183 protein-coding genes, 10 tRNA genes, 2 rRNA genes, 2 pseudogenes, 3 riboswitches and 1 other annotated feature are annotated in these 184,225 nt (G+C 45.3%); of the genes and pseudogenes, 77 read left to right on the forward strand and 120 right to left on the reverse strand.

All coding sequences use genetic code 11. From position 1 onward, the window contains the following. Window positions 1-53 precede the first annotated feature (53 nt). Both E4663_RS14655 and E4663_RS14660 read right to left on the reverse strand, forming a co-directional pair. Complete coding sequence (locus E4663_RS14655) at window positions 54-470, reverse strand: organic hydroperoxide resistance protein (protein ID WP_135328175.1); 417 nt, start codon at window positions 468-470, stop codon at window positions 54-56. Window positions 471-550: 80 nt separating this feature from the next. Further along, window positions 551-832, reverse strand: a complete 282-nt coding sequence (locus E4663_RS14660) for a YkvA family protein (RefSeq protein WP_079477135.1) — start codon at window positions 830-832, stop codon at window positions 551-553. A 220-nt stretch (window positions 833-1,052) separates the two neighbouring features. Between E4663_RS14660 and E4663_RS14665 the strand changes: the two genes are divergently transcribed. Next, window positions 1,053-1,607, forward strand: a complete 555-nt coding sequence (locus E4663_RS14665) for an NADPH-dependent FMN reductase (protein ID WP_135328176.1) — start codon at window positions 1,053-1,055, stop codon at window positions 1,605-1,607. Window positions 1,608-1,865: 258 nt separating this feature from the next. On the opposite strand, the gene E4663_RS20280 is transcribed toward E4663_RS14665, so the two are convergent. Continuing rightward, the gene (locus E4663_RS20280) at window positions 1,866-2,480 is read right to left on the reverse strand and encodes a lytic transglycosylase domain-containing protein (RefSeq protein WP_277752120.1); all 615 of its coding nucleotides are present in this window, start codon (window positions 2,478-2,480) and stop codon (window positions 1,866-1,868) included. Window positions 2,481-2,937: 457 nt separating this feature from the next. On the opposite strand from E4663_RS20280, the gene E4663_RS14675 reads away from it, so the two are divergent. Next, a complete protein-coding gene (locus tag E4663_RS14675) occupies window positions 2,938-3,138 on the forward strand; it encodes a hypothetical protein (RefSeq protein ID WP_135328177.1) in 201 nt (66 codons plus the stop codon). A gap of 76 nt (window positions 3,139-3,214) precedes the next feature. Here E4663_RS14675 and E4663_RS14680 read toward each other — a convergent pair whose 3' ends face one another. The 6 genes from E4663_RS14680 to E4663_RS14705 all read right to left on the reverse strand — a co-directional run bounded on the left by E4663_RS14680 (window position 3,215) and on the right by E4663_RS14705 (window position 9,382). Beyond that, window positions 3,215-4,096, reverse strand: a complete 882-nt coding sequence (locus tag E4663_RS14680) for a diacylglycerol/lipid kinase family protein (RefSeq protein WP_135328178.1) — start codon at window positions 4,094-4,096, stop codon at window positions 3,215-3,217. 52 nt (window positions 4,097-4,148) lie between these two features. Beyond that, entirely contained in the window at window positions 4,149-4,628 is a 480-nt protein-coding gene (locus tag E4663_RS14685; protein WP_135328179.1) for a GNAT family N-acetyltransferase, read from the reverse strand. Window positions 4,629-4,642: 14 nt separating this feature from the next. Beyond that, on the reverse strand, window positions 4,643-4,918 hold the full coding sequence (locus E4663_RS14690; protein ID WP_135328180.1) for a GNAT family N-acetyltransferase: 276 nt from the start codon (window positions 4,916-4,918) through the stop codon (window positions 4,643-4,645). A gap of 367 nt (window positions 4,919-5,285) precedes the next feature. Then, on the reverse strand, window positions 5,286-6,728 hold the full coding sequence (locus tag E4663_RS14695) for a carbon starvation CstA family protein (RefSeq protein WP_079477141.1): 1,443 nt from the start codon (window positions 6,726-6,728) through the stop codon (window positions 5,286-5,288). Window positions 6,729-6,917: 189 nt separating this feature from the next. Then, window positions 6,918-7,640, reverse strand: coding sequence for a LytR/AlgR family response regulator transcription factor (locus tag E4663_RS14700; RefSeq protein WP_135328181.1), 723 nt, complete (start codon window positions 7,638-7,640; stop codon window positions 6,918-6,920). Then, window positions 7,637-9,382, reverse strand: coding sequence for a sensor histidine kinase (locus E4663_RS14705; RefSeq protein WP_135328182.1), 1,746 nt, complete (start codon window positions 9,380-9,382; stop codon window positions 7,637-7,639). The genes E4663_RS14700 and E4663_RS14705 overlap by 4 nt, the downstream gene beginning before the upstream one ends. 93 nt (window positions 9,383-9,475) lie before the next feature. Here E4663_RS14705 and E4663_RS14710 point away from each other — a divergent pair, with 93 nt between their 5' ends. Next, window positions 9,476-10,264 carry a carbon-nitrogen family hydrolase gene (locus E4663_RS14710; protein ID WP_338323649.1) on the forward strand — a complete coding sequence of 263 codons (789 nt, stop codon included), beginning with the start codon at window positions 9,476-9,478 and terminating at the stop codon, window positions 10,262-10,264. A gap of 107 nt (window positions 10,265-10,371) precedes the next feature. On the opposite strand, the gene E4663_RS14715 is transcribed toward E4663_RS14710, so the two are convergent. Beyond that, entirely contained in the window at window positions 10,372-11,463 is a 1,092-nt protein-coding gene (locus E4663_RS14715; protein ID WP_135328183.1) for a nitric oxide synthase oxygenase, read from the reverse strand. Window positions 11,464-11,514: 51 nt separating this feature from the next. Continuing rightward, window positions 11,515-12,843: an FAD-dependent oxidoreductase gene (locus tag E4663_RS14720; protein WP_135328184.1), complete on the reverse strand. Its 1,329-nt coding sequence runs from the start codon at window positions 12,841-12,843 to the stop codon at window positions 11,515-11,517. A gap of 116 nt (window positions 12,844-12,959) precedes the next feature. Between E4663_RS14720 and E4663_RS14725 the strand changes: the two genes are divergently transcribed. Further along, window positions 12,960-14,129, forward strand: a complete 1,170-nt coding sequence (locus E4663_RS14725) for a pyridoxal phosphate-dependent aminotransferase (RefSeq protein WP_135328185.1) — start codon at window positions 12,960-12,962, stop codon at window positions 14,127-14,129. A gap of 304 nt (window positions 14,130-14,433) precedes the next feature. Here the strand turns inward: E4663_RS14725 and E4663_RS14730 are convergent, their stop codons facing one another. Both E4663_RS14730 and E4663_RS14735 read right to left on the reverse strand, forming a co-directional pair. Next, the gene (locus E4663_RS14730; RefSeq protein ID WP_193554854.1) at window positions 14,434-15,888 is read right to left on the reverse strand and encodes an aldehyde dehydrogenase family protein; all 1,455 of its coding nucleotides are present in this window, start codon (window positions 15,886-15,888) and stop codon (window positions 14,434-14,436) included. 55 nt (window positions 15,889-15,943) lie between these two features. Continuing rightward, the gene (locus E4663_RS14735; protein ID WP_135328187.1) at window positions 15,944-16,399 is read right to left on the reverse strand and encodes a GNAT family N-acetyltransferase; all 456 of its coding nucleotides are present in this window, start codon (window positions 16,397-16,399) and stop codon (window positions 15,944-15,946) included. A gap of 127 nt (window positions 16,400-16,526) precedes the next feature. Here E4663_RS14735 and E4663_RS14740 point away from each other — a divergent pair, with 127 nt between their 5' ends. Next, window positions 16,527-17,897 carry a DUF2254 domain-containing protein gene (locus E4663_RS14740; RefSeq protein WP_135328188.1) on the forward strand — a complete coding sequence of 457 codons (1,371 nt, stop codon included), beginning with the start codon at window positions 16,527-16,529 and terminating at the stop codon, window positions 17,895-17,897. A gap of 110 nt (window positions 17,898-18,007) precedes the next feature. On the opposite strand, the gene E4663_RS14745 is transcribed toward E4663_RS14740, so the two are convergent. From E4663_RS14745 to E4663_RS14755, 3 genes are all read right to left on the reverse strand, one after another. Continuing rightward, window positions 18,008-19,474 (reverse strand): DUF4153 domain-containing protein, encoded by a 1,467-nt coding sequence (locus tag E4663_RS14745; protein ID WP_135328189.1) that lies wholly within the window; start codon window positions 19,472-19,474, stop codon window positions 18,008-18,010. Between the two features lie 72 nt (window positions 19,475-19,546). Next, a complete protein-coding gene (locus E4663_RS14750; protein ID WP_135328190.1) occupies window positions 19,547-20,173 on the reverse strand; it encodes an HAAS signaling domain-containing protein in 627 nt (208 codons plus the stop codon). Beyond that, a complete protein-coding gene (locus tag E4663_RS14755; protein WP_079477151.1) occupies window positions 20,163-20,495 on the reverse strand; it encodes a PadR family transcriptional regulator in 333 nt (110 codons plus the stop codon). The genes E4663_RS14750 and E4663_RS14755 overlap by 11 nt, the downstream gene beginning before the upstream one ends. 180 nt (window positions 20,496-20,675) lie before the next feature. Here E4663_RS14755 and E4663_RS14760 point away from each other — a divergent pair, with 180 nt between their 5' ends. Next, window positions 20,676-21,572, forward strand: coding sequence for a cation diffusion facilitator family transporter (locus E4663_RS14760; RefSeq protein ID WP_135328191.1), 897 nt, complete (start codon window positions 20,676-20,678; stop codon window positions 21,570-21,572). Between the two features lie 64 nt (window positions 21,573-21,636). Here E4663_RS14760 and E4663_RS14765 read toward each other — a convergent pair whose 3' ends face one another. Next, window positions 21,637-22,062 carry a pyridoxamine 5'-phosphate oxidase family protein gene (locus E4663_RS14765; RefSeq protein ID WP_135328192.1) on the reverse strand — a complete coding sequence of 142 codons (426 nt, stop codon included), beginning with the start codon at window positions 22,060-22,062 and terminating at the stop codon, window positions 21,637-21,639. A gap of 143 nt (window positions 22,063-22,205) precedes the next feature. Between E4663_RS14765 and E4663_RS14770 the strand changes: the two genes are divergently transcribed. Further along, the gene (locus E4663_RS14770; RefSeq protein WP_158290509.1) at window positions 22,206-23,036 is read left to right on the forward strand and encodes an alpha/beta hydrolase; all 831 of its coding nucleotides are present in this window, start codon (window positions 22,206-22,208) and stop codon (window positions 23,034-23,036) included. A 42-nt stretch (window positions 23,037-23,078) separates the two neighbouring features. Here E4663_RS14770 and E4663_RS20000 read toward each other — a convergent pair whose 3' ends face one another. After that, window positions 23,079-23,225 (reverse strand): hypothetical protein, encoded by a 147-nt coding sequence (locus E4663_RS20000; protein WP_168927356.1) that lies wholly within the window; start codon window positions 23,223-23,225, stop codon window positions 23,079-23,081. Between the two features lie 76 nt (window positions 23,226-23,301). Continuing rightward, window positions 23,302-23,982, reverse strand: a complete 681-nt coding sequence (locus E4663_RS14775; protein ID WP_079477155.1) for a class I SAM-dependent methyltransferase — start codon at window positions 23,980-23,982, stop codon at window positions 23,302-23,304. 158 nt (window positions 23,983-24,140) lie between these two features. Next, window positions 24,141-24,317: riboswitch (cobalamin riboswitch) on the forward strand. Between the two features lie 135 nt (window positions 24,318-24,452). On the opposite strand from E4663_RS14775, the gene E4663_RS14780 reads away from it, so the two are divergent. The 4 genes from E4663_RS14780 (at window position 24,453) to E4663_RS14795 (ending at window position 29,672) form a co-directional block, all read left to right on the forward strand. Further along, a complete protein-coding gene (locus E4663_RS14780) occupies window positions 24,453-26,654 on the forward strand; it encodes a ribonucleoside-diphosphate reductase subunit alpha (protein ID WP_135328194.1) in 2,202 nt (733 codons plus the stop codon). Window positions 26,655-26,667: 13 nt separating this feature from the next. After that, on the forward strand, window positions 26,668-27,708 hold the full coding sequence (locus tag E4663_RS14785) for a ribonucleotide-diphosphate reductase subunit beta (RefSeq protein WP_135328195.1): 1,041 nt from the start codon (window positions 26,668-26,670) through the stop codon (window positions 27,706-27,708). 207 nt (window positions 27,709-27,915) lie between these two features. After that, window positions 27,916-28,257 carry a P-II family nitrogen regulator gene (locus E4663_RS14790; RefSeq protein ID WP_079477158.1) on the forward strand — a complete coding sequence of 114 codons (342 nt, stop codon included), beginning with the start codon at window positions 27,916-27,918 and terminating at the stop codon, window positions 28,255-28,257. A 23-nt stretch (window positions 28,258-28,280) separates the two neighbouring features. Next, window positions 28,281-29,672, forward strand: a complete 1,392-nt coding sequence (locus E4663_RS14795) for an ammonium transporter (protein ID WP_135328196.1) — start codon at window positions 28,281-28,283, stop codon at window positions 29,670-29,672. A 23-nt stretch (window positions 29,673-29,695) separates the two neighbouring features. Here E4663_RS14795 and E4663_RS14800 read toward each other — a convergent pair whose 3' ends face one another. Then, window positions 29,696-31,375: a YndJ family protein gene (locus E4663_RS14800; protein ID WP_135328197.1), complete on the reverse strand. Its 1,680-nt coding sequence runs from the start codon at window positions 31,373-31,375 to the stop codon at window positions 29,696-29,698. 115 nt (window positions 31,376-31,490) lie between these two features. On the opposite strand from E4663_RS14800, the gene E4663_RS14805 reads away from it, so the two are divergent. Both E4663_RS14805 and E4663_RS14810 read left to right on the forward strand, forming a co-directional pair. Then, a complete protein-coding gene (locus tag E4663_RS14805) occupies window positions 31,491-32,075 on the forward strand; it encodes a sigma-70 family RNA polymerase sigma factor (protein ID WP_079477161.1) in 585 nt (194 codons plus the stop codon). Then, window positions 32,068-32,682: a hypothetical protein gene (locus E4663_RS14810; RefSeq protein ID WP_079477162.1), complete on the forward strand. Its 615-nt coding sequence runs from the start codon at window positions 32,068-32,070 to the stop codon at window positions 32,680-32,682. Before E4663_RS14805 ends, E4663_RS14810 begins: the two co-directional genes overlap by 8 nt. A 40-nt stretch (window positions 32,683-32,722) precedes the next feature. Here E4663_RS14810 and E4663_RS14815 read toward each other — a convergent pair whose 3' ends face one another. Beyond that, window positions 32,723-33,349 carry a uracil-DNA glycosylase gene (locus E4663_RS14815; protein WP_135328198.1) on the reverse strand — a complete coding sequence of 209 codons (627 nt, stop codon included), beginning with the start codon at window positions 33,347-33,349 and terminating at the stop codon, window positions 32,723-32,725. 127 nt (window positions 33,350-33,476) lie between these two features. Here E4663_RS14815 and E4663_RS14820 point away from each other — a divergent pair, with 127 nt between their 5' ends. Continuing rightward, window positions 33,477-35,615 (forward strand): MMPL family transporter, encoded by a 2,139-nt coding sequence (locus tag E4663_RS14820; protein ID WP_135328199.1) that lies wholly within the window; start codon window positions 33,477-33,479, stop codon window positions 35,613-35,615. A 477-nt stretch (window positions 35,616-36,092) separates the two neighbouring features. On the opposite strand, the gene E4663_RS14825 is transcribed toward E4663_RS14820, so the two are convergent. From E4663_RS14825 to E4663_RS14835, 3 genes are all read right to left on the reverse strand, one after another. Further along, entirely contained in the window at window positions 36,093-37,079 is a 987-nt protein-coding gene (locus tag E4663_RS14825; RefSeq protein WP_135328200.1) for a sodium:calcium antiporter, read from the reverse strand. 124 nt (window positions 37,080-37,203) lie between these two features. Further along, window positions 37,204-38,706, reverse strand: a complete 1,503-nt coding sequence (locus E4663_RS14830; protein ID WP_135328201.1) for a phytoene desaturase family protein — start codon at window positions 38,704-38,706, stop codon at window positions 37,204-37,206. Window positions 38,707-38,725: 19 nt separating this feature from the next. Beyond that, complete coding sequence (locus E4663_RS14835; protein WP_241657215.1) at window positions 38,726-39,304, reverse strand: methyltransferase family protein; 579 nt, start codon at window positions 39,302-39,304, stop codon at window positions 38,726-38,728. A 173-nt stretch (window positions 39,305-39,477) separates the two neighbouring features. Here E4663_RS14835 and E4663_RS19825 point away from each other — a divergent pair, with 173 nt between their 5' ends. Beyond that, window positions 39,478-39,624, forward strand: coding sequence for a hypothetical protein (locus tag E4663_RS19825; protein ID WP_158290510.1), 147 nt, complete (start codon window positions 39,478-39,480; stop codon window positions 39,622-39,624). Window positions 39,625-39,681: 57 nt separating this feature from the next. Here the strand turns inward: E4663_RS19825 and E4663_RS14840 are convergent, their stop codons facing one another. From E4663_RS14840 to E4663_RS14865, 6 genes and pseudogenes are all read right to left on the reverse strand, one after another. Further along, window positions 39,682-39,906, reverse strand: coding sequence for a hypothetical protein (locus E4663_RS14840; protein WP_079477168.1), 225 nt, complete (start codon window positions 39,904-39,906; stop codon window positions 39,682-39,684). Window positions 39,907-40,026: 120 nt separating this feature from the next. After that, the gene (locus tag E4663_RS14845) at window positions 40,027-41,268 is read right to left on the reverse strand and encodes a dicarboxylate/amino acid:cation symporter (protein ID WP_135328202.1); all 1,242 of its coding nucleotides are present in this window, start codon (window positions 41,266-41,268) and stop codon (window positions 40,027-40,029) included. Between the two features lie 449 nt (window positions 41,269-41,717). After that, window positions 41,718-43,007: pseudogene (locus E4663_RS14850) on the reverse strand (O-acetylhomoserine aminocarboxypropyltransferase/cysteine synthase family protein); the annotation flags it as partial. A gap of 79 nt (window positions 43,008-43,086) precedes the next feature. Further along, window positions 43,087-43,196: riboswitch (SAM riboswitch) on the reverse strand. A 70-nt stretch (window positions 43,197-43,266) separates the two neighbouring features. Next, window positions 43,267-44,409 (reverse strand): trans-sulfuration enzyme family protein, encoded by a 1,143-nt coding sequence (locus tag E4663_RS14855; protein ID WP_135328204.1) that lies wholly within the window; start codon window positions 44,407-44,409, stop codon window positions 43,267-43,269. Between the two features lie 61 nt (window positions 44,410-44,470). Then, on the reverse strand, window positions 44,471-45,064 hold the full coding sequence (locus E4663_RS14860; RefSeq protein ID WP_135328205.1) for an NUDIX hydrolase: 594 nt from the start codon (window positions 45,062-45,064) through the stop codon (window positions 44,471-44,473). Window positions 45,065-45,100: 36 nt separating this feature from the next. Further along, window positions 45,101-47,233 carry a bifunctional diguanylate cyclase/phosphodiesterase gene (locus E4663_RS14865; protein ID WP_135328206.1) on the reverse strand — a complete coding sequence of 711 codons (2,133 nt, stop codon included), beginning with the start codon at window positions 47,231-47,233 and terminating at the stop codon, window positions 45,101-45,103. A 189-nt stretch (window positions 47,234-47,422) separates the two neighbouring features. On the opposite strand from E4663_RS14865, the gene E4663_RS19830 reads away from it, so the two are divergent. Continuing rightward, on the forward strand, window positions 47,423-47,584 hold the full coding sequence (locus E4663_RS19830; RefSeq protein ID WP_158290511.1) for a hypothetical protein: 162 nt from the start codon (window positions 47,423-47,425) through the stop codon (window positions 47,582-47,584). Between the two features lie 114 nt (window positions 47,585-47,698). Beyond that, window positions 47,699-49,099, forward strand: a complete 1,401-nt coding sequence (locus tag E4663_RS14870; protein WP_135328207.1) for a hypothetical protein — start codon at window positions 47,699-47,701, stop codon at window positions 49,097-49,099. A 23-nt stretch (window positions 49,100-49,122) separates the two neighbouring features. Here E4663_RS14870 and E4663_RS14875 read toward each other — a convergent pair whose 3' ends face one another. Next, the gene (locus tag E4663_RS14875) at window positions 49,123-49,893 is read right to left on the reverse strand and encodes an alpha/beta fold hydrolase (protein WP_135328208.1); all 771 of its coding nucleotides are present in this window, start codon (window positions 49,891-49,893) and stop codon (window positions 49,123-49,125) included. Window positions 49,894-50,053: 160 nt separating this feature from the next. Between E4663_RS14875 and E4663_RS14880 the strand changes: the two genes are divergently transcribed. Further along, window positions 50,054-50,665 carry an SCO family protein gene (locus E4663_RS14880; protein WP_135328209.1) on the forward strand — a complete coding sequence of 204 codons (612 nt, stop codon included), beginning with the start codon at window positions 50,054-50,056 and terminating at the stop codon, window positions 50,663-50,665. A 36-nt stretch (window positions 50,666-50,701) separates the two neighbouring features. Here the strand turns inward: E4663_RS14880 and E4663_RS14885 are convergent, their stop codons facing one another. Further along, window positions 50,702-51,604, reverse strand: a complete 903-nt coding sequence (locus E4663_RS14885) for a DUF1002 domain-containing protein (protein WP_079477177.1) — start codon at window positions 51,602-51,604, stop codon at window positions 50,702-50,704. Window positions 51,605-51,738: 134 nt separating this feature from the next. Between E4663_RS14885 and E4663_RS14890 the strand changes: the two genes are divergently transcribed. Next, window positions 51,739-52,128 (forward strand): DoxX family protein, encoded by a 390-nt coding sequence (locus E4663_RS14890; RefSeq protein ID WP_079477178.1) that lies wholly within the window; start codon window positions 51,739-51,741, stop codon window positions 52,126-52,128. Between the two features lie 33 nt (window positions 52,129-52,161). Next, complete coding sequence (locus tag E4663_RS14895) at window positions 52,162-52,686, forward strand: type 1 glutamine amidotransferase domain-containing protein (RefSeq protein ID WP_135328210.1); 525 nt, start codon at window positions 52,162-52,164, stop codon at window positions 52,684-52,686. A 472-nt stretch (window positions 52,687-53,158) separates the two neighbouring features. On the opposite strand, the gene E4663_RS14900 is transcribed toward E4663_RS14895, so the two are convergent. From E4663_RS14900 to E4663_RS14910, 3 genes are all read right to left on the reverse strand, one after another. Beyond that, window positions 53,159-54,307, reverse strand: a complete 1,149-nt coding sequence (locus E4663_RS14900) for an acyl-CoA dehydrogenase family protein (RefSeq protein ID WP_135328211.1) — start codon at window positions 54,305-54,307, stop codon at window positions 53,159-53,161. A 132-nt stretch (window positions 54,308-54,439) separates the two neighbouring features. Then, entirely contained in the window at window positions 54,440-55,237 is a 798-nt protein-coding gene (gene ytvA / locus E4663_RS14905) for a YtvA family blue-light photoreceptor (RefSeq protein ID WP_135328212.1), read from the reverse strand. Between the two features lie 698 nt (window positions 55,238-55,935). Next, window positions 55,936-56,841: a LysR family transcriptional regulator gene (locus tag E4663_RS14910; protein WP_241657216.1), complete on the reverse strand. Its 906-nt coding sequence runs from the start codon at window positions 56,839-56,841 to the stop codon at window positions 55,936-55,938. Window positions 56,842-56,944: 103 nt separating this feature from the next. Here E4663_RS14910 and E4663_RS14915 point away from each other — a divergent pair, with 103 nt between their 5' ends. After that, window positions 56,945-57,922, forward strand: a complete 978-nt coding sequence (locus E4663_RS14915; protein ID WP_135328213.1) for a YeiH family protein — start codon at window positions 56,945-56,947, stop codon at window positions 57,920-57,922. Window positions 57,923-58,035: 113 nt separating this feature from the next. Here E4663_RS14915 and E4663_RS19835 read toward each other — a convergent pair whose 3' ends face one another. Next, complete coding sequence (locus E4663_RS19835; RefSeq protein ID WP_158290512.1) at window positions 58,036-58,236, reverse strand: DUF6366 family protein; 201 nt, start codon at window positions 58,234-58,236, stop codon at window positions 58,036-58,038. A 143-nt stretch (window positions 58,237-58,379) separates the two neighbouring features. Here E4663_RS19835 and E4663_RS19840 point away from each other — a divergent pair, with 143 nt between their 5' ends. After that, a complete protein-coding gene (locus tag E4663_RS19840) occupies window positions 58,380-58,829 on the forward strand; it encodes a GNAT family N-acetyltransferase (protein ID WP_158290513.1) in 450 nt (149 codons plus the stop codon). Between the two features lie 65 nt (window positions 58,830-58,894). Here the strand turns inward: E4663_RS19840 and E4663_RS14925 are convergent, their stop codons facing one another. From E4663_RS14925 to E4663_RS14935, 3 genes are all read right to left on the reverse strand, one after another. Next, window positions 58,895-60,046, reverse strand: coding sequence for an AI-2E family transporter (locus tag E4663_RS14925; protein ID WP_135328215.1), 1,152 nt, complete (start codon window positions 60,044-60,046; stop codon window positions 58,895-58,897). 251 nt (window positions 60,047-60,297) lie between these two features. Beyond that, window positions 60,298-61,317, reverse strand: coding sequence for a MoeB/ThiF family adenylyltransferase (locus E4663_RS14930; RefSeq protein WP_135328216.1), 1,020 nt, complete (start codon window positions 61,315-61,317; stop codon window positions 60,298-60,300). 19 nt (window positions 61,318-61,336) lie between these two features. After that, the gene (locus E4663_RS14935; RefSeq protein ID WP_135328217.1) at window positions 61,337-62,134 is read right to left on the reverse strand and encodes an SDR family NAD(P)-dependent oxidoreductase; all 798 of its coding nucleotides are present in this window, start codon (window positions 62,132-62,134) and stop codon (window positions 61,337-61,339) included. Window positions 62,135-62,238: 104 nt separating this feature from the next. Between E4663_RS14935 and E4663_RS14940 the strand changes: the two genes are divergently transcribed. After that, a complete protein-coding gene (locus E4663_RS14940) occupies window positions 62,239-62,814 on the forward strand; it encodes a histidine phosphatase family protein (RefSeq protein ID WP_135328218.1) in 576 nt (191 codons plus the stop codon). A gap of 138 nt (window positions 62,815-62,952) precedes the next feature. Here E4663_RS14940 and E4663_RS20005 read toward each other — a convergent pair whose 3' ends face one another. Continuing rightward, window positions 62,953-63,108, reverse strand: a complete 156-nt coding sequence (locus E4663_RS20005) for a hypothetical protein (RefSeq protein WP_168927358.1) — start codon at window positions 63,106-63,108, stop codon at window positions 62,953-62,955. A 195-nt stretch (window positions 63,109-63,303) separates the two neighbouring features. Between E4663_RS20005 and E4663_RS14945 the strand changes: the two genes are divergently transcribed. Further along, window positions 63,304-63,858 (forward strand): NADPH-dependent FMN reductase, encoded by a 555-nt coding sequence (locus E4663_RS14945; protein ID WP_176140501.1) that lies wholly within the window; start codon window positions 63,304-63,306, stop codon window positions 63,856-63,858. A 129-nt stretch (window positions 63,859-63,987) separates the two neighbouring features. Here E4663_RS14945 and E4663_RS14950 read toward each other — a convergent pair whose 3' ends face one another. After that, window positions 63,988-64,947 (reverse strand): LysM peptidoglycan-binding and 3D domain-containing protein, encoded by a 960-nt coding sequence (locus E4663_RS14950; RefSeq protein WP_135328219.1) that lies wholly within the window; start codon window positions 64,945-64,947, stop codon window positions 63,988-63,990. 189 nt (window positions 64,948-65,136) lie between these two features. Further along, complete coding sequence (locus tag E4663_RS14955; protein ID WP_135328220.1) at window positions 65,137-65,907, reverse strand: MerR family transcriptional regulator; 771 nt, start codon at window positions 65,905-65,907, stop codon at window positions 65,137-65,139. Window positions 65,908-66,080: 173 nt separating this feature from the next. On the opposite strand from E4663_RS14955, the gene E4663_RS14960 reads away from it, so the two are divergent. Both E4663_RS14960 and E4663_RS14965 read left to right on the forward strand, forming a co-directional pair. Continuing rightward, on the forward strand, window positions 66,081-67,112 hold the full coding sequence (locus E4663_RS14960; protein ID WP_079477192.1) for an AimR family lysis-lysogeny pheromone receptor: 1,032 nt from the start codon (window positions 66,081-66,083) through the stop codon (window positions 67,110-67,112). A 106-nt stretch (window positions 67,113-67,218) separates the two neighbouring features. Next, window positions 67,219-67,689: a DinB family protein gene (locus E4663_RS14965; RefSeq protein ID WP_135328221.1), complete on the forward strand. Its 471-nt coding sequence runs from the start codon at window positions 67,219-67,221 to the stop codon at window positions 67,687-67,689. A 303-nt stretch (window positions 67,690-67,992) separates the two neighbouring features. Here E4663_RS14965 and E4663_RS14970 read toward each other — a convergent pair whose 3' ends face one another. Both E4663_RS14970 and E4663_RS14975 read right to left on the reverse strand, forming a co-directional pair. Then, the gene (locus E4663_RS14970) at window positions 67,993-68,688 is read right to left on the reverse strand and encodes a Type 1 glutamine amidotransferase-like domain-containing protein (protein WP_079477194.1); all 696 of its coding nucleotides are present in this window, start codon (window positions 68,686-68,688) and stop codon (window positions 67,993-67,995) included. Between the two features lie 19 nt (window positions 68,689-68,707). Continuing rightward, on the reverse strand, window positions 68,708-69,604 hold the full coding sequence (locus E4663_RS14975; RefSeq protein ID WP_421803852.1) for a formate/nitrite transporter family protein: 897 nt from the start codon (window positions 69,602-69,604) through the stop codon (window positions 68,708-68,710). 122 nt (window positions 69,605-69,726) lie between these two features. Between E4663_RS14975 and E4663_RS20010 the strand changes: the two genes are divergently transcribed. Beyond that, entirely contained in the window at window positions 69,727-69,900 is a 174-nt protein-coding gene (locus tag E4663_RS20010) for a hypothetical protein (RefSeq protein WP_168927359.1), read from the forward strand. A gap of 49 nt (window positions 69,901-69,949) precedes the next feature. Here E4663_RS20010 and E4663_RS14980 read toward each other — a convergent pair whose 3' ends face one another. Both E4663_RS14980 and E4663_RS14985 read right to left on the reverse strand, forming a co-directional pair. Then, window positions 69,950-71,470: an HD-GYP domain-containing protein gene (locus E4663_RS14980; protein WP_135328222.1), complete on the reverse strand. Its 1,521-nt coding sequence runs from the start codon at window positions 71,468-71,470 to the stop codon at window positions 69,950-69,952. A gap of 89 nt (window positions 71,471-71,559) precedes the next feature. Continuing rightward, on the reverse strand, window positions 71,560-72,006 hold the full coding sequence (locus E4663_RS14985) for a DUF4064 domain-containing protein (protein WP_079477197.1): 447 nt from the start codon (window positions 72,004-72,006) through the stop codon (window positions 71,560-71,562). A 193-nt stretch (window positions 72,007-72,199) separates the two neighbouring features. Between E4663_RS14985 and E4663_RS14990 the strand changes: the two genes are divergently transcribed. From E4663_RS14990 to E4663_RS15020, 7 genes are all read left to right on the forward strand, one after another. Further along, complete coding sequence (locus tag E4663_RS14990; RefSeq protein ID WP_135328223.1) at window positions 72,200-73,333, forward strand: conserved virulence factor C family protein; 1,134 nt, start codon at window positions 72,200-72,202, stop codon at window positions 73,331-73,333. An 11-nt stretch (window positions 73,334-73,344) separates the two neighbouring features. Beyond that, window positions 73,345-73,773, forward strand: coding sequence for a BrxA/BrxB family bacilliredoxin (locus tag E4663_RS14995; protein WP_079477199.1), 429 nt, complete (start codon window positions 73,345-73,347; stop codon window positions 73,771-73,773). A 183-nt stretch (window positions 73,774-73,956) separates the two neighbouring features. Continuing rightward, window positions 73,957-74,259: a hypothetical protein gene (locus tag E4663_RS15000; protein WP_135328224.1), complete on the forward strand. Its 303-nt coding sequence runs from the start codon at window positions 73,957-73,959 to the stop codon at window positions 74,257-74,259. A gap of 60 nt (window positions 74,260-74,319) precedes the next feature. Further along, window positions 74,320-75,030 carry a response regulator transcription factor gene (locus E4663_RS15005; protein WP_135328225.1) on the forward strand — a complete coding sequence of 237 codons (711 nt, stop codon included), beginning with the start codon at window positions 74,320-74,322 and terminating at the stop codon, window positions 75,028-75,030. Further along, window positions 75,027-76,073 (forward strand): sensor histidine kinase, encoded by a 1,047-nt coding sequence (locus E4663_RS15010; protein WP_135328226.1) that lies wholly within the window; start codon window positions 75,027-75,029, stop codon window positions 76,071-76,073. Before E4663_RS15005 ends, E4663_RS15010 begins: the two co-directional genes overlap by 4 nt. After that, a complete protein-coding gene (locus E4663_RS15015) occupies window positions 76,066-77,301 on the forward strand; it encodes a molybdopterin-dependent oxidoreductase (protein ID WP_135328227.1) in 1,236 nt (411 codons plus the stop codon). Before E4663_RS15010 ends, E4663_RS15015 begins: the two co-directional genes overlap by 8 nt. Before the next feature lie 111 nt (window positions 77,302-77,412). Then, complete coding sequence (locus E4663_RS15020) at window positions 77,413-77,601, forward strand: hypothetical protein (protein ID WP_079477204.1); 189 nt, start codon at window positions 77,413-77,415, stop codon at window positions 77,599-77,601. Between the two features lie 174 nt (window positions 77,602-77,775). Here the strand turns inward: E4663_RS15020 and mscL are convergent, their stop codons facing one another. Next, window positions 77,776-78,255 carry a large conductance mechanosensitive channel protein MscL gene (gene mscL / locus E4663_RS15025; RefSeq protein WP_079477205.1) on the reverse strand — a complete coding sequence of 160 codons (480 nt, stop codon included), beginning with the start codon at window positions 78,253-78,255 and terminating at the stop codon, window positions 77,776-77,778. A 64-nt stretch (window positions 78,256-78,319) separates the two neighbouring features. Next, window positions 78,320-79,438: a cysteine desulfurase family protein gene (locus tag E4663_RS15030; RefSeq protein WP_241657217.1), complete on the reverse strand. Its 1,119-nt coding sequence runs from the start codon at window positions 79,436-79,438 to the stop codon at window positions 78,320-78,322. Between the two features lie 101 nt (window positions 79,439-79,539). Between E4663_RS15030 and nadB the strand changes: the two genes are divergently transcribed. Genes nadB through nadA form a run of 3 tightly spaced genes read left to right on the forward strand, consistent with a single transcriptional unit; the run spans window position 79,540 to window position 83,019 of the window. Beyond that, a complete protein-coding gene (gene nadB / locus E4663_RS15035) occupies window positions 79,540-81,087 on the forward strand; it encodes an L-aspartate oxidase (RefSeq protein ID WP_135328228.1) in 1,548 nt (515 codons plus the stop codon). Then, on the forward strand, window positions 81,068-81,913 hold the full coding sequence (gene nadC, locus E4663_RS15040; RefSeq protein WP_135328229.1) for a carboxylating nicotinate-nucleotide diphosphorylase: 846 nt from the start codon (window positions 81,068-81,070) through the stop codon (window positions 81,911-81,913). The genes nadB and nadC overlap by 20 nt, the downstream gene beginning before the upstream one ends. Then, window positions 81,913-83,019, forward strand: coding sequence for a quinolinate synthase NadA (gene nadA / locus E4663_RS15045; protein ID WP_079477209.1), 1,107 nt, complete (start codon window positions 81,913-81,915; stop codon window positions 83,017-83,019). Before nadC ends, nadA begins: the two co-directional genes overlap by 1 nt. Before the next feature lie 96 nt (window positions 83,020-83,115). Here nadA and E4663_RS15050 read toward each other — a convergent pair whose 3' ends face one another. The 4 genes from E4663_RS15050 to E4663_RS15065 are packed head-to-tail and all read right to left on the reverse strand — an operon-like array spanning window position 83,116 to window position 85,852. Then, window positions 83,116-83,913, reverse strand: a complete 798-nt coding sequence (locus tag E4663_RS15050) for a LiaF transmembrane domain-containing protein (RefSeq protein ID WP_135328230.1) — start codon at window positions 83,911-83,913, stop codon at window positions 83,116-83,118. Then, window positions 83,910-84,968 carry a hypothetical protein gene (locus E4663_RS15055; RefSeq protein ID WP_135328231.1) on the reverse strand — a complete coding sequence of 353 codons (1,059 nt, stop codon included), beginning with the start codon at window positions 84,966-84,968 and terminating at the stop codon, window positions 83,910-83,912. The genes E4663_RS15050 and E4663_RS15055 overlap by 4 nt, the downstream gene beginning before the upstream one ends. An 11-nt stretch (window positions 84,969-84,979) precedes the next feature. Further along, on the reverse strand, window positions 84,980-85,378 hold the full coding sequence (locus E4663_RS15060; RefSeq protein ID WP_135328232.1) for a zf-HC2 domain-containing protein: 399 nt from the start codon (window positions 85,376-85,378) through the stop codon (window positions 84,980-84,982). After that, window positions 85,379-85,852 carry a sigma-70 family RNA polymerase sigma factor gene (locus E4663_RS15065; protein ID WP_241657218.1) on the reverse strand — a complete coding sequence of 158 codons (474 nt, stop codon included), beginning with the start codon at window positions 85,850-85,852 and terminating at the stop codon, window positions 85,379-85,381. Window positions 85,853-86,160: 308 nt separating this feature from the next. Here E4663_RS15065 and guaC point away from each other — a divergent pair, with 308 nt between their 5' ends. Then, the gene (gene guaC, locus E4663_RS15070; protein ID WP_135328234.1) at window positions 86,161-87,141 is read left to right on the forward strand and encodes a GMP reductase; all 981 of its coding nucleotides are present in this window, start codon (window positions 86,161-86,163) and stop codon (window positions 87,139-87,141) included. 57 nt (window positions 87,142-87,198) lie between these two features. After that, the gene (locus tag E4663_RS15075) at window positions 87,199-87,384 is read left to right on the forward strand and encodes an H-type small acid-soluble spore protein (RefSeq protein WP_079477215.1); all 186 of its coding nucleotides are present in this window, start codon (window positions 87,199-87,201) and stop codon (window positions 87,382-87,384) included. A 351-nt stretch (window positions 87,385-87,735) separates the two neighbouring features. Here the strand turns inward: E4663_RS15075 and E4663_RS15080 are convergent, their stop codons facing one another. Continuing rightward, the gene (locus E4663_RS15080) at window positions 87,736-88,566 is read right to left on the reverse strand and encodes a LysR family transcriptional regulator (RefSeq protein ID WP_158290514.1); all 831 of its coding nucleotides are present in this window, start codon (window positions 88,564-88,566) and stop codon (window positions 87,736-87,738) included. 63 nt (window positions 88,567-88,629) lie between these two features. On the opposite strand from E4663_RS15080, the gene E4663_RS15085 reads away from it, so the two are divergent. Beyond that, window positions 88,630-89,256 carry a YczE/YyaS/YitT family protein gene (locus E4663_RS15085; protein ID WP_135328236.1) on the forward strand — a complete coding sequence of 209 codons (627 nt, stop codon included), beginning with the start codon at window positions 88,630-88,632 and terminating at the stop codon, window positions 89,254-89,256. Window positions 89,257-89,322: 66 nt separating this feature from the next. Here the strand turns inward: E4663_RS15085 and E4663_RS15090 are convergent, their stop codons facing one another. Genes E4663_RS15090 through E4663_RS15100 form a run of 3 tightly spaced genes read right to left on the reverse strand, consistent with a single transcriptional unit; the run spans window position 89,323 to window position 92,281 of the window. Then, window positions 89,323-90,045, reverse strand: a complete 723-nt coding sequence (locus tag E4663_RS15090; protein ID WP_135328237.1) for an exonuclease domain-containing protein — start codon at window positions 90,043-90,045, stop codon at window positions 89,323-89,325. Beyond that, a complete protein-coding gene (locus tag E4663_RS15095) occupies window positions 90,042-91,004 on the reverse strand; it encodes a DUF294 nucleotidyltransferase-like domain-containing protein (RefSeq protein ID WP_135328238.1) in 963 nt (320 codons plus the stop codon). The genes E4663_RS15090 and E4663_RS15095 overlap by 4 nt, the downstream gene beginning before the upstream one ends. A gap of 14 nt (window positions 91,005-91,018) precedes the next feature. After that, complete coding sequence (locus E4663_RS15100) at window positions 91,019-92,281, reverse strand: ammonium transporter (protein ID WP_135328239.1); 1,263 nt, start codon at window positions 92,279-92,281, stop codon at window positions 91,019-91,021. A 137-nt stretch (window positions 92,282-92,418) separates the two neighbouring features. Between E4663_RS15100 and E4663_RS15105 the strand changes: the two genes are divergently transcribed. Then, window positions 92,419-93,108, forward strand: coding sequence for a DUF421 domain-containing protein (locus E4663_RS15105; protein ID WP_135328240.1), 690 nt, complete (start codon window positions 92,419-92,421; stop codon window positions 93,106-93,108). 33 nt (window positions 93,109-93,141) lie between these two features. Here E4663_RS15105 and E4663_RS15110 read toward each other — a convergent pair whose 3' ends face one another. The 3 genes from E4663_RS15110 to E4663_RS15120 form a co-directional block, all read right to left on the reverse strand. Next, entirely contained in the window at window positions 93,142-94,191 is a 1,050-nt protein-coding gene (locus tag E4663_RS15110) for an SDR family oxidoreductase (protein ID WP_135328241.1), read from the reverse strand. Between the two features lie 164 nt (window positions 94,192-94,355). After that, window positions 94,356-95,117, reverse strand: coding sequence for a SurA N-terminal domain-containing protein (locus E4663_RS15115; RefSeq protein ID WP_135328242.1), 762 nt, complete (start codon window positions 95,115-95,117; stop codon window positions 94,356-94,358). A 226-nt stretch (window positions 95,118-95,343) separates the two neighbouring features. After that, window positions 95,344-96,093 (reverse strand): sulfite exporter TauE/SafE family protein, encoded by a 750-nt coding sequence (locus E4663_RS15120; RefSeq protein ID WP_206663495.1) that lies wholly within the window; start codon window positions 96,091-96,093, stop codon window positions 95,344-95,346. A gap of 234 nt (window positions 96,094-96,327) precedes the next feature. Here E4663_RS15120 and E4663_RS15125 point away from each other — a divergent pair, with 234 nt between their 5' ends. Further along, window positions 96,328-97,017: an alpha/beta hydrolase gene (locus E4663_RS15125; protein WP_135328243.1), complete on the forward strand. Its 690-nt coding sequence runs from the start codon at window positions 96,328-96,330 to the stop codon at window positions 97,015-97,017. Between the two features lie 60 nt (window positions 97,018-97,077). After that, the gene (locus E4663_RS15130) at window positions 97,078-98,439 is read left to right on the forward strand and encodes a tetratricopeptide repeat protein (RefSeq protein WP_135328244.1); all 1,362 of its coding nucleotides are present in this window, start codon (window positions 97,078-97,080) and stop codon (window positions 98,437-98,439) included. 36 nt (window positions 98,440-98,475) lie between these two features. Here E4663_RS15130 and E4663_RS15135 read toward each other — a convergent pair whose 3' ends face one another. The 3 genes from E4663_RS15135 to E4663_RS15145 all read right to left on the reverse strand — a co-directional run bounded on the left by E4663_RS15135 (window position 98,476) and on the right by E4663_RS15145 (window position 103,866). Beyond that, window positions 98,476-101,850 carry a hypothetical protein gene (locus E4663_RS15135; protein ID WP_135328245.1) on the reverse strand — a complete coding sequence of 1,125 codons (3,375 nt, stop codon included), beginning with the start codon at window positions 101,848-101,850 and terminating at the stop codon, window positions 98,476-98,478. 140 nt (window positions 101,851-101,990) lie between these two features. Next, window positions 101,991-102,461, reverse strand: a complete 471-nt coding sequence (locus E4663_RS15140; protein ID WP_158290515.1) for a PH domain-containing protein — start codon at window positions 102,459-102,461, stop codon at window positions 101,991-101,993. Between the two features lie 19 nt (window positions 102,462-102,480). Beyond that, a complete protein-coding gene (locus E4663_RS15145) occupies window positions 102,481-103,866 on the reverse strand; it encodes a bifunctional metallophosphatase/5'-nucleotidase (protein WP_135328247.1) in 1,386 nt (461 codons plus the stop codon). Window positions 103,867-104,069: 203 nt separating this feature from the next. On the opposite strand from E4663_RS15145, the gene E4663_RS15150 reads away from it, so the two are divergent. Next, window positions 104,070-105,071: an aldo/keto reductase gene (locus E4663_RS15150; protein WP_135328248.1), complete on the forward strand. Its 1,002-nt coding sequence runs from the start codon at window positions 104,070-104,072 to the stop codon at window positions 105,069-105,071. Window positions 105,072-105,329: 258 nt separating this feature from the next. Here the strand turns inward: E4663_RS15150 and ileS are convergent, their stop codons facing one another. Further along, window positions 105,330-108,419, reverse strand: coding sequence for an isoleucine--tRNA ligase (gene ileS, locus E4663_RS15155; protein WP_079477236.1), 3,090 nt, complete (start codon window positions 108,417-108,419; stop codon window positions 105,330-105,332). Window positions 108,420-108,484: 65 nt separating this feature from the next. Then, window positions 108,485-108,709: a binding site (T-box leader), on the reverse strand. A gap of 298 nt (window positions 108,710-109,007) precedes the next feature. Between ileS and E4663_RS15160 the strand changes: the two genes are divergently transcribed. From E4663_RS15160 to E4663_RS15170, 3 genes are all read left to right on the forward strand, one after another. Continuing rightward, a complete protein-coding gene (locus E4663_RS15160; protein ID WP_193554855.1) occupies window positions 109,008-109,766 on the forward strand; it encodes a class I SAM-dependent methyltransferase in 759 nt (252 codons plus the stop codon). 62 nt (window positions 109,767-109,828) lie between these two features. Beyond that, the gene (locus E4663_RS15165; protein WP_135328249.1) at window positions 109,829-111,160 is read left to right on the forward strand and encodes a cytochrome ubiquinol oxidase subunit I; all 1,332 of its coding nucleotides are present in this window, start codon (window positions 109,829-109,831) and stop codon (window positions 111,158-111,160) included. A 2-nt stretch (window positions 111,161-111,162) separates the two neighbouring features. Continuing rightward, the gene (locus E4663_RS15170; protein WP_079477243.1) at window positions 111,163-112,185 is read left to right on the forward strand and encodes a cytochrome d ubiquinol oxidase subunit II; all 1,023 of its coding nucleotides are present in this window, start codon (window positions 111,163-111,165) and stop codon (window positions 112,183-112,185) included. A gap of 104 nt (window positions 112,186-112,289) precedes the next feature. On the opposite strand, the gene E4663_RS15175 is transcribed toward E4663_RS15170, so the two are convergent. Both E4663_RS15175 and E4663_RS15180 read right to left on the reverse strand, forming a co-directional pair. Continuing rightward, window positions 112,290-113,534, reverse strand: a complete 1,245-nt coding sequence (locus E4663_RS15175; protein ID WP_135328250.1) for an MFS transporter — start codon at window positions 113,532-113,534, stop codon at window positions 112,290-112,292. 69 nt (window positions 113,535-113,603) lie between these two features. Continuing rightward, on the reverse strand, window positions 113,604-114,209 hold the full coding sequence (locus E4663_RS15180) for an ArsR family transcriptional regulator (RefSeq protein ID WP_079477245.1): 606 nt from the start codon (window positions 114,207-114,209) through the stop codon (window positions 113,604-113,606). 124 nt (window positions 114,210-114,333) lie between these two features. Between E4663_RS15180 and glsA the strand changes: the two genes are divergently transcribed. From glsA to E4663_RS15220, 8 genes are all read left to right on the forward strand, one after another. Then, complete coding sequence (gene glsA, locus E4663_RS15185; protein ID WP_135328251.1) at window positions 114,334-115,284, forward strand: glutaminase A; 951 nt, start codon at window positions 114,334-114,336, stop codon at window positions 115,282-115,284. Beyond that, window positions 115,281-115,727 (forward strand): DUF4385 domain-containing protein, encoded by a 447-nt coding sequence (locus E4663_RS15190; protein WP_135328252.1) that lies wholly within the window; start codon window positions 115,281-115,283, stop codon window positions 115,725-115,727. Before glsA ends, E4663_RS15190 begins: the two co-directional genes overlap by 4 nt. Window positions 115,728-115,810: 83 nt before the next feature. Then, window positions 115,811-116,137: a hypothetical protein gene (locus E4663_RS15195; protein WP_206663496.1), complete on the forward strand. Its 327-nt coding sequence runs from the start codon at window positions 115,811-115,813 to the stop codon at window positions 116,135-116,137. A 341-nt stretch (window positions 116,138-116,478) separates the two neighbouring features. Next, window positions 116,479-116,589: riboswitch (SAM riboswitch) on the forward strand. A gap of 92 nt (window positions 116,590-116,681) precedes the next feature. After that, window positions 116,682-117,794, forward strand: coding sequence for a methionine biosynthesis PLP-dependent protein (locus E4663_RS15200; RefSeq protein WP_135328254.1), 1,113 nt, complete (start codon window positions 116,682-116,684; stop codon window positions 117,792-117,794). After that, window positions 117,791-118,984 (forward strand): cystathionine beta-lyase, encoded by a 1,194-nt coding sequence (metC, locus tag E4663_RS15205; protein ID WP_135328255.1) that lies wholly within the window; start codon window positions 117,791-117,793, stop codon window positions 118,982-118,984. The genes E4663_RS15200 and metC overlap by 4 nt, the downstream gene beginning before the upstream one ends. Further along, a complete protein-coding gene (locus E4663_RS15210; RefSeq protein WP_135328256.1) occupies window positions 118,971-120,827 on the forward strand; it encodes a bifunctional homocysteine S-methyltransferase/methylenetetrahydrofolate reductase in 1,857 nt (618 codons plus the stop codon). Before metC ends, E4663_RS15210 begins: the two co-directional genes overlap by 14 nt. Further along, window positions 120,808-124,251, forward strand: coding sequence for a methionine synthase (gene metH / locus E4663_RS15215; protein ID WP_135328257.1), 3,444 nt, complete (start codon window positions 120,808-120,810; stop codon window positions 124,249-124,251). The genes E4663_RS15210 and metH overlap by 20 nt, the downstream gene beginning before the upstream one ends. A 48-nt stretch (window positions 124,252-124,299) precedes the next feature. After that, window positions 124,300-124,704 (forward strand): flavoprotein, encoded by a 405-nt coding sequence (locus tag E4663_RS15220; protein WP_135328258.1) that lies wholly within the window; start codon window positions 124,300-124,302, stop codon window positions 124,702-124,704. A gap of 26 nt (window positions 124,705-124,730) precedes the next feature. Here the strand turns inward: E4663_RS15220 and E4663_RS15225 are convergent, their stop codons facing one another. Further along, entirely contained in the window at window positions 124,731-125,132 is a 402-nt protein-coding gene (locus E4663_RS15225) for a hypothetical protein (RefSeq protein ID WP_135328259.1), read from the reverse strand. Window positions 125,133-125,216: 84 nt separating this feature from the next. Here E4663_RS15225 and E4663_RS15230 point away from each other — a divergent pair, with 84 nt between their 5' ends. Next, on the forward strand, window positions 125,217-125,429 hold the full coding sequence (locus E4663_RS15230) for a hypothetical protein (RefSeq protein ID WP_135328260.1): 213 nt from the start codon (window positions 125,217-125,219) through the stop codon (window positions 125,427-125,429). Window positions 125,430-125,457: 28 nt separating this feature from the next. On the opposite strand, the gene E4663_RS15235 is transcribed toward E4663_RS15230, so the two are convergent. After that, on the reverse strand, window positions 125,458-125,937 hold the full coding sequence (locus E4663_RS15235; protein WP_135328261.1) for an Hsp20/alpha crystallin family protein: 480 nt from the start codon (window positions 125,935-125,937) through the stop codon (window positions 125,458-125,460). A 75-nt stretch (window positions 125,938-126,012) separates the two neighbouring features. Between E4663_RS15235 and E4663_RS15240 the strand changes: the two genes are divergently transcribed. Together E4663_RS15240 and E4663_RS15245 are read left to right on the forward strand one after the other, a co-directional pair. Further along, window positions 126,013-126,273 (forward strand): hypothetical protein, encoded by a 261-nt coding sequence (locus E4663_RS15240; protein ID WP_421803861.1) that lies wholly within the window; start codon window positions 126,013-126,015, stop codon window positions 126,271-126,273. Then, window positions 126,270-126,503, forward strand: a complete 234-nt coding sequence (locus E4663_RS15245; RefSeq protein WP_135328263.1) for a hypothetical protein — start codon at window positions 126,270-126,272, stop codon at window positions 126,501-126,503. The genes E4663_RS15240 and E4663_RS15245 overlap by 4 nt, the downstream gene beginning before the upstream one ends. 69 nt (window positions 126,504-126,572) lie before the next feature. Here the strand turns inward: E4663_RS15245 and E4663_RS15250 are convergent, their stop codons facing one another. Continuing rightward, a complete protein-coding gene (locus tag E4663_RS15250) occupies window positions 126,573-127,547 on the reverse strand; it encodes an NAD(P)/FAD-dependent oxidoreductase (protein WP_135328264.1) in 975 nt (324 codons plus the stop codon). Between the two features lie 147 nt (window positions 127,548-127,694). Here E4663_RS15250 and E4663_RS15255 point away from each other — a divergent pair, with 147 nt between their 5' ends. The 5 genes from E4663_RS15255 to E4663_RS15275 all read left to right on the forward strand — a co-directional run bounded on the left by E4663_RS15255 (window position 127,695) and on the right by E4663_RS15275 (window position 134,321). After that, window positions 127,695-128,015, forward strand: a complete 321-nt coding sequence (locus E4663_RS15255; RefSeq protein ID WP_079477256.1) for a PadR family transcriptional regulator — start codon at window positions 127,695-127,697, stop codon at window positions 128,013-128,015. After that, the gene (chrA, locus tag E4663_RS15260) at window positions 128,008-129,186 is read left to right on the forward strand and encodes a chromate efflux transporter (RefSeq protein WP_241657219.1); all 1,179 of its coding nucleotides are present in this window, start codon (window positions 128,008-128,010) and stop codon (window positions 129,184-129,186) included. Before E4663_RS15255 ends, chrA begins: the two co-directional genes overlap by 8 nt. A gap of 133 nt (window positions 129,187-129,319) precedes the next feature. Continuing rightward, a complete protein-coding gene (locus E4663_RS15265; protein ID WP_135328266.1) occupies window positions 129,320-132,118 on the forward strand; it encodes a sensor domain-containing phosphodiesterase in 2,799 nt (932 codons plus the stop codon). Between the two features lie 4 nt (window positions 132,119-132,122). Then, window positions 132,123-133,757: a thiamine pyrophosphate-binding protein gene (locus tag E4663_RS15270; RefSeq protein ID WP_135328267.1), complete on the forward strand. Its 1,635-nt coding sequence runs from the start codon at window positions 132,123-132,125 to the stop codon at window positions 133,755-133,757. A 99-nt stretch (window positions 133,758-133,856) separates the two neighbouring features. Further along, entirely contained in the window at window positions 133,857-134,321 is a 465-nt protein-coding gene (locus E4663_RS15275) for a PCYCGC motif-containing (lipo)protein (protein ID WP_135328268.1), read from the forward strand. Between the two features lie 169 nt (window positions 134,322-134,490). Here E4663_RS15275 and E4663_RS15280 read toward each other — a convergent pair whose 3' ends face one another. The 4 genes from E4663_RS15280 to E4663_RS15295 are packed head-to-tail and all read right to left on the reverse strand — an operon-like array spanning window position 134,491 to window position 138,245. Continuing rightward, window positions 134,491-134,991, reverse strand: a complete 501-nt coding sequence (locus E4663_RS15280; RefSeq protein WP_158290516.1) for an RNA polymerase sigma factor — start codon at window positions 134,989-134,991, stop codon at window positions 134,491-134,493. A 15-nt stretch (window positions 134,992-135,006) separates the two neighbouring features. Beyond that, entirely contained in the window at window positions 135,007-137,001 is a 1,995-nt protein-coding gene (locus E4663_RS15285) for a DUF6449 domain-containing protein (protein WP_135328270.1), read from the reverse strand. After that, window positions 136,976-137,875 (reverse strand): ABC transporter ATP-binding protein, encoded by a 900-nt coding sequence (locus E4663_RS15290; protein ID WP_135328271.1) that lies wholly within the window; start codon window positions 137,873-137,875, stop codon window positions 136,976-136,978. Before E4663_RS15290 ends, E4663_RS15285 begins: the two co-directional genes overlap by 26 nt. Continuing rightward, window positions 137,868-138,245, reverse strand: coding sequence for a GntR family transcriptional regulator (locus tag E4663_RS15295; protein ID WP_135328272.1), 378 nt, complete (start codon window positions 138,243-138,245; stop codon window positions 137,868-137,870). The genes E4663_RS15290 and E4663_RS15295 overlap by 8 nt, the downstream gene beginning before the upstream one ends. A gap of 198 nt (window positions 138,246-138,443) precedes the next feature. Between E4663_RS15295 and E4663_RS15300 the strand changes: the two genes are divergently transcribed. Beyond that, window positions 138,444-139,853 (forward strand): alanine/glycine:cation symporter family protein, encoded by a 1,410-nt coding sequence (locus E4663_RS15300; RefSeq protein ID WP_241657220.1) that lies wholly within the window; start codon window positions 138,444-138,446, stop codon window positions 139,851-139,853. A gap of 36 nt (window positions 139,854-139,889) precedes the next feature. Here E4663_RS15300 and E4663_RS15305 read toward each other — a convergent pair whose 3' ends face one another. Next, window positions 139,890-140,465 (reverse strand): cell wall hydrolase, encoded by a 576-nt coding sequence (locus E4663_RS15305; protein WP_135328274.1) that lies wholly within the window; start codon window positions 140,463-140,465, stop codon window positions 139,890-139,892. A gap of 196 nt (window positions 140,466-140,661) precedes the next feature. On the opposite strand from E4663_RS15305, the gene E4663_RS15310 reads away from it, so the two are divergent. Then, window positions 140,662-141,243 (forward strand): CDP-alcohol phosphatidyltransferase family protein, encoded by a 582-nt coding sequence (locus tag E4663_RS15310; protein WP_079477267.1) that lies wholly within the window; start codon window positions 140,662-140,664, stop codon window positions 141,241-141,243. Window positions 141,244-141,273: 30 nt separating this feature from the next. Here the strand turns inward: E4663_RS15310 and uvsE are convergent, their stop codons facing one another. The 5 genes from uvsE to E4663_RS15335 form a co-directional block, all read right to left on the reverse strand. Continuing rightward, a complete protein-coding gene (gene uvsE / locus E4663_RS15315; protein WP_135328275.1) occupies window positions 141,274-142,230 on the reverse strand; it encodes a UV DNA damage repair endonuclease UvsE in 957 nt (318 codons plus the stop codon). A gap of 147 nt (window positions 142,231-142,377) precedes the next feature. Continuing rightward, entirely contained in the window at window positions 142,378-143,202 is an 825-nt protein-coding gene (locus E4663_RS15320) for an aldo/keto reductase (RefSeq protein WP_079477270.1), read from the reverse strand. Between the two features lie 94 nt (window positions 143,203-143,296). Then, window positions 143,297-143,776 carry a DUF1189 family protein gene (locus E4663_RS15325; protein WP_135328276.1) on the reverse strand — a complete coding sequence of 160 codons (480 nt, stop codon included), beginning with the start codon at window positions 143,774-143,776 and terminating at the stop codon, window positions 143,297-143,299. A 12-nt stretch (window positions 143,777-143,788) separates the two neighbouring features. Next, complete coding sequence (locus tag E4663_RS15330) at window positions 143,789-144,037, reverse strand: YuzB family protein (RefSeq protein WP_135328277.1); 249 nt, start codon at window positions 144,035-144,037, stop codon at window positions 143,789-143,791. A 23-nt stretch (window positions 144,038-144,060) separates the two neighbouring features. Continuing rightward, window positions 144,061-144,873 carry a riboflavin kinase gene (locus E4663_RS15335; RefSeq protein ID WP_135328278.1) on the reverse strand — a complete coding sequence of 271 codons (813 nt, stop codon included), beginning with the start codon at window positions 144,871-144,873 and terminating at the stop codon, window positions 144,061-144,063. 101 nt (window positions 144,874-144,974) lie between these two features. On the opposite strand from E4663_RS15335, the gene E4663_RS15340 reads away from it, so the two are divergent. After that, window positions 144,975-145,508 (forward strand): HD domain-containing protein, encoded by a 534-nt coding sequence (locus E4663_RS15340; protein WP_135328279.1) that lies wholly within the window; start codon window positions 144,975-144,977, stop codon window positions 145,506-145,508. 22 nt (window positions 145,509-145,530) lie between these two features. On the opposite strand, the gene E4663_RS15345 is transcribed toward E4663_RS15340, so the two are convergent. The 3 genes from E4663_RS15345 to E4663_RS15355 all read right to left on the reverse strand — a co-directional run bounded on the left by E4663_RS15345 (window position 145,531) and on the right by E4663_RS15355 (window position 149,729). Then, complete coding sequence (locus E4663_RS15345) at window positions 145,531-147,030, reverse strand: UDP-N-acetylmuramoyl-L-alanyl-D-glutamate--2,6-diaminopimelate ligase (RefSeq protein ID WP_135328280.1); 1,500 nt, start codon at window positions 147,028-147,030, stop codon at window positions 145,531-145,533. 261 nt (window positions 147,031-147,291) lie between these two features. After that, a complete protein-coding gene (locus tag E4663_RS15350) occupies window positions 147,292-149,382 on the reverse strand; it encodes a heavy metal translocating P-type ATPase (RefSeq protein ID WP_135328281.1) in 2,091 nt (696 codons plus the stop codon). Window positions 149,383-149,399: 17 nt separating this feature from the next. Then, window positions 149,400-149,729, reverse strand: a complete 330-nt coding sequence (locus E4663_RS15355; protein ID WP_079477277.1) for an ArsR/SmtB family transcription factor — start codon at window positions 149,727-149,729, stop codon at window positions 149,400-149,402. Between the two features lie 217 nt (window positions 149,730-149,946). On the opposite strand from E4663_RS15355, the gene E4663_RS15360 reads away from it, so the two are divergent. Continuing rightward, the gene (locus tag E4663_RS15360; RefSeq protein ID WP_079477278.1) at window positions 149,947-150,606 is read left to right on the forward strand and encodes a type 1 glutamine amidotransferase domain-containing protein; all 660 of its coding nucleotides are present in this window, start codon (window positions 149,947-149,949) and stop codon (window positions 150,604-150,606) included. A gap of 48 nt (window positions 150,607-150,654) precedes the next feature. Here E4663_RS15360 and E4663_RS15365 read toward each other — a convergent pair whose 3' ends face one another. Beyond that, complete coding sequence (locus E4663_RS15365; RefSeq protein WP_135328282.1) at window positions 150,655-150,909, reverse strand: hypothetical protein; 255 nt, start codon at window positions 150,907-150,909, stop codon at window positions 150,655-150,657. 229 nt (window positions 150,910-151,138) lie between these two features. Here E4663_RS15365 and E4663_RS15370 point away from each other — a divergent pair, with 229 nt between their 5' ends. After that, window positions 151,139-151,552: a VOC family protein gene (locus E4663_RS15370; RefSeq protein WP_135328283.1), complete on the forward strand. Its 414-nt coding sequence runs from the start codon at window positions 151,139-151,141 to the stop codon at window positions 151,550-151,552. A 191-nt stretch (window positions 151,553-151,743) separates the two neighbouring features. Here E4663_RS15370 and E4663_RS15375 read toward each other — a convergent pair whose 3' ends face one another. Both E4663_RS15375 and E4663_RS15380 read right to left on the reverse strand, forming a co-directional pair. After that, window positions 151,744-152,862 carry an NAD(P)/FAD-dependent oxidoreductase gene (locus E4663_RS15375; RefSeq protein ID WP_135328284.1) on the reverse strand — a complete coding sequence of 373 codons (1,119 nt, stop codon included), beginning with the start codon at window positions 152,860-152,862 and terminating at the stop codon, window positions 151,744-151,746. Between the two features lie 51 nt (window positions 152,863-152,913). Further along, complete coding sequence (locus E4663_RS15380) at window positions 152,914-154,155, reverse strand: MFS transporter (protein ID WP_135328285.1); 1,242 nt, start codon at window positions 154,153-154,155, stop codon at window positions 152,914-152,916. Window positions 154,156-154,337: 182 nt separating this feature from the next. On the opposite strand from E4663_RS15380, the gene E4663_RS15385 reads away from it, so the two are divergent. After that, window positions 154,338-154,871 (forward strand): ArsR family transcriptional regulator, encoded by a 534-nt coding sequence (locus tag E4663_RS15385; RefSeq protein ID WP_135328286.1) that lies wholly within the window; start codon window positions 154,338-154,340, stop codon window positions 154,869-154,871. Window positions 154,872-154,900: 29 nt separating this feature from the next. Here the strand turns inward: E4663_RS15385 and E4663_RS15390 are convergent, their stop codons facing one another. Together E4663_RS15390 and E4663_RS15395 are read right to left on the reverse strand one after the other, a co-directional pair. Further along, window positions 154,901-155,110, reverse strand: coding sequence for a hypothetical protein (locus tag E4663_RS15390; protein ID WP_079477282.1), 210 nt, complete (start codon window positions 155,108-155,110; stop codon window positions 154,901-154,903). 65 nt (window positions 155,111-155,175) lie between these two features. After that, window positions 155,176-155,553 (reverse strand): carbonic anhydrase, encoded by a 378-nt coding sequence (locus E4663_RS15395; protein WP_079477283.1) that lies wholly within the window; start codon window positions 155,551-155,553, stop codon window positions 155,176-155,178. Window positions 155,554-155,697: 144 nt separating this feature from the next. On the opposite strand from E4663_RS15395, the gene E4663_RS15400 reads away from it, so the two are divergent. Beyond that, entirely contained in the window at window positions 155,698-156,624 is a 927-nt protein-coding gene (locus E4663_RS15400) for an oxidoreductase (RefSeq protein WP_135328287.1), read from the forward strand. A 60-nt stretch (window positions 156,625-156,684) separates the two neighbouring features. Here the strand turns inward: E4663_RS15400 and E4663_RS15405 are convergent, their stop codons facing one another. Beyond that, window positions 156,685-157,719 (reverse strand): zinc-binding dehydrogenase, encoded by a 1,035-nt coding sequence (locus tag E4663_RS15405; RefSeq protein WP_079477285.1) that lies wholly within the window; start codon window positions 157,717-157,719, stop codon window positions 156,685-156,687. A gap of 195 nt (window positions 157,720-157,914) precedes the next feature. On the opposite strand from E4663_RS15405, the gene ablB reads away from it, so the two are divergent. Beyond that, window positions 157,915-158,739 (forward strand): putative beta-lysine N-acetyltransferase, encoded by an 825-nt coding sequence (gene ablB, locus E4663_RS15410; RefSeq protein ID WP_135328288.1) that lies wholly within the window; start codon window positions 157,915-157,917, stop codon window positions 158,737-158,739. 358 nt (window positions 158,740-159,097) lie between these two features. On the opposite strand, the gene E4663_RS15415 is transcribed toward ablB, so the two are convergent. Together E4663_RS15415 and E4663_RS15420 are read right to left on the reverse strand one after the other, a co-directional pair. Then, window positions 159,098-159,652 (reverse strand): GNAT family N-acetyltransferase, encoded by a 555-nt coding sequence (locus E4663_RS15415; RefSeq protein WP_135328289.1) that lies wholly within the window; start codon window positions 159,650-159,652, stop codon window positions 159,098-159,100. After that, entirely contained in the window at window positions 159,649-160,557 is a 909-nt protein-coding gene (locus tag E4663_RS15420) for an MBL fold metallo-hydrolase (protein ID WP_135328290.1), read from the reverse strand. The genes E4663_RS15415 and E4663_RS15420 overlap by 4 nt, the downstream gene beginning before the upstream one ends. Window positions 160,558-160,671: 114 nt before the next feature. On the opposite strand from E4663_RS15420, the gene E4663_RS15425 reads away from it, so the two are divergent. Next, on the forward strand, window positions 160,672-161,010 hold the full coding sequence (locus E4663_RS15425; protein ID WP_079477289.1) for a hypothetical protein: 339 nt from the start codon (window positions 160,672-160,674) through the stop codon (window positions 161,008-161,010). A 71-nt stretch (window positions 161,011-161,081) separates the two neighbouring features. Here E4663_RS15425 and cydC read toward each other — a convergent pair whose 3' ends face one another. From cydC to E4663_RS15455, 6 genes are all read right to left on the reverse strand, one after another. Beyond that, window positions 161,082-162,791, reverse strand: coding sequence for a thiol reductant ABC exporter subunit CydC (gene cydC, locus E4663_RS15430; RefSeq protein ID WP_135328291.1), 1,710 nt, complete (start codon window positions 162,789-162,791; stop codon window positions 161,082-161,084). Next, window positions 162,788-164,521 (reverse strand): thiol reductant ABC exporter subunit CydD, encoded by a 1,734-nt coding sequence (gene cydD / locus E4663_RS15435; protein WP_135328292.1) that lies wholly within the window; start codon window positions 164,519-164,521, stop codon window positions 162,788-162,790. The genes cydC and cydD overlap by 4 nt, the downstream gene beginning before the upstream one ends. A 465-nt stretch (window positions 164,522-164,986) precedes the next feature. Further along, window positions 164,987-165,661 carry an alpha/beta fold hydrolase gene (locus E4663_RS15440; RefSeq protein WP_079477293.1) on the reverse strand — a complete coding sequence of 225 codons (675 nt, stop codon included), beginning with the start codon at window positions 165,659-165,661 and terminating at the stop codon, window positions 164,987-164,989. 11 nt (window positions 165,662-165,672) lie between these two features. Continuing rightward, on the reverse strand, window positions 165,673-165,924 hold the full coding sequence (locus tag E4663_RS15445; protein WP_079477294.1) for a hypothetical protein: 252 nt from the start codon (window positions 165,922-165,924) through the stop codon (window positions 165,673-165,675). Between the two features lie 4 nt (window positions 165,925-165,928). Further along, the gene (locus E4663_RS15450) at window positions 165,929-166,444 is read right to left on the reverse strand and encodes a P-loop NTPase family protein (RefSeq protein WP_135328293.1); all 516 of its coding nucleotides are present in this window, start codon (window positions 166,442-166,444) and stop codon (window positions 165,929-165,931) included. Further along, entirely contained in the window at window positions 166,441-166,884 is a 444-nt protein-coding gene (locus E4663_RS15455) for an NUDIX hydrolase (protein WP_277752122.1), read from the reverse strand. Before E4663_RS15455 ends, E4663_RS15450 begins: the two co-directional genes overlap by 4 nt. A gap of 130 nt (window positions 166,885-167,014) precedes the next feature. Between E4663_RS15455 and E4663_RS15460 the strand changes: the two genes are divergently transcribed. Continuing rightward, complete coding sequence (locus E4663_RS15460) at window positions 167,015-167,737, forward strand: 3-ketoacyl-ACP reductase (protein WP_079477297.1); 723 nt, start codon at window positions 167,015-167,017, stop codon at window positions 167,735-167,737. A 34-nt stretch (window positions 167,738-167,771) separates the two neighbouring features. Here E4663_RS15460 and E4663_RS15465 read toward each other — a convergent pair whose 3' ends face one another. From E4663_RS15465 to E4663_RS15490, 6 genes and pseudogenes are all read right to left on the reverse strand, one after another. Further along, on the reverse strand, window positions 167,772-169,043 hold the full coding sequence (locus tag E4663_RS15465) for a S41 family peptidase (protein ID WP_135328295.1): 1,272 nt from the start codon (window positions 169,041-169,043) through the stop codon (window positions 167,772-167,774). Between the two features lie 11 nt (window positions 169,044-169,054). Beyond that, window positions 169,055-169,835, reverse strand: a pseudogene (locus E4663_RS15470) (class I SAM-dependent methyltransferase). After that, a complete protein-coding gene (locus tag E4663_RS15475) occupies window positions 169,836-170,801 on the reverse strand; it encodes a DUF4003 family protein (protein WP_079477299.1) in 966 nt (321 codons plus the stop codon). It lies immediately after the preceding pseudogene. Between the two features lie 157 nt (window positions 170,802-170,958). Continuing rightward, a complete protein-coding gene (gene arsC, locus E4663_RS15480; RefSeq protein WP_135328296.1) occupies window positions 170,959-171,381 on the reverse strand; it encodes an arsenate reductase (thioredoxin) in 423 nt (140 codons plus the stop codon). Between the two features lie 19 nt (window positions 171,382-171,400). Next, window positions 171,401-172,696 carry an arsenic transporter gene (locus E4663_RS15485; protein WP_135328297.1) on the reverse strand — a complete coding sequence of 432 codons (1,296 nt, stop codon included), beginning with the start codon at window positions 172,694-172,696 and terminating at the stop codon, window positions 171,401-171,403. A 10-nt stretch (window positions 172,697-172,706) separates the two neighbouring features. Continuing rightward, on the reverse strand, window positions 172,707-173,054 hold the full coding sequence (locus E4663_RS15490; RefSeq protein WP_135328298.1) for an ArsR/SmtB family transcription factor: 348 nt from the start codon (window positions 173,052-173,054) through the stop codon (window positions 172,707-172,709). A 125-nt stretch (window positions 173,055-173,179) separates the two neighbouring features. Between E4663_RS15490 and E4663_RS15495 the strand changes: the two genes are divergently transcribed. The 3 genes from E4663_RS15495 to E4663_RS15505 all read left to right on the forward strand — a co-directional run bounded on the left by E4663_RS15495 (window position 173,180) and on the right by E4663_RS15505 (window position 174,314). After that, on the forward strand, window positions 173,180-173,461 hold the full coding sequence (locus E4663_RS15495) for a phospholipase (protein ID WP_079477303.1): 282 nt from the start codon (window positions 173,180-173,182) through the stop codon (window positions 173,459-173,461). A 182-nt stretch (window positions 173,462-173,643) separates the two neighbouring features. Further along, window positions 173,644-173,970, forward strand: coding sequence for a PadR family transcriptional regulator (locus E4663_RS15500; protein WP_079477304.1), 327 nt, complete (start codon window positions 173,644-173,646; stop codon window positions 173,968-173,970). Window positions 173,971-173,975: 5 nt separating this feature from the next. Beyond that, window positions 173,976-174,314, forward strand: coding sequence for a DUF1048 domain-containing protein (locus E4663_RS15505; protein WP_135328299.1), 339 nt, complete (start codon window positions 173,976-173,978; stop codon window positions 174,312-174,314). A 76-nt stretch (window positions 174,315-174,390) separates the two neighbouring features. Here E4663_RS15505 and glmS read toward each other — a convergent pair whose 3' ends face one another. From glmS to sigW, 6 genes are all read right to left on the reverse strand, one after another. Further along, a complete protein-coding gene (gene glmS / locus E4663_RS15510; RefSeq protein WP_135328300.1) occupies window positions 174,391-176,193 on the reverse strand; it encodes a glutamine--fructose-6-phosphate transaminase (isomerizing) in 1,803 nt (600 codons plus the stop codon). 489 nt (window positions 176,194-176,682) lie between these two features. After that, complete coding sequence (glmM, locus tag E4663_RS15515; protein WP_079477307.1) at window positions 176,683-178,035, reverse strand: phosphoglucosamine mutase; 1,353 nt, start codon at window positions 178,033-178,035, stop codon at window positions 176,683-176,685. A 72-nt stretch (window positions 178,036-178,107) separates the two neighbouring features. Beyond that, complete coding sequence (locus tag E4663_RS15520) at window positions 178,108-179,094, reverse strand: CdaR family protein (RefSeq protein WP_135328301.1); 987 nt, start codon at window positions 179,092-179,094, stop codon at window positions 178,108-178,110. Further along, window positions 179,087-179,899, reverse strand: coding sequence for a diadenylate cyclase CdaA (gene cdaA, locus E4663_RS15525; RefSeq protein WP_135328302.1), 813 nt, complete (start codon window positions 179,897-179,899; stop codon window positions 179,087-179,089). The genes E4663_RS15520 and cdaA overlap by 8 nt, the downstream gene beginning before the upstream one ends. A gap of 172 nt (window positions 179,900-180,071) precedes the next feature. Further along, complete coding sequence (locus E4663_RS15530) at window positions 180,072-180,728, reverse strand: anti-sigma factor family protein (protein ID WP_079477310.1); 657 nt, start codon at window positions 180,726-180,728, stop codon at window positions 180,072-180,074. Window positions 180,729-180,743: 15 nt separating this feature from the next. Next, window positions 180,744-181,307, reverse strand: a complete 564-nt coding sequence (sigW, locus tag E4663_RS15535) for an RNA polymerase sigma factor SigW (RefSeq protein WP_079477311.1) — start codon at window positions 181,305-181,307, stop codon at window positions 180,744-180,746. Window positions 181,308-181,455: 148 nt separating this feature from the next. Between sigW and E4663_RS15540 the strand changes: the two genes are divergently transcribed. Then, the gene (locus tag E4663_RS15540) at window positions 181,456-181,629 is read left to right on the forward strand and encodes an aspartyl-phosphate phosphatase Spo0E family protein (protein ID WP_079477312.1); all 174 of its coding nucleotides are present in this window, start codon (window positions 181,456-181,458) and stop codon (window positions 181,627-181,629) included. A gap of 74 nt (window positions 181,630-181,703) precedes the next feature. Here E4663_RS15540 and rocF read toward each other — a convergent pair whose 3' ends face one another. From rocF to E4663_RS15605, 13 genes are all read right to left on the reverse strand, one after another. Then, window positions 181,704-182,606, reverse strand: a complete 903-nt coding sequence (rocF, locus tag E4663_RS15545) for an arginase (protein ID WP_079477313.1) — start codon at window positions 182,604-182,606, stop codon at window positions 181,704-181,706. Between the two features lie 221 nt (window positions 182,607-182,827). Continuing rightward, a tRNA-Ala gene (locus E4663_RS15550) sits at window positions 182,828-182,903 on the reverse strand. Window positions 182,904-182,906: 3 nt separating this feature from the next. Then, a tRNA-Gly gene (locus E4663_RS15555) sits at window positions 182,907-182,981 on the reverse strand. A 20-nt stretch (window positions 182,982-183,001) separates the two neighbouring features. Next, a tRNA-Lys gene (locus E4663_RS15560) sits at window positions 183,002-183,074 on the reverse strand. Between the two features lie 115 nt (window positions 183,075-183,189). Further along, window positions 183,190-183,264 (reverse strand) — tRNA-Gln (locus E4663_RS15565). A 112-nt stretch (window positions 183,265-183,376) separates the two neighbouring features. Next, a tRNA-Tyr gene (locus E4663_RS15570) sits at window positions 183,377-183,462 on the reverse strand. 10 nt (window positions 183,463-183,472) lie between these two features. Then, a tRNA-Thr gene (locus E4663_RS15575) sits at window positions 183,473-183,548 on the reverse strand. Window positions 183,549-183,554: 6 nt separating this feature from the next. Continuing rightward, window positions 183,555-183,630: transfer RNA gene (locus E4663_RS15580), tRNA-Val, on the reverse strand. A gap of 6 nt (window positions 183,631-183,636) precedes the next feature. After that, window positions 183,637-183,711: transfer RNA gene (locus E4663_RS15585), tRNA-Glu, on the reverse strand. A 22-nt stretch (window positions 183,712-183,733) separates the two neighbouring features. Next, window positions 183,734-183,805 (reverse strand) — tRNA-Thr (locus tag E4663_RS15590). Window positions 183,806-183,808: 3 nt separating this feature from the next. After that, a tRNA-Asn gene (locus E4663_RS15595) sits at window positions 183,809-183,883 on the reverse strand. Between the two features lie 40 nt (window positions 183,884-183,923). Beyond that, window positions 183,924-184,037 (reverse strand): 5S ribosomal RNA (gene rrf, locus E4663_RS15600). Window positions 184,038-184,112: 75 nt separating this feature from the next. Continuing rightward, a 23S ribosomal RNA gene (locus E4663_RS15605) occupies window positions 184,113-184,225 on the reverse strand; the annotation flags it as partial.

Here is a 184,225-nt window from a genome sequence, read left to right on the forward strand (position 1 = left end):
CAAAAAAAGCCTGCCAGAGCGGATGCGCTCTGGCAGGCTTTCCTTCTTTATTGTTAGACAGCTTGTGTATTTAACTCCACATCAATGTTGCCGCGAGTAGCTTTAGAGTAAGGGCATACTTGGTGTGCCTCTTCTACTAAGCTTTCAGCCTCTTCTTGAGAGACACCTTTCAAGCGGACATTCAGTACGACGCCTACTTTGAATCCGTTATCTGTCTCATCTTTCATAAGACTGACATCAGCTGTAATTTCTGAGTCGATATCTTTCTTGTGGTTACTAGCAACTAAGTTCAGCGCTCCATCGAAGCAAGCGGAATAACCAGCTGCGAATAATTGTTCAGGGTTGGATCCTTTTTCAGAACCTTGACCTGGTGTTGTTAAGTTCAGATCGATCAGACCATCGTCAGATTTAACATGACCGTCACGACCTCCTTGCGCTGTAGCATGTGCTGTAAACATTACGTTACTCAATATCATCACTCCTTGAATAGTTTAATTCATCAACATCCATACTTTACCTCAAAGTAATCTCTTTTAAACCCGAAAACAGATTACCTCTGTTCCAATTCATATTGTTCCTTCAATGACTCAGGAGCCATTTTCACCATTAATTGCAAGATAAAGGTAAAGACAGCTAAATCATCAATAATTCCGAAGAAAACGAGAAAATCTGGAATAATGTCCCACGGAAAAATCAAATATAGTACAAGAAACCCTAGGGACAACCATTTCTTATCTTTACTTACTTCTTTCGAGCGGAAAAATTGATTCAGAAAAGGAATGGACTTCCGCACATTGAATACAAACTTGATTCTTCTCCAAAACTTCAGCATTCCACTCCCCCTCTCTCTATACTCTTTACCCGTTTTTGCACTCGCTTATCCGCCAAAGCTGCTCTCGTTGCGTAACGGAAGCATTTGATTTAACATAAGAAGGAAAGTGAGAGATACTAGGACTAGGGATATGAACCAGAACTGTTCTTACTCATATTCTAATTATACATAATTAAAAAATGCTCTTAGTTTGGATACATTTAAAGGGGAGAAAACGATCATGAAAGTGTTATTGCTGAATGGAACGATCGTTGGTACGAAAACGGGAGTATTGCTTGAAGAAGTTCAGCAATACATCGGGCAACTCCCAGATTCGCACGAAACTAAAATTATCAACCTCGAAGATTATGAGCTACAATTTGTCGATGGTCGTCCAGCTGAAGAATATAATGAAGATATGCAACGTCTTATTCAAGAAGTCGAAGACGCCGATGCTTATATCATCGCGACACCTATTTTCCAAGGATCTATCCCTGGAACCTTGAAAAATGTCTTTGATGCGGTGTCCCCTCTTGCTATGCGCTATAAACCGGTATCCATAGTTGCAAATGGAGGCACCTTACAGCACCACCTTGTCATTGAAAATCAGTTGAAGCCGATTTTGAATTATTTCCGCTGCATGGTGACCCCGAACTATGTGTACACTCACACCAACCACTTCTCGACTCAAGGAGAACTGATTGATGAGGATGTACGGAACCGGCTGAAAGAGATGACTCGCGTGTTCAACCAGTACATGCAAATGAGCCGGGAGATCGAACCGGATAAATCTTAACTTAGACAAAAGAATCCAAATACTACAAACCCCCGAACGATTGGTTCGGGGGTTATTTATGTAGCCATTACATGCGTGCACCGCTACGGCAACATACTTCGCTTGACGCGGGCACGGCCCCAGCCTACTTGATAAGTTGCACTTTATTGTTCGCTTTTCTCCAGAGAAAGCTCATGTTTTGTCCCAGATTCTTTTTACTCAGGCTGTTCATGATAAAGTAAAGATACTGGCTCCGTTACATTTAATAGGCAACATTCTTTAGGCGAAGTTCAGTACTTTTTTTACGTAATGCTGGGTTTCTTGGAATGGAGGAACTCCACCATACTTATCTACATTACCTGGACCAGCGTTATAGGCAGCGAGCGCAAGCTTGGAATCCCCGTCATAGCGGTCGAGCATCTGTTTTAAGTACTTTGTCCCACCCATGACGTTCTGTTCTGGATCAAATGGATTTTCGACCCCTAATCCTTGTGCTGTTTGGGGCATGAGTTGCATTAACCCTTGAGCTCCGGCATGGCTTACCACGTCTGCGTCAAAATTGGATTCTGTTTTCACAACGGATCGGATTAAATCGACATTGACTCCGAACCGCTCCGAAGCCTTCTGAATGATAGTGTCGACCTCCTCATTGTTCACTTCCACCTTCTTAGGCGCTGCCACTTCGGTCGATCTTAGAGTAGCAGGTTGGAACAAATCAACGGCTGTCACTCGGTTCGTTCTTGTAGGAACAGAGTGTTCCTGCTTCATAGCAGCTTCTAGCATGCTTTGAAAAGCCATATCCCGCACTCCACTGGAAAAACTGTCTCTTGACTGACCGTTCATCATCGATAATGCCTGCATTTGAATCAAGTGTTGCACCTTATTCAAATCCAACTATTCCACCTCGTTTATGTATTGATACCTTCATTTTACATCAAGCCCGTTTTCCCGACAATAAATCGTTCCACCTATTCCCAGACGACAAAACTTGAGAAAATTTTTCTTCCATACTGCAATTCATTAGGGTGTTTCGACGATAATTTTCCCAAAGCGAGAAAACTGCTGCGGTGATATAATAATAACCAGCAAAAGCAGGCTGTAGTCGTTGATCCTATCCTAATCTGGTCTAGTCAACCGATTTTTTAACGCAAAGTGATCAAGGTCTCTTTTGTCCATATCACCTTCTTTTTTCTTATGAAAAAAGAATAAAAAAAGTAGATCTCATTGTCTGTCCCTCTCAATAAAAAGTCCGGGACGCTGAACCTTTCTGAAGTCCAGAAAGGTTTTTTATTTTTTTCATCTTCTATAATCCACCTCCTGTTCATATTTATGGATTAAGGAGGTGATAGATATGCTGAATTTCAGAAGTGATAAACATGTATTTACTTATTTGGCTGCCATCTTAGCAGGCTTTGCACTCATTTTATTATCTGACGAAGCGCTGGGAGACTTCTTTATGAACTTGTTCTTCTATGTAGGGGTCATCGCTGCAGCCTTCTTCTCGTTTGTCGTTATCATTCTCGGCTTCTTCCATCTGTTCCATAAGGGTTAGAAGTTAACTGACCTAAGGATAAGTGTGAAAAAACGAGTAGGGAATCTATGAGATTTCCTACTCGTTTTTTATAGTTTTATGGAACGAGAACTTGAATATGGGAAGGGAGCACTTCTGCCGTTACAGGGAGAGAGTCCCCTTCCTCTCCGTCTACATTCGTCATCAGCTCTTCTTTAGAAGTCACTTTTATTTTCGAAGATGTAAAGTATTCGACATCTGCCTCATCCCTCAAGTTTCCACGCAAAATGGAGGTGATGATCGTCGCCATCCGGACAAGGTTTACTTGTTTGATGATATACCCGTGCAATACCCCATCATTCACCTCTGCCTCGGGAGATAACTTTTCAAATCCAGCCGTGGAATTGGTCAATGCCGCCAGAAACAAGAATGAATCTCCTTCCCAAACGCCATTATCATGTTCGATGCGGAGTGGATAGCTCCGATGAGCAGTTAATGTCTTGAACCCTTCCATAACGTAAGCGAACGAACCGAACTTTGTTTTCTGGTCGGGCGTCACTTCATAGGTTGCCTCTGCAACCGCACCGACGGCGAAGATATTGACGAAATACCTATCGTTGAAGCGACCGATATCCACATCTTTTATTTGATCCGAGTAGAGCGTTTCTACCGCTTCTTCCGGCTCGAGTGGTATGTTCAAAGCGCGGGCAAAGTCATTGACGGTGCCAAGTGGGATGATGGCGAGAAGCGGTCTGTGCTCCTGGTCGACCATCCCGTTGATCGTTTCATTTAACGTTCCATCTCCGCCCATAGAGACAACGAGATCGAACTCATCCTTACATGCACTCTGACAATACTTCGTGGCATCGAGTTCCTTTTCCGTTTGTGCAACCTTCACTTGATACGATTTTTCAGCTAAGATCTTTTCGATTTTCTCGACATAGTCCAAAGCTTCTTCTTTTCCCGAAGAAGGATTGACTATGAGCATCGCTCTTTTCACGACCCCATCCCCTTTGAAAAAACACTATATCTACATGTATTCAAATTCCGTCTTAACATGATGACGATTTGGGATTCCAACTATACAACGTGTTCATAGGCGTAAATCCGATCTCTTCGAAAAAGGCTTCGGCCCTTGGATAACCAGACAGCAGATTCAAGCGCACTCCTGTTACTTCCTGCTTTGTCATCCATTCCATCAACGCTTCACATAACGCTGTACCTACACCTTCCCTACGATAGAATTCATCAACAAAAATTTCCTCGACACAACCACATCGCGTGCCATCCTCTTGTTGTTTCGTTGTCCCCAGTATATATCCAATGACTTCCCCTTCCCGCTCAGCAATGAGAAGACGCTGCTTATGATCATTCGCAAACAATTGATCAGCGGCCCAGAATTTCCTTTCTTTCAATTGTTCCTGACCAGATGGATCAGAGGAACGATTTTTCATGACTAAACGTTCATGCTCAATCGCATACCTAGTAAAATACATCAAATCCTTATCTTTTGGTTCACGAATGATGGTCACGACTAGTCCTCCTCTTACTTTTCTTTCATGACGACCTGATACTCCGGTGTGTCCTTCATGACTTCATAGGCGAATGGACACGCCGGGTCGATGATCAATTTATGTTTCCTTGCATAATTAACAGCATGATCGATAAGGTCCGTGCCAAGCCCCTGATTGCGGTGATCCGGGTCGACGACGGTACTAGTAATTATCATTTCTCCGTCCTGTTCTTCGAAAGCCAGATGAGCCATCGGCTCTTCCTCATCACCGATGTACAAAAGATTTTTCTTTTCCTGAATATCACTCATCAAACTCCCTCCTTCCTCTATCACCATACCCGTTCTTTTTCAAGGCTATGCTTGAATAGGGGAAATGAAGCAACTTTTAGGAAAAATGGAACATAGTTACCTGCCTCATTTCAGCTCCATCTTATTATGTACAAAAATGAATGGTCCGTTCACTTAGGTTTAGTGATTCTTTTCAACAGAATAAAAAACCGCCTGTCCCTTCAGATGGACAGGCGGTTCTATCAAATAATCATCCATATGGTTACGAAACAAACAATCAATACACTACTTACTTTGAGCCAGACAGGAAGCGTATCTTTACCACTCTGGTTAATCTGTTCTTCCTGTTCTCTCACCTGTTTGTATTGATTAGGATTGCAGCACCCCATCAGGCTGTCGGCTTAAGTTCTTCTTCAAGCGGAATATTTTTGTTCAATCCGCGACGAGCGGCAATGAAGAAGACCGTAACGATCACGACAGTTATGACTGCAGCTAATGGATACGTAACACTCCAAGGTAGCCTGAAGCCGATATCTGCATTCAAGATATACGAGAATGTAGCCATTGTCATAAATGTTGCTGGTATTGCGGCAATCCAGTAATTTTTCTTAGATAAGAACAGATACATCGCTCCTACCCAAAGGGCAATCACTGCTGTAGATTGGTTCGCCCAAGAGAAATATCTCCACAATAGCGTAAAGTCGATACGAGTAAGGGCAAAGGAAATCACGAACATCGGAATAGCGATCCACATACGATTTGCTACTTTGCGTTGTGAAATGTTCAAGTAATCGGCAATGATCATACGTGCACTACGGAATGCTGTGTCACCGGATGTGATCGGAAGAATGATGACACCAATGACAGCAAGTGTACCACCGACAGCACCAAGCATGCTGATGGATACTTCACTTACTACGTTCGCTGGTCCACCGTTCGCTAGGACTTCATTCAATCCAGCGGAACCGTTGAACAAGCTCATCGCAGCAGCAGCCCAGATCATCGCAATGATACCTTCTGCAATCATCATACCGTAGAAGATACGGCGACCTTGTTTCTCTTGTTGTGTCGTACGAGAAATGATCGGAGACTGTGTCGCATGGAAACCAGACAGCGCACCACAAGAAATCGTCAAGAATAATAGTGGGAAGATCGCTGCTCCACCTGGGTGCATGTTCTCAAGTGTCATCTCAGGAATTGGTGCACCTGTTACGATAAGAGATACCCCAACTCCTAAGGCACTGATTAATAGTAGGGCACCGAAAATCGGGTAGAAACGACCGATGATTTTATCAATCGGTAACATCGTTGCAAGCAGATAGTAAACGAATATCGCGCCTAGAATGATAGGAAGCGCAAGCCAGCTAGACGTCATATTATAAATCAAGTCAGCAGGTGCTGTGACGAATACGGTACCAACCAACACGAGCAGCAGAATGGCAAAACCGTTCACCACGTGCTTCATCACTTTCCCTAAGAACTTCCCAGCAAGTTCCGGCAGGTGAGCACCTCGGTTACGAATCGAGATCATACCTGTTAAGTAATCGTGAACCGCACCGGCAAAAATAGAACCTAAAACAATCCATAGAAAGGCGACCGGACCATAGAGCGCGCCCAAGATCGGGCCGAAAATCGGGCCGACACCGGCGATATTCAATAATTGAATAAGTGCATTTCTTTTCTGCCCCATCGGGAGATAGTCTACTCCGTCGCTGTGAGAGTAAGCAGGTGTCGGACGCTTCTTATTAACGCCGAACACTTTTTCAACATATTTACCATACGTAAAATAACCAACAATTAAGAGTGCAATACTGACTAGAAAGGTAATCATGTAAGGTTCCTCCTTCGTTCTCTTTGTAATCGCTTACACAAAGAATACCAAGATACCGCTTACATGTGTCCGTTTTGTGACTAAGATGTCGTAAGGAGCGATTAAGATGCCGCTCCAGACGATTGAAATGATAGATTGCTAATTCCGCAAATAAAAATGCCTACCAGCACGAAACGTGCTGATAGGACTTTATAGTTCCAGCTCTTCCCTAAGTCCTCTTACATAGTTACGACTTACTGAAAGTTTCTCCTCACGCCCACAAAGCTCCAGTTGATAAGCTCCGTTGAACCACGGCGTCAGCCTCTCGATGTAATGCAAATTGACGAGATAACTTTTATGGATTCTGAAAAACGAGAAGCCTTTCAACCGCGCTTCCACTTCCTTAAGCGACCACTTCGTTTCGTAGACACGTTGTTTCGTCACGATCTTCGTCAAGCGATCTTCCCGGTACACATACATCACATCTTCAGGGTCAAGATAGTGAATGTCATCTTCACTTTCCACTGCCAACTTAGACGGCTTGGTACCTTCTACCACCTGATCTTCCGGTGCGAACTTCTTCTCCAGCCGAGCAATGGCATCTGCCAGTCGTTCCTCTTCATAAGGTTTAAGCAGGTAGTCGACCGCTTCATGACGGAACGCTTCTACAGCAAAGTCCGGATAAGCCGTCGCGAAGATGATGCTCGGCACTTTCTTTAGTTCCTGTACATTCTTGGCTACTTCCATTCCGTCCATCTTCGGCATTTCCACATCGAGAAACAGCACATCAGGCTGAAGTTGGATTGTCTTCATGATAGCAGCCTCTCCTGAATCCGCTTCACCAATCACATCGACCGTATCGTATTTAGCCAATAAGTAAGTCAGCTCATCCCGACTGAACCGCTCATCATCTACGACAAGTGCTTTGATCATACGGACACCTCCTTAGTATGAAAAGGAATGACAAAGGAAATCGTCGTCCCTTTTCCCTCTTCGCTTTCAATCTGCAGTTTCGCTTTCGTTCCGTGCATGTGCCTCAATCTACTGTTGACGTTATACAACCCAAGGCCGGTGCCTTTCTTAGAATCGACTTCCTGATCCCCCAGCCCTTCCAAACGCGTCTTGGTAATGCCACTTCCATTATCGACAACCGAAATACGGACGCCTTCGCTATCCTTTTTCATCATAATACGGATTTCACAGTCGCCGTCACGGTCCTTAATCCCATGCTTGATACAATTCTCCACAAGAGGTTGCAATGTCAATGGTGCAATCCTAGCGCTGAGCACTTCATCGTCGATATCATAGGTCACATGCAGCTTATCTACAAAACGCGTTTCTTCTATTAATAAATATGATTTCACATGCTTCAACTCTTCTTCGAGCGACGTCCACTTCTTCGTCGTTGCACCCAAGTTCTGACGGAAAAATTTCGAGAGCGCAATCAACAGAGAACGGGCACGGTCTGGCTGTGTGCGGATTAGCGAAACCGTCACATTCAATGAGTTAAACAAAAAGTGTGGGTTCACTTGAGCCTGGAGCGCCTTCACTTCTGCTTCCCGAGCAAGCTCCTGTGCCTTTTCCGCCTCTGCAATCTCCAGCTGCTGACCGAGCAACGCACTCAACCCTTGGATCAACTCTAACAGCACATTTGAGACCTCTTTCTCCGATCGCACATAAAACTTAAGCGTCCCGACCACTTCTTTCCGGCGCTTGAGCGGAGCTATGACCGCCGCACCAAGCGGACAATCCTCGTGCTTACAATTGATATCGTCATGACCAGCAACGACCATCTCCCCAAGCTCAATCACTTGTTTCGTCGCCTTCGTCTGAATATGTTCACCGGACTGATGATGATCATCCGCCTGCCCGACATGAGCAAGAATCTTATGGTCATCCGTCATCGAAATCGCACTGACTTGAACCTCATCATATATAATTTGGCACACTTTTTTCGCAGAGTCTTCCGTCAGTCCCTTCCGCAAATACGAAATCGTCGACTCGGCAAGTTTGAGAGCCTTTTGCGCTTGTATCGCACCCGCTTTCTCCTCTTCATTCAACACATTTCGAATAATCAACAGGAACAAGGCAGAACCAAGGCCATTCGCTAAGATCATCGGCATACCGATTTCCTGCACAAGCCCCCACGCCTGGCTGAACGGCTTGGCTACGCCTAGGATGATCCCCATCTGCACCGTTTCCGCAAGCGCCCCAATGAACAGCGCCGTCTTAAGCTTCAACGGCTGATCTTTTTTATGAAAAAATCCGGATATAATTCCCGCAACCACAGCCGAGATGCCACACGCAAATCCTGTGAAACCGCCCAAGGAAAACCGATGGAGACCCGCAATTACGCCAGCGCCAACTCCGATACGGTACCCGCCGAACAAACCGGCTGCAACGATTCCGATTACCCGTGAATTAGCAATGGCCTCTGAATTGGCAAGCCCCGTCGCCCAACTTCCGAATTCCAATGTCGACATATCATAGGTAATCCCTGTGTAGGTCCCGATTATTCCAAACAACCCAAAGAAGCCAATCGCCATATAGCGGTCTTTGGCATCCAATGTCTTCCGATCGATCAATTCTCGGAAGAACCGGAATCGCGTGATGATGAACGCTACCGTAACAATGATGCCTAACCGTTCGAGCATTGGCAGAAACAATTCAAACATCCGACTCCCGCCCCTCATTTTTTCTTTATTGTATCACGTGTGTAAACGTTTTATATCAAAAGCACATTTGGTACACTTAGGAAAAACGAGGTGATGGCAATGAAAACGAACATTGCGGTCATTCAAATGGATATCGCATTTGGAGACCCTGAAGAAAACCGAAAACAAGCAAGAAAGAAGATTGAAAAAGCCGCAGCTGAAGGTAGCCAGATTATTGTCCTACCGGAACTGTGGACGACTGGTTACGACCTATCTCGCTTCGAAACAATAGCTGAAACGTTAGATGGACCTACCCACGACTTGTTGCGTGACCTGGCAGCTTATCACCAAGTGACCATCCTAGGGTCGATCGCAGAACGGGACGGAAGCCAGTTCTACAATACGCTTGTCACTTACGACGAGACGGGGGCGCGTGTAAGCTCCTACCGGAAAGCGCACTTATTCCGATTGATGAATGAAGAAAAATACTTACACTCCGGAAACGAGAAAGGAAACTTCCAAATTGCAGACGTGCCATTCGCTGGTGTGATCTGCTACGACATCCGCTTCCCGGAATGGATGCGCACCCACATGTTGGACGGATCCCGCGCCTTGTTCGTTGTTGCCGAATGGCCGAAGCCGCGCATCGATCACTGGCGGAACCTACTCGTCAGTCGGGCGATTGAGAACCAATGCTTTGTCATTGCGTGCAACCGCGTCGGCAAGGACCCCGACAATACGTTCGGCGGGCACTCCCTGGTCATCGATCCTTGGGGGAAAGTGGTTGCAGAGGCCGGCAGCCATGAGGAAATTCTGCACGCTTCCGTCGATTTCTCAGATGTGGATGCGATTCGCAAACAGATTCCCATTTTTCAAGACCGGCGGCCCGGATTGTACGAGTGATTCTGCAATTTCGGCAGGGGGATTCTTTAATAGTGGTGGCGTATCCCTCAATAACGATCTCACATTCTTTCTTAACCTCTTTTCAACATGAAAAATGTCCTTTTCACTTAGTGAAAAGGACATTTTTTGTATGCTTCATTTTGATAGAAGTAGTTCGGGCTGTCCATCCGGTCTTCATAAGAGGAATGGAACACATGAGTCGCTGCAGGGGATACGGGTGGAATTAACCACGTCCAGTCCCCTGTCGCTTGACGATTTTGGTTATTCTCTTTCTTCTCAAAAAGCCGGAACTGTTCAGCAGCGGTATGATGGTCGACGATGCTGACCTGATCCTCACGGTAAGAATGAAGCACCGCTTGATTCAATTCGAGCAACGCCCGGTCTTTCCAAAGCGAGGCACTGCGCTTCGTATCAAGCCCCATCGCTTTGGCTACAGTCGGTAATAGGTCATAACGGAAATCGTCCGCTAAGTTGCGGGCTCCGATTTCTGTCCCCATATACCAACCGTTGAACGGAGCAGCGGTGTATTCGATGCCTCCGATTTCAAGACGCATATCTGAAATGAACGGTACAGCATACCACTTCAATTCAAGGTCTCGGAACCAATCGAATTCCGGGTGACGAAGCGGCACTTCCAGTACTTTTTCAGACGGAATCTCGAACAATTTAGGTGCTCGGTCATCGATTTGAATGACCAGCGGCAACACATCAAAAGAGCCTCCAGCCCCCTGCCACCCGAGAGCTTCACACATCTTCGTGAACTCAACAGATGCCGGGTCTCCGATGACCCCATCATCTGTCTCATAACCGGCATAGCGCACCAGTTGGTGGTTCCAGATGCGTACTTCCTTCTCGTTTAGCTTCGGACGGAAGATCGAAATGGTGGAACGGATTCTGCCACCATTCGTCGCAAAATCGATATGCTTTAATAGCGCCTGAAAAATCGCTTCTTCTTCGTCCAGCTGTCTATAATCAAACACGTTCAGGTTCTCCCAAAACAGACGGCCAATACAGCGATTGCTGTTACGCCACGCTACTTTGGCACCATAAACGAGTTCTTCGTACGTATGATGATAGGTCCCTGAATCTTCGATAGCCGCACGCACATCATTCAAGCGACTTTCAACATCAGATAACCCTTTTTCTTGGTAAAATTGGCGGATGAACGATTCAGCTTCCTGATAGAGTTCTGTATTCAAAGCATTACTCCTCCTGCAAGTTATCGCTCTTCCATCCTACCATAATTCGACTTATTTCACTCGTCTCGCCGCCTGCTGAATCGGATCCCATACACTGTTATATGGTGGTGAATAAGCTAGGTCCAACTCTTCCAACTGCTCGATATCCATTTCGTTATAAAGAGCCGTCGCAAGTACATCGATCCGCTTGTCTACTCCTTGCTTGCCGATAATTTGGGCACCTAATAGCTTTTGATCCTTGGCTTGATACATAAGCTTAATTGTCATTGGGTCATCCTTCGAATAATAACCCGCAGCATGCGTCGATTGGATAGAGATGGTTTCATATGGAATATGTTCCTGTTCTGCCTCTTTCTCAGATAACCCAGTCCTTGCAAGCGTCAGATCAAAGAACTTAATAATGGACGTCCCCACTATTCCGTTGAATACTTTCCGCTCACGAATCATATTCAGTCCAGCGACCCGACCTTGCTTATTCGCATGTGTACCAAGCGGGACATAATCTGCTCGTTGTTTGATCCGGTGGAACTGCGTAGCACAGTCTCCTGCTGCATAAATGTCTAAGATACTCGTTTCCATAAACGCGTTCACTTGTATCGCATCGGCCACGCCTTTCGCAATCCCTGTACCGTTTAAGAAAGAGGTGTTGGGCGTTACGCCGACGGCTGCCAATACAAAGTCTGTCTCGAAATCTCCATGGTCGGTCACAACCGCCTCGACATGAGACTCTCCCTTGAATGCTTCTACTGAAACGTTCAAGCAAAGCTCGATGCCTTGTTTTTCTGCTTCTTCTTGTATCTTCTCCCCCATTTCAGGGTCGAAGATTTTGGCAATTCGATTTCCACGATCAATCATTCGTACCTTTTTCCCAAGCTTGATCAAATTCTCGGCTACTTCAAGCCCGATATAGCCGCCACCGATAATCGTTACATGTTCTACTTCCTCGACCCCATCCATGATGGCGTGAACATCTGGAATCGTCTTTAATGTATGAATTCCGGAAAGGTCCCTTCCTTCCCACGGAGGCAATACAGGTGCAGCCCCTGTGGCGATAAGAAGACGATCATAAGGCTGTTCGAATTCTCTCCCTTGCTCGAGATCTTCTCCATAGACGACTTTATGATCGCAATCGACCTTTGTTACTTGATGATTAATCCGCACATCAATGCCGTACTTGTCACGAAAAGTTTCAGGACGACGTGCAATCAAATCATCAGTAGAAGCAACGTCACCACTGATTACATAAGGAAGACCACATTGACCATACGACGTGATCTCCCCTTTTTCGAAAACGGTGATTTGATGACCTTCGCTATTGCGGACAATCTGCATTGCAGCGCTCATGCCCGCTGCGTCGCCGCCGATAATGACTATGTTCATTTCTACGCACCCCTCTTTTACAGGTTCTAGTTAAGCATACCCGTTCCCCTACATTCCATAACGGTAGGAGATTCCATTCAATCATGTTACACTACTTCAAAAAGGTGGAATTCCGCTTGAAACAATTCACTCCCTCTCACGCTGTAAACCGTCTACCGGAACAATTCTTTGCCAAGCTCGTTTCTAAATTGCGTACATACGAAGAGAATGGACACGACGCCATCAACCTCGGGCAAGGAAACCCAGATCAACCGACTCCAGACCATATCGTTTCATCCTTAAAGAAAGCAGCAGAAAAGCCAATCTATCACAAGTATCCACCATTTCAAGGGTTTGAATTCTTAAAAGAAGCGATCGCGACCTACTACAAGCGAGAATATGACGTTGATCTTGATCCTATGAAAGAAGTCGCTATCCTACCAGGAAGTAAAACCGGGCTCGTTGAACTGAGCCAGGCTTTCTTGAACGCTGGAGACGTCGCCCTTATGCCGGATCCCGGCTATCCAGATTACTGGTCAGGCGTCGCAATGATGGATGCGGTCTTGGAACCGATGCCTCTTGTCAAGGAGCACGACTTCCTTCCTGATTACAGTGCCATCAGCGAAGAGACTTGGAACAAAGCCAAGTTGATGTTTCTCAACTACCCGAATAATCCGACCGGTGCCGTTGCGGACCGTTCCTTTTTCGAAGAAACTATTGATCGGGCAAATCGGCATGATGTCTGCGTCGTTCATGACTTCGCTTATGGGGCGATCGGCTTTGATGGTGAAAAACCGCTCAGCTTTCTTCAAGTACCAGGGGCGAAAGATGTCGGTGTAGAAATTTATACGATGTCCAAAACGTATAACATGGCCGGTTGGCGCATAGCGTTTGCCGTTGGAAACCAGAGTGTCATCCAGGCACTAGAGTTGTTGCAAGACCATTACTTCTGCAGCTTATTCGGAGCAGAACAAGAAGCCGCCGCGACCGCCTTACTTGAATCCCAGCAATGTGTGGAGGATCTGCGTCAGACTTACGAAACAAGACGCAACCTCTTAGTAGAGGGATTGAAGGCACTTAAGTATGATGTTCAACCATGTCACGGATCTTTCTTTGTATGGCTTGGTGTACCTGAGGGTTACACGTCTGAAGGATTTGCTGATGAACTGCTTGAACAAGTCGGTTTGTTCGTTGCACCTGGAAATGGCTTCGGAACCCACGGGGAAGGATATGTCCGAATCGGATTAAATAACTCCGAAGAAACGTTAAAAGATGCTTTGGAACGATTTAAAGCATTCAAAAAATAAAAGTGTGCATGGCGGTTCTGTTATCAAACATCTAAAGCGCGGGGTGGAAAATAGCTCCCTTTCCGCGGCGGACGCCGAGCCTCCTCGGGCTAGCGCCCTGTGGGGTCTCGCCGGTGTCCGTGCATTCCGCAGGAGTCTCGCCATTTTCCACCCCACTTTGCCACAGTTTTAGGGAACAGAACCTAGTGATGACTGGGTCACCGAGCTCAAGAGGTTCGCGCTTCTCTAAGCTCAAGAAGACCGACATTACTTTCTCTCCAACAGAAAAAAGCCCGGGGTGCCCCCGGGCTTTTTTCTGTTCGTATTAAAACGGAAACTCGCGGTAACCGGACATGACACCGATCCATTTCACTGTAGTGAACTTATCAAGCGCCCATTCACCACCGAAACGACCGATTCCTGACTCTTTCTCTCCACCAAAAGCAACGTGTGCTTCATCATTAACAGATTGGTCGTTAATATGAATCATACCTGTCTCCACGCGCTTAGCTAGTTCCACACCGCGATGAACGTCTGTAGTAAATAGTGATCCACTCAATCCATAAGGAGAGCCGTTCGCCACTTCGACCGCTTCATCTTCATCTCTGACTTTAATGATGGATGCGACAGGACCGAACATCTCATGGTTTGCAGTCGGCATGTCATTCGTTACACCAGTGAGAACGGTCGGCTGCATCACATTACCTTCCGCTTCCCCACCTAGAACGAGCTCTGCGCCTTGCTCAACCGTCTTGCGAACATCCTCTTGGATACGTTCAACTGCTTCTGAGTTGATAACCGGACCGACAACCGTTTCCTTATCAGAAGGATCTCCTGCTTTTAATCCGGATACTTTCTCTTTGAATTTCTCCACGAATTCGTCATGTACCTGTTCATGAACGACAATACGGTTCAAGGACATACAAATTTGACCTTGGTGCAAGTATTTACCGAACGCCGCCGCCTCAACAGCTTTGTCGATATCCGCGTCATCTAATACGATCATAGCGTTGTTCCCGCCTAGTTCAAGAGCCGTATCTTTGATGTGTTTACCAGCAAGCTCTCCGATATGGCTCCCTACTTCTGTTGAACCAGTAAATGAAATCAACTTCGCAATCGGGTGCTTCACAAATGGATCACCGATTTCGGAACCGCGGCCAACTACAACATTGATGACACCTTTAGGGAACCCAGCTTCTTCAAAAATGTCCGCAATCAACAATCCGGATGTAACCGGTGCATCGGATGCTGGTTTTACGACAACCGTATTTCCTGTTGCAATAGCTGGTGCAATCGATCGCATCGCCAAGTGGAATGGGAAATTCCATGGTCCGATGACCCCGATTACCCCTTTAGGAGAACGATAGACCCGGTTTTCTTTGCCTGGCGTGTTCGATGGAAGAATTTCTCCTTTCATCCGCGTCGGGAAGCTGGAAGACTCACGAATGATAGAAACTGCAGCCTGATACTCGACTTCTGCCTTCACTAATGTACTTCCTGATTCCTTGACAAGCCAGTCGACGATCTCCTCTTTGCGTTCCGTTACCACATTCAACAGCTCGTCAAAATACGACTGCTTCTTGCCTGGTGTCAGCGTCATCCACTCTTTCTGAGCAGCCTGTGCCGCTTCATATGCCTTATTCAAATCCTCTTCATTTGCTGAAGGGATGGTTGCAATCGTTTCTTGTGTATAAGGATTAACATTGTCTACGGTTTTCTCACTTGATCCATCTTTCCATTGTCCGTTGATATATTGTTGTGTAAAATGCTTCGAGCTCATTGTTGTCCCTCCTCGGAAATTCATAACACACAACTATTTTCCACTGGATTCACATTTATAAACGCTCCGAAGTGCTCATCACCATATCAACGTGAGGAATTTCGTCTTCTAAATAGACGTCTGATACTTCCTTGAAACCGAATGATCCATAGAAATGCCGCAGATGCTCTTGACCGTGCAAGGCAATAGTATCAACACCGACCTCTTCAAATAGAACATCTATCGCATAGTTCATCATTTGCCTCGCATAACCTTTTAACCTGTATGGATCCGTGATTAGTACTCGTCCAATCGAATAAGTACCCTCTTCCTCCTCCGGGGGAACAAGACGACAATAAGCTATCATCTCCCCGGCCTCTTCCAACCATATATGTAGACATTCCTCGTCTCTACCATCTATCTCAGGGTAAGGACACTCTTGCTCCACAACAAAGATCTCCACACGCTTTTTCAACAAAGTATAGAGTTCGTCCTTCGTCAGTTCCTCATATGTCTTCTTGATCCATTCCATAACTGCCACTCCTAACCTTTATGCATCAATTCATTTACTTGTAACTATATCGAATGGCCACCCGTTTGAAAAGAAAATGAAATGGGAAGTAATATATCACAAAAGTAAGCAAGGAGGTTAGGAACACATGATTTTGGACTTACTGCCTGTCGCTGTGAAGAAATACTTCGAAATGTCAAAGCGGCAAAGAAAGCACGAAATGCAGATGACAATCTGGTATATGCCGGCCGTCTACATATCACTGGCTATTGTAATAGGGTTCATCACATTATTCTTAGACGTCGGCATTGAAATGTATAACTACGTCCCATCCATTTTTCGAATCAACGCAGATGCTACAAGAATCTTAGTCAGCACCCTGATCGGAGGCATCCTAACGCTAAGCGCGTTTACATTGAACTCCTTGCTCGTTGTCCTTACGACATTCAGCGGACAGTTCTCTCCTCGGATGCTTCTCAATTTCGTCTCCGATAAACGGACTCAGCATGCCCTTGGAATATTCAATGGAAGCTTCGTCTTCGTTCTAGTCGTCTTTCTCTTCATCGGCAACTCATCAGACGAATTCTTCGTTGCGGTTCCTTTTCTGACGATTTTATTGGCATTCTTCTGTGCCCTCACGTTCATTTATTTTATCAACCATGCAACGACATGGATGCAAGTCCACAATATTACCTTTACGATGAAGAAAACATCAGAGGAGATCATCAATCAAACCTTAAGCAAAGATTTAGAAGCACATCGCACGACGGAATCTGGAGATACAAAAGAAATCGAACGGGAGAACGCCGTTTCGGTCGGAGCAATCAAATCCGGTTACTTGCAGCTGATCAATTATCGCCACATGATCGAAGAGGCCGAGAAAGACAATGTCATCATCCAACTCCATTCGCAAATCGGCGACTACACTTTGAAAGGGAATAAATTGATCAGTTACTGGGGGCCAGGTGCAGATAAGGTAGATGAACAGAAATACTGCCGAATGATTGAACTCGGTCATAAAGAAACAGAAATTCAAGACATTCAAATGGGAATGCACAAACTGGCGGAGATCGCGATCAAAGCGATCGGAAACGACGATCCGAAAACAGCCACCAACACCATCCACCAAATGGCAGAGCTGATGTTGACCGTCGAAAACTATATTACCTTCACCCCGTATCTTATGGACAGCCAAAAGCAGGTCCGCGTCATACTGCTCGAGGAATCTTTCGATTATTATATTTACAGAGGATTCGGCTACATCCGTCACTATGCTGGGAGCAACCACTTGGTCATCACAGAGATGATCCGCGCTTTCGCCATGATCTCGGAATCCATAGGTTCCTCCAAGCATGCTTCTTTATGGACATTCGCATGTAACACGGTCGAAAAAATGGACCCAGATGCCCTTTACGAACTTGATAAGAACTTCCTGCTGGCAAGCTTAGAGAAACTCGCTCAAAAAACAGAAAACATGAAAGCATATCACCGTATAGAAGAAAGGTTCACAACCACCTAAAGAGAGCCTAGTCGGCTTTCTATTGCCTGGAGTTCTATTCCCATTAAATTCTAAAAAGCAGAACAAGGCTCCGGATCAAATCCGGAGCCTTGTTTGTGTTGTCTGAATTTTTATGGGTGCCAATTCTCAAGACGCTTCGTCACTTCATATTTTGTGATGTTAAAGGACTGCCATGAATCCTCCCATTCATCCGTTACGGTATAGTTCTTTCTATCTTCAATCAGAATGCTCTGTAGACTGTCCATATCTGGATGCTGCTCATACACATCCAACAGCCCGTCTATACCCGTATAGCCTAGAGAGCTTAAATAGCGCACATCCAGTTTCCCAGTCTCTTCAAAACGGTCAAGGTTCCGATCGACAATCCAAGCCTCGACATTGACTGCATTCAACCCCGCATAGAAAACGAGAGCTGTCAGGAGATAGAAGTGCAGGAGCGAAAGGTGATCGATCCATACTCGAATCCCTGTATAGATGAAAATGACTAATAAGAAAACCATAAATACATGCGGTAGAACACGAGCCATGGTGTAGCCATACTCTGCTTCATACAACATCAATCGCTGGAATGCAGAGACAAGGAGAATGCCACTGAATACGATCAAGAGAGAATACATTCCCCGGAGCGTACGATCGACTTTTCTACCTTCCGGCCGATTGATGCTCAACATAATGACAAGCACCGTCAAGTTGACGAGTGACACGATGACAAGTTCGAAGAAACCACGACGCGCGTATTCCGAATAACTCATCCCTCCGTACAATTCGCCACCGAAGAAGTAGGAAAATTGAACAGCTGTGAACAGAGCGTACACCACATTTAGAAGAATGAGTACGGTGAGCGAGACGATTCCATCATACTTTTCCCCTTTTTTCCATTCTGGAAGGGTCTTCGTTTCTTCACGAGGCAAAATCTGCAGCACTCCGAAGAACAAGAACCCTATTACGAGTGCCAATATTGTGCGCGCCATTGCTTCATTCATCTCTAATCCATTTAACCAGTGCGGGAACACAGAAAGGAGGTTCCCGAACGCCTCATCGGCTTGCATGAGAAGCCCAACAATGACAGATAAGAGTGGGAGTCCGATCAGCAGCCCAAGCATCACTTTCTTTACGACGTCAGAATTTTTATTATCTACTTGTTTGAACATTCGGTTATAGAGCCGCTTCATAAAGCCTGTATTATAGACAAAGGACCCGAAAACCGTCACAATCATTCGGATTAAGAAGAACGGACGATCCCACCGAATGTAGCTTGGCTTTGTAATGAGAACGAGGTGTGCGAGCACTAATACAGGAATAGCCACAGCATTCAACAGGTTAAAAACTAACACATCATAGAAGAAGTAGTTGGAAGCAAGTATTAAGATGACCACCATCATCAAGAGCCCCATCCTTCTTTGGCGGAATGTGAAAGAACGATACCTAACAAAAAACACGAGATAAAAACCTGTAATAAATAGTAAGTAACTGACCCCTACGGGAGCATGGAAAAAGGACAGCTCCGCTAATCCTCCTAATAGTAGACAAACAACGAAAAACCAAAACTCTTGCGCTTTCAATGCTGATGTAGCCATAACTCATTCCTCCTATACCTAGTAATACTTACATCATAGAAATTCTATGTATATGGGTGTAAAGAATGTCTGTCAGAGTGACATTCTTCTCCCCCACCGGCATGCTAAGAGTGAAACGGGATATAAAAGTCCTGTACAGACGATACAGACAATGATGAATTCTGTTGTGATTAAGGGATCAAACCAACGACGCGGAATAATATTGAATACCGTCAGCACCATCAAAATCAAGTTCGGAACGATACCGATTAAATACGTCTTTTTTAATAATGCAAGTCCTTTCGGTCCGAATGCTTTCCCTATTTCATATCCAAGCAATGTCCAGAATCCAAAATAAAGAACGATGATAACCGTTGGAATCGAAAGGAGCCGTGTGAAGAGCCATTGCAACACATTCCAATCGAACAAATGATAGGCAAGCGTAAGCAGCCCTCCCCCTACAAATAAAAGAACATTGCAGAACACAAACAACCAGTGCAAACGCGACTCTGTAACCGAGTGCTCTTCCTTAAACATTTCGGCAATCTCATCAGGGTCCCCCAGCCGTTCCGTCAATGCTTCATAAGTAAGCGGGACCTCTTCATGCTCCAAAGCCTGAAGGTGTCCCTTGTATTCCTCTATGATACTAGACCTGTCGGGGTGGAAAGATAACGCTTGCGACAATGCTTCCAAGTAGCGACGTTGTGTTTCAGGACTCATGCTTCCCGATCAACTTATTCATAACTTGAACGTACCTGTGCCATTCACTCGTACGCTCCTTCAGCATGTTGATCCCCTCTTCGGTCACCTTATAATATTTCCGAGCTGGCCCTTTTTCCTGCTCATGCCAATAATGCGTCACATAACCTTGCTTCTCCAATTTATGAAGGGCCGGATAGAGCGTGCCCTCCTTCACTTGAAAGTTATGCTCACTACGTTTGTCCATCTCTTTTACAAGTTCGTATCCATACATATCGCGGTCATTCAAAAGTTGAAGAACAAGCAATGATGTACTTCCTTTGACAAGTTCACGATTAAACACTTCGTCCACCTACCTCGTAATATTAGGTATATTCAGCATACCTAATATTACGAGGTAAGTAAAGCAGATGTTTAAAAATTACTCCCGGAGGAAACATAGAAACATCGATTGACATCATAAAGTAAGGCTTATATCATTATATATGAACATATAATCATATATTGTTATAGGAGGTTTCCTATGGGACATCACCACCATCACCATGTTGATTCATCAACTGGCAAAATTAAAACTGCATTTTTCCTTAACTTCGCTTTTACTATCATTGAAATCATCGGTGGTCTATTAACCAACAGTATGGCTATTTTATCGGATGCTTTGCATGACTTAGGGGATTCCTTATCGCTTGGGCTGGCATGGTTTCTCCAAAAGTTCAGCAATAAGGGGAAATCGGAGAGCTTTTCGTTTGGGTACCGCCGGTTTTCCCTGCTTGCTGCTCTAATCAACGGTGTCGTACTTATTGTAGGATCGGTCTTCATCCTAACAGAGGCCATTCCAAGACTTCTTAATCCTGAACAACCGAACGCAACAGGTATGCTCATCCTGTCTATTCTCGGCATTCTCGTCAACGGGGCAGCGGTCTTCCGCCTACGCGGTGGAGACTCTATGAACCAGAAGGTCATGACGTGGCACTTGCTTGAAGACGTGCTCGGATGGGTTGCGGTATTAATAGTCAGTGTTGTCATGATGTTTGCTGACCTTCCATTTCTCGATCCATTAGCTTCGATCGGCATTACCCTATTCATCTTGTACAACGTCGTGAGTAATTTCATTCAAACGATGAAGCTCTTCCTGGAGGCTGTTCCAGATGGAGTTGATTTGGATGATATTATCAACAAGATAGGTGCCATCAAAGATGTACAATCCACCCACCACACTCACCTGTGGTCAATGGACGGCGAACACCACGCTTTCTCGACACACGTTGTTGTCGAAGCTGATGCGACAAAAGAACAAGTTTGCAATGTGAAAGAGGAAATTAAGAATATTATAGACTCGATTCATTTAGATCATGTAACGATCGAGGTCGAATATGAAGACATGCCTTGTTCGATTACAGAACCCGCTCATCACTAACAGATCTCCACACAAATAAAAGCGAAGGCTATGAGCCTTCGCTTTTATCATGGGTTAATCATACTTACAGTTCCAGCAGTTCCGGCGTCTCTTCCCCTGCATTCATCAGTCGGATCGCTTCCGGCATGATTTCCAGGACAACAAACTCGGGATTATCCTTACTGCCTAACCAATTCTTCATATGATCGCGCCAAATCCAATCTTTGATTTCCTGATCATCACGGATCTTCGCCTGACCTTCTACTTCTAAGTAGGTGTCGCCATATCCCTCTCCTTCATATCCAAGAAGGACGTGAACATGAGGGTTCTGTTCAATTTCATCTGTTTTGTGTGTTTTGCTGCTTGTCGCTGTAAAAAATGTGAATTCATCGTCATGGTGGAAGGTCATGTAACGGGAATGAGGTTTGCCACCTTTCACCGTTGCCAAAGTCCCTACCTTATGGTTTTCCATCACTTCGTGTATTTTCGCTTTCAATTCTTCTTGATTCATCTTAAAGTCCTCTCCTTTCCTAAGAGTCACGTACAGTTTTCCCTCACGACTGTAAATTATAAACATTTCGCTGCGCTTTCGTTGTTTTTCAACGGCTAAGGAGGGTATGCTAAAGAATAGAATGACAAACAGGAGGATTCATCGTGACAGACAAAAGAAAGCTGTTTCCGCTTGTTATCTTCACACTTCTGATCGGGCTGCTTCTCTTCTTCTCGGCTTCAAAGCCGACACGATCAGAGTACAAAACAACGGAAACCCCCACTTTGTTCATACACGGCTACAAGGGCACAGAGCGCAGTTTCTCCACTATGTTGGACCGTTTGGAACGCAACCATTGGGGGGAGAAGCAAATGGTTGTACGCGTATCCAAACAAGGAGATCTGAACATCAAAGGAAATACTTCTGATGGAAACCCCTTGATTCATGTCGTCTTTGAAGATAATCGAGCTGCTCTCAGCGAGCAGAAAAAATGGTTACACACAATTATGAAAACCTTAAGAAGCGATTATGAAGTGGAAAATGTCCACTTAGTCGGTCATTCTATGGGAGGTTTAGCTGCAACTGGCTATCTCACAGACGAGAGGCCAAACGAACCAGAGGTGCTTAAACTCGTCGTTTTAGCCAGCCCCTTCAACGGGATTCAGAAAGAACATTACTTTAAAGTGAACTATGGAGCGGCAGCAAACGACCTAAAACCGGACTCCAAAGCCCTGCAGCAGTTAACGAAACACAAAATCAAAGAAACGAACGTGCTATCTATTGCTGGTGTAATAAACCCTGACATGCCTTACAAGAAACAATGGGATGGCCTTGTCCATTTGAAAAGTGCCAAAGGAGTCGAGGAAATGGTTCGCGACACGCGCCTTTCGAGTGAAGTGATTGAAGGGGATAGAGCGACTCATTCCGGATTGCATGAAATGCATGCCGTGGACCGGCTGATTGCCGACTTTCTCTGGGGACCGCATAAAAATTAAGCCATAAAAAAACCCAAGTGTTTTATAACACTTGGGTTCTATTTATTTACGGTGAAAAATCTCAAAAAAATCAATTATAGCTTGAACGAATGCAATCGACTGAAAGGTAATGAGACTTAAGGCCGTCAAAGAGAAAAATCCTATAAACAGAAAGCGAATGGATGATAAAGCGTGTAGCCAAGCAACCATGCAATCCCTCCTTATGATTTCACTTTATGAACAACTGGTGAAAATCATACTTGTGTTTTCCCTAAAAACTTTCCTCTTAAACCTGTTTTTCAAAAATAAATAACCACATGAACGTCAACGCCTGGCGAAGTTCTTCATCAAGCGCAAGGTGCTCTTCTTTCACTCCACGCTTATAAACTCCTTCACCATCCAAACACTTCCAACCTGTCTCTTCGGCAAGCTTCTGTAATTCCCAGGGCATCATCGTATTACAAACCACTTCTTCTCCATACACTCGCCGGTAGCTGTTCACTCGTGGCATCGCTGTCGGACCGAGAAGTCCGATACACGCTCTTCCACCGGGCTTCAGGATCCTCTTCATCTCTTCCAGACCTTGATACGGCACTTCCGTCCACTCTAATGAATTGATTGCCATTATACCGTCGAAGCTTTCAGACTCAAACGGAAGCTTGGTCAAGTCACCTTGGACGAACTGCAACCCTTCTGTACGAACACGAGCATTAGCTCGGTCAATCATATCCTTTGAAAGATCAAGGCCTGTCACCTGATAGCCTTCCCGATGGAGTCTGTAAGAGCCATAACCATCGCCACACCCTAAGTCTGCAACTCTCCCTTCCTGCTTTATGTATTTTTCCAAAAAAGGGATAATGGATTTCCGACTGCCATGGTCCCACATATCTTTACTACGTTCATTCCATGACTCTGCCATCGTGTCCCACTTACGTTCTGCTGCCTCATGCCAATTAAATGAATTCATTCTCGTGAGCCTCCTTAGTGTCATTATATACCGAGAATAAGGAGGATGAAATGCCACTTACATATTTAGACAAACAATTCAAGGTTGCAGGTAAAAAAAATCTCCGTTATGATGAGGATACTACATAAGATAACAAATCATGACTCAAACACTATATATAGTATCTACGAAGCGAAGATGCCACTACGGCTTAAAAGGGAAGCCGGTGAAAAACCGGAGCTGCCCCCGCAACTGTAAGTGTACGCGAAACGGATCATCCACTGTGCCATAGCACGGGAAGGACCAGAGTAAGATCGTACACGAGCCAGGAGACCTGTCTTCATTCGTTGCAGTTTCAACTTCTTCGGGGATTGAGAAGATGAAGCGATGGAATGAAGCATAACGTTACGTATGCCTATTCGCCTTCATTCCATGGTTTCATCCGCTCAAAACTTGAGCGGATTTTTTTATTTTCAAAAAGGGGTGGAAAGATGAACCGAACAGCAACTGGAATAGACTCATTGCAAGAAGCTTTCCCAGCATTGCCTATCCACGCAGTATTGGATAAATGGAACGAGCTATCTATAGAAGATTACGCACAGGATATGATTTTAACTTGCTTAGCTGAAGTAGATGAATCCCAACCTGACTGGACCTTTGTTGCTAGCAGAATCTATTTGAATTGGATGTATGAACAAGCAAAGCGCAATCGAAAGCAAGATGATGCCTACAGCGATTTTTACGGATTACTCCAGACACTGATCGATGATGGAATCTACACATCGAAGTTGCTTACTTATTACAGCAAGCAGGACATAGCTAAGCTTGAACGAGCTATCGACCCGGAGCGAGATCATTTATTCACCTATATCGGTTTACGGACATTAAGCGACCGATACCTTGCGCGGTCCAAATCGAATGATATCTTCGAATTGCCACAAGAACGCTTCATGATTATTGCCATGATGCTTATGGCACAAGAGGAAGAAAGTAAAAAGATTGACCTTGTGCTCGAATCCTACTGGGCACTCAGTAACTTATATATGACCGTCGCGACCCCCACGCTTGCAAACGCAGGGAAACAGTACGGTCAACTCAGCTCCTGCTTCATTGATACGGTCGATGACAGCCTACAATCAATCTATGACAGCAACACAGACATAGCAAACTTGAGTAAGAACGGAGGCGGAATCGGGGTCTACTTAGGAAAGATACGTAGCCGAGGCAGCGATATCAGAGGTTTCAAGGGAGTATCATCCGGTGTGATTCCATGGATGAAGCAGCTGAACAATACCGCCGTCAGCGTGGACCAACTCGGACAAAGACAAGGTGCCATTGCTGTGTATCTAGATATTTGGCATAAGGACATCTTCCCTTTTCTGGATAGCCGTTTGAACAACGGGGACGAACGCCAGCGGACCCACGACTTGTTCACGGGAGTGTCCATCCCCGACCTCTTCATGGAAGCCGTCGAAAGCCGCGAAGATTGGTATTTATTTGACCCTCATGAAGTTCGGGATGTTATGGGATATTCATTGGAAGACAGTTACGACGAAGAGCGAGGAAGCGGTACATTCCGCTCCCGTTATCAAGAATGCGTCCAACACCCAACTCTATCGAAGAAGTGTGTACCCGCTATAGAAATCATGAAGCGGGTCATGATGAGCCAGTTAGAAGCAGGTACACCTTATATGTTCTACCGTGATGAAGTGAACCGGATGAACCCGAACCATCACGCCGGTATGATCTATTGCTCCAATCTATGTACAGAAATTACACAAAACCAAAGCCCTACTTCTCAAGAACAACATTTTATCGAGGATGGTAAAATTATTACCGAAAAATCACCGGGCGATTTCGTTGTTTGTAACTTGTCGAGTATCAACTTAGGAAAAGCAGTACCGTCAAGGGAATTGCACCGACTGATAACAATCCAGGTCCGTATGTTGGATAACGTCATTGATCTCAATACAATCCCTGTTCTCCAAGCTCAACTGACCAATCAAAAATACCGAGGCATCGGGCTCGGAACTTTCGGATGGGCCCACCTCTTAGCGAAGAAGAACATTCACTGGGATTCAGAGGAAGCGGTCAAATATGCGGAGGAGCTATACGAAGCAATCGCCTATTACACCATTGAAGCAAGTAGCGAACTCGCTAAGGAGAAAGGCAGTTACCCTATGTTTGAAGGCTCCGATTGGCATAGTGGGGATTACTTTTCTAAACGAGGCTACCACTTAAATGGAAGCTGGAATTGGCTCACGCTACAAGAGAAAGTAAGGAAGAACGGCCTCAGAAACGGATACTTGCTTGCTGTTGCACCGAACTCCAGCACGTCGCTGATTGCAGGAAGCACCGCAAGTATCGATCCAGTGTTCCAAAAGTTCTATTCCGAGGAGAAGAAAGATTACAAGATTCCTGTGACCGCACCCGAACTCGATCACCGTACGTATGGTTACTATCCATCCGCCTACGATGTCGATCAGAAATCGAGCATCAGACAGAATGCAGCACGACAAAGATACGTAGACCAATCGATTTCATTTAATCTCTATGTCAGGAATTCAATCCATGCAAAAGAATTGCTGGACCTCCATCTAGAAGCTTGGAAGCAAGGGTTGAAAACGACTTACTATACGAGGTCAACGTCCAGGCAAGGCGATTACGATGAATGCGAAAGCTGCTCATCTTAAAGGAGGAAAAATAATGTCACAAAAATTAACCAAACGAAAACTAGTCGATATTAACGCTCCGAATAAATCTACGGGCATTCTGAACGGTCAAAGCTCGAACGTACTGAACTGGGATGATACCGCTTATTCCTGGGCCTATCCGATGTACAAAAACATGCTTTCGAATTTCTGGATTCCGAACGAAATTAATATGAGCAATGATTTGAAGCAGTGGCCAGATTTATCGGAAGAAGAAAGGCAGACATTCAAGAAAATCATCGGACTGCTCGCCTTTTTAGACTCCATTCAAACAGACTATTCAGGAAAAATTGCCGATTACTTAACAGACTCCAGTTTAGCTGCCTTGATGCAGGTACTCGCTTTCCAAGAAGTAGTACACAACCAATCCTATTCTTATGTATTATCTACCCTTGTACCGCAACAAGAGCAGGAGGAGATCTTTGAATATTGGAAGCACGATGACATCCTGATTGAACGAAACAAATTCATTACGGACGGTTATCAAACATTCATCGACGAACCGACGGTCGAGAGTTTTTTAACATCCATTGTATATGACGTCGTCCTTGAAGGATTGTTTTTCTATGCCGGATTCGCCTTCTTCTATAACTTGGCTCGCAATCACAAAATGGTCTCCACCAGTACCATGATCAACTACATCAATCGAGATGAACAGATTCACGTTAACTTATTCGCACGCATCTTCAAAGAAACATTGAAGGAACACCCAGAGGTAGATGCAGAAAAGATGAATTCATTCGTAACTAGCACGTTCGCTCAAGCGGCGGAACTAGAAATCAAATGGGCTCGCCATATCATCGGACACCGCTTCACAGGGATTGAGCTTGAAGAACTGGAAGATTACATCCGTTTCATAGCCAACAAACGAAGCAAACAATTGGGAGCTGAGAAACCATTCCCGTCCTACCGAAAGAATCCACTGAAATGGATCCGGGCTTATCAAGAAGTAGATGAAGGAAAGTCCGATTTCTTTGAACAGAAATCCAGACAATATACAAAAGTAACCGAAACGAACGGTTTTGATGATTTATAAGTCCTATTCCCTCCAAATTTTTTTGGAGGGATTTTTTATTGTCATACAAACAATGGAAACGGTTACGACACTTCCTTTGTGTCACCTTTCCTTACACTAATTTTTGAAATCTATTGATTTTTCAGACTATTTCACTGTATGATTAGGTTAATTCATTACCCTTCATGTTATGAAAGTTAACATTGACAAAAAGGAGGAGACTATCTGATGAAAAAAGTAGAAGCCATCATCCGACCTGAGGCATTCCAGACGCTACGACAACAGCTAGACCAATTAGGGGTTAAAGGGTTGACGGTATCTGAAGTAGCTGGTTGCGGACAGCAGAAAGGACAGGAAGGTATTTTCCGAGGTAACAGGTTCGAAGTAAAACTCTATCCTAAAGTGAAAGTGGAAATGGTTGTAGAGAACTTTGAATTAGCTTCCATTATCGACGTCATCATAGAAACTTGCGCGACAAGTGAAGTGGGAGATGGAAAGATCTTCGTTTCAACGATTGATGAAGTGTACCGAATCCGTACAGGTGAAACCGGCAAGCAAGCCTTAATCTAATTGAAAAGGATGGATACTTAAATATGAAAAAAACAGCGCTCTTATTCCTTATTGCTTTATTCAGTTTCCCGGTCATAGCTAGTGCTGAAACAGCCGTAACTCCGGAAGCAGTCCTTCAATCGGTGGATATGGTCTGGATCATGATTGCAGCTTTCTTAGTCTTCTTCATGCACGCTGGATTCGCGATGGTTGAATCCGGATTTACCCGCTCCAAGAACGCCCTCAACATTCTGATGAAAAACTTCATGACTATGTCTATTGCAGCCGTTCTCTATTTTGTAGTCGGATACGGCATCATGTTTGGTACTTCTGGCGGTGGAATTATCGGAATCGACGGATTCTTCCTTGCTGGTCAAGAAGATCAAATCGGATTCTTCGTTTTCCAAGCAGTCTTTGCTGCTACCTGTGCCACTATTATCTCCGGTGCTGTAGCTGAGCGTATGAAACTGAACTCTTACTTACTCCTTACCGTACTTATGACAGGCTTCATTTACCCAGTTGTCGGACATTGGGTCTGGGGCGGCGGATGGTTGTCCTCCCTCGGATTCGTGGACTTCGCCGGCTCAACAGTTGTTCACCTTACTGGTGCACTTGGTGCTATCGTAACCGTAATGTTCCTCGGGCCACGCCTTGGGAAATATAGCGAAAAAACCGTCAATGTCATTCCTGGTCACAACATTCCATTAGGTGCTCTTGGTGTTTTCATCCTTTGGTTTGGGTGGTTCGGATTTAACGGTGGGAGTACTTTGGCAGCAGATCCAAGCTTAATTCCATCCGTAGTTGCGACAACTTTACTATCTGCATCTGCTGGTATCATCGGTTCTGCTTTCTATTCCCAAGCGAAATACAAGCGTATCGACGCTTCTCTTACTTTGAACGGAGCTCTAGCAGGTCTTGTCGGAATCACAGCAGGTACAGCAAACGTTTCTTTACTTGGGGCGATTGCAATCGGTTTGATCGCTGGCGTCATTTTAGTCGAAGCTGTCCAATTCTTAGATCGCGTTGCTCGTATCGATGACCCTGTCGGAGCGATTGCTGTGCACGGAATTTGTGGCATCTGGGGTACACTAGCTGTCGGACTATTTTCTGTCGAAGGTGGTCTATTCTATGGTGACGGCGCTGCCTTACTTGGTGTTCAGGCAATCGGCGTGTTAGCGGTTGTTGCATGGACGATGGCTACTACTGCGGTCGCTGTAACAGTCATTAAAGCGATCACTGGAGGTATCCGCGTTTCCCGTGAAGAGGAAATCTCTGGACTTGATTTTGCAGAGCACGGTTCTTCCGCTTACGAATCAAGCCGTGGAATCTTCAACGAGAACACGACGCCTACTTCCGACTTCGGAGTCGACTTACTACATCGATTAGACAGCTTGAAAAGCGAACCTACGAAGAAGGATCATAAAACAGCTCAGTAAAAAGATGAACCGGCCCCTTTCTATTAGGGGGTCGGTTCTTTTTCCTTTAATATATAATCAATCGTCAAAAATTTGATACCCCAAACTGCCAGTTGATGACGCGCTGCCAAATCGCCATCTCTTACACTCACATGAAACCACTCTCTCAGCGGCGTCCGGATCGTCCAGCTTCCGAAGGTGAGATAAACCCCTTCATCACCTCTTGAATCAGGACGTAAGTGACTGGTCAAAACAAGTCCCTCCCGACCATCATGTTCAGGCCTAAGAATCCCAGTCATCGTTCCAAGCGGTAATGGAAGACTAATATTCATATAGGTTTCTGATGCTCGTTTGTGATACGAATACAGTGCTGTAAACACTGGCTCATCAGTCTTCTCATTCTTCCTTACCCATGCACGTACTTGCTCCCTTCCATCTTGTTTGTCAGAGATAGAAACAATCTCACCACTCATATTCATTCTTCCTGTTAGTGGCAAATTAATTTGACCGAACTTTCTAGTCACGCTGCAACTGAGCTTGGAAAAAGCCCGGAATCGCTTCTCCCATCGCACATCTGCTTCCATAGTAAATTGATCGGTACGTAAATAAAACTTCCTTATATCTGGATGAACATGAGTGGGATCGAAGTGATGACTCCGGAAAACCTTCCACGTAGGCACCAGGCCTTCTTCACGCCGATAAGTTTCCGCCCATCCATTTCGATAAATCGCATCATTCCCCACGTACCCCCTCTGCCTAAGGTTGCTGACAGGAAAGGTTGTAAAGGGGTGACGCTGTGGCGGCGAAGCTTTGCGCCAAGCTAACGTCACTAGGATCGAGAAACCGAACGCATTCACAAGACCATGATAAGACACCATTTGTCCGATGGAGACTCCGAACGCTTCCGACATCAGCCCCCAGCTATACGCAAAGGAAAGGATCATGGTACCTACCAACAGAAGCGATGCGAGCCTTATAGCAGATGACCCCCAAGAAGGAAGTTCTACCGACAACCAAAACCACCACACGGCCAACCAAATAAGAATAAGAACGTATAGTCCGACAGTAACCACTTCAACCGGAGGTCCTTGATCAAGTCCTATTGCCACAAGAAACGGACCAATCAGGACACCTATGCACAACACATGGTACGGGCGTTCAGTGTACTGTTTTCTAACACGATTACCCGCTGATCGAAAACGACCGAAAAATCCCGTTACCAAAGGCAAAACAAAAGCTGCGTAGTGAAAGTGAATGGCTGTAAGTTGAACAATGGTTTGGGTATAAGGCAAGAACGATGCCCACCCGGATTGAGAAATAACCAACCATGCCCCACCTACCGCTATGTACAAAAGTCCTACATCTATAACTGTTTCCTCTAAAGGCCTTACACCTCTTCCGGCAAGCCTCATCAGACCACCAAATGCCAGCATAAGAGTGTAGAAGAACCAAACAAAAGCCCACCACCCCGCCTCTTGGCCAGGAGGCATGGTGACAGATATGACACCAGCTCCTGCAAACGGCAAGGAAGTCTGCATAACCGCTCGAAGCCATTGTTCCGCTCGATTTTCTTGATGCTTAACCACTTCCTCGACAAGCAACGGCACTAATACAAGAAAAGAAAAACCGAGCGCAGCGTCTATCCTCGTCATATGAAAAATCGAATTCCAGACAATCAATAAGATGAACCCTACCAATGCAATCCAACGACCAGGCTTTTTCATAAAATGTCCCCCTGAAGTCTCTAATCTCAATTTCCAAGCATTTCATTTCATGTTTTAATAGAGTTAGGTATTCTCATTTTACCAAAACCTAAAGCAAAGGAGTGTCGTCTAAGGTATGAGGTGGGATAAATTGATTCATAAACAGCGTTCCCTTCCTGCAAATCACGAAGAAACCGCCGACATGAACCAACGAGTGGAAAGCTGGATACATAATTACGGACATGACCTGAAATGGCTCGCCTATTCCTATGTAAAAGACCACTCCTTGGCTGAAGACATCACGCAGGAAGCATTCATAAAAGCCTATCAGAAATTCTCTACATTCAAAGAACAGTCTAGTGAAAAAACATGGCTCTACAAGATCACCATCAACCTTTGCAAAGATTATTTGAAAAGCTCTTATATGAAGAGAGTCGTCAAAAAAGGCGCCGAGATGTTCCGTAGCCTTCCATCCGACCAATCGACACCGGAAGAGTATGTCGTAAATCTCAGCGAAGACGAAGAACTCCTTCAACATGTTCTAAGACTCGAATCGAAATATAGAGAAATCATTATTTTATATTACTTCGAAGAATTCGATACCAAAGAATTAGCTGAAGTCATTCAAGCGAGCCCGAACACCGTCAAAACAAGACTCCGTCGTGCTCGTCAGCTTTTACAAAAGCAGATGACATCAGAAGGAGGAACTCGAAATGAATGATTTACTCGATCGCAAATTAAAAAAGCTCGACCATAACATTAAATACGACCACGTACCGTTTGATAAAGACAAGACGAAGATGGCCGTGCTGGAAGCACCAAAAACGAGTAGAAAACAATCCTACAGTTGGCTGTTTAAAGCTATGCCTGTCCCATTATTAGCCGCTTTAGTTATTGTATGCTTCCAGTTTGATTTCAGCCCTTCCTCGAGCGAAACCCACATGGCTGCCCAGTCTCCGATTAAAAGCAACGTCACGGAGATGAAGACTTCTATCTACGCAGAACCCGAAATGTTATCTAATAATACAGAGGGTAAGGCAACAATGACCAAATCCCAATCTACCATGGTGAGGGAAACCTACGTCTTCCATAATGACCAGGAATATATTCAGACAGGTCGCACGGTAAATCAACCAGAATTACATGAAGTCATTGGTACTGTGAAAATCGAGCAGGTTGCAAACGAACCATTACTAGAAGAGACTAAAATATATAGCATAAAAGGTGAAGATACAGACGAACACATTGCCATCCAGAGCAGACGCAACACCGGAATCGGCTCTACGTCTATTAGTAAACAAGGGTACTTTGTTTTTGAAAAAAGGTAGCCTTTCACCTGACCCCAAAAAAGCTGTAAGTGATCCTCACTTACAGCTTTTCATCTAGGTAGCGCTTCACCTCGTGTAATGACTGCTCCAATTGAGGTCGGATCTTGGGATTATAAAACACAGCAGCTGGGTGGTAGAGTGGAATCACTTTATAGAAGTATTCCGATTCTACCCATCCTTCTTCATCTCGCCACTTTAAGACCGGAGTCTCCATTACTCTTCCTATCACCGAACTAAGCTTATCCTCACTACCTATCAATCTTTTAAAGGCCACATTCCCGAGTGCGATGATAATCTTCGGGGCCACTTGTTCTATTTGATAATCCAACAATTCAGCGTGTGCGATGATCTCTTTTTGAGTAGGTTTACGATTCGCCTTCCTCATCCCTTCTTTATTAGACTTAGTCCAATAATAGGGACGACTCCTGACTACGCTTGTTATATAAATATGCTTGCGATCCAACCCCAGAATCTCCAGCTGCTTGTCCAGCTCTTTGCCCGCGCGCCCGATGAACGGTTCCCCTTTGACTATTTCATTCTCTCCTGGGGCTTCTCCGACTATCATCACTTCACTTTCTGTGTCCCCTTTTCCAATGACAAACCCTTCGACGTCATAAGGTTCGATTCTCTTCTGTGCTTCTACCTTGATATTTTGAGGAATGTCCATTATTTCACCTTCCTTAATGTTTACCTTCCACCACACCTTCACTTCTACACCCAGCTTCTTTTTAAATATAGGAAAAAAGGGTATTACTTGAACTATCATTAATCGTTACAAAAGGAGCCAGTCTTAGATGAAAATATTATCGAACCTAATAGTCCGTTCTCACAAGTGGCTGCTCGCCTTCTGGGTCATAGCAGCAATCGGGATGGGGTACTTCGCCATCCAATTACCTTCTTTACTAGAAGGAGATGGATTCCGCACAGACGGTGAGTATGCGGAAGTGGAGGATATACTTCAAGAAGACTTCCAATTTCCAGCATCCACTCTCCTCGTTCTTTTCGAAGATCAATCCGATCAGAAAATACAAGAAACCTTAGATGATCTCAAAGAGCTTGACCTGGCTTCGTCTATAGCATCCCCGCTAGAGAATGAAGAGATGAGAGAAGAGACAATCGCTTACGCCAGCTTACAATTCGAAGATGAATCCACCGATATGAAAGAAGTGATCAAAGAAATCAGACCGACGCTGGCCACGGAAGGAATAACACTGACAGGTGGACCAGTCATATCAGAGGATATCAACAAGGCTAGCCAAACCGACTTGAAGAACGCAGAATTGATCGGTCTTCCGGTTGCGTTGATCATTTTATTACTAGCCTTCGGGACGGTTGTCGCATCGTTACTCCCTCTGATCATCGGCGCCGTTACAATCATCACCGGTTTCGGGGTCCTTGCTCTAATCGGAGAAGATACACAATTATCTATTTTCATCTTGAACATCGCTCCTATGATCGGCCTTGCCTTGAGCATAGATTTCGCCCTACTCTTTATCAACCGATACCGGGAAGAGTTGTTGAAGCAAGAGAAAGGCGATGCGATTCGAACAACTATAGAAACAGCAGGACGTTCTATCCTATTTTCTGCCGTTTGCGTATTTATCGGCCTTGCTGCCATGAGTGTCATCCGCGTGGATATTTTCATGAATATTGCAATCGGGGGCACGGTGGTCATCGTATTAGCTGTGCTTGGATCGTTAACACTCCTCCCTTCACTCTTATATATCATAGGTTCAGGCATCGACAAGCTCCGGATCCTTCCTGCGGATAAGGACACAACACCACGATGGAGGGAATTTGCCCGCGGCGTAATGAAACATCCAGCTATTATTGCGATTACTGCTTTCATCATTTTATTGATCGGGGTTATTCCAGTCACCAACATGCAGCTCACTATTCCAACCATCAATGCTTTACCTGAAAGTTATGACTCCCGGGCTGCTTTTGAGACGATTGACGAAACCTTCATGTCAGAGGATGAAAGCACAGCCTATGTTATAGCAGAACGTAAAGGTGGGTGGCTGGAGCAAGATGGATTAGAACAAATGGAAGAGTTACAAAACCGTCTGGAGGAGGGAACTGTTGTCGATTCTGTCGATACCTTATTTACCACTACGGACTTTGATAACCCTGAACAGCTCGCGGCATCACTTGAACAAACAGAGGTGAGACAACAATTACAACCTGCCATAGATCAGTTCACTTCAGATGATCGATTGATGATGCCCGTGCATTTAACGGCCCGGGCTAATTCCACGGAGGCACAGGACTTAGTACGGGAATGGTCGAATGCCGATTGGGATGTTTCCATGAAGATTGGCGGACAACCGAAGTTCAACCAAGAAATCTACGATGAAATTTACGATAAGATCGGAATAACACTCGCCATCATCATTGTTTCAACCTTTATTATTTTGATGATCGCTTTCCGCTCTATCATCATTCCTTTGAAAGCCATTTTGATGAACATCATCGGACTCACTTCTACTTTCGGGATCCTCGTCTGGCTTTTCCAAGGTGGGCATTTCGGACTGAATGAAGCAGACATCGCTCTAATTCTACCAGTCATTGTTTTCAGCCTCGTATTTGGATTGAGCATGGACTACGAGGTGTTCTTGATCTCTAGAATGCACGAATTCTATTTAGAGACAGGTGACAATACGAAATCAACAATCGAAGGATTAGCCAACACTAGTAAAATCATTACATCGGCAGCGCTGATTATGATTGTCATTACAGGGGCGTTCGCTTTCACCGGGGTCGTTCCCGTCAAACAAATCGGTATCGGAATTGCGATTGCCATATTCCTCGATGCCACTATCATTCGACTCCTCCTTGTCCCAAGCTTAATGAAGCTGCTCGGAGACTGGAACTGGTGGCTTCCTTTCAGCAAAAAGAATCGTGTGAAGAAACAATCCCATTCATCCCATTAAAAAAAGCGGCTCGCAGGCCGCTTAGAATTTCGAGAGAGTCCCTTCGGTTCTTCTATGTGCAGAAAACGGCGTTGGAGAAACAGTCCGCTTTCCGCAGGCGTCCGGTGAGCTTCCTCGATCCCTGCGGTCTCTGTGGGGTCTCACGCTGTACTTCGGTCCTGCAGGAGTCTACCTGTTTCTCCAACACCTTTTCTCTAATTAAGTGTGAACCTCTTGTGCTGTGGACCATGAATAGCGGGAACGTAATGGTCCACACTTAAGGGACTAGCCCGCATATTATGACAAAATGTTCTAGCAAACGGCGAGACTCCCGCAGGGTCCACGAGATAGTCTAGCCCGCCGAGATCAAAGCGAACGAGGAAGCTCGACACTCGCATACGGAAAGCCAGCTGTTTTCCAGACCACGAAACACTGTACAAATAACAAAACCCCACTTCACACTTTTTAATAACCCGAGCGGTTAGGGCTGCTTTTTTGTTATTTTATTTGGAAAACCATATACGTCGTTACGAAATAACAAAGGATAATGAGAACAGAAGGCATTAAATACCCCATTGGACGTGACGTTCTCCTCGTGATACTGAAGATAACGAACAGAATAAATACGACAGAAACAATACCAGTGATAATGTTAGCCGTTCCCGAATTCTGAAGTAGATTCCCTCTGAAATAGAAGACGTCCGTTATGGCAAGGATCATTAGATTGAAGGCGTTACTCCCTAATAAGGAACTGATCCCTAAATTGAAGTTACGAAGTTTCAGAGCCGTTCCGACACTCACCGCATCAGGTAACGATGTACTGATTGCCACTAGGAAAGACCCGATGAAAGACGCACCGATACCCGTGATGACGGAAATACGCTCTGCGGTAATCGTCAACACACTTCCGATGATCATGATGGAAACAGCAGCCCCTGCAAACCGAGTGATCACCTGTCGATAGGAGTATTCCCCGTACTTAGTGGAGTCCCGCTTCACTTTCCTCCCTTTATATTCTGTACGATCATTGATATATTTCGACCCTACAAAATATAAAATCACGATGGCAATCGACGTATAGCTAATATGAAAAACTGCAGTCGGAAGTGTCAATGTCAATCCCGCTACCACAACAAGCGTCATGAAAATGACCAACCATCCGTATAATTTACTCTCTTCGGTAGCGTGGGTCATAATTTGATATCTTCGATAGACAATATCGAAAATAGCAAGCCCCATGATGTTGAATAAATTACTTCCTATTAAGTTCCCAACTGCAAGATCCGGACTATCTATCAAAATCGCCGTAACACTTGAAGTAAGCTCCGGCAACGAAATAGCAATTCCTATGATTGCTCCCATAAAGGCGGATGATGCGCTCGTTTTCTCTTTAACAGCATCGCCATAGATTGATAAGCGGGAAGCTACAAAAAATGTAGCGAACCCTGCCAAAATAAACAGAGCAAATATAATCCAATTCGGCACCTCGTTTCCCCCTTCTTCCGTCTACCGTCATTTTTCAACCATTCCCTACTGCCAAGGATATGAAACGGTACGGAAAAAATATGCAGTCAATAAAAAAAGTCCAGCATCTGCTGGACTTTTTTACTTATGGTTTTACAGCTTCTTTTTCTTGTTCTTTGATTAAGTCAGCCGTTAGTTGCCCGGACAGTGTTACCATCGGTACGCCTCCACCCGGGTGAGTGGATCCTCCGACGAAATACAATCCCTCATACACTTGGCTTTTAGACGGAATTTTAAATCCTCCGTTCGTTTTACGATCCGCGGCGATACCGTAGATCGATCCACCATTCGGACCGTATAGCGATTCTAAATCTTCCGGAGTGAAGCGGTACTCAAATTCAATCGAATCTCTCAGCCCTTCCACACCCATACGTTCTAATTTATCCAAGACCACTTCCCGATATTGATCCCAGTCGATCGGCTTTCGCTTTCCATTAGTCATCGGCGGGACATGTGTAAGGACAAATAGATTGTCTTTCCCAGCAGGAGCTTGGGAATCATCTGATTTCGAGGAGATACCGATATAAATAGTCGGATCATCCGCAGGCTTGCCTTGATCGAATATTTGCTTGAACTCTTTCTCAGGGTCTTCTGAGAAGAAGAAGTTATGGTGCTTCAGGTGATCAAACTTCTTATCCGTACCAAGTAACAGTACAAGCCCTGAAACGGTTGGGTCGTATTTCTTCTCAAGCGATTTGATCTCTTTCTTCACTTTGGAAGAAGAAGGTGCAAGTCTACGGTAAGCAGGTATTGCTTCCAAATTTGAAACGACGATATCCGCTTCATGTACGGTGCCATCCTCTGTTTCTACCCCAACAACCCGCTCGCCTTCTACAACAAGCTGTTTCACAGGAGTATTCAACTGTACATCGACCCTCAGTTCATCCATGACACTACCCATAGCTTCGGCAATCTTATACATGCCACCCTTAACGTAGTGGATGCCTAAGCCAAGCTGGACATAAACCAACTGATTCAAAATCGCAGGAGATGAATAAGGGTTGGAACCTACGTACATCACAAAGAAATTGAATAATTGCTCCAAGTATTTATTATCGAATTGCTTCTTCGTAGACTTAGCTACAGTATTCATAGGGTCCATCTGTAGTAGTTCACTCAATTTATGATGGCTCTTCAAATCTTTCAAATCAGAAATACTATATTTGTAAAAACTCTTCATACAGAGCTCATACATGTCCTGTGTGTAAGAAAGGAAATCTGTAAATTTACGATTAGGACGCTCCGTAACTTTCGCCATTTCCTCAAGCATCTGAGGAAGATCACTCGTCACATCAAGCTGTGTTCCATCTTCGAAGAATGTTCTCCACTGAGGTTCCACACGCTCGACCGTTATGTAATCCTCTAAACGGCGGTGAACGCTCTCAAACAATTGCTCCAACACCCATGGCATAGTCAAAATAGAAGGTCCTGTATCAAAGGTAAATCCTTTTCCTTCTCTACGATTCAACTTTCCACCGATGTTACTATTCTTCTCGATCACTTTCACATCATATCCATCACCACTCAACCGAATAGCAGCCGACATACCACCCAATCCAGCTCCAACAACAATCGCTTTTTTCTTCATCCAACCTACACCTCCATAGTTAATAAATGAACGGCACTAATCGGTACCTGGAAGAACACCAGCCCCGATATAGATCGCCATGAGCCTCAATAAGCATCGCTTCTTCAATGTGAATTCTATGTAGTAAAGCGATGGTCACAAGTACCCCACAGAATACCGCCGTCCAAACGTTCCCTACCCCTAGACAAAACCCTATGACTATAAGCAACAACCCCGTATATAAAGGGTGGCGTAGCCATTTATAGGGTCCTGTGCTAACTAATTTATCCCCTTTTTGGACAGAAACATCACGTGTGAATTGATCTTTCAGATGTAAGATGCCCCAGTACCTCAACCCGACTCCTATAGCGTAGATTATTAACCCAAACCACCATAACCACGGGGAAGTAATAACACCGAATTCCCATTCGCGCATAACCAACGAAACTGCCACCGCAAGAATGATCGCTACAAGAATGAGAGGGAACGAGCGACGCTCAAGCCTGTCTCCTTCTTGCGTATGACGGTTCCGGAACAGGAAGAACTCGACGATCCATAATACCGTCACGATGAGAAACAAGACTTCAAACCCACTCATGTGACCTGGCCCATCATCCATTTCAGACTCAGCATGCCTTCCCCCTCCCATAACTTGACACAACTGCTATCTTTTACTTTTCCCATTGCATCAATCGTCTAAACAGCTACCAATAAAAAACTTGCTTCCCATAGATCCTCCACGTAAGATAAAGGAAAACTACGGAAACAAGAAAGGTTGTTCTGATTTTGACCATGTTCTACTGGATCTTCATTCTGTCTGTCGTCATCATGACCTTCTTCGTCATTTTCCGGAAGCTGACAAAGAGCAGCTACTGGATTATGGGAATTATCCTTATCATTTATACCCTTCTACTGATTTGGAATATACCTCCCCGTTAAGAAAGCAAAAGTAGAAATAAGCCATAAAAAAAAGAGAGGTCCTCCCCCTCTTCTTCCTCACTTACCTTCTCTTCTCTGCTTATTGATCGCTTCTCTGATGTGATAAAGCTCCGCATACATCGCCGTAACATATACAAGTAATATACTAAGGAACATCGACAGTACAAAAACGGATCCGTCCAGTGCAAATCCCAGCACGGACGTAAAGCCGACAATGGCTCCGATAATGACGCCGATTCCTGTTAACGTTAATATTTTTTGAAGCGTTACTGAATAAAACACAAAGAACCACCCCTCTAACCTTCTTTTTGTCAATATACCCTAGAGGCATTCATATTACACATCGCAGCATTGAAAGACTCCACAAAAAAAAACGCCACCCCAGTAGGAGTGACGTTCATATTAAGCTTCCATTCGCTCGGAGCGAACATCCGTTACACCATGTTTTTTCTCAGATTCGGAAACGACTACTGCACAAGCAGCATCGCCTGTAATGTTCAGAGCAGTTCTCGTCATATCCAGAATACGGTCAATACCGATGATCAAGGCGATTCCCTCTACCGGCAGGCTGACTTGAGTCAGAACCATAGCTAGCATAATCAACCCGACTCCCGGTACACCAGCTGTTCCAATACTTGCAAGTACTGCGGTCAGGATGACCATGATAATGGCCGAAAACCCTAAGTCTACGTTATACACTTGGGCGATGAAGACTGTTGCCACACCTTGCATGATAGCTGTCCCGTCCATATTGATCGTGGCACCAAGTGGTTGAACGAAACTACTGATCGGCTTTGGTACGTTCAGTTTCTCCTGTGCCGTTTTCATTGAAATCGGCAAAGTAGAACTACTACTGGACGTACTGAATCCGACGGTCATAGCCGGGAAGAAGTTCTTGAAGAAATGAATTGGATTCATGTTTCCTAAGAATTTCACGGCTGCACCGTATGCGATAAGAGCATGAAGGAAAAGTCCGAGTACAACAACAAACATGTACATCAACATACCTTCTAGTCCGTCCCAACCTAACTCACCAACGGCTGATGCCAGAAGACCGAATGCGCCATATGGAGCGAACTTCATGATCAAGTTCACCAAGTACATCATAATGTCATTCCCCTGCTCAAGCACCTTCAAAAGCCCTTCTGTTTTCTTGCCAAGGACTGCTAGTGCAAGGCCGATGAACACGGAGAAGAAGATGATCTGTAGCATGTTTCCTTCCACCATAGCCTGAATTGGGTTCGTAGGAATGATGTTTGTAAATGTCTCCACAATCGTCGGCGCCTCTTGTGCTTCATATTCCGCTCCTGATGTGTCAATATCCATGTTACCCGGCTGAATGAGGAAAGCCAGTGAAATCGCAATGGAAATTGCAATCGTTGTAGTTGCTAAGAAAAACCCTATTGTTTTCCCACCGATTCGTCCCAGCTTCTTAGGATCTCCCAAGGAAGCCGTTCCTAAAGTGATAGAGAAGAAGACAATCGGAACAACAAGCATCTTAATCAGGTTTAAGAAGATGGTTCCGAGGGGACCGAACACATACGTATCTAATCTAGTAAACCACTCTGGTGCAGCAGAATGGAGAACAAGTCCGAGGACGGCACCGAGTAGTAAACCAATTAGTATTTTTCCTGTTAGTTTCAAAGTCATGACCTCCTGATGCGAATGATAACGCTTTCTTATTATTTCCTTCTTAGAGAATGAATAGAAAGCATAATAAATTCGAATGAAATTGTTTAGTAGATTTGAGTTTGCCCCAGGACGGAGCTTAGGTAAAGGAACTGCTTATATAGGACGGAATTGTGTGAAAATAGAAATAATTAAAGTGAGTTTCTATTGCGCCATTTTAGAATTATAGCACACTAAAGTCCAACAGAAAATCATATTTTTTCAGGATAAGTAGAATGTCATATCTCTGTTTATTGCCTAATTCATGACAAAAACACCCTGCCAATCAGGCAGGGTGTCTATTTCTATTACCATCTTTTTTTGCAATGCATCCATCTTATTTCCATACTAGAGTCAGTAATATTCTATTATCTTTCTACCAATTTAATCCAATAACTATTCTATTAAGACTTTACGGTTTCCTGACCAGTAGCTACTGCAATCGCATGGTCAAGATCTTGAATCAAGTCTTTCGCCGACTCCAGTCCAACGGAGAGGCGAACCATCTCTTCTGTTACACCACTTGAAACCAACTCTTCTCCTGAAAGCTGCTGGTGGGTAGTGGAGGCAGGGTGGATGATAAGCGACTTAGCATCTCCGACGTTCGCAACGTGAGACCACAATGTAATGTTATCAATTAAGGAGCGACCGGTTTCTCTTCCACCTTTGATTCCGAACACAACTACTGATCCATATCCATTGTCTAAGTATTTGTCTGCTAGCTGATGCGCTGGATGATCTTCTAACCCTGGATAAGCGACCCACTCTACATCAGGGTGCCCCTTCAAGTGTTCGGCTATGGTTTGTGCGTTTTCATGGTGCCTCGCTATTCTCAAGTGCAGAGTCTCAAGTCCTTGCAATAGCAGGAACGCATTCTGTGGACTCAAGCAGGACCCGAAATCACGAAGCAACTGGACTCGTAATTTTGTAATATAAGCAACGTTACCGAGATCCTTTGCATATACAATACCGTTGTAACTTTGATCAGGTTCTGTGAAAACTGGGAACTTCCCATTTCCCCAATCAAATTGTCCTCCGTCCACTACTACGCCTCCGATTGTCGTACCGTGACCACCAATCCACTTTGTTGCGGAGTGGATAACGATATCGGCTCCGTATTCAATCGGCTTACACGTATAAGGAGTGGCAAATGTGTTATCAATGATTAGCGGTAGATCGTTTGCATGGGCCACGGCGGCTACTTTTTCGATATCTAAAACGTGAAGACTAGGGTTTCCGATTGTCTCTGCGTAAACTGCCTTTGTTTTGTCCGTAATAGCAGCTTTAAAGTTCTCTGGATCTTCCGGATCTACGAATTTAACTTTGATGCCATAACGAGGTAAAGTGTTAGCGAACAAATTGTATGTCCCACCGTACAGGTTCGCTGCTGCCACTATTTCATCGCCTGCTCCAGCAATGTTCATAATTGAAAGGGCAATAGCGGACATTCCAGATGCAGTAGCCACCGATGCCACACCACCTTCAAGGAGTGCCATACGCTGCTCAAACACATCGACCGTTGGGTTCATGATGCGGGAATAAATATTACCAGGCTCTTCTAAGGCAAATAAACTTTGGGCATGTTCTGTATTATCGAATACATAAGATGTCGTCTGATAAATCGGTACGGCCCTTGAACCTGTTGTCGGATCAGGCGACTGCCCTCCGTGCAGCGAAAGCGTCTCAATATCATAACCCTCTACATGTTTACTCATTTTTTCGTCCTCCTCGATTTTATAAATGCAAAAATCCCCTCTTCTTTGATAAGAAGAGGGGATGGAATAAACGGTCCTCCTCTTATCTTCCAGATCCATTGATCTGTAGGACGTAGCACCTTTTCAAACCGTTGTTTGAAGGTTGCCGGGCTTCGCAGGGCCTATTCCCTCAGCCGCTCATGATAAGAGTTCCTTATATAATGACTATGATGAGAATTATATAAACAAATTATCTGAATGTCAATAATTTTCTGACCATTCACTCAGATGATTGCTTTAATGCTTCTTCGAACTGTTGAATAATATCATTTGTCTCTTCAATTCCAATCGACAAACGGATCACACGACTGTTAATGCCGATCTGTTCTCTCTGTGCATCCGAAAGGGCACGGTGAGAAGTCCTGATTGGATAGGATACTGTCGTTTCCACTCCAGCAAGGGTAGGCGCGATTTTGACCCAGCCCAGAGACTTGAAGAAGGTCTCTACATTTACCTGTTGACTAAGCTCAATCGTCACGATGGCACCATTCCCACGTTCCGAAACAAATTTCGGATAGTAGACTTGTTGAACAAGATCATTCTCCTCAAGTGTACTTGCCAACGCTTTGGCGTTCCCTGATTGTTGCTTCATGCGAAGGCCGAGCGTTTTGGCTCCTCGCTGGGTAAGCCAAGCTTCAAATGGGCTCAAGTTAGCCCCAAGCGTCACTACTTTTTGTGTAGCCTTTTGAATCAGATTCTCCTTCCCGACGAGCACACCAGATGTGACGTCGCTATGCCCTCCAATATATTTAGTAGCACTATGTACAACTAAATCGACCCCTTTTAGAACTGGTTGAAGCAAGTAAGGCGTCGCAAATGTATTATCGACCATAGTGGCTAACCCGTGGTCTTTCGCAAGCTGGACAAGACCTTCTACATTCTCTACACGGAGAAAAGGATTAGAGACGGATTCTGTGTAGAGCAACGTTGTGTTCTCTTTAATGGCCTGTTGAACGTTCTCTAAGTCTTGGAAAGAAACCATGGTAACTTCTATTCCGAAAGTATCTAATTCTGCATTCAATAATTTATGCGTCCCCCCGTAAACATCATCCGCTGCAACAATATGGTCACCAGGTGACGCGACAGCTAAGATTCCAGCAAGGATCGCAGACATTCCAGAAGAGGTGGCAACACCTGCTTCAGCTTCTTCGAGTGCTGCAATTGTTTGGCTCAGCTCATCTGTATTCGGATTTCTTTCTCTTGAATAAAGGTAAGGAACGTCTCCCTCATAGTAGCTTTCTAAATGGTCCAGATCTTCGAAAGTAAAGGCGGTAGATTGATAAATCGGTGTGTTTTTACTGTTTTGAACTTGCTTTTGGTTCAATTTTTGATGGACGACTTTTGTATCGAACGAAGAACTCATCAACTCTTCCTTTCCCGATGTGTATTTGTTGAATGATTATAAAGAGCCTCTCTCTATTCTGTCAAAGTTTTTCGACTTTTTTCTCGAGTTGTTGTAGCAGATATTTGAAGTACCCCAATTCATGAGGGACGATGTCTTGGCGCTCCATCAGCCCAGCATCTCCAGTAATGACAGAACGATAAGGTACCGCTCTTTCATCGATGTTGGACAAGTCGTCTGATGTGATCCGGATTATATCGACGACCTCATCACTTGTTTCCAATTTCATATCAGGTGTAACCTGCATTAGAAAAAGGCGGCATAGTTCCCGGTCCACTCCACCTTGAATGACTAACTCTTCTTTGTAGGTTCCGATTCTAAATAGTTTGTCTGGTGTAGCCGTTATTCCGACTTCCTCTTCGATTTCTCTTAACCCAGCGGAAATCACATCTTCACCAGCCTCGATATGACCTGCGACGGTAATATCGAAAAGCGAAGGAAATTCCGCTTTGTCGGCAGCCCTTTTTTGAAAATAAAGGAATGTACCATGTTCTGACGGTTGATAACACCAGCAGTGGAAGGTTTCGTGCCAGTTCCCATCCTTGTGCACCTGCTTCCGTTCTTTGATGCCTGCATTCTCCATCTGATCATTAAAGATCTGTAGCTGTTCGCTCATACCTGGTCTCCCCTCACATAGAAAAAAAGCGTGAACCTATAGGCTCACGCATTCAGCTGGTTGTGGTTTGCTGAAGTAATACCCTTGATAATCATAACAACCTTTTTGACTCAAGTAACGAATATGTGCTTCTCGCTCGACACCTTCTGCAATAATCTGCAGCCTCAAGCTCTGAGCCATAGCTATAATCGCACTGACAATAGCCACATCATTCTCTCCTGCGTCTATTTTGTTAATAAACGAGCGATCGATTTTGATCGCATCGACAGGCAGACGACTTAAATAACTAAGGGAAGAGAACCCTACGCCGAAGTCATCCAGATGAACTTTGACCCCCTTATCACGCAACTGTTTCAATGTTTCTATACTACGATCGAAATCTTGCAGCACCATCGTTTCTGTAATTTCCACAACAAGGTTTTCGGGAGATAGATTGGATGCTTCGAGTGCACCAAATATTTTTTCAGAAAGTGTCTCATCTACGAATTGACGCGCAGACAAATTGACCGATATGTTTAAATCAGGTCTTTTATAACGAAGCTGCCACACTTTCAACTGACGACACGCTTCATTCAGGACCCATTCCCCGAGTTGTGTAATCATTCCACTCTCTTCTGCAAGCCTAATGAAGAAATGAGGGGAAAGCAGTCCGAATTCCGGCTGTTGCCAACGGATCAATGCTTCATAACCGATGATCCGCCTCGTCCGTCCACATATTTGTGGCTGATAGTGTAAAACGAACTCTCGCTTATCCAGGGCATGGTGCAACGCCTGCTTCAGCATCATCTCTTCACGCATTTCTTGACTCATCTGCGCATCATAGAGCTCATAACGGTTCTTACCGCTCCGCTTCACTTTTTGCATGGCTGCATTCGCATACCGAAGCATCGCGTCTTCATCGGTCCCATCATGAGGGAAAAAGCTCACACCTATACTGACCGTTGTGTAGTACTCTTTCTGACCGATCATGAAAGGGCGACCCATCGATTGAATGACATGATCGGCCATGGAACACACTTCATCTACCGTTGACACATCTTTCAAGAGGACGACAAATTCATCGCTGCTGATTCGCGATATGATACAGCGCTTCCTAGCAAACGTTCGCTTCAAATGAACGGCAAACTCCCTTAATAATTCGTCCCCTTTTTCATGTCCCCACGTATCATTGATCATCTTGAAATTATCTAGATCAATGATGAGCAAACCTAACTTTGTGTCTTGGTCGCAAGCAGCTTTCAACTCCTGCTTCATCAATTCCGAAAAGTAATCCCGCTTTGCGAGACCTGTCAATGAATCATACTGCGATAACTTCTGTAGCTTAGATTCTGCTTTCATCTTCGTTAATTCGTTTTCAATTCGATCGGCTAGGATTTGAAAAATCGCACGACTTAAAGGTCCGTTACTAAAGGGCTTGCTATCCATGATCACAATTATTCCGACGACATCCCCTTGTGAATTCAACAACGCTTTCCCCAAGTAACTCTGGATGTCATGCTGCCGGAGAAAATCGTCTTCTGGGTAAAGAGACTGTACATCTGCCTGAAAGAAACATTCGTGTTCTACCAAAACATCCTCACAAGGCGTACCCTCCAGTGAGTAGTGATAACCGGATGACGTGACGCCGTCATGGTACATCGAAATCGTTGACACCACACCCTTATCATCAGTGGACAACTCCCCCACGAGTACCGTATTAACTCCCAATAGCCCTGCTAAATATTCGACAAAGAAATTGAAGAACGATTGACCGTTAGCTGTCGAGAATGCTTCGCCGATTTCTGTGATCGATCGTTTCAGCTGATTCAGTTCATCTTGGCAAAATGAGCCCGATACGGAAAGACCACTGTATCCAAGAAATGTTTGATCATCTGTGTGAAACGGGGTAACGACATCTTTCACCCATCGGTACCCATTCTTGCTTTTCAATCGATAGTTCAAATGGAACGTCTGCTTCCGGTTTGGATCGGTGACCAACTTCATTAAGCTAAGGTCTTCCTTATGTATGAGATCTCTTATCTCAGACTTTGAAATTGATGCGTTGTCCATCCCCAAGTCTTCTGTCAAAGCATCATTCAAATAAACTCTCTGGTCCCTCTGGTCAAAAAACCACATAGGTATGGAAAGCTGTTTGAGCGTTTTCCAAGGATGATCGATTGTCTGAGCCATTCCTCTCACCTACTCATGCTTGAATTTAGAACCGTTTTCTTTAAATATCGGAAAATTTCAAAAAAAGTTAAGAAGTCCCCAGTTTTTTATCATAATCCGAATAAATTGGTGAGGAGGGTACAGAACTAATAAAGCAGTAGGTTTCAGTGAGCATCTCAGCGTGGAATAAAGGAATAAGGAGGTGAGTTCATGGCTAGAAAAGGAAACATTCAACCGCCTAGCGATTTCGCAAAGGCATTCAGCCAACCAATGAAGTACAACCAGGCTTTTTCCAGAGAAACCGAGCACGAAGAAGACCACTCAGAAAGTGATGCAATGCTGCATCATTATACTGACCCAGAAGACAAATAGAGCAGTTCCGCCTTGTGGTGGAAGGCTCTTTTTTATTGGTATACGACCCTATATGACAGAATTTTCTGTTATGATAAACATATTACAAAAGCCAATAAAAGGATGAATCTACATATGACGAAACAGAAATGGCTGATGATCATTGGTGTACTTGCCATCTTTGCTGCCGGTGCCTACATTGCTACATCAGGCAGCGCAACCAAACTGACCTCTGAACAAAAGCCGGAACGAAAAGCGAAGCCAGTCGACTTAGATGAACTGCCTGTTGATTGGAAAGAAGTCGAGTCAGAGGAAGAACTCGAAGCATTCTACACCAGGCACATCCCCGAACTACCTTTAGCTAGGGAAAAAGGTGTCACAACGTCCCCGGAAGACATGATGACAGTGGAAGGAAAAGAAGGACGTGTCCAAATCAATGAAGTATTACATGGTGGCAGGCAGATGACTTTCCTATTCAGCATGGACTTGTCATTGTTGGTAGACGAAGAGGAAAATTACTTTCAACCACCTCGGATCGATACAGTGGACATTAAAGAATCTGGCGATATTCCCGCTCAAACACTCCGTGGTTTCAGTGAATTGGATGAATCAAGTGCCATCATTTTCGAGAATCGACTTTATGGCATTTTGCAAACCCAGCCCATCACCAAAGACGGAGAAACTGACCTAGAATCCTTTCCTATGGCGGAACCCATAAATGCCGAGGCGAAGACCTCACTTAAAATCAATTTACAAGCTGATATATTACATACCGATCCCGTTCCCGTCTCCTACCAATACGATCCGGAGGAGCATAAGGTTGCGACAAGGGAATTCGAAGGCACTTATTCCAAAGATGGTGTCACGATCGAACCCAAGGAATTTGTGATGAGTCTGGAGAGCAATTACATTACGCTTTACGTGAAAAGCGAAGATAAAGAGTTCAACCGTACACTAGAAGGCCGCCTTCAAATGGATGACCGCACGCAGCCTTTCAGTCCATACTTACAACCAATAGAAGGGGAAAAAGATATGTACAAAGCCTACTTCGGTACTTCCCCCGAAGTTCCTGAGGACATTGCTTTAAAGATCAGAAGCATTGATATGAAGGAAAACGAATCCTTCAGCTTCACTTTTGATGTTCCGGAGTTAGGAGATCATGAGCGCTTCGAGAAGAATATCGACCGTACGGTAGCTGAAAAACACGGAACGGATATCTATTTAGACCGCCTTCACTACCATGAACAGTACGGTATGAACTTTGCTTTAAATTATCGCCCTCAAGACCCGGAGCAAGACAAAATGATTGTCGGAACCATGAACAATTTCAACCCAGAACCGAACCCGAAAGATGTGAGCGTGACGACGGACAACGGGCAAAGTGGATATGCCAGAGTATCTGGCTCAAGGTTACAGTCTAATGTAGACATTCAACCGGATCTCCTAGAAGGAGCATCAAGTGCCACCATCACATTCAACACCATTTCCGTTTCCCATAAAATCGACCACACCTTCGAAATTTCCGAAGACAACTAAAAGCAGAGGGAGCCCCTCTGCTTTTAGTTTGTTATTTTCGTGTCGATAAACCGGTGGATAGCATCATGGAACTGAGGGGAATGGGTCGCCGGAATTTGATGATACGCCCGCTCGATCATGTGGAACGTTACGTCCTTACACTGCCTGTAGTAAAACGAATGGTAGTTAATCCAAAATTCTTTCACGCCATAAGCAAGCAGTACAGGCACCTTGATTTGAGACAACCGCTCACTGCAATCGTAATGAAGAGCCGCATCGTAATACTCATACCAAACATCTGGGTCGGACTTCGCCATGTGCTCACACAACTCACGTTTGATCTCAGCGCTTCTGAAATGGGAATGACTCAACAATTTGGCTAATGTCTCTGTACTTTGGTGTACCCACTGCATGCCGACAGAGAACTCGAAATGCAGCATACCTGTGTCCACTTTAGGAAATCCTCCTGCTAGTACGACCCCCTTCACACGGTCTGGATGAGACAGCGTCAACTCTTGCGCAACCATTCCACCACACGAATACCCAACTACAATCACCTGATCCAACTTCAAATGATCCAACAACTCCGCGACTTCATCTGCGAAGAAACGAATATCTGGTTCTTGCGTGACCGTTTCTGAATCCCCATTCCCACTTAAATCAGGAAAAATCACCCGATAGTGCTCAGCTAAAGGGTGCTGCATTTTAAATACTTTTCTACCCATGCCAGGTGGGTGGATGAATACAAATGCTTCTCCATTACCTTTATCGTCGTAGTATAACTGTTTGCCTTGTTTATTCGTATAGTACGGCATATAGGGTCCTCCGCTCTTCACTCGTTCTTCCTATCCTTTGCAAAAGGACGAACCCTATACCAACTATGTCGATTTACGTAACAATCGTTGCTAGCGTTGACACTTCAAATTATCCAGTCGTACACTTAATGAAAAGCGTTTATTTAGGAAGGGGAACATTATGAAACGATTGCACTTGATAGGATGGGTCGGAGTCATTCTTCTTTTGCTCAGTGCTTGTGGAACGAGCGAAGAGAATAATGCAGCAAATGGAACAGAAGGAATGGAGAACACATTAGGCTGGGAGGTCGGCACACTCGAAGCGACCACTCATGCGGGAGAATCTTTTTCAACAGATGACATGGACGGAACTGTCTACATAGCTGATTTCATCTTCACCTCATGTGAGACCGTCTGCCCACCGATGACACGGAATATGGTTCAACTCCAGCAAAAAATGCAAGAAGAAGGAGTAGAAGCTGAGATTGTCTCGTTCAGTGTAGACCCGAACGTAGACACTCCAGAAAAGCTCACTCAATTCGGTGAAAAATACGGAGCAGACCTCGACAGCAATTGGACGTTTGTCACAGGCTATGAACAGCAAACAATCGCAGACTTCGCCAAGAGCAGTTTTAAAACACAGGCGGATAAAATTCAAGACAATGATCAAGTCATTCACGGATCTTCCTTTTATTTGGTCAGCAAGGATGGCATTGTCTTGAAAAAATACAGCGGAGCACAAGAAGTGCCTTATGACGAAATCATCGCCGATGCCAAAAAAGCAGCAAAATAAAAAATCCCCTCTGAATTCTGTTCAGAGGGGATTCGTTTATTCACCGATCAGTGAGTTGAAGAAATTCGCTAGCGCACGGAAAAAGTCCTGAATTGCAGAAACAATCCTGTTCCAAAAGCCGTCATCATTGATTAAGTCTTGCAAACCATTCGTCAAGTCGTTCAATTGATTACGGACTTGGTCGAAATCTATATTCAAGTTCCGCATTTTATCAAATAGATCAGCCAATCGCTGGCGATCTTCTGGACTGAGTTCAATATTCAACGATTGCAGTTGCTCTTGAACAATCTGCTCCACTTCTTCTTTGGTAGCAGGGTCTTGTTCGGCAATCGCCTTTTTAATTTCTGTCAGTAATTCACTTATTTTCGCTTGGTCAATCCCTTGTTCCTCGGCGATTTCTGTGGCAATATCCAGCTCTTCACTGGCTACTTGCATGCGATCTTCGTCGAGTTTGACGCCTTTTGCATCGTACGCTTTATAAATCCCCGTCAGCGCAGAATGCCCGCTCACTTTCACGGAAGATGCGACCAGTACATCTGCATTCTCGACTCCTGCTGTTAGCAAGGCGTTTGTGTACATTTCTTTCGATACTTGTGTAATATTATCGGGCGTGACTATTTCAATATTCAAGCCTTGTCCATTGTCTTGGTGTATGATTTTCACAGATGAGTACATGTTAGAGTTCGGGTTGCCCCCGATGTAGTTTGCTAAATCTTGACCATTGACTGTAAACTCATCGACCTGCTCATGCTGATTGACTTCAAGCAGCTCTTTCACTTCTGCTTTTTGGGCATCCGTCAAAGCTTCTCCGTACACAACAATCGGTAAACCGAGCTTTTCGTTGATTCCTTGATCCCCAGACGATGCTAACGCCGTACTAGGTAGAACCAAGCTGAACAAAACCAGATAAACCGCAACAATCGTAAGCCATTTTTTCATTAACCATTCTCCTTACTTATCATTCAAAAAAGTCTATGCCTCACCTTCCCCCTATTATACCTCAGCAGAACGCTCGCACCTACTGTTTCTTTTCATTACAATGGAAGTGGACATATTAGAGAGGAAGTGAGCTTATGGTGCTCCTTAAACGACTCGGATTATATGTATTCGTCATCGCTTTCTTTTTTGCAGGTGTGACCCACTTCATTTATGACCACGGTTTTGCAGCTATGCTCCCTGGTTGGGTACCACTCAAACTAGAGATCGTTTACGTAAGTGGAATCGTAGAGTGGCTGCTTGCACTCCTCTTGATCTTCCCTCAGACAAGAAGAGCAGCCGGCATTGCAACTGCCATCTTTCTGGTGCTTGTCGTTCCAGCTAATTTCTATGCGGCTATTTACAACATTCCTGCGCCGTGGAGTGAAGAATCTAATCAAACTGCTCTGTGGATCCGGATTTTATTCCAACCATTATTGATTTGGTGGGTTTTAGCCGTATCGAAAGAGTCGAATCGCACGTTCTGATTTGATACACTGAAAAACAAAAGGAGGATGTTTATGCGTTTAGAAGGTAAGAAAGTCATTGCTCTTGTCAGTAAAGACTTCGAAGATCTCGAACTATGGTATCCCCTTCTCCGTTTACAGGAAGAAGGCGCAACCGTTCACTTAGTAGGGGAAAAAGCAGGAGAAGAGTATCCTGGAAAATACGGAGTACCCGCGACATCGGATTATGCTTTCGATGACATCACCCCATCAGACTACGATGGCATCCTTGTTCCAGGAGGTTGGTCTCCGGACAAATTACGCCGCTATGACCAAGTCATGGATATGATCCACCATATGGATGAAAAGGAAAAACCAATCGGCCAAATTTGCCACGCTGGATGGGTATTGATCTCTGCAGACATTCTTAAAGGACGAAAAGTTACCAGCACGCCCGGCATTAAACATGACATGATGAATGCAGGCGCAACATGGGTCGATGAAGCCGTTGTGCAGGACGGTCACATCATCTCTGCCCGTCGTCCACCAGATCTACCACCTTACGCAAAAGCTTTTGCCGATGCCTTAGCAGAGCAATAAAAGATAAAGAAAAACGGACCCGACAACGGGTCCGTTTTTCAGTTAATTTAAATAACGGTTCTGTTATTAGATCAGTGGACCGCGGGGTGGAAAACAGCTCGCTTTCCGCGGCGGACGCCGAGCCTCCTCGGGCTAGCGCCCTGTGGGGTCTCGCCGTTGTCCGTGCATCCCGCAGGAGTCTCACAGTTTTCCACCCCACTATACTAAAGATTAGAGTACAGAACCTAACGCTATTAACCGGGTTTTGCCATACACGCTTCATTTAAAACAGAGAACATAAGAGGTTTGTCCTTCCTACTGCAAAGGGGCGGAGAAACGGGGGGAGACTCCTACGAAAGCATAATGCAGTCTGATGCCCAGCGGCCTCCCATGTAAAGCGACTCCTTTCTCCTCTCCCGCCTCATAAAACCTAATGGAACCGACAGAAATCCCTCGACACTCCGAAAAGGTGACAATTCCAATCGGCTCATTTTTATTTTTCCATGGCACGTTTGGCAAGCATACTGATGACCGCATCATCCATGGGTGGATTGTGCAAGCCAGCCCGGACGTCACGGTAATATTTTTCAAAAGCATTTTGCTTGGATAGACCGCGTCCTCCGGCAATCCGCATCGCAAGGTCGACGACTTCGTTCGCCGTGTTCGTAACAGCAAGCTTGACTGCTGCAAGATCGGCGCTGATTTCATCACGACGCTCCGGTTCCTCATCCCATTGCTTCGCTACGCTGTATAAATAGGAGTGTGCTTGCATGAGTTTCCATTCCATTTGTCCGATTTTCTCTTGGATATGGGGAACTTCTGAAATCGTAGTATCCAAGCTATTCGGTTGAAAGCTCTGGGCAAATGCAATGGCATCATTGCGAGCTGCGACCGCAATTCCAAGGTAACAAGCGGGAATATGCAACAACCAACCTTTTGGTGAAGCTTTCTTATCGCCTTTCACTTCGACAAGGTCCTCTACATTCAATTCCACATTCTCAAGCACTAGGTCATGGCTGCCTGTTCCTCTCATTCCAAGCGTATCCCATGTGTGTTCTACTTTCAGTCCAGGCTGATGACGATCAATTAGAAACCACCCGACCTGATCAAGATCCTCCACGTAGGCAGAAACGATGTAGTAATCCAAGTGATCCGCCATCGAAGTGAATGACTTACGACCTATGACCACATATTGGTTGCCGTCTCTTACAGCTTTCGTCTCTGGAATTCCTCCACGAGTCGGACTGCCTGTTGCAGGCTCTGTGGCTGCGCGATTTACCACCTTCTGCTCTTCCCGCACTTCTTTGGCCAATCGCTCAAAAGCGTGTGGTTCCCACAGCGAATCAAGCGACAGTTCCATCATCACTCCTACATGCCACCCGATGGAAAGGGCTACAGAACCGTCTCCTTCTGCAATCTTTTCTTGAATCAGCAGAAACTCGTATAAAGACAGTCCTTCTTTTTCAACCGGAAGCGATGGATATCCTTCGCTCTTGATCACCTTCAGTGTTTCAGGTGAGAAATTAGCGTCTTCGTCTGTTTGTTGAATATGTTTTCTTGCCTCTTGGGCAATTCGAGACGCTTTATCCAGCAGCTCTTGGTGACGTTCGTTTTTCACCAATGCATCAAACATCGATTTCATTTAGTTTCACTCCTGCATAGATTTTATTTAAATCATACAAAAACACTCGGCTTTAAGCTAGTGACTCGCTCAGAGTATTCCCTATATCTTCCTATGTAAAAAGCCCGACCATGAAAGTCGGGCTCTTCGCTATTATCGTATGGAATAGAGCGCCTGTTTAACAGATGCGTATGTTAGAAGAGATAAGTCGGAAAAATCAGCATACGGAGTGCTTTGGATAGCGAAAGAAGGCTTTATTCCGGTGATAACTAACGTTGTACCCATCAGGTCAAGCAGTTGATTCATTTGGTAGATCCCCATGTGGACGCCTTCGTTATAAGAATGAACCGCAGACATGTCCATAATTAAGAAATCATCCTTGGACTCTTTCACATGATGGCTCACAGACTCAAGCATTTGCTGCAAGCGTTCATCATCTAGCGTACCAACTAGAGGTAAAACAGAGATTCCTTCCTCTAAGGGAACGATCGGAGTGGATAAGCGCTTCACTTCTGACAAGTAATGACCGATCAACTCTTCTTGCTCCCGTCGTTTCGTCACATCCTTCTGGACGCCTACGAAATATTTCTGTCCCATTTGTTCAATAAAGACAGAAAAGATTTGGAGTTCGTTCCAAAACGGTGAACCATCTTTCTTGTAATTCTTGATTTCGACTGTCACCGTTTCATCCTGTGCCATTCCTTTTCGAATCTTCTCTACAGCTACCTGGGTCGTATCATCTCCTTGAAGGAAGCGACAGTTACGCCCTAGGATCTCCTCGCTTTCATAACCCGTCAAATCTTTGAACCCTTGGTTGCAGTAAATCATGGGGTTATCTTCTTGTTCGGGATCTGTAATGACTACCCCAGCCCCAACTCGATCAATGGCTGCTTTAATAAACTCGTTCTGCTGGATTTCTTCTAATTTTGAGAATGTATAATGATGATCCATCTCGATCGATCTCCTTTGAAAATGGATTGAATACTTTTATAGTAAAATGAATCTCGGAAAATTTCCAATCAAACCATTAAAATGACATAGTGCCGATGGTTCTTTCTTGCCCTTTGAAACTTATCCATGCCGCTCCACATGTTTGGTATCATGTTTTTATGTAATAATCACTAAGGGAACGCTTATGTTTACAGTATATCAAAAAGTCGCTTTTCCCTCACCTTGCTCTTTTTTTTTCCAAACAAAAAAGGCATGTTCCAAATGGAAACATACCTTGATTCTCGGGATGTTATGGACGGATTTTTTGGTAAGTATCGCTCTTTACCTAGTCTCTTCCTTCGGTGCTTTGTAAACCTTCTCTACTTCTACGCCCAGCGTCTTCAGGTAGTCGACAATCTGGTCTAGGGTTTTCATGTTTTCACCTCAGTATAATGATCAAGATTTGGCTCGAAACCACACCAATTCGTTCCGACAAACTTCTTTACGATAACGGCTCAAAAAACGTTTCACTTGCTTCCACCCCTACGATACCCTCTAACCGTCAAAGGTATGCAGAAGTCATGGAATTTAATGTTTTAATTTGCCGATTCAGGTCTTCCCTCTATTAGGTGTACTTCGACTTGAACCATCCAATCCCCTCTCTATTTCCCCATCATAACAAAAAAATCGTTCTTCAAATATCATCATTTTGTGACAATTTAAAAAGAGAGGAATTGCTTCATTTCTTTAATGAAGACGGCGGCGTGATTCGAGATTTCCTCCTCGTTCACGGGCGTGACCAACGAGAAATATCTCGTAGCTATTTTGATATAAGGTATGGACATGATGAGATCCTCTGCTTGCGTGTGCTCCACTACCGTCCTTGAAATAAAGGATACGCCAAGTCCTTCTTTTACCCCTTGGACTACACCGTGGTTACTGCCAATCGTAATCAATTTACTCGGGCGGATATTGTAGGCTTCCAACATGGAATCCATCATAGCCCGTGTACCCGACCCACTCTCCCGTGTCAGCCACGTTTGATCCTGAAGTTGCTCGAAGGTAACGCTGTCCGTTTCTCTCAAAGGATGCTGTTCAGGCACGATGACAACCATCTCATCTTCCATAAATGGCGTCGATGATAACCCTTGATGATGTACCTGCCCTTCCACCAATCCGATATCGAGCTCATGAAGCTGCACAGCTCGGTTGATACGCTCCGTGTTCTGAATCTGAACACGAAGATCAATAGCCGGATACTTGTCATCAAATTGTTTCAGCAAGGAAGGAAGAACATATTCTCCTACTGTGTAGCTCGCTCCGATGTGAATCGTTCCACTTAATTGATGCTGGAATTCATACACTTCCGCTTTCGCTTTCTCCATGACACCCATGACCTGCCTTGCACGCCTGTAAACCATCTCACCCGTTTGAGTCACGACAAACCGTTTTGGTGACCGATCGATCAACGTGGCATCGAAGTAAGATTCAACGTGGCGTATGTGAAAGCTGACTGTCGGTTGTGATAAGTTAAGGCGTTCCGCGGCTCTCGTGAAACTCTTCTCGTCCACTACCGTAATGAAAGTTTGCAGCGCTTCGAAGTCCATTTCTAACACCCCAATCATTAATATTATTAATTATTGTCATTATAAAGTTTTATTTTACTAATGTTTACTGCGGGCGTATAGTGTATGAAGGAAATCGACGTCAGAAAGTTGGATACATCTTATGAATTTTTCATCTCGACCTCTTGTATTTGGAATGGGGTTTACTGCTTTAATGGCAGGCATAGGATTCCTAGTTGCCGAATTACCTGTTTTAAATAAAACAGGACCACTCGCTGTAGCAATCTTGCTTGCTGTTTTATACCGACACTTCTTCGACTACCCTGAATCCATTCGAACCGGTATTCAGTTTTCAGCAAAAAAGCTGCTTAGACTCGCTATTATTTTATTCGGACTTAAGCTCAATATGAATTTGATCCTGAACGAAGGCATCCCCCTTCTTCTCAGAGATCTATTCGTGATCATCCTTGCTATAGGAGTCATGATGTTCCTAGCCCGACTCTTTCATGCCGACTCCTCCTTATCGATCCTACTAGGAATCGGCACCGGTGTCTGTGGTGCATCTGCCATCGCAGCCGTATCTCCAATATTGAAAGTCAAGGAAGAGGACACAGCCATCAGCGCAGGCCTCATTTCTATCGTCGGGACATTGTTCGCTGTCTTTTACACAGCGATCCGCCCATTACTGCCTCTAGACGCCGAGGCTTATGGAATGTGGGCTGGCATCAGCTTGCATGAAGTCGCACATGTCGCGCTCGCTGGTGCGCCAGCTGGAGAAGCTGGACTTGGGATGGCTCTATTATCGAAGCTTGGACGCGTCTTTTTACTTGTGCCACTAAGTTTATTATTGATCTGGGTAATGAATCGAGTGAAACAGGAAGACACTACGAACCAAATCGCCTTTCCTTGGTTCTTATTAGGATTCATAGGTATGAGCCTCCTAGGAAGTTATGTAATCGACTTGCCAGAGGCCGTTCTGGAAACGACCTCTACCGTTACCTCGTTCCTATTAACGATGGCCATGGTCGGGCTCGGCCTCAGTGTCAGCCTGAGAGAATTGAAGCAACGAGCTCTCAAACCTCTCATTCTCTTATTTGTTACTTCCATTCTACTATCGTTCGTCACCTATTGGATTGTTTAACAAGAATGAACGTTGATACTGTCACAGGGAAAATAACTCGTTTTTCTACGATAAAGGCGAGTTGTTTTCCCAAAACACTAAAGCATTCATACCTCAACAAGAGCATTTGAATACTATAGAAGAAGGACAATCAATAAGAAAAGTACAATTGCACCTATCACCACAGCAGCTGTTTTACCTTTTATTCCTCTTGTCAATGCTGACATGCTTCCTGTTTCCCCTTGGTCCATCGCATCTTTTATCGCACCACTTTTGTTTTGCTCCAGTTGCTCAAGCCTTTTCCGTTTCTGCTCTGGCGTTTCTTTTCCCGTCATTCTATGCCTCCTTAACTACTGATTTTCTAAAAAAGATATCACATGTGGAATATAATAGAAAGACAGGAATAATGCGTAGCCTCCTTTTATTCTCGACATCATTTGCTACAATAGAATGGTATAGTTCTAAAAAGGATGAGTTTATGAGTATCGAAATATTATCCCACCAGGAACCGGGCACTGCTGAGCAAATCTTGAGTATTCAAGAGGCTTCTTATGCAGTAGAAGCGGAACTGATTGGGTTTTCGGATATCCCACCTTTAAGAGATTCCGTTCAATCTATTATGGAAAATGACGAGACGTTTGTCGGCTATGTACAAAACGGTGAAATTCTGGGTGTTCTCACCTACAAAGAAGAACAAGAAGAAATAGATATTTATAGGCTGATGGTCAATCCACAACACTTCCGAAAAAAAATAGGTTCTTCCCTGCTAGAATATTTAGTGACAACCATCCATGGTAAGCCACTCATAGTTCAGACAGGTAAAGGGAATGAACCAGCTTTAAGTTTGTATAAGAAATACGGCTTCGAACAAACGGACGAAGTGGAAGTGGAGCCTGATGTTCGATTGGTTATGTTGATCAAGCAGTAGATGACATAAGTAAAAGGGACGGACCCAGACATTGGTACTGGATCCGTCCCTTTATTATATTTCTTCTAATCTTTTATCTCGTATTGGTTCTCTTCTTCTACAAAGCGATTGTATCTTCTTTGGAACCAGAAGAAAAGATGACTGACGAACACTTTCAAGATCGCATAACCCGGAATTGCCAAGATAATACCGATAATGCCGAACAAGTGTCCTGCAGTTAATAGGACAAAGATGATCGTCACTGGGTGGATGTGCAGGCTTTTACCCATAATCTGAGGTGAAATGAACTTCCCTTCCAGCAACTGAACAACCGTCCAAACGAAAGCAAGCTTCAACACCATGAAAGGGGACGTCACAATAGCAATGATCAACGCGGGTGTAATGGCGATCATCGGCCCCAAGTATGGGACGACACTTGTAACACTCGCAATCGCAGCAAGCAACAACGCGTAATCTAATCCGATAATGACGAATCCAATGTACATCATTACACCAATGCAGAAGCTGACAATGATTTGACCTTGAATATATGCACTGAGTTGATGATCAATCCCCTTGAACACACTCCACACTTCCCCGCGCACTTTCGGAGGAAAGAAGCTAATGATTTTCTCAGGAAGCTTATGACCATCTTTCAATAAATAAAACAGGATGAACGGTAGCGTCACAATGGCAATTAATACAGTCGTGACCGTCGTGATGAACGTTGTGATCCCTTCAACGGTCTGTTGGGCATAAGTGGACAGGTCTGGAATTTGATTCAAGAAACCGTTGATATTCTGAAAGATGTCATTGTAGTAATCGCTGATTACGGAGCTTCTCAACCATTGATCCATCGAGTTCAGCAAATCACGCAAATACCTTGGAAGTTCCTCTGCTAAACTGACAAACTGCTTCTCTAGAAACGGAACGATGAGAATAATAAGAAGCGTGATCAATCCGACTACGACCAACAAAGTAATCAGAATTCCCCACACCCGTTTGATACGCCACGATTCAAGCAGATGAATGATCGGGCGGAGCAAATAATAGACGACTACCGAGAGAATAACCGGCAACGCCACCGTTTCAATTGCCATAATCAGCGGGTGAAATATAAACCCTACTGTGGAATAGACCAAAATATTCAAGCCAACGATCAACAACAAACCCAATATGTACAATAATGTACGGCCACCAAAGAAACGGATGACCGGCGCTGAATCCCATCGATTCACCAGACTTCCCCCTTCCGTTCTCTATTTATCTTAGAGTTTACCACATTTACCAGAAAAAAATCGTGCCTCTAAAGCTTAGGCACGATGCTTTCTATATTATCGACGCTTACGTAAGATTTTACGGACAATCGGATAAATGACCGGGCCATATTTGAACACTCTGCGAATCAGTCGTCCCATCTGGTAAAAGGCCTCCTTCTGAAAGTGTTACTATACCCTTCCCGATAAAGGCATCGGACAAACTTTTCCAGTTACCCGCTGACCGTCTGCAAGTAGATCGATTTGGCTTCGGTAATATCCTTCGTCCCATGCACAAGTACACGTCCGTCTCTAAAGAAAACGAGACGATGCTCACCACTCTCATAAGACAATAAAAATGCATTCTCTTTGACCTTGCTTTGTGTAAGACGCTGTTTTAATTCTTCGAAACCCCTTTCCTTTACATACGCAGGACGGATCTGAACGGTATCCCTCCCGCATAACACGGCTGTCTTCGTTTGGTTTTCAATGGAAAGAGAGGGGTACGTCGGATTCAAACCGCAAGATGGACAATCCTGCTTCTTGACGTTGTTTACAGAGATAGAGGAATACCGTTGCTGCCATAGATCGAAAGTGATGAACTTCTGGTTCACCGCAGCCACATCATCCACTAGAAGCTTCATTGTGTCAGCGACTTGATGAGCCGTTACCATCTGTACCACCGGGCTAATTACCCCGACCGTATCACACGTTGCTCCTCCTAACGGGACCGTATCCATAAGACAGCGCAAGCATGCGTTCTCTCCAGGAATAATTGTATAACTCACCCCATGACTACCGACACATGCACCGTAGATCCACGGAACATTCCATTTTTGGGAAAGGTCATTGATCAGGAGCCGTGTTTCAAAATTATCTGTTGCATCCAACACTACGTCTACTCCTTCAAGCAATTCCTCCAACTCTTCCCGCCCTGCATCTTTTATATGTATATCAATCTGCACATCACGGTTCACTTGCTCTAGCCTTGTTTTCGCAGCAACGACCTTCGGCAGACGACGGGCGGCGTCAGACTCTCCGAACAGCTGCTGCCGCTGCAAGTTACTCCATTCCACGTAATCACGGTCAATCAGGGTTATACGACCGATGCCGGCACGAACGAGTTGTTCTGCACAACTCGTCCCTAAGGCTCCCACCCCTACCAGCAGGACATGCTTTTCACGAATCTTTCGCTGACCCTCATCACCTATTGGCGAAAATAACCGCTGCCTCGAATAGCGATCCTCTTTCATCGTTCAAGCACACTCCTTTTTATCTCATCACACTACCACCGGAGATTTTCACAGATTCACCAACAATATTTCCAGCGGCATCTGTCAATAAATAAACGATCGTCCGTGCGACTTCTTCTGGTGTAGAAATCCTGCCAGAAGGTATTCCCTCTTCGGCAAGTTCCCGTTGTTCTTTGTAACTTCTACCTTCCCTTTCGCCTTTTCCACGGATGGCTTCTTGCCCCATCTCGGTATCCACAAAGCCCGGACATACCGCATTGACTCTAATACCATGTTCGATCGCTTCATAGGCAAAAGATTGGGTAAAACCTGTAATGGCGAATTTCGAACCACTATAAGCTGTATTTCCATGCGTCCCCCTCAGACCAGATAGTGAGGACAAATTGACAATAGACCCATCATTCCCCTTCATCTGTTCAAACACCGTCTGCGTGAACAGTACCGTCGAGAAGAAATTAAGCTCCATCACTTTACGCATTTCATCTTCTGAAAGCTGCTCTAACGGACCTCCTCCAATTACCCCGGCGGAGTTCACCAACCCATGAATCGGCCCAACAGTATCGGTGGCTGTGGAAACAATTTGTTGGCGACCTTCCTCTTTATTCAAGTCTGCTGTAACCACACAAATTTTCGCTTCTTCATTTATAGTAGCACACTCCTCTTTGAGGTCTGCCAATTTGTCTTCCTTCCTACCAGTGATCGTAACATCGCCACCTGCTTTTACAATCTCTTTGGCAGCCTCGTATCCAATACCTCCGGTTGCTCCAGTCACAATAATATGACGCCCTCTCAAAGCTTCGTTCGAAAAAATGTTCATACCTTTCTCCTCCTTCCCCCTTCAGATAGCCAATTTGATAGAAAACGAAACGTCGAGATGGAAAATATATGATACACTCGGACAAAATCAAAGGAGGGAGAAAGATGGAACTTATTTTCATTAGACATGGGGCTGGAGAACACACCCTACATCCACCAGAGAGTTTACAAATAAGAGACCCACACTTGACGGACCAAGGTATTGAACAGGCAAAACAATTGCAAGAGGATCTTCCTTTGACAGAAGAAGATATGTTGTTAGTAAGTCCGGTGCGTCGAACCCTTGAAACCGTTGCTATTTGGAGTGAAGGTATCCAATGCAAGAAGCTGGTAAGTCCTTTGGTTTCTCCGAGAATGTTTCCTCAGAATCCAGAATGGAGTACCCTTCCTTGCGACCGGCTGCTAAGTAGAGGCTTGATTGAAGAAGAGTTCCCTATGTACACAATTGATGACACCACACCTGAAACACTTTGGACTGATGGGATAAATACCATGCCCGAGGAGCTATTCAAAGAACACGCCGAGCCGTTCCTCTCCTGGTGTAAATCTCAAGAGCGCGATCGTCTATACATCGTCTCCCATGATGGCACCATCACATCCTATCGGCAGCTAATCTCAGGAAAGCGTCTAACAAGAAAAGACTTCCCAAAAGAAACAGCCTCGTTCAAACTGAAGTTGTAATTGGACAAAAAAAATCAGCGCTTAAGTGACAGATGCTGTCCTTAATGCGCTGATCCATGGTACCCCTTTTTTAAGGAAGTCTGCCATGTTAATTCTTATTTTATTTCTTCTCATAGCTATCCTTCACCACGTCAGATGTTATTTACGCTTACTGTTCTGCTTACGGGAAGCAAAGAGCGTTTTCCCACTTTTCGTGCGCTTTCCGCCTTTGGTTTTCACTGCATTCTTGCCTTCAGGGCTATTTTTGTAATCTTCATCGAAAAGCTCACGAGCTTTTGAATATAGCAGAGTCATCGTGGTGACCTCCTTTTCTTTATAGGGTTATAATTCGATTCCCCCTGATAATATTAGTAAAACATTATATACGCAAGAGAAAAATTTTATTTCTCATTATTTTCTTTTTGTGACATTTTGAGCAACTTATTCGCTTCCCTCACACCCCCTTTTTATACTATTAGTAAAGGTTCCATCATTAAGGAGGATGTTTATATGTTGAAAGTCGCAGCACTAGTCGGAAGCATACGCAAAGATTCTTATAACCACAAATTAGCCGAATTCATGAAGGATCGCTATAAAGAGGAGCTGGATATTCGTATTACACCGATTCACCTTCTTCCTCACTACAATCCGGACACGGAGCAAGAGCCACCAGAAGCTGTCCAACATTTTAAAGCGCAGCTCTCAGATGTCGATGCGTTTCTTATTGTCACTGCCGAATACAACCACTCTATCCCAGGTGTTTTGAAAAATGCCCTTGATTGGTTGTCACGAGGAAATAAAGAAATGGAAGGGAAACCTACGTTCATCGCCGGAGCAAGCATGGGGGCTCTTGGAACAGTAAGAGCACAGATGCATTTGCGACAGATCATGAACGCTCCAGGTATGGGGGCACGTGTCATTCCAGGCAACGAAATCCTCATCGGTCAGGTACAGCATAAAGTCGATGAAAAAGGTTATATAGCTGATGAAAAGACTATAGAGTTCATGGATGGTGTCGTGGAGCAGTTTACTATGTTCGTCGGAAAAGAAAAGATTGAGAGATAAGTAGAACACTATATCACTCGAAAAAATTCAATAGATTAATAGTTTAAGCTCCTATAGTTACGTGGTAACAAAATAATAAATAAAAAAACAGACGGCTTTAATAAACCGTCTGTTTTACTTACTATATGATTAATTTAAGATAGTTACTTCTACACTTTGACGTCCAAAGTCTAGCGCATTAGAACGGTCTGGCATGAATACATCGATACGGTTGCCTTGGATTGCGCCACCAGTATCACCAGCTACAGCACGTCCATATCCTTCAACATATACTTCAGAACCGAGTGGGATTACATCTGGGTCAACTGCGATTACTTTTTGGTTAGGGTTAGCTCTTAGGTCGATTCCTGTTGCTGTTACACCAGAGCAGCCACTGCAGAATGCTGTATAAGCAGTCGCTTCAACTGTCAACGTACGACCCTCTACTTGAGAAGAATCTTGTGAAGAAGAAGTAGATTCTGCTTCGCTAGTAGATTGGGTTGTTGTAGTTGTAGCTTTAGCTTCTCCATTAAGGCTAAGCTGTTGTCCTGGTTGAATGATATTGGAGCTAAGGCCGTTAGCCGCTTTAAGGGAAGCTACACTTAGACCGTTTTGCGTAGCGATGCTGTATAGCGTGTCCCCAGAACGGACCGTGTACGTGCCTGCATTATTGTTTTGTGCTTGACTAGTAGATTGTTGAGTTGCTTTAGACTCACCGTTCAAGCTTAACTTCTGGCCAGGATAGATCAAGTCAGAGTTAAGACCGTTAGCCGCTTTAAGAGAAGAAACGCTTGTACCGTGCTTCTGAGCGATGCTGTATAACGTATCACCTTTACGGATCGTGTACGTGCTTGCATTTCCTTGATCGCTTGAAGAAGCCGATGCGTTTGAACTATCTCCGTGCAGTTTCAGTTCTTGTTGTGGAAAGATTAGATTAGATGTTAGATTGTTTGCTTGTTTAATATCTGAAACAGATACACCATTTTTTTGTGCAATGCTGAATAGCGTATCTCCCTTTTTAACTGTAACGTTTTCGTGTGCACTTGCTGTTACTGTAGTTGCCGCCATAATCGAACTCACTGCTGCCAAAGATAGAATTGTTTTTTTCATTATTGATTGCCTCCTTGGTAAACAGCGTGTTATTCCTCCGAGATCGCTGATGTCTCGCAAGCGCTGTTCTCAATTTCACAATTTCTATAGTAACTACTAGAGAGGCATACATCAATAACAGAAAAACAACATTACCTTTACATATATTACATCCCTATTACTCACTTGTAACATGAGAATCTTGAATTCTTATTTTTTCTTATTAGAACGGTCACAATACCTGTGTATTGCATCCCTCAAAAATTCAGCATATCCTTCTTTCCATTTATCAATATTTTTCTTGAAGCGAGGGTCATTTACATACATATCTCCAAGACCACGGAAGATTTCATCTGAACATGTATAGAAGTGATCCGTAATGTGTTGTTGCTTCTGACCAATCAACCTTTGCACTTCTTGATCAGCTGGTCCGTACTCCATCCTTGCGATAATCTGACGATCGATTTCATTAGATTCGTTCTGTATCTTCTTCCAATCTTCATCTGTGTAGGACGCTGTCTTCTGTTTCGATTCACGATAGGCATCCGTATCGCCCCAGCGCTCCTTCACCTCTGCTTCATACTTCTCTTGATGTTTCTCCATTTCCTCACGACTAAACGGCTCGAAACGCTCTTTATCCGTCATCGTTTTTCCTCCTTCTAGCGAATCCAGCGTTTGGTCAACAGACTTTACCATTCGCTCAATTCGCTTTTTCTTTTCCATTAAGATTTCTTTGTGTTGACGGAGGGCAGACGCTTGATCAAATTCAGGATCATCGATTATTTGTTTTATTCGGCTCAAAGAAAAGTCCATTTCTTTAAAGAATAAGATTTGCTGTAACCTCGTGACTTCCACTTGACCATAATATCGATAACCGTTTTCCCCTATTTCTTTAGGAGACAATAATCCGATATGATCATAATGGTGGAGCGTGCGCACACTCACACCGGTGAGTTCTGCCAATTCTTTCACTTTGTACACAGTGATCACCTCTTTGCTTACATTACGGTATGACGTTACGTCAGTGTCAACGTTACACACACCAACAAACTGGGAATAACCGAAAAATTTCAAGATATTTGCAAATGACTTTTTTTATCTTTAAATAAAGATTATAATAAAAATAGGACATAAAGGTTGAGGGGGAATATAACTTGAAGAGTTACATGGTGATTGAGCCGACCAGGTTTAATCGTATCCATATGAATTATCTTTCTCCTGCTTACAAGTTTTATCATCATCAGTTAAAGGATGCTGAGTCCGATACCATTGCGGCGGAACGGACTCGAGAGTTCTGTTTCACTCATAAGCAGACGGAATTGGAAGATCAACTTGCGATGATGGAATTTCTCTATATGAATGACTACTTTACAGACTTAGAGAAAGCACTTGAGTTCGAATATCTCCACTCAGAAGTCAAAGACCTGTACAGGATTGTTCTCGACAGGAAGACAACACGTCTGACGGAACAAGATTTACAGGAAATGGAGACAATGGAATTCGAACACCCATCCCTTAAGTGCATCCATCTGTTCCTTCTCGTTTATGCGTACTATGATATGAAAAAATTCGCAGGAATGGATAAGTACACCGAAGATATTCAAGAAGCTTTGTTCACAATCAACGAACCGTTATTTCATTACTTCATGAAGCTGCGTTTTGACGAATTGACGTTCCATCATTATTTCAAAACGAACAGTCTAGTACTCGCAAGGAAGTTCGCTTATAAGTATATAAGCTCAGGACTGGCACCCAAAAAACAAGCAACGATGCACAGCCACTTAGCACTCACCTATGCCTTCGAAGATTACGAGACTTCTTTAGAATACTTAAAACAGACGAAAAGAATTGCGGATGATCATAATCTTACGGCCATTTCCCAATCTGTCACAGAAAACTCTATTCCTTTCATCTCAGCCTTTCACCATCGCACGGAAAATGTAAAAACCAATGACCCTGTTGAAATCGCCCACTTATCTATTGCACGAGGGAATCCAGAAAAAGCGATTGAAATTCTCGAGTCCCGTTCGTCATTAAGTCCATTCCAACAGAGCTATCTTGGTCTTGCCAAAAAAGATTTAGCACTGTTACGTGATGCTAAACATCGATTTGTCCACGATAATGGAGATATGTTCTTCGCCCAACTCCCGGAACATTACATGAAGCGTATTTTGACCATTGTGTAAAGAAGCTGTTCAGCTAAACAGCTTCTTTTTTCATTCAACAGGAATTTATGTCCTGCTTGAAGAAATAAGGAGCGAGACACTTTTTATAAAAAGAGGTTGATTACACATGAATATGTACTGTCAAAGTGCTTTCCACCAGTTAGAAGTTGTGATTGCCTCTATTTCAGAGATGGTCGGGCAACTGAACGAAGAAGACTTGTCCTTCCGACCGACGGTAGGAAAGCGATCCATTCGGGAATTGCTCGAACATATCGCGTCAATCCCTCTAGCCGATGGGCACATTGCGAATGAAGCGACACAAGAAGAAATGGAGACGTTCTACGCCTCTATTTCCTTAAACACGAAAGACGAAATTCTAGAAACTTTATTTGATCACTTCTCCCAACTGAAGATCCAATTCGAAAATTACACAGAAGATCAACTTTTTACAGAAACAACCTCTTGGTGGGGCGTTACGTACACCCGGTTCGGGTGGCTTTTGCAGATCATCGCCCATATGTATCACCACCGTGGACAGTTGCATGCTGTGCTTGTTCACGTCTACGAAAAAGATCCTGAAATCATGTTGTTTGAATGAAAGCTTGATGGAAACAGCTCTTTAAAACAATTAAGAGAACCGAAGATCCTATATTGACACTTTGAAAAAGTTCAGATTTTGGTTTTGTATGAAATTTAGTATATCGTGTTCTGGGAAACAACTTTGCATAATACGTGCAAACAAATCCATACACAATTGAGTTTATTCCTCCTTAATTGCGAAACGTTTGCTATTCTTGATCCGGAAGCACTGGAGGTTCACAGCTTTTCTTTATATGAAAAAGAACCGAGGGAACTTTCTCAACACTATTAAGGGACGCTTTTATTAAAGCGTCCCTTGTTATTAATATAAGTATTTCATTGGCAACAGTTTTTCTATAACTTTTCCTTCTTGCCACCACACTCTCATTGCCTTTGCGCTTGGTCTAGAGCAAACGGCCTGGTGTACTTCTTCGTCGATAAAATGGACAGCTGCCCCGTCATCTAGAGCGTAACCGGGGCCAAGACTTTTCTCTTTGATTGCATTGTGAAAAGAAGGTCGTCTATCTTTCTCCCCATCATAATGCGGGCAGCAACTTCCCTTTACAAAGCCTAAGCACGGCAGAGGCTCCAGTTGATCGCCATAGGAATCGGTCAACCCTTCTTCGAACCAGCAAATTGCTCCAGCACTTATACCCGCGAGAAGAATTCCATTATCCCAAGCTTTCTTCAGGATTACATCTACTCCCCACTCACGCCAGAGAGCAAGCATACTCTTAGTGGAACCACCACCGACATAAAGTATATCCTGCTTCATGATAAACCCTTCAATGTCCCTGTTTTCCAGTTTGAATAAGGACAAATGGGAGGCCTCACAGTTTTGGTTCTGGAAAAATTCGTAGAACTTATCGATGTATTCCTGAGAGTCTCCACTAGCGGTTGGAATGAAGCAAATCTTCGGTTTCTTCTGAGTGGATTGGTTCAATATATACTCATCTAATAAGGGGTTGTCAGGCTCCATAGAGAACCCACCACCACCCATGGCAATCAACTGTTTCATAAGAACCCCTCCTATTTGCTTATGACTTCCCTAAGGAAGTTTGAATATCCTCCTTGTATGCATAAGAAAACAGTAATGATACGAGAATACCGCCACCAATCAAATTACCGATACTCGCCGGAAGCAAATTGAAGAAGATATACTCATACCATGTGTAATTGTCGTTGGCTAGAAACCCCATACTGAAGTAACCCATGTTTGCCGCGCTGTGTTGGAAGTTCCCTGCAACGAACAGAATGACCGGAAGCATCGTACCAAGGAACTTACCTGTAATATCGCGTGCTGCCGTTGTCAAAAATGCAGCCATTCCGATCAACCAGTTAGCCAATATACCAGAAACAAGAATCTCAAACCATCCTTTGACCCCGTGGTCGAGAAACTTCATTTTGTGATCTAAATACATGGAAAGTTCACTATAGAAAGGGTCCGATAGTGAAGCAGAAAACTGAATTAAAACGGCTACTAAGAAGGCACCTAGTATGTTCCCTATATAAGACGATATCCAGAATTTATAGATGTTCGCCTTCATCAACCCTGATTTATTAAAAAGATACGATGGTAACAGCACATTGATTTCTGTAAATAGAACGGATCCAGAAATGAAGACCATCGCATAGCCTGAAGCGAAACCAAGGCCTGATAACAGGTGATAAATTCCCTTCGTTTCAACACCTGAAGCAAGCAAAATGGAAAACACCGCACCAAATGTCATGAAGGACCCTGCGGTCAGAGCGAGTAAAAACTGTGCACGGAACGGCTTGTTCAGGTGGTCCCGCCCTTTTTCCCCGAATTCATCGACAATTTGAGAAGGTATATAAAACTGACGACCAGGTCTGTCTATCTTTCCATTCTGGTTTGAGTCTGTTTGTTTATCTTCGTTTGTTTCATTATTTGGTTGATTTTGATCTTGATCCAATGTCATCCCTCCCAGATGATTGTGATATTCCCGAAAAAGGAAAAAATTAATCTCCCTTGTATAGCAGAAGCTGTTTTGACATAACGTAATGGTAATCAAAGGAATAAGAAGGAGAATGAATCATGCCTAGGGAATTGTATTGTCTTGCGTGTGACGGAGAAGGACTGCTGATGGATGATGAAGAATGGCGTTATACTTGTAAAGTTTGTGGCGGAAGTGGATTCAGACCTCAAGAAGGTAGGGTTTATGACAGGGAAATAGCCGATGTAGATGCAATGAACCGCATATTGGACTGACCTACTGTTGCATATAAAAAAACCGCTGGCATAATGCCGGCGGTTTTCGTCATTTAATAGAGGCAGCTATTCGTTCTGATTGCTCGTTACGTTCTCTCATTTCATTTAGGAATAAGTCGGCAAAATAAGGATCCCACTGTGTTCCTCTGCCTTCTTCGATAATAGACAAAGCTTTCATTTGTGGCATCCCTTTTCGGTACGGTCTATCTGACGTCATCGCATCGTACGCATCCGCTACAGCCATCAACCTACCGAAGACAGGGATATCAAATCCAGAAAGACCATCTGGATAACCTTTCCCGTCGAAGCGTTCATGGTGACTTCTCACTCCTGGAAGAACAGGTTGCAATGGTTCTGGTAACTGCACTTGTTGCAATATTTCGTATCCGATCACAGGGTGCTGTTTGATCTGTTCGAACTCTTCCTCTGTGAGACGCCCCGCCTTTAACAAGACATGATCTCGGACTCCGATCTTTCCTATGTCGTGAAGAAGGGCGGACTTCCGCAATAGGTCCACCTCCCCTTCTTCGAAACCCGCTCGTTCCGCAATCCAAACCGAGTACTCTGCCACCCGTTCCGAGTGGCCTGCTGTATAAGGGTCTCGTGCATCCAGTGTAGCTGCAAATACAGTGAAGAAACTCTCCAAGAGACGTTCGTTCTCTTCGTCTCGTTCTTTGATACCTGTGATCATATGATTGAAACCTGTCACAAGATTCGAAAACTCATCCGAATAGACATTATCCATCTTTTCAAAACGACCTTTGCCAACTTGGTCGAATTGCTCTCTAAGCGTAATCATCGGATCCTCAATACTTTTATATAACAGCATAGAACTGACGGAACCCATCGCAAGGATTACGACTACGATCAAGGAAGCCCAGCTCCAATAGCCTTCAATCCCACTCCCTCCACTTTCAGCTAACCTTATCTGAGAAGCTAGAATGAAGAGTAAAACAGGGAAAACAGCCGTGAAGATGGAACTGACCATCAACTTCCTCCGAATGCTCAAATAATAATCTGTTCCGGTTTCTTCTATTGAAAAACCAAGCATTTCGGCGCGTTTGATAAGAGCAGCCAGTAACGGGTTAACCGACCTGAACGTTAAAAAGAATTCGATGAGTGCGTGCATAACAGCAATCAGTACTGCTCCGCTCCAAGCGAGTGCTATGTAATAATACGGTAAGCTGACCCAACCATTATAAATCCCCAGCAGACTAAAGCAGGAGGCAGGGACGGCAAGACCGAACAAGTGCGGCCCCATAATCCTCTGTACAGTCAGGATAGGAAATCGATGAGCGGTAAGGAAGGCCTGCCGAATCTCTTCCTTCTGCACGGATTGTTCACGGAAGACGCGTTGAATCGGCTGGACGTGTCTACGGTAAGCAACCAGCTCACCTATCCACATGATCACAACAGAAATGATCATTACAAATATCAAATACGTGGCCTCGTTTCCTTTCAAGGTCAACGTATGGAAAATAAACACACTGCCCACACCGAAAACCGCAAGCATCGAACCGATGACGTAGTTTAACAGAATGCGCTTTTGAAAGTCTTGGAAGGGTTTCATAACATTCTCCTCAAGGTGCATTATGAGTCCATTATACCAGAAACCATTAAGAAAAAAGGCACGAGTCACTCCGACTCGTGCCTTACTCACTAATACGTAATTGCTTCTTCATCCCTCGGCTTTGGCGTCTTTCTCACCAGCGCAACAATTCCTGCAATGAGGAAGGCTACACTGCCAAACAATCCGATGAATAAAGTGGCTAGTGTGAACACAACCGCTGTAATGATCAAAATTATCCCAGCAGCTTTCGGCTTTTTATTTCCTTTAAGGAAGTAAATCGATAGAATAGCGAGACCGACTGCAATGAAGGAAACGACTAGAATAAATAACGCAAAGGCTCCCATGAAATCAAACATTTGATCCATGTTGACATTCTGAAGCTCCTGCGAGTTTGGCGCTTGCTGCATTGCATTCATAAAGTCTTCTTTTGCCTGAGGATTGTTTTGGAATGATCGAAACATAAATCCGATAGCGAGCGGCAATCCATAAAGGACAATACCGATTACGGTTAACACAATTTCTGCTGTACGATTCATCGTTATTTCTCTCCTTTTCTCCATCATTTCTAAAATTAGTGTAAACAAAACAGTTATAGAGATAAAGTGTTTCTATCCCTCTCCCTCCTTTTTTACGCATGACGCCTCTCCTTGGTTTCACTTTCTTATTCATGGATGACTTTTCGGATCTTTGATAAAATAGGAAGAAATGTGTAGCAAGGGGGAATGATGCATGAATATCGTATCCATCGAACCAACTCCCAGCCCGAATTCCATGAAAATCAATTTGAAGGAGAGTCTTCCTGAAGGGGAGACTCATAACTATAAGAAGGATGATGATCACAGTTCTTCTCCTGAATTTGTGCAGCAACTATTTGCCATTGAAGGAGTGAAAGGGCTCTATCATGTCCTCGACTTCATCGCGCTGGAGCGTAACGCCCGTGTACCATGGGAGTCCATTCTTCCAGAAGTACGAAAAGTATTCGGATCGGGAGAAGGGGAGCAACCTTCCGCGTCCGGTTCTAGTGAAGAGGACTTTGGTGAAGTAAAGGTCTTCATCCAAATGTTCAAAGGGATCCCGATGCAAATTAAGCTCGACGACCGTGGTGAGGAAAAGCGCGTCGGCCTTGAGCCGCGCTTTCAAGAAGCCGCTATGGAAGCAGCACCCGCTTCTCCTAACATGATCATGGAGCGTGAATGGGTGGAGCAAAGCACTCGATATGGCGATGCGGACGAAGTCGGCGAACAGGTAAAAGAAGAGATTTCAGCAAGTTACGACCCAGAACGACTACGATCTCTTATTAAACAAGCGTTTGATCAAAACTCGAAACTAGACGAACCTGAGGAGAAAAAGTCAGATATCACGCTAGAAACATTGGATCATGATGATTGGAAGGTGCGCTATGCTGCACTCGACCGCATGGATCCAACTGCTGAAGATTACCGTATCTTAGACAAAGCTTTGGATGATGACAAAGCATCTATTCGAAGGCTTGCGACGGCTTACCTCGGAATGATCGAAGAAATGGAAACACTTCCTTTCCTTTACAAAGCATTGAAAGACAAGTCCGTCACCGTAAGGCGTACCGCGGGGGATTGTATTTCTGATCTTGGGTTCAAAGAAGCCATGCCGAAGATGATTGAATCCCTAGAAGACTCGAACCGTCTCGTCCGCTGGCGTGCTGCGATGTTCTTATACGAACTAGGGGACGAAACAGCCCTTCCTGCCTTGAAGAAAGCAGCAAACGACCCTGAATTCGAAGTCCGCTTACAAGTCAATATGGCTATCGAGCGTATTGAAGGCGGCGAAGAAGCAAAAGGCTCTGTATGGCACCAAATGACACAAGCTACTAAACAAAAACCATAGGAGGAATTACCATGAATCCATATGAAGCGTACATGAAAGAAATCTCTCAACCGATGCGTAACGAACTGACAAACGCAGGTTTCACAGAACTGACCACTCCCGAAGAAGTGGACGAGTTCATCAGCACTACTAAAGGGACATCCTTAGTAGTCGTCAACTCTGTCTGTGGATGTGCTGCCGGTTTAGCCCGCCCTTCTGCACGCGAATCCCTTTCTAATGAGAAGAAACCGGAGCAGCTTGTTACCGTATTCGCGGGCCAAGACCGAGAAGCGACAGCTCGGATGCGCGAATACTTTGAAGGCTATGAACCTTCCTCTCCATCCATGGCTGTGTTGAAAGACGGCCAAGTGGTACACTTCATCCCGCGTGAAGAGATCGAAGACCACGAACCGGAAGAAATCATCGAGAACTTAACGAAAGCTTACAACGAATATTGCTAACTATCTAAGACCACTTTCTTTAGGAAAGTGGTCTTTTTTATGTGGATATGGGGTTATCGAGGAATTCGACAACGTTACAACACAATCACTCCCACTTTTAATACTTTTGTAAGGTTTGCTTAAGTGATTTGTAAGTGCTGCCGGGTATAGTATAACCAAACCAATAAAGGAGAGTGTTTGGAAATGAAAAAATGGATGATCATGATGGGACTTGCTTCTGTACTTGTCCTCGCAGCTTGTGGAGATTCAGAAGGCGATCAAATGGATGGCGACACAGAAGAGCAGATGGAAGACGATATGAGCGGTGATTCTGGAGACATGGAAGATTCCGAAATGAATGAAGAAGGTGACATGAACGAAGATATGGAAGGTGACTCAGAGATGGATGAGAACATGGAGAAGGAAGACTCAGATATGAGTGATAGTGACATGGAAAACTCCGATATGGACGATAGTAGTGATGACCAGGAGATGGACGACCAATAATAACGCGACTCCCTCTTCGTTCATGCTATGATGAATGAAATAAGACGGGAGGCATACGAAATGACCACAAAAACCATATTAATCGCGGATGACGAACCATCGATTCTCGATGTATGCCGGCGCTACCTGGAACGGGAAGGCTACACGATTCTAATGGCCGGGGACGGAGAAGAAGCGCTGATGAAATGGCGTCATCAACATCCCGACCTCGTCATCCTCGATTTGATGATGCCGAAAGTAGATGGCTGGCAGGTGTGTGAGACAATTCGTAAAGCGGACGAAACCCCCATCCTCATGCTCACCGCCAAGTCAGAAGACTATGACCTTCTGTTCGGTTTGACCATCGGAGCGAACGATTATATGAGTAAGCCTTTCAATCCGCAAGAACTAGTGCTCAGGGTCGGGTCCATATTCCGTCTCATCGACTCCCATAAGCATGCACCTGAACTAAAAGAACATGAATGGATGGAAGCAGGCGGAATTGTTCTCAATAGAGCAACAAGAGAAGTTACGGTCGATGGGAAAGCCGTCAATTTGACTGTAAAAGAATTCGATCTTCTGCATCTGTTAGTCACTCACCCAAAACAGGTATTTTCTAGAAGCCAGTTGCTAAGACTGGTTTGGGATACGAGCTATGACGGAGACACCACCACGGTCACCGTCCACCTCAGAAGACTTAGAGAGAAAATTGAAAAGGATGCTTCACACCCTACGAAACTGCACACGGTTTGGGGAATCGGTTATAAGTTCGATACGGGTGATGCGGAATGAAGATTAAAACGATTTTTTTAATTGCAAATGGCAGCAGTATCCTGTTTATGACGACGTTCTTGATCATTGGATATTTCTCCATGTTTTTATCAGTCGAAATGATCGGATGGCTCTCCCTTTTAACGCTCGTATCCGCTCTCGTCTCATTTATCTTGTACTACTTACTCACCTCCCCCGTCGAACGTTCGATACAACGCTTAACCGAAGAAGCCGGTCACATGTCAACACAGGACTTCGGTACATCGATTCCGGAGGAAGGTCCTTTGGAAATCCGTTTATTGACCAGACGATTCAACGATATGAGCAATCGACTGAGCCGCTCATTTGAGGCCATCCAAAAATCAGAAACCTCAAGGAAAGAACTTGTCGCCAATATTTCGCATGACCTTCGCACACCAATGGCTTCGATCCGCGCTTTTATCCAGGCGATCCAGGATGGGATCGTCGATGATCCGAAGTCTAAAGCCCAGTACATGCAGACGATTTCTTTGGAAGTCGAGCGATTGGACCAGATGATCCAACAGTTATTTGAGCTTTCCGTTTACGATTCCGGGCAGCTTGAAATACACAAAACGGCAATCGCAGCGGATCAGTGGTTGTTAGAGGTTTTAGAGCACGAGCGATTCAGCCTTGAGAACGAGCAGATTGAGGTGAACATTGACCTCCCTGAACGGGTATCAGACTTATATATCGATAAAGAAAAGATGAAGCGTGTGATGATCAACCTACTCGACAATGCCATCCGCCATTCTAAGAAACACTCGATCATTACGATTGGGCTTACTTTAAAGCAAGAAGACACCATTCTTTACATTAAAGATGAAGGGGAAGGAATCTCTCCCGAACACCTCCCTCATATCTTTGAACGAACATATCGTGTTGAAGCTTCCCGCAACAGGAAATACGCAGGCACAGGTCTCGGACTTGCCATTGCTAAACATATTGTCGAGGCACACGATGGCACCATTACTGTTTCTAGTGAATTAGGAAAAGGAAGCTGTTTTCGCATAGAGTTACCAAAAGGAGAGACAACTCATGGATAAGCGCATTTTTTATAAAAAGCAGCAGAAGTTCGGACAAAAGTTGAAGCAGCTTCACCATTGGAATGCCCTCCTCTTTACGTTCCTCGCCTTTACCGGCCTTATCCTAGTGTCGTCTGAATTCCGGCAGTGGCTGCCCCAAGTTCGCATTTGGGTGAGAGACAGCCATATCTGGATCGGATTTATCAGCCTCCTTCCCCTCCTATTCTATGGACCAAAGCTGGTTAAGCATTTGAAAACGTTAAGGAAAAGGAGAAACAACCGAGTTAACCTTTATGTCGTGCTCTTCGTGTTAGTTGCGCTGATTGCCTCAGGATTGTTGCTTACATTCCAACGCAGTCTTAACCCAGCACTCAGCTCATTCGCCTTGATTACACATGACATTATGACTTGGTTTGGTGTCCCTTACCTGTTGTACCACAGCATTACAAGGAGCCGCTGGTTCAAGGCAATCGAAAAACGACGAGCCGAGGAAAAGCAGAACAAACGCATGGTGATCGAGGAAGGGAACCCGGTTATGAATCGTCGAACCTTTTTGAGGCGTGGGACAGGTACGGGGATTGCACTTGTCTTTACTCCTTTCATTTACCAATGGGCGAAACCTTATTTAGGAATTCAAAGCAGTTCGAGCTCAACCTCCACGCTTCCTCTCACAGAAGCATTCAGCCCGATGCCGACACCATTACCAAAATCGAAACCACCGATTGGTGGCGGAAGGTCCGGTGATTTCCGTTACTATACGGTTACTCGGATGCCGGACATTTCGGATGAGAACTTCTCTTTTACAATCGACGGGCTCGTGGATCGCTCAAAGCAGTGGGATTGGAAAGACTTTGTGAACCTCAGCCGAGAAGTCCAAGTCTCAAACTTCTATTGCGTCACAGGCTGGAGCGTATATGACGTCACGTGGGAAGGAATTAAACTCCGCGACTTGTTGGAAAAAGCCGGTGTACAAAAGAAAGCCACTCACGTCAAATTCTATTCACAGGACGGCGTTTATACGGACTCTTTGACGCTCGACCAAGCGATGGATGCCGATGTAATGGTCGCCATGTTGATCGACGGGGAACTCATTCCCAATCGAAATGGCGGTCCAGTCCGACTGATTGTTCCAAAAATGTACGCGTACAAATCTGTGAAATGGCTCAATCGCATCGAGCTTATTGACGAAGAGCACATCGGCTACTGGGAACAACGTGGTTATAGTAAAGACGCATGGGTCAATCTATGATCCCATCTACCCATTTATTGTCATTTACCTTATCCTAACCTTGATGTAACCTTCTTTTTACAAACACTGGGTATAGTCACCTTGAACGGCTAAGAAGAAGGAGGCGTTATCATGTTGAAAAAGTGGTTACTAGCAATCGGACTTACCTCTGTACTTACGTTGGCGGCTTGTGGTGGAGATGATGAAGGCGACATGGAAGATCAAGAATCTGGCGAGATGGAGGACTCTGGTTCTGACGATGGTGAAATGGACAGCTCCGAAGACAATGAATCTAGCGAAGACTCCGAAAGCGAAGAATAGGAAGTAAAAAAGAGGACCTCATAATGAGGTCCTCTTTTGCAGGTTATCGAAAAAGTGTAGAGTTTAGTTTTGTTATAAAGATAGTGTTTCGTGGTCTGGAAAACAACTCGCTTTCCGTGGACGAGTGTCGAGCTTCCTCGCTCGCTTTGCTCACTGTGGGATCTCGACGATCACCTATTTCACCCGCCACTTCGGTTTATCAAACGTACGCTTCTCTAAGCTCGACGAACAATTAGGGCAGATGACTGCCTGGCTCGGAATGGGCATACAGCAATACGGACATTCCTTTTTGGTCATCGAATGCATGGGATGTTGGTGTGGCTTTTTCCAACGATTGATCTGCCTTACTACTAGGAAAACCGCAAACATAATAATCATAAACCGAATTGATGCGGTCAGGAATACTCCATAATTGATTGTTGCTGCCCCCGCCTCTTTCGCTGCTGCAAGCGACGGGTAGTAGTCTCCACTCAAGCTGATGAATAAATCTTCAAAGTTCATGCGCGCATATACCAATCCTATTGGCGGCAGCAACACATCCGTTACGAGGGAATCAATCAACGCGCTGAAAGCAGCCCCTACGACCATCCCCACACCGATATCAACAGCACTGCCGCGGACGGTGAATTCTTTGAATTCGCGGAACAGATTCATAGAATCCCTCCTTTATTCCTTACTCTATGAAAAAAGGAGACAAGCTATGTTCAGATTCTAAAGCTCAAGGCGCAGCGGAAACAGTTGAGTATTCTGCCACAATTCCATTTAAACAATCTGCCAACCCTAGAACATCCGCTTCGGTATGCGATGGATGAAATGAGATTCGTATGAATGTTTCTGCAAGTTCCTCGTCTATCCCCATCGCATCTAGTGTGGGTAAAGTACTGTCTTGGTAGGACTGACAGGCACTTCCTACAGAAAATGCATAGCCTCTCCTACTTCCTTCAAGCATCAGCCACTGACCAGGTACCCCCTCTACTAATAGACCAAGAATCGGCACCTCTTGATCACGTGTATCGCCTACCAGTTGGAATGAACTCTCTAATTTTGTTAGAAAAATAGATTTCAAGTAGGAAATACGCTCTTCTTCTACATGATGATCAGCGGCTACAACGAAGGAAGCGATACCCGGGGTGTTGAGCGTTCCAGGGCGCACACCCGACTCATGTGTAACGCTTGGAAAAATAGGTGTGAACGATAGAGAAGGGCGTATGTAAACGGCTCCTACCCCTTTCGGTCCGCCGATTTTATGAGCGGACAGTGAAAAACTGTCGACAAGTCCCACAACATTTGTTACATCGATCTTGCCGAATGCTTGGACGAAGTCACTATGCAAGAACACTCCACTCTCTGCACAGAGTCGATGGATAACTTCGAGAGGCTGAATCGTGCCGAGGTCCGAATTAACAAGTTGTACCGACACTAAAGCTGTATCTTCCGTCATTTCATCTTGTAATGCTTCTACATCGACCACTCCACTTGTTGTTAAAGGAATACGACTGATGCGCCACCCCTCTTTTTCTTTCTTCTCTACAATCCTTCTTACAGACGAATGTTCAGCAGCAGAGATGATGATGTGATTGCCACTTCCAGCAGAAAGCAGCGCCTCGATCCCGAGCCAGTTACCCTCTGTCCCTCCACTTGAAAAATATAAACCTGCCGGGTCCACATTCAGAGTAGCGGCTAGCGTTTGGCGACTGTGTTCGACAAGCGCTTTTGCATTCGTTCCGACATCGTGGACACTGCTAGTATTTCCATAATATTCTCTGGCAGCTTTCATAAAAGCACTCAGGGCATCTTCTGACATCGGGCTTGTAGCTGCATAATCAAAATACTTCAACCTTCAACACTCCCTCATTTCGACTTTTCACTTGTCATAAGTGTAATTGTATGTAAATATAGGTGTAAATACACCTGTTAAAACATAAGGAGATAACTCACATGAACAATGCGGACGTAATCATTGTCGGAAGCGGAGTTGCAGCTTTACAACTGGCGAAGCATTTACATAAGGACATTAATGTGATTGTTTTCACAAAGTCAGATGTGACGAATGGCAACTCCCGCTATGCTCAAGGTGGCATTGCAGCAGCGATTGGTGAAGTCGATCATCCCTATGCTCATTATCTAGACACAATCGACGCAGGGCGATTTGCGAACCACGCCCAAACGACACTAGAAATGACTCGAGAAGCACCAGAGATTGTCCGCGAGTTGATGGAGAGCGGATGGGCTTACGACAAAGATGACCGTGGTCACGTTCAACTCGGACGCGAAGGTGGCCACCATGACCATCGCATCATTCATAGTGGAGGCGACCAGACAGGAAAGCAACTGACGGAACACATACTCAATCAGATTGAAGCGAACGTGAAGGTTCTTGAAAATCACTTCGTCTATGAGTTGTTGGTCGAAGACGGTGTTTGCCGCGGAGTCCGTTGCATGTCTGATTCGGACGTGGAGATATTCACAGCTCCGCACGTCATTCTGTCGACCGGAGGCTGCGGTCAATTATACTCGTTCACATCGAACGCGGAAACGATTACGGGGGACGGCTTTGCTTTAGCTTATAACGCCGGCGCGGAAATCATAGACATGGAGTTCATTCAATTTCACCCGACCCTATTGTATGTCAAAGGGGAAACGCGAGGTTTGGTGACCGAGGCTCTTCGAGGTGAAGGTGCTGTTTTAGTAGATGAGAATGGACGACGGATCATGGATGGCCTCCATCCTATGGGTGATTTAGCTCCTCGGAATATTGTGGCCCAGGCGATTTATGCAGAACGGGACAAAGGACATGACGTTTACTTAGACATTCGCAACATAAAGCATTTATCCAGCAGGTTCCCGACAGTGACTGCACTATGCACCGAATACGAGGTTGATTTGATAAAAGGGTTAGTCCCCGTATCACCAGGTTGCCACTTCATCATGGGAGGTGTTGCCACCGATCGAATCGGGAGGACCACCATAGATGGGTTGTATGCCATTGGAGAGGTTGCTTGTACCGGCGTCCATGGGGCCAATCGTTTGGCGAGCAATTCCTTATTAGAAGGATTAGTGTTCGGAAAGCGTCTGGGTAAGTGGATTAATGACCAGAAACGCTCAGAACACACGAAGAAAGGTCTTCAGTTACCGCTATTACTGGAACCGCTTTGCGAATTGCCACCTGTTGGCGTTATACAAAAGACGATGATGGAGCGTGTGGGCATGGTCCGTTCAGCTGAAGGCCTGAATCAGCAATTGAAGTGGCTGGAATCCTTCCAACTCGACCGTTGGTTCTCCTTTGACTTGAGTTTGCTCACTACTAAACAAGTGACCACCCTATTCATGCTGCGAACGGCCTGGCTGATCACCATATCGGCGCTCGAGCGAGAAGAAAGTCGCGGCGCCCATTATCGTAGTGATTATCCTGAAGAACTGAAATCGTGGCAATCCAAGCAAATTGTTCAAGAAAAGAGGAAATCCAATGAACCCATTCATTTATAGGAAAAGTCTAGAATCATTTTTCATGGAGGATATCGGCGAACGTGATGTGACGAGCGACCTTCTCTTCCCTACTTACGCCAATGGTGAGATGACGCTCGTCACCAAACAGGACGGCGTTTTCTGCGGGAAAGACATCATCAAGCTAGGATACGAACTGCTCGACGCTTCTGTAGAAGTGACCGTCCACGTACCGGAAGGCGCTCACCTTGCTCCCGGAGTGCAAATCGCCACCATTCAAGGCCCAGTTAGAAGTCTATTAAAAGGAGAACGCGTCATTTTAAATTTGATCCAGCGAATGAGCGGGATTGCGACCGTCACACGAAAAGCAGTCGAAATTGTCGGAGACTCTGCGACCCGCATATGTGACACGCGTAAAACGACGCCTGGTCTGCGAACCTTTGAAAAATATGCTGTACGTGCTGGAGGAGGATACAATCACCGCTTCCGCTTGGATGATGCCGTCATGTTGAAAGACAACCATATCGCCTTTGCCGGTTCCATCGCAGCAGCCGTCGAGACAATCCGTGCTGAACTTGGCCATATGATCAAAATCGAAGTCGAAACAGAATCAGAAGAGCAGGTGAAAGAAGCCGTTGCCGCTGAGGTCGACTGCATTATGTTTGATAACCGGTCCCCTGAGGAAATCCGTCACTTGCGTACGCTTGTCCCAAGTACCATCACGACCGAAATTTCAGGTGGTATCCACCTTGATAACCTTGCTGCCTACAGGGACTTGGGAGCCGATTATATTTCACTCGGAAGCTTGACTCACTCTGCCCCGTCTCTTGATATTAGCGCCAACGTAAAACCAGAGGAGGAGAATTGATGAACCTTTTTGAAACGATGCAGACCCAACACCCCACCCTTCCGGAGCGTTACCAGAACATGTCCGAGGATGAACTGCGCTCTATAGTGAGTCGTGTGAAATCCGAGATGGGAAGCCGTTTGTTCTTACCAGGCCACCACTATCAGAAGGATGAAGTGATCGAATTCGCTGATGCACGCGGAGACTCCTTGAAGCTTGCACAACTCTCTGCTAGTCAGCACGAGGCAGAAGCCATCGTTTTTTGCGGTGTGCACTTCATGGCAGAAACGGCTGATATATTGACGCGAGAAGACCAGCACGTCTATCTCCCAGACATGCGTGCAGGCTGTTCGATGGCCGATATGGCGAACATCCAACAAACGGAAAGAGCTTGGGCAAAACTGATGGAGTTGTTTGATGATACGATCCTTCCTCTTACTTACGTTAATTCAACCGCTGCCATTAAGTCGTTCGTCGGAAAGTATGGCGGTGCTACAGTGACTTCATCCAATGCAGCGGACATGATCAAGTGGGCATTCGATCAAAAAGAACGCATCCTCTTTTTGCCGGACCAGCACTTAGGACGTAACACAGCTTATGACTTAGGAATCCGCCTTGAAGAAATGGCCGTTTGGGACCCAATCAAAGAAGAATTAATTCATGAAGTACCTGTAGAAGATGTGAAAGTCATCTTGTGGAAAGGACATTGTTCTGTCCACGAAAACTTCCGCGTGACAAACGTTGAGCAGGTACGTCGTGACTACCCTGATATGAACATCATCGTCCATCCCGAGTGTAGCCGGGAAGTCGTTGAACTCTCCGACTACGCTGGGTCGACGAACTACATTATCAACCAAATAGAAAACGCACCAGCCGGAAGTTCGTGGGCAATCGGTACAGAGATGAACCTCGTTAACCGCATTATCCAAGAGCATCCGGAGCAGCATATCATTTCCCTGAACCCGATGATGTGCCCTTGCCTTACCATGAACCGAATTGACCTTCCACACCTGGCTTGGTCCCTGGAATCGCTAGCGAACGGAAACCCGCAGAACGTCATTAAAGTGGACCCTTCCACTGCAATCGATGCGAAAAAAGCTCTCGACCGTATGCTAGAACGAGCTTAACCACCATAAGCCAAGAATGAACACGAGCCCGTTCCTATATGTATTGCTGCATAAAGAAAACCCGAACCAATCGTTCGGGTTTTCTAGATAATAATTCTATTCGTAGATATCCAATTCAGCGACATTCGGGAGACTGACTGTATGGGTACCTTCACCAAACACCTGATTTTCCTCAGAGCTTTCCAAATGGGCATCGATATCTTCGCCGACACGCAACTTGACATAGCCCCCATCTTCAATCGACCAGTCCGCTTTCAAGCTGTCTAAGGTAACATCAAGTTGAGATGCTTCTCCCCTCACTTCCACATCTACATCATATGGTAGGGAGAGGACCGGCTTCACTTGTTGGTTGCCCGTATGGAGAAGCTGAATATGCAGCGTATCCCCCACACGGTTTACGTCTACCACATCTATTACTTCCAACGTTTCTTCTTGATGGTCATTGGTTGTATATCGACCAAACATTTTTACAAGATCTGTTTGATTCGTTTCTAATTGCACCTCCTGCATTCCCATCTCTACGACGATTTTATCTACATCAGAGACTCTCTCTTCAAATACTGGCAAAGCTTTTTCCACCGTTTCGTAATAGACTTGCGCTTTCACTTCTTCTACGAGTCCAAGCGATGTAAAAGAATACAACGCAATGCCGACAGTCCCCAAGATCCCTATAAAGAAAATCGAGACAAAATCATAGTGAATGACAGGCTTTTCTTGCTTAGATAAGAACAAGTAAACTATCACTTCGCAGCCGAGAACGACTAAGATCAGCGGCCACCATGTAAGACTAATCGAAAATATATCCATATCAAGAAAGGAACTCAGCAGCAACAGCGCCCCAAGTAATACAAGCGTAAGTCCCATCGATACGGTTCCAACTCGCCATTTCCTCATGAGTGCCCCTCCTTTTTCTTAGACCCTGATAATAACTTGATGCCTCCGCCGATAAACAAGATAGATACAACGATCAACTGGAAGTACTGTTCGTAATAAAATCGTACATTCAAGTCGAATGCCTGTCTGATCTGCTCATCGAGAAGCGGAACAGCGATGCGGTCCATCAAATAAAAAACACCTAGTAAGATCAGGAGGATACCGAACCAGCGCTGATGATTGACGAACTGCTTCACGACCGGGGTATCTTCCAGTTCTTCGTATTCCATTTTGTTGCTTTGCTGGAGCGTATCAAAAAAGCTGTAAAACCAGATGACTGGAATAAGGAATAAGAAGAACGACAGGCGTAGTACGTCGAGTATATAAACGGATAGTAAGAACCCGACCATCAATTGCAATCCTCTGCGTTGCAGCCCCATGTACATATGCCCAGCTCCCGGGAAAATACCTAGTATCGTTGCGATCACTTTACTCTTCTGACCCCCGGCACGATGACGATCTAAGTCTTCGATCAACGTACGGTCCTCAAGCACCTCTCCAGCCTCTTTCTTTTTCTGCAGTTGAATAACATCAAACAGTCCATAAATCCAGATCACCGGCAGAATGAGTAAGAAAACAAGAAACCCACTTGCGGAAGTCATTGCTGTAACGAACAGCACCATGACTCCCATTCCGATGAAAGCTGTTAAGAAGGTTAGCCCTCGTTGATTCAATCCCAGGTGAAAGTGCCCAAGCCCCGGTATAAAGGATAGGATGATTGTAAAGAACCGATCCCTTTCTTCCCCTACTTGCTGGACCTCTGCCTTTTGTTGATTAGACAGCAAAGTGACGACCATATCGAGCAAATTTAGTGCCCAGACTAAAGCAGATGCCAGCAACACTAAAACGATGAACGTTTCCGAAATCCCTCCCATAACTGCAACTAAAAATCCAAACAATAACGGGGCACCAAACCCCAACATATACAAGAAACCACGAACCCTTCTGCCGATGTACATATGCCCGAATCCAGGAATCAAAGATAGGAAAAAGGCAAATATAGGCGATTTATTCATTTTACTCCTCCTTATCGATTTGTCATTTTATCCATTAAACTTCCGGTTTGATCAAGAATTTGTTCCGTCAACGATGGTTGCTGTTCAAACGAATCCGGATCCATAGAATCCGTCATCAGATTGAACACCCCAGACATCATTAAGACAAGGGTGAGCCCCGCTGCTACGAGGTAGTGAGCGAATGAACGGGACTTCTTCTGCTGCTGGAAGGTCGGATGTTCTTTCACAATGCGATTCACCGCCTCATCTGTGAAGGTTGACGGTAGCGATGAGTCTTCTTCTAATAAAAATAGATACTGATCAAAGCAGTCCTCACATTCAGAGAAATGATCTTCTAATCCATCACTCTCTTCGTCGGACAATGTTCCACTCACATAGTCGCGTATTTGAGCCTCTGACAAATGTTCCATTCAAAAATCATCCTCCTTCCAATGTTGTTTCATCCACTTCCTCGCTCGGTACAACCTCATTTCGATTGTCTTCTCCTCTAGCCGGTGCTCGCTTGCGATTGCCGCATAGGATTTCCCCTCTATGTAATACGCATAGACGACACCCTTATAGGTTTCAGGCATCTTAGCAATGGACGCTGTAACCGCCCTTGACTTTTCCTCCTGTAGCCACTCATCCTCCGCGCTCTTAGATGCTTCCTTACTAGGGGCATATTCCGTCAAAGCTTCCCTCTGACGCTGCTTCTTCCGTTTGGCATCCAATGCCGTACGAAAAGCAATTCTGGAAAGCCAGGTTTTGAACCCTTTCTGCTGATAAGAAGGGAGAGCATCCACCATCTTGATAAATGTTTCCTGCGCCACGTCTTCTGCCTCTTTCTCATCCCGCAATACGCCGAAGACGACTTGGTAGACAGTATGCTTATACTTCTCAATCACGAGACGCAGCGCCTGCTTGTGACCCTTCTTTATTTTCTCAATCAGAACATCCTCCTGAATGACACTCTCCCTCCCTTCTTGCTGACTCTATCTATATAGACGTATAATCTCCGTTTATCCCCTACAAAAAATCAGAAAAAAATTCAGAAATGCTAAAAAAGCGTACAATACGCTGAATGAAGTAGATAATGTATGGATAAATCACTAAAAACCGCTTTGACATTCCCAGAAGATTCCGTTACGATAACTAATAGACGAACAATTAACTTTCAAGCGAATAAATCGTTCGCTTTTTTGAGGTGTATAAAATGGAAAACGTATTTGATTATGAAGACATTCAATTGATTCCCGCCAAATGTATCGTGAACAGCCGCTCTGAATGCGACACGACGACCACACTCGGAAAACACAGTTTCAAGCTACCGGTCGTTCCTGCCAATATGCAGACGATCCTCGATGAGAATGTTGCTCGTTTCCTAGCTGAGGAAGGCTATTTCTACATCATGCACCGCTTCGAACCAGAAACTAGAAAGAGATTCATTAACGATATGAAACAAAACGAGCTCATCTCTTCCATCAGCGTAGGTGTCAAGGATGAAGAGTATGGCTTTATTGAAGAGTTGAAGAACGAAGGATTGAACCCTGATTACATTACGATCGACATCGCCCATGGCCATTCGCAGGCTGTCATCGATATGATTCAGCACATCAAGCAGAACCTGCCGGAAACATTTGTGATTGCCGGAAACGTCGGAACGCCTGAAGCAGTGCGTGAACTGGAGAACGCCGGGGCAGACGCAACGAAAGTCGGAATCGGACCAGGGAAAGTGTGCATTACGAAATTGAAGACCGGTTTCGGAACCGGAGGCTGGCAGTTAGCAGCAGTACGTTGGTGCGCGAAGGCTGCAAGTAAACCGGTCATCGCAGACGGCGGCATCCGCACCCACGGCGATATTGCGAAATCGATTCGCTTTGGCGCTACTATGGTCATGATTGGATCACTGTTCGCCGGACACGAGGAATCACCAGGAGAATTGATTGAAGAAGAAGGTCAGAAATTCAAAGAATACTTCGGCTCTGCTTCTGAATATCAAAAAGGCGAACGGAAGAACGTGGAAGGAAAGAAAATGATCGTACCTTATAAAGGCTCTTTGAAAGATACATTAGTGGAAATGCAGCAAGACCTGCAATCCGCTATCTCTTACGCCGGGGGAACGAACTTGGATGCTATCCGGCACGTCGATTACGTGGTTGTGAAGAACTCGATCATGAATGGCGACTCCTTGTAGAACATGCATAACACACGACCTTTTTACAAAAAATATCTCGTAAAGGAGGTCGTTGTCATGAACAAGGAGCGTGCGAAAGAGATATACAATTCTCCGGAGATGATTCATGTGATGCATGAGGACCGAGAGATTTATATTGAAGAAGTCATCGAGAAGAATGAAATGGCACGGATTCATCCTGTGGATCAGCCGAATGTGTTTCAAGAAGTGCCATTATACGAATTGAAAGAACGAACGCATTAAAAAAAGGTCAACTCTGTTATCAGGGTTGACCTTTTTCTCTGCCCTTTTGGAAGTTAAGCCAGCATAATTGGTAAGATAGACGCTTCTTATCTGACATTTCCGTATCTTGTTCGGTCTAAAACGTCCTTGACCCACCCGCTCTCTGCCATTTTCATCACCCCACCTATTTGAAATGTCAGAGAAAGGCTTTGTAACTTACCTTTTCAGCAAAAAACCCCACTTAAACGTCATAGAGGCATTCCGTGTTGAAACATTAATCAAACGTTTGTTTAAAATCAACCGATAACTTCAGGTTATACTACGATGACTTTTTTGTATTTCTCACACCTGCCCAGAGCTTATAAAATAGACCTAAGAGAACTTTTCATACAGGAAATCGAGCATGGCTTCTGACGTGGCATACAAATACATTTCCCGAAAAAGCTGCTGATCGGAAATCGGAACAAACGTCACTCCTCGATACTCGATTTGGTTCGCCATAATCGAAGGAAGGTAGGCGATGCCCATCCCTAACGAAACGAGACCCGTCATAGCTTGATAGTGCGTTTCAATCACTTCCCCAGTGAATTGACGGTCATTCATGATCAACCGGAGCTGTTCGGCTAGGGTGGATCTTTGGGAAGGAATGATTTGTGTGTATTCCAAACAATCTTCCAACGAAACGTGGCTTTGGGAAGCGAGCGGCGATGCAGCCGGTACAGCAGCCAGAAATTCATCTTTAAACAAGTACTTGGAATACAACCCTTCCACTTGAGCGATATCCTGAACAATTGCCGCGTCAATGCGGTTGTCTTTAAGAAAAGGGATGAGGTCCTGGCTATCATCTTGGATGACAGTAACGTAGAAGTTGATCCGTTGCAGCTTTGCGTAATGCTCATGGATGAAATACGAACTTAACAGCGGCGTAGAACCGAAACGAACTTCATCATGCTTTTTATATTGATTGACGGTCGTTTCCACTTGTTGAAACAAAGGCTCTAGTTCGTAAAAAAGAGATTGGCCCTTCTCCGTCAGTTGCAGCCCCTTAGACGATCTAGAAAACAAGCGGAAGCCAAGCTCTTCTTCTAATTGCTTCATCTGCTTACTGAGAGCAGGTTGGGAGATATAGAAACTCTCCGCCGCTTTTGTATAACTTTTCAGTTTGGCGATTTCGATGAAATACCTGAGTTTATGAAACAACACGGTCATGTCCTCCTTTCTCTAACTATAACCAGAAGTTATCTAAAATACAAAGAGGTGAATATTATGAAACGCCTGATCCTGTACACACTTGGTATAGCCATCACTTATTTAGGAACCTCGATTGTTGTGAAAGCAGCACTAGGTGCCGGATTTTGGTCCGCTTTGTTCGTGGGTCTCCACGAAAGGACAAGTCTGCCATCCGGACTATGGTTCGGTATCGCCCAGTTCATCCTTGTATTCATCAACGCTTTTTTGAAGAAGAGTTCTATTGAATGGTCAGCGATTTTTCCACTTCTGATCGAGAGCGCCTTCTTTACTCTTTGGCTGGACATCGTTCTTCACAGCGTCGATCTAGAAGCAGCGCCACTTTATGTAAAAGGCACAGCATTCTTACTCGGACTGGTCATCGCAACCTTCGGTGTAGGCTTGTATATCCAAACGAAGTTGACCAGATCCCCTGTAGACGAGTTGTTCCTTGCACTTAGCCAACGTCTAAAATGGCGCATCAGCACTTCTCAAATCACAATCGCAACCATCGTAACAGCATTAGCACTGTTAGCGGGTGGCCCCGTAGGTCTCGGCACTGTCCTTGCAATGTTGTTGATGGGACCTTTAGTCGAGTTCTGGGATACAAGGTTCAAAAACGCAGTCACTCTTCATCCAAAAGGCAAGATGCATCCCTTTGCTTAGTTTGATTCGAATGGAATAAACATGAAACATCCGAGAGAGGAGCCTGGTTACCCAGACTCCTCTCTTTTATGACATCGTAGCTATTTTAGTGTAGAGCTCCCCAAGAGTATGAACTTCCACTTCCTGAAGCTCCTTCACACCTTTCACCCATAACTCCGCTGTCGCCACCGCGTCATACAGGGCATGGTGGCGCTGTTGAATGGGGATTTGATAATAATCACAACAATCATCTAACGACAGCATCCCCTTATTCTCATGCGTCACTTTCGGAATAAATGCCGAATCAACAATGCGATGCTGAAAACTTTTCCTAAGCGCAAGCCATGTCGCATGGCTCATAAATTGCTTTTCATGATGGGCATGATGCGCAACGAGCACATCATTCTTCACGAACGAATAGAAGTCTTTCAGCACATCCCGAAGAGGGGGTGCTTTTGCTACATCCTCTTCCTTAAGTCCAGTCAGATCCTTAATTTCTTGAGATAATTCCTTGTCATGATGAACAAGCGAATAAAAAGTATCCTCCGGAGAAACAACTCCCCCACGGACTTTCACCGCACCGATCGAAAGGATCGAGTCTCCTTTATAAGGAAAGAAGCCTGTTGTCTCTAAATCAAACACGACCACCGGGAGTTCCTCTAACGGAACATCCATAGGGTCGCGATTCTTCATTTCCCTCTCCAAATTCCTAACATACGCCACTTTTCCCGGATCATTGCCATTAAGAGAAGAGAACCCACTACCCAGCCGGTCCGATAAATCTTTCACGAACTGAACAAATGGATTCATAGCACGCCTTCTTTCTTCATGATCGATTTCATCGTTGAAAACAATTTGTGGCCCTGTTTAATCGCTTCTTTCAGTTGTTGTTTATCTCCTTTTGATAGCTGTTTTACCGGCAGAAGATGAACCCCTTCATATGAGTCAGATTGAACTTGATAACGAAGGCGTAGTTCCAACAGCCCAAGAAAATCCTTTTCAAAAGAGCCCACCGTTGGATAGCGTTCTTTCATGGCGGCCATTCGCGACAGTGTAGAAGAATCATCCACGCCCCGGAGAAGTGCCAGCATTCTCAAAGCATTCACGTATGGAAAATAGGCGGTTTGCTTGATGTTTATATCTCCTTCGTGCTCGCCTTTCTGCTCCGGTAGTAACTGCCCGAAGATCCCTACCCCTTTTTTGATCATTTGCACGTTATCAACCAACCGGGCATATAGTCCCGTATTCTCATTTAGATAAGAAAACACTTTCTCTTTTACATGAACTAAAAATTGTTTCTCACCAACCAGTACGCGTGAGTCGAAAAAGATGGAGAAATTCCGAAGCGAAGACCATTCTGGTTCCATCAGCCACCTCTCCACCTGATTCGAAAAGGAGTCGACAGACTGGCACCACAACGGATTAGAAGCCATCACGTTCCCCTCACAATAGGCATAGCCAACGACGGCCAATCCGTCACTTATTTCCTCTCCCATCTTTAAAAAGTAGGCTTGGTGATCTCCTTCAAACAAAAGACCATGATCTTGGTCACTCCAAAACGACTGCTCATAGCGCCCCGCACTTCCCATCAGAAAAAACGCAAAAGGAGCAGGAACCTCGCCCTGCTCTCTCTCAACCTTCCCCTTAGCTAGTTGTACCGTCTGATAAATCAATTGATCATGAAAGGCATTCAGCTGGAGTGGATCCTCCGCCACAGAGCGAATCGTATCCTCTCGCCATGCCCGAATTTCTTCATATGTGGTAAACAATCAAATTCCACCCTTTATGCTCCTGACTTGGATTTTGGCGGCGTCAAGTTCTCAGGATAACCATACCCGCCGTGTTCACTAATATCAAGACCCATAATTTCCTCTTCTTCTGTGACACGAAGCCCGCCCATCGATTTGTCCATCACCTTCAAGATGATATAAGAGACGATAAAGGCATACAAACCACAACTGACTACACCTAGAATCTGAACTCCCAATTGTTCGAATCCACCACCATAAAACAGACCAGGACGACCGACCGTCGCAAGTTCCGGTGTCGCGAACAATCCGTTCGAAAGTGTACCCCAAATACCGACTGTACCGTGAACAGATAACGCAAAGATCGGATCATCTATTCTCCTCTTGTCGAAGAACCTCATACTGAAGAAGACAAATGCCCCACCGATCAGGCCAATGATGACAGCAGCCCAAGGTTCAACAAACGCACAAGATGCTGTAATAGCGACCAAACCTGCCAAGGCACCATTTAACGTCGTCGGAACGTCCGCTTTTCCTGTAACAGCCCACACCATAAGCATGGCTCCGATAGCACCAGCGCCGGCAGCAAGTTGAGTATTGAGCGCCACATAACCGAAGAAGGCATCCGCTACCCCAAATGTACTTCCTGCATTAAAGCCGAACCAACCAACCCAAAGAATCAATACACCTAAGGCTGTAAACACTTGGTTATGACCAGCAATCTCGTTGGACGAACCGTCTTTGTTGTATTTTCCGATACGCGGTTTCAAGATCATCGTCGCAGCAAGAGCAGCTGCAGCACCAGTCAAGTGAACGACAGTCGAGCCAGCGAAATCCTGTTTTCCGTGGTCAGCTAACCAACCTCCACCCCAGATCCAGTGTGCGACTACAGGATAGATCAAGATAGAAAACAAAATAGCAAATATGACATACGCTATAAGCTTCGCACGTTCAGCAAATCCACCAAAAGCAATTGTCATAGCAATTGCTGCAAAGGCAAGTTGGAACAAGAAGTCGACCGAACCCGCAAGCCCTTCGCCCATCGTAGTAGCATCACCGTAAAAGAAATTAGAAAACCCGATTATAGCGTTACCTTCCCCGTAAATCAGACCATATCCGACAGCCCAGAAAACCATTGAAACAATACCGATCGTAAATACTGTCTTACCTGCAATATGCCCTGCGTTTTTCATACGGGTCGATCCTGCTTCCAGAAGAATAAAGCCACCCTGCATAAGCAAAACCAGTATCGTGCAGACTACAATCCATAAGTTGTTCATAAGAAACGTTGCTTCCATGTAAGTACAATCCCCTTTATGTTATTTTTCCTAACATCATATGTTATTCTCAATCGTACCAAAATCTGAAAATTAACACAACAATAATGTCAGGATTTCTAACATCAAAATCATTCTATTAAAAGGAGAAGGAAATGATGCCTGTACAAGAATTAATTGTTAGACTCTTGATCACCTTCGTGACGCTGCTCGCACTAACACGGATTATGGGAAGAAAAGAAATTTCCCAAATGACCTTCTTCAACTTCGTTTCTGCGATTTCCATCGGTACCATCGGCGCCTCATTAGCTATTGACCCAACATTCAGTCTACGTAATGGCTTTATTGCCCTTTTCGCTTGGACAGCCCTTACTCTTTTGGCTGGATTGATTGATATCAAATCCAGACCTCTCCGAAAGGTAATTACCGGGGAGCCTGTCGTCGTCATCGAAAATGGAGAGATAAAGGAGAAGGGGTTGAAAAAGACTAGACTTGATCTTGAGTCGTTGGAAGTAATGCTCCGGAAGAAAAACACCTTCTCCCTCAAAGAAGTGGACTACGCCATCTTCGAAACGGACGGGACACTATCGGTCAAGAAGAAAGACGAATACCAACCTATTACAAAAATGAAGTGGAACCAACCGTCACCACCGAATACGTATCCTGTTCCACAAGTAGTCGTAGCTGATGGGAATGTCGTCAATGAGAACTTAAACGCTTTGCATTTGGACGAACAATGGTTGAACGACCAACTTCAAACATCAGGGGTAACATCTCCGGACGACGTGTTCTACGCTGAAGTACAGCAAGATGGAAGCTTAACCTTTGATCTGAAAGATTCAGAATAAAAAAACCAGCCTGTAAAAAGGCTGGTTTATTCGTTATATACGATTCTTTCCGGATATGATGGTACGCAATACATCTTCTGTTACGTCAACAGGCTCTACTCCGGCCTGCTTAAACAACTGCTCGGCGTTCTTATTGTCAAAATGGATCGTTTTTTTCAAATAGGCATGGAATACACTCAATGGTTCGTTGAATAACTTCTCTTGATCACTTAACTCATTTTGTCTATCAGGTGAAACCAACTCTACATTATGAAAATCCAACTCGTCCTTTAAAAGCTCGAATACTTCCGCATTGCTCGGAGGATGATCATTAGTCAGGTGGTAAATCGTCTTGTGATCAGCGTGCCTGAGTCCGGCAACCAGACCTTTTACGACATGGTCAACAGGGATCAAATTCTGTGCTGCCCCTTGATAGCAGACGAACTTCACTTTTTGTGCAGGCGCGTTTCCTTTTCGCTCCATTTTTCTCTTCATTAGCTGGAAGCTTCTAATGATACCATACAAAGCAAACGTCGACTCCGCTTCCCCAGTCTTCGAATCCCCGATGATGATCGACGGGCGGAAGATGTTCACTTGGAAATGGTCAGCGTAATCGAATACCAAGTGCTCGGCTTGACATTTCGTTTTCTCATAGTAATTCAAGAAGCTGCGTTCTAATGAATGGAGTTGCTCAACCGCTTCTTCTTGATTTCCAAGCGTGTAGGCTGTACTGACATGGAAGAACTTCTTCACTTGAAGCTCCTTTGCAAGCTCCAGCAAGTTCTTCGTCCCTCCGACGTTTATTTCATACAGTTGCTCTTTCTCCTCGTCATCAAAGGACAAGTAAGCCGCAATATGATAAACACAGTCGATTGACCCTTTCAGAGATTCAATCGTCTTAGCGGAGAGTCCTCCGTGTTCTTGCGTAATATTCCCATGTAAAATGTTCAAACGATTCTGGTCGTTCGCAGCAACTGCCCCCTTCAACATCTCCGCTTTCTTTTCATTCCTTACTAAAGCGAAGACTTGATGCCCCTCTTCAAGAAGGCGTAACGTCAATTGCTTCCCCACAAACCCGGTTGAACCTGTCAAAAGTATCTTCATCATCTCTTCTCCTATTTGTGTTGTTTAGTGACACGTACTATATGTGCCACACCACGAAATCAGCTCTGCTAAAAGTGTAGCATACCGTCTCTATTCAGACTATAAAGGAACGGCAACCAAAAAAAGCCAGGCCTTTTCTTCAGGCCCGGCTTTTCTATTCTTTATTACAGATTAACAGTTACGTCTGCATCTTCGCGTAGTTTCTCAATCAACGTTTGATAAACTTCTGCTTCTTTTTGACGTACAAGCTGCTCTTCGATGCTTGGTTTCACTTCTTCTAGAGAAGGTACTTCCGCTTCAGAATCCGCTTGTTCTTGTTGGGATTTGAATTGATCGTAAGCTTCTTGAACTTCTTTTTCCGTTGGTTGAAGATCGTCAGACTCACTTGCTACAAGCTTCTCAAGCTTCAACTGCTTCTCGACTTGTGACATAACTTCATCTTCTTTCATGCCTTGCTCTTTAAGAGCAGAAAGAAGCTTGTCTTTCGATTCCATTTGCTGCTGCTTCGCTAGGCTTTCCAGTTCTTCGTTCTTTTCTTTGTCTGATACAGTTAGATCGCGGTTGTTCGCTTCCTCAATCAACAATTGTTGGTTTACAAGGTTATCTGCAACCTGTTTCTTAAACTGTTTCTGATCAAGTTCTTGACCTGTCATTTGAGACTGCATAGCGGCTTGTTGGAACTGAGATTCATACGTTGAAGTGAACTCATCTTTCGTAATTTCTGTTCCGTTGACTTCCGCTACAACGTCCGGTACACCTTCAAGATCCGGCTCAGGCATTTCCGCTTGCTGCTGTTCTCCGCTTTCTTCCTGTGTATTCTCTTCATTGTTTGATTCGTTATTATCTCCAGCTTCTTCGCCATCACTACAAGCTGCAAGTAGTGCGACAAAAGCGACAAGTAGTAAACTTAAGATTTTTTTATTCAATGTTCATGTCTCCTTTATGATTCATCGTGTTTGTCATTGTAACATGTGATTATGTGCTGTCTACACCTTCCAGTAGCGAAACTCACCATGTTACATTTTTTTAATGTCCGAAACCCCGTCATAACAGCTCTCAGCAGGTAAATACCCCACTCATCTCTCTAAATGTGTAAAATTTGTGGAACACCTTAAACTTCCCTATTATACAGTCGCTTAAACCATATAAAGGTTACACCGTTTTGAAAAATAACCTTACTGCCATGGCGACAACCGCAACAATCAAGATCCGTTGCACCCATTTATCCCCGTGCTTCACTGCGAATCTACTGCCTAACAACGCCCCTAAGCTAGTGCCAGCAGCTAATGTTAAGCCATATCCCCAGTGGACCTGTCCATTGACAATGAAAACAACCAGAGCCGATAAGGTATAGATGGCCACGACGAACACCTTAATGCTGTTGATATTTACGAGGGATAACCCCGACACAAGCGTGAGCGTGGCAATAATGATAAACCCGACTCCAGCTTGGATGAAGCCGCCGTAAACACCAACAAAGAAGAAGATGACCATCAACCCGATCCGCTTCGGCCACGTTTGACCTTCGCTGGCTGCGGACAGCCGCTTATGTGGTTTCCATACAATAATAACGAGAACCACGATCATCACAATGGATAAGATCCGGTTGAACAAGTCATTTGACATCGTGACTGCTATCTGAGCACCGACGATCGATCCGATTAAAGCTGGAATGGCAAGCATCGTACTGAATTTCCAATCGAAGTAGCCGCCTTTCCGGAAGGAAGCAATGGCTACGATGTTCTGCGCCATCAGCGCAATACGGTTTGTACCATTCGCCACGGCGGACGGCAATCCGAACAAGATAAGGAGTGGCAACGTTAACAACGATCCTCCTCCTGCCATTACGTTTATAAAACCGGCTCCAATGCCCGCAACAAATATCGCCAATAATGTCATCATACGTCCATCCTTCCCATAATCTACGTTTCACTATACCAAAGATATCATTTGATCGATATCTTCTTTTTTCGTCGGTACTATTTCTACATCGTCGATTATAAAGCTTTTAGGTAGATATGTGACACATTCTGTCGATAAGTAGAATTTAAACAAACGTTTGATTAAGCCTTTCCATTGAATAAAAGCACTAACTAAGGGTATAGAACAAAGAGGAAATCAAAAGGAGTGAAGTATATGACGACAGCCTGCTTATTCATTCACGGATTTGGAGGTTCTCCTTACGAAACCGAACCCCTTTACACCGTTTTAGAGGAATGTACCGATTGGGAGCTGAGAGCCCCTATCCTTCCAGGCCATGATGAAAACGAATCCCTAGAGAACCGAGAGTATATGGAGTGGGTCTCAAAAGCCGAGAAGGAATTAGAAGACTTGTTGTTCAACTACAATCACGTTTATGTAATCGGATATTCGATGGGCGGCGTCATTGCAGCTTACCTTGCGACAAAGTACAACGTAGAGAAACTAGTTCTCTTAAGTACATCCGCCCACTATATTGACGTTTCCCAGCTTGCAGAAGACATATGGAAAATGGCGAAAGATGCAGCAGACGGAGATCTGTTTGAAAATGATCTATTTCAGCGTTACGCACGCAGGATGGGGACCACTCCGATGAGCGCCTCTATCGAATTCCAAAAGCTTGTCGATGACCTACGCCCCTATTTCAGCAAAGTAGACGTTCCGACCTTAGTGCTGCAGGGTGGACAGGATGGACTACTCCCTCCGAAAAGCGCCGAATATATTTATGACTCGATCCAGTGCGAGGACAAAACGCTTCACTTTCTACCGCAATCCAAGCACATGCTTTGTCATGGTCCAGAACAGAAGGACCTTATTCAAGCATGCCGAAATTTTCTAGAGATCTAACAGGACCACAGCCTTCATCCATGATAGAATGGAAGAAACGCGACCTAGGAGGTTTTTTCCATGTCACTCCCGACTGTAACGCTGAAAAGTAAGCAAAAGGTATGCGATGTTACCGTTCAACGTATAGCTTTCTACCAACAATGCCAAGTGGTAGAAGCCTTAGATGAAGAAAGCAAACACTATTACATGTTCTTTCACAAAGAACACTACTTAAATTATGTATCCGCTTCTAAATTACCCGATCGTTCCTTTGTAAAAAGTGCGTTCAACGAAGGCATCACCTTTCACGGTATTCACCCATTAGTCACCTCTTTACTGACCGCATCCACATACAAGAAAAAAGACTTTAACACCCTCTTCACGAAACTCAAACAACAGTGGGGACACCCTGAAACCGCACAGATCGCCACCTATTTCACACCATTCATCAAGAAGACAAAACTCGCTCATTTCATTCAATCTCTATTCTATGAAGAGAGACGCAGCGGCAAAATGCTATCCTGTTACCGAATCTACTCCGTTTTAGAGGACTTCGCTCCAAATCACCCACTAATCGACGCCTTCTCTGGTGACTTGAAGTTTGTCGAAATCGAAAAACGCTATAAACTTCAAGATGAATCTACCCTTGCGACGGACACCTTATATACCGAAAACGAATGGTATAAAAATAGACTCTCATCCTACGATGACCTACACTCTCTTTACGAAAAACAATCCCGTCTAATTGAACAAAGAGCGTTGTCTATAGACCACGCCGCCCACACACAGACAGAAGAAGATTACCAAACACTGCTGGACTCCAGTCCATCACTGCTCAGCCCACCTTTCTTCACAGATTTATACGCGAGAGAACTCACTCATCATTCGTTTTTGAATGATTACCTTGACTCCTTATTAGCGGAGAATCAGCTGAAAGAGGCTGCCGAGTTGATCAACAAACACAAACTCGCACTCTCCTCCATCCAATCACAAACCTTTATACATCTGGCAGAACGAAACCAAACAGATTCACCCTCGCCTGATTCATGGCGAGAACTGACTCTTTCGAACTTAAAGACAGAGCAATCCACTAAGCTCTTAGAGTTAGCCGTCAGATCCATCCTTCATAATAACGACATTTCGTATGTAAGGGAGTGGCTCCAGCCGTTCGAGGACGTCCCCGAAGCACAAGTCATCGTAGAGAAAGTCATCGAGATGGATACACTGTCCGACGACCCTGGCAAACAGAGACGCCTTGGCGAATTGTACTATGAATTTCAGCAGCCAAACCTTGCGATTGATTGCATGAGTTGGGACATGGAATTAGACTCTGCAAACCCGGAACCAGTCCAATGGCTTGCCAAATTATATAATGAGGTCGGGAACAAAGAGGAACATGATGCTTATCAGCAACTCTATGTTTCGATGATGCAACAAAGATAAAGAAACCAGGCCCTGTAGGGGGCCTGGTTTCTTCTATTAATTCCAGCTTTTAAGATTCAACCATAGTTTTTTCAGCTTACGCTCCACCGGTTTATCTGTGTCCGAACGCTGTTTTTGCCACTCGTTGTAGCTGGCCACTCCAATCAACACTAAACCAGCCACTAGCAAGTACACCCACCATGGCATGTTGCCCCAGTAAGGCCTTGTCTGGTACAAGACATTGAAGATCAAGACACCCATACCGACGAAGAAGTAAGATTTAATTTTCCGCTGAAGTCCTACAATCATCGAAATAAGAGACAAGCCCCCGATTATCCATGCGTCCCAAATGGTATGACTTTGGATGGCATCGACCACAAGATAGGCAGCAAGTAACAAGAGAACTGCAAATTGAATGTGATTCAGGACAGATGCGAAGGACTTCCATATGATCTTCCTTAAGAAGACCAGGATGACGAGCACCGGCAGCGCTTGAAGTTCTGCTTGGATCAAGTCCGGTATATACGTCGCGTACTCTCTTAAGACCATGATATAGGCAACGTATCCACTGAGAGCACTGCCTGTATAGAAGCTTTCCTTCACGTACGGCCGCCTCCACTTCTTCGCACAAACAATCAGCCACACCGCTAACAGGACGAGCGGCAGAACCCTAATCCACACATTTAGATGAACGGCGGTCAACGTATAGAGATACACGATGTAAGCAAGTACCGTCCAAGAGTAGGCATCTACACGATAAGCACTAGTTATCATATAGCGATGGAATAAACGTCCCAGCACTAGAAGAACCGCCGCACAGACAACCACGATACCGATATTAGTCATCTGATTCCATTCCACACTTTCCCACACATCGATCGTCAACAATAATGGAGCAAACGCAACGACCGACCATTTACGCTGGTGAATGAAAAATAGATTCAACCCAACATATCCAAGCACCGGAACCAGCTCTACTTTCGTTAACGCTGCACCCGTCTCGATGACGAAAAATAACCCTAAAATAGAAAATGGAATCAAGTACCACTCGATCCGCTTTTTCCAGGCATTCGTAACGAAGAGCCAAAGGATCGACATAGCTACACTCGTTGCGAGAAAGCTATACGCGAAGCGACTATCTTCAAGCCACTCATAGTAGCGAGCGATAGAAGCAAGGAATAGAAGTCCCGTAGAAAAAGAGAAATAAAGCATCATCTTTTTCTGCCACTCTGCTTCCGACTGCCAAGCACTAAAGCCGTAGACGGCGATCGGAACGAGCCAAAGAACGGGATGTACGTTATCCGAAGCCGTTTGATTCAAGTAAATCAGCCCTAGAACGAGAGGCTGGATACTATGCCCGAGCCAGTAGAAATAAGGTTTCATCCCTAGCCACTTCCGCTTGCCTACTTCCCCCAAGACGAGCAATAGAACCGGAGCAAATGTCGCATAGATTGTAAATCCACTGAATGAAATCTGCTCGAAGAAATCGAGTAGCGAGAAATAGAACGAAAGCGTAACAACGGAAACGAACAACCAAAGTGGCGTCTGCTTCGAATAATGGACGAGCCAATACATCAGCCCCAAACCGATCAGTAACAATAACGGACGTGAGAATGCTCCATCCGGGTTGTTCAATAAGAGCGTACTCATCGCATAAATGTAGGTAGACTGACCGATGTAAAAACTAGCTTTAGATAGCTCCTGCTCCCCTGCTTTTCGCCAAGCCAAGTGAATCAATAGCAACACGATTCCAGTCACTGCGATATGGACAGAAAAACCGATCCACTCCCACCGGTCAGCAAGCGGTTCGTAGACTATCATTGATGCCAAGGAAAGAGCCACTGGATGCAGCCAAGTAGCCGGCTTTACAATCTCTTGCTGCATCGATACTTTCTTTACAACATAAGCAAGGATACTGATGGTAAGAAGCATCATCGCACTATTTACATATTGAAATTCATTCAACGCATAAGTCAGCGTTCCGAGCATAGCGACCATCGACAAGTAGAAAGCGCTGGACTTAACAGGCTGCAGCCATTTTGTTTTAGACAGCAAACCGACAGCTATAAACGACGCTACTGCTCCATAGAAGAAGAACAGGACAAGCGGACCGACCTCGACGAGCTCCCAAAGCTGCCAAAGCGAGACGAAGTAAAAGAGCGTCGTCAGATATGGGAACACTTTTTGCCTGACAATATTCGATAAAACGAGATAGTTGGTCATGATGATCACATAAGCGAACAACAACAGCCAGGAACCTACTTCCCCTCGCAGTAAGATGCTCTCGACACTAATATAAAGAAACGCGCAGAGCGAGACGAAGGCACTCGTATAGCGGAATACTTTTTCCACAAACGAATGATGACGGAATGCATAAGCAAACCCGAGATACAGAAGACCAGCTGACGCATAAACAGCGAAGTCTAACGACCCGAGCGGCGAATGCTCGACAAGTTGATAGATAGCGTAAACGAGAATGACAGAGAACACGAACTGGTACTCTTTCGTTTTGTACACGAAGACCATCGCCATGTACAGGCTCGCTGTTAACAACAAGTTGAAGCTATAGAAGACTTCACTTTCATAGAAGAATAGCATCAACAATGTTGATAGAATGAGATTCAACTGTGCATATAATGGAATTTCTTTCATGAAAAGCTTAAAACGATTTTGATATCGGACATACATTACTAACAGAGCTGCATTGTACAACATCAACCCTAGGTAAAAGGCATCTGTGGATAATGGGAGAGCTCCCAGTGCAAATCCGATAGACAGCGAGGCAAACAAGAGAGATACCCAGACATAAAACCTTGATTGGTGCTTCACAGCATGACGAACATATAACGGAAGCGGAAGAAGTGTCCCCATCAGTCCGAGCACATGTCTTCCTTCCCCGAATAAGGAAAGGTATGAACCGAACAGTTCGAAGTATCCGATCGCTACAATGACAATCGGGATAAGTAGGCTCCCGAGCGTCAGAAATGCGAAGGCCGTCTGATGGATTTTCAAGAATCGTCCTGTCCCGTAACTCAATGCAAGGAAGAACAAGGATACGAAGGAAATCGAGAATACCTTGAGCCCCGCTCCCATCTGCTCCCACTGACTAGTTGCAACGACTAAACCGGTAATCAATAGAAGAGCGACACCTAGAATCAACGTCCATGTAATGTTTCGTTCACGGACCTGCGCTGCTGTTTTCACCTTTTTCTCTTTCTTCGGCTTCGGTTCTTTTTTAGGTTTCTCTTCGACCGATTCTTGCTGGACTGGTTCGGTTTCTACAGGTTCGTGCACCGTCAAACGATCTTCTACATATTGTTTATTTACCCGCCTGAGCCGGTGAAGCTCTTCAGACGTCACGTAACCTGTCCGCCAGAGCGTAAGCAGCTGCTCCTCAAAGACCTCGGACTTTTTCTCTTCAGACAAAGACACTTCTTTCCCCTCCCCGTTAATATTTTAGTGTAATATTACATCTTATGAGATATATTTTCAACCTTTATTTACCACATCGATAAAAAAAGAAACGCCCTTTTTTTAAGGACGCCTTATACGATGCTTTTTTATCGACACTATTATTTGTATGAAATATCGTACATATCTACCTCTGCCTGAGGACACGAACTGGTTAAAATACTCATGAACTCTTCCCGGTTTTCTGGAGATATTTTAAGAGTCTTTTCTTTTCCGTTTTTGTAGAAAAAGATTTCGATGGCATTCCCGGATGTAAGCAGAATATCATCTCCGAAGTAGACGTCTGCTGTCGTCCGGATTCTGTACACCTCATCATAAGGGATCCTTCTTTTGAACAGCCCACCTTGTGCGTAGAGATGATGATCCTGGAACTCATATTTAACATTGAAAATGATAAGAAAACTCGTAAAAAGGAAGTAGAAGTAAACCGCTGACCATACACCTACGAAATATATGTTATGTGTGACATCGTTGATAATGAACGGGAGCAACCAAAAACACGTAATCAATACAAAAGACTTTGCCGTATAGATAGCGAAAAATCGATCTTTTTCACCCGCGAACGTCATCATAGGATCATTCCCCTCTATTTTATTGTAAGACACCTTCTCGAATAACACGGGGCTTCCGTGCAGACTCCACAAATTCTTCACTCTTTGCATAAATCTCGATGACATCCTTGATTTCTTCCGGACGATAAAACTCGTTGCGATTGTTCGCAAGCGATGGATAACCAGAACCGCGGTGCAAGTAGTCCGAACTTCCAACCGTGTACCACTTATCATCTTCCAGCGGATTACCACCGACGGTCACCTGCTGAACCGCTTTTCCATCGTGCACTACTTCTGCTCCTGACAGATGAAGACTCCCCACAAACTTCCCACGGAACCCAGGACCTTTTCCATCGGCTAAGCAAACTTGTGCATCCAGTGATTCTTCAAGGGCTTGCCTGATATCACTCCCTTTGACCTCAAACGTCGTCGGATTGAGTGGAGACGGGCAGACTTCGATTAACTTCTTCCTCGAAACGAAATCGAAAAGCCCTGCATTGGCGATTCCGCTGTTGATCATGGCAAAATCACATTCCAGCATGTCGCGTAATCCGTCAGCAATGAGATTCGTAAGAGGATTCTCTTCTACTACGTCATGCCATAATGGGTGCCCCAAAGAATATAGCGGCTGACTCAGGTTCTCGACAGCGAGCGCTTTGTTTTTCTTCAAAATCTCTAATACTTCTGGATCCGGATCCACGCCTTCCGTAGCTAGAGAGGTAGACTGAACCAGACTCCACCCCTCCTCTGATCTTTCCAACTCAATCACACCTACATGCTCAGCAAAGTTCCCTGCACTGTGGTTGATCGTCCCATGTATCTCCTTCGCTTCTGTATAAAGCTGATGGTCGTGAGCAGAGATAATGACGTCGACCTCGTCGAATGCTTCTGCCATTTCCGCATCTGCTTCGGTCCCGACATGACTCAGCACGATGCAGAGGTCATACTCGCCTTTTCTTAGGTCCAGCACACGACGGAGCGATTCCTTATAATCTTCCACATGAAGATCAAGCCCCTCATTGAACCCACCGAGGTCAGGTGACGAGCCCGTGATCAGGATTCGAATTCCTTTCTTTTCAACGATGATACTCGGATACACACCATCGATTCCCGACTGATCCAACTTGGAAATATTGTTACTGATAAACGGAACACGGCTGGTACGCGACATATGCTCCAACGTGTCCATGCCGTTGAACGTTTCATTGTTTCCGATTGTGAGCGCATCATAGCCTGTATGCTCCAGTAAATCGAGGGCTGCTTCCCCTTTTGTCCCCTGCAATTCGATTGCCCGGCAATCGGCGAAATCTCCCCCTTCGAGGATAAGAGGGTCCTCTTGTTTGTACTGCTTCAAAAGGGTCGTCGCCTTTGCGAAGTTTTCAAAGCGACTGTGAATATCATTCGTATGTAAGATTGTGAGTTTCATAGGCTCCTCCAAAAATGTTTGATTTTTCTAACTATATTATTTCAAAAATGTTCCATAAGCTCAACTGAATTCTCGAAGATAGCTAGATTGATATTTATGATAATCGGCTTTTATATAAAAGTATTTCTGACGATTTTACACATTCAAATGTTTTCCATTCTATAAATGTTGGAATCTTATCAGGGTAAGGAGGAATTCAGTTTATGAAGAAAATAAAACTAGGAAAAAGTGACGTAGAAGCAACACGCATCGCCCTCGGAACCTGGGCCATCGGCGGAACAGGTTGGGGTGGAACAGACGAACAGCAATCGATTGAAACAGTGCAGGAAGCCATTAGAAAAGGCGTAACCACCATCGATACAGCACCAGCCTACGGAAAAGGATTGTCCGAGAAGCTGATCGGGCAGGCCATTTCCGAAATGGACGTGAATCGCGAAGACTTAGTACTAGCAACTAAAGCGGGCATCGATTGGACTGAAGATGGAAACTATCGAGACAGCCGCCCAGAGCACCTCGAGAAAGAATTGGAAGCAAGTCTCGATCGCCTGCAAACTGATTACCTAGATGTCTATCAAATCCACTGGCCGGACACGGATATTTCCATAGAAGAAACAGCGAAGAAAATGAAAGAATTCTATGAGGAGGGACGCATTCGCGCTATCGGTGTCAGTAACTTCAGCCCCGAGCAAATGGATGAATGGCAGAAGTACGCGCCGATTCATACATCACAAATGCACTTGAATATGCTGCAGCGCTACTTGATCGACTGGTTCGAATACTGCCGCAATCATGAGATCGCAACACTATCCTGGGGATCTCTCGCCCACGGCATGCTGACAGGTAAATACGATAAAGACGCATCGTTCCCGGATGATGACTTACGCAGCAACATTGAGTTGTTCCAGGGAGACAAGTATCCTCATTTAATAGACGCTGTTGAAGAACTAAAAGATTTTGCAGCTAAAAAAGACCGCAACATCATCCAGCTCGCCGTACGCTGGCTGCTCGACCACCACACTGGTGCCGACGTCGCGCTTTGGGGTGCTCGCAAGCCTTCTCAGGTCGAGGGTGTGCAAGGTGCCGATGACTTTATGTTGACGGCGGATGATTTGAAGGTGATTGATGAGATTTTGTATAAACATGTGGATGATTTGGATAATGGGACCCTTTCGGAGTATGGACCGCCAGTTCGGTCTGAGGCGTAGATTCTATCTGACATTTTCATCGAGTTGACCCTCTAATATGTAAGAGAAGCTCTTACTGTCTGACGTTTTGAGTCTCTTTGATGGTGAAAAGGGAAGAGAGACAGCTTCTCTCTTCCCTTTTCACATTGATTTTCTAAGTAAATGTCAAAGAAACACTCTATACCTTACATTTCAACAAAGATCTTCGTTCAAAACGTAAGATACAAAACTATATAAAAAAGGCCTGAGCACTCAAGCTCAGGCCTTTTCTTATACTTCTTACTTCTGCAACGCTACCTTCACAACACTATCTCCAACAGTGAACTCCTTCATCTCATCCGCTTCCCCTACAGTCAGGTTGTTCACGAGAACATTTTCACGGATCAGGCTTTCGTTCTGCTGGATCGCTTGCTTCACATCGTCATCACCAGAAAGTGTGATGTCGACGCGGAGGTCGATTGGCAGGTCTTGTTGTTTACGATCGTCTTGGATTGCACGGATCACTTCACGAGCAAGGCCTTCCAGGCGAAGCTCTTCTGTGATGTTTGTATCCAGTACGACGTGGAAGTCTTGGTTGGATCCCATCGATAGTCCGGCATCGGCAACGCGCTCGACGTTCAGTAGGTCAAGCGGTACTTCGACGTCTCCATCGCCAGTTGGTACGACCACTTTTTCGTCTTGTACGACTTGTGCTGCTTCTTCGTCGGACAGCTTTTCAAGGTAACCTTTAACGACACCGACGTTCTTACCAAGAACCGGGCCGGCTGCGCGGAAGTTCAGCTTCACTTCGTAACGGACTAAATCGTCAGAAGACTGTTTTACGACAACTTCTTTGACGTTGATCTCATCACGGATGATCGAGCTGTATTTTTCCATCGCTTCGCCTTGTACTGGGTTGACCGGGATAACTGTCAGCTCAGCGAGTGGCTGCTTCGTCTTGATTTCTTCTGTGTTACGTACGCCACGTGCAAGCTCAACCACTTGCAGGACAGCATCCATATCTTCTTCCAGCTGTTTGTCGACAAGTTGGTCGTCCACTTTCGGGAAGAACGCTAGGTGTACGCTTTCGCCCGTCAAGTTTTGATAGATGTCGTCTGCTAGGAACGGTGTATATGGCGCCATCAGCTGGCTCAAGCCTTTCAGCACTTCGTGTAGCGTGTGGTATGCTGCTTTTTTGGATTCCGTCATGCCCTCTTCCCAGAAACGGTCACGGGAACGGCGGATGTACCAGTTACTTAGCTCATCCACGTACTTCTCAAGTGCTTTTGCAGCTTTTGTGAAGTCGTAGTCGTTCAGCGCTTCTTCTACAACACCCGTTACACTGTTCAAGCGGGAAACAACCCAGCGGTCAAGCAACGTCTTCTCGCCTGCATCGTTCGGGTCGAATTCGTATCCGTCGATGTTTGCGTAAAGCGTATAGAAACCGTGCGTGTTCACAAGTGTGTCGATGACTTTCGACTTCGCTTCGATGACGACGCGCTCGGAGAAACGTTTGTTGTTCCAAGGTGCACTGTCGGCTAGAAGGGCCCAACGGAAGGCATCGGCACCGAACTTGCTGACAAGGTCCGTCGGGTTCAGCGCGTTCCCTTTACTCTTGGACATCTTACGTCCTTCTTCATCCAGGATGTGACCCGTTGAAAGCACGCGTTTATAAGGTGCTTTGCCTGTAAATAGCGTCGATACAGCTAGAAGGCTGTAGAACCATCCACGTGTTTGGTCGATACCTTCACAGATGACGTCAGCCGGGAATTGCTTCTCGAACTGGTCTTTGTTTTCAAATGGATAGTGCTGCTGAGCAAACGGCATCGATCCACTGTCGAACCATACGTCGATTACTTCAGGTACACGTTCCATCGTTCCTTCACACTTCTCACACTTCAGCTGCACGCGGTCCACGTATGGTTTGTGCAGTTCCACATCGCCGATATCGCCGATCGCTTTTTCTTGAAGATCAGCTTGGCTGTGCGGTGCATATTGGTGATCACAGGAATCACAGATCCAGATCGGCAGCGGTGTACCCCAGAAACGGTTACGTCCGATGTTCCAATCGACCATGTTCTCAAGGAAGTTACCGAAACGGCCGTCCTTGATGTGGCCTGGATGCCATTCGACTTGCTGGTTGTTTTCAAGGAATTTGTCCTTCAGCTCCGTCGTCTTAATGAACCAGCTCTCGATTGCGTAATACAAGAGTGGGGAGTCACAACGCCAGCAGTGTGGGTAGCTGTGCTCGTATTTTTCTTTATGGAAAAGTAGCCCTTCGTTCGCCAGGTACTTCACGATGTCGACGTCACAGTCTTTGACGAAGCGACCTGCGAATGGAGGGATATCCTCTGTATATTGACCTTGACCGTCTACTACGTTGAAGAAGGACAGGTTGTGTTCTTTTACAAGGTTGTAGTCATCTTCACCGTAAGCAGGTGCGATGTGTACAACACCAGTACCGCTCTCAGCGTTTACGAAGTCCGCTTCAACAACGAAGTGACCGCGCTCCGGCTTCACGTATGGGAATGGTGCAACGTACTCAACATTAGCGAACTCGCTACCTTTGTGACGGGAGACGACTTCGTACTCTTCGCCAAGGTTCTTCTCAGCTAGAGCTTCTGCCACGATGTACACTTCGCCGTCTTTCTTCGCCTTGATGTAATCAAGATCAGAGTGAACAGCTAGAGTGACATTCGCTGGAAGTGTCCAAGGAGTTGTCGTCCAGCCTAGGAAGAATTCATTTTCTGTACCTTTCACTTTGAACTTCGCTGTTGCTGAAAGGTCTTTAACATCTTCATACCCTTGCGCTACTTCGTGTGAGCTTAGTGTAGTCTGACAGCTCGGGCAGTAAGGCGTTACACGGTGACCTTTAGAAAGCAGGTTACGCTTGTGAAGGTCACTCAGGATGTACCAAACGCTCTCGATATAGCGGTTTTGCAGCGTGACATAAGGATCGTCCATGTCGAGCCAGTACCCGATCGATTCCGTAAATTCACGCCATTCTTTTTCATAGTTGAAGACACTTTCTTTACACTTCTCGATAAACTTCTCGACACCGTACTCTTCGATTTGCTGCTTACCGGAAATGCCAAGCTGCTTCTCGACTTCAAGTTCTACCGGCAGGCCGTGTGTATCCCAGCCACCTTTACGTAGGACTTGATAGCCTTGCATCGTTTTATAACGACCAACGAAGTCCTTGATGACGCGGCCTAGTACGTGACCTGCGTGCGGAAGGCCGTTCGCTGTCGGCGGTCCTTCATAAAATACAAATGTTTCGGCGCCCTCGCGCTCGTTCATCGAGCGACGGAAGACATTCTCTGCGTTCCAGTAATCTTTGACGCGATTTTCGCGGTCTAAAGCCGCTTCTTTCGTGTTAACACTGCGCATTGCTTCCACCTCTTACCCTTTTTTATTTATCTAACCAAAAACAAAAAATCCGCCCCTGAACATGTGTCAGGGACGGATTCTACTTCCGCGGTACCACCCAGATTCCGTGCAGATGCACGGCTCTTTGTAAAAACGGATAACGGCCGCTTGCCGGTTCTTCCTACTCGGATGCCTTTCGGAGGAACTTCTCGGAGATGATCTTCAGCCAAACCACTGCCGTCACCTTTCAGCAAACTGGTGACTCTCTGAGGACAGGACGGATCGCCTACTCTTCTCGTCAACGAAACTATACGTAGTTTCTTCATATATTATAACGAAACGTTCGGGTTGTCAAAAACTTGTTATCATCTTAGCCAGGAATTGACTGTTCTATACTTCATGATAGAAGGCTTGCTTGATTTTGTGCGCGACTTCCGCAATTTGCGCGCGACTTCCGCGGTTTGCGCGCGACTTCCACGATTTGCGCGCGACTTCCGCGTTTTGTGCGCGACTCCCGCGTTTTGCGCGCGACTCCCGTGACGACTTCCCCATCACGCGAGAATTCGACACCTCCACTCCGGTATAATGGAAGAAAAAGGAGAGATCATCATGTCGGAAGACCAGAAAAACCAGGTACGCCAAACCTTCTCAAAAAACAGCAACGCGTACGTAACAAGTACAACGCACAGCAAAAAATCCGACCTTGAACAAATCACAGCATGGCTGCAGCCAGACAATTCCTGGACAGTGCTTGATATTGCGACGGGTGGAGGGCATGTGGCGAAAGAGCTGAGCCGCTCTGCCGGGACAGTGTTTGCGACGGACCTAACGATAGAAATGCTTCAAAATACAGCCACGCACCTCAAAGGTCTCAACAACATTCATTACGTAGTAGCGGATGCTGAGGAACTTCCTTTTCTCGGTGGATCATTTGATGCAGTGACTTGCCGGATTGCGCCACACCACTTCCCGAATCCGAAGCAATTTATTAAAGAAGTGAGTCGCGTGCTGAAACCATCCGGCAAATTCTTGATGATCGATAACGTTGCTCCTGCCGAGGATGAGCTCGACCATTTTTATAACACCTTTGAGAAAATGCGGGATGCGAGTCATGGTCGTGCTCTCAAGATCACGGAGTGGAAGAACCTTTTAGAAGAGCATCGCCTAACCATCACCAAAGAAACCTCACGAAAGAAAACACTCCCTTTTCACGATTGGCTCACCCGAACTACAGATGACCAACAAACCCAACAGCAAGTGCGCGACTTTTTCCACCAGGCAAGTAAGAAAGAGAAGCAGTACTTCTCTATAGACGATAAACTGGAGTCCTTCACCATTGATGAGTGGATGGTACTCGCCCAAAAATAAGTGCATAAATCCTCCTTCTCTTGGAAAAATAAGCTAAGCATACCAAGAGAGGAGTACATACTATGGATGTTGTCGTGATGGCGAGGGCGCTCTTCGGCTCATCGCTCGGTTTTCACATTATCTACGCAACGATCGGCGTCGGGCTCCCGGTCATGATCATCATTGCCGAGATTCTCTACTTAATTAAAAAAGATTCCGATTACGCTCTGATGGCACGCCGCTGGACGAAAGGGTTCGCCATCATCTTGGCGGTTTCCATCGCTTCTGGAACCATTGTCGGGGTTATGATTTCGCTCTTGTTCCCGAGCTTCATGGAAATCGTCGGACAGGTCATCGCCCTTCCTTTCCAAATGGAGATTTTTGCGTTTCTGATTGAAGCAGTGTTTATGTCTATTTATTTGTATGCAGCGGACCGCCTCCCTCCGAAGCTAAGACTAGTGAGTATTTTCGCTGTGGCGCTCGGAGCGATTGCATCCGCTATTTTAATTACGGATGTGCATGCTTGGATGAACACACCGAGTGGGTTCCGCATCACTCCGGATGGTAGCATCACCGATGTCGATACGTGGGCTGCGTTCTTCAACCCTAGCTTCATCACATCTGCATTGCACGTCGTGTTTTCAGCTTTTATGACGGTTGCATTTATTATTGGTTCAATTGCTGCGCTCCGCCTTTTGAAGAAAAACATTTCAAAAGAAGAGAGAAACTATCATAAGAAAGCTCTTACTATTGCGCTTTACTTCGGGTTGATTACGTCCTTAGCGACAGCGATCAATGGGCACGAAACGGCTCAGAAGCTGCATGAATACAATCCTCGGAAACTAGCAGCAGCGGAAGGGTTGTTCGAAACGACCCGCTATGCACCGTTGTCTATCGGAGGGTATGCATCATTGGAGGATCAGCGCGTGAAGTATGCGATTGAAATCCCTTATGCGTTAAGTTTCCTTGCCGCTGACCGCTTTGATACAGAAGTCAAAGGCTTGAACGAATGGCCGGAGGAATTATGGCCGCCTCTTTATGTGCACATTCTCTTCAACATCATGGTCGGTGTCGGCTCTGTCCTGATTGTGATCGCGATGTTCGCCCTGTTCTGGAAACTCGTTTTGAAAAAGGAGTACCCACCTTGGCTGCTTGCCCTGCTTGTTACAGGAGGACCACTCGGAATGATTGGCATTGAGGCAGGCTGGTGTTTCAGTTGTATCGGTCGTCAACCGTGGACGATTACAGATGTACTGAGGACAGGTGAAGCAGCCACGCATTCAAACAGCGTCGGGTTCTTGTTTGTCCTGTTCATCACACTTTACGTCACGTTGATTTTTGCGACTGCGTTCATTCTGAAATTCTACTTCAAACGGAATCCAGTCAGCCTGGACTTAGCGAAAGGAGAGAGCTGATCATGGAAGCATCTTCAATCGCCATTACCATTCTGTGGAGCATTCTGTTCGTCTACGCGATGCTCGGATCACTCGATTTCGGAGCGGGGTTCTGGGGAATGGTGTACGGGAAAAACAGCCAGACAAACGCTTCGATCATCGCCAACCGGTTCCTGTCTCCTGCCTGGGAAGTGACGAACGTATTCATGGTTATCCTTGTTGTATCGGTCATCACCTTTTTCCCGTTCGCAACGACCTTACTTGCGAGTATCCTATTAGTTCCCGTTGCCTTGGGACTGTTTTTGCTCACCGTAAGGACTACCTTCATGGTATTCGAACACCATGCCGACCGCTTTCGAAATGTATTATTAGTGACGTCGGGAGTGACCGGGCTACTCCTGCCCGCATTGCTCGTCAGTATTCTGCCGATCACCTTAGGCGGGTTCGTCGACTTTGAAAATGAATACCCACGCCTTGAATACAATGAGCTGTTGGCGCACCCGACGTTATATATGCACGTTGCTTTTGGATTGACGACTGAACTATTCATATCCGCTATCTTTTTGATGGACTATGCAAAGGAAGCAGATAACTGGGCAGCGTACCATACGTTCCGTAAACACGCGATTTGGCTTGGGCCAGTGTCCGTCATCATAGCTGTGTTGACGATCGGAACGTTCCCAACCGAAGCGCAATGGATCGTCGAGAATATTGAAGCGAACTGGATTTGGTTCGGTCTATCCATCATCGCCTTTTTAATTGGATACGGAGCTCTATTCATCAAAAGGGAGAATGAGCAACGCGGGATTTCCAGACTGGCTGTGGTCGCGATCATCGTTCAGTACGGCCTTGCTATTTATGCCTATGGATCCGCACACCTGCCATACCTCGTGTTTCCGGATTTGACGGTAGAGGAAAGCTTCACGAATGCGAACTTCTCGCTGATTCTAGTCGTGTACGCGATTGGGTTCGGAATCCTGATTCCGGGCTTCATTCTGTTCTGGAAATTGTTCTTGAAGGATCGTCGATATTTGAAGCAGGATTGAGAAAAAAGGAGAGGTGTCCCCTCTCCTTTTTTCATTGGGAAATCGGCCGATTTTCCACACCGTGGAGATCCACTCTTTGGAACAAAACCGCTCTAAAAACTATTTTAATCCGCCCTTCTCAATATCGGGAAGGAGAAATAAAGAATGATGACGCTCGCCATCAACGGGATAGCACTGACCACCATAATGACGTCGATTGATACACCGAGTCCCAATATGAAAGACGTCACCGCATACGAAAGTGGAATCAATCCGAGCGAACCTGTTCGAATCAGACTCATCACCCTCCCCACTTTATCAGAATCCGCATAAGCTTGAATCATCGAAATTAGTGGAATATTTACCGCTGGAATCAGCATACCTACGAATACGATAATGGCAACAGCCATCCAAATCGTCTGCGACTGACTGAATACAAGCATACCAATCGCCTGAAGCCCGATTAAATACAAAGCATAAGATCCTCTTTTTTTCTTCAAATTGATGATGCCGATAATAATCGAACCCGCAATCATACCGAACGTGAGCCCACCTTGTACAAAACTGAACTCGATGGAAGTACCATTCAAGATCCCCTCAACAAAAATCGGGAGCCCCATCATGAGTGGACCAGAAATGAAAAAGTTTACGATGATAGTGACGATGAACAATGCTCTAAGTAAAGGAGCTTTCCAAGTGTACTGGAATCCTTCCTTCAGCTGTTCTTTAAAGGCTGCACTCGACTCTCTTTGTGCATCATGCTGTTCTCTTGTTTTCACAAAAAGTACGCCGATTCCCGCTATACACAGACACAAACTAATAATGATAAAGAGAGTGCTGTAGCTGGTCACACTGATTAGTACTCCCGCTAACAACGGTCCTGAAAACACCGCAACCTGGATAGCCCCTTGGATCGTAGAATTCGCCCGCGTCAGCTGTTCCGTTTGCACGACCTTCGGCAAAAGGGAATCCCTTGCCGGCTCGAACAGTCCACCAAACATCCCGTATAAAGCTGCATTGACTGCTAGAACCCAGATCGGAACGTCCATCATGAAAAATAAAAACGCAAGCCCGATCGCCAGTACCCCTCTCGATACATCTGACAAGAACATCATCTTCGTCGGATTCTTCCTATCAGCGAACACGCCTCCAAGGATCATAGACACCATCCGTGATGTCGTCAGGCAAATCAACACAATACCAAGCGCAGCCTCAAGCCCCAGTCCTTCTACGACATACCAGGATTGGATAAACATGAACATCGACATACTCAAGCTGGATACAACGGTCGCCACCCACAGTAAAAGAAACGACTTCGATTTAAACAACGACTCTTCAACAACTGCTTCTTCTTGATATGATTGCTCCATTTGGTAGGCCTCCTTAACTTTTTTACACGGTAAAATTTATTTAACTGACTAGTAAAAAAAGAGTCTATCTTACGACTCTTCTCTTTTCTCATATGCACTTTCATCTACTTGCAACCCAAGCATGTAGAAATAGTAGAGCTTAGCCTCGGGGTCTGGATCAGGGCGTTGTATTTGTGCCAACTCCTCCATCAGTGCCGAAAATTTCTTTTGCCATGCTAGAAAGTCTTCTTCCCTTGCATGGATTTCATGAGAACTTGATCGGTAATGCCAGTCATCCGGGTCTTTCGAACTCGAGTCGTTTTTCAACGCCTCTTCTGGTGCAGACAAAATTCGACGTTTGGACTGCTCCAACATACTGATCATCATTGTCCGAATCGTTTCTGTCATCTCTGAATGAGGCAGGATACTTTGATCTGGTACAAATCCTCTCGAGACAGATTGATAAAACTTCTGAACAATCCCGTTTTTCTCTTCCTTACGAACGACTGCCACTAATTCATTCTTCTCTAACTCTTTCAGATGGTAATGAATACGGGCTCTAGACATCTCAAAGATCTCGGATAGCTGCTGCCCTGTTCTCGGCTGCTCCATCAGGCGTAGAAGCAGTTCCGACCTGAAGGGATCACTCAACGCCTTTAGTTGTGCATGAGTTGTTAATAGCTTTATATCTTTCATCAGTTCACTCCATTTACTCGGTAAAATTAATTTAACAATAGTATCTAACAAATGGTATGAATTGTCAAACGCGTTAGTCTCCCATTGTTTAGGGGTACAACTTAATCATCAAGGAGGCGAAACGATGATAGAACTGACTACTTCTTACTTAGAAGAAGCTATAGAAGACAGCCGTCCGTTTGCGGCATCAGGAAACGTGAACATGAATTTACCCAACTTTGATGAAACGATGAAGGACCGCCTCGGCGTTTCGGTCATCACGACAGATTTGGAATGTTACTCAGCCGGGGAACATCGTCAGTTTGTACCGATGCAGAGCACATCCAAAGTCATCGGTCTGATGCTCGCTTTGCAGGATTTCGGCAAAGAGCGTGTATTCAATGCGGTCGGTATGGAGCCGATGGGCGATTTCTTCAATTCGATCAGCCAGCTCGAATCCTATGACACAACCAAGCCATTCAACCCGATGATCAACGCAGGAGCGATCGCAGTCAGCGCAATGATCAAAGGGCAAAGTCCAGAGAATCGTTTTAACCGCTACCTCGAATTTTTGAGAGAGATTACCGATAACGAGAAGCTTGATATGAGTGAGGATGTTTATGAAGCGGAACGGGCGAACGGATCCCGGAACCGTGCGCTTGCTTACTTCATGCACAGCACGGGTACGCTCGTGACAGATGTAGAAGAAGCACTCGATCTTTACTACCGTATGAATTCGGTGATGATGTGCTGCGATGACTTTGCGAGGGTCGGGCTCTTCCTAGCTCGTGGTGGTCGTTCGCCCCGGTCTAATGAACGCTTGATTCCCTCTAATCACTTGAGGACCGTCAAGGCGATCATGATGACCTCCGGCATGTACAACTCCTCCGGTCACTATGCTGTGGAAGCCGGATTCCCTTGTAAGAGTGGTGTTTCCGGAAGCATCATTGGTGCGATCCCCGGACGGATGGGCATCGGCGTTGTCGGCCCTGCCATAGATGAAAAAGGGAACAGCACAGCTGGAGGTGCATTGATCAAGAAGCTTGCACAAGACCTCGGTCTAAATATGTTCGGTGAGAATGGAGGAACAGGATGAGCTTTGATTACGATATGGATTTTAAAAATACCGATTTCCGGGAGAACCCTGACCTGTACCGTGTTGGGCGCGGCGAGCAAGGCGTGCTGATGGTCGAACCGTACAAAAGTGAGATCCTTCCCCACTGGCGCTTCAAAACACCAGACATTGCAAAAGAGTCGTCGGAGAAAATTTATGACATGTTCCTCGACTATAAGAAAAAAGATGATTTCGTCGGGATGGATATGGCTCGTAAGTTTCTGCAAATGGGCTATACCCGCTCCCGCCGCTATGCCAATTACAAAGGCGGGAAGAAGTACGATGAAAACGGAGAGATCAACGACAGGGACATCGATGAAGAAAAAGCGAAGTCTGCGGAAATTTTTGAAGAAAAATGGATCAAAGCACGGGAAGACGAAGAGTATTTGAAGAAGAAAAAAGAACACCAGAAAAACTATGGATAACGTTGACATTTCCCTCCCTCGCACGTAAGATACCATTAAACCGATAAACTTTATCGGGATTAACGTGCGAGGGAGTTGTCTGCTTGAAATCCTTTCCCCTTTTTCTATTGATGTTCACAGTGATTGTCTCCTGGGCGATCGGCTTCTACTTCATCTCCATCATCAATACACCTACGATTATCATCCCACTAGTGAACGACTATTTATGGATGAACGAATATAAAGGCTTCTTAGGTCTTCCGATCCTTTTCAGTCTGACCACCGTGCCAGCTGTTCTCTACTTTTTCCGAAAACGCGATCGACTGAAAAAGACGTGGTACACTGCTTTCTCTGCAAGCCAGCTCATTTGGATCGCCACTATTGCTGCCCAGTTGAAAATCATCGCGTTCAATCTGGGAATCTGCCACTAAGAGATTTATCTCTGCCAATTACTCGTAATTTTGCATTCAAGATGGCAGAGAGCACTCTTCTCTCTACCATTTTGAGCATCAAACTCTACTGAAATGTCATTGATACGGCTTCTAACTGACAAAACAACCAATTCTAGTGTGCATTTCGTCCGAGAGACGCCTGCTCTCTAACCTTTTCCCGCCTCACAAATCTCATAACGGCAGATACACAACAGAAGGTGCCTCCCACCTTCTATTAAGTGCGTGATTTTTTAGAAAATTTAGTTTTTCATATTGTCAAAGCTCTCAACATAGTGTAGAGTTAGGAAAAAGATTTACCAAAAATTGAATGGAACACGACATTCTTATCAAGAGAAGCTGAGGGACTGGCCCGTCGAAGCTTCAGCAACCACTGGTTTGACCAGAAAGGTGCTAACTCCAGCAAGTTGAATCGTCAACTTGAAAGATAAGAAGAAGCGCAGATATAAACCCAAAGCCTTCTTCTTATAGAAGGCTTTTTTTAATGCATTAAAGTATTACTCAAGGAATGAAAGGAGCATGCAAGATGTCGCCTCATACGGATACGCAATTTGTTCAGACAGGAAACCATAACCATGACCCAAACGGAGCTATCAACCCTCCTGTCTATTTCTCAACACCTTACCGCCGCGAAGGACTCGGTGAATCCACTGGATATGATTACACTAGGACCGGCAACCCGACACGCACGATTTTGGAGGAGTCGATTGCATCGATTGAAAAAGGGGATCAAGGGTTTGCGTTCAGCTCTGGAATGGCTGCGATCCACACGGTGCTCTCCCTATTCGAACGAGGCGATGAACTGATTGTATCCGAGGATTTATACGGAGGGACTTACCGACTTTTTGAAGAGTTCGCCAAAAAATATGGCCTTGTATTTCATTATTGGAATGGAGATGCGCCGCTTGAGTCCCTGATCAATGAACGCACGAAAGCTATATATGTGGAAACCCCTACAAATCCGCTGATGCAGGTTGTGGATTTAGGTGGGATCGTTCCCATAGCGAAGGCTAACAACATCCATGTCATTGTCGACAACACACTCTATACCCCCTTCCTTCAACAACCGATTACAGAAGGCGCGGACTTGGTAATCCACAGCGCGACGAAATACTTAGGTGGTCACAATGACGTTCTTGCCGGCTTAGTGGTAGCTAAAGGGGAATTTCTCTGTGAGCGGATCGGGTTTCACCAGAATACATCCGGCGCCGTCCTCTCCCCTTTTGACTCGTGGCTATTGATGAGAGGTATGAAGACACTCCCTCTCCGAATGAAGCAACACGAAGCGAATGCCAAGGCTGTTGCGGAATATCTCGAGCGTCATCCTGCGATCACTGACGTTCTATATCCCGGAAAAGGTGGCATGCTCTCGTTCCGGTTACGCTCTGAAGACTGGATTGATCCTTTCCTGCGGAAGCTTGAGGTTATCCGTTTCGCAGAAAGCCTGGGGGGAGTAGAAAGCTTCATTACCTATCCTGCTACTCAGACACATGCGGATATTCCAGAAGAAGTTCGCACCAGCTATGGTGTTTGCAATCGACTGTTACGTTTTTCTGTCGGAATCGAGCATATTGACGACCTGATTGGAGATCTTAATCAAACGCTTGACCAAATTTCGAAGGAGGAATCGATACGATGACTGACCATACGTTCCAAACACGCCTTCTGCATAATGAGCACAAGTTCGACCCGACCACAGGTGGTGTCAGTGTCCCTGTCCAGCACGCTTCCACCTATCATCAATCGTTTGACGAACCAGGGAAGTATGATTACAGCCGCTCCGGCAACCCGACGCGAGAAGCATTGGAAACAACGATTGCAGAGCTTGAGAACGGGACGCACGGATTCGCTTTCGCTTCCGGCATGGCGGCAATTTCCACCTCCTTCATGCTTCTGTCTCAAGGCGATCACGTCGTCATCACAGAAGATGTGTACGGAGGAACGTTCCGGATGATTCATGATGTGTTGCATCGCTTCGGGATTGAGCATACGTTCGTCGATATGACGGACTTGAATGCTGTTGCTACAGCGATACAGCCGAATACGAAGCTGCTTTATATTGAAACGCCCTCCAACCCAGTTCTGAACATCACGGACATCCAGGCTGTCGTGAAACTCGCGAAAGCGAATGACTGTCTTACATTTGTCGATAATACGTTCATGACTCCTGCCCTGCAGCGTCCGCTCGACCTCGGTGCTGACCTTGTCCTCCACAGTGCAACGAAATTCATCGCTGGTCATAGTGACGTCGTAGCAGGACTTGCCGTCACTAATGATCAGTCACTTGGGGAGAAACTCGGCTTTTTACAAAATTCCTTCGGGTCCATTCTTGGACCGCACGATTGTTGGCTCGTGTTGCGAGGGTTGAAAACACTTCATTGCCGTCTCGAACAATCACAACGAACCGCGGAAGAAGTAGCGACGTTTTTAGCGAGACACCCGGCTGTAGAACAAGTCTACTTCCCAGGATTCTCCACGCATCCAGGACACCCGACGCACCGTTATCAAGCAGAAGGTCCCGGCGCTGTGCTCTCCTTCCAATTGAAAGATGAAGAAGCTGTACGCACATTTACACAGCGAGCCGAAGTACCGGTCTTCGCTGTCAGTCTAGGGGCGGTAGAGTCGATTCTTTCCTACCCCAAAGCGATGTCTCACGCATCTATGCCTCAGGAAGAACGGGAAAAACGCGGGATCACAGACGGATTGCTACGGTTGTCTGTCGGGCTCGAACATCCAAAAGATTTAATCGAAGACTTCAAACAAGCTCTGCACAGTATCCAGACACGCCATCTGTTTTTAGACGGGAGGGTAAAACGTGAAATTACGTGAGGCATTACAGGAGAAGGTATTGATCGGCGACGGCGCCATGGGGACGCTGCTCTACTCTTACGGAATCGACCGCTGCTTTGAAGAGTTGAACTTGTCCCATTCGGATGAGGTACTGAGCGTGCACAAAGCTTACGTCGAAGCAGGCGCAGACGTCATCCAGACCAACACCTACGGGGCCAATTACAACAAGCTGTCCCGATACGGGTTAGAGGACCAAGTGAAGACCATCAATACTGCAGCAGTGAAGCTAGCTAAACAAGCGACAACTGGTGATCAGTATGTAGTAGGAACCATTGGCGGTCTGCGCGGTATCCAGAAGCAGACCGTCTCCTTAGAAGAAGTGAAGCGCTGCTTCCGGGAACAACTCTACTGTTTTCTTTTCGAAGAGGTGGATGGACTGCTACTTGAAACCTATTACGACTTGGAAGAACTGGTTGCTGTAGTAGAGATTGCTAGAAAAGAAACCGACCTTCCGATCATTGCGCACGTCTCCACTCACGAACCAGGCGTGTTGCAGGACGGAACCGCCCTTGCCGATGCCCTTCATCAAGTAGAACAAGCAGGAGCCGATGTCGTCGGCGTCAACTGCCGTCTCGGACCGTACCATATGATCCAGTCGCTTGAGGAGGTTCCCCTACCAGAAAAAGCCGTGTTATCTGCCTATCCGAATGCGAGTTTGCCAGGATTTCAAGAAGGACGCCTCGTCTACTCTACTGCTCCTGAGTACTTTCAAAAAAGTGCTCAAGAGCTGTATGAACAAGGAGCTCGTTTGATCGGTGGCTGCTGTGGTACGACTCCTGAGCATATCAAAGCAATTGCGGATCAAGTCAAAGGCCTCTCCCCCATCACAGAAAAACAAGTACTGAGACACCCGGAACCGACGATTGTTTCCGAGCGAAACGAAGATGAGCCGCCTCGCCTGCATGAAGTCGTCAAGAAGCAGCGGTCTGTGATTGTAGAACTCGACCCCCCTAAGAAATTGAACACGGATCGTTTTTTCGAAGGAGCAAAAGCCTTACATGAAGCAGGCGTCGATTCGATTACCCTTGCTGATAATTCGCTCGCTTCCCCGCGCATCAGCAATGCAGCAATGGGAGCATTACTTAAACAGAATCACGGAATCGACCCTCTTATCCATATCGCTTGTCGCGACCGGAATCTCGTAGGCTTGCAATCTCACCTGATGGGACTGCACACCCTCGGCATCCAGGAAGTATTGGCGGTTACAGGCGACCCGACCAAGATCGGTGATTTCCCTGGGGCGACGTCCGTCTATGATCTATCATCCTTTGATCTGATTCATTACATCAAACAAATGAACAAAGGACTATCCTTATCCGGGAAACCGCTTGGCGCAAGCACCAACTTTTCTGTTGCCGCGGCATTCAACCCGAATGTAAGAAACCTGAACCGAGCCGTTGGACGAATGGAGAAAAAGATCACATACGGAGCTGATTACTTCATCAGCCAACCCGTATTCAACGAGGCTCAGATGCTCGAAGTCTATGAAGCAACAAAGCATATTGAAGCACCAATCTATATAGGGGTCATGCCCCTTACCGGATTAAAAAACGCGGAGTTCCTTCATAATGAAGTGCCTGGTATGAGCTTGAATCCCTCCATTCTAGCCCGTATGGCAGAGGTGAATGGCGACCGGGAACAGTCGCAAACGGAAGGCATCGCGATTGCAAAGTCACTGATTGACGCTGCCATGGACTTGTTCAACGGCATCTATTTAATTACGCCGTTCCTGAGATATGAAATGACCTTGGAGTTAACGAACTATATCAACGAGAAAACCGAGCTGGAAAGGAAGATGACGAATGGCATCCACGTCACTTGAAGCACAATTAAAAGAGAGGATCCTCGTTTTAGATGGTGCGATGGGAACGATGCTCCAGCAGGCGGATTTGACGCCCGAGGATTTTGGCGGGGAAGCTTATGATGGTTGTAACGAATACTTGAACCTGACCGCTCCGCATGTACTGGACCATATCCACGATGCGTACTTAGAAGCTGGCGCCGACATTATCGAGACGAATACCTTCGGTGCGACGAACCTCGTGTTAGATGAGTATGAGCTTGGTCACCTGGCAGAAGAGATCAATATCGAGGCTGCGAAAATCGCCAAGCGTTCTGCTGCCCGTTTTTCAACAGATGACAATCCTCGCTTCGTCGCTGGAGCGATGGGTCCTACGACGAAAACGTTATCTGTAACTGGCGGGACGACGTTTGATGCACTTTCTGACGGTTATGAAGAACAAGCTCGTGGTCTGATGAAAGGCGGCGTCGATCTACTTCTGTTGGAGACGTCTCAGGACATGCTGAACGTGAAGGCTGCCTATGTCGGAATAAAGCGTGCGGAAGAAACACTCGGCTTCTCCCTACCCCTCATTGTATCGGGAACGATTGAACCGATGGGGACCACGCTTGCGGGGCAATCTATTGAAGCCTTTTATCTGTCCCTGGAACACATGAATCCTCTTGTCGTCGGTTTGAATTGTGCGACAGGTCCTGAATTCATGCGGGATCATCTACGGTCCTTGTCGGAACTCGCGACGACGAATGTCAGTTGTTATCCTAATGCAGGTCTTCCTGATGAAGAAGGAAATTACCATGAAACTCCGGAATCCCTTGCTACGAAGATCAGCGGTTTTGCGGAAAAAGGTTGGCTGAACGTTGTCGGCGGCTGCTGCGGAACCACGCCTGACCATATCAGGGCCATCAAGGAAGCGGTTCAAGGATACTCTCCACGACAAGCACCTGCCACACACGCTCATGCTGTTTCAGGAATCGAACCACTTTTATACGATGACCCGGACCGCCGTCCCATTCTCGTCGGCGAACGTACCAATGTCATCGGATCGCGTAAGTTCAAGCGCCTGATTCGGGATGATAAAATCGAAGAGGCGTCAGAGATTGCGCGTGCGCAAGTGAAAAAGAGTGCCCAGGTCATCGATATTTGTCTAGCTGATCCTGACAGCGATGAGCGCTCGGATATGGAAGCCTTTATGAAACAGGTCGTCAACAAAGTGAAAGTACCCTTGATGATCGACTCCACCGACGTCGAAGTCATTGAGACAGCCCTGAAATATTCTCAAGGGAAAGTCATCATCAATTCGATTAACTTGGAAGATGGTGAGGAACGTTTTCAAGAGGTCCTGCCCCTTGTGAAGCGCTACGGTGCAGCCGTGGTCGTCGGCACCATCGATGAAGAAGGCATGGGTGTTACAGCAGATCGGAAGCTTGAAATTGCCAAGCGTTCACACGATTTACTGGTTAACACCTACGGACTCGACGCTTCCGATATCATCTTCGACCCTCTCGTCTTCCCAGTCGGCACAGGCGATGAGCAGTATATCGGTTCTGCTGAAGCGACTGTCGAAGGCATCCGGATAATCAAAGAACAGTTACCGGAATGCCAGACAATCCTTGGTGTGAGTAACGTCTCCTTCGGCCTCCCTCCTGTCGGCCGGGAAGTACTGAATGCCGTTTATTTGTACCACTGCACGAAAGCAGGGCTCGACTACGCCATCGTAAATACCGAAAAACTCGAGCGCTTTGCATCGATATCAGCAGACGAAGTCGCCTTAGCGGAGCGACTCCTGTTTGAGACGACCGACGAGTCTCTTGCCACCTTCACCGCATTCTACCGCGGGAAGAAGAAAGAGACACATGTGCCAACTTCCACGATGACACTTGAGGAACGCCTCGCCCACTACGTGGTGGAAGGTACAAAGGAAGGCTTGATTCCGGACCTTGAAAAAGCGTTGGAATCCTATGATACGCCGCTCTCCATCATCAACGGTCCGTTAATGGATGGCATGACGGAAGTTGGGCGCTTGTTCAATGACAACCAACTCATTGTGGCAGAAGTCCTGCAAAGTGCCGAAGTCATGAAAGCATCCGTCGCCTTTTTGGAACCGCACATGGAAGCAAGCGACGCTTCAAATAAAAAAGGCAAGGTGCTGCTTGCGACTGTTAAAGGGGATGTTCATGATATCGGCAAGAACTTGGTCGAAATCATCCTGAGTAACAACGGATTCGAAGTCGTCGACCTTGGCATAAAAGTCACGCCGAACGAATTGATCCAGACGATTGAGAAAGAACAGCCGGATATCATCGGACTGTCCGGTCTATTAGTGAAATCAGCGCAGCAGATGGTGCTGACTGCTCAAGATTTGAAGCAGCAGAACATATCCCTCCCGATCCTCGTTGGTGGGGCTGCGTTGTCACGGAAATTCACGAATACGAAGATCTCTCCTGAATACGAAGGGCCTGTCCTCTATGCAAAGGATGCGATGGATGGCTTGGCGATCTCCAATCAATTGAGCGGACAAGAGCGTGAGGCGTTTCTTGATGCGCATGCTTCTAAACAGCAAGAGGCACAAGAACGTATCAGCAGACGGGCAGAGACGACAGACAGTCAGACAGCTGTAGCCGTTAAGCCGAAATCTACCGTAGGAGCGTCACAAATTTTTACACCGAAGGATTTGGAGAGGCACTTGATCCGGAATCATCCGGTGGCGCACGTGGAGCCTTATATCAATAAGCAAATGCTGATTGGACATCATCTCGGGCTGAAGGGGCGTTTTCAGAAGCTGTTGGAGGAAGGAAATGAGAAGGCGGTGCGACTGAATGAAGTCGTGGACGGTCTGCTTGAGAAAGCGAAGACAGAAGCTTGGATTCAGCCGTCTGCGATGTATCAATTCTTTCCGGCACAGTCGGACGGGGATGATGTGTTGATTTATGATCCGTATGGCGAAGTGGTGGAGCGGTTTACGTTTCCTCGTCAGCCGAAAGAGCCGTATTTGTGTCTAGCCGACTATTTGAAGCCGGTAGCCAGCGGAGAGATGGACTATGTCGGGTTCTTCGCGGTGACAGCTGGAAAAGGAATTCGGGAGCGGGCAGTGAAGCTGAAGGAAAACGGAGATTATTTGGCGAGTCATGCCCTGCAGGCGTTGGCGTTAGAAACAGCAGAAGGCTTGGCCGAAAAAGTGCACCAGCAGATGCGTGATAAATGGGGGTTCCCTGATCCTACCGACTTCACGATGCAAGAGCGTTTTTCGGCGAAGTACCAAGGTCAGCGCTTTTCATTCGGATATCCAGCCTGTCCGGAGCTTGAGGATCAACAGAAATTGTTCCAATTGATTCAACCGGAGGATATCGGGATTGAATTGACAGAGGAATGCATGATGGAACCAGAAGCTTCTGTGACGGCGATGGTATTCGCCCACCCGGAAGCACGATATTTCAACGTGCAATAAAGGGGATTTCTTCCATTTTGTCGAAGGAATGAGATGGAGGGGATTACTGTGAGCTTTTATTCGTTTTTTGATGCTTTTAAGAAGCGGGCTAGTGAGCATGACTTAGACTTTTTGAAAGAGACGATCCACAAGGACTTCGCCGCTCGGGAGGTTCGAGACGGAGAGATGGTCGATTACGGGTATGCGGAGTCTGTGGAGGGCTGGCGCCAGGCATTTGATTATTTTGCCGATCAGGACATGGAATGGATCTACACCGATCATTCTGTGACGCAGATAAAGGAAAACGAATGGCAGGCTGCCTTCTGGGTGTCTATCCTTCTAGACGGAGAACTACTTCCTACGTCCAATTTATTCTTTGATACGTTCCGTTTTGAAGAAGGTTCTTGGTACTTGGTGCGGTCTTATATCGAAGCAGGAGTCAGAAACCCTTCATTCAGCAAAGCTTCCTCTTAGTAGGAAGCTTTTTCTCTTCTCATTCGTTAAAGGTCACGCTTTGGATTAAGGTTTAATTTAGGAGACGTACCTGCTTCTTTTTTGACTCTCCTTTTCATATTCTTGGCGTCTTCGATTTCCTTGTCTTTCCTCTCTAGCAATTCCCCTACATCATCAGGAATATCGTAGCCATAGTTTGCGCCAATATTAAGCTTCCCCTTAAGCTCTTTGATGCCTAGAGCTCCGAAGTTGTTGTGCAATTCGAATTTATCGACTCGCAAACGCTCTACATTTAATTTCTCAACAATGTACATTGTTTCAGCCGGACGTGGGCTCTCTCGCTTTTGTAATTTCTCAAGCTCGGTATGGATCATAGCTAATTGCCTCTGCAATTCTTCAATTTCTTCCTTCTCTTTTAGCTTTGACTTGAATAAATTAAGGAAGCCCATTGTTACCTCCTTTTCCCGAGAAGCTTGTCCTTTTATGAGTCTATTGTGTGTTTGAAAAAATATGTACGGAAGGTGCTGGAATCTATGAAATTTCTCCCCACCAACATCAATATGCCGAATATTAAGGTCAATAATGCGGAGCGCCAGTGTTCTATTTCATTCGGACAAAATGTCAAAACGAAACATTATGTCACGAACAAGAAACAACAAGGGTTTGGTGAACAGTCAGGAGATAGAGTGCTTGTCCATAAGCCTATTGGAGAAGTGATTGATATAGACTTCTCCGACAATCAATAACGCAGAAGAGGCCATTTCGACCGGCCTCTTATTTTATTTGTATGGGGGTGAAATTGGACCTTGAGCGTCGGATTCTCACTTGTAATAAGCCATTATTGAACTGTGCTTCAATATCAGATTGATCGGGGGAGTCTGGCAAATGGATGGTCCGTTCAAATTCTCCAACATGACGGTTTGAGTGAACCAACTCCAGTTGGTTTCTTAAAGAAGGAATCGTTCCCCTTACGAGCAATTGATCTCCGGTAAACGAAAGATCGACGTCCCCTTTCTGTACGCCAGGAAGCTCAATGACAACCACGAAATAATCTCTATTCTTAAATAACTCATATTTAGGAAAGCCTTTATCTTCTGATGCTGCTTGGTTTGTCTGCTGGGACGGTTGCGTTTCGTTTATAACCCCTTCCATCATTTCTCGACCGTACTGATCGTCGAAGATCTTTTTCCAGAAATCCTGTCCATGAAAAGACTGAGCTACTTCCATCCATTCCTTGAATTGCTTGGGGTCCATGACTACACCTCCCGTCAAATATCCTCATAAACGTAGAACAACGGCATATATTGAGGTTATAAAGGGGGAATCGGATTGGTTACACCTTCTATTGTCATTAATATTTTCAATTTCAAAATTAATTCGTTCGAAAATGCCTCTGCCGTAAATGTTGGTCAGAACGTATTAGCCGACTGGCATAATTCTGATAAAAAGAACCAGGGTTTTGGGCAAAGCTTCGGGGACGGTAGTGCCTTTATGGAAACGAAATCTCAGGTGGATGACCGCGACCTGATTGACTCTCCAACGACTTTCGAGAAAGAGAAGAGAAGCGTATGGGATGAAACCCGTATATGATGTTTGCACCGTCAATCGTTAATATTCTTGGGTTTAAAGTGAATGTAATAGAACGGTCATCCTTCATTAGCTTTGCAGCGGTTCAGCAAGCGGACATCTTTTTATCTACTAAGAGGAACCAAGGTTTCGGGGATCAGAACGGAGACATTTCTCCTGTTAATGTCCCTATCAACTTTGTAGCGGACCCAGATGTTCTTGATTCTAACTCCATTAAGAACAGTGTCATCTAGAAATACAAAAATCCGAACCCCCATGAATCTGTTTCACGATTCAAAGGAGTTCGGATTTTTCAATTCTTATCAACGATTTTTGTAAATGACCGTACTGTAAACTTGCGGAGCAGCTTTGGGATTCAAATATTTCGCTGCACTATTAACGGCAGCCATTGCTTCATTGAAGCCTGAGGCAATCAACATTGTTTTGCCATTATAAACCGCTGCATCCCCAGCGACGAAGATTCCGTCGATATTGGCTCGCATATCCGGCTCAACCGGAATTCTTCCTTTCTCCGTATCTAGTCCCCATTCGGCATACATACTCTTATCGATATGTAACCCCTCATATACAAGTACATCATCCGCTTCCATTACTTCCCCATTCTCGAGTTTGAGTTGCTGTAGCTTCCCTTCCCCTTCTAACGTTTCAACCTTACTACTAAGATGTACGCGCACATCCGCTGCACGAAGGGATTCAAGGTCCTGTTCAGAAGTCCCTTTGAAGTCTGCTCCCCTGTTGATCAGCTCGACCGCCTCCGCAATGCCCTCCAGTGCGAGCGCCCAATCGATGCCTACTCTGCTATCCGAGACGATGGCTACTTTCTTTCTATTATATTGTTCTTTACGTTGAATCGTATAATGGATATAGTCATCATAAGACGCTCGGTCACCTACGTTCAAAGGCTCCATCTCGAACGTTCCCATACCAGAGGCTACAATAACCGTCTTCGAATGATGCTTTTGACCGGCATCATTGGTCAACACGAAGGTGCCATCTTCTTGCTTATCTATAGAAACGATCTTCTCCCCTGTAACAATCTCAGGGTCTACGAATCTTGCTTGGTCTTCTACATTCTGTACAAGCTCGTCTCCTGTCACACCGAGGAATCCACCGACATCATAAATTCTTTTCTCTGGATAAAAGAACGAGACTTTCCCTCCTGTATGTTGCTGATACTCGATTACTTTCGTCTTCAACTCTCTCATACCACTATAAAAGGCTGTATATAAACCGGTCGTCCCCCCACCGATTATCGTTACGTCATATAATTCACTCATCAGGCTCGCTCCTTAATTAGAAATGAGAATCATTATCAATAGTATACGGGGATTGATAAGTCTTTGTAAAGGTTGATTATTCCACTGGTGCATGTCCCATCAATATCGTATAATGATATCGAATTTCGATAATGAGGAGGGAAATCGTTGTTACGAGACTTCTTTTTAGGATCGATAAAAATCCACATCCTTTACCACGCGGACGTTGAACCGATCTATGGCGCGTACCTTATGGAAGAACTCGCTTCGCACGGTTACAACATCAGCCCAGGAACCTTATACCCGACACTGAAGCAACTGCACAGTAATGGGTTCCTTCATAAATACGAAGAAAATGTTCACGGTAAAGTACGGAAATATTATGTCATTACAGAAGAAGGTCGTGAACTATTGGAGGAAGCAAAACAACAAGTTCGCGAACTCGCCTCAGAAGTATTGGAAGAAGATTGGAGGAATCATAGTGAGTAAACCCCAAGGGTCATTACTTGAGATTTTGAAGGCATCTACGAAACTAGGCCTGACCTCGTTCGGAGGTCCGGTAGCTCACCTTGCTTACTTTAAAGATGAATATATTGATAGGAGAAAGTGGATCGACGATAAGACGTATGCTGATATCATTGCATTATGCCAATTCTTGCCCGGACCAGCGAGCAGCCAGGTGGGGATTGCCATCGGCATGCTGCGCGGCGGATTTCTAGGCGGGCTCGTCTCTTGGTTCGGTTTTACGATGCCGTCGATTATTATTCTAGTATTGTTTGCACTCATGTATCAGTCGTTTGATTTAGCAGATGCTCCCTTTATCCATAGCTTGAAAGTAGTTGCCGCTGCGGTCGTACTGCACGCTGTCATCGGGCTTGGTAAAAAGCTGACACCAGACCGACCACGGATACTGATTGCCATGATTGCAGCTACGATATTACTACTCTACCCTTCTGCCTGGATGCAGCTTCTGATTATTTTAGCTGCAGGATTGTTCGGGTTGAAGATGTTCTCGAACATGCAAGAGTCGAAGGTTCAGCCGTTTCCCGTTACCTTTTCTAAAAAAGTCGGTGTGGCTTCTCTCTCCCTTTTAACAGGGCTGCTTATTGTACTACCCATTCTCGCGCGCAATATTGACCACGCATTGATGCAGATCTTTGATACGTTCTTCCGTGTCGGCTCGCTTGTATTCGGTGGAGGTCACGTCGTCTTACCGATGCTTGAACGGGAAGTCGTCCCGACAGGATGGCTTGAGGCAAACGAATTCCTTGCTGGATACGGCATGGCACAGGCCGTCCCTGGTCCCTTATTCACGTTCTCCAGTTACCTGGGCACGATGATTGAAGGCGTTGCAGGTGCCGTGGTGGCGACAGCAGGAATATTCCTACCATCCTTCCTGTTTCTACTCGCCGCTTTGCCGTTCTTGAATGAACTGAGAAAGCGACCTGCATTCCAAGGGGTATTAACAGGCGTAAACGCTAGCGTAGTCGGAATCCTACTCGCTGCCTTCTATGATCCAGTCATCACAAGCTCCATAGAAGATGGTGGAGACTTTGCGTTAGCCGCCTTCTTATTCGCACTTTTACACTTCTTCAAAGTCCCCGCATGGGCGATTGTGCTGATTGGAGTTGCAGGTGGTACGGTCCTCTCTTATCTATAATGGTAATAAATAGCACTTAAGCTAGCCTTAAGTGCTATTTATTTTGATGAGTGAAAAATATACCTTTTTAAGAAGGAATATCCCAGATAATGTCGAAGTTTTGGTAATATAACGAACATTGGAGGTTTTTGTCGTGGCTGATGAACAATCAAGGTATTCCCGCCTTGCGCAAATCACCAAACTAATTAATACAAAGCTCGATTTACGCGAAGTCCTAAGACATGTTGTAACAGCCATATCCGAAGAAATTGTCCAATGTGATTCGGTCGGCATTTATTTACCTCAAGAGGACGGCACTTACCGCGGATACGTCGGAAAGCCAGAGACGATCAATGGGATGACATTGGATATGCACGTAGTGGACCCTGAACAGGATCGGCTCGCTAAAGAAGTGATCGAAACGGGAGAGACCGTATATATCCCTGACACTTCAAAGGACGACCGACCTGACAGGAGAGCGATAGAAGCATTCAAGATCAGTTCCTTGCTCGTCGCCCCTCTCAAGTACGAAAACCATTTATATGGGCTCGCTTTTCTATTCGACTACGGCATTCCGATGAACTTGAACGAATCAGAAGTAGAATCGATCCAGGCTTATATCAATATGGCTGCAGTAGCCATACGAAATGCGAATAACTTGAGCCGCAAAGAAATCCTCATTTCTGAGAAACAACTCCTGTTGAACGTCACGAGGGAACTCTCGTTAAGCTCCTCCATCCGGGAAGCATTGGACATCTGCTTCCAGAATGTCGGAGAGGTACTTGGAAACCACAACATTGCCGCACACTTCCTAGATCCATTAGCAGAAAGGCAGATTAAGCCATCTAACCTAAGTGCAAACAGTGTATGGACGGAGGAAGCTTGGAAAAAAGAACACGAACAACTGAAAGTCAACTTTCGAGACGATGCGCTCTTCCAAGATGTCCTCAAGAAAAAGGAATCTGTCCTCATTCCGGACGTTTTCGAGGATCCACGCCCAGATTCCGATGTTTGCCGTCACTTCAACATCAAAGGCCTTTATATGCTCCCCCTCATTTCCATGGGAGACGTTCTCGGTACTATCGCCGTGGCGGACTTCGACGGAAGCCACTCGAACTACTCGAAATCAGCTATGCAGTTAGCAGAATCCATAGTAGATGCTACAGCACCGGTTTTGTCCAACCTAATCTATATGGAAAGACAAGAACTGATCATTCAGGAACGAACCTTTGAAGTACGTAAGAAAAAAGAAGAACTAGAAGAAGCTTTCACGGATTTGAAGCAGGTCAGTAAAGAAAAGGAATTGATTTTAGACTCTGCTGGTGAAGGAATATTTGGAATGGATTTAGACGGGAACATCACGTTTTCCAATCTGTCTGCCAAACGTATTCTCGGCTATCAGATCACAGAAGACGTACGAGGCAACTCGCTGTACGAAGTATTCAATGTGACGCAAGAAGACGAAGAAAGCTCTCACCCCTTCATCCAAGATGGGATGCAGTTTCATAAACGGTTAGAACGAACATTTGCTAAGAAAGATGGCACAACTTTCCCAGCCGAATATATGATCACTCCTCAACAAATAGATCAACAAATCGTCGGGTACGTCATTACGTTCAAGGACATCACAGCAAGAAAACAAATGGAAGAAAAGATAAAGTATCACGCCTATTATGACAGTGTGACGAACATTCCGAACCGAACTCTGTTCCAAGACCGCCTTAACCAGGCGCTGGCATATGCAGAGACCCAAGAACGATCACTTGCGGTCCTGTTCTTGGATTTGGATCGCTTCAAGCAAATCAACGATACCTTCGGACACAGCTTCGGTGATTCCGTACTGAAACTAGTAGCCGACAGATTGGGAGCTGTTCTACCTAAAGAAGCGACTGTATCCAGGCAAAGCGGCGATGAGTTCGTCATTTTGCTTCCGAGCGTTGAACATTTAGAGGAAGCCATAGCTTATACGGAGGAAATCATCAAAATATTCATTGCTCCGTTTCACATTCATAACCAAGAAATTACGATCAAGAGCAGTATCGGTATCAGTATGTATCCTGATCATGGATTGAACGGAGAACAATTAGTGAAACACGCCGATGCCGCCATGTATCGCGCTAAAGAACGGACCGGCAATCAATATCAAGTATATTCCGATGACATCGACACAGACTCCCTCATGAAAATAAAGCTTGAGAATGAACTATTCAAAGCACTGGAGCGTGAGGAAGGATTTGTTCTGCATTATCAACCGAAAGTCGATATGCGCACCCAAGAAGTGATGGGAATGGAAGCTTTAGTTCGCTGGGAACACCCCTCTTACGGACTGCTTCCACCGAGAGAGTTCATTGCGCTGGCAGAAGAAACGGGCGCTATTACGAAGCTTGGTAGATGGGTATTGAAGGAAGCCTGCCGAAAGCGAAAAGAATGGTACGACTTGGGCTTCAAAGCTATGGTGATGTCGGTCAATCTGTCTCCACAGCAACTGAGTCAGCGAAACCTTGTCGAAACAGTCTCAGGCATATTAGAGGACACGGGTCTGAAGCCTGAGCTTCTCGAATTGGAGCTTACAGAAAATTTAATCATACACAACACAAAACAAACGGTAGCAACGATTGCAGACCTCAAGCGACTCGGTGTACAAATTTCCATTGATGACTTCGGCACCGGCTATTCTTCGCTTGCTTACCTAAAGGATCTGCCTGTGGACACATTGAAGATCGATAAGTCATTCATCGATGATATTACGAACAATTCTGCTATTACAGATACCATCATCTCCTTGGCCAAGAACCTCCACCTGCATGTCATCGCAGAAGGAGTAGAAACAAAAGAACAGGCGCAATGTTTACACAAAAAAGGATGCCATTTGATTCAAGGATATTATTTCAGCCCCCCTATTCCTGCTGATGCGTTTTTGGATAGAATTTCCACTATAATTTCCGAGAGGTGAAGTAATGAAATCTGTACGCGCTGTTTTAGATTATTTAGTGTCTGGTGATGTCTCTTATATTTTTGGAATTCCTGCTGGTTCTGTGAATGCTTTCTTTGATGAATTATATGATACGCCTTCTATCACGCCGATTGTGACAAAGCACGAGGGGGCCGCCTCTTATATGGCCGCGGCGTACGCAAAGTACTCCGGCTCGCTCAGCGTCTGCATCGGGAGCAGTGGACCAGGTGGTACCAACTTGGTCACCGGCGCTGCAAACGCTATGCGTGAACACCTGCCTGTCTTATTTTTAACAGGAGCCGTTCCGACTGAGACGGTAGGCTTGAATGCTTCACAAGAGTTGCATGCTGATCCTATCTATCAATCTGTGACAAAATACAGCGCGCGGGTGGACCGGGCAGAAGATTTACTGCCAGAGATTCACAAAGCAGTGGAGATTGCACTCTCAGGTGTCCCAGGACCCGTTCATATTGCGATGCCGATCGATGTACAGCTATCGTCCGTGCCTTTCCAATCGTTGCCGACGTTTCCTGCCCGCACCCGATTGATTCCCGATGATGCAGTTGTTCAAGAGGCCGTAACTGCTCTAGAAAGAAGCGAGAGCGGTTATATCTTTGCAGGGCAAGGTATCCGCGGTGCAGTCGATGATGTGATTGAGCTTGCAGAAACGTTGAACTGGCCAATCATTACCTCCCCTCAGGCAAAAGGGCTGATCCCAAGTGACCATCCGCTGCTGAAGGGGATATTCGGCTTTGCAGGTCATGAGTCCGCTTCTTCCTTCATTCATGAAGGGGATGCGGAAACGGTTCTGATCTTAGGCTCAAGCTTAGGGGAAACAGCGACAAACAACTATAATCCGCACATCAATGAAGATCGGTACACGATCCAAGCAGACTTCGATGCATGTGTGTTTAACAGGAAGTACCCCGTCGACCTCGCCCTTCATGGAGAAATGGATTTAACCGTATCTGCATTGAATACCGGGCTTAAGAATCGGGGGCGGGAACGAAACAAAATACAAACGCCCGCGCATCAGGAGATAGAACTGGATACCGAGTATAATACACGTAACGTATTGATGAGTTTACAGAACATGCTTCCGAAAACGACGCGTTACACGATTGATATAGGGGAGTTTATGGCTTACGTCATTCACCACATGGAGGTACCGACATATGATGCGTTTGATATTAACGTACACTTCGGTGCGATGGGTAGCGGCATCGGCAGTGCTATCGGCGCCAAACTAGCCGACCCCGATCGTCCGACCGTCAGCATTACTGGGGACGGATGCTTCTTCATGCACGGAATGGAAGTACTGACCGCTAAAGAGTATGGTATCCCCGTTCTATTTGTTGTCATGAACAATGCAAGACTAGGAATGGTCCACCATGGTCACGCCCTTCAATATAAGCGCGTACACCAGACTTTTGCTCAGGAACCTGTAAGCATCACAGCCATGGCAGAAACGCTCGGCATCCCATCTGCCAGAATCGATTCGATGGATGATCTGAATTCAGATACCGTATCAACCCTACTTAACACGAAAGGTCCTGCGGTGCTCGAAGTGGCTTTAGTCGATGACAACATTCCTCCAATGGGAGATCGTGTGAAGTTCTTGTCATCATTCGGAAAATAATATGTCTAAATGTAGAAACTTTTCAAGAAACGATTGCAACTTTCACTCTCCCTCTATACGATATTAGTAGAAAAATAGAGAGGGTGCGTACATTTGAAAATGAAAGGCTGGATCATCGTTTTCTTGATAGCCGGAAGTGTATTGAGCGGTTGTGCTTCCAATGAAGAGGAGAGTCATACAGAAGGACATGGAGACTTGCGCGAGGAAACAGCTAGTGCAGCTGAACTTCCTTCCTTTTTAGATGAAAAACCGGAAGACATGCAGCTTCTATATACAGCAGTCGGACAAAGCCAGGAGTTACTAGAGCAAATCCCTTGCTACTGCGGGTGCGGAGATAGTGTCGGCCATCGTAACAACTACGACTGCTTTATTCATGAGAACCAGGAATCAGGTGCTGTCGTATGGGACGACCACGCAACGAAATGTGCAGCTTGTTTAGAAATTGCAGCACAGTCCATTATCGATTATCAAGACGGGAAATCAATTAAAGAGATACGTGATGATATCGATGCGGCTTACGAAGAAGGCTACGCTGAGCCTACTCCAACGCCTGCTGTATCATAAATAGAAACCGCGCCTGAGTTCAGGTGCGGTTTTTAATATTCCTTAACGGAGGGATATAGCCTCTCCGTCCACGCTATGTGGAATATTCCAAAACAGTTTGTTTCTATCGAAATAAAAAAAGAAGCCTCTATTACAAGGCTTCTAGAAGAACAGTTATTCCATACCCCAATTATGCCGTATGACTGTGCTGAGATAAATTTCTTAGAGCCATCCTCGCACGATACATACGCGACTTCACGCAAGCAGGTGTCAAATCGAGCGCTTCCGCTATCTCTTTCTCACTTTTCCCTTCCATGCAACCGAGTTTCAAAACAACCCGCAGTTTAGGAGGAAGTGCAGCAATCAGTTGGATAGCTTCCTTCGTTTGAAGGCGAAGCTCGACCAGTTCTTCCACACCACTTGATGGTTCTGAAAAAGGTAACTCTTCTAGAGGTAGATAAACATGTCGTTTCTCTTTTCTTAATAAGTCTATCGCTTTACGGGTTGCAATAGTCGAAAGCCAAGCTCCGACCTTTCCCTCCTCTTTCACCTCATGTAGCTTGTCATAAGCTTTCATAAACGTTTCTTGAAGGATATCTTCAGCCAAACTCGAATCTCTCGTCACTTTCAAGGCAGCGTAATAAACACGCTGATAGTAACGGGCATAAAGGGTATTGAAATAACTGTCCATCTTCATCTATCTCCCTTATTCATTAAAATGATCGTTCACGTACGCTGGTGCTTCCGATATTCCAAGTAGTCGCGGTTCGGTTTCATTATTCGGAATGATAGCCATCAGGTACTTTATATTCTGCCATTCTTGCTCTGATTGAAGTGCCTTCTCAATCTTAGGTACATCAGAAACAGACAGTTTGTCGACACCCTCCTGATCTTGTATGGTGCTCCACGCTTCATCAGGATGGTTGTATCCATCCTCCCAGCGATAGAATTCAATTCGGTCAATGTCATCTGCCTCAAGGAAGGCGTCGTCGTATAACTCTCTCTCCTTCAACCAGGAAATGGTTTGAGCATACGACTGATCGATGCTCAAGCCATACGAAATAGAATTGTTATCGTACGGGTTAGGGTCGTTCAGAATGTTAACGTAGCTCGGTTGTCCTTTCGTTTCGTTCATCTCTTCATACGTAAGGTTATATAGATCCTCCTTAACAGATTCGAGAAACTGCGATACGTCTTCTGACTCAGTAAGCTTCACGTTTGAAACCGTTACAAGTCTCGGTTCAATGATCAACCCAGATTTGCCAACCATCTCTGAGGTCAGCTGCATGATTGGATAGGTAAGCTCCTTATACGCTTCGGTCTCCATCACAGCTGCTAATTCCTTTTCTACTTTTTGATTTGCTACCTGATATTGGCGATATACTTCTTTACCGTTATTCAAGCGATACATAATGAATTGATTGCGGCCCCCTTCTGATAGCGGACGAGACTCGTCAATCAAGGATTCATGTAAAGCTATTGTCTTTTCAATGGCATCATCTGACGTCATCAAAACATCTCGTTCGGTCCTTTGGTACTCTTCGTATCCGAAATAATGATTACCTAGATAGACACTTTCGACTTCTGAACGGTTCGGTACATAGTTTTCAGATGGCAGCATAGCAAGTGGAGCAACCAGTAGAACAATAGCTACTGCACCAGCATAAATGGAAAACCTCTTGGCGGTTTGCTTATGCCATATTCTCCAAGTCTTCTCTAGTAACATCGTGGATAATAGGAAACCGATACTACCACCTAACACATATCCGAAGATCAACCATGTGAAGCTGAACGCCGTCTCTGCAAAATAAACCCCAAATGCTAAAGCGGTGCAGAAACTGACTCCGAACGTGAAGATCGGCTTCAGCCAGCTCACAGAAAGTGCTTGGGCAGCTGTTTCCAAGGCGCGTTTTTTATACGTGAACAACGCCAGGATATAAAAGATGATCGCAGCTACGAGGTAGATCAACAGCATTCCATAATCAGAAGGCGGTTCTGTCTGATTCTGCATCGCTGGAGAAAAATTGAACAAATCCATCAACGGTGATAAATTATTCACTCCCTGCTCTGCGAAATAATCAGCTGAAAAACCAGAAACCATCAAACTGACATTGAAGCCTACTATTAAGTAAATCCCGGCAGGAAAGAATAATAGAATATATGTCAACACACCTTGTACAGCAGACAGACCAGTTAATGTACCGACGAACACCCCTGACATGAACACAAGTAAAGAGATAATAACCATAAGCAACGTCCAATACCCTAGTTCAGTAAGAGAATAAAAATAGGATACATCGGTCGCTATATAAAACAATAGTAAGAGTAGACTATTCAATAGCACTGGAGCTAGAACCAGTACAATACCAGAGACTACACGCTGGTTGAACAGCTTCTCTCTGCGAATCGGTAAGCTATGCATGAAGTCCGAAGAACTTTTCACATGCATATAGCGCATAAGGAAGACAGACATGAGGACAGGCATCAAGAATAATAGAATCACCTGAAACTCATAGCTGAACATCGAAGAAAACAACCCTTGGTCAACAGGCATAAGGCGCGCCGTATCATCGACTTTCATCGCAACCTGTAAAGGTACAAGAAAGGCAAGTGCCACAAAATAGACGATACTGATCCATCCAACATTACGAAAATCCTGTTTCATCCATTCTTTCTTAAGTAAGAATGTTCTCGATGGCATAACCAGCACCTCCTAATTCATAAATGAAAATTTCTTCGAGCGTCAGTGGAAGAAGGTCGAACACAACAGGTTGTAATGCTTGAATGGTTTCTTTCACTTGTGATTCTGCCCCTCTTACGATATACAGCTGCACACTGCCTCTACTTGTGTGATGTAAAATATCCAGCTGCTCATGCAGGATTTCCTTATTGTCCTCCTTGAAAGCAACCTGAACTTTATGGAAGTCTGATTTCAAATCATCCAGTTCACGTTCAAGAAGAACTTCGCCTTTATGTAAAATCCCGACATGATCACAAATGTCCTCTACTTCGCGTAGATTGTGTGAGGAAATCAAGATCGTCATTTCACGGTCGGCAACATCCTGGATCAACAGATTCCGGATTTTTTGACGCATCACAGCATCCAGTCCGTCAAACGGCTCATCCAACACAAGTACCTCAGGCATCACAGACAAGGACAACCAAAAAGCCACTTGACGCTGCATCCCTTTAGAGAACTTACTGATTTTTTTATTCTCATCTAGTTGGAAGACGGCTTTCAGCTTTTGGAATCTATCCTCATTCCATGAATCAAATATTTCTTGATAGTAGCTCGCCATCTGGCGTGCTGTGTATTGGGGTAGAAAATAGAGAGAATCCGGCATAAATATCAGTTTCTGCTTCACATCTTCATTCTCAAACACCGATTGATCGAGCACGTTCACTTCCCCAGATTGTTGCTTAAGAATCCCTGCGATTGTGCGCAACAAAGTCGTTTTACCGGCACCGTTCGACCCAAGCAGCCCATAAATAGATCCACGTTTCACCGTAAAGCTAACATTGTTTAGAACAGGCTCCTTCTCGAACGATTTTGTTACGTCCTGGACTTCAATCATGTGGTTCCCCTCCCTCGACTTCGCGGAGCATTGCCTGGATCTCTTCGGTGGTAATACCAAGATAGATCGCTTCTGCGAAAAGTTTTTTCAGCTCTTCACGCACTTTGTTCAACTCCTCTTTGTTTTCCGACTTTTCAACGGGATGCACAAAGCTCCCTTTTCCTTTTTGTGAATAAATATAGCCCTGCGATTCGAGCTCGCGGTAGGCCTTTTGTATCGTATTTGGATTGATGGTCATTTGTTGTGCCAGTTCTCTGACCGAAGGAAGTTTCTCATCTCCCTTCAAGACATCATTGATGATCAATTCTTTCAGCTTCTCTACAAGTTGTTCGTAGATCGGCTTACGACTTCTGATGTCCAATTCGAACATGTACGCACCTCCTCGGTGGGACTGTATTAACTGTACTATTATTATTAATACAGTTGTTAGTATAGTGTAATGCTCCCCATTTGTGAAGCTGAATTTTAATTTCATTTACTAAACAAAAGGAAAATAGGTCTTTTTTCTTTGTTTCAAACTGTATTAAAAGGGAATATATGGTTAATATCACTCAAAGGAGGGATGAATTTGGGCGCTTCCTGCAGTTCATTTCAAGACTGTCTTGCTTCAGCATCCAACTTTCTATGGACTTATCCGCTCGCTATTCTACTGATATTAGGTGGAATATTCCTCACGATTCGCATTAAATTCTTTCAAATTCGTTTTTTCGGCCATGTGTTGCACCAGACCATCGGCCAAATCTTCAAAAAGACAGAACAAACGGGAACAATCACTCCGTTCCAGGCATTCACTTCCGCACTCGCTTCAACAGCAGGAGCGACGAACATCGTCGGAGTTCCAATTGCGATTTCCTTAGGCGGTCCAGGTGCTTTGTTCTGGATGTGGGTAGTTGCTTTGATTGGAATGGCAACGAAATATTCAGAGGTTTTATTGGGGATGAAATACCGAGAAACAAATGATAAGAATGTTTGGGTCGGAGGGCCACAGTATTACATAAAGAAAGCCCTCGGCTGGAAATGGGTGTCTAGTGCCTTCGCCTTTTTCCTCATGATTGAACTCATTCCAAGTACCATGGTTCAGTCGAACTCGATCGCAACACAGACCGAGGGAGCCTTTGGTTGGCCGGTTTATATAACAGGAGCCATCATTTGTGCTGCCATTGCCCTTGTGGTGTTCGGCGGGATTAAGAGGATTGCTAATGTCACAGACAAGATGGTGCCAGGCATGGTCATCATTTACCTGGGAGTCTGTCTCTATGTCATTTTCGCAAACATTGAACAGCTACCGGCTGTATTTGGATTGATCTTCACCCATGCCTTCACGCCTGTCTCGGCAGCGGGAGGTTTTGCAGGTGCTGGAGTGGCACAGGCTATTCGATGGGGAACTGCAAGAGGACTTTATTCGAACGAAGCCGGTCTCGGAACAGCCCCAATCGCTCACGCCGCTGCGAAAACAGATCATCCATCCAGACAAGCACTATGGGGAATCTTCAGTGTGTTCATTGATACGATCGTCATCTGTACAATCTCCGGCCTGACCGTTCTCGTGACGGATGCTTGGCGACAAGTGGACGGATCAGATGCTTCCAACATGATCAACGTCGCTATCGGTAATGAGCTCGGTGATGCCTTTGGGAGCAGCTTCATTTCCGTTTTCCTTCTGTTCTTCGTAATCACTACGATTGGAATACTCGTTTTTTACGGCGAGAAACAAGCAGAGTATTTGTTTGGACCAAAAGTCGCTAAAGCCATGCGGATTGTGTATATTCTTTCTGTCTTCGTTGGTGCTATTGGTGGACTGGAGTTTGTATGGCAGTTCCTTGATCTGCTTCTTGCTTTCGTCTTACTCACCAATATCATTCCACTCCTCTTCTTGCATAAGGAGGTCGCAGACCTTACAGATGACTACGTAAACAGGGTCTACAAGAAGAAAACGGATAAAAAGAACGTGGAACTATTCGATGAAAAAACGGGATAAAAAAAGGCAAGCGGATTTTCTCCGCTTGCCTTTTTATTACCTTAAGAATACGTGGTCGCCGATAACGGTCGTCACTTCTTTTGCACTCAAGTAAGCACTATATGCTTTATCTGGATTGTAGAAGAATAGAGACTCATTATCATAACCTTGGTAGTCCAGTGCTTCTTCTACTGCAGCTTTAGATTCCTGACTGGCAGGCTTATTGATCTGTCCGTTACTTACTGGAGTGAATTGATACTCCTGGAGAATAACCCCACGGAGAGAATCTGGAAAGAGTTCACTTTCCACGCGATTTAGAACAACCGTCGCAACGGCAACTTTACCTGCATAACTCTCTCCTTTCGCTTCTGCTTCAACGAGTCTTGATAGCAAGTCTTTCTCATTAGCATTCGGCATTACAGGGAGTTCTATCGTTTCCCCTGGATAGATGGTATGACTTCTTTTATTATTGATGGCCATCAGCTGATGGCTTGAAATTCCATAATCGTTGGCAATCTCATATAGAGAATCACCTTTCTGAACGGTGTGCTTCGCCGGTTGATCGGCAGATACCGGTGTAGCCGCTCCTATTAAACTAGCGAGGGTGAAGACTGAGACTAGAAGTTTTTTCATGATGTTTTACCTCCCTATTAACTTTACGATACATAAGTTAACATAAAAGGCAGAATTCTTTCACTATTAATTCTTTCCACCGTTTCCAATCCAAAAAATTCCCTTCAGTATGCTTTGGCGGTGTTCTCATGTTTTACTTCGCTGAGATATAGGTATAGTCTTAAACGGCAATACTTATGAAAAAGCAGGTGAACAGATGTTAGATACCCATGCCAGAAAATATGTACAACCTTCTATCGACCGCACGGCCTCCTACTTTTTGAACCGCGGAAGAACAGCTAACCAAATTACCGTAGTGGCTCTCTTAATCGGAGTCTCTACTAGCTTTTTATATGTTTGGGGACTTCCCATCCTAGCTGTAGTCATGCTTTGGTTATCAGGATTTCTCGATGCCGTGGATGGAACGATGGCTCGCCACACGAAGACCTCCCCATTCGGAACCGTCATGGACGTTACTTTTGACCGGATTGTAGAAATCGGAATGATTGTGGCCATAGCCTATGTACACCCTGAAGTCCTATGGCCACTTCTTCTATTGAGTGTCTCGATTATCGTATCGATGACCATCTTTTTAGTAGTCGGAACGGTTTCAGAAAAAGCAGGTATGAAATCGTTCTATTACCAGGCCGGTGCTGCCGAGCGTACGGAAGGATTCATCTTCTTCAGCATTATGCTGTTATTTCCAGACTTCCTTTGGTGGTCCACTATGGCTTTCTTTGCCATCGAACTCTTTACAGGAGGACAACGTTTCTTAGAAGCTAAAAAAATCTTATCCTAAAAAACGACTGCTCAAGGAGACAGTCGTTTTTTATAGATCTATTTCTCCACCGAACCTTCGCTTCACACCACGAATACCCGCAATGTCTTCGATGATGCGAAGAACAGCAGCGTCTTTCGCTTTCGCTTCCACCATCACGTCTACGGGTTGATCCAGTGATTTCAGCTCTTTCAGTAAAGGACGGATAAATTCTAAGTCTACATAATCAGCGTGGCTACGGTATTCCTTCTCGTTTTTCGGAGAGGAAAGATGGATCTTAGGCGGGACACCCATATGACTCCACGTTTCGTAAAAACGCGGCAACAGTTCTGACAAGGATTCATCCTCGCTGTGATTCGCCATAAAGTGATGATAATCAAACATCATCGGGATTTGTTCCTTTTCACAGATAGATAACGTTTCAGTTGTTGTGTAGGTTTTATCATCATTCTCGAGTGTCATCTGCCGCTTGATAGGATCTTTGAGCTGTTTCAGATTCTCGTGGAACCTTGCAGTCGCTTTTTCTTTATCCCCATACGCGCCTCCCACATGAATATTGATATGACTCTCCTCATGTAAGTCCATTGCTTGAAGCATCGCATAATGATACTCCATATCTTTTACTGCATTCTCTGTCACGTGAGGCTTATCGCTTGTAAATAAAGTGAACTGATTGGGATGAAAGCTTGTACGCAGTCTATGCTTCCGGACTAGAGAACCAATTTCCTCATACAAAGACTGGAACGGCGTAATATAATCCCACGGTGCTTCATCATGCGTAGCAAGCGGAACAATCGATGAAGAAAAACGATACAAAGGTAGTTCGTTCGCCAAGTTAAAATGGAGATTTCTCAGCGTATTTTGCAGATTCCGCTCTGTAATACGCTCGAGCTCTTGAATTTGTGTGTCAGGGTCAAGCTTCTTATACCTCGCGAAGGTCATCGTCTTTGCTGGTGTGGCTTCGTAAAGCGAGAGGGCATGAGATACATAGCCGAATCGGATTCTCATATCGCTGTCTCCTTTCTTCGTCAAATGTTCCCATTTTCGGAGGATTTTATTCTTATGGAGTGGTTTTGGATGTGGGGGCTTTTCTTTTCCTCGCCTAATTAATTTCAAGAAAAAAGCGGCTAGCAAGATGCCAGCCGCCGACAATATTTATCGTACATTCATTTCAGATGGTTTCGGACCTTTACGACCGTTTCGGTCTAATCGATTGATCGCTTCCATGTCTTCTGTAGACAGTTCGAAATCAAACACGTCAAAGTTTTCTTCGATGCGATGAGGAGTGACAGACTTCGGAATCACGATTGCATCGCTCTGTAGGTGCCAGCGGATGACGACTTGTGCTGGTGTCTTCTCGTGTTTTTCTGCGATGGATGTGATGACGTCGTCTTTCAAGACTTCGCCTCCCTGCATGAGGGGACTCCATGCTTCTATGTGGATGCCGTGCTTACGACCAAATTCTTTCAGTTCATTTTGCGCAAGGTACGGGTGGCACTCGACTTGGTTGACAGCCGGCTTCACTTCGCACTCTTCCATGATGCGCTCCAGGTGCTCGATATCAAAGTTGCAGACGCCGATCGCTTTCGTTTTGCCGTCTTTTTGCAACTGTTCAAGTGCTTTGTAAGTCTCGACATAATCGTCATATTCAGGAGTCGGCCAGTGAATCAAGTACAGGTCGACATAATCAAGACCTAGTTTGTCCAGGCTTGTTTCCATCGCTTTGATTGTGTTGTCGTAGCCTTGGTCTGCGTTCCACACTTTTGTCGTGATGAAGATTTCGTCACGGCCTAGTCCGCTTTGCTTGATTGCTTCGCCGACTTGTTTTTCGTTACCATAGATAGCTGCTGTATCAATGTGACGATAACCTGTTTCGAAGGCTTTTGTGACGGCAGGTACCGCTTCATTTTCCTCGACTTGCCAAACACCAAAACCAAGTTGTGGCATCTCTACTTGGTTATGTAGCGACATTGTTTTCATATTTAAGACTCCCTTTCTTTGTGAGAATACATTGAAATCGTACCACATGTAAGCTTCCAAATGCCGGTATTTTGCTCATTAAGAAAGCACCGACTCACTTCGTCGGTGCCTTCGGATAGATCCGGATCATCCGGAAAATTAAAAAGGTGAAAATCCCTATGAATAATACCGCGCTGATCCAATCAGATACTGCCAAATTTTTCAATAAGACGCTCAAAATCAGCGGTATGGTGGAAGCATAGGCGGACATCTTCCACAACTGCTGGTAGGCGAGTTTCCTTCCCATGACGTTTTTCATCACCATCGCAGCGCCTGCAAAAATCGAAACACCGACGATGATGAGGAATATAATCAATAATGGATAGAAGACAAAGACCTGCGCGAGATAAAGCCCTCTCGAAACTTCCGTCAAATCAGATTCCAAACGGATGATGGTGCCGATCATATCCGGTAGGAACAAAACAGCGAGAAGTAAGAAAAGATAACCAATTGTGTGGGTGATGCCTTTTCGGTTCAAGCGGAACATCGCTTCCTTCTTTGGCAGACGGAAGCTGTTGAGTAGTGAATCGATCATAGCGTACTCCTCTTATTCAGCATAAAATGCTAGTTCTTCTTCGATTTTCGTGCGGATTTTTTCAAGTGCCTCTTCTGATGTCTTACCGAAAACACGGGAACCATTGACGATGGCGTATGGCCTGACTGCGCACATTCCACAGAAGGAGAGGCATTCGTTCATGAGTACGGCCACTTCTGGGTAATCGGACTCGATGATGCTCTCGATATCTAGTTCGGTAATCAAATTACCATCACAAATCTCGACGACGACAATCCCCATGGGACACATACTCCTTTCTATCGTTAAGTTAAGCCTAAAATCTCTCGTGCATACCGTTCATCTTGCTTCATTTGTTCAACAAGTACATCCAACCCTTGAAAGTCGGTTTCGTCCCTCAAATGACGTAGGAATTTCACCGAAACTTGTTTATCATATAAATTGCCGGAGAAGCCCATGATATACGCTTCTACTTTATAAGAATCCCCATTTACTGTAGGACGATATCCAGCACTGATCAACGTATAATAGTAATCCGTATCCACTTGTACCGTTCCTAGATAGACCGCTGGCTTCACTTCGACATATTCCTCAATTTGACCGAGGTTCAATGTAGGAAAACCAAGTTGCCTGCCTAGTTGTTCCCCTTTTTCAACTACACCGGTTATTTCAAAGGGACGCCCTAGCATCGACTGGACCGCTTCCATCTTCCCAGCTGTGACAAGGGTACGGATACGTTCACTCGTAATCGGCTCGCCTTGATGTTTGGCATCAGGTACGACTGTCACCGGAATGTCGGTGTCGCCCACCTGGTCTGCCATCGATTCTGAGACAATCAGACGTTCTGCCTGCAATTCGTCAACCGAAAAAGGTTTGATACAATGATAAAAACGGTCAACTCCGAATTCTGACAGCAACCGGACCTGGTCTTGATAAGAAGTAAGACCGCCAGAACCCGGCCACTGGTAAACCGCTAGTTCGATGTGGTCCGTGACAAAGGTACGAGCCGTGTCCAGGATATGTTGATGACCGAGATGGAGTCCATCGAATGCCCCTATTACGGCGATTTGCGGCCTGTTCGATTGTGGTATTCTCTCTTTCACGTGAATGGTTTCCATCCCTTTCATCCCCTTTAAACGAATTATATCCTTATTCTACACCATGTCCATTGAAGCAACCACCGATCCATTTTTCAACTAATCTGATTGGATGTGAAAAAATGATAGAAAAAGCGAAACAATATGCGACCGAAGCACATCGAGGCCAGAAACGGAAAGGTTCTGATGAAGATTATGTCAGGCACCCGATCCGCGTAGCAAAAACGCTTCAAGAGGCGGGCTTCAACGAAGCAACCGTCTGTGCTGGTTATTTACATGATGTCGTCGAAGATACCGACATCACCCTGGATGACATAGAACAGGAATTCGGGAAGGAAGTAGCTGTTATCGTAGCGGCTCATACGGAGGATAAAGAGAAGTCGTGGCAGGAACGTAAACAGCATACAATCACAGTGGTTAAGGAATCCTCATTGGATATCAAAGCTTTGATTGTAGCGGATAAATTAGACAACTTGCAATCGATCTCCGAAGGACTCTCTACTCAAGGAGACGAGCTGTGGCGCCTATTCAATGCGGGGTATGAACATCAAAAATGGTACTATCAGTCCGTTGCTCAAGCTATGGGAGAAGGCCTCAAATCAGAACCAGCATTTTTCAGAGCGTACTCGAGACTAGTACACCTTACGTTCCACTAAAAAAAGTCTAGAGCCGGACGCTCTAGACTTTGTCATATACAGGTGGATAATAACTGTCGATAATGGCCTCATCAGAATGAGGAATCTCTTCCCCTTTAATGATTTGGGCATTGTTGATGCATCCGCTTGTCAGCAAGATAATATCATTGTCCTGCCCGAGCTCTAAGGACCTGCGGACGCCTTCCTCTCTGGTTAACGTGGTGTGAATGTGGTGGGCATCTGGCTCTCGGAACCCTGTTTTCACTTGCTCAACGATAATTTGCGGATCGTGGTATCCTGGGTGGTCTACAGTGACGACCACTACATCGGCTTTTCCGTCGATGCTCGCTGCCATCTTTGGCATCTTGTTGAAATCGCGAATACCGATGCCTGCAATCATTACAATCAGACGGTTATATTGAAGCTTTTTCACTTCCTCCACTAAACGGTTCAGCGCAACGGGCGTATGCGCATAGTCGAGAATGACCTTCTGATTATAAGGTGTTTGAATGACCTGGAATCTGCCCTCTGGACCTTCCAAACGTGGAAGTACGTCGAGCACCTCTTCGATCGAAAAGCCAAGATGCAGAGCGGTTCCGATGGCAGACAGCACATTCGCCACATTGTATGTGCCATAAACAGGGACATACACACTATAGCTTGTACCTTTATAAATAAGTTCGAAAACCGAACCTTCTTCCATTACGTCAATATGGTTCGCCTGCAAATCAGCGGTTGGGTTACCTTCAATGCTGTAGCTGATCATGGTATCGGAATGTTCCCGGACAAGATCCGCCCCCATACCAGCATCGTCCACGTTTACTACTTGGGCACGCGCCTGTTTGAACAGACGCATTTTGCATTCTTTATAATGCTCGATCGTGTTGTGATATTCTAAATGCTCTTCGGAGAAATTTGTATGGATTGCGACATCAAACTCAATGCCTTCTACCCTTTTTTGATCCAGTGCGATCGATGACACTTCCATTACCGCACCGCGGTCATCTAATTCATATAAATCACGGAAAATATGATGAAGATCTGCCGATTCTGGAGTTGTCGGCGTGCTCTTTTTGTAAGGTAGTTTTTCACTAGAAGACCAAATACCAGTCGTACCGATTGACCCTGTCGGTAAACCAAGTAGTGTAAGCAGGGAACGAACGTAGGCCGTTACAGTCGTCTTTCCATTTGTTCCTGTGACACCGACCATCTTCATTACTTCATCTACACTGCCATAGTAATACTTAGCGAAAGCTGCCATCGCAGCACGAATATTTTCGACTACTAAAAAAGTTTTATCAGGGTGGTCTTTGCTGCAGCTCTCCAGTACGCTGACGTCTGTACCGAAAATGACATTCGCTCCATTAGCCAACGCCTCCTCAAGATACAGATGCCCATCGTACTGCTCCCCTTTGATGGAGAAAAAAGCGGCATTCGGCTCGACTCGTTTCGAATGAAAGGAAAGGCTTGAGACCACTTGTTCATACGGCCCGAAAATATGTGATTGGTTCATCATCTGATGTTGTTTAAAGTTTATTTTCATCGTCTTTTCCTCACTCTTAGTATAGTCTTTATCGTCGTCCAATTTCAGTGAAAGTATGTACGTTTACACGGATGTAACTTTATGTAGTTCGCTTATATCTTACCACTGTAAAAGTTGAAATGTGTCTATACCTTTTCCCCCTGCAAGACTCCACAAAACATCTCGATTCCTAAACAGTACGATAGACCCTAAACTATGACAAAAAAAGGTTATTGAAACAAAAAGAGCGCATCAGTTCCAAAGCACTGATGCGCAATTCAATCAAGCCGTAGTGGGCTTTATATTTGGTTTTCTGTTGCTTTTTTTCCCTTTATACATCAATACCGTTAAACTGATGAGCGTTACAAGAATAGTTGCCCCCATGTCGGATAAGATGGCGACCCAAAGCGTGAGCCAACCTGGAATCGTCAGCAGTAAAGCCGCGAGCTTCAAGCCGAGGGCGAGCCCGATATTCAATTTCACGACAGTATTCACTCGTTTGGCAATTCGAATCGCATAAGGAAGTTTGCCTAAGTGATCCTGCATCAATACGATGTCAGCTGTTTCGATTGCACTGTCAGTTCCTTTACCCATTGCAATCCCTAAGTCTGCTGTCGCAAGTGCAGGTGCATCGTTAATTCCGTCTCCGATCATGGCGAGCGATCTGCCTTTTTTCAATTGCTTCACTTGCTCCACTTTCTCTTCTGGTAAAAGACCTGCGTACACATCAGTCATACCGATCTGGTCCGCTACTTTACGTGCGGTTTGTTCGTGGTCACCTGTCAGCATGATCGTATGCTTCACACCGGCATCATGTAACTGTTGAATCAACGTCCGACTCTCTTCACGAATCTCATCAGCCACTCCGTACATGCCCAGTAGCTCTTTGTCACTCGAGACGAGAACAAGCGTATAGCCTTCTGACCTCATCGTATCAATACCTTCCTGCTGTTCGTCCGTAAGCTCAAGATGGGTAACAGTTTTTTCGCTGCCCATGTAGTAAGCAAAGCCATCAATCACACCAGCCAATCCTTTACCTGGTACAGCCTGCAAGTCGGATGGATCGAACAGCTCTACTTCCTTCTCTTCCACTTCTTTCATGACAGCTCTTGCAATCGGGTGGGAAGAGTTCTTTTCCATCGAGCCGGAAATTTGGTGAAAACGTTCATCATATAGCTTGGTCTGTTGAACCGTCGGCTCTCCTTTTGTAAGCGTCCCTGTTTTATCAAAGGCAATGCTATCCACTTTTCCAAGCTTCTCTAAAAACACCCCGCCTTTGACGAGAATGCCTGCCCGCGCGTTCTTCGTAATACCGGACACGATCGCAATAGGTGAGGACAATATTAAAGCGCATGGACAACCTACGATGAGAACGGCGAGCCCTTGATAGAAGGAGGCACCCCAAGCCGCTCCAAACGAGAGTGGAGGCAGTACCATCACAAGTATAGAGACGACCATAATCAGCGGCGTATAATATTTTGCGAACCGGTTGATGAACAGCTCTGTCGGGGTTTTCATTTCCTGTGCTTCTTCCACGAGGTGAAGGATCTTCGCCAGAGAGGAATCCTCATATGGCTTCGTAATTTGTACTTTCAATAACCCTTCATTGTTAATACTTCCGCCATAAAGCGTGTCACCACTGCTCTTGTCAACGGGAAGTGATTCACCTGTGATAGCCGCTTCGTTCACCGAACTGACGCCCTCCACGACGACTCCGTCGGAAGGAATCTTCTCCCCTGCTTTAACGACAACGATATCTTTCTCTTGAAGCGAATCGATGGATACCGTCTGTTCCACTCCGTCCGCAAGTAGCGTTGCTTGCTTCGGTGCAACGTTCAATAATTTCTCCATGGAGTTTCGCGCCTTCTCCATGCCGAGCCCTTCCAGGTATTCATTCAGTCCGAACAGAATGGCCACCATGGTAGCTTCGCGCCACTCACCGATTGCAACTGCACCTATGAGCGCAATCGTCATCAAGGTGTCGATATTGAATTTCAGTTTGAAGAGGTTCTTAGCCCCTTTTAGGAAGGTTTGATAGCCGCTGATGCCCATGGCGATCAAATACATACCTATCAATATGACATTCGGAACGACAGGAGCGAGAATAAACGTCATTCCGAAAATAAGACTTGATACAATCACGAGCATCTTCATGTTCGGTCCATGAGCATGCTCCTCATCATCGACCAGCGAAGCTCCGTCTGACTTCAAGATATTTCGTACACGCTTCATGTCGACGCCCTCATCCACTACAAGTTTACTGGATGAAAACTTCAATTGAGTCGATTGCCCGTGATCTAACTTCTGCATTTCACTTTCCATTTCTCTTGCGCAATTGGCGCAAGAGAGTCCCTGGAGTTTGTATTCCTTCATCTTTGAATCCCTCTCTCCTAATGGTGAAGAGCGTGGTTGATCGTTTGTTGCAATACATCGATGACGTGTTCATCGTCACTAGAATAGAACAGCGTCGTTCCCGCTCTACGATATTTGACTAAGCGTAAATTTTTCAAAAACCGCAGCTGGTGCGAAACGGTCGACTGCCTTAAATCCAACGTTTCCGCGATTTGATTCACAGACATCTCCTGCTCACACAGCACGTGGAGAATACGAATCCGCGTCGGATCAGAAAGAGCTTTGAACGTTTGGGACACGACAAACAACGTTTCCTCATCTAATTGTTCCATTTCCTGCTTATTTTCTTCTTTAGGGTCTTTTCCCATTCCCTTCACCGCCTTATATGCACATATATTCATATATACACTTAGCGTATGTTCTCTATTCTCTTTTGTCAACGGCACATTGCACATGTTTATACTTTTTTTGTTCGGGGAAAATTCTTAAGTGTCTTCAGGAGATGAGCAAATCAGTTGCTGCAATCTTTTTGAAGTGATTACAATGCCAACGTAGCTTTTCAAATAAAGAGGAGGAGTGTTATAGATGTCTAAGAAAGTATTGATGGTTCTAACCAACCACAAAGAAATCAACGAAGACTTGACTACTGGTGTATGGTTATCTGAATTCGGCGAGGCTTACAATGAGTTCAATAAACAAGGTTATGAAATCACTGTCGCAAGCCCGAAAGGCGGAGAGATCCCTGTCGATCCGAACAGTGTAAGCGAAGATGAACCTCAGGAAATTCTTGATACGAAACCGCACCTTGAAAATACAACACCACTTGTCGACGTATCATCAGAAGACTATGACGCAATCTTCTTACCTGGCGGACACGGTACGATGTTTGACTTCCCAGACGATGAGAAGCTTCAAAAATTATTGCGCGAATTCTATGAAGCAGATAAAACCGTCGCTGCTGTATGCCACGGCCCAGCAGGCCTAGTCGGCGCTACACTATCTAACGGTGAGCCACTGGTGAAAGGCAAGCGAGTAAGTGCCTTCACAGACGCAGAAGAGCGTGAAACGCAGCTTGATTCTGTCATGCCGTTCTTGCTTGAAAGCAAGTTGAATGAACTTGGCGCACAAGTACTAAGCGGCGAGAATTGGGCGACGCATTACGAAGTGGACGGCAACCTGATTACAGGACAAAACCCACAATCCACAGAAGTGGTCGCGAAAGAGGTAGTAAAACAGTTGAATTAATAACAAATGGCCTATCCTTTAAAGGATAGGCTTTTTTTATGAACGGGGTTATTGTTCATTGTGGTGATAGTGATGGTGATGATGAGGATGGTAAACAGCGTCGATAAACTTGCTTAGCAAGTACGCAAACACACCGAAGAAAATTAAAGTAAGTACCAATAACGCAATTAACACCGGTACAATCAAAAAATCTAGAATTACAATAGCAGCAATTGCTACTCCAGCAAGCGAAAATGGAACCGCAAACAGTGCAAAAAATGCAAGCCCCACTCCGATAGTGCTGAACCATTGTTGAGAACTCATATATCTCACCTCCTGCTTACAGAGTATGTAATAAAAGGTTTAAATCTTGTACGATAAACTAGATTGAGGAGAAAAAGGCGCATTATACCTCAGGCTCTATTAAGAGTTGATTCATTCTAGGTAACACATTGTATTCAAGACACTCATTAAATGCTTTTTGGACATCAAATCGCAGACTAGCACCAAACACACTCGTTATGTCATCATACATAAAGAAAGGAGGAAACGAATGAAGAAGGTATTTGATCACACAGGGATTGCTGTTCGCAACATCGAGGAATGCATCCTATTTTATACAGAAGTTTTAGAAGGGAAGGTAATAGATCGCTACCGTAGCGAGGCAGAAGGGGTGGAGAGCGAGATTGCTATCATCGATATCGATGGAGACAGGTTCGAGCTGTTAATGCCAACAAACAACAGCACCTCTCCGATCGCCCGCTTTATTAAGCAGAAAGGGAAAGGTGTCCATCACATCGCCTATCGAGTAGAGGATTTAGATGAGGCAATCGAGGAGCTTGGACAGCAAGGAATACGTACGCTTGAAGGGTCGCGGCGTACGAATAAGCATGGCAGGCGCTTGATCTATTTAAACCCTGCCGATACCGAAGGAACGATCATTGAGTATTGTGATTACAAGGGGTGAGTGTGTGGGTGCTTTGGCTGGGGTTAAAGCACTTTGATTTTTTGTTCCGTCACTTTGATGATGAGTTAGGGTACTTTCCCTTTGTGTTAGGTTACTTTGCTATAACGTTAGGTCGCTTTGAACAAGCGTTAGGTCACCTTCCCACCCCTACCAAAAAAGCCACCAGCTATCTTTCAGTTGGTGGCTTTTCATCATTCTCCAATCGCTTCATTAACATCAAATTCTGCAGGGTCAAGCTCCGTCTCTTTACCAAGAACGAGCCTTGCGAGTTCTGCTCCCAGATATGGACCTGACGTGAGGCCTGATGCGCCGAGTCCGTTAGCGACATATACACCTTCTAATCCTGGCATCGCACCGAAGACAGGTAAAGACCCCGGCGTGAACGGGCGAAAGCCGACACGCGTTTCAACGAACGTACTATCGGCAAGCCCAGGAAAGATCTCTAAAGCTTTGTCTAAAATGTAATGCAATCCTCCAGCGGTCGGACGATTGTCGAAGCCCGCTTCCCGCTCATGCGTAGCACCGATGACAACACGACCGCCTTCGAAGGCGAGAAGATACTGGTTGTTCGGTGGCATGACAACAGGCCAATCTGTCGTTTGTTCGTTCGGCATCTCGAGGTGGACGATTTGCGCTTTCTGCGGCGACACGAGAAACTCGACACCAAGAGGAGTGAACAACTCTTTGGACCAAGCGCCACCCGTGACAAGCACTTCCCCTTCCAACGTCTCGCCGCCTACTTTCACACCTGTAACCGTTTGGTTCTCGTAGGTGAGCTCTGCGTTTCCTTCTACGAAATCAGCGCCGTTCTTCTTCGCTGTACGGAGCAGAGCATCGCGGAGTTTTCGTCCGTTGACGCGTGCGGCCCCACTGACATGGATGGATTCATACCCCTCTGCTACTGCCGGGAAACGCTTCTTCGTCTCTTCGGCGGATAAACGAGTAATCTCTCCTATCTCTGGAGCACCGTCTTCTTTCCGCTTCGTAACGCGTTCCATCGCTTTTTCAAGTTTAGCCTCGTCACGCTGTAGGCTGATCGCACCTACGCGCTTATAACCTGTGTCCGCTTCCCCGGCTTCTTCAAGTTCCGCAATCAATTCCGGGTAGAACTTAGCGCCACCTTTTACAAGACGGTACCACTTTTTATTCCGGCGCTGCGCGAGCCAAGGACAGACGATTCCAGCTGCTGCTTCCGTCGCTTGCCCGATATCCTTTCGGTCGACAATCGTGACGTCCGCGCCTTCTATTGCTAGATGATAAGCTGTTGATGCGCCGAGAATACCGGCACCGACTACAATATATTTTCCCACGTGAAACACCTTTTCTGCATAGTTATTGTGTCATCATTGTACATGGTCTTCTTAAGCAGAGGCAAACTCTCGCTGATCCTGGTCGACCTTAAGTGCCTGATAGTATGCAGTTAGAGGGAACAACAGACTGACGAAAAGGAGCAGCAAACCACCGCACATAACGGTAGCCATACCGCCGATCATAGAAGCCAGCCATCCACCAATCAGCACCCCTCCGAGAAAGCTCCCGTTGATGACACCTGCAACCAATCCAGAGATTCTCCCAAGCACCTCTTGTGGAACAGCCTGCATGGCCAAACTGCTCAGCGGAACATTCAAACAGGTGTTGAGCAATCCGATGAAGCCCATCCAGACATAGAGTGGCACAACCGGAATCGTCTGATGAATGAGGTAGACCGGAGCAATCCCGACACTAACAACGCCTGTCACTCCTATGACGGAAAGGAGCAGTCGGTTGGTATTCACTTTTTTCATTAAGTACGGCACAATCAACGCACCAAGCACTCCAAATATCCCTTCTGTCGACTCCAACATCCCGAAATGAAGCTCCGGTACATCAAACAAGTTCAGCACTACGTCATACACGACCGCTCCTACAATACTCATGACTAACGCTGTCACGACCACTAACACTATGTATCCTTTGAGGAAATCTTCCTTTTTGACCATTCTTAGTCCATCCAATAACGATTGCAGATAACTCTCCTTTTCCTCTTGCACTCCCTTTTTACTACTTGGAATTTGAAGTCTAATAATTAACAAGGCGGAAAGTAAAAACGTCGCTGCATCCAACGCAAAAATCCAGGAAACCTCTTCTAGTAAAAGTATCCCTCCTCCAATTGATGGTGCGAGTATATTCATCGTCATGAAAGTGGACTGCGACAGTCCTACTGCTTTCGGGATCTGTTCTTCTTCAATCAGTGATGGAATAGAGGCTGTTTTAGCAGGTTCGAAAAAGACCGTACCAATCCCTTGAAAGAATACTAAGATGACAAGCGCGGATACCGAATGGTGAAACGGAATCATTAACAGAAGAATGGCTAAACGGTAGAAGTCTGAACCCACCATGATCCATTTTCTCGGGAAACGATCTACTAAGGGACCAGCGAACACTCCTAATAAAACGGTTGGAATATACCATGCCATCAATACAAAACTGAAGACAGCGGGATTAGAAGACAGTTGGGAAACTAAGTAAATGACCACAATATGCGTTACACCGTCCCCCAACTCTGACACGACTTGTGCACACCAGAGCTTGAAATAAGCCGGATTCCGCAATAAATCCAACATTTTACGACCTCCATTAAAATAAATTTTATCGTTAAAACAATTAAACACGATATACTTTTATTGTAAAGAGGTGGAAATGAAGGAGAATGCATCGAACGTCTTCATATCAAGCATTTCTGTCATTAAAATTTTTTTGAACGGTAAAACATATTTTGTTAAACTAGATTCAAGAGGTGTTGAACGTGATAAACAATTTAGAAATAGCTAAAGCATTATTTGACCCAAAGTTAAGAGGGCTCATCAAGACGGTAGAAAAAGATTCGAAGACCGTAAAAGAGATGGCAGTAGAGATTGAAGAAAAACCTTCCAGACTTTACTACCCCATTCAAAAGTTACTGAAATTAGGGTTGTTAAAAGTAGAACGAGAAGTGATGGTTAATAACCTGAAGGAAAAATACTATACATCCCAACACTTAAACGATGAGGACTTTCAAATTGAAGGGCAATTCGCCCAAGAGAACCGTGAATTTTTACTCGCTCAAGTGATGACATACCTTCAAACAGGACTAGATATTTTGCGCAGCGATTTGGAAGTGGATCCTGAACCGGAACACTCGAATGCCAGGTTCGGAGAAGTGAAAGCTGCCTTGTCCCAACAGGAGTGGGAGGAATTAAACGAAGAGATTCACGAGTTGATCAAAGCCAAAGAGCAAAAGTCCAGCGGTGGCTCCACTTACAGCTTCAACGTTCTCTCGTATAATACCGAAGAACAATAGAGCGTAATCACATAAAAAAAGGACGCCCATTACAGGCGTCCGGTTACATATTGATAGCACTTTTCTAACGTACTGACACAATCATGCGTTTGATCGTCTTCTATTTCATAGAGATCGAACTCATTCTTCCGAATCGTGAATGTGTCTATGTAGACGACTTCCTGAAGATCGAGTTTCTGTAATTCCGCATAGAGCGGATCACTTTCTTTTCTCCCATCGAACCAGCTGGTCTGTTCCACATTCGCCACCTCACGATTAGTATTCTACTTGTGAGTATTCGACCTCCTCTATGAAAATCCTTCTTTTATTTCGTTACGACTTCCACTTCCCAGTCTCCATTTACATAAAGACCGATGACATCAATGCCGTAATCCCAACTGCGAACGACTTCGACAGCTTCTTTGATTTCTTCCCATTTCTTCTCGCGAGGAACAGGATTCCCCGCACAGCCTTCGTGCCCGACGACTGCAAGCGTTTTGGATCCGTGCGCATCGACAGAGACTTGGACTTTGGCTTGGATCGCTTGGATTTGCTGATCTGTTCCCTCAAGGACGACTTTGTTTGGTCCTGCTTCTGTAATCATATCCACGTAAGGTACATCGTATTGTTCCTGCATCCAGTGAATGACAGGCAGTTGGACCCGCCCGTCCATGCAGTTAATAGAAGTTACAAATTCTGACATAACAATTCCTCCTCTAACTTTTAAGATTATTCTACCACAAATGGACACTAGGTCAGCACATCTACTATTCACATCTTTTTACAAACAGAGGAAAGAAGCCGTAGTATAAGATGTAGAACGATAAAATCGAGAGGATGGTTTTTGATGAGTCAACGAGAATGGTCATTGATTGATATCCCTTCCCTAGAAGGAAAAGTCGTTGTCGTTACAGGCGGAAACGGCGGCCTCGGGTACGAGGCAGTGAACGTATTTGCTAAAAGAGGTGCAAAAGTGATTCTAGCTTCGAGATCCGTGGAACGTGGACAGGAAGCGCACGCTAAACTGACTAACGAAACACCTAGCGCCGATGTGGAAGTCATGGAACTCGACCTCGGGGACCTAGAGTCCGTACACAACTTCGCTCATGCCTTCCAACAGAAATACGACCGTCTGGACATTCTATTGAATAACGCCGGCGTCATGACGACCCCATATGGAACAACGAAAGACGGGTTCGAACAACAGCTAGGAATCAACCATCTAGGCCACTTTGCGCTGACTGGTCTGCTTTTCGACACCATTAAGAAGACTCCTGATGCACGCATCGTAAACATCAGCAGTAACGCCCACCGCCAAGGGGAAATCGATTTCGATAACTTGATGTTCGAAGGCGGCAATGGATATACACCGATGAAAGCCTATGCTCAGTCTAAACTTGCCAACCTTCTGTTCACCTATCAATTGCAAAGAAAAATTGAGGAAGCTGGACTTTCTGTCAAAGTCGAGGCTGCTCACCCAGGTATTGCGAATACGAACCTTACTCGCCATATCGAAGACAAGCCACTCTTCAAAGTCGTCGGTCCCCTGCTCGGCTTTATGACGCAGGACTCCTTCAACGGAGCGCTTCCAGGCATCCGTGCTGCAACCGATTCGTCTGTTGCAGGTGGCGAGTACTTCGGTCCTTCAGGATTCCAAGAGTTCAAGGGAGATCCAGTAGTAGTCGAGCCGATTACGAAAGCGTACGATGTAATGGATGCGGACTTACTCTGGAAAAAATCCGAAGAGCTGACAGGGGTTACTTTCAACGTGTAATCTTCTATTTAGAACAATATAAAAAAGGATCAGAGCCTCCTTGAGCCCTGATCCTTTTCTTTATGGGAGAAGAACAACCTTCCCTAATGTCTTACCATCTTTGAAGTATTTCTGTGCTTCCCGAGCTTCTTCAAGAGGGAATGTTTTATCGATAATCGGTTTCACTTTCCCTTCGCTGACCGCTTCCATCAGCTTACGGAAATCTTCACGTGTTCCGAGGACAGAACCCAGTAACGCGATATGTTTTAAGTACATAGTTCTGAAGTCAAGCTCTGTAATCTGTCCACCTGATGAGCCGGATGTGCAGAACTTGCCGCCTTTTTTCAATACGTTCAAGGAGATATTAAAGAGGGCATCCCCGACAACATCGAGTACCGCATCAATCGGTCCATCGTTAACATCGAGAATCTCTTGCTCTAACGAGTCAGAGCGGTAGGATAAGACGTGGGTCGCTCCTAGTTCTTTCATTCTTTCTTCTAAAGCAAGGTCACCAACGATAGCGATGACGTTCGCTCCGAAAACGCGGGAGGCAATCTGAACGTTCAATGATCCAACCCCGCCATTCGCACCAGTCACCATGACTGTTTGCCCCGGCTTCAAGTCAAGCTGCTCAACCATATGCCAACCGGTCAATCCACTAACAGAGAAAACGGCACTCTCTTCATAAGACGACAGCGCCATCGGGTAACAAAGGTGCGCCGGCCAGACGACGTACTCAGCGTAACCCCCGTCAAATTCTGATCCGATAAAACTCATGTCATCCGCAATGTGCACATCCTCTGGATCGCCGCTCGCTGTCAAAGGAAAGACGACGACCTGCTCTCCAATACGGGAGGAATCAACGTCTGATCCGACTTCTACAATATCACCTGTGATATCTGATCCTGGTGTTCTTGGAAATTGAACCCCTTCAGGTTTCCAACCGGATTCCTCTCCCGCACCGTACGCGCCTTCTCTCATCCAGATTTCTGTATTGTTGATGGCACACGCCTTGACGCGAATCAAAACTTCATTTTCCTTTGGTGTCGGCTTTTCCACCTCATTCACTTGGAGTTGGTCAAAGCCTCCATAGCCCATAACTTGTGCTGCTTTCATGTTGCATCCTCCTTCATTAGTTGATTAGTATGAGTATTCCCTTAAGAAAAAGGCGTAACCCACTATCTCGAAAACAACCATCTTGATTCTAAGAAAAATCAGAGATAATGTCGAACAATTTAACTAGGAACAAGCCCGCGGTGTACGTTAAAATGAATGTGGTTGTGATTAACAAAACAAGGAGAGAGAGCATTCATGGTATTGAATACCCAAGCGCTTATGGAGAAAGATTATTTTCATGTTGAACCGATTAGTCAGCGAATCAAATTGTACGAGCTCCCTGAAAACATGGGGCAAGAACAGATGAAACATCTAGAGGAAATCGCAGCTGAACGGGAATGTGATAAGATTATCGCCTACGTAAGAGCGGGTGAAGAAACGATAGTCGAGAGCCTCTCTTTTCATCTGGAAGCGGAGGTCAAAGGGCTTCTTAATGGGGAAGACGCGAAAGTTTACGCTAAATTTTTGAATCCAGAGCGTAACCAGCCTGACCCTGAAAATGTGATCCATCGTGTTCAGGAGATGGATATTAAGCCGAAAACGCTTTACTCATTGCCAGAAGACTATTCCATGGTATGGGGAACAAAGCATCATGCAGAAGAGATGGCCGATTTTTACGGTACGGTTTTTGATACGTATCCTACTCCAATTGATGATCCGGATTACATTAAACAAATGATGGATGATCACGTGCACTTTTCTCTTATTTATTATAACGACCAACTCGTAAGTGCCTGCTCAGCCGACATATTCACCGATTTGAATGCGGCTGAATTCACAGATTGTGCGACATCTCCCCATCATCGTGGCAAAGGACTGTTATCCCATCAGTACCCGATGTTGGAAACTAAAATGAAAGAGCTTGGTATTCAGACGATGTTCACTTACACCCGAGCGATTTCTATGGGGATGAACATTGTAACAGCCCAGCACGGCTTTACTTTCGGAGGATGTATGGTACAGAACAGCATGATCGGTACGGGCATCGAAGATATGAATATGTGGTACAAAAAACTATAAAAGATTTATAACTTAGAATAAAATATTTCATCACCACAACCCCCGAACTATTCGTTCGGGGGTTGTTTATGAACCACACATATGCCGCTCCGACAACATACTTCGCTCCTTGTGGTTTATTCTATTTAATTGTTCTTTTTCACGGTGGAAGATACCGTTTTGTCGCAACCCCTTTTTATTGTTGAGTACAAATTAGTAAAGGTGTTGGAGAAATGGGTAGACTCCTACGGGAGCATAGTACAGTCTGAGACCCCGCAGCGACCGAAAGGGAGAGAGGAGGCTCAAGCGAGCCCGTGGAAGCGAACCATTTCTCCAACACCGACCCTCTCTATTCAAAAGAACCGACAGGCTACTATCTTTATTTAGTAAAACAAGACATCATGATGAGATTATCATAGCTGCCATTCCGATACTTGACAGCTTTGCTCTGTCGCCCCTCTACTTTGAAGCCTGCTTTCTCATATAATGCCATAGCCGGTTTGTTCTTTGAGAACACTTCCAGAGAAACCTTCTCAATCAAATCATGTGCCTTCGCCCATTTCATTAATTGCTCCAGCAAAGCCTTACCGATTCCCATCCCCCTGAAATCCTCCTTCACACTCATACCGAAGCTCCCTGTATGTTGGTTTCTTATCTTACGGCCATTATGGAAATCAAGGAAACCGACCACTTGTCCATCGCATTCTGCCAATATCGCCACCTTACCTTCTGCCATCCATAAACTGTCCAGGAATTCTGTCTGAATCTCTTTTGTTAGATGAAACTCCTCTTTCGTCGTCAGTAAAAAAGAAGCCGTTCGGATGACGGATTGGGTAAGTGCAAGCACCTGTTCTGCATCTTCAGGGCGGGCCGTTCGAATGGTGATTGACACCTTATTTTTCAAGTGGTAGTTCTGTGCTTCGATCTTGCTCATGCTCGCACTTTCTGGAGGTAATCGACAAGCCCCATCGCACACACTTTCATGTCCAACTTCAACAGCTGGTAGACGGAGTGTGTATCCGGAACACCGCAACTTCTCAAATGTTCTGAGACACGCTTCATTAGTCTCTCTTCAATGGCTCGGACACTGCTACCATTCTTTGCTTCTTCCACAAACACAGGAATCCACCGGCTCACTTCCGCCAAAGCCACCTCTGGCTCATCGCAAGTCCCGTAATGTCCGAAATAAAGATAGTCGCACTTCATGTCACTGAATCGGTCAATGGACTGCTGCATCGCTTCTGGATCGAATTGATTCGGGGAAGTTGTCGGTAAATAAAAAGTAACCCCACAATCCTCTGTTTGGTGGTAACGAATCCCCGCTGTATCACCAGTGAACAGTCCATTCGTCTTCGAGTCATGGATTGCGATATGGTGCTTGGCATGGCCAGGAGTGTCGTAGAAAGTTAACGTCCTGTCCGCGCCGATTTCCAGCGCATCGCCTTCTGACACAGCTACTAATCTCTCTTCAGGTATCGGCAGAATCGGCGCAAATAAATCATCAAACTGTTCTCCATAAACAGCCCTTGCCCCTTTTTCCAAACGAGATGGGTCCGCTAAGTGGCGAAGACCTTTCGGATGTACGTAAATGGTAGCGTTCGGACATTCTTTCAATAACAGCCCAGCCCCACCCGCATGATCCAAATGAATGTGGGTCAACACGATGCGTTCCACTTCCTCGGTCTTGATGCCTAACTCAGATAAACCTTTCTTAATGTGCTGAACCGAGGGGCTTGGTCCAGTCTCAATGAGAGTAGTCGTTTCCTCTTGCAACACATATGTACCGGTTCTGCCTGCAAAGCCCATATCATACCCATCAATTAAACGTACTGACTTCATATCGATTTCCTCCTTTCTTCCATTTTACTAAATATTCAAACAAATAGGTACCACTAGTCTTTTGTCACGAAAAAGGAACTGGGTGAATATCATGATTTTGAGGAGTTGGTGATTATGACAGAAGAACGCAATACCGAGAGTCAAGGAATCACAAACCCGTCTCACAGCCAATGTGTGGAGCATAAAAACTATTATGTCTTCATTCAACTAAATGACGGTCGTCAGGTTGATGGAATCATTACTGACGTGAAGAACGGGAACTTGGAAATGTTGGTCAGCGAGACCGTCGAGCAAAACGAACAGCGGCAGTTCGGACGCTTCGGATACCGCCGCTTCCGTCCAGGAATCTTCCCGATTGCGGCTCTTTCAACGCTTGCATTGGTACCATTCTTAAGACCGTACCCTTATTATGCCCCTTATCCTTACTACGGTCCTTATCCGTACTACTACTGATGCCTGTACAGATCTTATCTCAAATAAAAACCACCTCCCATGCCAAATGCATGAAAGGTGGTCTCTTTTTTTTATCCGAATACTTGTTTCTCAATTTGTTTCATCTGGTAGAAGTATCCTTGTTTCTCCATTAATTCCTTATACGTTCCTTTCTCTACCACCAAGCCTTGTTCCATCACAATAATTTGATCCATTGTTTCAAGTCCCGTTAAACGGTGACTGATCAAGATAAGTGTGTCGTTTTCAGCTTGTTCGAACAGGTGCTGGTATATTGCTTCTTCCGTCAAAGCATCAATAGAGGAAGTTGGCTCATCAAGCAGCCATAACCTTTCTCTACGCAGTAACACCCTGGCAATGGCAAGTCGTTGCTTCTCTCCACCAGACAAGTTCTCCCCTCGCTCGAAGACCTCATCTTCCAGCGTGAAAGAATCCAACTGGGCTTTTTGGAGCGCCTCTTTCATTTCTTCATCAGAAAGCTCCTCTTTGGCGATCGCCAAGTTATCACGGACCGTTCCATAGAAGAAATGATTATCCTGCAAAACGACATTCGCATTCGACCAGACTTGTTCTTCTTCTATTTCATCAAGTGGTTGGCCACCCATGTGAACGGTTCCCCGGGTAGGTTGCTGAACCTTGAGCAGCAACTGCATCAACGTAGACTTTCCAGACCCACTCGGTCCGACAACAGCCGTCTTCGTCCCAGGGGCAAGATCGATAGATACGTTTTTCAACGATTGCCTGTGCTCGCCATCGTACTGAAACGTTATATCGTTGAATTCAATGCCATACGGAGCATTCCCAGTGAGCCTCTCACTTCCTTGATCTTGAGACACTTCATCGACGATAGTGAACAAACGCTTCGAGGCGCGGCGACTGTCATCTAAATGACTTGGCAGAACGGCCATCGGTGCCGCATTCTCAAACACCGTCAAACTGATCATTACGAGCATCGCAAGAAAGAGACCGTTCAAATCCCCTTCGCCGACTAGATAAGCACCGAGTCCTGTCACGACCCAGGACACGATCAGGGTAGCGAACGTATTGACGGACTGACTGTACACCCTTTGCTTCCCTTCCCGCTCCTGTTCACGGATGTAGGTACTCGCAGAGGCTGAAAGGTCTTCTTCCTTCCCCTCTAGTTGTTGGTAGATCTTCAAATCGCGGAATCCGTATAAGAATTCCGTAACATCCGTCGATAGCTCCCCCCGCGCCTCTCGAACACGGTTCTCAATCCGTCGCTGGCGCAATGCAAACAGAAACGGAATGACGAATCCAGTTAAAATGAGTCCCACTAGCAGGACTAATGCAACCGACAACGAGAAAATCGTCGTAAACACAATCGTTGCAAGGAAGATGACCACCATCACAACGGGAGGGTAATAGACGCGGAGGAAGAAATTTTGCAGACTTTCCACATCACCGACGATTCTCGCGAGCAAATCCCCGCTCCTATACTTCTGAAACAGCCGTGGAGCGTGCGGCTCGATTTTTTTATAAAATGCGAGACGAATATTGCTGAGCATAGTGAACGTCGCCCGGTGTGAGAAATAACGTTCCGCATATCGACCTAATGCTCGAGCGAACCCGAATAGTTTCAAAAACGCTATTAACACAGTCAAAGCGTACAACGGAGGGACAAGCGCTGCACGAGAAATCAAATACCCACTCGAACCGAACAATCCGACCGCAGCAATTCCAGCTAGAAAACCGAAAAAGATCGACAATAAAATATCTTTTTTTTCAACGGTAATGATTTTCACAATAGACGTTAGTTCCTTCATGCTGAATCGCCTCCTTGCTGAACACGGATCATATCTCGATAAGATCCATTCGTCTGGACTAATTCTTCATGCGTACCAGCGGCTATCAGGTTCCCTTGTTCCAGAAGGAGGATCTGGTCTGCTTGACGGATCGTGTGTAAACGGTGTGCCACCGTGATTACCGTCGATGTCTTAGACAACTCCTCTATCGATGCCTGCAAAATCTGCTCCGTTCTCAAATCGAGACCTGTCGTCGGTTCATCAAATAACAGAACAGAAGGTCTTTTCAAAAACGCCCGTGCGATAGCCAGTCGTTGTTTCTCCCCACCAGACAACCCTCGTCCTGCTTCTCCTACAGGTGTGTCATATCCAGCTTCTAATGTGGCGATCAAATCATCAATGCCAGCCTGTTTCGCTGCCTGTTCAATTTCTTCGCGCGTATGATTCCCCCTGCCACCGATGGCAATGTTATCAGCGATGGTTCCAGAAAATATATACGGGTGCTGGGAGATGTAGCTAAGCTGATTGAACCATTCCTGTTCTTGATAAGACTTAAGAGAATGGCCATTCACAGAAATTACTCCATCATCAGGCTTCATCAATCCAGCCAGTATATTCAAAAGCGTCGACTTCCCAGATCCGCTTCTACCTACAATCGCAACGTTCTTATTGGAGGCTATATGGGCATCCATGGGTCCAAGCTTAAAGCTCTGCCCGTCTTGATAAGAAAACGTCACACCGTCCAATGCCACTTCAGGAGGCACATCGCTATCGATTGTCTCGTCCCCCCACTCTAATGCCTGATCTTCTTTCTCCAACTCCGCTTGTAACTGATTGGCGGCACCAGAACTGCCTCGACCCGTGTGGAAAGCACTTCCGAATTCCTTCAGCGTCAAATAGAATTCAGGTGCTAAGACGAGAATGAAGAAAGCTGAAAAGAATGGAATACTCTCATAAACGACGAGACGTATTGCAATCTCGAGCGCAATGATTCCGATGCTCAACATAGAGATGAACTCAAGCATCAGCGAGGAGGTGAAGGCTACCTTCAATACTTCCATCGTCGAATCCCGGAAACCGAGACTGCTTTGTTCTATGACATCACGCTGCTTCTTGGAACGTCCAAACAGTTTGAGTGTAGTAAGTCCCTGCAGTGTATCGAGGAAACGGCCGGAGAACGCAGACAATTGTTCCATCTGCTCTTCCGATTTTTTCTTAGTCATCACACCAACAAGTGCCATGAAGAATGGAATAAACGGTGCTGTTATGACCATGATCACACCAGAAGCCACGTGCTGCGTGAATACAACAATTAGAATCATGATCGGCACTATTGCTGTTGAAATCATCTGTGGAATATACTGACTGAAGTAGCCATCCACCTCATCCACTGAGTCTAGCAGCACACTTACTTTACGTCCCGACTGCCCTTGAAGGGAAGCCTGTACCGGGTTCCGGGAAAATTTATTTAAAATACGTTTACGGAATTCACTCTTTGCATATGCCGCCATCGTCACGCCTGTCCTTCCGTGAAGCCACGTGAAAACGGCTCTTCCGGCAAGGACCGCAAGCAACCCAAAAAGAAGCGGCACAATCTCTTGGAACGACTGGTCATCGAGAAACATACGTTTAACGATCGCTACGAAAAAGTAAGACTGCCCAATAATGGTAGCCCCAATTAAGATCGAAGCAACTATTAATATATAAATCGATTTTCTCTGGCCGAATGCCATCCGACTGAGATGCCTCATATCATCATTACTCCTCATTCGTTTTGTGAATTAATTCACATATTAATTCTATTATAATAGATACCGAGTAGGATTTCTAAGATTTGAAACCGAGATTCTGTGACAATTTAGTTTCATTTTTACCTATATACCCGGCCTGCATACAAGTCAAAGGGATAGAGGACGTTGAACATGCAAAAAAAGCCTGCTTGGAAGGCAGGCTTTCAATCGATCTATCTTATTTTGTCATCCGCTTATATCTCGATTCCATCATGATCCAGGACGCTATACTAAAAATCACCCCAAACACCAAAGCATCAATTATAGTGTGAAGAACTGGTTCAGGATCTGAAAAAAGAACATTCAAAAGCACTGTAAAAACGAAATACAAAGGACAGGCCATAAGCATTCCGTTGACTAAGAAGTAACGCAGCATCCCTTTCTTTCGAATGTCCTCCCACCATAGGAGCGACTTTGTCCGTCTATTCATGTACTAAGCCAGTCCTCTAGCACTGTATTGAAGATATTAGGCTTGTCCATATTGGGCGTATGACCCGCTTCAGGCACCAAAGACACTCTAAATCTTTCATTCGCCTCTTTCAGCTTAACGGCCGCCTGCACTTCATGTAGTTGTTGATCGCCATTCAATAATAAAAGCGGTACATTTATTGCCGAGAGCTGTTCTGCAGTTACTTCAGGATAGTCGTACGTCATCATATGCAACACTCTATGTACTGTTTTCAACCACTTTTCTCCATGTAACTGTTTAAAGTGTGACGCTACCTCCGGATCTTCCTCCTCGATATTAATAAATGTTTTGTATTGTTCTTCCATTAAAGGTCGCATACTTTCAGGGACAGACGGAGCATAACCTGTAAGTATGACTCCTTTGACAAGCTCTGGATGATTCATCGCCGTATGAATAGCTAGAGACGCACCCAGTGAGAGCCCTAACACGTAACCTGCCCCTTGACCTCGTATCCTTTCTTCCAACCAATTTAAAGTATAAGTAAAGTAATCTTCCGCAGACTCTTCTTCTTTTCCATGACCAGGTAAATCAACCGCAATCACTTCAAAGTCTGATTCGAAATATTTGATCTGGTTTTGGAAATGCTCTTCCCCGGTCCCCATAAAACCGTGTAACATGTATAGTTTCTCCATACCCTCCACTCCTAACGTTGATGAATTACCTTTTGTGCTTCCGATTGATGCTCTTTCTTAACGTACACTTTGAACTGGACTGTAAGATCGCTGTAAGCCGCTCCCGTCTCCCGTGGTGAAGAATAACTAGCGGTTCTAAACGGGATGCCCGCTGCCTGCAGATTCGCTGCAGCACGAGTGTATCCTTTCAAGTCAAATGTAGAGTAAACAAGTGATTTCTTATTCGACAGCAGATACTTCAGTCCATTGATTGCCGGGTTCACATACTCATCCTTTCTGATCTTCTAAAAATGCCTGGACGTCCCTTCGACTCCTAAGCAAAATAATCTCTTTCGTCACGTCTTCTTGTTGAATTGCTCTGAATCGCTCGCGCATCCGCTTTTTTCTTCTGTAGTAAGTCGTCACAATGAACTTCAGGAAGTCAAACTCCATCCGCTCTGTGCAGCCGATGTCTTCTCGTATCTGGCCTCGGTGTCTCCACCAACGCTTGAAGACTCGCAACAAACAAGTGAGGAGGGGCAATTCAATATAAATAATAGTGTCGGCACGCGAGGTGCGAATCTTATAGGTCCCCGAATAGTTTCCATCGATGATCCAACTTTCCTCACTTACCATTTCCCTTTGTTTCTCTTCAAACTCTTCTTCTGTTGCCTGCACCCATCCTGGCTTCCAAAAATACCGGTCCAAATGGTAAGCCTCGATTCCAAGAATATCCCCTAATTGTCTCGCGAGCGTCGACTTTCCGGCGCCGGGAGAAACACTCATTACCATAATCCTCTTCATGTATTCACCGCTTCCAAAACCAGTTTTGCCCGTTCATCCAGCGGAGAAGGCAGAGCGTCGATTGAGAAGAAGCGGAGCGCTTCACTCTCAGCATTAGAAACAGATAGCTTTCCCTTTGTTTGGTCAGCACGAAAAACGGCAATGACGTTGTACACCTCATCGCCATTCGGATATTGGAAATAGAATTCTTCCCCCGAAAGCGTCCCAAGAAGGGTGAATTCACTTGCTTGAAGTCCTGTCTCTTCCCATAACTCACGTCCCGCTGTTTCTTCTAAACTCTCCCCAGGCTCCATTGCACCTCCGGGAAGTCCCCACTCTTCCGTATCGGAACGAAGCTGGAACAGCACTCGTTCCTGTTCATCATGCACCAAAACGGTCGATCCCACGATGATTAACGGGCGAGTGCCTATCTTAGACCGGATCTCTTGTATGTATTCCATTCTCTCCTCCCCTTCCATTTTCAGTATCCTTTTCCTATCGTAACCTAATTGAGATTTTTTTCAATCATGCCTTCTAGTTGATTCTCCTCTCTGACCTAACTAGACTGAATAGTAGAAAGGATGATTCATAATGGGACAGAACATTCAAGGTAAAATCGCTTATATTACAGGTGCCGGACGTGGAATCGGGAAGGCTACCGCACTGGAATTTGCTCGTGAAGGGATTCATGTCGGACTGATCGCACGAACAGAAAGCCACTTGCAAGAGGTTGCAGAAGAAGTACGCAGCCTTGGGGTAAAAGCAGAGACGGCAGCTGTAGACGTATCGGATATGGAAGCAGTGAATGAAGCTATTCAACAGCTAGAAGAGAAATTAGGGAAAGCCGATATTTTGATCAATAACGCTGGAATCGGCTTATACGGAACGATGCTCGAAGCAGATCCAGAAGAGTGGAAGCGTACATTCGAGGTCAATGTCTTCGGTATGTATCACGTAACACGAGCTGTGCTTCCGCATATGGTGGAAAAAGACCGCGGCGACATCATCAACATTTCTTCTAGTAACGGATTGAAAGCAACAGCTGGAAGTACTGCTTACAGTGGTTCCAAATTTGCGGTTCAAGGCATGACCGAAGCCCTCATGCAGGAAGTCCGCCGCAACAACATTCGTGTCCAAACGCTCAACCCGAGCTTAGTCGCGACCGAACTTGCTTTTGGCGATCAACTGGATGAGTCCAACGAGGACAAATACATGCAGCCAGAGGATATGGCGGAATACATGGTAAGTCTATTGAAATTGAATCAACGAATCTTCATCAAACAATCGCTTCAATGGGCAACGAACCCATTCTAAAAAGTAAAAGCTCGGGCAAATGTCCGAGCTTTCCTTATATATTTGAGCCCTTATGTGTGAAATTTTCTAATACCTCCATGGACCGCTCCAAATCCACATCCTTATCTAAATGCTCCGGTGTCCAAGGAATATAAACGTCTGGTTGAATGCCGACTCCACCCATTCCGTTTCCTTCATCTACAGCAGATGACTTGGAAGTTGGATACCAGAACTGAAACTTTTCCTCCATTGTCATCATCGCAACGTTTGCATAATCGTTCATTCCGAGCGTCGGACGTCCGATTACGGTGACTTTGTCAGAATGCTTCACCGTCTCAACAAACGAATCTCCAGAACTCCCACAGAAAACATCAGACAGCACTACCACCTCTTCAGGCCCTTGCTTGGTATCAAAGCTCATGTTGTCCTCGATCTCAGACAAATCCAGCTCCACGAATCCGTTCCCTCGATTCTTCTTCAATTCTCGAACCATCACATCGATTTGATGTCTCGTTTTCTCATCTTCTATGGTCTGGAGTACTTGGTCCATCAACTCCACCCTAAGGTCGACATTCCTCTCTGTGCAGAGCGTGTAGGCCTTGTCGCCAAAATCACGTAGATCTACATGAGAACCTTTGAATAGATAGGGAAGCAACTCAGAATAGGCTAGATCACTTCCACCTTTGTTGGTACGGACATCAATGATGAGCTTCTTGGCGTTTTGGAAGCGTCCCTCATTGTGACGGATTAACTCGGTGATGGCATCATGATTCCAGAAGTCGGTCATCGTCAAAATAAGCGTGTCTTCCACTGATTCGATTTTATAGGATGGCGTATGGGGGAGCTTGGTGAAAGCTTGTAAAGCAAGCGTCCTTCCACCTCCGCTACTAGCTATCACTTCTACTTCGCTTGTATCGAGAAGGACTCCGCTCCAATCCTCGCGCTCATGATGCGAGGCCTTTAATTCTCTTGCATGCCTTTTGGCTGCCTGCTCAATCGTTTCACCGTCTAAAGCTACGATGCGATCTCCGACCTGAATTCTCTTTTCTTGTTGGGAAGACGTTACATACAACGAATCTTCATAACGACGGACCGTGAACCCTACATCCCTCTGGCTCTCTTGTTCTAATCGTCGAAACCCCATATGTAATTCTTGATAATCCCTAAGGTAGTCTTGCATCAAAGCTTCAAACGATTGGTCGTTCAGTTGTCTAGTTGCTATTTGCTCACGAAAGTATGCAGGATGATCCCACCCCTTTTTATCGATGCATCCGGCGTAGTCATGGTGTGTAATCTGGACAACCGTCTCGAAAATTTCATCGTACATGGTTTCTCCTCCTATACACGCGCTTCAATCAGAAAGCGGTGTTGCTCTACTTCAAAGTAACCCTTCTCCTCTATCTCTTCATGGATACTTTGCAACTGCTCCCGGTAACTTTCTATAGAAAAGTCCGGCACCTGCCAAGGGATCGCTTTCAAATAGTAGAGTAACGCCCCTACATCATAAAAGCGTTGAGGCGGATATTCTTCAATTGTTTTTTCCACCGTGAAGCCATGTTGCTCCAAGCCATGAACGGCCGCTTCGAGATCCCAGTGCTCATACACATTTTCAGGAGAGCCAAGTGCCTCGTTGATTTTCCGGCAGTCGTATCCGCCTACTTGCTGGGTAATGAACGCCCCTCCCTGCTTAAGGATACGACGCACCTCCCTGCTTAAGGATACGACGCACCTCATATGGAGAGAACGACTCATGTTTATTGATCACTAGATCGAACTCGTTATCATCAAACGGAAGCTTGGAGTCCTCTGTGATCGCGGCCACCCGGATGCCTAGCGGTTCTAGTCGATCACGAGCAATTGGTATATTCGGTTCATATGCTTCTGTCGCCGACACTTTTTCAGGAAGAGGACCCAGTTTGGAAAGTAGTTCTCCTCCGCCTGTTCCCATGTCGAGCATCGAATTCGATTGTCGGACAAACGGCAATATGTAACTGCCATAAGACCAAGACAATGCATGACTCTGAATCCTTCCCGTATCCGTTACGAAAGAAAAATCCCAGCCGCTGAATGCTTCTTCGAAATCTTTCAGGAATTGGTCAAACGTTTGATTATCTTCCATTTACGCTCCTCCATTCGATGCAGCTGCAGCTCCGACTGCCCCTGCCATGATAGCCGTTTGTTGAGCCTGCATGATGACTTCCATACTTGTGAACAGTCCGGCCTCTGCCACGGAATCTTCTTGTAGAGATTCACTGACAACAAGCTGAACCGCTAATTTATAGTTCAAATCCCGGTGCCAACGGTATTTCTTCTCACCATTCAATTGATCCCTTATCATCCGGATATCTTCTAACCGGTCCGTCTCGTCTGTCAACGTGAGCATTCCGATCTCCGGATAGTGCATACTCTTCGTTTTTAACGATGCATTCTTTAATTGATCTGATAAATGTGTCGCCCTGTTCACGAGCGTTTCCGCATCGTGAATCGTATCCAGAGACAGCATCTGGCTGATGAACTGGAGGTTGTTCCCTTTCCAGAATCCATTTGCATTCAGACCGCTATAAATCTCTTCCATGCGGTAGATCAACGTATCTATCTCGCCTTCCTGCTGGGCTAGTAGGACAGCAAGTGGATAATCGTCTTTAGAGGTAATGAAAGGGTGTTCGGACCTCATCCGTTCATATACCGTTAACGACCTATCCATGCATTCATCCAACTCCGACTCGTCGTCTTGAAGCATTACTAACGCCGCAATATACGTGAACGTCGTCCGTTTGAACCCTTTTTCAATCATTCGATCATACACCCTGTTGTAAGTTTGAAAAGCTTCTCTTGGGTCATCGAACCGTGTATCCAGCCATGCCGCTACGCTGAATCGAATCGTAGAACGCAAATATGAGAACGCTCCGGATTCTTGCTTGATGTATTCACACAAATCCGTATAACGCTCTGCATCGAATTCACGGTTTTTCACGACATAAACAGATGCTGCCATCATCAAAATGCGATCATCCGTCCATTTATTTTTATCATTCATCTCAGAAAATATATCAATCATACGTTGCGCTTTTTCTTGTACACTCATCTCATCACGCTCCCTTCTACATTTACGAAATACTCTGACAAAAGTTTCAATTCTTTTACTAGAGAGGGGCGACGCTAATAGTGGTGTCGAATAAGCTAATAACTTTGTCTAATAACGTAAAAAAGCCGGGAACGCTATGTCCCGGCTTTCTTATCCCTTACGCCTCTTCTTCAGCGAATTTCTTGATACGTGCTTCAATCTCGTCACGGACACGTTGGAAAAACGCCCACTTCTCTTCCTCAGTTCCTTCCGCTTTCGCCGGGTCATCAAATCCCCAGTGATAGCGAGTTACGTGCGCTGGTGTCATCGGACACTTATCATTCGCATCGCCACACAACGTAATCGCATAAGCAGCGTTGTTCAGAATATCTGCATCAATGATATCAGACGTTTGATCCGTGATATCGATTTGAGCTTCATTCATCGCTTTGACGGCTTTAGGATTCAAGCCATGCGCCTCAATCCCGGCAGACAACACTTCATATTTGTCTCCTAGATACTTCTTACCAAACCCTTCCGCCATTTGGCTGCGGCAAGAGTTCCCTGTGCATAGAAAATAGATGACTGGTTTCGTAGACATGTGTAATGTCCTCCTTTTATTAAATAATGAGTAACCAAATATAGAGTCCGACCAAGGTGATCAATAGTGTAGGAACCGTTAAAATAACACCTACTTTGAAATAATACCCCCACGAAATGCGGACACCTTTTGTTGATAGGACGTGGAGCCACAATAATGTAGCAAGTGAACCGATCGGTGTAATCTTCGGTCCTAGGTCAGAACCGATGACGTTCGCGTAAATCAGCGCTTCTCTCATCGTTCCGGTTGCATTCGTCTGAGAGATGGCAAGTGCATCGATCATAACCGTAGGCATGTTATTCATAACCGAAGAAAGGATGGCAGCTATGAAGCCCATCGATACCGTGCCGACGAACAGGCCTTGATCCGCCGCTCCCTGAATCAGTGCGGCCAGTGACTCTGTGAGTCCAACATTACGCAAACCGTAGACAACGACGTACATTCCAATAGAAAAGAACACGATCGCCCACGGGGCACCTTTAACAACGGAGCTAGTGTTAACTGCTTTACTACGCCTTGCCATAAGCAAGAAGAAGATCGCTACAACACCCGCAATGAACGATACCGGTATGCCTAGCGATTCACTGGCAAAATATCCGATGAGAAGCACAGCAAGTACGCCCCACGACATGCGGAACATCCGATGATCCCGAATCGCCTCCACGGGTTTCTTTAGCTGGGAGACATCATAATCAGATGGAATACTCTTACGGAAGAACAACCAAAGTACAAGAATACTTGCACCTAGAGAAAAGAAGTTCGGCACGATCATCCGCGAAGCATATTCTACAAATCCGATATCAAAAAAGTCTGCAGAAACAATGTTGACCAAGTTACTGACGACCAGCGGAAGTGATGTTGTATCTGCGATGAAACCACTCGCCATAATAAAAGGCATGATCATCGCTTCCTTGAAATTCAAATTCCGCACCATAGCGAGGACAATCGGCGTCAAAATAAGAGCCGCTCCATCGTTTGCAAACAATGCCGCAACGACCGCTCCAAGCAGAGTCACATAGATGAACATCCGCTTCCCGTCACCTTTTGCAACACGAGCCATATGTAGAGCTGCCCACTCGAAAAATCCAATATCATCAAGGATTAAAGAAATAATAATGATTGCTATAAAAGCAAGCGTTGCATTCCAGACAATGTCTGTAACTGCTAAAACATCTTGAAAATCGACAACGCCAAATAATAGAGCAACAATCGCTCCCGCACAGGCCGACCAGCCAATCCCTAGATTTTTCGGTTGCCAGATAACAAACACGAGTGTCGCAATGAATATTAGTGTTGCTATAATCGCTAAGTTCAATACAATCCCCCTACGAATCGCACTGGATGCGTAATCCCGCTTTCTCCAATGCGCTTAATTTTTCCTTCTGATCAGGAATTTGTTGTAATACTTCCTGGATAAGATCGAATGCTTCATGACCAGCATTCAAAGAATAAAAGACCCACTGACCACTCTTCCGTTCCTTCACGAAACCAGCGTCACGAAGCTTACGTAAATGCTGGCTGACAGAGGGCTGACTCATTTGCAATACTTCCACAAATTCGCACACACAGCACTCTCCATCTTTCACCAATCCGAGAATAGTCAAGCGCGTTTTATCCCCTAATAACTTCAAGGTATGAGCAACTTGTTCCAATTCCAACTGAGTTTTTTCCATTGTCTCACCTCACCCTCAGCCATTATATAAGTACATGCTTATATACGCAAGTGTATTATACCCATTCCTTTCTTTTCCTCCTTCATAAACTAGTAGAAAGCGATTGTTAAAGGAGGTAGAGATCTATGAGTCGAGACAGAAACCCACGTCGTCCGAGGTTCTGTTTGTTCCCTGGTTATAAATACTGTGGCCCAGGTTGCAGTGGTCCCGGTGAGCCATTGAACGCCGTAGATGCTGCTTGTAAACGACACGACGAATGTTACCGTTATTCTAAAAATCGCTGTGCCTGTGACTACGCCTTTATCAAAGAATTAGAGCAACTCCAGAACCCATACACAGAAGAAGGTCGTCATGCGAGGCTGATGTATCAATATATGAGGCTACAGTGGTTATTCACTTGTGGTTAAGATCCATATAGGGGACACCCCCTATATGGGTTAGTAAGTCGGTTTCTCTAGGGCGACTTCTGGACATGCCTAGCACTTAAGAGAACGAATAATAACATTGACACCATCACTACTCTGTATTACTATATACTTGTAATAAGTAATACTAAGTACCGATGTTAAAAAGTGATGGAGGATGAAGAATGAGCGACTTCAGAGAGATGATGAAAGGAGTGCTGGAAGGCTGTGTGCTGGAAATCATCAGCCGCGGGGAAACGTACGGCTACGAGATTACTCAACAGCTTCGAGAACTCGGCTTTACAGATGTAGTGGAAGGAACAGTCTACACCATCACGATGCGTCTTGAGAAAAACAATCTGGTCGATATAGAGAAAAAGCCATCCACAAAAGGACCGCCAAGAAAATTCTATACCCTTAACGAAGCAGGACAGGAACACCTTCAAACCTTCTGGACGAAGTGGCAGTTTATTTCAAGCAAAATCAATGAACTCAAACAAAAAAAGGAGTAGATGTTATGAGTATCTTCGAAAAACTAACCGGAAGTTTGGATGACAAGCGGGAATGGCGAGCGATGGAGAAGCGTGCTAAGGCACTGCCGGAAGATTACTTTCATGCCTACAAAGCAATTCAAAAATACATGTGGACGACTGGAGGGCCGATCGATTGGAAGGATACACATCGGATTTTCAGCGGTCTTCTCGATTTGTTTGAAATGGGTGCTGCAGAAGATAAGGAAGTAACGGAACTCACCGGACCAGATGTTGCTGCTTTTTGTGATGAGCTAATAAAAGATGAGAAGACGTGGGATGATAAGTATCGGAAGAAGCTGAATGATACGATTCATCGTGGATAAAACAGCCAAATTTATTTGCCCTTAAATAAAAAAAGAAGGAACTCCAACTTTATGGAGATCCTTCTTTTTGCTTTTATTATTCTACCGTTACACTCTTCGCAAGGTTACGAGGCTTATCAACATCACAGTCACGGTGAAGCGCTGCATAGTAAGAGATCAGCTGCATCGGAAGAACCGAAACAAGTGGCGTCAACAGCTCATGCACATGTGGGATGACAAAAGCGTCGCCGTCTTTGTCGAGCCCTTTCATGCTGATGATCATGCTGTTCGCTCCGCGTGCTTCGACCTCTTGTACGTTTCCGCGGATGGATAGGTTCACATTCTCTTGCGTTGCAAGTGCGATGACAGGAGTTCCTTCTTCAATCAGAGCGATGGTTCCGTGCTTCAATTCTCCGCCGGCAAACCCTTCCGCTTGAATGTAAGAAATCTCTTTCAACTTCAACGCCCCTTCAAGACCTACATAGTAGTCTGTGCCGCGGCCGATGAAGAAGCAGTTACGTGTCGTTGGCAGGTATTCACGAGCCAAGTCTTCGAATTTTTCCTTCTGATCTGCTAGTGCTTCCATTGTGTTTGCCACAATACCAAGCTCTTGCATCGGATCGAAATCAAGTTCCAATCCTTTAGCACGTGCTGTATCAACAGCTAAGATTGCAAGCACGGCCATTTGAGCTGTGTAAGCCTTCGTAGAGGCTACAGCAATCTCTGGACCAGCGTGCAGGTGAAGCGTGTAATCCGCTTCGCGGGAAAGGGTGGATCCAGGCACATTCGTGATCGTTAGTGCCGGGTGGCCTAATTCTTTCGTTTGGACTAGGACAGAACGGCTGTCTGCTGTTTCACCACTTTGAGAAATATATACGAATAATGGCTTCTCTGAAAGTAGTGGCATGTTATAAGAGAACTCACTGGCTACGTGTACTTCAACAGGGATGTTAGCTAGTTTCTCGATAAACTGCTTCCCTAGAAGTCCAGCGTGGTAGCTAGTACCCGCTGCGATAATGTAGATGCGATCGCATGCTTTCATCGCTTCGCGCACATCAGCATCCAGCTTGATGTTGTCATTCTCATCTTGATACTCTTGAATGATTTTACGGATAACAAATGGTTGCTCATCGATCTCTTTCAGCATGAAGTGAGGGTACGTACCCTTTTCGATGTCTGTTGCATCAATTTCTGCTGTGAATGGTTCACGAGTCACCACTGTACCATCCTGCTGTTGGATTTCAACGCCATCACGACGAACGATTACGGTTTCTTTATCCATCAATTCAAGGAATTGATCCGTCACGTGAAGGGCAGCCATAGAATCGGAAGCTACCATGTTGAAGTCATCGCCTAACCCAACAAGCAATGGACTCTTGTTCTTAGCTACATAGATTGTATCTGCATTCTCAGCATCCAATAGAGCAATCGCATAAGAACCTGTTAGAAGCTGAACCGCTTTACGGAAAGAAGCCGCTACGTCGTTCATTTCATTGTTCAACACTTCGATCAGTTGAACGATGATTTCCGTATCCGTATCACTCTTCAATTCAACGTTCGCTAGGTATTCGTTCTTCACGTCCAAGTAGTTCTCGATAACTCCGTTGTGTACAATCGTAAAACGGCCTGATTCGCTTTGGTGAGGGTGAGCGTTCAACTCGCTTGGCACACCGTGTGTCGCCCAGCGTGTGTGACCGATTCCCTGTGTAGATGAAATGTTCTCATCTACTGCTTTACGTAAGCTAGCAATACGACCTTTTACTTTTGATACATTCACTCCGTCGTTATTCAATGTTGCAATACCTGCTGAATCGTATCCACGGTACTCCAGCTTCTCAAGTCCATTCAATAAAATCTCTTTCGTATCTTTTTGTCCAATATATCCTACAATTCCACACATAAGTGTTGTCCTCCTTCGTGAAAGAAGGGCAACGAATCGCTTACGTTCAGGGGCTATTCGCTGCCCCTCTCCCGACGTAATTTTTTGGACACTTTGTTCTCATGGTTTGGTCGAAGAGTCGCCTCTTCGGTTTGGCATGAAAACGAGCGGTTGAAGTGTTACAACCGGGAGGCATCCGCCGAATGCTCGATGAACCTCCTCCTCGTCAACTGTGCAAAACTCGATCCGCACAGTCCTGGCGCTTTTATAGAAAGATACTTCTTGTTCGATCCACCTTTTCTTTTCTAGAATCAAGTTTGGAAGTACTCAGTGAGTGTCGATTTAGGTAACTTTCAGGTCGAAGTTCCACAAAAATTGTAAGAACATCTATTATTTTACCTGAGCTAGACGGAGGCGGTCAATAAAAACCCGTCATCGTCATTAAACTGTTAGCCAGTTGTAATAGAATATGCGAGAGGACCACGGTCGTGACCCTCTCGCCTTCCCATTTTATTGATCTTGCATGCCTAGTTCTTCTTGAACTACTTGCACGACTTTATCGCAGTACTCTTCACACTGCTCTTCTGTTGGTGCTTCGACCATGATCCGTACGAGTGGTTCCGTTCCAGACGGGCGTACTAGCACACGGCCACTATCACCCATTTCTTCTTCAACAGCTTGAATAGCCTCTTGAATGCGTGGGTGAGTTTGCACACGCTGCTTATCGATGACACGCACGTTCTTCAAAACTTGTGGGAATTTCTCCATTTCGCCTGCCAGTTCAGAGAGTGGTTTACCTGTCTCTTTCACGACGTTCACAAGTTGAAGCGCCGTCAGCAATCCATCTCCTGTTGTGTTGTGATCAAGGAAGATGATGTGTCCGGATTGTTCCCCACCGAGGTTATAGCCCCCGCGACGCATTTCTTCCATGACGTAACGGTCCCCAACAGCTGTTTTGTCACTCTTCATACCTTGTGCTTCCACCGCTTTGTAAAAACCGAGGTTACTCATGACGGTAGAGACGACTGTCGAGTGGTTCAACGTGCCTTGTCCATTCATATGCTTTGCGCATATGTACATAATGCGGTCTCCATCTACGATGTTCCCTTTTTCATCAACTGCAATTAAGCGGTCTCCGTCCCCATCGAAGGCAAGACCAATATCAGCATTTTTCTCTTGAACAGTCTTCTGAAGTGTTTCCGGGTGTGTGGAGCCACATCCCTCATTGATGTTCAAGCCATCTGGTGTAGAACCAATGGACGTAATATCCGCTTCTAGATCTGCGAATAAGTGCGAAGCAAGAGATGATGTCGCACCGTGAGCACAGTCTAATACTATGTTCAGACCTTCAAAGTCATAATCGATCGTCTGCTTCAGATGTTGAAGGTATTTCTGTCCACCTTCGAAATAATCGTTGATTTGACCGAGGTCCGCTCCAGACGGACGAGGAAGGTTGTCTTCTTCAGAGTCGATCAACGCTTCTATCTCTTCTTCTTGAGCATCTGTCAGTTTGAATCCATCAGGACCGAAGAACTTGATCCCATTATCCTCTACTGGGTTGTGGGAAGCAGAAATCATGATTCCAGCTTCTGCTCCGAGCACTTTAGTAAGGTAAGCGACTCCTGGTGTAGAGATGACACCCAAACGCATCACTTCCGCCCCGATTGATAGAAGCCCAGAAGCTAGAGCGCCTTCAAGCATCTCCCCAGAAATCCTCGTGTCCCTGCCGATCAAGACCTTTGGTTTGTTCACTTCTTTCGTTAAGACATACCCACCGTATCGACCTAATTTAAAAGCCAGTTCAGGTGTTAATTCTTTATTGGCGACTCCGCGTACGCCGTCAGTTCCGAAATATTTACCCATGTGTCCTACCTCTCTTTCCAAACTATCCTATAACTTATTTTATTTCGATTATTGGGAAGAGGACGCGTAGGCTTATGCCTCTGTATCCTCTTCGTCTGTTTGTACTTGTTCAACGTCAATTTGTACTTCAATTGTCTCCGGATCGACGCGCTTAACTCCCTCTGGAACCGGAACCTTCACATTAACGGTTTGGTCTTCGGTTACTTCTGTTAAGTCGACTTCGATCGGAGGGAACTCCTCAATCGACGCAAGTGTCTCTTGTGAACCATAGATGGTGATCTGTTGAACCTCTGAATTCAACGAATTGACAATTACTCCTTCAGGGGCTCCACCGACACCTTCTAATTGGAACGGTACTTGTTTCATACGTTCCACAATCGGGACGGTTACCATCACCTCATTCGGATCTACGAGAACGTTCAATTCATTCCCTTGATTGTCATACACTTTAACAGGGGCCTCTTGGTTCTCTATCGTACTGTCCGCCTCTCCTACGTCGATTATCGCTTTAACAGAAGCGACGCGCTCGACAATAGAAGATGCACCAGTAATTTGAACGGTTGACGGCGTTACCTCTGGATCTCCGATTTCTAGTTCACCCGACATGGTGCTTTCATTCAGATAATCCACACTGACTTCGAAATCTTCGCCGACTTTCTCTTCGATCGTCACTTCAATGGTCTTCGGTTCAATTGTAACCGCCAGTTGGTTGGAAATTCCAGTATGTTGAAGAGAAACCTCATGCGTTCCTGGGCCATATTCCATTAAGTCCACAAACACTTCAAAGTTTTGCTGCCTTACCACAGGCGTCACAGCAGAAGGCGGTCCTTCGACTGTCACAGAAACTTCTTGCGGTAACCCACTGACAACATACTCGTCACTATCGAAACGAATCTCAAGCGGCACATTGTCCATCACTTCCATATCAGAGGACGTATCATTAAAGATAAGAGAATCCGAGTCCATATTATCATCAACATTGACAGTAACCCACAATAACCCTGCAAGAATCAATGAAATAATCCGGATGAACCAGACACTTCGAAACCAATTATCCATTCTTTTTCCCCCTCCAGTTCCACGATTTTACCGAAGGGGAAGAGTAGTCCAATTCAGTGCGCAATATCTCTTCAAGTTTCGCTTGGTCTAAGTCACGGTGCAGCTCTCCGTTTTTTGTACACGAGATGGCACCCGTTTCCTCAGACACTACGATAGTAAGCGCATCTGTCACTTCACTGATCCCCATGGCTGCACGGTGTCTTGTTCCGAGTTCCTTTGAGATGAAAGGACTCTCAGACAAGGGAAGGTAACAAGCTGCTGCTACAATCTCATTATTCTTAAGTATGACCGCACCGTCATGAAGTGGGGTGTTCGGAATGAAAATGTTCGTCAACAGCTCACTGGAGAGGTGTCCTCCCACCTTGATTCCTGTCTCGACATAATCTCCCATACCCGTATCACGTTCAATCGTAATGAGTGCGCCGATTCGGCGTTTTGCCATGTACTGACACGACTTTATGATTGCCTGGATTGATTTCTCGGTATCTTCCTCTTCAGCCGTGTTCCTACTGAAGAAGCTGCCGCGTCCTAATTGTTCCAAAGCTCGCCTTAACTCCGGCTGGAACAGTATGATAATAGCGAGAAAACCCCATGTGATCGCCTGTGACATCAGCCACCTTAATGTGGTTAGTCCAAATAAATTACTCAATAACCAGATCCCCAGAACTACGAAAATACCCTTCAACAATTGAACAGCTTTCGTACCCTGGATCAGCATGATTAATTTATATACAACAAACCAGACAAGGGCAATATCAACCGCGATTAAGAAATAATCTAATACATCTAATCCCCCATCAAGCATGCCTACACTTCCTTTTATATAAAAATAAAACGAAATTTATAAAAATGATTAGCCTGTTCCATTATATCATACTTCATTTTTCCAATATATGAAGAATAGGAACATTGATAAACCTATTCCTACACCTATAGAAAAAGACCGCCTTTCTTACAAGACGGTCTCTACTATATGCTTATTCATCTGATCCAAAAGAAAAGATATCAGAAACGAGTCCTTTCGTCTGGTACCAAACCCACTCATAGATTTGGTTAACCTCGGTCAATTCCCCTGTATAAGCTCTAAGCGTGGAAGAATCCAGTTCTTCATCGATAGAACCATCCGGCTCCCCATCAATGATATCACCGTTGATAATAGTCACATCTCCATCGATCTTCCCTTCAATTCTCAAGTCCCCATTGCGCACGGTCAAATCACCATTCACCGTCACACCCTCTGGAACAATAACCACTTCATCCTTTATCTCCAGATTCTCCTGCTTGGAAACCGTCACTTGCTGGTCCTGGTTCCAGGCTGAGAAGATTCCACTGAACATAAGAATGAAAAATACAGCCGCCGCGGTGAGAATCGGGTGACTCTGAAACAGGCGAGCATAATTACGTCGTTTCTTCTCTTTCGGAAGGTTAGCCATGACATTCGCTGTAAAGTCCTTAGGCGCTTGTGCAGGCATTGTATTGGTAATAAGTGTCGTTGTACGCTTCAATTCATGGAAATGGCTCTGACAGGCTTGGCAGGCCTGCAAATGATCACGCAGTCGTCTTTCTTCTTCTTTATTTAAATCGCCATCCATATATTTGTGCATGAGTGCAACAGCTTCTTGTTTGCAATTCATTCCCTCTCAACTCCTTTACACATGTCGAAGCCTTTTGCGTAAAGCTTCCCTGCCCCGATGCACTCGTGTTTTGACGGTTCCTACAGGGATGTCTAAAATCTCAGCAATTTCCTGGAGAGCTAACTCATCCAAGTATCTGAGTACTATGACGCTACGATACTTAGGAGGTAACGCCAAAATCTCTTGGTGGATATACGATTGAAGCTCAAGGCTTTCCACTTCTTCCTCAGGTAGCGCTTGGTCTGCTGCCAACTGAGAATACATATCCAAACCATCTGTTCCTTTTACCTCTGCGTCCAGATGATAATCCGGCTTCTTCTTACGAATACGGTCAATCGTTAAATTCGTCGCAATCCTATACAACCATGTAGAGAATTTACGGCGCTCATCAAACGAGTGAATATTCGTATAAGCCCTAATAAAGGCCTCTTGTGCAAGATCCTCTGCTTCGTAAGAGTTACCGATCATTCTAAGACAAATATGGAATACCTTGTTCTGGTAGAAAGCCACTATGTCTTCAAAAGACGATTGGTCCCCTTTTTTAACTTCTTTTATTTTCTGTTTAATCATGGATTCCATCTGCTATACCTCCGCTATTCGTGCGGTCGATATCCTATACGGATGACCTCGCCTTTTGGTTTCAAAGTTTTTTAATCTTTTTCGTTTAAATCTCTCTCATTACGGTTATAAGACATAATATGTAAAATGTAAAGAGGAGGATTGCAACATGCAGGGTGAAGCATCACTTTTAAAAGAAATTGAAACCTGCCGAGAACAAATGTCACGTGTCGCTGTAGAAAACTCCCTTTCGTCCAATGAAGTATTACAAGTCAGTAGAAAATTAGACGCGCTAATGAACCAATATGATGATATGACCCAGAAAGTTACGAGTCATATATAGAATAAGCGATAATCCATACCAACACAAAAGAAACCGCCACTTCTTTCACGAAGTGACGGTTTCTTTATGTTTACTTATTTTAAACTTTCACCGAACAAAGAACCCATTAATCCTACAGCTACAGTTGCCGTTTTATTGCGTTCGTCAAGAATCGGATTCACTTCCACGAATTCAGCTGATGTTAACATATTGGACTGATACAACATCTCCATCGCTAAATGGCTCTCACGGTAGCTTAGCCCACCGAGTACAGGCGTCCCCACTCCAGGAGCTTCATTTGGATCTAGACCATCTAGGTCAAGGCTCAAATGGACACCATCTGTACGTCCACGTAAGTATTCGATAGATTCATCCATTACTGTAGGCATTCCCATACGATCCACTTCATGCATCGTATAAACTTTGATGCCTTTCTCTTCAATCAATACTCGCTCACCCTCATCTAGTGAACGCGCACCGATAATAACGATATTCTCAGGCTTGATCTTCGGCTCGTCGCCATGAATGCTCGTAAGCTTCTCATGACCGATTCCTAGACTGACAGCAAGCGGCATACCGTGTATGTTACCTGAAGGTGAGCTGTCCGCCGTGTTCAAATCACCATGAGCATCATACCAGATCACACCTAGGTTATCATAATGCTTAGCAAGTCCTGCTAATGTCCCCATAGCAATACTATGATCCCCACCTAGAACTAACGGGAAACTGCCCTTCTCTACAACTTCGTCTACCTTTTCTGCAAGGCGCGTTGTTCCTTCGGCAATTTCATTTAAGTTACGAAGATTATCAAGTTTTGATTCCTTATTAGATTTCGGCCTTGGAATTTCAATATCTCCCAAGTCCTCGATTACATAATTCAACTGTTCAAGACGTTCGATCATACCAGCGTAACGGATAGCACTTGGCCCCATGTCTACGCCTCTTCTCATTTGTCCCAAATCCATGGGAACTCCGATAATGGAAAGGTGATTGTTCATTCAATTCTCCTCCTTTATTCGCTATCCTTATTGTATCCGTTTTATTCTGAATGACTCAACTGGACAACTTTGTGTATATATATACGCACACTGCCCCTTAATAGGAAGATCACTGCATGTTTACAAGTCTTCTCATTATTGACCCCGTCCAGATAAAATAAAAAAACTGGTATTCTTAGTAAGAATACCAGTTGTATATGAAAAGCGATATATATGTAAGTTGGTGGAGCCTAGCGGGATCGAACCGCTGACCTCCTGCGTGCAAAGCAGGCGCTCTCCCAGCTGAGCTAAGGCCCCATATGGAGCGGGAGACGGGATTCGAACCCGCGACCCCCACCTTGGCAAGGTGGTGTTCTACCACTGAACTACTCCCGCGATGAAGTTGTAATGAAAAGTGAGCCATGAAGGATTCGAACCTTCGACCCTCTGATTAAAAGTCAGATGCTCTACCAGCTGAGCTAATGGCTCATACATAATAAAATGGATTATCGTTACATTATATGCTTAAGATCTCAAGATGTTTGTTTTGTAACGTACCCTTTAAGTAGGCATCATAAACGAAAACAACAAGCTTAGTAAAAAATGGCTGGGCCAGCTGGATTCGAACCAGCGCATGACGGTACCAAAAACCGTTGCCTTACCGCTTGGCTATGGCCCAACGATTACAAACTTATTATAAACATAGACAATGAATCTTATGCATGTAACGAGCTTTTTTCCCATAAAAATAAGCTGATTGAATGTGCACCAGCAAATCTTTAAAAGAATAATGGTGGAGGGAGTAGGACTCGAACCTACGAACCCAAAGGGAGCGGATTTACAGTCCGCCGCGTTTGGCCAACTTCGCTATCCCTCCACGCGTTAAGTGGTGCCGGCCAGAGGACTTGAACCCCCAACCTACTGATTACAAATCAGTTGCTCTACCAGTTGAGCTAGGCCGGCTTGAAATGGTGGAGGATGCAGGGCTCGAACCTGCGACCCCCTGCTTGTAAGGCAGGTGCTCTCCCAGCTGAGCTAATCCTCCACTAAGTGGTGACCCGTACGGGATTCGAACCCGTGTTACCGCCGTGAAAGGGCGGTGTCTTAACCACTTGACCAACGGGCCAAAAACGTGTAACTTTCTTCAGAGCTTCCAGCCGGACTTGAACCGGCGACCCCTTCCTTACCATGGAAGTGCTCTACCACTGAGCTATGGAAGCAAGTGGCTCCAACGGTAGGATTCGAACCTACGACCGATCGGTTAACAGCCGATTGCTCTACCACTGAGCTACGTTGGAATAGTGTTTACACAACAATACAATTTAATAAGGAAGAATGACGTGGCGGCGTCCTACTCTCACGGGGGTAAACCCGACTACCATCGGCGCTGAAGAGCTTAACTGCTGTGTTCGGCATGGGAACAGGTGTGACCTCTTCGCCTTCACCACCACATCATTATAAGGTTTTTAGTAAACCTTCAAAACTGGATAAGAGTTTCATCAAACTTGTAAACCAACGTCTTTTCAGATAGATAAGTCTTCGATCCATTAGTATCTGTCAGCTCCACGTGTCACCACGCTTCCACCTCAGACCTATCAACCTCATCGTCTCTGAGGGATCTTAATTACTCTAGGTAATGG

Origin of the sequence: Halobacillus salinus, assembly GCF_004684905.1 — a bacterium.
Lineage (GTDB): Bacteria > Bacillota > Bacilli > Bacillales > Halobacillaceae > Halobacillus > Halobacillus salinus.

Excerpts from the sequence above, each read along its gene's own strand:
- E4663_RS15350 (WP_135328281.1), bottom strand. The coding sequence starts at position 149,382 with ATGAAGGAATACAAACTCCAGGGACTCTCTTGCGCCAATTGCGCAAGA.
- E4663_RS15495 (WP_079477303.1), top strand. The coding sequence starts at position 173,180 with ATGAGTCGAGACAGAAACCCACGTCGTCCGAGGTTCTGTTTGTTCCCT.
- E4663_RS14930 (WP_135328216.1), bottom strand. The coding sequence starts at position 61,317 with ATGAAAGAGGATCGCTATTCGAGGCAGCGGTTATTTTCGCCAATAGGT.
- E4663_RS15190 (WP_135328252.1), top strand. The coding sequence starts at position 115,281 with ATGAGCTTTGATTACGATATGGATTTTAAAAATACCGATTTCCGGGAG.
- E4663_RS19830 (WP_158290511.1), top strand. The coding sequence starts at position 47,423 with ATGGCTAGAAAAGGAAACATTCAACCGCCTAGCGATTTCGCAAAGGCA.
- guaC (WP_135328234.1), top strand. The coding sequence starts at position 86,161 with ATGGAAAACGTATTTGATTATGAAGACATTCAATTGATTCCCGCCAAA.
- E4663_RS15270 (WP_135328267.1), top strand. The coding sequence starts at position 132,123 with ATGAAATCTGTACGCGCTGTTTTAGATTATTTAGTGTCTGGTGATGTC.
- E4663_RS14935 (WP_135328217.1), bottom strand. The coding sequence starts at position 62,134 with ATGAACATTTTTTCGAACGAAGCTTTGAGAGGGCGTCATATTATTGTG.
- E4663_RS15055 (WP_135328231.1), bottom strand. The coding sequence starts at position 84,968 with ATGAATAAATCGCCTATATTTGCCTTTTTCCTATCTTTGATTCCTGGA.
- E4663_RS14830 (WP_135328201.1), bottom strand. The coding sequence starts at position 38,706 with ATGAAGAAAAAAGCGATTGTTGTTGGAGCTGGATTGGGTGGTATGTCG.
- E4663_RS15015 (WP_135328227.1), top strand. The coding sequence starts at position 76,066 with ATGGATAAGCGCATTTTTTATAAAAAGCAGCAGAAGTTCGGACAAAAG.
- E4663_RS15050 (WP_135328230.1), bottom strand. The coding sequence starts at position 83,913 with ATGAGGAAATGGCGAGTTGGAACCGTATCGATGGGACTTACGCTTGTA.
- E4663_RS14695 (WP_079477141.1), bottom strand. The coding sequence starts at position 6,728 with ATGATTACCTTTCTAGTCAGTATTGCACTCTTAATTGTTGGTTATTTT.
- arsC (WP_135328296.1), bottom strand. The coding sequence starts at position 171,381 with ATGTCTACGAAACCAGTCATCTATTTTCTATGCACAGGGAACTCTTGC.
- E4663_RS14785 (WP_135328195.1), top strand. The coding sequence starts at position 26,668 with ATGTCACAAAAATTAACCAAACGAAAACTAGTCGATATTAACGCTCCG.
- E4663_RS15465 (WP_135328295.1), bottom strand. The coding sequence starts at position 169,043 with ATGTACGATGAAATTTTCGAGACGGTTGTCCAGATTACACACCATGAC.
- E4663_RS14765 (WP_135328192.1), bottom strand. The coding sequence starts at position 22,062 with ATGAATCAAGAAGAATTGAAAGCGAAAATACACGAAGTGATGGAAAAC.
- glmM (WP_079477307.1), bottom strand. The coding sequence starts at position 178,035 with ATGGGTAAATATTTCGGAACTGACGGCGTACGCGGAGTCGCCAATAAA.
- E4663_RS15230 (WP_135328260.1), top strand. The coding sequence starts at position 125,217 with ATGAAATTTCTCCCCACCAACATCAATATGCCGAATATTAAGGTCAAT.
- E4663_RS15130 (WP_135328244.1), top strand. The coding sequence starts at position 97,078 with ATGTCACTCCCGACTGTAACGCTGAAAAGTAAGCAAAAGGTATGCGAT.
- E4663_RS14835 (WP_241657215.1), bottom strand. The coding sequence starts at position 39,304 with ATGGATGATGGGCCAGGTCACATGAGTGGGTTTGAAGTCTTGTTTCTC.
- E4663_RS14705 (WP_135328182.1), bottom strand. The coding sequence starts at position 9,382 with ATGTTTGAATTGTTTCTGCCAATGCTCGAACGGTTAGGCATCATTGTT.
- E4663_RS14945 (WP_176140501.1), top strand. The coding sequence starts at position 63,304 with ATGTTGAAAGTCGCAGCACTAGTCGGAAGCATACGCAAAGATTCTTAT.
- E4663_RS15180 (WP_079477245.1), bottom strand. The coding sequence starts at position 114,209 with ATGAAAGATATAAAGCTATTAACAACTCATGCACAACTAAAGGCGTTG.
- E4663_RS15100 (WP_135328239.1), bottom strand. The coding sequence starts at position 92,281 with ATGGAAGCAACGTTTCTTATGAACAACTTATGGATTGTAGTCTGCACG.
- E4663_RS14900 (WP_135328211.1), bottom strand. The coding sequence starts at position 54,307 with ATGAAATCGATGTTTGATGCATTGGTGAAAAACGAACGTCACCAAGAG.
- E4663_RS15500 (WP_079477304.1), top strand. The coding sequence starts at position 173,644 with ATGAGCGACTTCAGAGAGATGATGAAAGGAGTGCTGGAAGGCTGTGTG.
- E4663_RS20010 (WP_168927359.1), top strand. The coding sequence starts at position 69,727 with ATGCCTAGGGAATTGTATTGTCTTGCGTGTGACGGAGAAGGACTGCTG.
- E4663_RS14675 (WP_135328177.1), top strand. The coding sequence starts at position 2,938 with ATGCTGAATTTCAGAAGTGATAAACATGTATTTACTTATTTGGCTGCC.
- mscL (WP_079477205.1), bottom strand. The coding sequence starts at position 78,255 with ATGAATCTGTTCCGCGAATTCAAAGAATTCACCGTCCGCGGCAGTGCT.
- E4663_RS20005 (WP_168927358.1), bottom strand. The coding sequence starts at position 63,108 with ATGACTCTGCTATATTCAAAAGCTCGTGAGCTTTTCGATGAAGATTAC.
- E4663_RS15250 (WP_135328264.1), bottom strand. The coding sequence starts at position 127,547 with ATGAGTGAATTATATGACGTAACGATAATCGGTGGGGGGACGACCGGT.
- uvsE (WP_135328275.1), bottom strand. The coding sequence starts at position 142,230 with ATGAGAATCCGATTCGGCTATGTATCTCATGCCCTCTCGCTTTACGAA.
- E4663_RS15530 (WP_079477310.1), bottom strand. The coding sequence starts at position 180,728 with ATGAATTGCAAACAAGAAGCTGTTGCACTCATGCACAAATATATGGAT.
- E4663_RS14720 (WP_135328184.1), bottom strand. The coding sequence starts at position 12,843 with ATGAACATAGTCATTATCGGCGGCGACGCAGCGGGCATGAGCGCTGCA.
- E4663_RS15330 (WP_135328277.1), bottom strand. The coding sequence starts at position 144,037 with ATGGGGATTGTCGTCGTCGAGATTTGTGATGGTAATTTGATTACCGAA.
- E4663_RS15455 (WP_277752122.1), bottom strand. The coding sequence starts at position 166,884 with ATGGAATACATACAAGAGATCCGGTCTAAGATAGGCACTCGCCCGTTA.
- E4663_RS14910 (WP_241657216.1), bottom strand. The coding sequence starts at position 56,841 with ATGATTGGGGTGTTAGAAATGGACTTCGAAGCGCTGCAAACTTTCATT.
- E4663_RS15125 (WP_135328243.1), top strand. The coding sequence starts at position 96,328 with ATGACGACAGCCTGCTTATTCATTCACGGATTTGGAGGTTCTCCTTAC.
- E4663_RS15320 (WP_079477270.1), bottom strand. The coding sequence starts at position 143,202 with ATGAAAACAATGTCGCTACATAACCAAGTAGAGATGCCACAACTTGGT.
- E4663_RS14880 (WP_135328209.1), top strand. The coding sequence starts at position 50,054 with ATGAAACGATTGCACTTGATAGGATGGGTCGGAGTCATTCTTCTTTTG.
- E4663_RS15010 (WP_135328226.1), top strand. The coding sequence starts at position 75,027 with ATGAAGATTAAAACGATTTTTTTAATTGCAAATGGCAGCAGTATCCTG.
- E4663_RS15305 (WP_135328274.1), bottom strand. The coding sequence starts at position 140,465 with ATGAAAAAACTTCTAGTCTCAGTCTTCACCCTCGCTAGTTTAATAGGA.
- E4663_RS15450 (WP_135328293.1), bottom strand. The coding sequence starts at position 166,444 with ATGAAGAGGATTATGGTAATGAGTGTTTCTCCCGGCGCCGGAAAGTCG.
- E4663_RS15285 (WP_135328270.1), bottom strand. The coding sequence starts at position 137,001 with ATGCCATCGAGAACATTCTTACTTAAGAAAGAATGGATGAAACAGGAT.
- E4663_RS15540 (WP_079477312.1), top strand. The coding sequence starts at position 181,456 with ATGCAGGGTGAAGCATCACTTTTAAAAGAAATTGAAACCTGCCGAGAA.
- E4663_RS14810 (WP_079477162.1), top strand. The coding sequence starts at position 32,068 with ATGAATGATTTACTCGATCGCAAATTAAAAAAGCTCGACCATAACATT.
- metH (WP_135328257.1), top strand. The coding sequence starts at position 120,808 with ATGGCATCCACGTCACTTGAAGCACAATTAAAAGAGAGGATCCTCGTT.
- E4663_RS15370 (WP_135328283.1), top strand. The coding sequence starts at position 151,139 with ATGAAGAAGGTATTTGATCACACAGGGATTGCTGTTCGCAACATCGAG.
- E4663_RS14855 (WP_135328204.1), bottom strand. The coding sequence starts at position 44,409 with ATGAGTTCTTCGTTCGATACAAAAGTCGTCCATCAAAAATTGAACCAA.
- E4663_RS14990 (WP_135328223.1), top strand. The coding sequence starts at position 72,200 with ATGAATATCGTATCCATCGAACCAACTCCCAGCCCGAATTCCATGAAA.
- E4663_RS15005 (WP_135328225.1), top strand. The coding sequence starts at position 74,320 with ATGACCACAAAAACCATATTAATCGCGGATGACGAACCATCGATTCTC.
- E4663_RS15380 (WP_135328285.1), bottom strand. The coding sequence starts at position 154,155 with ATGTTGGATTTATTGCGGAATCCGGCTTATTTCAAGCTCTGGTGTGCA.
- E4663_RS14665 (WP_135328176.1), top strand. The coding sequence starts at position 1,053 with ATGAAAGTGTTATTGCTGAATGGAACGATCGTTGGTACGAAAACGGGA.
- E4663_RS15020 (WP_079477204.1), top strand. The coding sequence starts at position 77,413 with ATGTTGAAAAAGTGGTTACTAGCAATCGGACTTACCTCTGTACTTACG.
- E4663_RS15490 (WP_135328298.1), bottom strand. The coding sequence starts at position 173,054 with ATGGAAAAAACTCAGTTGGAATTGGAACAAGTTGCTCATACCTTGAAG.
- E4663_RS14790 (WP_079477158.1), top strand. The coding sequence starts at position 27,916 with ATGAAAAAAGTAGAAGCCATCATCCGACCTGAGGCATTCCAGACGCTA.
- E4663_RS14780 (WP_135328194.1), top strand. The coding sequence starts at position 24,453 with ATGAACCGAACAGCAACTGGAATAGACTCATTGCAAGAAGCTTTCCCA.
- E4663_RS15200 (WP_135328254.1), top strand. The coding sequence starts at position 116,682 with ATGTCGCCTCATACGGATACGCAATTTGTTCAGACAGGAAACCATAAC.
- E4663_RS15440 (WP_079477293.1), bottom strand. The coding sequence starts at position 165,661 with ATGGAGAAACTATACATGTTACACGGTTTTATGGGGACCGGGGAAGAG.
- E4663_RS14890 (WP_079477178.1), top strand. The coding sequence starts at position 51,739 with ATGGTGCTCCTTAAACGACTCGGATTATATGTATTCGTCATCGCTTTC.
- E4663_RS15505 (WP_135328299.1), top strand. The coding sequence starts at position 173,976 with ATGAGTATCTTCGAAAAACTAACCGGAAGTTTGGATGACAAGCGGGAA.
- E4663_RS14820 (WP_135328199.1), top strand. The coding sequence starts at position 33,477 with ATGAAAATATTATCGAACCTAATAGTCCGTTCTCACAAGTGGCTGCTC.
- rocF (WP_079477313.1), bottom strand. The coding sequence starts at position 182,606 with ATGAACAATCACCTTTCCATTATCGGAGTTCCCATGGATTTGGGACAA.
- E4663_RS15000 (WP_135328224.1), top strand. The coding sequence starts at position 73,957 with ATGAAAAAATGGATGATCATGATGGGACTTGCTTCTGTACTTGTCCTC.
- E4663_RS15325 (WP_135328276.1), bottom strand. The coding sequence starts at position 143,776 with ATGATCGATTCACTACTCAACAGCTTCCGTCTGCCAAAGAAGGAAGCG.
- glsA (WP_135328251.1), top strand. The coding sequence starts at position 114,334 with ATGATAGAACTGACTACTTCTTACTTAGAAGAAGCTATAGAAGACAGC.
- E4663_RS19825 (WP_158290510.1), top strand. The coding sequence starts at position 39,478 with ATGTTCTACTGGATCTTCATTCTGTCTGTCGTCATCATGACCTTCTTC.
- E4663_RS14970 (WP_079477194.1), bottom strand. The coding sequence starts at position 68,688 with ATGAAACAGTTGATTGCCATGGGTGGTGGTGGGTTCTCTATGGAGCCT.
- E4663_RS15110 (WP_135328241.1), bottom strand. The coding sequence starts at position 94,191 with ATGAAGATACTTTTGACAGGTTCAACCGGGTTTGTGGGGAAGCAATTG.
- ytvA (WP_135328212.1), bottom strand. The coding sequence starts at position 55,237 with ATGGATCATCATTATACATTCTCAAAATTAGAAGAAATCCAGCAGAAC.
- E4663_RS14690 (WP_135328180.1), bottom strand. The coding sequence starts at position 4,918 with ATGAGTGATATTCAGGAAAAGAAAAATCTTTTGTACATCGGTGATGAG.
- E4663_RS15160 (WP_193554855.1), top strand. The coding sequence starts at position 109,008 with ATGTCGGAAGACCAGAAAAACCAGGTACGCCAAACCTTCTCAAAAAAC.
- cydD (WP_135328292.1), bottom strand. The coding sequence starts at position 164,521 with ATGAGGCATCTCAGTCGGATGGCATTCGGCCAGAGAAAATCGATTTAT.
- E4663_RS15400 (WP_135328287.1), top strand. The coding sequence starts at position 155,698 with ATGAGTCAACGAGAATGGTCATTGATTGATATCCCTTCCCTAGAAGGA.
- nadB (WP_135328228.1), top strand. The coding sequence starts at position 79,540 with ATGAACAATGCGGACGTAATCATTGTCGGAAGCGGAGTTGCAGCTTTA.
- E4663_RS15090 (WP_135328237.1), bottom strand. The coding sequence starts at position 90,045 with ATGAATCCATTTGTTCAGTTCGTGAAAGATTTATCGGACCGGCTGGGT.
- E4663_RS14965 (WP_135328221.1), top strand. The coding sequence starts at position 67,219 with ATGAATATGTACTGTCAAAGTGCTTTCCACCAGTTAGAAGTTGTGATT.
- nadA (WP_079477209.1), top strand. The coding sequence starts at position 81,913 with ATGAACCTTTTTGAAACGATGCAGACCCAACACCCCACCCTTCCGGAG.
- E4663_RS14730 (WP_193554854.1), bottom strand. The coding sequence starts at position 15,888 with ATGAGCTCGAAGCATTTTACACAACAATATATCAACGGACAATGGAAA.
- E4663_RS14865 (WP_135328206.1), bottom strand. The coding sequence starts at position 47,233 with ATGGCTCAGACAATCGATCATCCTTGGAAAACGCTCAAACAGCTTTCC.
- E4663_RS15175 (WP_135328250.1), bottom strand. The coding sequence starts at position 113,534 with ATGGAGCAATCATATCAAGAAGAAGCAGTTGTTGAAGAGTCGTTGTTT.
- E4663_RS14805 (WP_079477161.1), top strand. The coding sequence starts at position 31,491 with ATGAGGTGGGATAAATTGATTCATAAACAGCGTTCCCTTCCTGCAAAT.
- E4663_RS15335 (WP_135328278.1), bottom strand. The coding sequence starts at position 144,873 with ATGGAAACCATTCACGTGAAAGAGAGAATACCACAATCGAACAGGCCG.
- E4663_RS15235 (WP_135328261.1), bottom strand. The coding sequence starts at position 125,937 with ATGGACCCCAAGCAATTCAAGGAATGGATGGAAGTAGCTCAGTCTTTT.
- E4663_RS14815 (WP_135328198.1), bottom strand. The coding sequence starts at position 33,349 with ATGGACATTCCTCAAAATATCAAGGTAGAAGCACAGAAGAGAATCGAA.
- E4663_RS14735 (WP_135328187.1), bottom strand. The coding sequence starts at position 16,399 with ATGGAATGGATCAAGAAGACATATGAGGAACTGACGAAGGACGAACTC.
- E4663_RS19840 (WP_158290513.1), top strand. The coding sequence starts at position 58,380 with ATGAGTATCGAAATATTATCCCACCAGGAACCGGGCACTGCTGAGCAA.
- E4663_RS15340 (WP_135328279.1), top strand. The coding sequence starts at position 144,975 with ATGATAGAAAAAGCGAAACAATATGCGACCGAAGCACATCGAGGCCAG.
- E4663_RS15140 (WP_158290515.1), bottom strand. The coding sequence starts at position 102,461 with ATGATGACGTTCGCGGGTGAAAAAGATCGATTTTTCGCTATCTATACG.
- nadC (WP_135328229.1), top strand. The coding sequence starts at position 81,068 with ATGAACCCATTCATTTATAGGAAAAGTCTAGAATCATTTTTCATGGAG.
- E4663_RS15405 (WP_079477285.1), bottom strand. The coding sequence starts at position 157,719 with ATGAAAGCAGCACAAGTTATGGGCTATGGAGGCTTTGACCAACTCCAA.
- E4663_RS14740 (WP_135328188.1), top strand. The coding sequence starts at position 16,527 with ATGATTTTGGACTTACTGCCTGTCGCTGTGAAGAAATACTTCGAAATG.
- E4663_RS20000 (WP_168927356.1), bottom strand. The coding sequence starts at position 23,225 with ATGGTTGCTTGGCTACACGCTTTATCATCCATTCGCTTTCTGTTTATA.
- E4663_RS19835 (WP_158290512.1), bottom strand. The coding sequence starts at position 58,236 with ATGACGGGAAAAGAAACGCCAGAGCAGAAACGGAAAAGGCTTGAGCAA.
- ileS (WP_079477236.1), bottom strand. The coding sequence starts at position 108,419 with ATGCGCAGTGTTAACACGAAAGAAGCGGCTTTAGACCGCGAAAATCGC.
- E4663_RS15280 (WP_158290516.1), bottom strand. The coding sequence starts at position 134,991 with ATGGACAGTTATTTCAATACCCTTTATGCCCGTTACTATCAGCGTGTT.
- E4663_RS15165 (WP_135328249.1), top strand. The coding sequence starts at position 109,829 with ATGGATGTTGTCGTGATGGCGAGGGCGCTCTTCGGCTCATCGCTCGGT.
- E4663_RS15150 (WP_135328248.1), top strand. The coding sequence starts at position 104,070 with ATGAAGAAAATAAAACTAGGAAAAAGTGACGTAGAAGCAACACGCATC.
- E4663_RS15145 (WP_135328247.1), bottom strand. The coding sequence starts at position 103,866 with ATGAAACTCACAATCTTACATACGAATGATATTCACAGTCGCTTTGAA.
- E4663_RS14985 (WP_079477197.1), bottom strand. The coding sequence starts at position 72,006 with ATGAATCGTACAGCAGAAATTGTGTTAACCGTAATCGGTATTGTCCTT.
- ablB (WP_135328288.1), top strand. The coding sequence starts at position 157,915 with ATGGTATTGAATACCCAAGCGCTTATGGAGAAAGATTATTTTCATGTT.
- E4663_RS14860 (WP_135328205.1), bottom strand. The coding sequence starts at position 45,064 with ATGAGCGAACAGCTACAGATCTTTAATGATCAGATGGAGAATGCAGGC.
- E4663_RS14745 (WP_135328189.1), bottom strand. The coding sequence starts at position 19,474 with ATGGCTACATCAGCATTGAAAGCGCAAGAGTTTTGGTTTTTCGTTGTT.
- E4663_RS15105 (WP_135328240.1), top strand. The coding sequence starts at position 92,419 with ATGCCTGTACAAGAATTAATTGTTAGACTCTTGATCACCTTCGTGACG.
- E4663_RS15310 (WP_079477267.1), top strand. The coding sequence starts at position 140,662 with ATGTTAGATACCCATGCCAGAAAATATGTACAACCTTCTATCGACCGC.
- sigW (WP_079477311.1), bottom strand. The coding sequence starts at position 181,307 with ATGGAATCCATGATTAAACAGAAAATAAAAGAAGTTAAAAAAGGGGAC.
- E4663_RS14995 (WP_079477199.1), top strand. The coding sequence starts at position 73,345 with ATGAATCCATATGAAGCGTACATGAAAGAAATCTCTCAACCGATGCGT.
- E4663_RS15395 (WP_079477283.1), bottom strand. The coding sequence starts at position 155,553 with ATGTCAGAATTTGTAACTTCTATTAACTGCATGGACGGGCGGGTCCAA.
- glmS (WP_135328300.1), bottom strand. The coding sequence starts at position 176,193 with ATGTGTGGAATTGTAGGATATATTGGACAAAAAGATACGAAAGAGATT.
- E4663_RS15355 (WP_079477277.1), bottom strand. The coding sequence starts at position 149,729 with ATGGGAAAAGACCCTAAAGAAGAAAATAAGCAGGAAATGGAACAATTA.
- E4663_RS15460 (WP_079477297.1), top strand. The coding sequence starts at position 167,015 with ATGGGACAGAACATTCAAGGTAAAATCGCTTATATTACAGGTGCCGGA.
- E4663_RS14885 (WP_079477177.1), bottom strand. The coding sequence starts at position 51,604 with ATGAAAAAATGGCTTACGATTGTTGCGGTTTATCTGGTTTTGTTCAGC.
- E4663_RS15365 (WP_135328282.1), bottom strand. The coding sequence starts at position 150,909 with ATGAGTTCTCAACAATGGTTCAGCACTATCGGAGTGGGGCTTGCATTT.
- E4663_RS15420 (WP_135328290.1), bottom strand. The coding sequence starts at position 160,557 with ATGAAGTCAGTACGTTTAATTGATGGGTATGATATGGGCTTTGCAGGC.
- E4663_RS14895 (WP_135328210.1), top strand. The coding sequence starts at position 52,162 with ATGCGTTTAGAAGGTAAGAAAGTCATTGCTCTTGTCAGTAAAGACTTC.
- E4663_RS15520 (WP_135328301.1), bottom strand. The coding sequence starts at position 179,094 with ATGGATAATTGGTTTCGAAGTGTCTGGTTCATCCGGATTATTTCATTG.
- E4663_RS14950 (WP_135328219.1), bottom strand. The coding sequence starts at position 64,947 with ATGAAAAAAACAATTCTATCTTTGGCAGCAGTGAGTTCGATTATGGCG.
- E4663_RS15475 (WP_079477299.1), bottom strand. The coding sequence starts at position 170,801 with ATGAGTGTACAAGAAAAAGCGCAACGTATGATTGATATATTTTCTGAG.
- E4663_RS15415 (WP_135328289.1), bottom strand. The coding sequence starts at position 159,652 with ATGAGCAAGATCGAAGCACAGAACTACCACTTGAAAAATAAGGTGTCA.
- E4663_RS15225 (WP_135328259.1), bottom strand. The coding sequence starts at position 125,132 with ATGGGCTTCCTTAATTTATTCAAGTCAAAGCTAAAAGAGAAGGAAGAA.
- E4663_RS14795 (WP_135328196.1), top strand. The coding sequence starts at position 28,281 with ATGAAAAAAACAGCGCTCTTATTCCTTATTGCTTTATTCAGTTTCCCG.
- E4663_RS14875 (WP_135328208.1), bottom strand. The coding sequence starts at position 49,893 with ATGCCGTACTATACGAATAAACAAGGCAAACAGTTATACTACGACGAT.
- E4663_RS14915 (WP_135328213.1), top strand. The coding sequence starts at position 56,945 with ATGAATTTTTCATCTCGACCTCTTGTATTTGGAATGGGGTTTACTGCT.
- cdaA (WP_135328302.1), bottom strand. The coding sequence starts at position 179,899 with ATGCTTGATGGGGGATTAGATGTATTAGATTATTTCTTAATCGCGGTT.
- E4663_RS15360 (WP_079477278.1), top strand. The coding sequence starts at position 149,947 with ATGTCTAAGAAAGTATTGATGGTTCTAACCAACCACAAAGAAATCAAC.
- cydC (WP_135328291.1), bottom strand. The coding sequence starts at position 162,791 with ATGAAGGAACTAACGTCTATTGTGAAAATCATTACCGTTGAAAAAAAA.
- E4663_RS15295 (WP_135328272.1), bottom strand. The coding sequence starts at position 138,245 with ATGTTCGAATTGGACATCAGAAGTCGTAAGCCGATCTACGAACAACTT.
- E4663_RS15060 (WP_135328232.1), bottom strand. The coding sequence starts at position 85,378 with ATGGAACATTTGTCAGAGGCTCAAATACGCGACTATGTGAGTGGAACA.
- E4663_RS14870 (WP_135328207.1), top strand. The coding sequence starts at position 47,699 with ATGACGAAACAGAAATGGCTGATGATCATTGGTGTACTTGCCATCTTT.
- E4663_RS14775 (WP_079477155.1), bottom strand. The coding sequence starts at position 23,982 with ATGAATTCATTTAATTGGCATGAGGCAGCAGAACGTAAGTGGGACACG.
- E4663_RS14710 (WP_338323649.1), top strand. The coding sequence starts at position 9,476 with ATGGCAATGAAAACGAACATTGCGGTCATTCAAATGGATATCGCATTT.
- E4663_RS14980 (WP_135328222.1), bottom strand. The coding sequence starts at position 71,470 with ATGAAACCCTTCCAAGACTTTCAAAAGCGCATTCTGTTAAACTACGTC.
- E4663_RS15085 (WP_135328236.1), top strand. The coding sequence starts at position 88,630 with ATGAAACGCCTGATCCTGTACACACTTGGTATAGCCATCACTTATTTA.
- metC (WP_135328255.1), top strand. The coding sequence starts at position 117,791 with ATGACTGACCATACGTTCCAAACACGCCTTCTGCATAATGAGCACAAG.
- E4663_RS15075 (WP_079477215.1), top strand. The coding sequence starts at position 87,199 with ATGAACAAGGAGCGTGCGAAAGAGATATACAATTCTCCGGAGATGATT.
- E4663_RS14800 (WP_135328197.1), bottom strand. The coding sequence starts at position 31,375 with ATGAAAAAGCCTGGTCGTTGGATTGCATTGGTAGGGTTCATCTTATTG.
- E4663_RS15275 (WP_135328268.1), top strand. The coding sequence starts at position 133,857 with ATGAAAGGCTGGATCATCGTTTTCTTGATAGCCGGAAGTGTATTGAGC.
- E4663_RS14760 (WP_135328191.1), top strand. The coding sequence starts at position 20,676 with ATGGGACATCACCACCATCACCATGTTGATTCATCAACTGGCAAAATT.
- E4663_RS15245 (WP_135328263.1), top strand. The coding sequence starts at position 126,270 with ATGATGTTTGCACCGTCAATCGTTAATATTCTTGGGTTTAAAGTGAAT.
- E4663_RS15120 (WP_206663495.1), bottom strand. The coding sequence starts at position 96,093 with ATGATGACATTATTGGCGATATTTGTTGCGGGCATTGGAGCCGGTTTT.
- E4663_RS15170 (WP_079477243.1), top strand. The coding sequence starts at position 111,163 with ATGGAAGCATCTTCAATCGCCATTACCATTCTGTGGAGCATTCTGTTC.
- E4663_RS15345 (WP_135328280.1), bottom strand. The coding sequence starts at position 147,030 with ATGAAAATAAACTTTAAACAACATCAGATGATGAACCAATCACATATT.
- E4663_RS14940 (WP_135328218.1), top strand. The coding sequence starts at position 62,239 with ATGGAACTTATTTTCATTAGACATGGGGCTGGAGAACACACCCTACAT.
- E4663_RS15290 (WP_135328271.1), bottom strand. The coding sequence starts at position 137,875 with ATGATTGAAGTCCAGGACGTAACAAAATCGTTCGAGAAGGAGCCTGTT.
- E4663_RS15425 (WP_079477289.1), top strand. The coding sequence starts at position 160,672 with ATGACAGAAGAACGCAATACCGAGAGTCAAGGAATCACAAACCCGTCT.
- E4663_RS14660 (WP_079477135.1), bottom strand. The coding sequence starts at position 832 with ATGCTGAAGTTTTGGAGAAGAATCAAGTTTGTATTCAATGTGCGGAAG.
- E4663_RS14700 (WP_135328181.1), bottom strand. The coding sequence starts at position 7,640 with ATGATCAAAGCACTTGTCGTAGATGATGAGCGGTTCAGTCGGGATGAG.
- E4663_RS14750 (WP_135328190.1), bottom strand. The coding sequence starts at position 20,173 with ATGAGTCCTGAAACACAACGTCGCTACTTGGAAGCATTGTCGCAAGCG.